Origin of the sequence: Luteimonas sp. TWI596, assembly GCF_039674105.1 — a bacterium.
Classification (GTDB): domain Bacteria; phylum Pseudomonadota; class Gammaproteobacteria; order Xanthomonadales; family Xanthomonadaceae; genus Luteimonas.
On sequence record NZ_JBDJMU010000001.1, the window covers coordinates 112,435 to 303,889 of the forward strand.

Sequence of the window (191,455 nt, forward strand, 5' to 3'; positions counted from 1 at the left end):
GGCCAACCGGCGCGGCCGGTCGATTACTTCGACCTCAAGGGCGACCTCGAGGCGCTGGCCACGGTCGCGGGTGCGCACCTGACGTTCAGGCGCTCGAACGCGGCGCATGGCCACCCCGGCCGCTCGGCGGACGTGCTGCGCGATGGCGTGCAGGTCGGTTGGATCGGCGAGCTGCATCCGCGCCTGCTGCGCGCGCTGGATATCGACGTGTCGGTCGTGGCGTTCGAGCTCGATGCCGCGGCGCTGCAGGCCCGCGCGCTGCCGCGTGTGGCGCCGCTCTCGCGCTTTCCGTCGGTGCGTCGCGACCTGGCGATCGTCGCCCCCGACGCCGTCGACTGGGCCGCGCTGGAGGCCACCGCACGCGCGGCCGCCGGTCCGCTGCTGACCGGGATCCGGCTGTTCGACCGCTATGCCGGGCAGGGCGTCGAATCGGGTTTCAGGAGTCTCGCCATGGGCTTGATTCTGCAGGAAACTTCACGCACTCTGACCGATCGCGATGTCGAAACAGTGGTCGCGAACGTGGTCGAAGCGCTGGCGCGCGACCACGGCGCGAAGATCCGAGGCTGAGGTGCACAAGGGGATGCGGGCGTGGCGTTGACGAAGGCGGACATGGCCGAGAAGCTCTACGAAGAAGTCGGGCTGAACAAGCGCGAGGCCAAGGAGTTCGTCGATGCGTTCTTCGACGTCCTGCGCGAAGCGCTGCAGCACGGCCGCCAGGTCAAGTTGTCGGGCTTCGGCAACTTCGACCTGCGGCGCAAGAACGAGCGCCCCGGCCGCAACCCCAAGACCGGCGAGGAGATTCCGATCTCCGCGCGCACGGTGGTCACCTTCCGTCCCGGGCAGAAGCTCAAGGAGCGGGTCGAGGCCTACACCGGCACCGTTGGCGCGGGAGCTGCTCATGCTTGATCCGGGCAGCAACCGCGAACTGCCGCCGATCCCGGCCAAGCGCTACTTCACGATCGGCGAGGTCAGCGAGCTGTGCGACGTCAAGCCGCACGTGCTGCGCTACTGGGAGACCGAGTTCCCGAGCCTGAGCCCGGTCAAGCGCCGCGGCAACCGCCGCTACTACCAGCGCCACGACGTGCTGATGGTGCGCCAGATCCGCGGCCTGCTCTACGAGCAGGGCTACACGATCGGCGGCGCGCGCCTGCGGCTGGAAGGCGAGGGCGCCAAGCAGGAGTCGGCGCTCAGCAGCCAGATCGTGCGCCAGGTGCGCATGGAGCTCGAGGACGTGCTGCAACTGCTCAAGCGTTGACGCAGGCATGGGCGAAACGCCCGCCAACGGGTATACTGCCTAGCTTTCCGGGGTATAGCGCAGCCTGGTAGCGCACTTGTCTGGGGGACAAGTGGTCGTCGGTTCGAATCCGGCTACCCCGACCAAATATTGAGGCCCGCCTTGCGCGGGTCTTTTTTTGGCGCGCCCACCTGACTGCGGCCTGGTGGCTGGATCGCCGTAGGCTTGCCCGGCGGGCCAGGCCGGCATCCAATCGCGGCTTCGGAGCTGGGACGCCATCGATGCGTGGGCGAATCGTCGGAATCGTGATGGGTATGGCGCTGATCGCAGGCGCGGCCCCGGCGTGGGCGCAGGCGCGCGCTGCGGGCGCGGCGCCGCCGCCGTCCGGTGAGGCGGGCATCGTCGACATGGGGCCGGTCGTGGTCTCGGGCGTCCAGCCGGGCCCGGGGATCTGGCAGGTGCGCCGCGGTGATCACACACTCTATGTGCTCGGCGAGGTGTCGCCGTTGCCGCGCGACATCGACTGGAACATCGATGAGGTCGAGGCGGTCATCGCGCGCGCGCAGACGGTGATCGCCGCGCCGCAGATCGAACTGCGCGCCGATGTCGGCCGGTTCCGGACGCTGCTGATGGTGCCGGCGCTGCTGCGGGCCCGGCGCAATCCTGACGGTAAGCAGTTGCAGGATGTCGTGCCGCCCGCGCTCTACGCGCGCTGGGCGCCGCTGAAGGCGCGATGGATCGGGCGCAGCGATCGCGTCGAGCGCTGGCGGCCGGTGTTCGCGGCCGGCGAGCTCTATGCCTCGGCGATCGCACGCATGCGCATGCGCCAGGACGGCATCGTCGAGCCGGTGGTCACGCGCCTGGCGAAGGCGCATCGGGTGCCCATCGTCCGGACCGACCTCGAGATCCGGGTTGCGGACACGAAGGCGGCGCTGCGCGAGTTCGGCGGCGCGCCACTCGACGATCTGCCCTGTTTCGAGCGCATGCTCGCGCGGATCGAGCGCGACTTGCAGCACATGGGCGAGCGCGCCAATGCCTGGGCCGTCGGCGACATCGATGCGCTGCGCGCGCTGCAGGGCGAGAACGCCTACACCGTCTGCATGCGGACCTTCACCCAGGGCGCGCTGGCGAAGCGACTCGGTGTCGAAGACGTCGACCGGCGCGTCGAGGCGCGCTGGCTCGAAGCTGCCGAGACCGCGCTCGCGCAGAACCGGACGACGTTCGCGGTGCTGCCGATGTCGCTCGTGCTCGGCGAGCATGGCTATCTCGCCAAGCTGGCGGCGAAGGGCTACGAGGTCCAAGCGCCTTAGCGGAGGTCCGCCGGCACCCACGGCGCGACGGACGCGCGCGTTCGGCGTGCGCGGGCTCAGGCCTCCACGAGCAGTGCGAAGCCGCCATAGATCATGCGCTTGCCGTCGAAGGGCATCTCCGGCATCTGCTGCATGCGCGGGTCGGCCATCATCTTCTCGTGGGCTTGGTCGCGGGCGGCGCGGTCGGGATACTCCATCCAGCTGAACACCACGGTCTCCGCGTCGGTCGCCTGCACAGCGCCCTGGAAATCGTTGCATTTGCCGCGTGGCACCTCGTCGCCCCAGGCCTCTACGCACCGGACGTGTCCATACGTCTTGAACACCTTGAACGCATCGCGGGCATGCTGTGCATACGCGTCCTTGTTGGCGGTCGGGACCGCAACCACGAAACCCTGGACATAGGTCATGCGTCATCTCCTGTCGAATGGAACGAGGCGTCCTGGAGGACGCGTTGCCGATCCTGCGCTATGAAGTTATAAAAAACAACTATGAAGTTAGAAAAAGAAACTGAAATAACCCAGGCGATGGCGGGCCGCTGGTACGACGACGCCTGCGGCGCGGCGCTCGCGCTGGAACTCGTCGGCGAGCGTTGGGCGCTGCTGGTGATCCGTGAACTGATGTTCGGCCCGCGCCGCTTTTCCGATCTCAAGGCCGACCTCACCGGGATTAGCGCGAACGTGCTGACGCAGCGGCTGGCGGGGTTGGAACGCATCGGCGTGCTGCGCAAATGCCAGCTGCCGCCGCCGGCTCGGGTGCAGGCCTACGAACTGACGGCCTGGGGCTACGAGGCCGAGCCGATCTTCCAGGTGCTGGGCCGTTGGGCGGTACGTTCGCCGCTGCACGACCCGACGCGGCCGCTGTCGGCGGTCTCGACGATGCTGTCGCTGCGGACGATGCTGCGGCCCGATCGTGCGCCGCTGACGATGTCGGTGGCCTTCCGCTTTCCCGGCAGTGCCTTCATCGGCCGGCTGACTTCAGCGGGGCTGGCGATCGAGCGCGGCGACTCCGATAGCGTGGATGTCGTATTCGAGACCGAGACGACCACGGCCTTCGCCGGTCTGGTCTATGGCGGCCTGTCGTTCGACGAGGCCGAAGCCGCGGGCGCGCTGCGCCTGAGCGGTGACCGCGCGCTGGCCGCGCAGTTCATCGGCTGCTTCGCGCTGCCCGACAAGATCGAGGCACGCGCCCGGTAGCGCGGGCGTCAGTCAACGCTTGTTGGTCCGGTGGTCCGCCCGGTGCGCGGGTCACCACCGGCGGCGGGGGCCAGGACGCGCCGCAGGCTCAGCCTGCGGCGCTGCCCACAGCCGGTGTGGCAGCCACCGCCAGATCCGACCAGCGTGCCAGCACGGCGGCACGAATGCCGGCGACATCGAGTCCGGCCTCGGCCAGCAGATCCTCGCGGCTGGCGTGGTGCTGGAACGCATCGGGCAGGCCCAGGTGCAGGACCGGCAGCGCGATGCCCTCGGCGTTGAGCAGTTCGGCCACGCCCGAACCGGCGCCCCCGGCCACGACGTTGTCCTCCAGTGTCACGAAGCCGTCGTGCGACCGCGCGAGCTCGAGTACGAGCGCACGATCGAGCGGGCGAACGAAACGCATGTTGACGATCGTCAGATCCAACTCGGTGGCGACGACCTCGGCGGCCGGCACGATGGCGCCGAAGGCGAGCAGGGCGATGCGGCGGCCTTGCCGGCGGATCTGCGCCTGCCCGATCGGCAGCGTCTCCAGGCCGGGCGCGATCTCGGCGCCGGGGCCGGTGCCGCGCGGGTAGCGCACCGCGGCCGGGCCCTCATAGCGGAATCCTGTGGTGAGCATGCGCCGGGCCTCGTCCTCGTCGGCGGGCGCCATGACGACCATGTTCGGCACACAGCGCAGGAAGCTCAGGTCGAGATTGCCCGCATGCGTGGCGCCGTCCGGTCCGACGACACCGCCGCGATCGATCGCGAACAGCACGTCGAGGTTCTGCACCGCGACGTCGTGCACCAGCTGGTCGTAGGCGCGCTGCAGGAAGGTCGAGTAGATCGCCACGACCGGCTTGGCGCCCTCGCAGGCCATGCCTGCGGCCAGCGTCACGGCGTGCTGTTCGGCGATCGCGGTGTCGAAATAGCGCTCGGGGTATTCCTTCGAGAACCGCACCAGGCCCGAGCCCTCGCGCATCGCCGGGGTGATGCCCAGCAGGCGGTCGTCGGCGGCCGCCATGTCGCACAGCCAGTCGCTGAAGACATCGGTATAGGTCGGCTTCTTCGCACCGCCCTTGGCGACCACGCCTGTGTTCGGGTCGAACGGCGACACGGCGTGGTAGCCGATCTGGTCGCCCTCGGCGAGCTCATAGCCCTTGCCCTTGGTCGTGATCACGTGCAGCAGCTGCGGCCCCTTGAGACCGCGCAGCGTCTTGAGCGCGCCCACCAACGCTTTCACGTCATGGCCGTCGATCGGGCCGGTGTAATGGAAGCCCATCTCCTCGAACAGCGTGGACGGCACGAACATGCCCTTCCAGTGTTCTTCCCAGCGGCGCACGAACTTCGCCGTCGGGTTGTTCTTGTCGCCAAGCAGCTTCTTGCCGCCTTCGCGCAGGGCATTGAGCGTGCGGCTGCCGGTCATGCGGCCGAGCATCTGGGTCAGGCCACCGACCGCCTCGCTGATCGACATGCGGTTGTCGTTGAGCACCACCAGCAGGTCGGGCTCGGGCTCCATGCCGCCGGCGTGGTTGAGCGCCTCGTAAGCCATGCCGGCGGTCATCGCGCCGTCGCCGATCACCGCGACCACGCGGCGCTCGTTGCCGGCGTGCGCGTTGGCGATGGCCATGCCCAGCGCGGCCGAGATCGACGTGCTCGAGTGGCCCACCCCGAAGGTGTCGAACTCCGATTCCTCGCGCTTGGGGAACGGCGCCACGCCATCCTTCTGCTTGACCGTATGGATGCGGTCGCGGCGGCCGGTGAGGATCTTGTGCGGGTAGGTCTGGTGGCCGACGTCCCAGACGATGCGGTCTTCGGGCGTCTCGTACAGGTAGTGCAGCGCGGTCGTGAGCTCGATCACGCCCAGCCCGGCGCCGAAGTGGCCCCCGCTGCGGCCGACGGACTCGATCAGGTAGGCGCGCAGCTCGTCGGCGATCGCCGGCAGTTCGCTCTCGTCGAACTGGCGCAGGTCGGACGGCGCGTCGATGCGCGCAAGGCGCGGGTAGCGCGAGGAATCGATCATTTGCGCATTGTAAGGCCTGGCCCCCGTCCGGGCGTCATGCCGCAGTCACGCACGCGCCGGGCGACGCCCCGCGTACTGTGGGGTCACCCGGTGGACAGGCCAATGCGACACGCGGGGCGTCAACGCGCCGCGCCGACGCCCGTGTCCCCTTCAGATGACGGCGCGCGGGCCGCGGCGGGGCAGGTGGGCGCTCAGAAAGCTCATCTGGTCGGCAAGAATGTTGCGGTTGCTCAGGATCAGATGCTCGATCCAGCTCGGCCGGAAAGGCACTGCCAGCAGCGGCATGCCGGCCTGTTGCGGCGTGCGCCCGCCCTTGCGGGAATTGCAGGCCACGCAGGCCGAGACCACGTTCTCCCAGATGTCGAGCCCGCCCTGGGACAGCGGGGCGACATGGTCGCGGGTCAGCGACTGGCGCCCGACCTGGCGGCCGCAGTACAGGCACAGGTGATGGTCGCGGGCGAACAGCGCGGGATTGGTCAAGGCCGGGGTCGGATCGATCGCACTGGCGCGGGCATGGCTGCGGCCGGCGATGATCGGGTGCAGGTCCAGCCGGCTGCGGTGGCCGGTCGCGCGGCACAGCCCGCCCAGCACCGTGATGCACGGATCGCCGAGCGTCCAGGCCACCGCGTCGCGCGCGTACAGACACGCCGCATCCTGCCAGCTGATCCAGTTCAATGCCCGGCCATGCGCGTCGAGGGCAAGCAGACGCACGCCGGCAGTGTGGGGGCGGGGGGCGGAATCGAACGCCGATGCTTCGGCGACCGGCGCCGGATCGGAACCGGTGGGGACGAGGCGAGGGCGCGCGCAGTCGGTCTCCATCGGGAATCGAGCATATACCCGAACTGTGACGGTTTGTGCAAGGCGCGCGCCGGGGGGCTCGGGGCGGCGCCGCCGGTCCCGGGGCCGGGCGCGCCAGTGTCTGTATCTCCGCAGTGGCGCGCCCGGCCTGGGTCAGCTGTCGAAGGCCTCGTCGGCCAGCGACAACAGCGGTGCCGGGCCGCTTTCGATCGCCGCGGCGTGCGCCAGCGTGCGCGGCAGCAGACGCGCGAAATAGAACCGCGCGGTCTCGCGCTTGCCGGCCTTGAACGTCTCCGACCGCGACGAGGCGTCGGCGACGGCCACGCTGCGTGCCCACCAGTACGCCAGGGCGACGTAGCCGGAGAAGAACAGGTAATCGTGCGCGGCGGCGCCGATCTCCTCGGGGTCGGCCGCTGCGCGCTCGGCGATGGCGCGGGTGAGCGCCTGCCATTGCGCGGCCTTCTCGCGCAGCGGGCCGACGAACTCGGCCAACTGCGCATCGCCTTCGTGCTCGCTGCAGAACGCCTCGATCATGCCCAGGAACACACGCAGCCCTGCGCCCTGCAACTGCAGCACCTTGCGGCCCACCAGGTCCAGCGCCTGGATGCCGGTGGTGCCCTCGTAGAGCGTGGTGATGCGCGCATCGCGCGCCAGTTGCTCCATGCCGTGCTCGGCGATATAGCCGTGGCCGCCGAAGCACTGCAGCGCGTGATAGGTGCACTCGTTGCCCCACTCGGTGAGGCAGGCCTTGACGATCGGGGTCAGGAAGCCGAGCAGGTCGTCGGCCTGGCGGCGCGCGGTCTCGTCGCCGGCGCCGTGCGCCGCATCGACCAGCGAGCCGGCGTGGTAGGCGAGCAGGCGGCCGCCCTCGGTCAGCGCCTTGCAGGTGAGCAGCATGCGGCGCACGTCGGGCTGCACCAGGATCGGGTCGGCTGGCTTGCTGGGCAACTTGGGACCCGACAGCGCCCGCGACTGCAGGCGCTCGCGTGCATAGCGCAATGCGTTTTCGTAGGCACGCGTCGCCAGGCCCAGGCCCTGCACGCCGACGCCAAGGCGCGCGGTGTTCATCATGGTGAACATCGCCAGCAGGCCCTTGTGCGGATGGCCGACCAGCCAGCCCTCGGCGCCGTCGAAGTTCATCACGCACGTCGCCGAGCCGTGGATGCCCATCTTGTGCTCGACCGCGCCGCAGCGCACCGCGTTGCGCGCGCCGAGCGTACCGTCGCGCCCGACCTTGACCTTGGGCACGACGAACAGCGAGATCCCCTTGCTGCCGGCCGGCGCATCAGGCAGGCGCGCCAACACCAAGTGGATGATGTTGTCGGTCAGGTCGTGCTCGCCGGCGGTGATGAAGATCTTCGTGCCGGTGATCGCATAGGCGCCGTCGGCCGCAGGCTCGGCGCGCGTCTTGAGCAGGCCGAGGTCGGTGCCGCAGTGCGGCTCGGTCAGGCACATCGTGCCGGTCCAGGTGCCGGCGATCAGCGGCTTGAGGAAGACTTCCTTCTGCCAGGCCTCGCCGTGGTGGTGCAAGGCGTTGACCGCGCCGTGCGAGAGCAGCGGGAAGTTGCTCCAGGCCAGGTTGGCCGCGTCGATCATCTCCTCCAGGCAGATGCCGACCGTGTGCGGCATGTTCATGCCGCCGAACTCGGCCGGTGCACTCATGCCGGTCCAGCCGCCTTGCGCGAACTGGTCGTAGGCGTCCTTGAACCCGTCGGGCGTGGTCACCGCACCGGTGGCCTTGTCGTAGCGCACGCCCTGCTCGTCGCCGATGCGGTTGAGCGGTGCGAGCACGGTATCGCACAGTCGGGCGCACTCGTCGAGCACCGCATCGACCGTCTCGCGGTTGGCGTCCTCGAAGCCCAGGGCGGCGAACAGGGACTCGACCTGCAGCACATCGTGCAGCGCGAAGCGGATATCGGTCAGCGGGGCGTGGTAGGTGCTCATGGCATCGGCTCTTGCAAGAGGAGGGCGGGCACGCGATGCGTGCGCGGCGGGACGTGCGCCGGGATCAGCGCAGCACGCCGGGCAGGCCCGGCACGGGGCTGAGCGCGCTGTCGCGGCGGACGGTGTAGTCGCGGGCGGCGCCGCGGTCGTTGGGGGCGGCGCGCAGCGTGCCGTCGATGCGATAGGGCAGGCCGCGTCCGGCAGCCAGCGCATCGGCCGTCTGCAGCCGCGCCTGCGCGCTGGGCGCGAACGCCAGCGTGAGCACATCGGCCGCCTCCGGCCCGATCGTGATCGGCGTCGAGGACGCCAGCGTGCCGGCCGCGTCGCCGCCGACCGTCAGGTCGAGCCGGATCGACTCGAAGCGCATCGGCACGCTGCTGTAGTTCTGCACCCGCAGGTCCACCGACCAACTGCCATCGGCCGCAACGCTCAGCTGCTGGATGCTCGCCGCCGGCTCGGAGACCCGGCGCGGCGTGGTGGCGCAGGCCGCGACCACGCAGGTCGCCAGCAGGATCGTCAGCAACTTCCACGGCTTCATCGCAGCGCTCCGTCGAGGGTGGGCCCACGATGTTAACGCGTCGCCGCACCCGGCCGATGCCTGCTCGGGGCGCCCTCGAACAGGGACGGTCACGAAACGGTTGCCGTTCTGCGGCGCGCCCCGTATCATGCGCGTCCCGCAGTGGCCGGGTAGCTCAGTTGGTAGAGCAGGGGATTGAAAATCCCCGTGTCGGGGGTTCGATTCCCTCCCCGGCCACCATCTTCGGATGAAAAAAAAGCGGAAATTAAAGGGGTTCCGTGCAAACGGAGCCCTTTTTGCTTTCCAACGCAGGGGCCCTGGCGCTCGTATGGCTCCGGGATGGCTCCTGAAGCTCAGCCGTCCAATGCCGCTGGATCTCGGCGTTTCACGCCCGCCCTTGGACTACCCACTCATGCCCCTGTGCTGGTCGCCTTGGGACTAGATGGGAGAGGGCGCTGGCGCTATGGTGCGCAGGCCGACCACAGGGACAGGTCACATGCGCATCAAATCAGTGCGGATCCGCAATTTCCGCTCATTCGACGATCAGACGGTCTCCTTCGATCCTTATACCTGCTTTGTAGGCTCGAACGGCGCAGGCAAGTCGACGGTCCTCAACGCCCTCAATGTTTTCTTCGGGGAGGGGGCCAGCGCGACGCCCGTCGACGCGCTCACGGTCGAAGACTTCCACCAGAAGCGAACTGACACCCCAGTTGAGATCACGGTCACCTTCCACGAGCTATCGCCGCGTGCGCAGGAGCATCTGAAGGACTATTACCGCAATAGCGAGCTAATCGTTACGGCTGTCGCGGCGTTCGATGAGGCAAAAGGGAAAGCCCCGGTCCAGCAGTTCGGCGAGCGCATGGGGATCCCGGCATTTGCCGACTTCTTCAAGGCCTACAAGGAAGGAGGCGCTGGGGAGATCACGGCTGCGTTCGACGCGCTGAAGGTGGCCTATCCCGCTATTCCCGCTCCCGCGGGTCGGTCCAAAGACCACAAGAAGGACGCTCTCCATGCTTTCGAGGCCGATCCTGCGAACGCGGCGATGCTCATGCCGTTGCGCAGCGCGGACCATTTCTATGGGATCGCGGGTCCCTCGAAGCTCCGTCCCTTCCTACAGTGGGTGTATGTGCCCGCCGTAAAGGATGCAACACAGGAGCAAGCGGAGAGCCGAGACGGTGCGCTGGGCAAACTCTTGGCTAGAACGGTCCACGCTCGCGTCAACCTGAAGGCGGATCTGAGCGAGATCGAACGCATCGCTCAAGAGCAGTATCAGGCGTTGATCGAAGCGAACCAGGGCGTTCTTGACGAGGTTGCCGAAACGCTTTCGCGTCGTTTGGGCGAGTGGGCGCATCCAGATGTGAACCTAGCAATCAACTGGAATAGCCAGCCGGTGAAAGTGGGGGCGCCCACCGCGCGGGTGCGCGTCGGTGAGCAAGGCTTCGAAGGTGATCTCGCGCGCTTTGGGCATGGCTTCCAGAGGTCCTACCTGCTGGCGCTCTTACAGGAGTTGGCCGCCGTTCCTGGTGATGATGCGCCCACTCTCATTTTGGGCGTGGAAGAACCCGAGCTGTATCAGCACCCGCCGCAAGCACGCTATCTCTCACAGGTTTTGCGTCAGCTTGCTGACCAAGACGCCCAGGTGCTGGTTACGACACACAACCCGTGCTTTGTCGGTGGTTACACATTCGAAGCGGTGCGGTTGTTCCGTAAGGATCAAGAGACTCGATCCACCCGAGTGCTCATGCTGGCACATGAGCGGTTTTCCCAACGCTATGCCGAAGCTTCGGGCAAGCCAGCACTTCGGGCGAACGCTATCGAGGCGCAACTTAATGAACTTTTGCGCGGCGCAATCAACGAAATGTTCTTCGCGAGCAAGATCGTGCTCGTTGAAGGATCAGAAGACGCCGCGCATCTCTGGTCTTGGATCACTCTGACAGGTCGCCTCACCCGTCTCCGCAGTCAAGGTGTCCACATAATTGCCGTGGACGGTAAGAGCAATTTGGTCAGGCCAGCGATCATCGCGCAAGAACTTGGGGTGCCGTGCTTCGTGATATTTGACGGTGATCGAGCTCAAAAGGCGCACGGTGATCAAGTCGCTGACAACAAGAAGCTGCTCCGCGTACTCGGCTTCTTGGAAGAGGATTATTTCCCCGACGAGGTCCGATGGGGCACCAACTTCGTTCAATTGCCTGACGATTTAGCGACTCTTGTCTATCAGGAGTTGACAGCGTCGCTCGGCGCCGAGTCCCTCGCCCGGGTCACAGAAATCGCTCGGGTCGCTTGTGGTCATATGCCCACGCCCAACAAGAACACGACATTCATCCAGCATCGTCTGACTGCAGCTCATGACAAAGGCGCTCGTTGCCAAACGCTCGACAACATCTGCGAGCGGATCCTTGCGATACCTTTGGCCAATGCCTAAGCCAACCTAAGCGGGTGCCTGGCCGCACGACCTCGCAGGGTTTGCTTCCTGAAGCCGGGCGTGGCAATGGCCCTGCGCCGAGAGTAGGATTGAATCCTATTCGATAGTTCAGGTTGTCGCCATGCGTTCGACCCAGCAGTTCAGCATCACGCTCCCCAATGAGATGGCCGACTTGGTCAAGGCCAAGGTCGCTGCCGGCGAGTACGCGACGGAAAGCGAGGTGATCCGGGATGGCTTGCGCACGCTGCTGGCCCGCGATCGGGCGATGGAGGCGTGGTTGCGCGAGCAGGTGGTGCCGGTGGCCCAAGCCTTGAAGGACGCCCCGGGACGCGCGTTGTCAGTTGGCCAGGCCCGTGAGCAACTAACAGAGAAGCGCCGGCGCCGCGCATGAGCCACCGGGTCGAGTTCGCTCCGGAGGCGGTGGCCCAACTCGCTGCGATCGAGGAGTACATCATCAATGCCGGGGCACCTGCTTCGGCCGTCCGCTACGTCGACGCCATCGTCGCCTACTGCGAGAGCTTGGAGACGTTTCCGGAGCGGGGAACAAAGCGAGACGACCTGTTTCCGGGCCTTCGGATCACGAGTTACCGTGGCGCAGCTGTGATTGCGTTCCTTGTAGATGCCGAACGGGAAGTGGTCTCGATCCTCGGCGTGTTCTACGGCGGTCAGGACTATGAGGGGATGTGGTCGCTCGACGGCTAACGGCGGCAGTGTCATAGCAGCCCTGCGACCCAATGACACGGCCTGAGCGTCACCCGATAATCCGCGCTTCGCTGCCGACAGGCGGCTGAAGGACAATGCGCATGCACGCAGTCACCACCATGGAAGTGTTCCTGATCGCGATGGCGATCATCTTCTGTGCGCCGTTCCTGATCTGGCGCCTGGGGCGCACGGACTACTTCGCGCCGCTGGTCGTGGTGCAGATCCTCACCGGCATCGTGCTCGGGCCCGGCATCCTCGGGGCAGTATTCCCCGGCTACTACACCTTCGTGTTCCGGCCGGAGGTGGTGCAGATCCTCAACGGGCTGGGCGCCTGGGCGGTCATGCTGTTCGTGCTGATCGCGGGGATCGAGCTCGATCTGAGCAAGGCGTGGCTCAACCGCCGCGAGAGCGGCATCACCGCGGGCCTGGCGCTGGGCGTGCCGCTGGTGTTCGGCGCGCTGGCGGCCTTCGGGCTGCTGCGTTTTCCGGGCTGGATTGGCGCTGAGGGCGCGGACTGGCAGTTCGTCGTCGGCGTGGGCATGGCCTGCGCGGTGACGGCGTTGCCGATCCTGATCCTGCTGATGGAGAAGCTCGCCATCCTGCGCCAGCCGGTCGGGCAACGCATCCTGCGCTACGCCAGCCTCGACGACATCGCCATCTGGGGCGTGCTGGCCCTGGTGCTGCTCGACTGGGAGCGCATCGGGCGCCAGGTCGGCTTCCTGCTGGCGTTCGCGGTCGCCTGCGTGGTGTTCCGGCGCCTGATGCGGGCGATTCCCGAACGCGACCGCTGGTACGTAATGCTGATCTGGCTGGCCGTGTGCGCTTTCGGCGCCGACTGGTCGGGCCTGCACTATATGGTCGGTGCGTTCCTGGCGGGCGTGGTGATCGACGCGGACTGGTTCGATCAGCAGGACATGGATCGGCTGCGGCACAACGTGCTGCTGGTGATGATGCCCGTGTTCTTTCTCAGCACCGGCCTGCGCACCGAATGGAGTGTCGGCGGCGCCACGGTCTTCGTTGCTGCGTTGGTCCTGCTGGTGGCCTCGGTGGCGGGCAAGCTCGCTGGCGTGCATCTGGCCGGCCGCTTGCTCAAGTGGGCGCCCGGCGAAGCCTCGTTGATCGGCTGGCTGCTGCAGACCAAGGCGCTGATCATGATCATCTTCGCCAACATCCTGCTCGACAAGGCCATCATCTCGAGCGCGACGTTCACCGCGCTGCTGCTGATGGCGGTGATGAGCACGATGCTCACGATCCCGATGGCCACGCCGCGCCTGCGCGCGCTGGGGATGGGCAGGTAGGTAGGCGAGGACCTCAGGCCGGCAGCCCGCCGGCCGCTGAACGCCGCCCCGCCGGGGTCTGGATTGCCGCGCAGGTGGGCGCATGATCGGTGACCGATACCGCGCGAGATCGAAGGAGGTTACGTATGCGCCGCCATTCCGCCCCATTCGCTGCCGCGCTGGTCGCCGCGCTGACGCTCGGTGCCTGCGCCAGCACCGGGCTCCGCGACACCGAGAAGTACGCGCTCTACGACGCGCATGCCGGCGCGCCGGTCGACCATTTCCGTTACCTGGGTCAGATCAACGGTTGGACGCCGCTGGGCGACAGCGCGCTCGCGGTCTGGACGCGTCCGGGCGAGGCCTTTCTGCTCGACCTGTCGGGGCCGTGCCAGGATATGGACTACACGCCGGCGATCGGATTGACCAGCACCATGAGCCGGGTCGATGCGCGGTTCGACAAGGTGCTCGTGTACAGCCGCAGTGCGATCAGCATGCCCTGCCACATCCGCCAGATCCGGCCGCTCGACGTCAAGGCGGTGCGTGCGGCCGAAAAGCACAACCGCGAGGGCGGGCCCTCGCTCGACCGGCCGTCCGATACGTCGACGCCGGCCGCTCAGCCTTCCGATTCGGGCACGTAGCCCATCGGGCGGGCGGTCTGCCGCTCGAACAGATACTTGCGCATCTCGCCTTCGAGGAAGGCGCGGTGCTTGGGGTCGAGCGGCGAGAGCCGGTTTTCGTTGATCAGCATGGTCTGGTGTGCCAGCCAGCGCGCCCAGGCCGGCTTGCCGATGCTGGCGAAGACCTGCTTGCCCAGTTCGCCAGGCCAGGGGATGAAATCCAGGCCCTCGGTCTCGGTCTGGTCGTGGACGCAGTGGACGCGTCGGCTCATGTCAGTCCTCCAGCGCAACGCGCGGCGACAGCAGCAGCGTGCGGATCGGTGCGGGAATGCCGAGCGTCGCGAGTTCGTCGCGGGCCACCCAGCGCAGGTCGTCATTGTCGCGCACGGCGCGGCGCGGGGCGAGGCCGGCCCAGTGCAGCGGATGCAGTTGCAACCGGTAATGGGTGAAGCCGTGCTGCACGGTCTGCAGCCTGCGCGGCGCGTCGCGGTCGCCGGCGTCGATCACGTCCGGCGCATGCGCATCCAGCCAGGCCAGTGCGGCGTCGGCATCCTCGCCCTGCGGCAACGACCACAGCGCGGCCCACACCCCGGTCGGCGGCCGGCGGTGCAGCAGCACGCGGCCATCGCGGTCCTCGAGCAGCAGCACGGTCGCTTCGCGCTCAGGCAGTGTCTTGGTCGGCTTGGGTGTGGGCAGTTCCTCGACCCGGCCCTGGGCGAACGCCACGCAGTCGTCGTTGACCGGGCACAGCAGACAGGCCGGCGAATGGCGCGTGCACAGGGTGGCGCCGAAATCCATCTGCGCCTGGGTGTAATCGGCCATTCGCGCCTGCGGCAGCAGTGTGTCGGCGATCGCCCACAGCGTCTTCTCGACCTTGGGCAGGCCGGGCCAGCCGGAAACGCTATGGTGACGCGCGAGCACGCGCTTGACGTTGCCGTCGAGAATCGCGAAGCGGTCGCCCCAGGCCTGCGACAGGATTGCCGCCGCAGTGCTGCGGCCGATGCCGGGCAGTGCGAGCAGCGCGTCGAAGTCGCGCGGCAGCTCGCCGTCGTGCCGTTCGACGCAGGTCTGGGCGGCGGCCTGCAGGTTGCGCGCGCGGGCGTAGTAGCCCAGCCCCGACCACAGCGCGAGGACATCGTCGCGCGGGGCGGCGGCCAGCGCGCGCACGTCGGGCAGTGCGGCGACGAACCGCTCGAAGTACGGAATCACCACCCGCACCTGGGTCTGCTGCAGCATGATCTCCGACAGCCACACCCGGTACGGCGTGCGCGGATGCTGCCAGGGCAGGTCGTGGCGGCCGTGGACGTCGAACCAGGCCAGCAGGCGGGCGGCGTAGGACGTCGTCATCGCGCGTCGCCGTCGTCGACGTCGATTTCGACGCCCTCAAGCGTCGCACCGGGCACCTCGAGGCGATCGATCCGCAGTTGCCCGCGCAGCGGCGGCAGCGGCGTGCCGCTGTCGAGCGCATCGAGCCAGCGCAGCACCTCGGGCACCCTTGCGCTGCCGTCGAAACGCGCGCCGGCATGGGCCACGCGCAGCGACAGCGGCGCGCCCAGCGTCGCAGGTCCGGTATAGCGGATCGAGAACGGCAGCGGGCCGTCGGCCTGCGACAACGGGGCCGGCAACGCGGGCCAGCCCGCCGGCCAATGCGCGATGCGGCCGTCGAGTGCGATCTCCAGCACGTCGTCGTGTGCGATGCGGCCACCGGCGGAGAAAGTCGGAACGACGCCGTCGGCGCGGGTCGCCAGCCCGATCGGCGCCAGGACCAGGCGTCCGTCCGCCAACGCCATCCGACCTTGCAGGCCGAACGCGAACGGCAGGTCGGTGCCTTCGGCACGCCAGCGCGCGTCCATCGCCACGCGCAGCGGCGCCAGTGTCAGGCCGGGCGCATCGGGCTCGACGCGTGTTGCGTCGAGCGCGAGCCGGGTGTCGAGCCGCCCGTCGCCGCCGTCGACCGACAGCGTGCCGCGCGCCTCGATGCGGGAGAAGTCGAGCGGGCGGTCGGTGCGCAGCCGCAGGCGGAACGGGATACGCAACGCATCGACGATCGCGGTGCCCGCAACCTGACCGGCCAATGCGCGCTCGGCGTGCAGCGACGGGACATCGAGGGTCAGCCCCTCGATACGCCAGCCCTCGGCGTCGAGCCTGCCGTCGCGCACGTGCAGGCCGTCGGTGAACGGGGGCAGGGCACCGTCGCCCGGCGGCCGCGTGTCGAGCCAGTGCAGCAGCATCGGCAGTTGCAGCTGTGGCCCGTCGAGTTCGACGCGCGCGATCTCCAGATCGGCGCCGCGGCTGCGGATGGTCTTCCACGGCAGCGCCAGCAGCACGCGTCGGGCCTGCAGCATCGGCGCCTGGGTGCCGGGGACGCGCACGGTCACGTCGTGGACCACCAGTTGCGGGGTGCCGCGCAGGCGGTAATCGACGGCGCCGTCGAAACGGATCGACAGGCCCAGCGCGGGCTCCAGCCGTGCGAGCGCCAGACGCAATGCGCGCTCGGGCGGCAGCAGCAGCCAGATCGCGGCAATGCCCGCCGCGAGCAGAACCGCGATGCCCATCAGCCATTTCAGCCCGCGCCGACGGCGGCGCGGCGGCACCGGCGCGGCCGGCGCCTGCCCCGAGGCGCTCACGTCCCGAGCGTCTCCGGCAGCATCGCGTCGACGAAGGCCTGGGCATCGAACACGCGCAGGTCCTCGGGGCGTTCGCCGATGCCGGCGAAGCGGATCGGGATGCCGAACTCGCGTGCCAGCGCGAACAGCACGCCGCCCTTGGCGGTACCGTCGAGCTTGGTCACGACCAGGCCGGTGACCTGGACCGCGGCATTGAACTGCCGCAACTGCGACAGCGCGTTCTGGCCGGTGGTGCCGTCGATGACCATCAGCACCTCATGCGGCGCGGCGGCATCGATCTTGCCGAGCACGCGGCGGATCTTGCCCAGCTCGCCCATCAGGCCTTGTTGGGTGTGCAGGCGGCCGGCGGTGTCGGCGATGAGGACATCGATGCCGCGCGACTTGGCGGCCTGCAGCGCATCGAACGCGACCGCGGCCGGGTCGGCGTCCTGGCCCTGGGCGACCACGGCGACGTTGTTGCGCTCGCCCCAGGCCTTGAGCTGGGCGACCGCGGCGGCGCGGAAGGTGTCGCCGGCGGCCAGCATCAGGCCGTGTCCCTCGTCCTTGAAGCGCTTGGCGAGCTTGCCGATGGTCGTGGTCTTGCCCACGCCGTTGACGCCGACGGTAAGGATCACGAACGGCTTGGCGGCCCGGTCGATCGTCAGCGGCGTGGCGACCGGGGTCAGCATTGCGACCAGATCGGCGCGCAGCGCCTGCAGCAGCGCATTGGCGTCGGCGAACGCGCGCGCCTTCATGCGCTTGCGCAGGGATTCGACCAGCTCGGTGCTCGCCGCCACGCCGACATCGGCGGTCAGCAGCGCGGTCTCGATCTCGTCGAGCAGGTCGTCGTCGAGCTTGGGGTTGCGCGAGAACAGGCCGCCGAAACTGCGGGCGAAGGTGCTGCCGCTCAGCCGCTCGCGCCAGCCCGACTTGCCGGCCGCGGCGGCGGGCTTGGTCGCGAACACGACCTCGGCCATCGCCGCGGCCGGGTCGTAGATCGCAGGGCGCGGCGGCGGCGGTGGCGGCGTCACCGGCTCGGAAGTCGGCGCGAGCGCATCGGCGGCAGCGGGCGAGGCGGTCGGCGCGATCGGCGTCGCGGCCGGCGTCGAGGTCGCGGCAATCGAGGTGTCAGGTGCAGGCGTCGGTGCGGCAGGCGTGGCCGGGATGGGCGCCGACGGAGCCGCAGGCACTGCCACGGGCGCTGCCGCCGGCGCGGGCGCGACATCCGTGGAGGGCGTCGGGGCTTCAACCGGTGGCGTGGCCGTCGGCGCGCCGAACGCAGCGGCGATCTCCTCGTCGGTGAGGCGGCGCCGGCCGCCCTCGGATTGGGGTTTGTCGCGCTTGAACCAGCTGACCATGCGGCCGTCGGAGCCTGGATGGGGGAGAATGGCGCGCATGGTATCACCCGCATTTTCCACGCCCCGTGCAGCGGGGCGCCGATGAAACCGTCCTCCGGCAGGGTCCGCATCGTCGGCGGTCGCTGGCGCGGCACGCGGCTGGACGTGCCCGACGCGCCCGGTCTGCGTCCGACCGGCGACCGCGTGCGCGAGACCCTGTTCAACTGGCTGCAGCCGGCATTGCCGGGCGCGCGCGTGGTCGATGCGTTCGCCGGCACCGGTGCGCTCGGGCTGGAGGCGGTCTCGCGCGGGGCGCGCTCGGCGCTGTTGATCGAGCGCGACCCGGCCTTGGCCACCGCGTTGTCGGCGATCGCCGCCCGGTTGCCCGGCGGCGACGCGGTCGAGGTCCGTCGGGGCGACGCGTTGCCGCTGCTTGCGGCGCTGCCGGTGGCCGGATTCGATATCGCCTTCGTCGATCCGCCGTTCGCCGCCGACCTGTGGGCGCCGGCGCTGGCTGCGCTCGATGCCGCGCTCGCGCCTCAGGCCTGGCTGTATGTCGAGTCGCCGGTGGCACGGCCGGCGCAGCCGCCCGCCGGCTGGCGCCTGCATCGGGAACTGGCGACCCGCGAGGCGCATTGCGCGCTCTGGCGCCGCGACGGCTGAACCGCGCTCGGCGCTGCTACACTTTGCGCCCGCGCCACGCCGCACCCCTGCCTCCCGACAGCGAACGTCAGCCATGAGTGCGAGTCGCAAACGCATCGCGGTGTATCCGGGCACCTTCGACCCGATCACCAACGGCCATGTCGACCTGGTCGACCGGGCGGCGCCGTTGTTCGAACGCCTGATCGTGGGCGTGGCCGAAAGCCCGGCCAAGCGCCCGGCGATGTCGCTCGACGAGCGCGTGTCGCTGGCGCGCGAGGCGCTGGCCCACCACGACAATATCGAAGTGCTCGGCTTCGACTCGCTGCTTGCGCATTTCGTCGCGCAGGTCGAGGCCGGCGTGCTGCTGCGCGGCTTGCGCGCGGTGTCGGACTTCGAGTACGAGTTCCAGCTGGCGAGCATGAACCGGCACCTCATTCCCGAGGTCGAGACGCTGTTCCTTACGCCGGCCGAGCAGTACGGCTTCATCTCCTCCACGCTGGTGCGCGAGATCTCGCGCCTCGGCGGCGACGTGTCGGGGTTCGTGCCCGCCGCGGTCGATCGCGCACTGCGCAACCACTCGCAACGCTGACGTTGCCCATCCAAACGCAAGAGAAACAAGAGGGAATGCCATGAAGTCCATCACCCGCGCGCTGCTGATCGCCTGCCTGGTCCTGCCAGTCATGGCCTGTGGCAAGAAGGAAGAACCCCAGCAGGCGCAGGCCGCGCCGGCCGCGGCCCCGACCACCGAGGACAAGGCGGCGTGGAATGCCTACCTCAACGAGGTCGCCAGCCGCCACATGGAAGGCATCAACAACTCGCCCTACGTCTACCTGGTGCCGCCGCCGCCGGCCAACATGACCGAGGCGCCGCCCGCCGACGCCCAGGCCCCGGCCGACGGCGAGGCCTCGGACCTGTCCACCCCGGTCGACGGCAACTACGAGCGCCTGCTCGACAAGGCCAAGCTGGACGTGGCCCGCGGCATCGTGCGCGGCAACCTGCTGATCTACGCCGGGCTGAACTCGGCGCGCACCGCCGACCTGACCGTCGCCTCGTTCGAGGAAGTCGAGCCGGGCACGATGAAGGGCGTGCGCGTGCTGTTCATCGGCGAGGAAGCCGACAACGCCCGCGTCAAGGCCGCCGTCGAGCCGGCTGGCGTTGAGTACGTGTTCGTCGACACCGCCAAGTAAGCATCGGGGCGCCGGCCCGGCCGGCGTTCCCGCGCCACACGACGCCGTCGTTGCCTTCCCGGCACGGCGGCGTCGCTGCTTCCGGGCCTGGCGAACACGCCACGCCCGTTGGGCGACCCGGTTCCAGCGATGGAACGCTGCGCGCCGCCGCACTCATTACAATGTGCGGATGTCCCTGAAGATCAATGCGCTCTGCGTCAACTGCGACGTCTGCGAGCCGGCGTGTCCGAACCAGGCGATTTCGCAGGGCGAAGAGATCTACGTGATCGATCCGGCGCGCTGCACCGAGTGCGTCGGACATTTCGACGAGCCGCAGTGCGTGGTCGTGTGCCCGGTGGAGTGCATCGATCCCGACCCCGACCTTCCCGAAACCCAGGCCGAGTTGCTGGCCAAGCTCGCGCGCCTGCAGCAGGAGTCGTCATGAGCCGTTTCCGTGTCTCCGCTGCCGGCCTGCCGGTGCTGCTGCTCTCGCTGCTGCTGTTGGCCGTCGCGCCGTCGTGCGCGCGCGACGTCCGCCCGCAGTCCGCACCGGTCGCGGCGCAGTCGCAGGCGACCCCGCCGGGCAACGCGGTCGCTTCGGCGCATGCGCTGGCCACCGAGGCCGGCCTGCAGGTGATGCGCGAAGGCGGTAACGCGTTCGACGCCGCGATCGCGACCTCGGCCGTGCTGTCGGTCGTCGAGCCGATCTCCTCGGGCCTGGGCGGCGGTGGTTTCTTCCTGCTGCACGATGCCGCCTCCGGGCGCGACGTGTTCATCGACGCGCGCGAGACCGCGCCGGCCAGCGCCCACCCCGATCGCTATCGGACCGCGGATGGCCAGTTCGACCGCGATCGTGCCGAGAACGGCCCCTGGTCGGCCGGCATTCCCGGCCTGCCGGCCGCGTTCGTGCACATCGCCGAGCGCTACGGCCGGCTGCCGTTGGCGCAGTCGCTGGCCCCGGCGAGCCGGATCGCCGAGGCCGGCTTCCCGGTCTATGCCCGGTTCGCGCGCGGCTACCAGTCGCGGCGCCAGGTCATGGAGCGGTACCCGGGCACGCGCGCGGTATTCCTGGCCGGCGGCCGAGCGCCGCAGGAGGGCGATCTGTTCCGCCAGCCGGAGCTGGCGCAGACGCTGCGGCTGCTCGCCGAGCGCGGGTTCGACGGCTTCTATCGCGGGCCGACCGGCGAGAAGCTGGTCGCCGGCGTGAACGCTGAGGGCGGGCAGTGGACTGCCGAGGACCTCGCCGGCTACCGCGTCGTCGAGCGGGCGCCGATCCGTTTCCGCTACCACGACTGGACGGTCACGACTGCACCGCCGCCATCGTCGGGCGGCATCGCGATGGCGCAGATGCTGCAGATCCTCGAGCCCTACGACCTGCCGGCGCTCGACGATGCCGCGCGTACGCATCTGGTCGTCGAGTCGATGCGCCGCGCGTTCCGCGACCGCACGTTCTACCTGGGCGATCCGGATTTTGTGAAGATCCCCGAGCGCACGCTGCGCAGCCGCGACTACGCCGCCGGGCTGCGTGCGACGATCAACCCGGCCAAGGCCACGCCCAGCGACCTGCTCTCGGGCGATCCCACGCCGCTGGAGGACGAGGAGACCACGCACTTCTCGATCGTCGATGCCGCCGGCAACCGCGCCGCGGTCACCCAGACGGTGAATCTGCTGTTCGGCAGCGGCCTGGTCGCGCCCGGCACCGGGGTGCTGCTCAACAACGAGATGGATGACTTCGCGCTGCAGCCCGGCGTACCCAACGCGTTCGGGGTCATGGGCTTCGATGCCAATGCGCCGCGGCCGGGCAAGCGTCCGCTGAGCTCGATGACGCCGACCTTCCTCGAATCGCCCGACCGCGTCGCGGTGCTGGGCACGCCCGGCGGCAGCCGGATCATCACGATGGTGCTGCTGGGTGTACTCGGCTACGACGCCGGACTCGACGCCCAGGCCGTCGCGGCGCTGCCGCGCTATCACCACCAGTGGATGCCCGACACAATCTCGGCCGAGTCCGATACATTCTCCGCCGACACCGCGGCGCGGCTGCGCGCGATGGGCCACACCGTCGACCTGCCAGGCGATCGCGCCGCCGGAGGACGGGGTTCGAGCCACGTCTGGGGTAACCTGCAGACCGTGCTGTGGAACCGCGTCAACGGCACGCTGACCGGCGGCAGCGACCCGCGCAATCCGGTGGGCGCGGCGAAGGTCGAGCCGGCGGCGAACGGCGGCAGGGCGCGTACGGACCTCACACGAGCCAAGGAAGCGAACACGATGGAGCACGCACGATGACCCCGCGCATCTCGCTATTGATCGCATCGCTGCATGTCGTGCTGTACGTCGTGCTGTCGGTGCGGGTGGCGCTGCACCGCGGCAGTGCCAAGGTCGGCATCGGCACCGGCGGCGACCCGGTCCTGGCGCGCAAGATCCGCGTGCAGGCCAACTTCGGCGAATACGTGCCGTTGGCGCTGTTGATGCTGGCGCTGCTCGAACTCGCCGCGTTCGACACCCGGCTGCTGTGGACCCTGGGCCTGGCGCTGTTGCTGGCGCGCGTGCTGCACGCCGTCGGGCTCGGTGGCTCGGCCGGCTATTCGATCGGCCGCTTCGGTGGCGCGATGCTGACCTTCGCGCTGCTGCTGACGATGGCCGGGCTCGGCATCTGGCGCTTCATCGCGGTCGCGACGCTGGCCTGACGAGCACGGCCGCGGGGCCGCGCGGCCTTGACGACGACGGATGGCGGCCGTGATCAGCCGGCCGCCGGGTCGCGTCGCGCATGGATCACCAGGCGCAGGTGACGTTCCTCGTCGATCGTCAGCATCGTGTGCTCGAAGACGGCCGGCGCGCCGTCCACGCACAGCCGGCGCTCCCCGTTGCAGGGTGCGCCGGCATCGTGGTGCGCCCACCAGGCCGCGAACGCCGGCGATGCCCGGCGCAGGGACTCGACCAGGGCCTGGGCGTCGGCATCCTGCGCGCCGCGGGCATGGTCGCGGCGAAAGCTCGAGAGCATGGCGCGGGCCTGGATGTCCCAGTCGACGATGCGCGTGCGCATGCGCTCATCGGTGAACAGCAACCAGAGCAGGTTGCGGCGTTCGGGCGGATGCGTACCGAAGCCGAACAGCGCATCGGCCGGCGCATTGAACGCCAGCACGTCCCAGCGCAGGTTGAGCACATGCGCCGCGTGCGGGGCGAGATCGTCCATCAAGCGCCGGACCAGCGGCGGAACCTGGCAGAACGTGCGCCCGGGTTCGGCCGGCGGCCGCGCGTGCGCGAGCAGGTAGAGGTGGCGACGCTCGGCGGCATCGAGCCGCAGCACCCGTGCCAGGTTGTCGAGGAACGTCGACGAAACACCGATGTCGCGTCCTTGTTCGAGCCACGTGTACCAGCTCAGGCCCACACCCGCGAGCGCGGCAACCTCTTCGCGGCGTAGGCCCGGTGTGCGCCGACGGCCGCCGTTCTGCAGGCCGACATCGGTCGGCGACAGGCGCGCGCGGCAGGTCCGCAGGAAGCTCGACAGTTCGGGGCGGGCGCGTTGCAGGCGACTCATCGATCGGGCACCGGTTGCTTCCAGTAACACCATAAACCGACAAATTGTAACCGGATTGCGGCGGCGCCAGACTCCGGTTCCCTTGTTCGGACCCTCGTCATGCCCGATTGCCGCGCCGCTGCGTCACCGCCCGTTCCCAATGCCGCCGATGTGGCCGTCACGGCCCGCCCGCCCTGGCTGGGCTTGGCCGTGCTGCTGCTCGCAGGCTTTGTGACGATCTTCGATCTGTTCGTGGTCAATGTCGCGATCCCGTCGATGCAGGCCACGCTGGACGCGAGCCTGGCGCAGGTGGGATTGGTGGTCGCCGGGTACGAGCTCGCGTTTGGCGTGTTGCTGATCGCAGGCGGCCGGCTCGGCGACCGCCATGGCCGTCGCCGACTGTTCGTGGTCGGCATGGCGGGGTTCGCGCTGGCCTCGGCGTTGTGCGGACTTGCGCCCGATGCCAGCGTCCTGATTGCCGCGCGGGTGCTGCAGGGGCTGGCGGCGGCGTTGCTGTTCCCGCAGGTCTACGCCTCGATCCGCGTGCATTTCCAGGGGGCCGCCGCCCGCCGTGCGTTCGGTCTGCTCGGTATGACCCTGGGTCTGGCCGCGATCGCCGGCCAGGTGTTGGGCGGCTGGCTGGTGCATGCCGACATCGCCGGGCTGGGCTGGCGCACGATCTTCCTGATCAATGTCCCGATCGGCGTGCTGGCGATCGCGATGGCGCGCCTGGTGCCCGAATCGCGCGCGCCCGAGCGCCCGACCCTCGATTGGGGCGGCGTGGCCCTGGTCGGTGCCGGGCTGGGGTTGTTGCTGGTGCCGTTGCTCGAAGGGCCCGCGCACGGTTGGCCGGCCTGGATGCGGATCGCGCTGGTGGCCGGTGCCGTCCTGCTTGCCGTGTTCGCGCGACAGCAGGTCCGGCGCCGTCTGCGCGGTCAGGACCCGTTGGTGGACATGCGCTTGCTGTGCGATCGGCAGTTCGCCATCGGTGGCCTGCTGGTGCTGCTGGTCTACTCGACCTCGAGTTCGTTCTTCCTGTGCTTTGCGTTGCTCGTGCAGTCGGGCTTCGGACTCGACCCGTTGGCGGCCGGGCTGTTGTTCGCGCCGTGCAGCGTCGGCTTCGTGTTGGCGTCGCTGTCGGCGCCGGGGCTGGTGGCCCGCTTCGGCCCGGGGGCGCTCGCGGTCGCGGCGGTGGTCTATGCCGTCTCGCTCGCCTGGCTCGTCGGCCAGGTGTACAGCGCCGGCGGGGCGCTGTCGCCTGCGCACCTAGTGCCGACGCTGGTCGTCGTCGGCGCTGCGCAGGGGCTGATCATGACGCCGCTGCTCAATCTCGTACTCGGCACCGTCGATGCGGCGCGCGCGGGCATGGCCTCGGGCGTGGTCTCGACGTTGCAGCAGGTCGGCGCGGCCTTCGGCGTGGCGATCGTCGGCATGGTGTTCGGCGCGGCGCTGTCGGGCGCTGTCGGCGACGACCTGCGTGCGCGTTACGCCGATGCCTTCGTCGCCGGCATGGCCTGCAACGTCGCGGCGGCGTGTGTCGCGGCGCTGCTGCTGCGCCTTCTGGCGCGCAGCAGCGGGCAGGGCGGCGGGACGCTGCCATCGAGGGCTTGATGGGCGATGTCGCGGCGCTGCCGTCGCGACGGTCGGTCGCGCGGCAGGTCGTGCGTGCGTCGCCGAGTCGACGCATGCGTCATTCGCTCGCTATTGACGCGCGGCGGTCTAGCTTCGCATTCGACCGATAGAGGCGAGGCCGGCATGTTCACTGTGATCCGTGTGGCGCCGGATCGGATCGACGTCGAGATCGACGGCCGGTTCGACCGGGAGACGATGGCGGGACTGATCGATGCGTTCGTCGAGGGCGCGGACGGCATCGAGGGCGGCGCGCTGCTCTATCGCGTGCGCAACGTCGACCTGCCGTCTTTCGGTGCGGTCGCAGTCGAGTTTTCGCGGTTGCCGGCGTTGCTGCGCGCGGTGCGGCGTTTCGACCGCATCGCGGTGATCGCCGAATCGCAGTGGATCCGCCGCCTGTCGGAACTGGAAGGGCTGCTGTTGCCGGGCGTCGAGGTCCGCGGCTTCACGCCGGAATGTGCCGGCGACGGCCAGGCGTGGTTGCGGGCGCGCTGAGTGGACGCCACGCAACGCACGTCGATGGCGCACCGCAGCAAGCATGTTCGGCGACAAATGGCTACAGTGCCTGCACCGCCGATTGACGCCGAGCGCGCCCATGCCGCTGCCTGCTCCAAGCCGTGCCGTTTTTTTTAGCCCGAAGAATGGTAGCGCTAACTTTTTCTTGTCGAGGGTGCGCGCATGAGCCTCGTCGCCGGTCTCGATCTGGGCACGCAGAGTGTCAAGCTCGTGGTCTACGACCCGGCATCGCGGCAGGTGCTGGCGCTGCAGGGCCGGGCGCTGGAACTGATCGCGGGCGATGACGGCAGCCGGGAGCAGCATCCATCGGACTGGCTCGATGCGATCCGTGGCTGCTTTGCCGCAGTCGACCCGACGCTGCGTGCGCGTATCGCCGCGCTCGGCGTTTCGGGCCAGCAGCACGGCTTCGTGCCGCTCGATGCCGAAGGGCAGGTGCTGGCACCGGCCAAGCTGTGGTGCGATACCAGCACCAGCGCACAATGCGCACCGATCATGGACGCGGTCGGCGGCGTGGCGGCCTGCATCGCGCAGGCCGGCAACCCGATCCTGGCCGGCTATACCGCCTCCAAGCTGCCGTGGACGAAAGCCCATCGACCGGAGGCCTACGCGAAGCTGGCGGCGATCGCGCTGCCGCACGACTACGTCAACGTCTGGCTCACCGGCGCGCGCTGGATGGAGCACGGCGATGCGTCGGGCACCGGCTGGGTGGATGTCCGCACGCGGGACTGGTCGCCGGCGCTGTTGGCCGCCACCGACCCCGAGCGCGACCTGTCGGCCTGCCTGCCGCCGCTGGTCGAGGCCGATGCGCTGTTCCCGGTCCGGTCCGAGATCGCCGCCGAACTCGGGCTGTCGCCGCAACTGCGGGTGTCGGCCGGTGGCGGCGACAACATGATGGCGGCGATCGGCACCGGCTGCGTGGTACCGGGCCGGCTGGCCATGAGCCTGGGCACCTCGGGGACGTTGTTCGCCTACAGCGATACGCCGGTGGTATCGGACTCGGGCGCCTGGGCCGCATTCTGCGACTCGACCGGCGGCTGGCTGCCGCTGATCTGCACGATGAACTGCACGGTGGCGACCGAGCAGGTCGCACGCATGTTCGGCTTTTCGACCCGCGAGGGCGATGCGCATATCGACGCGACCGCACCGGGCGCCGGCGGGCTGACCTTGCTGCCGTTCCTCAACGGCGAGCGCACGCCCGACCTGCCGCTGGGGCGCGGCGTGCTGACCGGCCTGTCCGCGCACAACATGGACGCCGCGCATCTGTACCGCGCGGCGATGGAAGGCGCGACCTACAGCCTGAAGTACGGCTTCGACGCGTTCGTGTCGGCCGGCATGGCGTTCGATCGCATCGTGCTGACCGGCGGCGGCGCCAACAGCGCGGCCTGGCGGCAACTGGTCGCCGATGTGTTCGCGCTGCCGGTGGATGTGCCGGTGCAGGGCGAGGGCGCGGCGTTCGGTGCGGCGCTGCAGGCGCTGTGGGCGCTTGGCCGCGCGCAGGGCGATGCCACATCGATGGAAGCGCTGGCGGCCGCGCATGTCGCGACCGATCCCGCGCGCGCATGCACGCCCGAGCCGAGCCGCGCGCCGGCCTACCGCGCCGCCTACCGACGCTTCACCGACCACCTCGACGCGGTGCGGCCGCTGTACGCCGCGCCGCCGGCCGCGTAGGCGCACAGCGCCTGCCGATCCGTCCACTCCACGCCAACACGGGACCGCATATGACCACGACCCCCTTCATCGGCAGCCGGGAATACTTCCCCGGCATCGGCCAGATCCCCTTCGAGGGCAAGGCCTCCGACAATCCGCTGGCCTTCAAGGTCTACGACGCCGGCAAGACAATCGGCGGCAAGACGATGGCCGAGCACCTGCGCTTTGCGGTGTGCTACTGGCACACGTTCTGCAATGCCGGCGCCGATCCCTTCGGTCCGGGCACGCGGCGCTTCCCGTGGGACGGCGGTGCGCCCCTGGCGGCGGCCGAGGCCAAGCTCGATGCCGCGTTCGAGTTCTTCACCAAGCTCGGCGTGCCGTACTGGTGCTTCCACGACGTCGACCTGGCGCCCGACGCCGACGACATCGGCGCGTACGAGAAGAATCTCAAGCACATGGTCGCGCTGGCCAAGGAACGTCAGGCCGCGACCGGCATGAAGTTGCTGTGGGGCACGGCGAATCTGTTCTCGCATCCGCGCTACATGAACGGCGCTTCGACCAACCCGGACTTCGCGGTGGTCGCGCGGGCGGCGGTGCAGGTCAAGGCGGCGCTGGAGGCGACCGTGGAACTGGGCGGCGAGCACTACGTGTTCTGGGGCGGCCGCGAAGGCTACGCCAGCCTGCACAACACCGATATGCAGCGCGAGCTGGCGCACTTCGCGCGGTTCCTGACGATGGCGCGCGACTACGGACGCAGCATCGGGCTCAAGGGCAACTTCCTGATCGAGCCCAAGCCGATGGAGCCGATGAAGCACCAGTACGACTTCGACAGCGCGACCTGCGCGGGCTTTTTGAAGGCGCACGGACTGGACAAGGATTTCAAGCTCAACATCGAGGCCAACCACGCAACGCTGTCCGGGCACACCTTCGAGCACGACCTGCAGGTCGCCTCCGACCACGGGCTGCTTGGCAGCATCGACGCGAATCGCGGCAATGCGCAGAACGGTTGGGATACCGACCAGTTCCCGACCGACCTGTACGACACGGTCGGCGCGATGCTGGTGGTGCTGCGCCAGGGTGGCCTGGAAGGCGGCCTGAACTTCGATGCCAAGCCGCGCCGCGAATCGACCGACATGGAAGACCTGTTCATTGCGCACATCGGCGGCATGGATGCGTTTGCGCGCGGCCTTGAAGTGGCGCATGCGCTGCTGCACGAGTCGCCGTGGGAGCAATGGCGCCGCGACCGCTATGCCAGCTTCGATGGCGGCGATGGCCAGGCGTTCGAGCAGGGCCGGCTGTCGCTGAGCGACCTGCATGCGATCGCCGCCAAGGCGGGTGAGCCGCAGCAGCGCAGCGGTCGCCAGGAGGCGTACGAGAACCTGCTCAACCAGTACCTGCTGCGCTGAGCCCGATGCACCGTCTGCCCGCCATCGCGAGCGTTGTCACCGGCGCGCCCCTCGGGCGCGCCGCAAGCGGGCAGGGTGCGCTACTTCTTCTTGGGCGGGGCGGCGACCGAATCGCGTGCGACCAGCCGGTGCGGCACCACGCGATCGGTGAGCACGCGGGTGCTGGCATCGTTGCGACGGATTCCGCGCAGCAACATGTCGATCGCCGCGTCGGCCATCGAGGCAATGGGCTGGTGGATGGTCGTGAGCTCGGGCCACACGGTGGTCGCGGCCGAGGTGTCGTCGAAGCCGACGACCGACAGATCGCGCGGTACGTCGAGCCCGCGGCGATGGGCGACCGAGATCGCCGCGGCGGCCATGTCGTCGTTGCTGGCGAAGATCGCACTCGGCGGCTTGCGATGGGCCAGCAGCTTCTCGGCCGCCTTCAGCCCCGAGCGGTAGGTGTAGTCGCCCTGCTGCACCAGCGTCGGGTCGAACGCGATCCCGGCATCCTCGAGCGCGGCCTGGAAGCCCTGGAAGCGCCGGGTGCTCGCGCTCAGATCGGCGCGGCCCTTGATGAAGCCGATCCGGGTGTGGCCGCGTTCGATCATGTGCTCGGCCAGTTCCTTGCCCGCACGGAAGTCGTCGATGCGCACGCAGGAAATATCGTCGCTGAAGCGCCCGGAGGCGATCGCGACGACCGGAATGCCCGCGCGTACGAACTCGGTCACCGCCGCGCGCGATTCGCACAGCGGCGGCGGCAGGATCACGGCATCGACGCGCTTGCCCAGGGCGCGCGCGGCCTTGCGCTCGGCCTCGGCATCGAGGTCGTCCCAGTAATCGACCACCAGTTGGATCGGGGTGCGCGAGGCGACGCGCAGCAAGCCGACCAGCAGTTCGCGCAGGTACGCGCCGCTGGGGTTGGTGTAGATCAGCGCGATGCGGGTGTGCTGCGCGGCGGCAAGCGAGCTGGCCGCCAGATTGGGGGTGTAGTTGAGCTCGCGCACCGCGCGCATCACCCGCTCTCGGGTGGTATCGCGCACCTTGCCCTGGCCGTTGATGACCCGCGAGATCGTCATCGGCGACACACCGGCCAGTGCGGCGACCTCATCGATGGTGACGCCGCGGGTCTTGCGGCGGACCGATTTCTTCGGCTTGTCCAAAAGCGTTCCTTCGTCCGGACGGCGGTGTGCAGGCCCCGTCCGCAAGGCTAAGGGAACTGGAGTGAAGCCGTCCAAGGGGAGGTGATGGGATGTTGGGGATGTTACCGCTAACTATCTGGTTCCGCGACTGGATCCGGCCGGCGTGGCCGGCGGCGGTGCTGGCGCTGGTCGCGCTGGTCGGCCCGGTGCCGGCGCAGGCCGAGGACGGGTATGCGCTGTGGCTGCGCTACGCCGAGGCAGGGGCCGGGCGCGGACCCGAGGCGCCGCGGGTCTCGCAGCTGACGACCCCCGATGCGACGCCGACCCAGCGCGCGACCCGTGATGAACTGCTGCGAGGCCTACGGGGGCTGCAGGGGCGGGCGCCTACCCTGGCCGGCCGCATCGACCGCACCGGCGCGTTGCTGGTGGGAACGCCGCAGTCGCTGCCAGCGATCGCCCGGTTGGCGCTGGACCTGGGCGACCTCGGCCAGGCGGGCTACCTGATCCGTTCGACGCGCGTGGACGGGCATCCGGCGACCGTCGTCGCCGCCAACACCGACGTCGGCGCGCTCTATGGCGCATTCGCGTTCCTGCGGCTGCTGCAGACCGGCCAGCCGATCGCCAACCTCGACCTGCGCGAGGCGCCACGGATCGAGCGCCGGGTGCTCAACCACTGGGACGACCTCGACCGCCACGTCGAGCGCGGCTACGCCGGCCAGTCGATCTGGGACTGGCACCGGCTGCCCGGTTGGCGCGACCCGCGCTACACCGACTACGCCCGCGCCAACGCCTCGATCGGCATCAATGGCACCGTGCTCAACAACGTCAACGCCAACGCCGACGTGCTGACGCCGATGTACCTGGAGAAGGTCGCCGCGCTGGCGGACATCTTCCGGCCCTGGGGCATTCGCGTGTACCTGTCCGCGCGCTTCAGCGCGCCGATCGAGATCGGGGGGCTGCAGACCGCCGATCCGCTTGACCCCGCGGTCCAGCGCTGGTGGCAGGCCAAGGCCGAGGAGATCTATGCGGCGATCCCGGACTTCGGCGGCTTTCTGGTCAAGGCCAACTCCGAGGGCCAGCCCGGCCCGCAGGACTACGGCCGCTCGCATGCCGACGGCGCCAACCTGCTGGCCGATGCGCTGGCGCCGTACGGCGGCATCGTGATGTGGCGGGCGTTCGTTTACTCCCACGACGAACCCGACGACCGCCACAAACAGGCCTACACCGAGTTCGTGCCGCATGACGGCGCGTTCCGCGACAACGTGATCGTGCAGGTCAAGAACGGCGCGATCGATTTCCAGCCGCGCGAACCGTTCCATCCGCTGTTCGGCGCGATGCCGAAGACCCCGCTGATGATGGAGTTCCAGATCACCAAGGAGTACCTCGGCTTCTCGACGCACCTGGCCTACCTCGGGCCGCTGTACGAGGAGGTGCTGCGCGCCGATACGCAGGTGCGGGGGGAGGGCGCGACCGTCGCGCGGGTGATCGACGGCTCGCTGGACCGTGATGTGCCTGGCAGAAGCGCGCTGACCGGCATCGCCGGTGTGGCCAACATCGGCACCGACCGTAACTGGAGCGGCTCGCACTTCGACCAGGCCAACTGGTACGCCTACGGGCGGCTGGCCTGGAACCCGGAGCATTCGTCGCGCGACATCGCCGAGGAATGGACCCGCATGACGTTCGGCAACGACCCGGCGGTGGTCGCGCCGATCGTCGGCATGATGATGGGCTCGCGCGAGGCCGTGGTCGACTACACCGGTGCGCTCGGCCTGCACCACCTGATGGGCCGCGGCCACCATTACGGCCCCGGCCCGTGGGTCGAGGGCGGCCCGCGCGCGGACTGGACCTCGGTCTACTACCACCGCGCCACCCGCTCGGGCATCGGCTTCGACCGCAGCCGCCGCGGCAGCGATGCAGTCTCGCAGTACGCCCCGCCGGTCGCGGACGTGTTCGACGATCCCGACCGCGTGCCCGAGTCGCTGTTGCTGTGGTTCCACCATGTCCCCTGGGACCGCCCGATGGCATCGGGGCGTCCGTTGTGGGACGAACTGGTGCACCACTACGACCGTGGCGTCGCGACGGTACGCAGCATGCGTGAGACCTGGGCAGGCCTGGACGGGCGCATCGATGCCGAGCGGCATGCGCAGGTCGCCGCGTTCCTCGCGATCCAGGCGCAGGAAGCGCAATGGTGGCGCGATGCCAGCATCGCGTACTTCCAGTCGATCTCCGGCCGTCCGCTTCCCGACGGCATCGCCCCGCCGACGCACCCGCTGGCGGACTACCAGTCGCTCGAATTTCCGCACGCACCGGGAGACACCCGATGAACGGCCGCCCCCACCCAACCCTCCCCCGCATGCGGGGGAGGGCAGTCGAGCATGTCGCGCAGCACCGGGAGAGGGCAGTCGAGCATGTCGCGCAGCATCACGGGAGGGCCGTCGCGCCTTCCGCACAGGACTGGGGGCGTGCGGTCGCGCAGTCCGCACCGGGCTGCGCACGGGCCGTCGCGCCTTCCGCACAGAACGGCGTGCGTGCGCTCGCGCAGTCCGCACAGGATCGCGGGCGTGCACTGGAGCTGCATCCAGGCGCGTCGACGCCAGCCTTCGCGCACCTCCCCCGTGTGCGGGGGAGGTCGGCGCCACCGGCGCCGCGTGGGGGCAGAGGCCTTGCCCGCCCCCATGTCCTGCTCGCGCTGCTGCTCGCGCTCGCACCGCTCGCCCACGCCGACACGGGCGAGGCTGCATTGCTGCATCCGCTGATCCAGGACCACGCGGTTCTCCAGCGCGATCGCCCCTTGCGTCTGCAAGGCGAGGCGCCGGCCGGCACCGTGGTCCACCTGGCGCTTGCCGACCGCCGCGCGCAGGCACGCGCCGACGCGAGCGGTCGTTGGCAGGCCGAACTGCCAGCCCTGCCGGCCGGCGGCCCGCACACCCTGACCGTGCGCGCCGGCGAGACCACCCGGACCGTCCGCGACCTGCTGGTCGGCGATGTGTGGCTGTGTTCGGGCCAGTCGAACATGGAACTGCAGGTCTGGCGCTCGCTCGATGCCCGCGCCGAGATCGCCAGTGCCGACGTGCCCGAAATTCGCCTGTTGACCGTACCGCAGGTGAGCAGCCCGGTGCCGTTGGCGCGCTTCCCCGAGCCCACCGCCTGGCAACCGGTCACGCCGGAGAGCGTGCGCGACTTTTCGGCCGCCTGTTACTACTTCGCCCGCGAACTGCGCAAGACCGTGGACGTGCCGATGGGGCTGATCGAAGCCGCATGGGGCGGTTCGCGCGTCCAGGCCTGGACCAGCGGCGAGGCCTTGCGCGCGGGCGGCCATCCGGACGAAGACCTCGACGTGCTCGCGCTCTACCACGACGACCCGATGCAGGCTGCCGCGCGCTGGGGCGAGCGCTGGGCCGCGTGGTGGTTGCAGGCGCCGGGCGTGTCCGCCGACGACCGGCCCTGGACCGAGACCGTGTCCGGCGACTGGCGCGAAGCCCCGCACGCGCTCGGCGCGTGGGAGCGATGGGGCGTGCCCGAACTGGCGACGTTCGACGGCATGGTCTGGTACCGGACGTCGGTGCGTCTGACCGCCGCGCAGGCGGCGCAGGACGCCACGCTGCTGCTCGGCCCCGCCGACGAGATGGACCTGACCTGGGTCAACGGCACCGCGGTGGGCAGCAGCTACGGCGCCGGTACCCCGCGCGAGTACCCGCTGCCGCATGGCCTGCTGCGCGCGGGCGAGAACACGATCGTCGTCAACGTGCTCGACACCTACCGCGAGGGCGGACTGGCCAGGCCGGCGTCCGCGCACCGGCTGCGGCTGGCCGACGGCGCGGTCGTGCCGCTCGACCCCGGCTGGCGTTACCGCATCGTGCCGCCGGAAACCGGCGCACCGCCGCGTGCGCCCTGGCAGTCCGCGGCGGGCCTGTCGACGCTGTACAACGGGATGATCGCGCCACTGGGCGGTCCTGCGGTGCGGGGCGTGGTCTGGTACCAGGGCGAAGCGAACACAGGCGAGGCCGGCGCCTACGCAGACCAGCTGCGCGGCCTGCGCGACGACTGGCGCATGCGCTTCGGCGATCCAATCTTGCCGTTCCTGGTGGTGCAGTTGCCCAACTACGGCGCGCCGACCCAGGCGCCAGGCGAGAGCGGTTGGGCGACGCTGCGCGAAGCGCAACGCCGGGTCGCCGCCGAGCCGCATGCGGCGCTCGCGGTGACCATCGACCTGGGCGAGGCCGACGACATCCACCCGGCCAACAAGCAGGCGATCGGCCGCCGGCTCGCGCGCGCTGCACGCCACGCGGTCTACGGCGAGACGCTGGCGCCGAGCGGCCCGGTGCCGCGCAGCGCCCGGCGCGAGGCCGGCACGGTCGTGGTGACGTTCGACGCGGTCGATGGTGGCCTGGTCGCCTACGGCGCGCCGGGGCCGGTCGGCTTCGAACTGTGCGGTGCGGGCGCCGGCAGCTGCCGCTGGGCGCAGGCCACGCTCGATGGCGACCGCGTGCACCTGCAGGCGCCGGGCGTTCCTGCGCCGGTCCGCGTGCGCTATGCCTGGGCCGACAACCCGCTGGTCAATCTGTTCGACCGCGCTGGCCAGCCGCCGGGGCCGTTCGAGATCGAGATCCGTTGACATCCAGAGCCTTCCCCCGCGTGCGGGGGAAGGTGCCGAAGGCGGATGGGGGCCACCCAGGCGCGGGAGATGCCCTCATCCGCCACCACCATCGCATCCAGAGTCGTCCACATGTCCGTCCACACCGAACCCAGCCACCACAGCAGCCGCCACGATCGCGAGATCGTCGAGGCGCGCGTCATCGTCACCTGTCCCGGCCGCAACTTCGTCACGCTCAAGATCGTCACCCGCTCAGGCATCTACGGCCTGGGCGATGCCACGCTCAACGGCCGCGAGCTTGCGGTCGCCGCCTACCTGCAGGACCACGTCGTGCCGAACCTGATCGGCCGCGACGCGGGCCGCATCGAGGACCTGTGGCAGTTCCTGTACCGCGGTGCGTATTGGCGGCGCGGGCCGGTAACGATGACCGCGATCGCCGCGGTCGACGTCGCGCTGTGGGACATCCTGGGCAAGATGGCCGGCATGCCGCTGTACCAGTTGCTTGGCGGCCGCTCGCGCGAAGGCGCGCTGGTCTACGCGCACGCCAACGGCCGCGACATCGCCGAGGCCAGCGACGAGGTCGGCATGTATCTCGAGCGCGGGTTCCTGGCCGTGCGCGCCCAGTGCGGCGTGCCGGGCGTCAAGAAGGCGTACGGCATCTCCACGGCCGGCAAACCCTACGAGCCGGCCGAAAGCGAGCTGCCGGCCGAGACCGTCTGGAACACACCGCGCTACCTGGAAACGGCACCGAGGCTGTTCGAACAACTGCGCGCCGACCACGGCAATACGGTCGAGCTGCTGCACGACGTGCATCACCGGCTCTCGCCCATCGAAGCGGCGCGCCTGGCCCGCGATGTCGAGCCCTATCGGCTGTTCTGGCTCGAGGACGCGACCCCGGCCGAGCACCAGGCCGCGTTCGAACTGATCCGCCAGCATTCGGTCACCCCGCTCGCGGTGGGCGAGGTGTTCAATTCGATCTGGGACTGCAAGCACCTGATCGAGCGGCAGCTGATCGACTACATCCGCACCACGATCGTCCACGGCGGCGGCATCACCCACATCCGCCGGCTCGCCGATTTCGCCGGCCTGCACCAGGTGCGCACCGGCTTCCACGGCGCGACCGACCTGTCGCCGGTCACGATGGGCGCAGCGCTGCATTTCGATACCTGGGTGCCGAACTTCGGCATTCAGGAATACATGTTCCATGGCGAGGAGATCCTGGCAGTGTTCCCACACGATTACGCATTCCGCGCCGGCCGGCTGCACGTGGGCGACACGCCCGGGCACGGCGTCGACATCGACGAGGCGCTGGCCGCGAAGTACCCATACACGCCCAAGCAACTGCCGGTCGCGCGCCTGGAAGACGGCGGGATGTGGGACTGGTGATGGGCGCGCCGACAACGGGGCCGTCCCCACGCGTCTCCCCGCACAGCTGGCTGCGCGCACTTGCGGCCGGCCTGCTGGTCGCGATCGTTGCAGCGCCGGTTGTCGCCGCGAACCGGCCCGATCCCGAGCCCGTGCTGTTCGACTGGTTCGAGTACAGCGGAAGCGACCGTGCGTTCGACGCGCCGCTGCCGGCGGGTCATTTCCGCAACCCGATCCTCGCCGGCTTCCATTCCGACCCGAGCATCGTCGCGGCCAACGGGAAGTTCTACCTGGTCGCGTCGACCTTCACCTACTTCCCGGGCATCCCGATCTTCGAGAGCGAGGACCTGGTGCACTGGACCCAGATCGGCAATGCGATCCATCGCCCCGACCAGCTCGACTTCGACGGCCTGGGCCTGTCGCGCGGCGTGTTCGCGCCGACGATCGAGTATCACGACGGCACGTTCTATGTGGTCAATACCGCGGTCGATGCCGGCGGCAACTTCATCGTCACCGCCACCGATCCGGCCGGGCCCTGGTCGGACCCGGTCTGGCTGCCCGGCATCGGCGGCATCGATCCGTCGTTGTTCTTCGACGACGACGGCCGCGCCTACCTCCTCAACAACGACGCGCCGGACGGGCCGGTGCGCTACGACGGCCACCGCGCGATCTGGCTGCAGGCGATCGACATCGCGACGCTGACGCCGTTCGGCCCGCGCAAGGTGCTGATCGACGGTGGTGTGAGACCCGAAGACAACCCGATCTGGATCGAAGGCCCGCACCTGTACAAGGTCGATGGCTGGTACTACCTCAACAACGCCGAAGGCGGCACCGGCCCGCAACATTCGCAGGTGATCCTGCGCAGCCGCGACGTCTGGGGACCCTACACGCCGTACGAAGACAACCCGATCCTGACCCAGCGCGACCTGCCGCCTGAGCGAGCGTTGCCGGTGACCAACGCCGGCCACGCCGATCTGGTCCAGGGACCGGACGGCAGTTGGTGGGCGGTGTTCCTGGCCAGTCGCAACTACGACGTGCGCCACTACAACACGGGGCGTGAGACGTTCCTGCTGCCGGTGACCTGGACCGACGGCTGGCCGACGATCCTGCCGCCGGATTCGCCGATTCCCTATGGACTGCCCGCGCCATTGTGGATGTCACGCCAGGCCGATCAGGCGCCGATGAGCGGCAACTTCACCTGGCGCGACGAATTCGACGGGCCCGCGCTCGACCCGGCATGGATGTTCGTACGCGTGCCCAAGCGCGACTGGGCCGACCTCGCCTCCCGCCCCGGGAAGCTTGCGATCCACCCCGGACGCGAGGGCCTGGACACGTTGCACAATCCTTCGTTCCTCGCACGCCGCCAGCAGCATCTCGGCTTCGAGGCCAGCACCGCACTGGCGATGCCGGCCGCGGGCGTCGTGGGCGGGCTTGCCGCATTCCAGAGCGGCAATCACTGGTACCTGCTCGGTGTGCGACGCGATGCCGACGATGGCGCCGTGGTGTTCGTCGAACGGGCGACCGGTGTCGATCAGCCGGGGCAGATCATCGCGCAGCACACCATCGCGCGGGCCGCGGATCTGCGGCTGAAGGTGGCCGGCGACGCGGGACGCATCGGGTTCGCGTGGGCCGCCGACGACGGCGACTGGCAATGGCTGCTGCGCGATGCGGACGCCACCTTGCTGAGCACCGACCATGCCGGCGGTTTCGTCGGCGTCACCCTGGGCCCGTACGCGCGCGACGAACGATGACGCACGCCCTTCGTCTGTCCGAGACCCTGCTCGCAACGCTGCCGCCCGCGGTCGCGCGTCCGGCCTTCGATCGCGCCACGACCCGGATCGGCGTCGTGCATCTGGGTGCAGGCGCCTTCCATCGTGCGCACCAAGCGGTGTACTTCGACGATGCGCTGGCGCTCGATCCCGACTGGGCGGTGTGCGCGGTGTCATTGCGCAATCCGGACGTGCGCGACGCGCTGCGCCCGCAGGACGGCCTGTACACGCTCGCGATTCTGGGACAGACGCCACGGCTGCGCGTCATCGGCGCACTGCGCGAAGTGCTGTGCGCCCGCGACGAAGCCGCGGCCGTACTCGCCCGGCTCGCCGATCCGGCCGTCCGCCTGGTCACGCTGACCGTTACCGAGAAGGGCTACTGCCTGGCCGGCGACGGCCTCGACATCGCCCATCCCGATATCGTCCACGATCTTGCCGCGCCTGATGCGCCGGTCAGTGCGATTGGCTATCTCGTCGCCGGCCTGGCGCGTCGTCGTGCCGCCGGCCTGGCGCCCTACACCGTGCTCAGTTGCGACAACCTTGCCGACAACGGCGTGCGCCTGCGCCGCGCTGTGCTCGCGTTCGCCGAACGCATCGACCCGGCGCTCGCAAGATGGATCGACGCCGAGGCCGCGTTCCCGCGCTCGATGGTCGACAGCATCACCCCCGCCACCGATGACACGCTGCGCGTCCGCGTCGCCGACACCTTGGGCCTGGACGATGCCTGGCCCGTGCAGCGCGAGCCGTACGCGCAATGGGTCGTGGAGGATCGCTTCTGCAACGGCCGCCCACCGCTGGAGCGCGTCGGCGTGACCCTCAGCGACGACATCGCCGGCTTCGACCGCGCCAAGCTGCGCTTGCTCAACGGCCCGCACAGCGCGCTCGCCTACCTCGGCCTGCTGCTGGACGTCGAGACCGTCGCCGACGCGATGCGCCATCCGGGCTTGGCCGCTTTCGTCGCAAGACTGATGCGCGAGGACATCGCGCCCACGCTGACCGTCCCGGCCGCAATGGATCTGGACGCCTACATCGACGCCATACTCGAGCGCTTCGGCAATCCGGCCATCGCCCATCGTCTGGCGCAGATCGCCTGGGACGGCAGCCAGAAACTGCCCGTGCGCCTGCTCGGCACGATCCGCGATGCGCTGGCCGCCGGCCGACCCATCGATCGCCTGTGTCTGCCGATCGCCGCCTGGATGCACTTCGTGTGCCGGCAGGCCCGAGCCGGCGTCGCGCTGATCGACCCGATGGCCGACACCCTGGCACAGATCGGGTGCGCGGCGACCGGGCAGGTTGGAGACGTCGCGCGTTTCCTCGCGTTGCGCGAGGTGTTCGCAGATGTGGCGGTGGACCCGCGTGTCGTGGCGGCCCTCTTCCAGGCCTATGCGGTGCTGGCCCGTGGGCCACAAGCGGACGCCGTTGGCGTGGAGATCGCGCTGACACGATGATGGTGCTGGCGGATTTGCGAGATGCTGCAAATCGCCACACTACCGATAGGTCGAAAGACCGATCGCCCCGCAGTTGGGCGGCCCACTCGCGTTGCTCGCCCCGGTCGTCGCATTGAGCGCTTGCAGGTCGGTGTCGTGCGGTCGCTCGGCACTTCGAACGGCGGCCTCTGGAGCCATTGCCGTCGGGGGGAGAGGCCGGGGGACGGTCATGGCGCACGTGCTCACTCGAAGGCCACGGCATCATGACGGCCGCCGAAAGCAGTCCGCATCGTGTTAACAATCCTGGCCTTCAGCGCATCCTCAAGGTGTGCTGCCCGCGTCCAGCCCGTGGGCGCGCTAGACAGGAGTGCGGATCGACCATGCGAGAAGGAACCGCCTCGGCGTCGGAGCCGGTGCCATCGCTGGTGGCCGCCGCGCGTCGTGGCGACCGCGCCGCGCTGGACCGGCTGTGCCGCCGTTTCGCGCCGGTCATTCACGGCATCTTGCTCGGCTACGTACAGAAGGCGGATGCCGACGATCTGACCCAGGACGTGTTCGAGACGGTTCTCGCGCGGCTGGGCGACTTGCGCGACGCCGCGGCGTTCCCCGGCTGGATCGTCGCCATCGCCCGGCGCACGGCCCTGTCCGCGCAGCGACGTTCCGCCCCGCTGACCGGCATGCACTGGGACGACATTCCGGGCTTGGCCGACCCAGCCCATGGGCTGGAAGCGCAGAAGGCGCTGGCGGCGATTCGCAGCCTGCCGCCCGCCTACCGGGAGTCGCTGATGCTGCGCCTGGTTCAGGGCATGAGCGGGCAGGAGATCGCCGAACTGACCGGTCTGAGCCCAGGCAGTGTGCGCGTGAATCTGCATCGCGGCATGACGCTCCTACGCGCGGCGCTAGCGGACTATCGGGAGGCCTTATGAACCACGGTGCCGACGACGAATACCTGTGGAGCAAGCGCGGTGGGGATGCCGAGATCGAACGTCTCGAACGCTTGCTGGCACCCTTTGCCCAGGCGCAGTCGTCTGAGGCGATGCCATGGAGGCAGTCGTCGCGACCGGCATGGCGGGCCGTCGCTCGCGCTCGCCACGCGGTCGCATTTGCAGTCGCCGCCTCGGTGCTGATGACGATGCTGCTCTGGTGCGGTTTGCAGTGGCGCTTGGCATGGCCGACGGATGCGGGCTGGCAGTTGCAGGCGGTGTCTGGCGACGTGCAACTGGATGGCCGTTCCCTGGCGCACGCCGAGCGGCTTGCCGTCGGCGGCGAACTGCGGACCGGGCGGGATGGTGGCGTGCATCTGAAGGTCGCGCGTATCGGCGAGGCCCGACTCGGCGCGGCCTCGCAGCTGCGGCTGGTGCAGACCCGGACCGGGACGCATCGGCTGCAACTCGTGCAGGGACGGCTATGGGCGCGCGTCTGGGCGCCGCCGCAGCAGTTCGGCGTACAGGCAGCCGGCTTCGAGGTACTCGACCTGGGATGCGAGTTCGTCATCGAAAGCGATGTCCACGGCAACGGCCACTTGCGCGTGCGCAACGGCTGGGTGCTGGTCGATGCCGCGGGCGCTGAGGTGCTGGTACCGCAAGGCGCCCGCGTCGATCTGGCGGCTGGCGGCATGCCCGGTACACCGTACGACGAAGGGGCGAGTGCGGCGTTTGTCGCTGCGCTGCGGGCCATCGATGCAACCGACCTCACGATCGCCGCCGACGGCGCTCAGATCGCGCGATTGCTCGCCGCCGCGCGCCGCGAGGATGCGATCAGCCTGCTGAGCTTGCTCGCGCGGCGACCTACCTTGGCCGAGGGGCCGCTTTACGACCACCTGCGCCAAGCGCTACCGCAAGCCCCGGCAGTCCGCCGCGACGCCATCGCCGCCGATCCCGTGCATGCCTTGGAACCGTGGTGGCAAGCCTTGCCTTATCCACGCGTCAAGCGCTGGTGGTTGCACTGGCCCGACATGCTGCCTGCAGGCGACGTTGTGTCGATGTCGCCGGTCGCCGGCGATCGGCCTGCCGGTGGTTAACGTCGCCCATGCCTGCCGCGTCCTTTGTCGTATCGCCACCATCGGAATGCACATGCACACAGTGACGCAGAGGGGCCGCAACGGCGGTTCTGGGACGAGCATGTCCGCACGGCATCATGTTGCATTGCCATGACCGCGCGCGATGGGTCCCCAGCGGCGCGTGCTCCCGCTGCCCGTTACTCGCCGCTGGCGCGCGCGCTGCATTGGGTCGTGGCGCTGCTCGTCCCCATCCAGCTAGGACTCGGATGGATCGCTGAGCACAGCCCCGCAGCCGATGGCGGCATGCGCATGCTTCGCTGGCACTATCAGCTCGGCATGCTTCTACTGCTGGCGATGCTGCTGCGCTTGGCGACGCGCCTTGCTCGTGGCGTACCCAAGGCCCAGCCCGGCCAGCCACGATGGCAGCGGCGTATCGCGCAGGCCACGCATGTCGGTTTCTACTTGTTGCTGTGCCTACTGCCCGCCAGCGGATACATCGTCTGGGTGTGGATGGGCGCACCGATGGATGTGCTGGGCACCATCGAGGTACCCCGTATGTTCCGGCCGCCTGCCGACGACGAACGTGGACGGGCCATTGCCTGGTACCTGCACGTCTTTTGCGCCTGGTCGCTCGCCGCCCTGATCGTCCTCCATGTCGCAGCAGTGCTTTGGCATGGCCTGGTTCGCCGCGACGGTCTGATACGGCAAATGTGGTGACGTGGAAAGCACGCATACGCCGGTCCCGCACGATTCCGGACAACCTTCAAGGACATTCCGAATGACACTTCGGAAGATCACGATTTCCCTGGTTCTCGCGGCCACCATCGCCTGCCCCGGCCAATCGATCGGCCAGGTCGATCCGTTCTGGTTGAAAAGCTGGCACGAGGCCGTGCGACACCGGCCGCAACGGATGGGTTCCCAGGCCCGGATTGCGCCTGCTGATGAGCCTGGAACACCGCTGACCGTGCATGGCCGGGTCGTCGCTCCCGACGGCGAAACGCCAGCGCCCGGCGTCGTCGTCCACGCCTACCATCGAGATCGCGACGGCCTCGATTTCGGTCCCGGCGACCACAGCCTATCGACTTGGCGGCTGCAGGGCTGGGCGTTGACCGATCACGAAGGCCGTTTCCGCTTCGATACCATCCGTCCTGCCGCCGACGCCATGGGGCGAGACGGTGCTCACATCCACTTCACGCTCGAATCTCCCGATGCTGGCCGCCAGTGGGCCCCGATCGTGTACCTCGCTGACGACCCGCGCGTCGGCGAACGGGAGCGGGTGAGATCTGCCAAGGCCGGCCGGTTTGGCTGGGTGCGGCAGGTCGAACGCGTAGGTGACGCCCAGCAGATGGACGTGTGGATTCGGCTCAAGCCGGCAGGGGAGTTCTGAACGACCACAGACCAGATGGTGTGGCGACGTGCGCTGATCCGTCCGGCACTAACGACCGGCAAGACAGGGTGGCCAGACACTACATTCCCTCATCGCCTCCGGTGCACAGGCGCGATGCGCAGATCGATTGCAGTCGAGACGGCAATCGCAGCCTAGTCGTCTTGCGCGGATGATGCGAATGAAAAATGCGCGGCCATCCGCTGGCTCGAAGTGGCGTTTCCTGCCGGAAACGTCCAGACTTCCGCGGCAGATCGGCGAAAGGCGAGACATGCAGTCAGTCAGCGCAACTCAGGCCCGGACGTGAGTCCATCATCGAACGCCTCATCTGATGCGTTGGCATTTCTGTCCGCGACTGCGCTGGCGCAGCTGATTGGACAAAAGCGAATCAGCTCGCTCGAGCTCACTGCGCATTACATCGAGCGCATCGAACGATTCGACAGCACTTTGAATGCTGTCGTGGTGCGGGACTTCGAGCGCGCGCTGGAGGCAGCGAAGCTGGCCGATGCATCGCTCGCACGCGGACACCGGCTGGGACCGCTGCACGGCCTTCCGATGACGGTCAAGGAAACCTTCGACGTGTCTGGGTTGCCGACGACGTGGGGTGTGCCGGAGCAACGGGACCACCTCGCACAGAGCGACGCAATGGTCGTCGAGCGCCTGAGGGCAGCCGGTGCTCATGTCATGGGAAAGACGAACGTCCCGCTGCGGCTTGGGGATTGGCAGAGCTACAACGACATCTACGGCACGACCTGCAATCCTTGGGATGCGGCGCGGTCGCCGGGCGGCTCTTCTGGCGGCGCGGCCGCCGCGCTCGCGGCCGGCCTGACTTGCCTGGAGTTCGCCTCGGATATCGGCGGGTCAATCCGGAGTCCGTCTCACTTCTGCGGTGTGTATGGGCACAAGCCGACCTATGGCATCGTGCCGATGCAGGGTCACAGTCATTCCGGGGTGATCTCCGCACCGGATCTGAACGTCGTCGGACCCATGGCGCGGAGCGCGGACGACCTGGCTCTCGCCTTGGATGTCGCGGCAGGTCCCGATCGACTCAGGTCGCCGGGCTGGCGGTTGGCCCTTCCGCCGCCGAAGACGCGCACCCTGCGCGGCTTACGCGTCGCGATCTGGGCGAACGAAGATGCCGTTCCCACGTCCTCCGAAATTTCCGATCGCGTGCTGGAGGTCGGCGCCGCGCTTGCCCGCGCGGGCGCGGTGGTCTCAGATCGGGCGCGTCCCGCAATCTCGCCCAGGGACGCGTACAACACTTACCTCAGCCTGTTGGGGTCGACGGGGCTCGTCAATCTGCCCGATGCTCATTATGTCGCGACCCAGCGGGCGGCGGCGGCGCTCGACGCGAGCGACGACTCGGCGCTGGCGGTCCTGACGCGCGCGCGCGCTCTGGATCACCGCACTTGGTCCGATCACGATGAAGCGCGGAACCGAGACCGCCTACGGTGGCGTGCTTTCTTTGACGACTGGGATGTGGTGATCTGCCCGATCTCCGCAACGACGGCCTTCGCGCACGACCACCGGCCCAAGCTCGAGCGGACCTTGGACGTTGATGGTGTGACGACATCGCACTACGCGCATTTTTTCTGGGTCGGCCTCGCGACCGCCGCCTACCTGCCGAGCACTGCGTTTCCGAGCGGCTTGTCGAGTGATGGGCTGCCGATCGGTCTGCAGATCATCGGCCCTGAGTACGGCGATCGAACCACGATCGAAGTCGCCCGGCTGATCGCACGAGAGATCGGGGGCTTCCGGGCGCCGGCCGGTTTCGGAACGTTGTAGCAGGGCGGCCGGGCTGTTCGTTCGTGGATGCAGGAAACGACAGTCCAGCGGCAGTTTGGCTCAGAACGTGACCTTGACCGAGTCCGCGCTGTAGGTGGCCGGGCCGTGATAGACCACTTCGATGTTGTTGCCATCGGGGTCGAGCACGAAAGCGCCGTAATAGCCCGGGTGGTAGGGGCGTTCGCCGGGCGGGCCGTTGTCGCTGCCGCCGGCCGCGAGGGCGGCGGCGTGGAAGGCATCGACGGTCGCGGCATCGCGCGCCTGGAACGCCAGATGGTGGCGACCGGTCAGTTGTCCGGCGGCCGCCGCGCTGTCTGCGGTGGACACGAACAGTTCGTCGGCCCAGAAGTAGTCGGGGCCTTCGCCGGCGATCGGAATGCCGATGCTGTCGAACACCGCTTGGTAAAAGCGGCGGCTGGCGGCCAGATCGCGCACCACCAGTTGCAGATGATCGATCAATCGGCCGCGGTGGAGTTCCATCGTTTCCATCGACACCTCGCGAAGGAAGGCGCGGTCCGAGTGGGCGCCTTCGGTCCGATGATGCCAGGTGGCGACCGGAGCGTGGAACGCCTTGGCCTCAGCCGGGGGGGGCCGGCTCTGCCTGCCAGTGCGATCGCCGCCATGTTGCGCGTGGCCCCCGGGTTTGCCCGGCCGACGCGTGTCCCTGCGAGGCCGTGCGCTTCTCGTCGAGAGCGCGCATGCTCGCTGTGGTGATCGATCGCATGCCTTCGTTGGGCGGGAGGCGGTGCGGGCGACCACGCGACCCATCGGCAAGAGGCCAGGCATGAGCAAACAATCGCGTCCGCCGCCGCGCCACGATCCCCGCAAGGGCTGGCGTCCGTTCCGGACCTTCAGCGCGCGGCCGAGGCTGAGCCTGGCGACGGCCGTGTTCGTGGCGGGGTGCGCCGGCTGCCTGGTGGCGGGCGCTCGGTGGCCGGTCGCGTTGCTGCTCGGCTTCGACGTCGGCGCACTGGTGTTCCTGGGCGCCGCGTGGCGACTGTTCGACACCGCCGGGCCCGACCGGATGCGCGAGGTCGCCATGCGCCAGGACGCGGGCCGCTGGGGCATCCTGTGGAGCGCGATCGGGTTGGTCGCGATCCTGATGGTGGCGCTGGGCACCGAACTCGCCGCCGGTCGCTCCGGCGGCCTTGCCGCGATCGGCATCGCTGGCAGCAGCATCGTGCTGTCGTGGCTGTTCATGAATGTCATGTTTGCGCTGCATTACGCGCACGGCTTCTATGGCGACTACGGCGAGGAGCACATGGGCCTCGATTTCCCCGGCAAGGCCGCGCCCGATTACTGGGACTTCGCCTACTTCGCGCTGGTGCTCGGCATGACCTTCCAGGTTTCCGACGTGCAGATCACCAGTCGCTACCTGCGCCGCATCGCGTTGCTGCACAGCGTGATCGCGTTCTTCTTCAACATGTTCGTGATCGCGGTCACGGTGAACATCCTCGGCGGCCAGGCCTGAGCCGGCGCCGGCAGGGCTCTGCTCCCGGCGTCACCCGTCGCGCCTGCGCCCCAGCAGCAGGTAGACCGCCACTGCCAGCGCCGCGATCACGGCACTGGCGGTGGTCAGGAGCGCGGCGTGGGCGATGGTGAAGGCGCTCCGGGCCGCAGTCTCGACGGCGACGGCATCCGCGGACGCCGCCAGCGAGTGCGCGAGTACGAAAGCGTCGCCGATCGAGCCCACCGCGTGCTGGTCCGCGGTCTCGGCGAGTGCAACGGGCAGTTCGAAGTGGCGGACGAATACGTGAGACAGGAGCAGTCCGCATGCGGTGATGCCCAGACCCGTGCCCAGTTCGTACGCGGTCGCTTCGAGCGCGCCCGCGGCCCCGCCTTGCTCCGCCTCCACCGCGTTCATGATCGCGATCGAAGACGCGGTCAGGCCGATGCTCAGCGACAGGCCGAGCGCGGCCAGCAGCATCGGCACCAGGAGACCTGCGCGGTCGAGGTCGACGTTCGCAATGCCCAGCAGGGCGAGGGCGGAGACGGCCAGTGCACAGGCGGCGACGCGGCGCAGGCCGAGTGCATTGGACAGCCAGCCGGCGACCGGCCCGCCGACGGCAGCGGCGGCCATGATCGGAACCATGAACAGACCCGCCTGCAGCGGACGCTTCGCGAGGACGTATTGGAGTTCCTGCGCGATCGTGAGCTCCACGCCGGCCAGTGCGCCGCTCGCGACCATGGCCATGAGAATGCCCGCGAGGATCGTCGGATGGGCGAACAGGGCCAGATCGAGCATGGGCGAGGACGCCCGCATCTGGATGCGTGCAAACAGCCACAGCAGCGCGCAGCCCAGGCCGATCGCCGCCGCGGCGATCCACCAGGACTGGCCGCCTGCCGCACCGGTCTTGAGGCCGTAGACGACGGCGATCACGCCCGCGACCAGGACGAGAGCCTGTCCGATCGGCCAGGGCGCTGCGCCCCGCGTGGGTCGCGCCGGTGGCAGTAGCCGCCAGACCACAGGCACCACGACGAGCATCACCGGCACGTTGATCAGGAACACCGAGCCCCACCAGAAGTGCTCCAGTAGGGCACCGCCGACGAGCGGGCCGAGGGCGGCGCCGGCAGCGCCCGCCGTGCCCCATGCGCCCAGGGCCATCGCACGTTCGCGCGCGTCCTCGAACGTGCGCCGGATCACGCCCAGGACGCAGGGCAGGATCATCGCGCCGCCGATCGCGAGCAGTACGCGCGCAGCGATCAGCATCGACGCACGGGTCGAGCAGGCCGCAGCCAGCGATGCGAACCCGAACACGGTCAGGCCGGCGAGGAGCAGGCGACGGTCACCGACGCGGTCGGCGAGCGTGCCCATGGGCACCAGGAGACCCGCCATGACCAGTGGGTAGATGTCGATGATCCACAGCACCTGGTTGCCGGACGCCTGCAGGGCCAGGGTCAGCGATGGCACCGCGATGTGCAGGATCGTCATGTCGATGACGACCGGCAGGAAGGCCAGCATCACCGCTGCGAGGATCCACCATCGGGCTGGAGAGGGCGGTGTCGACATTGGGGGAGGTGGGGTGTCGTCTCGTCCGGCGGGTGCGCCTGGGCGCGAAGTCGCCTCGACAATCGCTAGGTCCGCGGCGCCGCAGACGCGGCCCGGCGCGCACGCCAGGCCGCGATCCGGTCGCGCACGCCGAGCACGGCAACGAAGAAGACCGGCACGAAGAACACCGCCAGGACCGTGCCGCTGACCATGCCGCCGAACACACCGGTGCCGATGGCGCGCTGGGTCTCGGCGCTGGCACCGGAGGCCAGCATCAGCGGCACGACGCCGAGTGCGAACGCGAGCGAGGTCATCAGGATGGGGCGGAAACGCAGGCGCGCTGCCGTGACCGCCGCGTCCACGAGGGACCGGCCTTGGGCATGCAACTGGCGGGCGAACTCGACGATCAGGATCGCATTCTTGGCAGACAGTCCGATGATCGTGATCATCCCGACCTTGAAGAACACGTCGTTGGGCATCCCGCGCAGCATCACCGCCGCGACCGCACCCAGCAATCCCAGCGGCACGACCAGCATCACCGAGAGCGGAATCGTCCAGCTTTCATAGAGTGCGGCCAGCACCAGGAACACCACCAGCGCGGACAGCAGCATCAGCAACGGTGCCTGCGCCGCGGCCTGACGCTCCTGCAGCGATTGCCCGCTCCAGGCCGCGGCGTAGCCCTGCGGCAGTTGGCCGACGAGGCGCTCCATTTCCGCCATGGCTGTGCCGCTCGATGCGCCAGTCGCAGGCCGGCCGGCGATGCGGACGGCCGGGAAGCCCTGGAACCGCATCATCTGCTGCGGTGCGGTCGTCCATTGCGCCGCGACCACTTCGCGTAGCGGCACCATGCCGCCCGAGGCGTTGCGCACGCGCAGGCCCAGCACGTCTTCCAGGTGCAGGCGCGCTGCGGCGTCCGCCTGCAGGATCACCTGCTGCATCCTGCCGCGATTGGGAAAGTCGTTGACGTACAGCGAGCCCATGGCGGCAGACAGGGTGTTGCTGACACTGTCGAACGACAGGCCCAGCGCTTCGGCCTTCGTCCGGTCGATGGTCAACGCGATGCTGTCGCCGGGCGGAAGGCCGTCGGCGTAGACATCGGCGACCACGCGGCTGTCGGCAGCGAGCTTGAGCAATTGGGCCTGCGCGTCGAGCAGGGCGGCCTGGCCGCGCCCGCCGCGGTCCTGCAGCAGCATCGTGAAGCCTGACGAGGTGCCGAGTTCCTCGATCGACGGCGGCATCAGGCTCATGACCGTGCCCTCGCTGGTCGCGGCCATGGCCTCCTGCGCCCTGGCTGCTTCGTCGGCTGCGGTCGCATTGCCGCGGGAGGACCAGTCCTTGAGCATGGTGAACGCCATGGCGGCATTGGGTCCCGAGCCTGCGAAGCTGAACCCCTGAACGACGAGATTGCTCTTGATCGCGGGGCGGGTGGCGACATGCGCTTCGAAGGCCTTTACGACCTCCAGCGTCCGCGCCATCGTCGCACCGGTGGGTAACTGGATCGAGGTCATGAAGTAGCCCTGGTCCTCCTCGGGCAGGAAGGAGGACGGCACGTGACGCAAGCCCAGCACCAGGACGACGCAGATGGCCGCGAACACGAGCATGACGCGGCCGCTGCGCTTCACCAGCCCGGCGACCTTGCCGGCATAGCCGGCCGACATGCGCTCGAAGCCGCGATTGAAGGCCCCGAAGACGCCGCCACGGGCATGGTGGCCTGCCGGGAGCGGACGCAGCAGCGTTGCGCACAGCGCCGGCGTCAATGTCAGTGCCAGGAACGCCGAGAATGCGATCGAGACCGCCATCGAGAGCGTGAACTGCTGGTAGATCACGCCCACCGACCCGGCGCCGAACGCCATCGGGATGAAGACGGCGATCAGCACCAGGGTGATGCCCACCACGGCACCGGTGATCTCCTTCATGGCCTTCGAGGTCGCTTCCCGCGGTGACAGGCCTTCGCTCGCCATCAGCCGCTCGACGTTCTCGACCACGACGATGGCATCGTCGACGATGATGCCGATCGCCAGCACCATGCCGAACATGGTGAGCGTGTTGATCGAAAAGCCCGCCAGCAGCATCACGGTGAACGTTCCCAGCAGCGCGATCGGGGCCACGATCGCCGGGATCAGCGTGTAGCGGACGTTCTGCAGGAACAGATACATCACCACGAACACCAGCCCCATCGCCTCGAGCAACGTGTACATGACCTTCTCGATGGAGATCCTGACGAAGGGCGCTGTGTCGAATGGAATGGAGTACGCCATCCCGGCCGGCATGCCGGGTGCGAGTTCGGCCATGCGCGCGTGGATGGCCGCAGCAGTGCGGACCGCATTCGCGCCCGGCGCAAGCTGGACGGCCGCACTGGTGGCCGTCAGGCCGTTCTCGCGGTTGGCGAACGCGTAGGACTGCGCGCCCAGTTCGACGCGGGCGACGTCGCCCAGGACGACCTTGGCACCGTCGGCACTGGCGCGCAGCACGATGGCCGAGAACGCATCGGCGCTGGTCAGCTGGCCCTGCACGGTCAGCGGCACCGTGAGCCGCTGACTCGCGGGTGCGGGCTCGTCGCCGATCCGGCCCGGCGCGATCTGCGCGTTCTGCTGTTCGATCGCGCGTGCCAGGTCGGCCATGGTCAGGCCGAATGCGGTGAGCTTTGCCGGGTCCACCCAGACGCGCATGGCCTGCTCGGCACCGAACAACTGGACGCGGCCCACGCCGTCGATCCGGCGCAACTCCTGCACGATGTTGCGTGCCAGATAGTCGTTCAGGGCGATCTCGTCGAAGCGGCCATCGGGCGAGGTCAGGCCGACCATCATCAGGAAACCCGAGGCCGCCGATTCGACCTGTACGCCTGACTGGCGCACGGCCTGCGGCAGCCTGGGCTCCACGGACTTGAGCCTGTTCTGCACATCGACCTGCGCCATCTCCGCGTCGGTCCCCGGCTTGAAGGTCGCGGTGATCTGTGCGGTACCGCTGGTGTCCACCGACGATTCGAAGTAGAGCAGATGCTTGACGCCCGACAGTTCGCGCTCGATCGGGCCGACGACCGAGTCGTCCAGCGTCTGCGGGGTCGCGCCCGGGTAGCTTGCGTAGATGCTGACGGACGGTGGGGCGACGGACGGGTAGCGGGCGATCGGCAGCTTCGGAATCGCCAGCAGGCCCCCCAGCACGATGAACAGGGCAATGACCCAGGCGAAGACCGGGCGGTGGATGAAGAATTGGGACATGTGGCGTCCTCAGTCGTGGCCGGCGGCAGGGCCGGCCGCGTTGCCGGCTGCATTCGAGCCGATCCGGGCCTGGGCGGCGGCCCCCTCTTGCAGGCGCTCCATGCCTTTGACGACGAGCCGCTGTCCCGCCTTCAGCCCGGTGACGATCCGGTAACGGCCCTCGATGCGTTCACCGAGCGTCACGGGCTGAAGGTGGGCGCGGTCGGAGGCATCGAGAATCCACACCCGCGGTTCTTCGCCGGCGCGTACGACCGCCTCCTCGGGCACGCTAAGTGCGGTGGGATACCGTGCCTCGATCACCCGAGCCTGCACATACATGCCGGGCAGCAGCGTGCGCGCGGGGTTCTCGACCTCGATGCGCAACAGGACATCGCCCGTGCCGGCGTCCACGCGGGTGCCCGAGAACAGCATCCGGCCGCGCAGGCCGGTCGGCTGTCCATCCAGCAGTACCTCGACGTCGGCGGCGTCGCGTGCATCCATGCGCTGGCGAATCGCTGCGCCGCGTCCTGCAGGCTGGCGGACATCCACGTAGACCCGGTCGATCTGCTGGATCGTGGCCATCGGCGTACTGTCGCCTGCGGTCACCAAGGCGCCTTCGGAGACCAGGGCCTGGTCGACACGGCCCGGAATAGGGGCGCTGACCCGGGAAAAGCCGAGGTCCACGAGCCGGCGTGCCAGACTCGCTTGCGCCTGCGCGACGTCGGCCTGGGCCTGGTCGCGCTGCGCGACGACATCGTCGTACATCTGCCGGCTGACCACCTGGTCGCGCGCCAGGACCGCCAGGCGTTCGCTGTGGATCCGGGTGCGACGGGCTTCCGCCTGCGCGCGGCGCAGGGCGGCGCGCGCGGTCTCGACGTCCGCTTGCAGCGATGCGGGCGCGATCTGGAACAGGGGCGTGCCGGCTTCGACTTCCGCGCCCTGCTCGAACAGGCGGCGCTGCACGATGCCACCGACCTGCGGTCGGATCTCGGCGGTTCGCAGCGCGGCGACCCGGCCGGGAAAATCGGCGCTGACCACCACCGGGGCCGGGACCAGAGTCTCGACGGTGACGCTGGGGGGCGCCGAAGCGCCGTCCGTGCCGGGCTGGCCGCCGCAGGCTGCGAGCAACACGACCGACACGGCGAGCGGGACGACGCATCGAAGGCATCGGAAAGGGAACATGGACCGCGAACTCCTGCGCGTCGGGCCGGGACGGTCGGCCGCTCGAGATTGCGAAGTCTAGTCGGCGGGCGTCGGGATTGAGTGCGAACTGTGTGGAGATAAGATGGAGGCCGCGCTCCGTTCAGTCCCTGGAAACCCGATGCCCTCCCGCGATTCGTGCACCCTGGCCGAATCCCTCGTGCTGATCGCCGAGGACGAGCCGGACATCGGCGAGATCCTGGCCGCCTATCTGCGGCGGAGCGGCCTGCGCAGCGTGCGCGCCGTCGACGGCGCCGATGCGCTGGCCAAGCATCGGACCCACCGGCCCGACCTCGTGCTGCTCGATGTGCAGATGCCGGTGATCGATGGCTGGCAGGTGCTCCGGGAGATCCGCCACCGGGGCACGACGCCGGTGATCATGCTCACCGCGATGGACCAGGACGTGGACAAGCTTACCGGGCTTCGGATCGGTGCGGACGACTACGTGGTCAAGCCGTTCAATCCGGCCGAGGTGGTCGCGCGGGTGGAGGCGGTGCTGCGGCGGACTCGGGTGCCGATGGCGGACGGCGCGCCGACGTTGCGGTGGGGTCCGATCGAGATCGATGCGGATCGCCATGCGGTCACGTTGCACCTCGACGATGGCCCGCGTGCCATCGATCTCACCCTGACCGAGTTCAGGCTGCTCGCGCATCTGGTGCGGACGCCCGAACGGGTCTGCAGCCGCGCCGAACTGCTGGCTGCGTGCCTGCCGGAAGGCGATACGCTGGAACGGACCGTGGACAGTCATGTCAGCAAGCTGCGGCGCAAGCTCGAGGACGCGGGCCTGGGCGGCGTGCCGGAGAGCGTACGCGGCGTCGGCTATCGCGCCGGCCGGTCCGCATGACACGCGCTTCGGGGCTGCGGTCCCAGATCGCGGTATCGCTGGCGGTGATGTCGCTCGGGTTGATGGTGCTGTCCATTGCCGGGTCCTATGCCTTCTACGCTTGGGCGTCGGCCTATGCGCCGACGATGCTCTCGCAGAGCTGGCTCCCGTCCGGTGCCGAGCTGGCCTGGATCGTGATGACCGTGGTCGCGGCCGTGGTCATTTCGGTCTGGGTCGCGATCCGGCTCTCGCGGCGCATTCTCAACCCCTTGAACGCAGCGGCCCACGGCCTGCGCGATATTGCGCGGGGCAACCTCCACGCCCGGGTCGCGCTCGGTGCACACGCGACCGGGGAGACGGCGCAGCTGGCGCAGGACGTCAATGCGCTGGCCGAGCGGTTACAGGCCGCCGTGCAGGAGCAGACGTTCTGGAATGCCGCGGTCGCGCACGAACTGCGCACGCCGGTCACGATCCTGCGCGGACGCCTGCAAGGCCTGGTCGATGGGGTGTTCGCGCCCGAGCCGGCCGTATTCGCGGGCCTGCTCAAGCAGGCCGAGAGTCTGTCGCGGCTGGTCGAGGATCTGCGTGTGCTGAGCCTGCAGGACAGTGGGCACTTCGAGATCGAGCTGGTGGCGGTCGATCTCGCCTTGGAGTTGCAGGGCGTCGCCGAGTCGTTTTCCGACCGCCTCGCCGTGGCCGGCTTCGAGTTGCGCGTCGAGACCAGCGTGCCGCCGCGGGTGACCTGCGACGCGGCACGCATCCGTCAGGCGCTCACTGCGCTGCTGGACAACGCACTCAAGCATGCGACGCCCGGCCCGCTGCTGCTGTATGCCCGCGTCGTTGGCGGCGAGACCTGCGTCGGCGTCGTGGATACCGGCCCCGGGGTGCCGGAGGCGCTGCGGCAGCACGTGTTTGACGCATTCCGGCGTGGCGATCCATCGCGATCGCGCGCAGGCGGCGGGTCGGGACTCGGACTGGCGGTCGTGCGAACGATCGCGGTCGCGCATGGCGGGCACGCAGGATGTCGCCCAGCACCGGGGCGCGGCAGCGATGTCTTTCTCGCATGGCCGTTGATCGACGCGCGGCAGGCACCCACTCACAGCAGACTGTTGCCGTCAGTCGGTGGTCCAGGAGAGGCGCAATGATCCCGTTCCTGCTGGTGTTCCTTGGCGGCGGCCTCGGCGCGGCATTGCGTCACGGCGTCAACCTGCTGGCGCTGCGCGCCGGCACGACGTTCCCCTACGGCACGCTGTGCATCAACGTCGTCGGCTCGCTGCTGATGGGGGTGGTCGTGGGGTGGTTCGCTGCGCGCAGTGGCCTGTCGCCGTCGCTGCGGTTGTTCCTGATGACCGGCGTGCTGGGCGGTTTCACGACGTTCTCGGCGTTCTCGCTGGAGGCAGCGCTGCTTTATGAGCGCGGGCAGTTGGGTCTGGCGGTCGCCTATGTGCTGGCGTCGGTCGTGCTGTCGATCGGTGGATTGTTCGCGGGGATGGCGCTGGTGCGGGCGGTGTTGTAGCAGGGTCGAGATACCGGGTGTTCTTCGGGATGTTCGGAGGCCCTACCACCTGGCGTCACTGCTCGCCCCGCCCCGTGTCGCCTCGCGCGCCAGCCGACGCGCCTTCTCATACAGCGCGTTGGCGTGCGCGTCGTCGCCCTTGGCCGCGTACGCCTCGGCGAGGCTGTCCCAGGCATTGGCCGACATCGGGAACAGGTCGGCGCTCAGTGCGAACACGCGCAGTGCGGGGTCGGCACCGAAGTTCTCGCGGACGGCATAGCCGGTGGCATTGACGGTGCGCTCGAACGCGATGTCGTCGAGCGGGCTGGCTGCGCGGATCGCGCGCGCGTGCGCGCAGGTCGTTGTCTTGACCCGTGTCGAGAGCGAGGCTGCGTAACGTCTCGGCCAGGGCTTCGGCCGGGAAGCGTTTGGGGGCCATCGCGGCCAGGATGCTGTCCAGCAGCGTGCGCGACCAGACGTTGCGTGCGCTGCCGTTGGTCAGGTAGACGACCGTGTCGACGTCGCCGTCAAGGCTGCCCGCGAATAGCACGCGCACCCGGACCCGGGGGCCGCCATCGTGGCCGACCTGGCGGCCCGAGCCAGGTGTGGCGCAGTCGCAGTGGGCGCAGGATGCGGTCTTCGACAAGTTGCGGGTAGGGCTTGCCGCCGTCTGCGGCGAGCAGCGCCGCCAGGACGAGGTAGTTGGTCTGCGTGTAGCGCGTCCGGGTGCCCGGCGCGAACTGGAGCGGGGTCTGCGCGAGGGCGGCGAAGACGGCGCGTGCATCCGCCGGAAGCGCAGCCGGGGTGCCGTCCTGCGGTGCCTCGAAATACTCGGGCAGGCCGGAGGTGTGGTCCAGAAGGTCGCGCAGGCGGATGCGCTGCCAGTGCGCCGGCAGGCCGGGCAGGGTCGCGCCGATCGGGCCGTCCAGGTCCAGTGCGCCCCGCTCGATACGCTGCATTGCCAGCGTGCTGGCGAACAGCTTGGCCAGCGAGTAGACGGGAAACTCGGTGGCCTCGGTGACCGGGGCGTGGGGGGTGATGTCGGCCTCGCCATCCGCGCCGCGGAACAGCACCTGGCCGTTGCGCGCCACCAGCACGGCCTGGTCGGCGATGCCGTAGCGCTGCCGGTTGGTGTCCAGTTGCGCGCGGAGTGCCTGGGCGTCGGCATTGTCGGCCGATGCGGCACGGGGCAGGAGTAGCGCCAGCGCGAGCAGGGGAGCAAGCCAAGAGCAGACGCGCATTGCGTGTCCTCGCGGTGCTGATGGCACCCGGCGATGCGCAGCTTGCCATGCGTGCGGTGCGGCGGCGCGATGACGGGGAGCACGCTCGGTGCCCCCCGTCCGAGGTCAGAGCGCCTGACCGCCCGAGACCTCGATGCGCTGGCCGGTGACCCAGCGGTTGGCGTCGCCGAGCAGGCTGGCGATCATCGGGCCGATGTCGTCGGGCACGCCGACGCGGCCGAGCGCGGTGATGCCGGCGAGCTGCTCGTTGACCTGCGGGTTGTCGCGCACGAGGCCGCCGCCGAAATCGGTCTCGATGGCGCCGGGCGCCACGGTGTTGACGGCGATACCGCGTGGGCCCAGTTCCTTGGCCAGGTAGCGGCTCAGCACTTCGACCGCGCCCTTGGCCGCCGCGTAGGCGGCGTAGCCGGGAAAGGCGAAGCGGGTCAGGCCGCTGGACAGATTGACGATCCGGCCGCCGTCGGCGATCAGCGGCAGCAGCGTCTGGGTCAGAAAGAACGCGCCCTTGAAGTGCACGTCGACGAGGCGGTCGAACTGCGCCTGAGTGGTCTCGCCGAACGGCGCGGTGTCGCCATGGCCGGCATTGTTGACCAGGTGGTCGACGGTCTCGCGCTGCCAGGTCTCGCGCAGGGCCGCGCGCAGGACGTCCGCGAAGGCCGGGAAGCTGGCGGCGTCGCCGACGTCGAGCGGGAAGGCGCGGGCCTTGCGGCCGAGCGCCTCGATTTCGGCGACGACGGCCTGGGCCTCGGCTTCGCCGCTGCGATAGGTCAGCACGACGTCGCCACCGGCACGGGCGACGGCGAGGGCGGTGTTGCGGCCGAGGCCGCGGCTGGCGCCGGTGATCAGGGTGATGCGGGTCATGGGGAATCCTGTGATGCGTGGCAGGGGTGCCACTATCGCGCCGCCTCGATCACAGAGGTTGCCGGAAGCTCGGCGATGCTTGCCTGATCCTCCAGTCGGCGGTCCGTCCCGGGCCCGAGAGGCGTAGGCTTGTGCCATGACCGCATTGCTCGATCTGGTTCGCCACCACGCGCACACCCATGCGCCGGGCGGCGGCATCGCCGCGACCCCGATCCCCGGCTTGGCGGCGGTGCACGCGCTCGCGCCGAGCGGGCTGGCCCACGACATGCAGCGTCCGCTGGCCTGCCTGGTGCTGCAGGGCGCCAAGGAGGTCACGATGGGGACGCGCACGTTCGCGTTCGCCGCCGGCGACACGCTGGTGATCGCGGCCGATCTGCCGACCCAGAGCCGGATCGTGCAGGCCAGCGCCGCGGCGCCGTACTGCTCGCTGGTGATGGAGATCGATCCGGCGATCGTGGCCGATCTGGTCGCCGACATGGACGCCGCACCGGACCTGGTTGCCGCGCCGATCGGCGTGGAGCCGACCGACGCCGAGCTCGCCGAGGCGGCGCTGCAGTTGATGCGGCTGCTCGCACGGCCGTCGGCGCTGCCGGTGCTGCAGGCCCAGCATGTGCGCGAGATGCATTACTGGTTGCTGGCCGGGCGGCATGGGCCGGCGATCCGGCGGCTGGCGTGGCCCAGCGGCAGCGCACAGCGGGTGGCGCGTGCGGTCGCGGCCCTGCGCGCCGGCTACAACCGGCCGTTGCCGGTAGAGCAACTGGCGGCGATGTCCGATATGAGCGTGTCGGCGTTCCATGCGCATTTTCGCGCGGCGACCTCGCTCACGCCGTTGCAGTTCCAGAAGCGGCTGCGGCTGATCGAAGCGCGACGCCGGATGCTGGTCGATGGCATTCCCGCAGGCATTGCCGCGTACGGCGTGGGCTATGCGAGCGTGCCGCAGTTCACGCGGGAGTACGCGCGGATGTTCGGCCAACCGCCGGTGCGCGAGACCGACGCGGCGCGGCAGCGGGCGCAGGCGCCATGAGCGCGGGCCTGCGTTTGTTGCTGGTCGGTGCGACGGGCCTGGTGGGTCGCCACGTGCTGACGCAAGCCTTGGCTGATCCGCGCGTGGCGGCGGTAATCGCGCCGGTGCGGCGTAACGTGCCCGGGCACCGGAAACTGCAGTCGCCGCAGGTGGACTTCGATCGCCTGCCCGACGATGCGCCCTGGTGGCATGTCGATGCGGTGATCTGCACGCTCGGCACCACGATCCGTGCGGCCGGTTCACAGGCTGCGTTCCGCCGCGTGGATCATGACTATCCGCTCGACATCGCACGCCGCGTGCAGGCGCACGGTGCGCGTGCATTCGCACTGAATTCGGCGCTGGGTGCGGACGCGGCATCGCGGGTGTTCTACAACCGGGTCAAGGGCGAACTGGAACGCGACCTCGCCGCAGTCGGTTTCGACTCGCTGACCTTCGTGCGGCCTGGGCTGATCGGTGGGGCGCGCGACGAGTTACGTTTGGGCGAGCGGGTTGCCGGCGTCGTGCTCGGCGCACTCGGTCCGCTGCTGCCGCCACGCTGGCGCATCAACCCGGCGCCGCGGATCGCCGCTGCGCTGTTGAACGCCGCGGTCGACGCCTCACCAGGTCTGCACGTCGTGGGCTCGGAACGGCTGGGCTGAGGCGCTTGTTGGGACAGGCGCGTATCGTCCTCGATCTTGGCATCAGCGTTCGCTGCGCCTGCGTGTTCAAGTCACGGTGTCTTGCAGTGTGATCCCCGGCGCGCGTCCGCCCCCACCCCAGCCCTCCCCCCCATCCGGGGGAGGGAGCACGATGCGAAGAGCCCGCCCTCGCGTGGAGAAGCCCTCCCCCGCCTGCGGGGGAGGGTTGGGTGGGGGCGGGCTTGTGTGGAAACGCCCGCAGCGCCGCATGCCTAGCGCGTGAACCCCAGCCCGGTCGTTTGCACGCGTACGCGCGCGAGGATGTCGTCGGACGTCATGTACAGCGTGCGGCCGTCGTCGCCGAAGGCGCAGTTGGAGATCGCGCCGCCGGTCTCGATGCGGCCCAGTCGCGTGCCGTCGGGCGCGAACACCAGCACGCCGCCGGGGCCGGTCGCGAAGACGGTGCCATCGCTCGCGACGGCCATGCCATCGGGCAACCCGGGCGCGTCGTCGGTCATCAGGTCGCTGGCGTCGGCGAACACGCGGCGCCCGGACACTGTGCCGTCCTCGGCCAGCGCGTAGGCGTACCAGAGCGGCGCCTCGGGGTCGGAGCTGGCGACATAGAGCGTGCGTTCGTCGGGCGACAGCGCAATGCCGTTGGGGAAGGGGACGGTGGCGTCGAGCAGATGCAGGCCGCCGTCGGGCGCGATGCGGTAGACGCCGTTGACATCGAGTTCCTTGGCCGGCGAGTCGTTCATGCCCACCAGACCGTACGGCGGGTCGGTGAAGAACACGCTGCCGTCGCTGCGCCGGGCGATGTCGTTCGGGCTGTTCAGGCGCTTGCCGTCGAAGCGCTCGGCAAGCGGGGTCTTGTGCCGGGTCGCCAGATCGAGGCGCGCGACCAGCCGATTGCCCGAATCGGCCAGCAGCACGCTGCCGGCGGGTTCGGCGAGCAAGCCGTTGGCGCCGGCCTCGCGCAGTTCGCCGGTGTCGGGGCCGTCGTAGCCGGACGGCTCGAGGAACACCGAGACCCCGTCGGCCTCGGACCAGCGGTGCATGCGGTTCTCGGGCACATCGGTGAACAGCAAGTAGCCGCCGTCGGCGATCCACGCCGGGCCCTCGGACCAGGTGAATCCGTCGGCGAGGCGTTCGATGCGCGCATCCGGCGCGACGACCGCGTCGAAACCGGCGTGCCAGCGGGTCAGGCGGCCGAGTGTCGACGCGGCATCGGCATCGGCGTCGACATCGGTGGACGGCGTCGGCGCCGCGCAGGCGGCGAGCAGGGGCAGGGCGAGCAGCAGCGCGGGCCATCGCATGGGCGTGCGGTCTCCGGTTCGGGGGGGCGCACAGGATGCAACGTCCGGCGCGCAGTGGCGAATCGCCGATGCGCGCGCGGCGCAGATGGCCGTGCGCATGCAGGAGGAAGCCAGGCCTGCCCGCAGCTTGCTGCGCGCCGGCAGGCGATGGCGGCCCTGGAACGGACATGCGAAGCTTCCCCGCTCGTGGCCGGCCCCCGCCGTGCCGACCACCCCACAGGATCCGTGTGAAGACCCCCCAAGGCCTGCAGGCACTGATCGACGACGGCGTGATCGACGCCGTCGTGCGTCCGCTCAAGAGCGGCAAGGAAGCGGCGGTGTACGTCGTGCGCAGCGGCGACGAAGTGCGTTGCGCGAAGGTCTACAAGGACATGGCGCAGCGCAGTTTCCAGCAGCGCGTGCAGTACCAGGAAGGCCGCAAGGTGCGCGGTAGCCGCGAGGCGCGCGCGATCGGCAAGGCCAGCAAGTACGGGCGCAAGCAGCAGGAAACCGCCTGGAAGAACACCGAGGTCGACGCGCTGTACCAACTGCGCGCCGCCGGCGTGCGCGTGCCCGAGCCGTTCGGTTATGTGCACGGCGTGCTGGTGATGGAACTGGTGACCGATGCCGACGGCTTCTCGGCGCCCAGGCTGGGTGAGGTCGCGCTCGACGCCGACCAGGCCCGCGACTATCACCGCGCGCTGGTGCGCGAGGTGGTGCGGATGCTGTGCTGTGGCCTGATCCATGGCGATCTGTCGCCGTACAACGTGCTGGTCGACGCGCACGGTCCGGTGGTGATCGATTTCCCGCAGGTGGTCAGCGCGGCGGGCAACAACGCCGCGCGCACGATGCTGCTGCGCGACGTCAACAACCTCACCGCGTACCTGGGGCGCTCGGCGCCGGAACTGCTCGACACCTGGTACGGCGAGGAGATGTGGGCACTGTTCGAGGCCGGTGCGTTGGCCCCCGATACCGTGCTGACCGGCCGCTTCACCCCAGAAGCCGGTGTGGTGGATGTCGACGGCGTGCGCGATGCGATCGAGGACGCACGGCAGGAGGCGCTGATCCGCCAGCAGGGCCGTGAGGCGGCGGACGCGGAGGATTAGGCCGCAGCCTCAGAACTTCTCGCCGACCGGCAGGTAGCGCCAGGCGCCGGGCGGCATCGCGCCGTCCGGGCCTTTGCCCAGCGCGATGCGACCGATACGCAGGCGGCGAATCGACACCACGTCCAGGCCGACCTGCGCGCACATCGCGCGCAGCTGGCCGTCGCGCGCGCCCTTGATCGCAAAGCGCAGCCGGGTCTCGTTCTGCCAGCTGACCTTGCACGCAGGCAGTGTGCGACCGTCGATCTGGATGCCGTGCGCGAGCTGGCCCAGGCCGTAAGGCCCCAGCGTGCCGGCGACCTCGACGATGTACTCGTGCTCGATCTGGTCGGCATCCTCGGTCAGCCGGCGCCAGACGCGGCCATCCTGGGTCAGCACCATCAGCCCGCTGGCCTCGGTGTCGAGCGGCACCAAGGGCGTCAGACGATGGAAATGGCGCTGCAGCAGGCGTACACCGCTCGGGTCGTCGGCCCAGCGCGCGTCGGGCGTCGCCAGCGCGACGGCCGGTCGTGGTCCATCGATCGCATCGATGCCGGCCGGCTTGTGCAGCAGCAGTGTGGCAGGCTCCACCGCTTCCACGCGGGCCGCCGGGTCGAGCGCGACCTGCTCGACGGTGACGCGATGTTGCGGCGCCTCGACCACGACGCCGTCCACCGACACCCAGCCGTTGCGGATGACCTGCTCGGCCTCGTTGCGGGACAGCGTGAACAGCTCGGCGACGCGATGGGCGAGACGGACGGGATCAGGCATGGTGGGTGTCGGGATCGGGGGCCGGGCAGTGTAGGGGCCGGCGCGCCGCGGACTGGCCTGGGTCGCGCCCGACGCAGCAGGCACGTCCGAAGGCGACAGGCGCCGTCTAGCGCGCCGCCAGCCGCATGCGCAGGTCTTCGACCTGGGCCGCGTCGAGTGCCCGCTTGGGAATCAACTGAAAATTGTGGTCGGTGAGAAACAGCACGAACAGGTCCGGGCTTTCCTGCCAGGCCACATAGGTGCCCCACGCCACCCGGCTCTCCACACCGCCCTGGCGCGCCCGATAGGCGGCCTCGTCCCAGTGCGCGACGACCGGCTCGCGCACCAGCGCCTCGCGCCGGAAGCGCTGGCGCACGATCAGCGGGGTGAGCAGCAGTGGCAGGCCGAACGCGAACACCACGATCGTTGCCGCTGCGACGAGCGCGATCCACGGCAGGTCGCCGGCGAGCTCGGACCACGGAATGCCAAGGATCAGCGCAAGCCCGCTCACCACGAGCGTTCCGACTAGCCACAACAGCGTCAGGCGCAGGCGCGTGCGCCGGTCGCGCATCGCGCGCAGCAGTTGGACGCGCGCACCGCGCCGGTGGTCGCGCTCGTCGAGCGTGAAGGTGGTCGTGCGATCCATGGCCGACGTTGCAAGGGCTGGGCGCCCGATGCTAGCGCGTCGTCGTCTCCGGCACCGCCAGCACCGCGTCCAGTGCGGGTTTCGGCTGGCGATCGCGGTCGAACAACAGCGGATAGTTGGTGCGGTTGGGGACGGGGTAATCGTTCTTCCACGACATGCCGTCGTGCACGCCCCAGACGGTGACGCGGTCGATGACGTCGCGCTTGCGATAGAACAGCGCGAACAGTTCGGCGTAGCGTTGCGCGAGCTGACGCTCGACATCGGCAGGCAGGCCGTCGGGGTAGGGGTCGAGGTAGCGCTCGAACTCCTCGAGCTGGAACTGGGGGTGCGCCAGCCCAGTGCCGATCACCTGGCCCTCGCGCGTGAGCGGCAGCACGTCGATGTCGAGCTCAGTGATCATGACCTTGACCCCGAGCGCGGCGTAGGCGTCGATCGAGGCTTCGATGTCCTCCAGCGACGGGTAGTGCAGCCCCCAGTGCGCCTGCATGCCGACGCCGTCGATGCGGATGCCGGCGTCTTGCAGCATCGTCACCAGGCGCACGATGCCGGCGCGCTTGGCCGGGCGCCAGGTGTTGAAGTCGTTGTAGTAGAGCTCGGCGTCGGGGGCTGCGCGCGCGGCGGCAGCGAAGGCGTCGCGCACGACGGTGTCGCCGTCGCCAAGCGCACGTGTCCAGACAGTGTCGCGATACGCACCGTCCTCGCCGACGATCTCGTTGACGACATCCCAGGCGTGCACGCGTCCCACATAGCGGCCGGCGACGGTGGCGACGTAGTCGCGCAGGCGCGATGCCATCGCGTCGGGCGCGAGCGGGGCGCCGGCGGCGTCCTGGAAGAACCAGTCGGGCGTCTGGTTGTGCCAGACCAGGGTGTGGCCGACGATGAACTGGCCGTGGCGCTGGCCGAAGTCGACGAAGGCGTCGGCGGCGTCGAACTCCCAGGTGTCGGGCGCGGGATGCAGCACTTCGGCCTTCATGACGTTCTCGGCGGTGATCGCATCGAAGTGCCGCGGGACCAGTGCCTGCGAGCGCGCGTCGCGGCCGGCGACGATGTCATCGTTGACCGCGGTGCCGATCCGGAACGCACTGGCGTAGGCGCTTTTGAGCGTGCTCGGTGGCTGCGCCTGCCGCGGCGCGGCGGCCGCATCCAGGGCGGCGGATGGCGGCGCGGCATGGGCGGCAGCGGACAACGCGAGCAGCGCGGTCGTCAGGAGCAAGCGGCTGAGCGTGGGTGCGGGCATGCGATCTCCGGCAGGGTGGGCGGACGTGGCGCGGCGCGTCACAGCCGATACGCCTGTTTGGGCAGGCGATAGGCGAGATCGACCGCGACCTCGGCCGCTGCGTCTTCGTCCAGGCGGTGCTCGGCGACCAGTTTGGCCAGGAACGCGCAGTCCACGCGTCGGGCGACATCGTGGCGTGCCGGGATCGACAGAAATGCGCGGGTGTCGTCGTTGAAGCCGACGGTGTTGTAGAAGCCTGCGCTGCTGAGCGTCTGTTCGCGGAAGCGCCACATCCCCTCCGGGGCATCGTGGAACCACCACGCCGGCCCGAGCGACAGGCACGGCCAGTGTCCGGCCAGCGGTGCGAGCTCGCGTGCATAGGTGCTCTCGTCGAGCGTGAACAGGATCAGCCGGAAGTCGGGCGCGTTGCCGGCGACGTCGAGCAGCGGCTTGAGCGCGCGCACGTATTCGGTGCGCAAGGGAATGTCGGCGCCCTTGTCGCGGCCGTAGCGCTCGAACAAGGCGCGGTTGTGGCTACGGAAGCACCCCGGATGGATCTGCATGACCAGGCCGTCGTCCAGGCTCATGCGCGCCATCTCGGTCAGCATCTGCGCGCGGAACAGTTCGGCCTGTACCGGCGTGGCATCGCCGCGTACGACGGTCTCGAACAGTCGGCGCGCCTCGTCCAGCGGCAGGTCGGCGGTCGCGCAGGTCGGGTGGCCGTGGTCGGTCGAGGTCGCCCCCATCTGGGCGAAGAACGCCCGGCGCGTGCGGTGGGCGCGCAGGTAACCGGCCCAATCGTGCACGTCCTCGCCGGTCAGTTCCCCGAAGCGCGTGAGCGCCTCGGGGAACTGTTCGTGCTCCGGATCGATCACCGCGTCCGGGCGATAGGCGGTGATCACGCGGCCGGACCAGCCACTGGCGCGGATCGTGGCGTGATGGTCGAGCGGGTCGAGCGGCGACTCGGTGGTCGCGATGACCTCGATGCCGAAGCGCTCGAACAGCGCGCGCGGCCGAAATGCCGGCGTCGCCAGCGCGTCGGTGATGGTGTCGTAGTAGAGATCGGCGGTCGCCCTGGATAGCCGCACGCGCAGGCCGAAGACCTCGAAGAAGACATGGTCGAGCCACAGCGAGGACGGCGTGCCGCGGAACAGGTGGAAGCGCTCGGCGAGCAGGCGCCAGGCCGCGCGCGGCTCGACCGCTGCGCGCGAGCCATCGGCACGTGGAATGCCGAGTGCGTCCAGGTCCACGCCCTGGCTGTGGAGCATCCGGAACACGTAGTGGTCGGGCACCAGCAGCAGTTCGGTCGCATTGTCGAACGGCGCATCGGTCGCAAACCACGCCGGATCGGTGTGGCCGTGCGGGCTGACGATCGGCAGCCCGGCGATCTGTGCGTACAGCCGACGCGCGATCGCACGCTGGCTCGGTTCGGGCGAGAACAGGCGATCGGGATGAAGGGTGAGTGGGGCGTGGGCGGTCATGGAGGGTCTTCTTCGAGGCGGTGCAACCGCGCGTCGGCGGGCGATCGGGGGCTTGAGGACTGCGTCAGTCTTCCACGTGTGCGTTCTTGAAGGCGCTCAACGCGGCGCACTCGCCGGCGGTCCGAGCAGGGTCGCGGGTCCGCCGTCGCGGACGATCTCGATGCGCTGCACGACCACGGCCGGATCGATGCGCCACAGACGCAGCGTCTGCGCACCGGCCTCGACGCGGTGGCGCGAGGTGGCGACGTGCACGCTGTCGGCGACCGCGCGTTGCCAGGCCGGGAAGTCCGGATGGCCGGGCGTCGGGTCCAGGCGCAGGGTCAGCACCTGCGGCGCGGCGGTGTCGAACGACACCGCGAGGCGCTGGCCGCCGCGATGCGCGTAGTCGAGTGTGGGCGACAGCACGACGCGGACCTCCACCTCGCCGGCGGTCTGCAGATGCACCGGATACTCCAGCCAGGCGCCATCGGGTCCGGGCTCGCTGGATGCGGCGGTGATCGGCACCGTGGTCACGCCCGCGCGGGTGCGGCCCAGGTGCGGAATGGTCTCCCAGGCCAGGCCGTCGGGCGCCACGGCGCGCGCGTAGTCGCCAGCCTCGATCGCGATGACCCCGCCACTCTCGACGAAGCCTGTCATCGGCCCGGTCGAGGCCGGCCGGGTCACCGGCACCGCCACGCGCACTTCGGTGCGGTCGCTGCCCAACAGGTCGATGTAGGCGACCTCGGTGCCCACAGGCACCGCCTGCCAGTCGATCTCGATGCGCAGCGGCTGGGCGTCGGTGACCTCGGCAGCGGCTGGCGTCACCTGCAGCCAGGCCGCCGATGAGGTGGCGGTGTAGCGGAACGGCGCCGCGCCGCGGTTGAATACGACGACCTCCGGGGCGCGCGCGGCCTGCGGGTCGAGCACCGGCAGCCGTGCGATCTCGGCCGGCACCGGCCAGCCGCGCGGATCGCCCTCGACCGCGACGCCCATCGTGCCGCGCTCGCGCACGTCGATGCGCGCCAGCGCCGGCAGCACGTTGCGGTCGGGCATCTGCCAATGGGTGTAGCCGATGCGCGGCTGCGACATCATGTGCACCCATTTGCCGCCGGCGATGTCCTGCTCGTAGATGCGCGCCAGTTCGGCATCGCGCGCGAACAGGCGCTGGGCTTCGTCCGCCCAGGCGTTCGTCGACGCGCGGCCCTGGTCGGCATACAGCCGGTTGCGCGCGACTGCGATATGGAACCGGTTGAGGTTGGCACTCGCCAGCACCGGGTAGGCGACCAACTGGTACCAGGCGTCGCGCTGCGCGGCGGGCAGCGCGGCGCCGACGCGCTCGGTCTTCTCGACCAGGGCATCCCATTCGGCCAGCACGCGGTCGGCTTCGCCGAAATGCAACAGGCTCCAGGTGTCGGCGGACACCAACTCGGGCTTGCGGCGCGCGTTGTACTGGGTGTAGCGGGTCAGGATCTCGCCGATCTCCGCGGCATCGGCGGCACCGAACTGCTGCGCGGCCCAGGCGGCGGGGTAGGCCGCCAACGCGTCGCGGGTCATCGCGTCGGGATTCCAGGCCTGGTCGAGGAAGAAGCCGATCGGCAGCTCCATCGGCTTGATGTCGCCGACGTTGACCACCCACAGCCGATCGACGCCATGCGCATAGGCCAGGCGCATCTGCTCCCAGACGCGCTCGATCTGGGTGGTGTTGAGCCACTTGTAGTTGCGCGGACCGCCGACGTAGTCGAAGTGGTAGTAGACGCCGTAACCACCGGCGCGGCGGTCGCCGGGCGCTGGCAGCCGGCGCAGGTTGCCCCAGTTGTCGTCGGCGAACAGCAGCGTGACATCGTCGGGCACCTGCATGCCGGCATCGAAGTAGTCCTGCACCTCCTTGTACAGCGCCCAGACCTGTGGCGTGTCCTGCGGCGGCCGGCCGGTGACGTCGGCGAGGATTCGCCGCTGGTCGGCGACGATGCCCTCCAGCAATGGGATCGCCGTGCCCTCAGCCATCGGCTCGTCGCCGTCGCCGCGCATGCCCAGGGTCACGACGCTCTCGTGGTCGCCCATGCGCGCGATGCCGGTGCGCCAGAAATCGCGCAGCCGATCGGCGTTCTTGGCGTAGTCCCAGGGCCCGGCGCCATGGCGCGACCATTCGACGTGCGCGCGCATCATCGGCTCGTGGTGGCTGGTGCCCACGACCACGCCCATCTCGTCGGCGAGTGCGGCATTGCGCGGATCGTCGTCATAGAACGCGCGGCCCCACATCGCCGGCCACAGGAAGTTGCCCTTGTGGCGCAGGATCAGCGTGAATACCCGCTCGTAGAAGCGATGGTTCGGGCCGCCGTAGGTCGCCTGCATCCAGCCGCCGAGCGCGGGGTCCTCGTCGTTGATGAAGATGCCGCGGTAGCGCACCACGGGCGCATCGACGAAGCGGCCGGGCGCGACGTGCAGCGCGGCGTGGCGAGGGGCCGGCACGTCGGCCCACCAGGTCCACGGCGACACGCCGATGCGGCGCGAGAGTTCGTAGAGGCCGAAGATCGTGCCGCGCCTGTCGGCGCCCGCGATCACCAGCGCCCGGTCGATACCCGGTTCCGGGGCGTCGACGACCTGCAGCAGGTGGCCTTCCCAGCTGCCGGCGACGCCGGAGACGTCGAGGCCGCGCTCGCGCACGATGCGGTCGATGCGCGGGCTGTGGCCGAGGGTGCCGGCGATGATCGCCAGTGGCGTCGGAGCCTGGCGCGCCTCGGCGCCGGCGACCGCGGCCAGGTCGTCGCGCAGATCGCCCGCCGCGCGCAGGACGCCCGGATCGTCGGCCGTGTCGATCAGCACCGGCAGCGGCCGGCCATCGACGATCAGCGGCAAGGCGCCGGGGACGGCGGTCTCGCAGACTGCCGCGGGCCGCGCGCAGTCGGACGCGTTTCCGGTCGGGACGACAGCCAGGGCCGGGCATGCGGCGGCGATCAGCGGCAGCGCGGCTGCAGCCAATCGCCGTTTGATCCGGGCGCCGGCGGTGTGCGTGGTGAACGCCAATGACGCCATCACTGCGCCTCGCCCCGCAGGTAGCGGCGCAGCCACGTCAGCGCCGGTCGCTCGCTGCCGTCCTCGCGAATCAGGTAGGCGCCTTGCTCGTCGCGCCACAGGCCGCGTCGGACCCCCCACATGGTCACCCCCTTGATTGCAGGGTGCTCCCAGAACATCGGGAAGATGCGCTGCATGTCGCGCAACTGGGTCGCATCGTCGGGCCCGTCGATGTCGAGTTCGGTGACATAGACCGGCAGCCCGGTCGCGCCGAGCGCATCGAGGTTGCGGCGGTGCACGTCGACCGCGGTGTCGGTCGTCGTCGAGAACGCATGGCCTTGCACGCCGATCGCATCGACCAGCTCCTCGGCCTGCAGCAGCCGCACGATCTCGAGATAGCGCCGGGTGGTCTCGGGATCATTGGTCACGCTGTACTCGTTGATCATCAGCTTGGAGTCGGGGAAGTGCCGGCGCGCAAGTCGGAACGATTCGAGGATCCAGTCCCAGCCACTCTCACCGTCGCCGCCCAGCGCCTGGATGTAGTGGCCGCCGCCCTCGTCGTCCTTGGACGGCGGGTCGTGCAGCGGCTCGTTCACGACCTCGACGAAGTCGATGCCCGGGTAGCGCGCAGCCACGGCCGCGAACCACTGCTCGATCTCGGCGCGCTGCTCGTCGGGCGGCAGGGTCTTGATCCATTCGGGTTGCTGGTTGCCCCAGACCATCACATGCATCTGGAACGGCAAGCCATGGGCCTTGGCAACCTGCCAGGCCGCGTCGAGTTCGTCCCAGACCATCACGTCGCGCTCGGCCTCGACCTCGCCCCACTTGCCGCCGTTCTCCGGGGTCACTTTGTTCCAGTAGTCGGTGAAGCCCTTGGCCTGCGGCGGGCTGTAGGCGCCGCCGAGGAACTTGTCGTGACCGTGCGCCAGCGCCGTGGACGCAGGAGCAGGGGCGGCGGCATCGGTCGGCGGTGCTGTCGGCCGCTCGCCACAGGCTGCGAGGGCGAGGGCAAGCGCGCCGATCAAAGGCAGGCAAGCGGTCTTCATTGCATCAGGCTCCCGAATTCGAACAGAACATCGCAACCGTTGGTTGGGCGCTCGCGGGCCGCGGCGCCGTGGACCGGTGCAGCATCAGGCACGCCGGCCGTCCAATTGCGCCGGTTCCAGGCGCGGGGCGAGCAGGTGTACGACCAACAGCGCCAATAGATAGGCCGAACCGGCCATCAGGAACACCGGCAGGTAGCTGCCGGTGGTCTGCAGCAGCCAGCCGGTGAACGTGGCGATCATCATGCCGCCGATCGCACCGGCAAAGCCGCCGATGCCCACGACCGAGGCCACCGCATGGCGCGGAAACATGTCCGAGGTCAGCGTGAACACGTTCGCGGACCAGCCCTGGTGGCCGGCGGTGGCCAGGCCGATCAGCGCCACCGCCAACCACAGGTTGTCGGCCTGGGCGGCGAACATGATCGGCACCACGCACAGCGCGCAGACCAGCATGGCCCCCTTGCGCGCACGATTGACGCTCCAGCCCAGGCGCAGGAAGCGTCCAGCCAACCAACCGCCGAGGATGCTGCCCACGTCGGCCAGCAGGAAGATCGCCACCAGCGGCAATCCCAGCGCCAGCAGAGTCAGACCGTACTCGGCGTTGAGGAACTTCGGCAGCCAGAACAGGAAGAACCACCAGATCGGATCGGTGATGAACTTGGCAGCGACGAAGGCCCAGGCCTGGCGATGGCGCAGGATGTGCCGCCAGGGCACCTTCGTTGCCGGCTCGGGCGGATCGCTGCGAATGTGCGCCAGTTCGGCCGGCGACAGCGCAGGTTGTTGCTCGGGGGTGCGATAGGTCAGCAGCCAGACGGCCAGCCAGGCGGCACTGAGCGCGCCGGTGAACAGGAACGCCGCCTGCCAGCCCCAGGTCACCGCCACGACCGGCACCAACAGCGGGGCCACGATCGCGCCGATGTTGGAGCCGGAGTTGAAGATGCCGGTCGCGAACGCGCGTTCGCGCCGCGGAAACCACTCGGCGACCGTCTTGATCGCGGCCGGGAAGTTGCCGGCCTCGCCCAGGCCCAGCAGGAAGCGCGCGACCACGAAACCGGCCACACTCGCGGCCAGCGAATGGCTCATCGCCGCGATGCTCCATACGCAGATCGCGATCGCGTAGCCGGCCTTGGTGCCCAGCCGGTCGATGATGGCGCCGGCGCACAGCAGCCCGATCGCGTAGGCCGCCTGGAACGCGGTGACGATGGCACCGTACTGCATCTCGCTCCAGCCGATCTCCTCTTGCAGGAATGGCGCGAGTACGCCGAGCACCTGGCGGTCGATGTAGTTGATGGTCGTGGCGGCCAGCAGCATTGCGCAGACGCGCCAGCGGTACATGCCGATCTTCGCTGCCGGCGTAGCGGATGCGGCCCGGTCGGCGCCGCTCATCCACGTGCCCCGGTAATCTCATTTGCGACCGCATGTGGCCGCGCTCCCCGAATCGGTGCCATCGCCTCCCTCCAGGCGTCGTCCGTGTCGTCAAGAATTGGTAGCGCTATCATTATCACAGCATGTGGACGAATGCGTTCTGCACTGCATCAACTCGCATCCAACAGTGGCGAGAGCGAAGAATTGACCTTCAAATGCCGAGGTTTCTACCTGTGCTGCGTTCATGCTGCTGCGCAGCGTGCGTGTCAATTTTGATAGCGCTACCATCATTTCGAGCGCGGTCCTGGATGTTCGTCCGGACGGGCAGGGGCAGCACGAACATCACGCCATGGCATGGGCGACGCAGGGCGCGCCATGTGCCGGTCACCAGAAACGGGAGGGGAGTACGGTGCAGAAGCAAGTCTCGAAGAATGCGTTGTCGCGGGCGCTGGGTCTGGCGTTGTTGGGGGCGGCTGGCGCCCCGGCGCTCGCGCAGGACGTGCCGCCGGCGTCGCCTTCGGCCACCGATCTCGATGCGGTCGTCGTGCGTGGCTATCGCCAGAGTCTGCAGTTCGCGACCGAGGCCAAGCGCGATTCGACCGGGTTCACCGATTCGATCTTCGCCGAGGACATCGGCAAGTTTCCCGATACCAACATCGCCGAATCGCTCAGTCGCATTCCGGGCATCCAGCTCAATCGCGACGTCAACGGCGAAGGGCTGAACATCGCGATCCGCGGCCTGCCCAGCAGCTTCACCAAGACCACGATCAACGGCGCATCGGTGGCGACCGCGTCGATCGGCCTGGATGCGACCAACCAGAACCGCGAGGTCGATCTGAACATCTTCCCGACCGAGTTCTTCAACCAGCTCACGGTCTACAAGTCGCCCACCGCGCGCCTGTCCGAAGGCGGCGCGTCGGGCGTGGTCGACATGCGCAACATCCGGCCGTTCGACGTCAACGGCAGCCAGCTGACGTACTCGCTGCAGGCCGACTACAACGACATCAGCGAGAAGACCAGTCCGCGCGGCACGGTGATCGGCAGCTGGACCAACGATGCCGGCACGTTCGGCGTGCTCGCCGGCGTGACCTCGCAGCGCGGCAAAATGGGCGTGGAAGGGTACGAGACCATCGGCTGGACCAATCCCAACCTCACCAACGCGCAGTGCGGCAACGGCGGCGCCCCCGGCGGCTTCCCGTCGCTGGGCAGTCCCTGCAACGTGACCGGCGGCAACGGCTGGCGGATTCCCGACGTGGTGCCCGGCAACGCATCCACCATTGCGGCCGGCCTGGTGCCCGGTCAGGTCATCGATGCCGACTGGCTGCGGGCGCACAATCCCGGCCTGACGCCCGAGCAGATCGGCGAGGCATTGATCCCGCGCCTGGGCCGACCGGTGCACATGAGCGGCGATCGCGACCGCGATGCATTCCTGGGCTCGGTGCAGTTGCGGCCCAGCGACAATGTCGAGCTCTACCTCGATGTGCTCTATACCAAGGCCAAGCGCACCAACGACCGCATCGACATCAATCTGATCGGTCGCAACGGCAACATCATCCCGCTGGACATGCAGCTCGACGCGAACAACGTCGTCACCAGCGCCACGTTCGCCAATGCACAGTTCTTCATGGAAGCACGCCCGTACACCGAGGATGTGCAGTACTGGCACGTGACGCCGGGCGGGACCTTCTGGTTCGGCGACACCCAGTCGGTCAAGCTGGACGTGCAAGGCAACCTGAGCCGCAGTTGGATGTTTCGCGACTCGCCGACGATCGGCTTCAACTCGCCATTGACGACGTTGCAATATGCCAACGGCGGCGGCCTGCCGACCTGGGACAGCGCGCTCGATCTCAACGATCCGGCCTTGGGCTGGACGTGGGAGGGCGGGCGCGTGTGGGCGCAGAACGAGAAGCGCGTGACCGAGACGCGCGGACTGCGTGCGGACCTGCAACTGGGCGACGACCGCAACAATGTGACAGTCGGTCTGTCCTGGGACAACAACCAGCGCCGCATCCAGGGCTTCGGCGACACGGGGGCCGACTGGCAGCCCTATGCGTTGTCGCAGATCAGCGACGTCCAACTGGCGAACTACATCCTGCCCGGGCCGAGCGGCTTTGTGACGGTGGACTTCGACCGCTTCATGCGCGACACCCACTACGCGCAGTATCGCGACCGCGCGCCCGAAACCGCCGGTCCCAATACCGGCGGTGCCACCGGCGGCTTCGACGAGACCACGAAGGCCGCCTACGTGATGGTCAACGGCGAGTCGGAGATCTGGAACCGCAACCTGCGCTTCAACATGGGCGTGCGCTACGCGACCACCGACCAGGAGATCAGTGGGCCGGTGACGCTGGGCGAAGTGCGGCAATGGCAGACGCTGACCGGCGACTATGCCGAGTGGCTGCCGTCGTTGAGCGCGGCCTGGGACGTCGCGCCGAACGTGGTGCTGCGCACGTCCGCATCGCGCACCATGACCCGGCCCAACCCCAGCTCGATGCTGCCGGCCACGACGCTGACCGACATTTCGGCGCAGGTCGCCAACCAGGGCAACCCCAACCTCACGCCCTACACCTCGACCAACTTCGACATCGGTGGCGAGTGGTACACAGGCGGTGAGGGCTTTGTGGGCCTGACGCTGTTCAACAAGCGGATCGAGGGCTACACCTACCAGGGCGTGACCACGATGCCGTTCCGCCAGCTCGGCATTCCGTTCGAGACGTTGGTCGATGCCCAGCAGCAGGCGATCAACTCGCGCGGCGGTCCCGACGTGGCCACGGTCAACGTCAACCAGCAGGTCAACGCCGACGCCGAGCTCGAGGTGCGCGGCTGGGAGGCGATCTGGGTCCAGCCGCTGAGCGTGGTGCTCGAAGGGCTCGGCTTCATGGCCAACTACACCAAGCTCGACATCAAGGCGCTGGGCAATGATGCCCGCGCGCTGTCGGGCAATGTCTATGGCGTGGCGCCGTCGATGTGGAATGCGACCGCCTACTGGGAGAACGAGGTCGCCTCGGTGCGCCTGTCGTATACCTGGTCGGAAGCCGCCGTGGGGTCGGGGCCGAACCAGCAGGGCATCCCGTTCGCGCAGATCCACGGTGAGGACCGCGGCCAGCTCGATCTGTCGGCCAGCTACACGCTCAAGGGCGTGCGCTCGGAGCCGCAGTTGACCTTCAACGTGCTCAACATCACCGGTGAGGAGCGGCGTTCGTACTTCGCCTATCCGAATGCGGTCAACGATTTCTACGATCCGGGCACCACCTTCACCGTCGGTATCCGCGGTACGTTCTGACGCAGGGCGGGCCCTGCGCGCCGGCGTCGTCCTCCCCGACGCCGGTGCGCAGGCAACCCGATGTCGCGATGCGGGCACCGCGCCGGTGCCGTCGGGGGGGCAGTGGGGAAGACCGAACCAATGAGCGACACATCGCAGATCCTCTCGGTCAGGGAGAAGATCGGCTACAGCCTCGGCGACCTCGCCGCGAACCTGATCTTCCAGACGCTGATCACCTACCTGGCGTTTTTCTACACCGATGTCTATGCGTTGCCGGCGGCGACCGCGGCGACGATCATCTTCGTCGTCGGGTTGCTGGGCGCGTTCGTGTTCACGCCGATGATCGGCCTGCTGGCCGACCGGACACGCACGCGCTGGGGCAAGTTCCGGCCGTGGATCCTGTGGACGGCGGTGCCATTCGGCGCGCTGTCGCTGCTGGCCTTCAGTACGCCCGACCTGGGTGAGGGCGGCAAGGTGGCCTATGCGCTGGTGACCTATACGCTGCTGGTGCTGGTCTACGGTGCCAACAATCTGCCTTACGCCGCGCTCAGCGGCGTGCTGACCGGCAACATGGCCCAGCGCAACAGCCTGTCGGCGTACCGCTTCGTCGCGGTGATGATCGCCCAGTTCGTGATCCAGGTGCTGTTGCTGCCGCTGGTGCTGATCCTGGGCGATGGCGACCGGGTGCGCGGCTTCGAGAGCGTGATGACGCTGTTTGCGGTCGTGGGCACGGTGTTCTTTCTGATCACCTTCGCGACCACCCGCGAGCGCATCGTGCCGACGCCCGCGCAGTCGTCGGGCGTGCGCCAGGACCTGGTCGACCTGGCCCGCAACCGGCCGTGGCAGGTGATGCTGCTGTTGACGATCCTGGTGTTCGTCGCGCTCGCCCTCAAGGGCGGCATGACCATCTACTACTTCCAGTATTACCTCGAACCCACGGCGTTGGCGGGCTTCCTGGAGCGCACCGGCTTCGAACGCGCGATCGGCGGTCTCAACGGCTTGCTGACCGGTGCGGGCATGGCCGGCTTCCTGTGGCCGGAGGACGCGCCGACCTCGGCCTTCAGCCTGTTCAATGCCGGCGGCATCCTCTGCATGATCCTCGGGATCGGGCTGTCGCGTCCGCTGGCCAACCGCTTCGGCAAGCGCAATGTGTTCGGCGGCGCGCTGACGGTCTCCACCGTGTTCCTGCTGGCGTTCTATCTCTACCCACCCGATGCGATCGGTCTGGTGTTCGGCTCGCAGATCCTGCACGGCTTCTTCTACGGCATCACCATCCCGCTGTTGTGGGCGATGATCGCCGACGTCGCCGACTGGTCGGAATGGAAGAACGATCGCCGCGCGACCGCGATCATCTTCTCGGCGATGCTGTGCGGCCTGAAGGTCGGCCTGAGTATCGGCGGCGCGTTGGTGGCCGCGGTGCTGGCGCGCTATGGCTACGAGGCCGGCGCAAGTGCGCAACCGATGGCCGCGATCGACGGCATCCGGCTGGCGGTGAGCGTGTACTGCTCGTTGCCGTTCCTGGCAGGCGTGGCCCTGCTGTTCCTCTACGAGATCGACAAACCGATGGAAACCCGGATCGAACACGAGCTCGGTGCGCGTCGTGCGCGCGCTGCCGGAGCGGCGGCATGACCGCGCCCGCCCAGGGCGCATCCCAGTCCGGCGCGCCGAACGCCGATGCGGCGCCCGCGCCGGACCTGCAGGCGCTGGCCGACCGGGCGATTTCGTCGCCGCTGGTGACCCATATCCATACCGCCGATCCATCGGCGCACGTGTTCGAGGGCAAGCTCTACATCTATCCCTCGCACGACATCGATGCCGGCGCGCCCTTCGACGACGAGGGCGGGCATTTCGGCATGGAGGATTACCACGTGCTGCGCCAGGACCATCCCGGCGGCGAGGCCGTGGACTGCGGGCGCGCACTGCATGTGCGCGACGTGCCGTGGGCGGCGCGGCAGATGTGGGCACCCGATGCCGCTTGTCGCGATGGCCGCTACTACTTCTACTTCCCGGCCAAGCGCGCCGACGGCCTGTTCCGCATCGGCGTGGCGGTCGGCGACCGGCCGGAAGGCCCGTTCGTGCCCGATCCCGAACCGATCGCCGGCACGTACTCGATCGATCCGGCGGTGTTCGCCGACGACGATGGCGAGCAGTATCTGTACTTTGGCGGGATCTGGGGTGGGCAGTTGCAGAAGTATCGCGACGACGTCTTCGATGCGGCCCATGAGGAACCGACCGGTGCGGCGCCCGCTTTGGGGCCGCGCGTGGCGCGGCTGCGCGCCGACATGCGCGGGCTCGCCGAGCCCACGCGCGAGGTGGCGATCTTCGACGCGGACGGCCGGCCGCTGCGCGCCGACGACCACGCGCGCCGCTTCTTCGAAGGCCCCTGGCTGCATCGCCACGGCGGTCGCTACTACCTGTCGTATTCGACCGGCAACACGCACCTGCTGTGCTACGCGGTCGGCGACAGCCCGTATGGGCCGTTCGTCCATCAGGGCGTGCTGCTCGAGCCGGTCGTGGGCTGGACGACGCAGCACTCGATCGTCGAGTTCGAGGGGCGCTGGTGGCTGTACTACCACGATGCGTTGCGCTCGGGCGGCGTGACCCACCTGCGCGACGTCAAGGTCACCGAACTGCACCACGACGCACAGGGCCGCATCCGCACGATCGCGCCCTATGGCGGCTGAGAGCGAGCGTCCGCGCGCCCGGGACGATGCGACCGCGCCGCTGCCGCCGGGGGCGGTGCTGCGCATCGGCAGCGGTGCGACCCAGATCGTCGTCGCGCCGGACGCGGGCGGGCGCATCGCGCAGATCGTGCACGACGGCGTCGCGCAACTGGTCGGCCCCGAAGACGTCTTGCCGGCGACGATCGCCTGGGGCTGCTATCCGATGCTGCCGTGGGTCGGCCGGATTCGCCGCGGCAGGTTCCGGTTCGATGGCCGGCAGTACGTGCTGCCGGCGAACTTCGGTGCGCATGCGATCCACGGCTTTGGCTTCGCGCTGCCGTGGCAGGTCGAGGCACAGACGTGTGATGCGGTCGCGCTGTCGCTGGCGCTGCCGCTCGACGCGGTTTGGCCATTCGGCGGTACCGCGGCGCAGCGGATCGAGGTCGCACCGGGGCGGATCATGCTGACACTGTCGCTCGCCGCTGGCGAGCACGCGATGCCAGCCGAGATCGGCTGGCATCCCTGGTTCCGCAAACCCGAACGCGTGGCCTTCGCGCCGGCGCAGGTCTATCCGCGCGACGACGACGGCATCGCGACGCTGCCGCTCGCGCCTGCAGCGCCCAGCCCCTGGGATGATTGCTTTCCCGGAGGCGATGACATCGTGTTGCATCGCGGCGATCAACGGCTACGGCTGCGTTCGGACTGCGACCACCGGGTCGTGTACGACGCCGCCCCGCATGCCACCTGCGTCGAGCCGCAAAGCGGTCCGCCCGATGCCTTCAACCTCGCACCGCGCCGACTGGCGCCCGGCGAACGGCTGACGCGGTGGTTCGAGCTGGCATGGGAATGATCGTCGGTGGCAGGGCTGTCGGTACGTCCTGCCACGCGTGACTGGACGTGGCGACCGCGCAGACGCGAGGTCGCGGTAACGACAGGCCGTCGCATCGCAATGCCGGTGGAGGCAATGCGACGAGACGGCCGATCCGACTCAATCTTCTTCGCCGAAGCTCCGGCTCGAATGCGCAGGGCGCGTGGACGGCGCATCCGGCACTTCGCGATCGGGCCCGCCAACCGTGATCGCATCGCCATGCGGCGGTGTGATCCTGCCATCGTCGAGCGCCCCCGACGCCGACGTGCCGGCGGCGGCCTGGCGTTTCTGCCAGGCGTTGTAGGCGACCGCCCCTGCGGCGCCGAGCGCCAGCCATCTGAATATACCCATCGTCGATCTCCGTGGTTGATTGCGACCGCGCAAGCGTCGTGGCTGCGCCGTGAGCCGGCCGTGACCTGCAAGCGCGCGATCGGCCGTTGCGTCGCAATGGCTGCGCTACGGCCTGGGGGCATGCGCCACAGGTCGCGGTGCGATGTCCGCAAGACATTGATTCGATTGATTGTCCCCCGGTGGTCATTTCGCGCTCTGGTGTGCATACTTCAGGTCCCCCCGTGGGCATCCGGTTTCGTGGATCGAATTCCGGGGCTTGCCCCCTTTCGCAGGAGGTGACGGAGATGCGCGCGACAAGGCAGTGGCTGTTGGCGGTGGCGCTGAGCATGTGCGCCGTGGGCGGCGTCCAGGCCCAGGTAGGACCCAATCTGAGCCTGGGCGCGAGCGCCGACGGCTCGAGCAAGGGCGGCGGAACGAGTTACGGCAACGCCATCGATGGCGATCCTGGCACGTGGTGGTCGCCGAGCGGGGCCACCGGCCGGATCTCGGTCAAATGGAGCGAGGCGCGGACCGTGGACGCGGCGGTGATCCGGGAGGCGGATGGTCGGCAGGGACGCATCGGTGCCTGGCGCTTGGTCGACAACGGCACTGGGCAGGTGCTGGCGACCGGCAATGGGGCGGGCACGATCGCATTCGCACCGGTTTCGCTGCGCAAGCTCAACTTCGAAATCCTCAGCGCCAACGGCACACCGACGGTGGCCGAGTTCGAGACCTATGCCGATGGCGGGCCCGCCAACCCGCCGGGCGCACCGTGGACGGTGAGCCTGTCGGCGACCGCGTCGGGCACGACCGCGCAGCTGGCCTGGTCGGTCGGCGGCGGCACGCCGCCACGGCAGCAGGTGTACCGCGACGCCGACGCGAACCCAGCCGGACGCACGCTCGTGGCCGACCATGTGGTCGGCGGCAGCTATGGGGATGCGGGCCTGGCTCCGGGCACGTATCACTATTGGGTCCGCGTGCTCGACGGCAGCGGCACCGCTTACGAGTCAGCGCCGGTCGCGGTGACGGTCGCGCCGGGCAGCGGCGGCGGTGGCGGACCGGGAAGCGGGATTGCGGCGGCCTGCCGGCAACTGCTGGAGACCCCATCGATGAACTGGCGGCAGTCGCCGGTGCTGACCAGCGATCAGGCGATCGTCCAGTGCCTGGCCGATTCGCTGGGCAGCCCGGTCGGCTTCGGGTACCGCACCACCGGTGGCTACGCGCCGGCCGGCGGCAGCACCCTGGTCGTGATCACCAACAGCGGCGCGGTATCGCCCGAACAGCAGATCCTCGAGGCGATCGGGACGGACACGCCGACCTGGATCGTCTTCGACAAGGTCGATTTCGCCGCGCCCACGGAGATCGGCATGTACCGCAACGGCTGCGAGGACCCGAAGGTGCGCACCGCGTTGGGCAATGCCAGCGTCGCCGAGTGCCGCGATCACCGACTGTGGTGCAGCAACCGCGGCGTGCAGGCCGCCGCGTGCGAGGACACGTTCTTCAACGCGCGGCTCAACGATTCGAGCCTCGATGCGCTCAAGCTGCCGATGGTGCGCTCCAACACCACGATCGACGGCCGCGGCGCGAACGCGCGCTTCATCTTCAGCGGCTTCAAGATCGGCGCCGACAGCAGTGGCAGTCCCACGCACAGCACGCGCAACGTGATCGTCACCAACAACCGCTTCGTCGGTGTCGGCCATACCGAGGACCACAACCTCGACCCGGACATGGCGCGCTCGACCGGCGCCTCGCACGACATCTGGATCCACCAGAACACGTTCGAGAACACCGGCGATTCGGCCTACGACGTCAAGGTCGGTGCGTACGACATCACCGTGTCGTTCAACCGGCTGCACAACGTCAAGCGGGCCGCGCTGCACGGCGCGAGCGACAGCCATACGATCGACGCGCAGATCACCAGCACCGTGCACAACAACCTGTACGTGACCACCGACGACGTGTTCGGGGACAGCGCCTACAACGGACTGCGCCGGGTGCCGCTGCTGCGACGCGGGCGCTCGCACCTGTTCAATAACGTGTTCTACGGCTATCGCAAGGACGTGCTGAGCGTGCGCGTGGGCGGGCGCCTGGCGTTCGAGGACAACCTGCTGCTCAACAACAGTGTCAACAGCAAGGGCGACGACCTCGACGACTGGATCGCCGCGCTGCTGCGCGACGTGCGCGACACCTCGGGGCTGCGGGTGGAAGGCACCGTGGTCCGGTACGCGGACGCCCACTGCCAGGCGCACGGCGTGCCGGGCGACCTGACCCGCTCGGTCGGCGCGGTCCCGGACATGCTGGCGCTCTACGATGCGCGCTCGCTGGCCCTGTTGGAAGACAACTGGTTGCCAGCCGACATGGACCTGGCGCGCTACGTGTTCGCGACCGCCGGCAAGGGTGGGCTGACGCCGTACGTGTCGCCGGCGACACCGGGGTTCGCCGCGATCGTCGCTGCGGCGCCCGCGGGCTGTCAGTAGGCGCGCGTTCGCGCGACGGGGTGAGCCGGGGGCAAGCCGATCGAGGGCAAGTGGCCGCTCGCGGGGGGCGGCGGGTCTGTCGGGGAGGTGGTCTTCTGGGCAGGCCCGTGCCCCCACCCGGCCCGCGGGCGCGGGCCGACCTCCCCCGCGGTGCGGGGGAGGTGGTGCATCGTCCGCGGTGCGGGGGAGGTGGTGCATCGCGTGGTGGCGTTTGCCCGCGGCGCGGCGTGGATCAGCCGTCGCTGCGTTCCAGCGCCTGGCGGCCCGTGTCGGTCAGCATCGCCAGGGTCCGCGCGCCGTCATCGACGGTGCGGACCCAGCCCAGGCCCTGGGTGCCGCCGATCGTGTCCTCGCCCAGGTAGGCCAGCATGCGCAGCAGCACGCTCATGCGCAGGCCCAGGCGCTTGCACAGCCGCGGCAGCGAGACCCCGTCGGGCGCGTCGGCGAGTGCGTGCAGCAGCGCCTCGAGCAGGGCGGTGTCAGCGGACAACGGCAGCGGGGATGTCGCGCTGGCGCGGGGCCGCGGCGTCGGTGTCGGGCACGTGCGGGGTGACGATCACCGGCACCGACTTCGATGTCGGGGTGCGCGATTCGTCGGCGTAGCTCGACAGCGGCACCAGCGGATTGGTCTCGGGGTAGTAGGCGGCCAGGCAGCCACGCGGAATCGCGTACTCGACCAGCAGGAAGCGCTTGGCCTGCCGGCGCACGCCGTCCTCGCTGAGGCTTTCCAGGTCCACCCAGTCGCCGGCGCGCATGCCGAGCGCGGCGATGTCCTCGGCGGCGATGAACAGTACGCGGCGCTCGCCGAACACGCCGCGGTAGCGGTCGTCCAGCCCGTAGACGGTGGTGTTGTACTGGTCGTGCGAGCGGGTGGTCGCCAGCGTGAACACCGGCCGGTCGCCATGCATGCGGCGCGCGCGGTGGATCGGATTGTCGGTCGGCACCCGGGCCGGCACGAAGTGGGCCTTCCCGGTCTCGGTGAGCCAGCGGCGGTCGCGCGCGGTGTTCGACAGCCGGAAGCCGCCGGGCACGCGGACCCGGGCGTTGAAGTCGTGGAAATCGTCGAAGGTGCGGGCGATCAGGTCGCGGATGCGGTCGTAGTCCTCGATCAGCGCCAGCCACGGCACCCGGCTGCGTTCGCCGAGCGTGGCGTGGGCGAGGTGGGCGACGATCGCCGGCTCCGACAGCAGGGTGTCGGAGGCCGGCGGATTGATGCCCGACGACAGGTGCACCATGCTCATCGAGTCCTCGACGGTCACGCCTTGCGCGCCGCGGGCCTGGATGTCGATCTCGGTCCGGCCCAGGCACGGCAGGATCAGCGCCTCGCGGCCGTGGGTGAGGTGGGTGCGGTTGAGCTTGGTGGTGACGTTGACGGTCAGCGCGCAGTTGCGCAGTCCGCGTGCAGTGGCCTCGGTGTCGGGGGTCGCGATCGCGAAGTTGCCGCCCATGCCGAAGAACACCTTCGCGCGGCCGTCGATCATCGCCTCGATCGCGCCCACGGTGTCGTATCCATCCTCGCGCGGCGGCTCGAAGCCGAACACGTCGCGCAGCCGGTCGAGGAAGGCGGCGGGCGGCTTTTCGTAGATCATCATCGTGCGGTCGCCCTGCACGTTGCTGTGGCCGCGCACCGGGCAGGCGCCGGCACCGGGGCGCCCGAGGTTGCCGCGCAGCAGCAGCAGGTTCGTCAGCATGTTGATCGTCGCGACCGAATGCTTGTGCTGGGTGATGCCCATGCCCCAGCAGGCGATGACCCGCTCGGACTTGAGGTACAGCTCGCCGGCGCGGCGGATCTGCGCTTCGTCGAGGCCCGATTCCTCGATGATGATCTCCCAGGGTTCGGCCATCACGTCGGCGGCGAACGCGTCGAAGCCGGACGTGTGTTCGGCGATGAAGGCCTGGTCGAGCAGCGAGTCGCCGCCCTGGCCGGTGACCTCGACGTCGCGCTCGAGCACGTGCTTGATCATGCCCTTGATCGCCGCCAGATCGCCGCCGATCTTGAGCTGGAAGTAGTCCGACGAGATCTGCGTCGAGCCGTTGGTCAGCATCGCGACCTTGTCCTGCGGATCGGCGAAGCGTTCCAGGCCGCGCTCGCGCAGCGGGTTGAACGAGGCGATCGCGCAACCGCGCCGCGCCGCCTCGCGCAGTTCGCCGAGCATGCGCGGATGGTTGGTGCCCGGGTTCTGGCCGAAGATGAAGATCGCATCGGCCAGCTCGAAGTCGTGCAGCGACACCGTGCCCTTGCCCACGCCGATCTGCTTCTTGAGCGCCGTGCCCGACGACTCGTGGCACATGTTCGAGCAGTCGGGAAAGTTGTTGGTGCCGTACTCGCGCACGAACAATTGGTAGAGGAACGCGGCCTCGTTGGAGGTGCGCCCGGAGGTATAGAAGATCGCCTCGTCGGGTGAGGGCAGGGCATTGAGGTGGCGGGCGATCAGCGCGAAGGCCTCGTCCCAGCTCACTGGCACGTAATGGTCGGTGGCCGCGTCGTAGCGCATCGGCGTGGTCAGCCGGCCCTGACCCTCGAGCCAGTGGTCGCTGTAGCTGCGCAGTTCGGCGACGCTGTAACGCGCGAACAGGTCGGGCCCGGCGCGGAACTTGGTGGCTTCGGCCGCGACGGCCTTGGCGCCGTTCTCGCAGAACTCGAACGTCGAGGTGTGGTCGCGATCGGGCCAGGCGCAGCCGGGACAGTCGAAGCCATCGGGCTGGTTGGCGCGCAGCAGCGTCTTGGCGCCGTCGACCGCGATGTTCTGGTCCATCAGCGCCTTGGCGACGCTCTTCAGGGCGCCCCAGCCACCGGCGGGGGCGTCGTACTTGCGGATCGGATGCTTGCTCATGGCGTGGAACTCCTGCCGGGGCGCGGGGCTGCGGGCGGCGACGGGGCCGACTCGGGCAGCAGCCGTTGCGCGTGGGTGTAGACGGCGTGCCCGTCGTCGCGGGCGAAGCCGATCAGGGTGAGGTCGGCGTGCTGGGCGAGTGAGATCGCCAGCGCAGTGGGAGCGGAAATCGCGGCCATCAGCGCGATGCCCGCGCTGGCGGCCTTCATCGCCATTTCGTAACTGGCGCGGCTGGTGACCACCAGAAAGCCCGCGTCCAGCGCATGACCGGCGCCATGCAGTGCGCCGATCAACTTGTCGAGCGCGTTGTGCCGGCCGATGTCCTCGCGCACCAGCAGCAGGGTGCCGTCGGTCGCGGCCCATCCGGCGGCATGGGTGGCGCCGGTCAGTGCATTGATCGACTGGCTGTCGCGCAACTGCCGCAGTGCGCGTTGCAGCGCATGGACCTCGATGCGGACATCGGCCGCGACCGGTGGCGGCACGCGCAGCGCGGCTTCCAGCAGTTCGCTGCCGCAGACGCCGCAGCCACTGCGGCCGCTCATGCTGCGCCGGCGCGCGGCCAGCGCCTCGGCGCGCGCGTCTGGAATGCGCAGGCGGATCTCGATGCCCTCGAGCAGGTGCTCGATACGCTCGATCGCGACATCGTCGGGATGTTCGACGATGCCTTCGCTCAAGGCGAAGCCGCGCGCGAAATCCTCCAGATCGGCTGGCGTGGCCATCATCACCGCGAACGGCGCATCGTTGTAGACGAACGCCACCGGGACTTCCTCGGCGATGGCGTCGTCGAGCTGGCGCCCCGCGCCGCCACGCCAGCGTTCGACCGGACGCAGCACGGCGCCTTGAGGCAGATCGGGATCGGAGGGCTGGGTCATGGCGCTCGAGGTGAGGGCGGGCGCATGCGCGCCCGCCGGCGAGGGATCAGGAGAACAGCACCAGTGCCTTCTCCAGCGTCTTCCAGATGCCGAAGGCGAGCGGAATACCGACCGCGGCCCAGCAGAACGCGACCAGCAGCGGGTTGCCGCCCGCACCGATACGGTCCATGTCCTCCTGGGAGATCAGCGACTTGCCGCTGGCGTCGACCTTCTCGTGCGCCAGCTGCTTCTCGTGCGCCAGTTCCTCGGGCGTCATGAAGTGCTTCGCGTTCACCGGGCGCACCAGCAGGTTGCACACCAGGCCCAGCGCCAGCATGCCGGCCAGGATGTACATCGTGGTGTTGTAGACCTGCGAGGGCGGCATGCCCAGGCCGAGCTGGTACTCGCGCATGTAGCCGATCACCAGCGGGCCGAGGATGCCGGCCGCCGCCCATGCGGTGAGCAGACGGCCGTGGATCGCGCCGACGTGCTGGGTGCCGAACAGATCGGCCAGGTACGCCGGCACGGTGGCGAAACCGCCGCCGTACATCGACAGGATCACGCAGAACGCGATGACGAACAGTGCGATCGAGCCGGCGTTGCCGAGGGTGGGTGCGGCGGCGTACAGCGCGATGCCGAGCACGAAGAAGATCGAGTAGGTGAGCTTGCGGCCGAACTTGTCGGACATCGACGCCCAGAAGAACCGGCCGACGATATTGGCCAGGCTCAGCATGCCGACGAAGCCGGCCGCGATCGCGGCGATCGCCGACAGTTGCTCGGCGGTGAGGTCGCCGAAGCCGGCGTCGACGCCGATCAGCCGGCCGCCGAACATCTCCTGCAGCATCGGCGAGGCCAGTCCCAGCACGCCGATGCCCGCCGAGACGTTCAGGCACAGCACCGCCCACACCAGCCAGAACTGCGGAATGCTCCAGACCTTTTTCACGTGCACGTGGCCCTGGGTGATCATCGCGTTATTCGACGCCGGCGGTGGCGTCCAGCCCTTGGGTTTCCAGCCGGTCGGCGGCACGCGGTAGCCGAAGGCGCCGGCCATCATGAAGACGAAATAGACCACCGCCATCACCAGGAAGGTCTCCTTGACGCCGACCGAGGTCGGGGTCGCGAAGTGGCGCATCAGCATGTCGGCCAGCGGGCTGCCGATCAGCGCGCCGCCGCCGAAGCCCATGATCGCCATGCCGGTCGCCATGCCGCGGCGGTCGGGGAACCACTTGATCAGCGTCGACACCGGGGAGATATAGCCCAGCCCCAGCCCGACGCCGCCGATCACGCCCGAGCCCAGCCACAGCATCCAGATCTGATGCAGGTGGACGCCCAGCGCGGAGATCAGCAAGCCGCCGCACCAGCACAGCGCGGCCACGAAGCCGGCCTTGCGTGGGCCGACGCGTTCGAGCCAGCCGCCCCAGATCGCGGCCGAGCAGCCCAGCAGCACGAAGAACAGCGTGTACATCCACTGCAGTTCGCTGATCTGCCAGTCGCAGCTGGCCGAGGTGATGCGTGCGAAGAAGCCCATCTCCGGCGCGCAGGCGACCGGCGCATGGATGCCCACGGCCATCGACAGCGGCAGCCAGAACACGCTGAAGCCGTAGGCCATGCCGATGCACAGGTGGATCGCCAGCGCGGCCGGCGGGACCAGCCAGCGGTTGAAGCCGGGTCTGGCAATGATGCGTTCCTTCGACAGCAGGCCGCCCGATGGCGCCGCGGCGGCAGGAAGCGGAACTGAGGTGCTGTTGGCCATGGATCCTCCCGAATCGGTCAGCCGGATGCGGCGCCGCCGGCAAATATGCTGTGAAATGCATATTGGCTGCGACAAAGTGTCGCAACGGTAGCCGCATCGGGGCTGTCAGTGAAGCGCCATTGGTCTAATAATCGGCTTTCAAGAGCCTATTTGGCCCGCCTGCGCGGGCGGGAGTCGCGATGTACAAGGTCCGGATCCAACCGCAGTGGACACTCGAGAACACCGACGGTGTCGCGCTATCGTCGCAGTTGGTCGAGCTGCTGCTGGCCGTCCGGGCGACCGGCTCGCTCGCGGCGGCGGCCCGCCAGGCCGGCGTCTCCTATCGCTACGCCTGGGGACGGTTGCAGGACGCCCAAGCGGTATTCGGGCAACCGCTGCTGCGGATGAGCCGGGGGCGGGGGGCGTCGCTGACGGCGATCGGCGAGCGCCTGGTCTGGGCCGACAGCCGCATCGCCGCGCGCCTGTCGCCGCTACTCGACAGCCTGGCGACCGAACTGGAGGCCGAACTGGAGCGCACCGTGGGCGCACATGCGCGGCCGCTGCGCGTGCACGCCTCGCACGGCTTCGGCGTGGAGACGCTGCGCCGCGAGATGGCGGCAGCGGACGTGGCGCTGGACCTCAAATACCGTAGCCCGGACGACGCGCTGACCGCGCTACGGACCGGCGCCTGCGACATCGCCGGCCTGCACCTGCCGATCGGCATGCTCGAGGCGCCGTTGTTCGCGCACTACCGTCCGCGCCTCGACCTCGACGCCGATCGGGTGATCCACCTGGCGATGCGGCGCCAGGGCTTGGTGCTGGCGGCCGGCAACCCGCTGGGCATCGGCACGCTGCAGGACCTGGAGCGTCCCGACATCCGTGTGATCCACCGCCAGCCCGGCTCGGGTACGCGGCTGCTGTTCGAGACGATGCTGGCCAATCACGGCATCGCCTTCGACCGCATCCGCGCCTGCGACGTCGAGGAACTGACCCATGCCGCGGTCGCTGCGTACGTCGCCAGCGGCCTGGCCGATGTCGGCTTCGCGCTCGAGCCCCCGGCACGGCGCTACGGGCTGGACTTCCACCCGCTGGTCACCGAGCACTACTTCTTCCTGTGCCACAACGACGTGCTCGAGTCCGGCCGCCTGCGCGGGCTGCTCGCCCTGCTGCGCAGCGACGGCTTCGGCCGCGAACTCGGCCTGTTGCCCGGCTACGACCCGAGCCGCTGCGGCCAGGTGCAGACCCTGCCCGAGGCCTTCGCCGCCGCCCGCCCCTGAAAACCGGGGTCAGAGTGCAATAAAAAAATGGGGTCAGCGTGCAATTTCCAGGAATCGCGCTGCATGTCGATCCTGCATTCGAAATTGCACTCTGACCCCGGTTTTTCGGGTTACTGGATGTCTTCGTTGAGCATCAGCTGGCGCGCGAAGCGGACCGGCGGTGCGCCCTGGCCGAGCATGTCGTCGTGGTACTGCTTGAGGTTGAACGCCTCGCCGCGTGCGGCCTCGGCCGCCTTGCGGGCGTCGAAGTGCTCCTGCGCGCCGACGAAGTAGGTCGCCAACTGGGTCGACGACAGCTGCGCGCGCGTCCACTTGCCCTCGGCCTCGCTCTGCTGCTGGAACGTCTGGCGCACCATCAGGTCCAGCGCCTGCTCCTTGGTCCAGTTGTCGACGTGGATGCCCTGGTCGAGGATCGCGTTGGCGACCGCGCGCGCATAGAACTTGAGTTGCATCAGTCGAAACAGCGGGTCGCTGTCGGCGTAGCCGGCGTCGGCCATCATCCGCTCGGTGTACACCGCCCAGCCTTCGGCGAACGGCCCGGAGCGGAACACAGCGCGCAGCGTCGAGGGGTGATTCACCGAATGCGCGCCTTCCAGGTAGTGGCCGGGCATCGCTTCGTGGATCGTCAGCACATGCAGCATGTGCTTGTTGTACTCGCGCAGGAACGAATCGACTTGGGCGTCGTTCCAGTCTTCGGGAATCGGCGAGATCGCGTAGTAGGTGTCCAGGCCCTTGTCGAGCGGACCGGGCGAATCGCAATACGCCGCCGCGACGCCGCGCTGGAACTCCGGCATCAGGATGATCTTGACCGGGTCGTTGGGCACCGTCACCAGGTCGTGCTTGCGGACGAACTCGGTGGCCACGTCCAGCGTGTGGCGGGCGTACTCAACCACCTCGTCGCGGCCGGGGCGATCGGCATAGGCGACTTCCATCGCCGCCTCGATCGCCGCCTGGCGCTGGTCTTCGGTCGGCTGCGCGGGCGTCTCGGGCGCGCCATCGCGGCCTTCGAGCACCGTCTGCGCGACGGCATACATCTCGTCGCGGATGCGGGCCAGCTCGGCTTCGGCACGCTGGCGGATGTCCTGGCGCGAGAGCGAAGAGTTGAGCGCGAACTTGAGCTTCTGGTCGTACTTCTCCGCGCCAATGCGGAACTCGCCCTTGGCATTGGGCACCAGCGTGCCATCGAGCCAGGTCTGGTGTTCCTCGACCGCGGCGCGCAGCGTCTCGACCGCCGCATCCAGACGCGCGCGATCCTGTCCCTGCAATTGGTCGGCATTGGGCGTGATGAACGTCTCGATCAGCGCCAGGATGCCTTTGTTCTGCGCCGCGACCGTGCGCGCGTGGGTCGGCGGCACCCGCGCCGGATCCAGGTTTTCGCGCGCCTGGGCGAGGATCGCCGGGATCTTCTCCATGCGCTGCGTCGCCGACTTCAGGCGCTCGGGCATCGGCGCGAACTCGCGTGCCATCAATCCGTAGATCGCGCCACCGGCCAGTCCGCTGTAGGTCTGCGGATCCCAGGCCCAGCTCTGCATGACCTCGGTGTCCCAGATGCCGTATTCGAGCTGGTTGCGCAGGATCAGCGCGTCCACGTGGTTCTCGCGCGAGAGCTTGTCGACGTCGATCGCGCCGAGCTCGGCCAGGTAGCGGCGATTGAAGTCCAGGGCCGCTTGCCGACCCGCCGCCGACAGATCGTCGACCTCGGCATCGAAACGGTGGTCGCCGATCTGCGTGGCCGACACCGGCGACAGCGCCATCACCTCGTCGAGGTAGCGCTTCGACAGTTCGGCGAACGCCGCGTCGGCGGGCGAGGGCGCCGTGGCAACTGCGCCGTCCTGCGCGTTGGCGGGGGCGCTCGGCGCCTCCCGGTTGCAGCCGGCAAGGGCGGCGGTGAGCACGGCAACGGCGAGCAGGGAACGACGCATGCGGCAACTTCCAGGCATGGAGACAGCGCGCAAGCATAGAGGCGCCGCCACCGCGCCGCATGTGCCGATCGTGTCGGCTCGGCGCACTGCCCCCAAACCGGGGTCAGAGTGCATTTTTCGCAAGTCGCGCGGCCTTGTGTGAGTCACGTGGCAAGAAATGCACTCTGACCCCGGTTTTGGGGTTGATTTGACGCGTCAGCGCTGCGCGCAGAAGAATCGGGGGCTGTGCGGCCATCGCCGCGGGGGAGAGTGCAATGCGGCGTCGTGACTTCATGGCCCTGGGCGGGATCGGGCTGGGCGGCCTGCTGTTGCCCGGCGGCATCGGCCGGGCGATCGCGGCCGAGGAACTGACGCACGCGCTCGATCCGGCCTTCAAGAAGCGGCTTGCCGATGTCGCCTTGCAGGCCGCGCGCGACGGCGGCGCCGGCTACTGCGACGTGCGCATCGGTCGCTACCTGCGCCAGTACGTGATGACCCGCGAGGCGCGGGTGGAAAACGTGGTCAACGAGGAGTCGATCGGCGCGGGCATCCGCGTGCTTGCCGACGGCGCCTGGGGGTTCGCGGCGACCAATGCCCTTGACCCCGGCAGTATTTCCGCGGCCGCGCGCCAGGCGGTGGCGATCGCCAAGGCCAATGCCCGCATCCAGACGACGCCGGTGCAGCTGGCACCGGTTGCGGGCGTAGGCGAGGTCACCTGGCGCACGCCGATCGCCCGCAACGGCATGGCCGTGCCGGTCGAGGACAAGGTCGCGCTGCTGCTCGACGTCAATGCCGCCGCGATCGCCGCCGGTGCCGACTTCGTCGGCTCGCGGCTGTTCCTGGTCAACGAGCAAAAGTACTTCGCCAGCACCGATGGGTCCTACATCGACCAGGACGTGCACCGGATCTGGGCGCCGTTCACGGTCACCGCGATCGACAAGGCCAGCGGCAAGTTCCGCACCCGTGACGGCCTGTCGGCGCCGATGGGGCTGGGCTACGAATACCTCACGCCGGACCCGGCGCAGCGCTTCGACCTGCCGGGCGGCGTGGTCGCCTACGGCCGCGCCTACGACATGCGCGAAGACGCGGTCGCCGCCGCTCGGCAGGCCCGCGAGAAACTGCGTGCGCCCTCGGTCCAGCCCGGCCGCTACGACCTCGTGCTCGATCCGTCGAACCTGTTTCTGACCATCCACGAGAATGTCGGCCACCCGCTGGAGCTCGACCGCGTGCTCGGCTACGAGGCCAACTACGCCGGCACCAGCTTCGCCACGCTCGACAAGCGCGATGCGGGCTACCGCTGGGGCAGCGAGATCGTGAACTTCGTCGCCGACAAGACCCAGCCCGGGAGCCTGGGCGCGGTCGGCTACGACGACGAAGGCGTGCGCTGCAAGCAATGGGACCTGGTCAAGGACGGCATCCTGGTCGACTACCAAGCCACACGCGACCAGGCGCATCTGCTGGGCAAGACCGAATCCGATGGCTGCAGCTATGCCGACGCCTGGTCGAGCGTGCAGTTCCAGCGCATGCCCAACGTCTCGCTGTCGCCGGGCCGGTCGCCGCTGACGGTGCGCGAGATGATCGCCGGCGTCGAGCGTGGCCTTTACATCCATGGGCGCGGCTCATACTCGATCGACCAGCAGCGCTACAACGCCCAGTTCGGCGGCCAGCTGTACTACGAGATCCGCAATGGCGAGATCGTCGGCATGGTCGAGGACGCCGCCTACCAGATCCGCACGCCGGAGTTCTGGAACGCCTGCAGCGCGATCTGCGATGCACGCGACTATCGCCTGGGCGGGTCGTTCTTCGACGGCAAGGGCCAGCCCGGCCAGGTCTCGGCGGTGTCGCACGGTTCGGCGACTGCGCGCTTCGACGGCATCAACGTGATCAACACCGCACGTTCGCTGTAGCGACGAGCGGGCGGCTCGGGGCGACGCGAGGGTTGCATCGCCCCGACGCCAGGCGGCTACAACGACTGGCAGATCGCGAGCGCGGCCGCGCCGAACGGCGGCGGCTGCCCGGCCATCGCGTGCGCAAGCGTCTCGACATGACGGACGCGGTCGGCACCGGCGGGGTGGTCGCCGCTGGCGTGTTCGTCGAAGATCCCGTTCTGTTGCCAGGCCCGTACGCTGGTCAGGACCTCGGCCCAGCCGTGCCCGACCCGGGTCAGCAGGTAGGCGGAGGCGAGATCAGCGATGACCTCGGTGGCCGGCCCGCTGATCCCGTGCAGGCCAATGTCGGCGAGGATCCGTTCGCTCATGCCGTGTCCGGCTTCGTGGGCGAGTGCGAACTTGATCGCGACGTCGTCGTCCAGGCCGAGCAGGCCCTGGCTGGCCTCGATGCCGTAGCCGCCGGGCGCCGGCGCCAGGTTGCCATTGGGCTGGGCGCCCGGCACTTCGATCAAGATCGGCACCATCGCCTCGCCGAACACGGTCGGCCGGTCGCCGCCATAGAACAGCTCGGCGCTCGCGTCGAGCAGGGCGGCGACGGCCGCGCTCGCTTGGGTCGGGGTCAGTGGCATTGCGGTGTCTCCTGATGTCGATGCACCCGGTCGCGGATGCGGGCGTGCAGGGTCGCCGTGGCTGCCCGCCGCGGGCATCGGTCGTGTGCTGGGTTCGGCCTGCGTGACCACCGAGTCGCCGGCGCGCCGGATCCGAATCCGCTGGCGGGTCTGTGCCATTCGTCACTGGACGCGGCCGGCGTGGCATGTCATCAATCCGGACGGCGCGTAGGGGACGCGTCGCCATCTCATCGCCAACGTCCGCACCCGCCGCGGACCCTCGCTTTTCGGGAGAGCTGCTGTGCATAGACGCGATTTCCTCGCCCTCGCTGGTGTCGGCGCGGGCGGCTTGTTGCTGCCCGCCGTCTTCGGCAAGGTGATTGCCGCCGAGCAACTGCTGACCGCGCTCGATGTGGGCGTCAAGAAGCGGTTGGCCGATGCCGGCCTGAATGCAGCGACCGCCGCGGGCGCAAGCTACTGCGACGTGCGTGTGGGCCGTTACCTGCGGCAGTTCGTGATGACCCGCGAGGACAAGGTCCAGAACGTGGTCAGCACCGAGTCGACCGGCGTGGGCGTGCGCGTCGTCGCCGGCGGGGCCTGGGGCTTCGCCGCGACCAACACGCTGACCGAGCAGGGCGTGGCCGAGGCCGCGCGCCAGGCCGTCGCGATCGCGCTGGCCAACGCCAAGGTGCAGACCGCGCCGGTGCAGCTGGCGCCGGTCAAGGGCGTGGGCGAGGTCGCCTGGCGCACCCCGATCGCCCGCAACGGCATGGAGGTGCCGGTCAAGGACAAGGTGGACCTGCTGCTGGGCGTCAACGCCGCGGCGCTGTCGGCCGGCGCGAGCTTCGTGAATTCCACGCTGTTCCTGGTCAACGAGCAGAAGTACTTCGCCAGCACCGACGGCTCGTACATCGACCAGGACGTGCACCGGATCTGGGCGCCGATGACGGTGACCGCGATCGACAAGGCCAGCGGCAAGTTCCGCACCCGCGAGGGCCTGTCGGCGCCGATGGGCATGGGCTTCGAGTACCTCGACGGGGCCGCCGCAGGCAAGATCGTCTCGCCCAATGGCGTGGTCAATTACAGCACCTCCTACGACATGCGCGAGGATGCGATCGCTGCGGCGCGCCAGGCGCAGGAGAAGCTGCGTGCGCCATCGGTCAAGCCTGGTCGCTACGACCTCGTGCTCGACCCCTCGCACACCTGGCTGACCATCCACGAGTCGATCGGCCACCCGCTCGAGCTCGACCGCGTGCTCGGCTACGAGGCCAACTACGCCGGCACCAGCTTCGCCACGCTCGACAAGCGCGAGCAGCGCTTCCAGTACGGCAGCGACCAGGTGACCGTGTTCGCCGACAAGACCCAGCCCGGGAGCCTGGGCGCGGTGGCCTACGACGACGAAGGCGTGGCGACCAAGCGCTGGAACCTGATCGACGCCGGCAAGTTGGTCGATTACCAGGCCACGCGCGACCAGGCGCACATCCTGGGCAAGACCGAGTCCGACGGCTGCAGCTACGCCGACGCCTGGTCGAGCGTGCAGTTCCAGCGCATGCCCAACGTCTCGCTGGCCGCCGGCCGCACGCCGCTGAGCGTGGAGCAGATGATCGGCGACGTGGAGAACGGCATCTACATTGTCGGCGATGGGTCGTTCTCGATCGACCAGCAGCGCTACAACGCCCAGTTCGGCGGCCAGCTGTTCTACGAGATCCGCAACGGCAAGATTGCCGGCATGATCGAGGACGTCGCCTACCAGATCCGCACGCCGGAGTTCTGGAACGCCTGCGTCTTGGTCTGCGACGAGCGCGATTACCGCCTCGGCGGCTCGTTCTTCGACGGCAAGGGCCAGCCCAGCCAGGTCTCGGCGGTCTCGCACGGCTCGGCGACCGCACGCTTCAACGGCATCAACGTCATCAACACCGCGCGTTCGCTCGGCTAAGGAGTCCCGACCATGACCATCTTCACCGAAGCCCAGGCCCGCGAACTGCTCGAGAAGACCGTCGCGTTGTCGACCGCCGACGAGTGCACCGCCACACTGTCGGGCTCGATCGACGGCAACATCCGTTTCGCGCTCAACAACGTGTCCACCAGCGGCATCGTCAGCAATGCCGAACTCAGCGTGCAGGTCGCCTTCGGCAAGCGCGTGGGTACGGCCAGCATCAACGCCTTCGACGAGGCCTCGCTGCGCAATGTGGTCAAGCGCGCCGAAGACCTCGCCCGCCTGGCGCCCGAGAACCCCGAGTTCCTGCCGGCGATCGGCAAGCAGGACTATCGCGCCAGTCCGACATTCAGCGAATCCACCGCGGCGATCACCCCGGAGTTCCGCGCGCAGGTCGCAGCCGATTCGATCGCCCCGTGCCGGGCCGAGAAGCTGATCGCCGCCGGCTTCCTCGACGATGGTCGCAGCTTCGTCGCGTTCGCCAACAGCAATGGCAACTTCGGCTACCAGCAGGCGACCAACTTCAACTACACCTGCACCGTGCGCACCGAGGACGGCCGCGGGTCGGGCTGGGTGGGGCGCAACCTCAAGGACGCCAGCGCATTCGACGCCGGCCGCGATGTGCGGGTCGCGATGCGCAAGGCCAGCGAGTCGGCGCAGGCCCAGGCGCTGGAGCCGGGCAAGTACACCGTGATCCTGGAGCCGGCCGCGGCGGCCGGGCTGATCTCGTTCATGATGCGCTACTTCGATGCGCGTACCGCCGACGAGGGCCGCAGTTTCCTGTCCAAGCGTGGCGGCGGCAACAAGCTCGGCGAACAGGTCTACGACCCGCGCGTCAACATCGTCGCCGACCCGTGGCACCCGGAAGCGCCGGTGCTGCCGTGGGACGGCGACGGGCTGCCGCGCGAGAAGATGGCGATCATCGAAAACGGCAAGGTCGCCAATCTCGACTATTCGCGGTTCTGGGCGCAGCAGCAGGGCAAGCGCGCGGTCGGCCGGCCGGGCAACCTGTTGATGGCGGGCGGCGACAAATCGACCGCCGACCTGATTGCAGGCACCGATCGCGGCATCCTGGTCACGCGTACCTGGTACATCCGCATGGTCGACCCGCAGACCGTGCTGCTGACCGGGCTGACCCGCGACGGCACCTTCTACATCGAGAACGGCGAGATCAAGTACCCGCTGAAGAACTTCCGCTTCAACGAATCGCCGGTGATCATGCTCAACAACATCGACGAACTCGGTCGGCCAGTGCGCGTGGGCGGCGACGAGTCGTCGATGGTGATGATGCTGCCGCCGATGCGGCTGCGCGACTTCACGTTCACTTCGCTGTCGGATGCGGTCTGAGGCGTCCGCATCGCGGGTGATGCCGGTGCCCGGGCGGCGCCCGCCGCTCGGGCAGGACGTGCCGCAGGCGCGACCCCGCCCGAGCTGGGGCGGGGCGGTGCGATGAATCGGCGTCACGCGTTGCAGTGGGTGCTGGGTGCGGCGGCCGGGCTGGCCCTGCCGCCGGTGCTGGCGCAGTCGGCGCGCTACGATTTCTGGTTCACCCGGTTGCGCTACGAGTCGGGCGACTGGGACGTCGATGCGCGGATGCCGTCCAATGTGATCACCTCGCTGATCGACTACACCGACCTGCGCGTCGATCCGACCGAGCATGTGGTCGCGCTGTCGGACCCGAAGATGCTCGCCGCGCCGTTCTGCTATCTCGCCGGCCATCGCCTGGTCGAGTTCAGCCCGGCCGAGCGGCGCAACTTCGAGCGCTACGTGCGCGGCGGCGGTTTCGTGTTCGTCGACGACTGCAACCACGACATCGACGGCCTGTTCGCCAAGTCGTTCGAGGCGCAGATGGCCGCGATCTTCGGCGCGTCGGCGATGCGCAAACTGCCGAATTCGCATGCGCTCTACCACAGCTTCTTCCGCTTCCCCGAGGGGCCGCCGGCGACCGGCTTCGAGCTCAATGGCTGGGGTGACGACCTGGTGCACGACTACCTCAAGGGCATCGAGATCGATGGCCGGCTGGCGGTGCTCTACAGCAACAAGGATTACGGCTGCGAATGGGACTACGACTGGCGCAACAAGCGCTTCCTGGCGCAGGACAACACCAAGTTCGCGGTCAATATCGTGATGTACGCACTGACCGCATGACTTCCGCTTTCGCAGGACCTGCCGCATGACCGCGACCACCCCCACCGAAGCCGACCTGCAGGCGCGCCTGGCGCAGCTTGATGCGCTGCGCGATGCGATCGCGCGCGCCGTCGTCGGCCAGGCCGATGTCGTCGAACAACTGCTGGTCGCGCTGCTCGCCGGCGGGCACGTGCTGCTCGAAGGTGTGCCGGGGCTGGGCAAGACGCTGCTGGTACGCACGCTCGGCCGGGCGCTCGACCTCGACTTCCGGCGCGTGCAGTTCACGCCCGACCTGATGCCCAGCGACCTGCTGGGGACCGAATTGCTCGAGGAGGACCATGGCACCGGGCGGCGGCATTTCCGTTTTCAGGAAGGGCCGGTGTTCACCCAGCTGCTGCTGGCCGACGAACTCAATCGCACACCGCCCAAGACCCAGGCCGCGCTGCTCGAGGCGATGGCCGAGCGCACCGTCAGCCATGCCGGCGTGACCCGCGCGCTGCCGCAGCCGTTCTTCGTGCTGGCCACGCAGAATCCGATCGAGCAGGCCGGCACCTATCCGCTGCCCGAGGCGCAGCTCGACCGCTTCCTGCTGCATGTCGCGCTGGGCTATCCCGATGCCGATGAGGAGCAGGCGATCCTCGCGCGCACGACCGGCGCTGCCGAGGCCGAGGTGCCGCAGGTCATGGACGCCGCCGCGGTGCTGACGCTGCAGGCGCTGGTGCGCCAGGTGCACCTGGGCGAGGACCTGCTGGCCTGGATCGCCGCGCTGGTGCGCGCGACCCGACCGGGCGACGGGGCGCCGCAGATCGTGCGCGAGTACGTGCGTTGGGGCGCCGGGCCGCGTGCCGGGCAGTCGCTGGTGCTGGCTGCCAAGGCGCGCGCGCTGCTGCGCGGCCGGCTTGCGGCGACGCGCGAGGATGTGGCGGCGTTGATCGCGCCGGTGTTGCGTCACCGGCTGGTGCTGTCGTTCGCGGCCGAGGCTGGGCAGATCGACGCCGATGCGGTGGTCGCCGGGCTGCTGCGCGCGCTGCCCGCACCGGACCGCTGAGCGCAGCGTGGTGGCCGCGAGCCCGGCACCGCCGATGTCGCCGGACGGTCCGCCGTCCGGTGACGGGCTGACGCCTGCGCTGCGGGCCTGCCTGGCGACGCTGCGGCTGCGCCCGCGCTACGCGCGGGGGCGCGACGGTCCGGGCCAACACGCCAGCCGCAATCGCGGCGCGGGCCTGGAGTTCGCCCAGTACCGCGCCTATGAGCCGGGCGACGAGCCACGGCAGATCGACTGGAAGCTCTACGCACGCAGCGATCGCTTTTTCGTGCGCGAGTCCGAGCGCGAGAGCCCGATCCGGGCCTGGGTGCTGCTCGACACCACCGCGTCGATGGCCCAGGCCGACGACGCCGCGCCGCAGCGCACACGCCTGGACGTCGCGCGCTTGCTGGCGGCCTGCGTGGTGGAGATCGCGCACCGCCAAGGCGATGCCTGCGGGCTGGCGACCTGCGGCGGCACCGGCCTGACGCTGGTCGCGCCCGCGACCGGCCCGCGGCAGCGCGACCGGCTGCGCCACGCGTTGGCGCAGGCGAGGGCCGTCGGTGACTGGCCCGATGCCGCGACGCTCGTGCCGGCCTGGGGCCGCATCGCGCGCGGCGACCTGGTCGTCGCGATCGGCGACTGGTTCGACACGGCCGCGGTCGAGGACCTGCTGCAACTCGCGCGCGCCGGGCGCGAGGTCGTCGCGCTGCAGGTGCTGACCGCCGACGAGCGCGACTTTCCGTTTCGCGATGGGCGCCGGTTCCTTGATCCGGAGACCGGCGAGGCGCTGCTCGGCGACGGGCCGGCACTGCGCGCCGACTACCTCGCGCGCTTCGCTGCGGCGCAACGCGCACTGGCGGCGCGGCTGGCCGCGGACGGCGTCGCGTTCGCGAGCCACGTCGTCGACACGCCGCCCGAAGGCGTGCTGCGCGCGCTGTTCGGCGATCGCCCGCGATGAGTCTCGGCCTGCTCGCGCCGACCGCGCTCGCGATGCTGGCGACGCTGTTGCTGCCGCTGCTGTTGCACCTGGCGCGCCGTGACGCCACGCGGCCGACGCCGTTCGCGGCCTTGCGCTGGCTGCGGGAGCGACCGAAGCCGCATCGGCGCCTGCGTTTCGATGACTGGCCGCTGCTGTTGGCCCGCCTGCTGCTGCTGGCCGTGTTCGCGCTGTGGCTGGCGTGGCCGGTGTTGCACGGCGGCGCGGCCCCGGCGCGCTGGACGGTCGTGGTGCCGGGCGCGGCGGCTGATGCGCTGCCGCCAGCCGATCCCGATGCGCCGGTGCGTTGGCTGGCGCCGGGCTTCCCCGAAGCGAGCGGCACCGTCGCACCGACCGGTGCGGTGCCGATCGCCAGCTTGCTGCGCGAACTGGACGCGATGCTGCCCAGCGGCACCGCGCTGACCGTGGTCGTGCCCGAGACCGTCGACGGCGCTGATGGCGGGCGGGTGACCTTGTCGCGCGCCGTGGACTGGCAGGTCGTGCCGGTGGCGTCATCGCCGGGCATGACTTCCGATGCGTCCTGGCCGCAGCTCGATGTGTTCGGCATCGCCGATGACGATCCGGCGCTGCGCATCCTGGCCGCAGTCGCCCGCGCCTGGCGTCCCGACGACGCCGATGCGCTGCGACGCGTAACGTCCGGCGAGACGCCGCGCGCGGAAGTCGCGCTCGCCTGGTGGAGCGCCAGCGCACCGCCGCCCGCGCTGCTCGAGGCCACGGCCGGCCGCACCTGGCTGCTGGGCCCGGCGGCGCCGCTGCCCGAGGGCACGGACTGGCAGCCGAGCGCCGACGACGCGGCCTTCGAACGCGCGGCCTGCGGCGCGTCGACCTGTGTGCGCTGGCGCGGCGCGTTCGATCCGGCGCGCGACCCGGAACTGCTCGATCCGGGCTTTCCCGCACGGTTGCACGATCGTCTGCGACCGGGGCCGATGCCGGCGCGCATCGCCGCGGCGGACCTGGCGCCCGCCAGCGGGCTGACGGCGTATCCGCCGGTGCCGCGCGACCTGCGGCCGTGGTGGGCGCTGCTGGTGGCGCTGGCGTTCGCGCTCGAGCGCTGGTTGGCTGCCGCCGCGCGCCGGAGTACGGCCGCATGAGCGCCGTGTCCGCACTGCTGCGCGTGCGCGCCGCGGCGCGTCGGCGTGCGGTCATCGGTGTCGTGCTGGTGGCCGCGCCCTTGGTAGTTGGTCTGGCCGCGCTCGCCTGGCGGATGGCTGACGGACCGGCGGCGGTCGTGGCAGCGTTGTTGGTCGGCGCGCTCGCCGCGGTCATCGCCGCACGCCGGGTCCGCCGTACCGACCGCCGCTGGCTCGTGCGCCGGCTCGATGCCGACCGCCGCGACATGGAGGACAGCGCCGCACTGCTGCTCGCCGACCCCGCCACGCTCGCGCCACTGGCGCAACTGCAACGTGCGCGGCTGGAGGCCCGACTCGCCGCGCAGCCGTGGGCACCGGCGCCGGCGCCCTGGCCGTGGCGCGCGGTGCTCTTGGCGTGGTCGGTGGGTGCGCTGCTGACCGTCGCCGTGCTGGCATGGCCGACGGGCGCCCCCCCTGGGACGAGCGACAGCGTGTCCACGCGGGCCGGGGCCGCCGGCGCGCCGGTGGTGCGATCGCAGGCGCTGCGCATCGACGCGCCGGCCTACACGGGCCTGGCACCGCGGACGCAGGCCGAGCTCGACGCGCAGGCCACGACCGGCGCGAGCTTGCGCTGGACACTGCGCTTTTCGCCGCAGCCCCAGCGTGTGGCCCTGCAGTTCCACGACGGCCGCGAATTGGCGTTCGTGCGCCAGGGCGAGGATTGGACGGCCACGCTGCGGCTCGATCACTCGGCGCTGTACCGCATCGCGGTCGATGGCGACACCGACGGCGTTCTCGCGCGTGCGCAGCCCTGGCGGCTCGAGGCCGTGCCCGACCGCCCGCCTGAGGTGCGCGTGCGTGCGCCCGAGACCACGCTGTCGACGTATACCCGCGGACAACGCGCCTGGGTGCTGGCGTTCGAGGCGACCGATGATTTCGGCGTCGCGGCGGACGCGCGCCTGCGCATCACCGTGACCCGCGGCAGCGGCGAGGCGATCACGTTCGAGGATCACACGCGGACGCTGCGCGGCAGCGGCGATGCGCGCGCGCGCGCATTTGCGGCGACGCTCGACCCGATCGCGCTGGGCCTGGAGGAGGGCGGCGATCTGGTCGCCCAACTGGAGGTCCGCGACCACCGCGTGCCGGCCCCGCAGGTCGGCCGCAGCGCCAGCCTGATCCTGCGCTGGCCGCCGCCAACACCGCCCGATGCCGACGGACTCGAGGGCCTGGCGCGCGACGTGTTGCCGGCGTACTTCCGCAGTCAGCGCCAGATCATCCTCGATGCCGAAGCGCTGATCGCCGAGCAGCCGCGACTGGCGCGCGAGACGTTCGAGACGCGCTCCGACACGCTGGGTGTCGATCAGCGCTTGCTGCGGCTGCGCTACGGGCAGTTCCTGGGCGAGGAATCGGAGGGCCATGCGCGGCCGCCGCCGACTGCCGATGCCGACGACACGCCGTCCGCGCCCCCGCGCAAGCCCTTGCCGATCGACGACTTCGGCCAGGGCGATCCGCCTGCCGATGACGTGTCGGCGCAGGCGCCACAGGGGCACGACGCGGCGCACGATGATCACGACCACGACCACGACCACGACCACGACCACGACCACGACCACGACCACGACCACGCGCCGCGCGACGCGACGACGTTCGGCCGCGCCGACGACGTGCTCGAGACCTTCGGCCACACCCACGACCTGCCGGAAGCGGCGACCCTGCTGGACCCGAAGACGCGCGAATTGCTGCGCGGCGCACTGCGCGAGATGTGGCAATCCGAGCTACACCTGCGCCAGGCCGCGCCGCGCGAGGCGCTGGCACCTGCGAACCGTGCGCTGGTGCTGATCAAGGAAGTCCAGCAGGCCGACCGCATCTATCTGGCGCGGGTGGGCACGGCGCTGCCGCCGGTCGATTTCGCCCGGCGGCTGGGGGGCGACCGCGACGGCATCGCACCCCGCGCGGTGCCAGGTCCGGCGACGGTCGCGCTCGACGCCCCGACGGCGGCCTGGCAGGCGCTGGCCTGGAACGAGGCCTTCGATCCGGCGGCGCTCGTCGCCTGGGCGCAGACGCAGCCGCGCGCGCTCGACGATCCGCTTGCGTTGCTGGCCGCGATCGACACGCTGCAGCGCGATCCTGCCTGTACCGCGTGCCGGCAGGCCCTGCGCGGGCAGCTGTGGCATGTCTTGCAGCGTCCGCTGCCCGCACCGCCGCGTCGCGCTGCGATCGACGCGATGGGCACGCGCTACCTCGACGCGTTGCGGGAGGATGCCCGATGACGCCCGAGCGCTGGTTGCTCCCGCTGCTCTGTGCCGCCGCCGCGCTGTCGATCCTGCGACTGGCGATCGCGCACCTGCGCGCGTCGCGCGAGGCCCGGCCCGCCGCTTGGCGCACCTGCGCGCTCGCCACGCTGACAGCGGTCTCGGCGGGATTGTTGGCGCTCACGTTGCAGCCGCCACCGGTACCGGCCGCAGGCGGCGCGCTGGTGGTATTGACCGCGAGTTGGGACGACCTGCCGCTGCCCGCGTCGCAACCGGTCATCGCATTGCCCGAGGCCGGCGAAGGGCCCGCCGGGGCACTGCGGATGCCCGATCTGGCGACCGCGCTGCGGCGTCATCCCGAGGTGCAGGCGCTGACGATCGTCGGCGCCGGGCTGACGGCGCGCGACCGCGACGCGGTCGGCGATCGCGCATTGGCGTTCGTGCCGGCGGCACTGCCTGACGGCATCGTCGCCCTCGAGGTGCCGCGCGGCGTCGCGCCGGGCGCGCGCTTCGAGGTGCGTGGCCGTGTCGCCGGCCTCGATGGCGCACAGGTCGCATTGGTCGACCCGGCCGGCCGCATCGTCGATACCTCGGCCCTGGACGAGGCAGATGGGTTCCGCCTGGCCGGTACCGTGCGCGGTGTCGGCGCGGACCTGTTCGTCGTGCGTGTGCGCGATGCCGACGACGCCGAGCGGTCGCAGGTCGAGGTGCCGGTGGTGGTGGTCGAGGACGCGGTCCCGATACGCGTATTGCTGCTGGCCGGCGCGCCGAACCCGGACCTGCGCGCGCTGCGACGTTGGGCCGAGGACACGGGCCTGCACCTGCGCTGGCGGGTGGCGCTGGGCGGCGGCACCGGCGTCGGCGACGCGCCGGCGCTCGATGCGGCCGGCTTGGCCGAGCAGGACCTGGTGCTGCTCGAAGCGCGCGCATTCGACGGCTTGAGCGCGGGCACGCGGGCCGCGCTGCGCAGCGCGGTGGCGAATGGCCTTGGCGTGCTGGTACATGCACCGCAGCCACCGTCGAGGGCGTTGCGCGACTGGCTGCGCGGTACCGGCCTGGTGATCGACGCGGGGCCGGCCCGCACCTGGCGTCCCGACCCGGGTCCGACCGATGCGGCGCGGTTGCGCGCGTGGACCGGCCCCGGCAGCGACGATGCGCCATTCGATCCGCTGCTGGCGGGCGAGGCGCCACCGGCGCTGGCCTACCGGCCTTTGGCCGGAGGACTGCCGGGCAGCGAGGACAGCCCGCCGGACATGATGCGCTGGCAGGCCTGGGGCCGCGGCCGCATCGGTCTGGTGACGCTGGCCGACAGTTGGCGCCTGCCGCTGGCCGGCCGCGCCGACCTGCACGCGGCGCTGTGGAGCGGCTGGGCCGGCACGCTGGCACGTGTCGGCGACCAGGCCGCAGTGGCGGTCGAGCGGCCGGCCTGGGCTGGCGAACGTGTCGTTTTGTGCGGACTCGCTCCAAACGCGCAGGCGATCGCCCCGGACGGGCGTGCAATCTCGCTGTTGCGCGATCCGGCGGCGCGTGACTGCGCCGGCCTGTGGCCGCGCGCCGCCGGCTGGTATCGGATCGTCGATGCCGATCGGCACTGGCCACTGCGCGTGCGCGCCAGCGACGAGGCCCCGGGCCTGTGGGCCGCGCAGCAGCGTGCCCGCACACAGGCGCTGGTGCGCGAGCCCGCGGGCGACCCTGCAGCGCAGGCCACCGCGCCCGGTTCGAGCTGGCCCTGGGCGCTGGCCTGGCTGTTGGCGACCGCGGCGCTCTGGGCGCTCGGCCGTGCACGGCTGGGGCGCGTACAGCTGACCCCGCCAGGATCGCCTAATCTTTCGGTCTGACGACGGAGGAACGGCGATGACGTATCGCGGACGCTGCCATTGCGGCAGTCTGGCCTTCGAACTGGACAGCGAGATCGCTGAGGTCTACGACTGCAATTGCTCGATGTGTCGACGGCGCGGCGGTCTGCTGGCGTTCGCGCCCGCCGAGGCATTACGGGAGACCGGGACCGGCAGCGCGGGCACGTATCGCTTCAATACGCACCGGATCGACCATCATTTCTGCACGGTCTGCGGCATCGCGCCCTACAGTCGCGGCATCGCTCCCGATCGGGCGCCGATGGCCTGCGTCAACGTGCGCTGCATCGACGGATTGGACCTGGCGTTGCTGAAGATCGTGCAGATCGACGGTGCTCGATTCTGATCGGATACGGCTTGGCTGTGCGGCGATCGCTGCGGACGGGATAGCCAGCCGAGCGGACAGCCTTGGCTGCGCGTTGTCGTCTCCACCTGGGCGCCGGCCGGAAGGCCGGCCGGCGCGTGCGCAGCGACGATGTTGTGGCTCAGCCTTCCTCTTCTTCCTCGAACTCCACCAGGGCATCGAGATCGAACGCCAGCGCCTCGACCGCCTCGCGCACCTTGCGCGCAGTCGCGGCGTTGCCGGCCTCGACCTCGATTTCGTGCATCTGCGGGCCGTTGACGTCGCTCAGGCCGGCAGAACTGGAGTCGGCGTCGTCCATGTGCGGCATCAGGTCGTCGATCTCTTCGACGTGCTCGATGCCATCGATGCTCTGCAGAAGGTTGATGACCGTGCGGGCGGTGTCGTCGCTGCCGGTCAGGCGGATGCGGAGCATGGGCATGGCGGTTCCTCTTCGTGTTCGGTCGGGCGGGAACCGTGAGGCTGGGAGAGCCGGGGGCAAGCCTGCGTGACGAGCGCGCCACGATCGCGTTGCACGCAGCGGGCGCAAGACCTAGACGCGCAGCCAACGCATCGAAAGCGCGACACCGACCATCGCTGCGGCGACGCCGAGGAACGCGACGACCAGTCCGGTCGCCTGCGCGGCGAATCCGATCAACGCCGGACCTGCGAGCACGCCGGCATAGCCGATCGTGCTGATCGCAGGGATCGCTTGCGCTTCGGGCATGGTCGTCTGCCGTCCGGCCATCGAGAACATCACCGGCACCACATTGGCGCAGCCCGCGCCCACCAGCGCATAGCCGGCCAGCGAGATCGCCCCGCTGGGTACCAGTGTGGCAATGACCAGGCCCACGCAGGCGCACAGCGCACCGAGCACGACCGCGCGGCGATCGCCCAGGCGGCGGACGAGGCCGTCGCCGCACAGCCGCGCGACCGTCATCGCCAGTGAGAACACGACAAAGCCCAAGCCTGCGCGGTCGGCGTCCACGCCGCGGACCTCGTGCAGGAACACCGCGCTCCAGTCGAGCATCGAGCCTTCGACCAGGAACGCGACGAAGCACAGCACGCCGATGCACGCGACCACGCCGCGCGGCCAGGCGAAGGCGGCGGTGTCGCGCGCCACGCGTTCGCTGCGCCAGTGCCGTGCCGACGGCACGTACAGCGCCAGCACGATCAACGCGACCAGTCCGGTCGCCAGCCACGGTGCCAGGCCCGCGCTCAGCAATGCGGTCGTGCCGGCGGCGCCGACGAAACCGCCGACGCTGTAGAACGCATGGAAGCCGGACATCATCGGGCGTGCACTGTCGCGTTCGACCGCCACTGCCTGCAGGTTCATCGCGCAGTCTATCGCGCCGATACCGGCGCCGAACGCCGCCAGCGCAGCCGCCAGCAGCCAGGGCGTTGCGGCCATCGCGAGCATCGGCAACGTGATGCAGATCAGCAGCAGCGCGGCCACCATGACGCGCTTGCAGCCTTGGCGTGCGGCGAGCGCACCGGCGGCCGGCATCGCCAGCAGCGAGCCGGTGCCCAGGCACAGCAGCACCAGACCGAGCGATGCCTCGTCGAGCCCGGTCCGGGCCTTGGCGAACGGCACGATCGGCGCCCAGGCGGCGATCGCGAACCCGGGAATGAAGAACGCGGCGCGCGTCGCATGTTGCTGCGCGCGGGGGGAAGAGGTGGGGACGGGCATGGCGGACGACGTGGGGGGAGGACGGGGAAGGCCGGTGGCGCTCAGGGCGGGGCCGCGACGTGCACCGCGATACCGCGTGCAACGAAGCGTGCCCGTTGCGCAGGCGGCGCATCGTGTTCGACAACGAGTGTGGCGATGGCTTCGAGGGCCGCGACGCGGTGCGCGGCCTGCGTGCCGAGCTTGGCGTTGGTCGCCACGACGACGGCCTCGCCGCTGGCCTCGATCATCAGGCGCTTGAAGCGGGCCTGCTCGCCGTCGACGCTCCACAGGCCGTGGTCGGCATCGATCGCGCAGGCACCGGGAAAGCACAGGTCGGCGCGCAGGTCGCGCAGCTGTGCCATGGCCTGCGCACCGAGCGCCGCGCCGCTGCGCGGGTCGATCCGACCGCCGATCAGCAGGACCTCGAAGCCGTCGCGGGCCATCAGCGTCTGGGCGATGTCGGGGGCGTTGGTCGCGACGGTCAGCGCCTGGCGTTCGGGCAAGGCGGCGGCGATCGCGCTATTCGTGGACCCGGCGTCGAGCAGCAGCATCTGGCCGGGGCGGATCCGGGCGGCCGCTACGGCGGCGATCGCAAGCGCGCGCTTGCCTGCTACGTGCTCGTGGTGGCGTCGCGCCAGTGGCGGGAAGTCGGGCGTGGGGGGCAGCGCGCCGCCGTAGACGCGACGGCACAGACCGCGCGCGGCCAGTTCGCGCAGGTCGCGCCGAATCGAATCCTCAGACACGCCGAACTCTGCTGCCAGTTCGGTCGCCACGACCCGGCCCTCGGCCGCGAGGCGGCGCAGGATCGTCTGCTGGCGCTCCTGCGGCAACGCATCGCCGGACGCGGTCATCGAAAGTGACCGCCAGCGATGAGATGGGCTGTGTGCGCGCCCTGGGCGCTCGCGTCACCCGCCGAGGGCGCGTCGCGGCGCATCGACGCGGCCAGGCAAGCGTGGTGACCCTCCAACTCCCTGCGCTGAGACATCAGGCACTCCCGTCACATGAGAGCGCGAAGTCTGGATCAGTCGGTGTAAACGTGCAACATCGTGCATTCGTATGCACGCGCTCGGCATGGGGGGCGGGCGGCCTCCCCACGCTGTCAACGGTCTTCGTGGTCTGCCTTCCGCGGCTCAGGGCTGCGCGACGGGTGTCCGCACCGGCACCGTGATGTTGCACAGGTCGATGTGCCCGGCCGGATGCAGGTACCAGGCGTCGCGGCGGTTGCGGCGCGATTCGACCACCGCATCGAACAGCGGCGTGTCGGTACGCAACACCTCGAGCGGGGTGCGCTGCGCGGGCGGCAGTTCCGAGGCCAGGCGCACTGCACGGATCGGCGTGCGCTGCGCCGGATCGGTGTAGAAGCCCAGCGGGCCGGTGCCGCGCGGCAGCACGCTGAGCAGTTCCATGCCCTGCAGCACGCGGCCGACGACGGTGATATTGCGGTCGAGCTGGCGCGGCGACTGGCCGGTGACGACGTAGAGCTCGGTGCCGTTGCTCGAGTCGGGCGCGGTGTCGCGGCCGGCGCCGAGCGTGCCGTAGCAGTGCGCGAGCCAGGCGCGCCCCCCGCGGCCGGCCTGTGCGTCGGCATCACGGGCGGCCGGGAAGCCGGCGGCAAATCCGGTCTGCGCCGCCCAGCCGTCGCGGTCGGGCAGGGTGTGGAACGCCAGCCCCCGGGCTGGGCGGTCGAACTCTGCAGGCAACTGCGCGCGTGCGCTGCCGATCGGCTTGCCTGGGGCGCCGTCCTCGACGATGTCGCCGAACTGCACGACGAAATTGTCCTGCGCGCGGTAGAGCGTCAGCCCGTCCCAGAAGCCCTCGCGCGCGAGCGTGCGGATGTTGGCCACGTGCGCGGGCGCGAAGTCCGGCGCCAGCTCGATGATCACCCGGCCGGTCTCCAGATCGAGATACAGCGTGTTCTGCGGGTCGGGCGTGCGCCAGTCCGCGGGCGTCGAGGCGTCGAGCAGGTCCTGGGTCGAGCGCGGGTCGGCTGCGCGCGAGTTCGCGACGTCGGCCGCGGGCGTGCTGGCGCAGCCGGCGATCAGCAGCGCGAGTGCCGCAGCGCAGGCGGCGACGGGACGGCGCAGTCGGGACGGGGGCAGGCGCATGGGCGAAGTCCATTGGAGTGGAGCGCCGATTGTGGCTGACGTGGCGGCCCGCATGACTAGCGGCACATTCGCTATAGCGAAGTTCGCAATAGAGTCCCGATCGAGCACGTGGAGGGCGGGCATTGACCGGAAGCGACGAGGCGGAGGACGCGGGTCTGCGCAAGTTCCAGAAGGAGCTGAGCGCAGGCACGGTCTCGCTCGCGCTGCTGGCGGTACTGGCCGCCAGTGCGGAGCCGATGTACGGCTACCAGATCGCCAAGCGGCTCGAACGGCTCGACGGCGTACTCGCCGGCAAGCAGAGCGCGCTGTATCCGGTGCTGCGCAATCTCGGCGCTGCGGGGCTGCTCGACAGCCACGTCGCGCCCTCCGATGCCGGGCCGCCGCGTCGCTACTACCGCATCACCGAGGCAGGGCGGACGACCCTGCGCAATTGGGCCGCCGCCTGGCGCGCCACCCGCGATTCCGTCGACGCCGTCCTGGAGGGGATGATCGAATGAACACCCAAGGTCTGCCGCAAAGCATCCCCGAGTACCTGGAACACCTGCGCCGCGCGCTGGCCGGCGCCGACCCGGCGCTGGTGCAGGACGCGCTGTACGACGCCGAGGAATACCTGCGCTCGGAACTGGCCGAGCATCCGGGCCGCAGCGAGGCCGAGGTGATCGCCGCGGTCGCCTCGAGCTACGGCGCGCCCGATGAGGTCGCCGACATCTACCGCGATACCGAGGTCAAGGTGCAGACCGCGCTGCGGCCGCCGGCACCGGCGCCGCGCAGTTCACTGGCCGGCCGCTTCTTCGGGGTCGCTGCCGACCCGCGGACCTGGTCGTCGCTGTTCTACATGCTGCTGTCGCTGGCGACCGGCATCTTCTACTTCCTGTGGGTGGTGCTGGGTCTGTCGATCTCCGGCGGCCTGGTGATCGTGCTGGTTGGCATTCCGCTGCTGATCCTGTTCCTGGGCTCGGTGCGGGTGCTGTCGCTGGTGGAGGGCCGGCTGGTCGAGGTCATGCTCGGCGAGCGCATGCCGCGCCGACCGCTGTACGCGGCCCACGGCCGCAGCTGGACCAGCCGCATCGGCGAAATGTTCACCGACGCGCGGACCTGGAGCACGCTGCTGTACATGCTGCTGATGCTGCCGCTGGGCATCGTTTACTTCACGCTGGTGGTGACCCTGATCAGCGCGTCCTTGCCGCTGATCGCGGCCCCGCTGTCGCTGCTGCCCGGTTTGAACCTGAACGTCTGGATCGGGGGCATCGACGTACCGCGACAGGCCCCGTTCCTGCTGCCGCTGCTGTCGGGCATCGGCGTGCTGCTGCTGTTCGCCACCCTGCACCTGTGCCGCGGCATCGGCCGCCTGCACGGCGCGATCGCCAAGCACTTGCTGGTGCGTACCGCCCAATACTGATCCACCCCAAAACAGGGGTCAGAGTCCATTTTCGCCGGGGTCGGAGCAGACGGCCCCGGTCGATGGATCGAAATTCGACTCTGACCCCGGTTTGGCTGGAGGCGATCGTCGTTCCGACGCGGGCCGTGCGCCCACGAAAAAAACCGGGGTCAGAGTCGCTTTCCGGAGAAAAGTGACTCTGACCCCGGTTTTCGGGGGGGGCGGTGGCTCAGACGCCGGAGACGCGGCGGGCGACCTGGAAGCGGGTGGCCCAGTAGCCGGAGTCGAGGTCGGAGACCATGACGTCCTTGCCGCTGCGCGGGGCGTGCACGAAACGGCCTTCGCCCAGGTAGATGCCGACGTGGTCGATGCGATTGCCGCGGCGGCCGAAGAAGACCAGGTCGCCGGCGGTCAGCGCGGTGCGGTCGATGCGTTCGCCGTTCTGGGCCATCTCGCGCGAGACGCGCGGCAGTTCGATGCCCAGCGCGGTGCGGAACACGTAACCGACCAGACCGCTGCAGTCGAACCCGCTGTCGGGGCTGGAACCGCCCCAGCGGTAGGGGGTGCCAAGCAGGGTGAGGGCGCGCTTGAGCAGCGATTCGACCCGACCATCGGCGACTTGCACCGGCTTGTCGACATCCATCGCGATGAGCTGGTTGATATCGCTGGCCAAGAGCATCTGCGGCTGCTGCAACTGGGCGGCGGGTGTGACGATCGCCTTGGCGACCGATGTGGTTTGATCGAATTGGTCGGCCGAGTCGGCGGCCAGGCCAGGACCTGCGAAAACCGGAGCGGCGGCCAGCGCCAGGAGCAGCGTGGCGGCGGTGTTGCGGAGGAGGCTGCGGGAGGCGCCAGCGCCATTCAGAGACGCGTCTGTCGTCGTCACGTGTGCTTCACATCTTCCGGACCAGCGGGGGAAGCTACCGGGTTTGCGCGAAGGAGTTGTTAAACGAAAGTTACTGAATGCGCGCAAGTGCCTGTTTGTGTTCGCTATTCAGTGAAGAATGCGTCGTGAACCCGTGTAGTTGCGACGCCAGTAGCTGCCGTCCAGGTGGTCCAGGCGCACCGTGCCGCCTGTGCTGGGCGCATGGACGAACCGGCCCTCGCCGACGTAGATCCCCACGTGGGACACCGTGCCGCCGCTGCCGAAAAACACCAGGTCACCGGGTGCCAGGCGCTCGGCGTCGATTTTCGGCCCTTGGTAGGCGTAGAGCTCGCGCGATGAGCGCGGCAGCTGTACGTCGAGCATGTCGCGGAACACGTAGTTCACCAGGCCGCTGCAGTCGAAGCCGCCCTCGGGCGTATTGCCGCCATACCGGTAGGGCGTACCGACCAGGCTGATCGCGCGCATCAGCACGGCGTTGGCTGCCGCCGGGTCGGTCGGCGACACCGCGTGCCAGGTGCGTTGCGGGGTCGGCGCAGAGGCGGCCGGCGCGGCGGGACGGACATCGCGTCCGCCGCAGCCGGCCAGCGCGAGCAGCGCAATTGCCGTGGCCAGCACGCACCCTCCGCGGCGTCGTGCGGTTGGCGCGAACGCGTCGGAGTCGGGATAATGCGGACTTGCCTGCATATACGTCATTCCACCTGCCAATCTCGGCATCGTGCCGCATGTGCGCCACCGTCCTCAAGCGGCCTTGCGGCCGCCCCACCAGGGATCCCCAATGAAGATCGAGAAAGACCGCGTCGTCCGTTTCCACTACAGCGTTGCGGAGGCTGGCCAGGCGCCGGTGGAGACGTCGCGCGATCGCGATCCGCTGGCGATCCTGTTCGGCCACGGCAACATCATCCCGGGCCTGGAGAAGGCGATGGAAGGCCGCGAGGCCGGCGAGAGCTTCAAGGCCGACGTCACTGCCGCCGAGGCTTATGGCGAGCGCCGCGAGGGCATGACCCAGCGCGTGCCCAAGAAGCACTTCGGTGACCAGAAGCTCAGCGTCGGCCAGCAAGTGGTGCTCAACACCAGCTTCGGCCCGCGCGCGGTGACGATCGAGAAGGTCGGCATGAGCGTGGTCGACGTCGACCTGAACCATCCGATGGCCGGCAAGGACCTGGCGTTCGATATCGAGATCGTCGAAGTCCGCGAGGCCTCGCCCGAAGAAATCGAGCACGGCCACGTACACGGCGACGGCGGCCACCACCACTGATCCGCCAACGGTGCGCGACGCGGGGAGGCGTCGCGCGGCCGGGCCGGGTCCGTCGATCGGGGGACATGCGATGAGTGCGCCACGGCACGCCGTTCTGGGCCCGGTGCCCGCTATCGAGCGGATGGAGATCCTCGACGCCCTGCGCGGCGTCGCGCTGCTGGGCGTGTTCGCGATGAACATCGAAGGGTTCTCGCGGCCGATGCAGGAGATGGGTGCGGGCATCGCGCCCGAGGCCAGCGGTTTGGACTGGGCGGTCGCCTGGAGCGTCCACGTCTTCGTCGCCGGCAAGTTCTGGACGATGTTCTCGCTGCTGTTCGGCATGGGCTTTGCGCTCATGAGCGCGCGCATCGCCGCCTCGGGGCATCCGGTCGCGCCGGTGGTCCTGCGTCGCCAAGCGGTCCTGCTGGCCTTCGGCCTGCTGCATATCACGCTGATGTGGTGGGGCGACATCCTGCACAGCTATGCGATCGCCGGATTGTTGCTGCTGGCGATGCGCGAGATTGCGCCGCGCTGGCAGCTCGCCGTCGGGCTGGCGCTGTATGGCGGCGTCGGGGCGTTCTATCTGGCCAACGCCGCGCTGCTGGCGCTGGTGCCCGAATCGATGCTGGCCGATCTTGCGGGCGCGCTTGCGTCGGGGCGCGAAGCTGCCGAGCGCATCTACCCGACCGGCAGCTTCGCTGAGATCACCCAACGGCGTGTGTCCGACTATCTGCAACTGGGGCTGCAGAGTCAGTTGTTCCAGGTGCCGATGATCGCCGGCGTGTTCTTGGTCGGCAGCTGGTTGCTGCGCGGCGGCTGGCTGCGCGCACCTGCCCGGCACCGCAGCTTCTGGTGGCGGCTGCTGGCCTGGGTGACGCCGCCCGCGGTGCTGTTCACGGGCCTGGGCGTGTGGCTGGGCACGTCGTTCGACAGTCCGCTCGCGCCGCGCGCTGCGTTGTCGACGGGCTTGATGCTGCTCGGGTCGCTGCCGATGTCGCTGGCCTATGTCGCTCTGCTGGTGCTGGCCTGGACGTCGGCGTCCGGGCAGCGGGCGCTGCGCGTCTTCGCGCCCGCCGGGCGCATGGCGTTGACGCACTACCTCGCGCAATCGCTGGTGTGTTCGCTACTGTTCTACGGCTACGGCGCTGGCCTTTGGGGCGAACTTGGGCGCGCAGCGCAGACCGGCCTGGTGCTGGTGGTGTTCGCGCTGCAGCTTGCGATCAGCCCGGTCTGGCTGGCGCGGCATCGACACGGGCCGGTGGAATGGCTGTGGCGCTGGGCGACCTACGGCCACCGGCCGGCGTGGCGGCGCGCCTACCAGGTGGCATGAGCCCTCGCGACGACGTATTGATCGTCGGCGGCGGCGCGGTCGGCCTCGCTTGCGGGCTGGCGCTGGTCGAAGCCGGGCGCGGGGTGCGGGTGCTCGAGGCAGGCACGGCGGGCTGCGGCAGCTCGCACGGCAACTGCGGCACGATCACACCCAGTCATGCCGCACCGCTGGCGGCGCCGGGTGCGATCGCGCGTGCGTTGCGCTGGATGTTCGCCAGCGATGCGCCGCTGCGCATCGCACCGCGTTTCGATCCCGCGCTGTGGGCCTGGCTGGCGGGGTTCGCACTGCGCTGCAACCGCCGTGACTGGCAGCACGCCACACGCGCGCGGGCCGCGATCCTGCAGGCCTCGCGCGCGGCCTTCCCGGACTGGCTCGCCGATCACGGTATCGCGTGCGAGTTCGCAGCGACCGGGATCGACTACGTCTATCGTGATCGCGCGCAGTTCGATGCCTTCGAGGCGGAGGCGCGCGTACTGCGCGGGCTGGGCCTGACGCTGGAGCAGATCGACGGCCCGCGCGCGCTGTGCGAGGAGCCGGCGTTGCGCGAAGGCGTTGCCGGCGTCGTGCGCTTTCCGGGCGATGCACGCCTGCGGCCCGATGCGTATGTCGCCGGGTTGGCCGCGGCGTTCCGCGCGGCGGGCGGTACGCTGGAAGAACACTGCGAGGTACTGTCGGCCGAGGAAACCGCCGAGGGCGTGCATGTGGCGACCTCGCGCGGCGACTTCGTCGGCCGCGATCTGCTGCTGGCCGCCGGGGCCTGGTCGCCCGGCGTCGCGCGTGGGCTGCGGCTGCGCGTGCCGGTACAGCCGGGCAAGGGCTACTCGATGACCTACGCACGTCCGGCGTCCGCGCCCCGACGGTCGATGGTGTTACACGAACGCAGCGTGTTCGTGACGGTCTGGGACGCCGGCCTGCGGCTGGGCGGCACGATGGAGTTCGCCGGCTACGACCGCAGCCTCAATCGCGTTCGGATCGATGCGATCGAACACGCGGCCGCCGAGTATCTGCATCTGCCGGCGTCGCCGCGGCGCGAGGAGACGTGGACGGGCTTGCGCCCAGTCTGTGTCGATGACCTGCCGCTGATCGGTGCCGCGCCCGGGCATCGTCACACCTGGATGGCGACCGGGCATGGCATGCTCGGCATCAGCATGAGTGTCGCCACTGCCCACCTGATCCGCGACCTGATCTGCGGAACACCGCCCGGCTTCGACCCGGCCCCCTTCGCGCCGGCGAGGTTTGCATGAGCGCGTCCGGCGATGCGCTCGCATTCGATCTGATCGTCGTGGGCGGCGGGTCCGGCGGGCTCGCCGCGGCCTTTCGGGCTGCCGAGTACGGCCGGCGGGTCGCACTGCTCGAACCGGGAGACCTGGGCGGCACCTGCGTCAACGTCGGCTGCGTGCCCAAGAAGGCGATGTGGCTGGCCGCCAATCTGGGTTTGCGCATCGGCCATGCCGCGCGGCTGGGATACGACTTGCCGCGCGGTGGCCGTCCGGCCTTCGACTGGCCATGCTTTCTGACCGATCGCCAGCGTTACATCCACGGCATCCACGCCAGCTATCGCCGGCGGCTCGATCGCGACGGCGTGTTGCTGCTGCCCACGCGTGGCCGGCTGGCGGGGGAAGGCGCGGTGGAGACGGCCGACGGCGCGTTGCTGCGCGCCCCCCACATCGTGCTTGCGACTGGATCGCGCCCGATCGTCCCGCAGATTCCCGGCGCATCGCTGGGCGTGGTGTCGGACGATTTCTTCCACTGGACGCAGGCGCCGGCGCGCGTGGCGGTCATCGGTGGCGGCTACGTCGCGGTCGAACTGGCCGGCGTGCTGCAGGCGCTGGGCAGCCAGGTGGATCTGGTCGTGCGCGACGGCCGGCTGTTGCGCCAGGCCGAGCCCGAGCTGGTCGCCCAGTTGCAGGACAACTACACCCAGCAGGGGATCGTGCTGCGCCTGGGGGTGGCCTCACAGGCCCTGCAGCGGCAGGCCGACGGTCGGATTGCGATCGAGACCGATGGTGACGAGCGGCTCGCCGACTACGACCAGGTCCTGTTCGCGACCGGGCGGCGGCCCAACACCGACGACCTGGGCCTGGAGCGCGTGGGCATCGTGCCCGACCCGCAGGGCCACCTGCCGGTCGATGCGTTCCAGGACACGCCCGCGCCGGGCGTACATGCGGTGGGCGATATCTGCGGCTGTGGTCCGGCGCTCACGCCGGTCGCGATCGCGGCTGCGCGCCGGCTGTGCGACCGCTTGTTCGGCGGCCGGCCCGATGCGCGCCTCGATGCGGAGAACGTGCCCAGTGCGATCTTCTCGCACCCGCCGCTGGCGATGGTCGGCCTGACCGAGGCCCAGGCGCGCGAACGGCATGGCGACGACGTGCACGTGTACACCAGCCGCTTCCGCCCGATGATCGAGGCGCTGGCCGATACCTCGCAGTGCAGCCTGTTCAAGCTGATCTGCGTGGGCGAGGCGCGTCGTGTGGTCGGCCTGCACCTGCTCGGCGATGCCGCCGACGAGATCCTGCAGGGTTTCGCGGTCGCGCTGAAGATGGGCGCCACGCTGGACGACTTCCACGACACCGTTGCCATCCATCCCACCAGCGCCGAGGAAGTGGTGCTGATGCGCTGACCGGTGCGCCGCTCGATCGCTCAGGGCAGCAGATGCAGCGCCTGCGCACCACCGCGGACTGCATCGGCCACCAAGCGGCGATCGAAGCTGGCCAGGCGGCCGCCCATCTGGACGGCGAGTGCCAACAGGTAGGTATCGGTGACCTGGCCTGAGGTCAGCAGCCGGTCGTGCGCGACGTGCGGCGCATCGAGCAGGCTCAGCGCATCGGGCCAGAAGCGATGCCCCGGATGCGCGCACAGACCGGCCAGCACCTGCGCCGCCTCGGTGACCGAATCGGCCGGGTTGGCATAGCGCGGGTTGGACATGATCCGCAGGGCACCGTTCTGGGTGATCGGGCACGACGCCCAGCCTTGCGCGCCTTCCTGTGCGAACCAGTCGTGGGCGCGGTCGTGGTGTGCGTGGAGGGGGTCGAGCAACGCCAGCAGCACGTTGACGTCGAGTAGGTGCACCGGCGCACCCGGCGGCCAGCCGGGCGCGCGCTCTTCCACGCGATGCGGTGTCATGGCGCCTCGTCGCGGAGGCGATTCACCAGCTCGAGTGTTGCCCGCTCGGCGCCAGGCCGGGCCGGCAGCAGCGGAATCCCGTTGCGATAACGCGGCGGTGGTGCGGCCGGCGTCAGGCCCTTGCGGACCAAGTCGGACACCACCTCCCCAAGGCTACGCCCCTGCGCCTGGGCCAACGCGCGGGCCGCGGCGAGGATATCGTCGTCGAGTGACAGGGTCGTGCGCATAGGTGGCGCTCCATGATGGACCGCATCAAGCATCGCGCATCACGCATCATTACGCAAATGGACGGCTCGTTGCGGTGCCGAACTCGTGGTCTCAGAGGCGTCGGGCGCGCGGCAGCGACTTCGCGTCGCGCTCGCCAGCGCGCGCCTGCGCATAACGGGTCCAGGTCGCGTCGATCGTCTCGCCTGTCAGCGCGGCCCAGGTGTCGGCCGTGTAGGCCCCCGCCCGAAGCGCGGCATCGAGCTTGTGCACCAAGCCCGGGTGCGCAGTGTCGGCCCATTTGAGGAATGCGCCGCTGACCCGGTAGCCGGTGTCGTAGCGGTGCTCGTCGGCGACGGTGTCCGGGAGCGCCCAACCGCTGGCGGCGTTGTCCAGGCCGTAACGATCGCGTGCATAGTCGGCGATGCCTTCGGTCAGCCACACCGGCGCGCCATCGCCGTAGCCGGGATAGGACTGGACGATGTGCATGGCTTCGTGGGTCACCAGATCGACATCGCCAGGGCGCTCGATGAGCCAGGCCGGGTTGATCGTCATCGTCGCCTGGCCCTTGTTGTCGACGAAGGCGACGCCGTCGTAGTCCGGGTCGATGACGATGTCGACAGCATCGGCCGCTGCGGGGTTGAAGTCCGCGCGCTGGCGCGCATAGGTCGAGAAGAACGTGTCGACGATGCGGTCGCGCATGCCGGCATCGAGCGCATCGGTCGCGTCGCGGTAGACGAGCGTCACGCCGTCGCGCTCGATCGTGGTCTCCATTGCCGCAGCCGTGGCGAGCGGCAGCAGGCACAGCAGCGGGAGCAGACGGGCAGGGCGGGTCATCGGCGGGTCTCCAGCGGGACGGGGGTGAAGGGGGCGAGCAGTTCGAGTTCAGCCAATTGCAGGCGACCGGGCGCCGAGAAGCGCACGCGGTAGGTATCGAAGTCGCCAGGCGTCTGAATGCGGAACGGGCGCGTCTGGCGCGGCCATTCGAAGGTCTGGGCCTGGCGGGTGTCGATCGTGCGCCACGGGCCGTCGCCGCGACGCGCCTCGAGCGTCCAGTCCGCGTCCCGGATCGTGCGTTCGCCGGAGGTCAACGTGTAGAAGCGTGCGCGGCCAGGCTGCGGCAGCGCGACCTCGACCGCGGTGTCGTCGCCACGCAGCCACAGGCCGCTGGTGCCATCGTCATCGATCAGGATGCCTGCCTCCTCGCCGGCCACCGTGGCGCGCGCGCCCGCGACCGCCAGGTCGGCCAGCGTCGACGGTGCCTGGCCGACAGGCGTCAGCGAGGGCGGCGCGTCTTCCGGCCGGCTGCCCCAGGTCGAGGGCTCGGGTCCCATATGGAATTCCAGCGTGGCGCCGGCCGCGATGATCTCGTGTGGGATCCACGTGCGGTGCCAGGGGCGCCCGTTGACGGTCAGCGATTGCACGTAGACATGCTCCGGCGCGTAGTCGATGGCACGGACCTCCAGCGTCCTGCCTTCGCCCAGGCGCACGCGGGCGCGTTCGAACAGCGGCGAACCGATCACATACTCGGGCGCGCCCATGCGCAGCGGGTACAGGCCGAGCGATGCGAACAGATACCAGGCCGACATCTCGCCGTTGTCCTCGTCGCCGGGGTAGCCCTGGCCGATCTCGCTGCCCAGGTACAGCCGCGACAGCACTTCGCGCACGATCCGCTGGGTCTTCCAGGGCTGCCCGGCATAGAGATACATCCACGGAATGTGGTGCGCGGGCTGGTTGCTGTGCGCGTACATGCCCAGGCGCACGTCGCGGGCCTCGGTCATCTCGTGGATCACGCCGCCATAGGAACCGACCAACGTCGGGTCCGCCGTCTCGGGCGTGGCGAAGAACGCGTCGAGCTTGGCCGCCAGGGCCTGGCGGCCACCATAGAGCGCAGCCAGCCCGTTGCCGTCGTGCGGCGCGGTGAACGCGAACGTCCAGCCGTTGGACTCGGTGTAGTCGTGGCCCCAGACGCGCGGGTCGTACTGCGCCGACGGCACGCGCCACGCGCCACTGGCATCGCGGCCCTGGAAGAACCCGGCCTGCCGGTCGAACAGGTGCGCATAGGCGGCCGCGCGGTAGCGGAAATACTCGGCTTCCTCGTCGTAGCGCTGTCGGGACTGCGGTGTCTCGGCGCGGTCGGCCAGCGCCTGGGCCATGCCGGCGATGCCGAAGTCGTTGAGCGCACCCTCCATCGTCCACGACATGCCCTCGGGCACGCGGGTGTCGGCATAGCCGCGGAAGGTCGCCTCGGCCATGCCCTTGCGCCCGACGTGACGGCTGGGCGGGACCACGGTCGCGTTCTTGAGCGCGGCCTCGTAGGCCAGCGCCGGATCGAACCCCGCCACGCCCTTGCGCCAGGCATCGGCGAAGGCGACATCGGTGCTGGTGCCCACCATCAGGTCGGCGTAGCCGGGCGACGACCAGCGCGCCAGCCAGCCGCCGGCGCGGTATTGATCGAGAAAGCCATCGACCAGTGCACCGGCGTTGTCGGCCGCGAACAGCGTGTAGGCCGGCCACGCAGTGCGGAACGTGTCCCACAGCCCGTTGTTGATCACGATCCGGCCGTCGCGCACCGGCGCGAAGGTACGCCGGGCGTTGCCCTGGGCGTTGTCGTCGGCGCTGCTCATCTGGCTGGCATAACGCCAGTCGGGCTGGGTCGTGCTGCCGGCGTTCTCTGCGCCGCTGTTGGGATACAGGAACAGCCGGTACAGATTGGAATAGAGCGTCGTGCGCTGGTCGTCGCTGGCGCCTTCGACCTCGAAGCGGCCCAGCAATGCATCCCATCGCGCACGGGCGCGCTCCGATACGCTGGCAACGGTGTCGGACTCGCCCATCTCCAGTGCCAGGTTGTGCCAGGCCTGCTCGACCGAGATCAGCGAGGTCGCGACGTGCATGCGTACCGTGCGCGCGCCGTCGCCGGCGAACTTGATGTAGCCGGTGGGCCGGCCGGTGTCGATGACGCCGCTGTCGCGCCACGGCGTATCGAAGCGGGCGACCACGAACATGCGCGTCGCGCCGGTGGACAGGCCGCTGCGCACGTCGGTGTAGCCGGTCAGTGTCCCGGTCTCAGCGTCGAGTTCCAGCCCGCCGCGCGCATCGACGTTGTCCAAGAGCAGGTTCGCATCGCCGTTGGCGGGAAAAGCGAACTCGAATACGGCTGCGTGGTCGGTCGGCGCCAGTGCCGCCTCGATGCCATTGTCGAAGCGCACCCGGTACAGGTGCGGCCGCGCGGTCTCGGTCTTGCGGTCGAACGCCAGGGCACGCGTCCGGCGATCGGCTTCGGGCACGCCGCGATCGCTGGAGGGCATGAACTGGAAGGTTTGGCGGTCGCCCATCCAGGGGCTGGTCTGGTGACTGAGCGCCAGCGCCTGCAGTCGCGGCCGGTTGGCCGCGTCGTTCTGTTCGTTCCAGCGATAGAGCCAGTTCAGCACCCCCGCATCGGTCACCGGCGTCCAGAAGTTGAAGCCGTGCGGTACCGCAGTCGCAGGAACGTTGTTGCCGCGCGAGAAGCGGCCGTTGGACTGGGTACCACGCGTGGTCAGTACCCAGTCGCTGGGATGCGCCCGTGTCTGGCGCGGCACCTGCGCCAGTGCGATGTCGTCGATCCAGCCGCGCGCAACGGTGCCGCCCGGCGGTTGCACGTCGAGCTCGATCGCAACCACGCGCCGGCCGCGCAATCCGGCCACGTCGCCCAGGCGCACCGCCTTGCGCGCCCATTGCTGTGGATACAGCGATTTCGATGCGCCCTGCGCGGGCGCGCCGATCCTCACGCCGTGCTGATCGCGCGCGTCGCCGGCAGACAACCGGCTGCCGTCGTCGAGCAGCAGATCCAGCGAGACCCATGTCGATGCGTCGGTATCGCCGTCGACGATCTCCGGCAGCACCAGCCACGACAGTTCGGTGTCCGGCTCGACGGCGATGTCGACGTCGAACAGCCGCTGACGACCAGGCGCCGCGGCCTCGTAGCGCAGTGCCTTAAGACCGCTGTAGCCGACACCGGAACGCGCGGCGTAGGGGGCCTGGGGACCGTCACCCACGCGTACGGCGAGCGCGCCGGTCGCCTCCATCGTCGGTTGGGGGTCTTCGGTTTCGAACGAAGTGGCGAACCCGGCGGCGTCTTGCGCCTGCGCGGGAAGCATGGAAGCGGCGGCGGCGAGCGCGCACGCCAGCAGCGTGCGCGTCGAGAGGCGTGGGGTCATGCCGGGGTGCTCCGGTCGCGAGTGGGAGGACGCGCCGTGCGGTCGCGCTGTCCGCCAGGCGCATGCGCGTAGGTCAGCGAACTGTCGCGCTCGACCAGATGCACCGGCGCGATCGTCGTGCACCGCGGCGCATCGGGTGCGCGGCCGCGCTCGAGGACCATGTCCACCGCCTGCCGTCCGAGCGCGCGTGGGCCGGTGGCCAGCGTCGTGAGCGCCGGCACCTGGGCGCAGGCCTCGGGCGTGTCATCGAAGCCGGTGATCGCGAAATCGCGGCCTGGCGCAATGTTGCGCGCGCGCAGGCCCATCATCAGTCCGAAAGCGACGCCATCGTTGTAGGCCACCACCGCGGTCGGCGCGGGATCGCGTGCGAACAGCGCCGCTGTCGCCAGGCTTGCCGCGATCCGCGTGGGTGGGCACTCGACGATCCACTGCGGCTCGAGCGCAACCCCGGCCTGGGCGAGCGCAGCGCGGTAGCCGTCGGCGCGTTGGCGGAACGAACTCGATGTGCGGCTGCCGCCGAAGAACGCGATGCGCCGGTGGCCTTGCGCCAGCAGGTGCTCGGTGGCCAGGCGTGCGCCGGTCGCGTTGTCGGCGCCCAGGTAGTCCCAGTCGCCGTCGGCCACCTCGCGGTTGAACAACAGCACAGGCGTGTGCAGCCCGACGACCGGCCGCAGATCGTCGGCGCGCGTCCCATCGGCGGGCGTCAGGATGACCCCGGCCGGGCCGTGCTCGATCAGCGACGCCAGCACCGCGCGCTGGCGCTCGACCGACTCGCCGCTGCTGCCCAGCAGCATCACGCAGCCGGCGCCGGCCAGCGCTTCGTCCACGCCAGCGGCGAACTCCGCCACGAAAGGGTTCGATAGATCGTTGACGACCAGGGCAACGCTGGTGGAGGTCTTTCGGCGCAGGTTGGCAGCGCTGCGGTTGTAGACGTAGCCCTGGCGGCGGATCTCCGCTTCGACGCGTTGCCGGGTCCGGGCTGCGACCACCGGACTGCCGCTGAGCACCAAGGAGACGGTGGCCGGCGACACACCGCAGGCGCGCGCGATGTCGGCCAGGGTCACCCGTCGACGCGTTTCGGATCGGGTCATGTCTGGATCGATTTAAGGGTGGCATCGATCCTGCAGAAAATCCCCGGGCTTGGCAAACCGCGCTGCAACATTCGCGTCAGCCCCATTGGATTCGATGCGTTTGGTGGTTGCGGTCGCGCGACGCCGGGACGGCGGCAGTGGCCAGCATGCTTGCCGCAGTGCAGCGTGACACGCTTAATTGAAACGATTAAATCGATCAGCGGAGCGAAGCCGAGGGGGCGGCGTCGTTCGGTCAAGCGCTCGCCGCCGGTGCTTCTGGGGCCGAGGCGGGCGATATGCGAACCATTCGGCACTGCGGTGCCACGACACGCCGGCCGCACGCCGGGCGTGCCTCACGTCCTGATGGGAGAGATCAGATGCGCAGCAGTCCCTTGTCGATGTTGATCGCCGCGGCATTGGTGTCGGGCGCCGTGTCCGCCCAGACCACCGCACCGCCGGCCGCGCCGTCGGATGTGGCCCGGCCTTCCGGCCAGCCCACCGATATCGATGCGATCCGGGTCACCGGATCGCTGATTCCACGTGCGCAGATCGAAGGGCCGTCCCCGGTCACCACGATCACCGCCGAGCAGATGGAGCAGCAGGGCTTCACCAATCTGTTCGACGCATTGCGCGCGTTGCCGCAGTCCAGCGGGCCCGTCCAGGACGCACAGAGCACCGGGACCTACACGCCCGGCGCCAAGACCGTGAGCCTGTTCGGTCTGTCGCCCAGCTACACGCTCACGCTGATCAACGGCCGGCCCGTCAACAGCTACCCACTGGGCTACAACGGCAACACCAGCATCGTCGACATCGCCAACATCCCGATGGGCATGGTCGAGCGGGTCGATGTGCTGACTGGCGGGCAATCGTCGGTCTACGGCTCGGCGGCGATCGCTGGCGTGGTCAACATCGTGCTCAAGGACCGCATCGAGGGCGCGCATGCGCGCTATCGCATCGGCGGCTACAGCGACGGCGGCGGCGAGAATCACCGGCTGCAGTTCAGCATGGGCCATGCGCTCGGCGACTGGGATGTCAGCTACGGCCTGCAGTACGAGCGGCAAGAACCGATCTACGCCTTCGAGCGCGACGCCACCGACAGCGCCGCCGACAACCCGACCGGCCCGGTCGATCCGGCGCGCACGTTCCTGCGCCAGGATCTGACCGCCGGGGCGACGGGCTACATCGACCCCGGCGCGGCGGCCTGCGCGCCACTGTCGTACCTCTACGGGGGCAGCACCGAGTACGCGTTGCGCGACATCGACGGTGGCGGCCGCTACTGCGGCAGCCTGCGCAACGTCGGCACGGCCTCGCTGCTCAGCGAGAGCGAAAGCGCCAGCGGCAGCCTGTTCCTGCGCCGCGCGCTCGGCGAGCACGCCGTGTTCTATACCGATGTGCTGCTCAGCTACAGCCGACCGACCTACACCGGCGGCAGCCCGTCGTGGAACCAGAGTTTCTACAACCAGACCACCGGCCGCTATGAACAGTGGCAGCGCATCTTCGCCCCCGAGGAAGTGGGGCTGCACGCCAAGGACCAGCGTGTCTACACCCGCAGCTACAACATCGCGGCTGGCGTGCGCGGCACGCTGGGCGACAGCGGCTTCGACTACGACGTGTATCTCAACCGTTCGGGCACCGGCGCCATCCGCAAGGCCACCGATTTCCTCGCCCGCAACGGCGTCGACGACCACTACCTCGGCCCGAAGCTGGGCGTGGACGCCGCCGGGTATCCGATCCATGCACCCGACGAGGCAGCGCTGTATCGGCCGATCACGCCGGAACACTACGACGCCTGGAGCGCGATCAACCGCGCCAAATCCACCGCCTGGAACCAGGGGGGCACGGCGCTGCTCACCCATGCCGAGCTGTTCACGCTGCCTGCCGGGCCCGTGGGCTTTGCGGCGATCGTGCAGGGCCAGCGCGAGCGCTTCTCCAACCGTTCGCAGTCGGCCGATGCGCGCGACCTGTTCCGCAATGCCGGCGGCGGCACGATCGCCCGCGGCGAGCGTGACCTGTACGCGGCCGGTGTCGAGTTCCAGGTGCCGGTGACCAGCAACTTCGACATCAACCTTTCGGGGCGCTACGACAAGTACGCGCTCGACGGAGGGGGCGGCAACGGCAAGCCGACCTGGAAGGCCGGTCTGGAGTTCCGTCCGCTGGACACCCTGCTGCTGCGCGGCAGCTACGCCACCGCGTTCCGCTCGCCGGACATGTTCTATCTCTATGCGTCGGAGACCAGCGGGTTCACCAGCACCACCGACTACTACCGCTGCCGGCAGGCGGGTTATGGCGTCGACGACTACGACGCATGCCCGCAGTCCGACCAGTCCACCCGGCATCTGGGGCAGGGCAATCGCGACCTGCGCGACATCACCGCCCGGACGTTCACCTATGGCGTGGTGTGGTCGACGCCGGGCAATGCGTTCACGATGTCGCTCGACTACAACGCCATCGAGATCGAGGACGAGGTCGAACTGCTGGGTATCGCCGATATCCTGGAACTGGAAGCCAACTGCCGGCTGGGCGTGTCGGAGAACGGGCAGACCCGCTACGACATCGATTCGCCGACCTGTCGCGACGTGATCGCCCAGGTCCAGCGGCGCCCGGGCAGTGATCCGGTCGATCCCAACGGCGTTGCCGAGGTCCGGACGTATCCGATCAATCTCGCGCGCCAGCGTCAGACCGGTGTGCAAGCGGCGGCACGCTATCGCTGGACTGCCGGCAGCGTCGGCGACTTCGATGTCGACCTGGGCTACTACCGCACGCTCAGTCATGACCGCCAGCCGCAGGCCGACGATCCAGTCGAGGATCTGCTGTGCTGCGCCAACTCCAACGAGCTGCAGCACCGCACCACCGCCAGCGTCGCCTGGAACCGCGGCCCGCTCGCCGCGACGTTGTGGGGCGTGCGCAATGCGCGCAGTTGGAACGCGGCCGGCCGCGCCCGCGACATCGGCCCGTGGACGACCTTCAACGGCAGTGTCTCTTACCGCTTCGGCGAGCGTTACGGCGTGCTGTTCTCGGTCAACAACATCGCCAACCGCAAGCCGCCGGTGGACCGCACCAACGGCAACTGGCCGTTCTACGACCGCGGGCTCTACAACGCCCTGGGGCGTTCGCTGCAGATGGAATGGTCGATGGATCTCTAGTGCGCGATGGCGACGGCGCGGGGGCCCTACAATGGGCCATGGCCGATATCCTCGAACTCCATCGCGGCACCGCGCCGCTGCTGGTCAGCCTGCCGCATGACGGCACCCGGCTGCCCGACGACCTCGCACAGCGCCTCACCCCCGAGGCCCGGGCCGTGCCGGATACCGACTGGCACGTGTCCCGGCTGTACGCCTTCGCGCGCGCACTCGGCGCCTCGATCCTGGTCCCGCGCTACTCGCGCTATGTGATCGACCTCAACCGACCCGAGGACGACACGTCGCTGTACCCGGGACAGAACACCACCGGACTGTGCCCGCAGGTGCGTTTCGACGGCGGGCCGGTCTACTTGGACGGGGCCGCGCCAGACGAGGGCGAGATCGCCGAGCGGGTCGACCGCTACTGGCGGCCCTACCATGCTGCCTTGCGCGACGAACTCGCTCGTCTGCGCGCCCGCCATCGCCGGGTGGTGCTGTGGGAAGGGCACTCGATTCGCGGCACCCTGCCGTTCCTGTTCGACGGGCGCCTGCCCGATCTCAACCTCGGCACCGCCGGTGGCAGCAGTTGCAGCCTGGCGCTCGAAGCGCGGATTTCGGGATTGCTCGAGGGACAGGCGGACTACGAATGGGTCGCCAACGGCCGTTTCCGCGGCGGCTACATCACCCGGCATTACGCGGCGCCCGACGAGGGCATCGAAGCGGTCCAGTTGGAAATCAGCCAGCGCTGCTACATGGACGAGGCCAGCTTCGCCTGGGACGCGGCCCGGGCCGCAGCGCTGCAGCCACTGCTGCAGCGCCTGCTTCAGACCGCGATCGCCCACGCGCAGGGCAGTCTAACCGGCTGACGCTTGGCAGATTCGTGACACCCAAGGCCGCATGCTGCCCGCCATGAGCCGACCCGATGTCCTGCGCCCCCACCGGCCGATGCTGTGGCTGGTCGCGGCGGCGGTGTTCATGCAGATGCTGGACACCACGATCGTCAACACCGCGCTGCCGGCCATGGCCGCCAGTCTCCAACAGTCGCCACTGCGGATGCAGGCGGTGGTCGTGGCGTATGCGCTGACGGTGGCGGTGCTGATCCCCGCCTCGGGCTGGCTGGCCGACCGCTTCGGCACCCGCCGGGTATTCCTGGCCGCGATCGTCGTCTTCACCCTGGGGTCGCTGGCCTGCGCGTTGTCGCAGACGCTGCAGGCACTGGTCGCCTCGCGCGTGCTGCAGGGCGTGGGCGGCGCCATGCTGCTGCCGATCGGACGACTCGCGGTGCTGCGCGCGGTGCCGCGGACCGAGTTCCTCGCCGCGATGACCTTCGTCACCGTGCCCGGCCTGATCGGGCCCCTGATCGGCCCCTCGCTCGGTGGCTGGTTGGTCGAGGTCGCAAGCTGGCACTGGATCTTCCTGATCAACCTGCCGCTGGGCGTGGCCGGCGCGCTGGCCACGCTCCGCTTGATGCCGGACCTGCGCGCGCCGGTGTCGCGCTTCGACCTGCTCGGCTACGGCCTGCTGGCCTTCGGCATGGCGGCGGTATCGCTGTCGGTCGATGCCCTGTCGGGGCACGCCGCGCGGGGCGCGGCGCTGGTGGTGGTGCTGGTCGCCGGCTTCGGCGCGCTGGTCGCCTACTGGCTGCATGCCGCGCGCACCCCGGCGCCGCTGTTCCCGTTGTCGCTGTTCCGGGTGCGGACCTTCAGCGTCGGCGTGCTCGGCAACCTGTTCGCGCGGTTGGGCAGTGGTGGCATGCCCTATCTGATCCCGCTGCTGCTGCAGGTCGGCCTCGGGGTGCCGCCGGCGCGCGCGGGCATGATGATGATTCCAGTGGTGGTCGCGGGCATGTTCTCCAAGCGCATCGTGGTGCCGCTGGTGCAGCGCTTCGGCTACCGCCGCGTGTTGGTGGTCAACACCCTGTTGACCGGGCTGGCGATGGCGAGCTTCGCGCTGGTGCAGCCGGGCCAGCCGCTGTGGCTGCAGATCGTCCAGTTCGCGTGCTTCGGCGCGGTCAACTCGCTGCAGTTCACCGCGATGAACACCTTGACGCTGCGCGACCTCGACGGCGAGCACGCCAGCGCCGGCAACAGCCTGCTGTCGATGGTGATGATGCTCGCGATGAGCCTGGGGGTCGCGACCGCCGGCGGCCTGCTGGCCGCCTTCGGCGAGTCGGGCGGCGGCGAGCCGGTCATCGCCGCATTCCGCTGGACGTTCGTCTGCGTCGGCGCGCTCACCCTGGTCTCGGCCGGGATCTTCGCCCAGCTCGGCCGCACGCGGCGCATTCCCGAGCAAGCCGTCGGCCAGGCCGATCAGGGCTGAGGCCGCCCCCGTGGGTCAGCCCGCGAGCCAGGCCGGCAGGTGCATCGCCAGCGGCACCGTGACCATCGCCAGCAGGGTCTGCAGTGTGATCAGCGCGGCCATCAGCGGCGCATCGCCGCCCATCTGACGCGCCATGATGTAGGCGTTGGACGCCGTCGGCAGCGCGGCATAGAAGCAACTGGCGGCCGTCACCCCCTCGCTGGCCCCGAGCAGCCGGCAGGCGAGCACTGCGACCAGCGGCAGCGCCAGCAGTTTGAGTGCCGAGGTCGCGGCCAGTGCCGCCGGGCGGGAGGCCGACCATGCAAACACCAGGCCGCCGCCGACGCAGACCAGGCCCAGCGCGAGCGCCGCGCCGCCCAGAATCTCCAGGCCATGAGCGAGCGCGATCGGCAGCGGCAGCCCGGAGAGATTGACCGCTGCGCCGGCGGCGGTCGCCATGATGATCGGATTGCTGACCAAGCCGCGCGCGACCCGCCCTGGACTTGTCGGCCGTTCGCTCCAATGGGTCAGCGCCACCACCGCGATCACGTTGACCGCCGGCAGGCAGATCGCCAGCGCCAGCATCACCAGCGCGGCCGTGTCGCGCTCGAACACGACCGCGGCGACCGACAGGCCGAAGTAGGTGCTCGGCCGGGTCGCGCCCTGGATCACCGAGGATCGGCTGGCATCGGGCAGGCCGCGGGCCAGCCGCAGCGACAGCGCGACGGCAGCGGCGAACAGCAACGTCGGTAGCAGCGTGGCCGCGGCCAGGTCGCGCAACTGCACCGCCGAGACGGCCAACTGCGCAGTGTTGACGAACAACAGCGCTGGAAATGCGACGTAGAACGTGAACCATTCGATCGCCGGGAAGAAGCCCTCGGGCGTGCGCGGCGAACGCCGCAGCCAGACGCCGAGCAGCACCACCAGCACGACCGGGAGGGTGTGGGCGATCACTGGAATGTCCGCGGCACAGGGGCTTGCCTACACATGCAACATCGTGAGCGATTCGCCATCAAACCTCCAACGTGGCCAGATCGCCCGCGCCACGCGCGACGCGCCGTCGCGGCAATGTCCACGCCGTCACCACGGCGGGACGGAACACGAATCGCCGTCAGACTTCCAGTGTTGCCAGATCGCCCTTCGTCTCCAGCCACGCCTTCCGATCTCCGGCCCGCTTCTTCGCCAACAACATGTCGATCAGCGAGCGCGTCTCCAGGTCGTCGTCCACGGTCAGCTGTACCAGGCGTCGGGTGTCGGGATGGATCGCCGATTCGCGCAACTGCGAGGGATTCATCTCGCCCAGGCCCTTGAAGCGGGTGACATTGACCTGCCCCTTGAGCTTTTCGCGCGCGATTTTCTCCAGCAGCAGGCGCTTCTCCTCTTCGTCGAGCGCGTAGAACACCTGCTTGCCGACGTCGACGCGGAACAGCGGCGGCATCGCGACGAACACGTGGCCAGCCGCGACCAGGGCGGGGAAATGTCGCAGGAACAGCGCGCTGAGCAGCGTCGCGATGTGCAGGCCGTCGGAATCGGCGTCGGCCAGAATCACGACCTTGCCGTAGCGCAGCCCGGCAATGTCGTCCTTGCCCGGATCGCAGCCGATTGCGACCGCGAGGTTGTGCACTTCTTCGGAGCCGAGCACCGTGGTGCTGGCCACTTCCCAGGTGTTGAGGATCTTGCCGCGCAGCGGCAGGATCGCCTGGAAATCCTTGTCGCGCGCCTGTTTGGCGCTGCCGCCGGCCGAGTCGCCCTCGACGAGGAACAGCTCGGTGCGTGAGAGGTCCTGGCTGATGCAGTCGGCCAGCTTGCCGGGCAGGGCGGGGCCCTGGGTGACCTTCTTGCGGACGATCTGCTTCTCGGTCTTCAGCCGCGCGCTCGCGCGCTCGATCGCCAATTGCGCGATCCGCTCGCCCAATTCGACGTGCTGGTTGAGCCACAGCGAGAACGCGTCGTGGGCGGCGCCCTCGACGAAGCCGGCCGCCTGCCGCGACGACAGGCGCTCCTTGGTCTGGCCGCTGAACTGCGGATCGGTCATCTTCAGCGACAGCACGAACGCGACGCGGTCCCAGACGTCCTCGGGCGCGAGCTTGACCCCGCGCGGCAGCAGGCTGCGGAAATCGCAGAACTCGCGCAGCGCATCGGTGAAGCCGGTACGCAGGCCGTTGACGTGGGTGCCGTGCTGCGCGGTCGGGATCAGGTTGACGTAGCTCTCCTGGACCAGTTCGCCCTCCGGCAGCCAGGCGACCGCCCAGTCGACGGTCTCGGTCTCCCGGCCCAGGCCGCCGACGAACAGCTCGGGCGGCAGCAGTTCGCGCCCTTCGAGTGCGCCGCGCAGGTAATCGCGCAGGCCGTCCTCGTAGTACCACGCGTCGCGTTCGCCGCTGACCTCGTCGTGCAAGGTGACGCGCAGGCCCGGGCACAGCACTGCCTTGGCGCGTAGCAGGTGGCGCAACGCGCGCAGGCTGAACTTCGGCGAGTCGAAGTACTTCGGGTCCGGCCAGAAGCGCACGCGCGTGCCGGTGTTCTTGCGGCCGACGCTGCCGACCACTTCCAGCGGCGTGGCGCGATCGCCATCGCGGAAGGTGATGCGGTGCTCGCTGCCTTCGCGCTTGATATGCACCTCGACCAGCGTCGAGAGCGCATTGACCACGCTGACGCCGACGCCGTGCAGGCCGCCGCTGAAGGTGTAGTTGCGGTTGTTGAACTTGCCGCCCGCATGCAGCCGCGTGAGGATCAGTTCCACGCCCGGAATCTTCTCCTCGGGATGGATGTCCACCGGCATGCCACGGCCATCGTCGGCGACCTCGCAGCTGCCGTCGGCGTAGAGCCGCACTTCGATGCCGCGCGCATGCCCGGCCAGCGCTTCGTCGACCGCGTTGTCGATGACCTCCTGCGCCAGATGGTTCGGGCGCGCGGTGTCGGTGTACATGCCCGGGCGGCGCTTGACAGGGTCCAGGCCCGAAAGGACTTCGATGTCGGCAGCGTTGTAACGGTTGTTCATTCGGCGATGCAGCGGGGAGGTCGGCGCATGGTAAAGGAATTGCCCGGACGTCGATTCGGACCTGTGTCCGAGCACAACCGCGCCACGACGCGATGTAATCGATTTCGGGTCCGTTAAGCCCATGTGCAGCCGATGTAAGCGGCCAGTTGTTCAGTTGGAGGCCGGTCGCGCGTGGCTAGGTTGGACCCGTCGCCGCTCCCAAGCGGCACGCCGCGCCCCAGGGCGCACCCATCATCGAGGTATCGCAACCGGGACCTGTCCCGCATTGGAGAACCACCTATGAAGACCCGCACTCTGCTGTTCGCTGTCGCCGCTGCCACCGCCTTCGCCGCCCCTGCGTTCGCGCAGGATGCCCAGGACGTCCAACAGCAGGTCCGCCAGGCAGAGGTCGCGGCGCAGCAGGCCGAACAGGACGCGCAGACCGCCGAGGCCGCCGCCCAGGCCGCTGAGCAGGCTGCGGCCGAGACCTATGCATCCGATGCCATGAACGAGGCGCAGGATATCGAGGACGAAGCGGGGGATGCAGCCAAGCTCGACACCGAGGCGTCCGAGCGCGCGGCCGACCAGGCCGACGTCCCGGCCTGACCGTCCGGCTCCCGTAGCCAGCCCGCGAACGCCCCGGCCTGCCGGGGCGTTCGTCCATCCGGGCGCCGGTGCCCAGCGCGGCGGCGCCGCAGCCTGTAGAATGGGGCTTTCCAGCGACCGCTGTTCTCATGACGCTCCCCACCAGCTCCATCACTCCGCTCGTATTCGTGACCGGCGGCGTGGTCTCTTCCCTCGGGAAGGGCATCGCCGCAGCGTCCCTGGCCGCCATCCTCGAAGCCCGCGGTCTGCGGGTGACGATGATGAAGCTCGATCCCTACATCAACGTCGATCCGGGCACGATGAGCCCGTTCCAGCACGGCGAGGTCTACGTGACCGACGACGGTGCCGAGACCGACTTGGATCTGGGCCACTACGAGCGTTTCATCAACGTCCGCCTCTCGGGCAAGAACTCGATCACCACCGGCAAGATCTACGAGAGCGTGATCCGCAAGGAGCGCCGCGGCGACTACCTGGGCGCGACGGTGCAGGTGATCCCGCACATCACCGATGCGATCAAGCGTGCGATCGACCAGGCGACCCAGGGCTTCGACGTGGCGCTGGTGGAGATCGGCGGCACCGTCGGCGACATCGAGTCGCTGCCGTTCCTGGAGGCGATCCGCCAGATCCGCACCGACCGCGGCAGCGAGAAAGCGGTGTTCATGCACCTGACGCTGGTGCCGTTCATCGCCGCGGCCGGCGAGCTCAAGACCAAGCCCACCCAGCACTCGGTCAAGGAACTGCGCTCGATCGGCATCCAGCCCGATGTGCTGCTGTGCCGCAGCGAGCAGCCGCTGCCCGACGGCGAGCGGCGCAAGATCGCCTCGTTCACCAACGTCTCCGAGAAAGCGGTGATCTCGGCGGTCGACCTGGACAATATCCACAAGATTCCGATGTGGCTGCATGCCCAGGGCCTGGACCAGTTGATCGTCCAGCGTCTGGGCCTGGATGCCAAGGCCGCGCCGACGGCCGACCTGTCGGAGTGGCTGGCCGTCGTCGACGCGGTCGAGCGCCCGCTCGACGAGGTCACGATCGCGGTCGTCGGCAAGTACGTCGACCACAAGGACGCCTACAAGTCGGTCGGCGAGGCGCTCAAGCACGGCGGCATCCGTCAGCGCACGCGCGTGAGCCTGAAGTGGATCGAATCGCAGGACATCGAGCGCGACGGCGCGGCCGCGTGGCTGGCCGATGTCGATGGCGTGCTCGTGCCCGGCGGCTTCGGCGATCGTGGTTTCGAGGGCAAGGTGCTGGCGTCCGAGTACGCGCGCACCACCGGCCTGCCGTACTTCGGCATCTGCTACGGCATGCAGGCGGCGGTGGTCGACGTCGCCCGCAATCTCGCCGGGCTCGAGGGCGCCAACAGCACCGAGAACGACCGCCAGTCGCCGCACCCGGTGATCGGCCTGATCACCGAGTGGCGCACACAGTCGGGCGAGGTCGAGCGGCGCAGCGAGACCAGCGATCTGGGTGGGACGATGCGGCTTGGCCTGCAGGAGCAGCGGCTCAAGCCCGGCACCCGCGCCCGCGCGCTCTACGGCAAGGACGTGGTCGGCGAACGCCATCGGCACCGCTACGAGTTCAACAACCGCTATCGCACCCAGCTCGAGGACGCGGGCCTGGTGATCAGCGGCAAATCGATGGACGACCTCTTGGTCGAGATGATCGAGCTGCCTGACCATCCGTGGTTCATTGCCTGCCAGGCGCATCCCGAGTTCCTGTCTACGCCGCGCACCGGCCATCCGCTGTTCGTCGGCTTTGTCCGCGCCGCGCGCGAGAAGAAGGCCGGCGGCCAACTGCTCAAGGAAGCGCAGGCGTGACCAGCGCGCCCCTGGTGGAGACGGCGCCTGCCGTGTCGACGGGGGCGCCGCGCCTGGACACCGCGCGGCTCGGCGTGTGGTTGCTGATTGCCGCGACCGCCACCTGTGGGGCGGGCTTGGCTGCGTACGTGCTCTACTTGAAAGCGAATGGGTACAGCGATGCCTATGGCATGGCGTTCGCGCCCTTCGCTCTGATCATCCTGCTCGCTGCCGCGCCGTTGGCGCTGTGCGGCGCGGCCTGTCTGCTGGGCTCGGGCATCGCCCGGGTCTGGCGCCTGCTTGGAGAACTCGAGTGAATCTTTGCGGCTTCGATGTCGGTCTCGACCGGCCGTTTTTCCTGATCGCCGGTCCCTGCGTGATCGAGAGCGAGCAATTGCAACTCGACGTCGCCGGCCAGCTCAAGGAGATCACCGGCGCGCTGGGCATCCCCTTCATCTTCAAGTCCAGCTTCGACAAGGCCAACCGCACCTCCGGCACCAGCTTCCGCGGCCCGGGCATGGAGGAGGGGCTGCGGGTGCTGGCCGAGGTCAAGCGGCAGATCGGCGTGCCGGTGCTCACCGATGTCCACGAGTACACGCCGATGGACGAGGTCGCCAGCGTCGTCGACGTGCTCCAGACCCCCGCCTTCCTGGTGCGCCAGACCGACTTCATCAAGAAGGTCTGCAGCGCCGGCAAGCCGGTCAACATCAAGAAGGGGCAGTTCCTCTCGCCGTGGGACATGAAGCCGGTCGTCGACAAGGCCAAGTCCACCGGCAACGACGCGATCATGGTCTGCGAGCGCGGCGCGAGCTTCGGCTACAACAACCTGGTCTCGGACATGCGCTCGCTTGCGGTGATGCGCGACACCGGCTGCCCGGTCGTGTTCGACGCCACCCATTCGGTGCAGTTGCCGGGCGGGCAGGGCACCTCCAGCGGCGGCCAGCGCGAGTTCGTGCCGGTGCTGGCGCGCGCGGCGGTCGCGGTCGGCGTCGCCGGCGTGTTCATGGAAACCCACCCGCGGCCGGCCGAAGCGCTCAGCGACGGTCCCAATGCCTGGCCGCTGGACCGGATGCGCGCGCTGCTGGAGACCATGCTCGAGCTCGACGCGGTCACCAAGCGCCACGGCCTGCTCGAATCCGAGGTCTAAACGGCCCGGTGCAGGCGGGAGCGCGGACCGACGGATCCACCGGTCCTGCGCCGCGCCCCGCACCGATCCGTCCCATCGGCGGACGTCTGCAGCCACAATGCGTCTTCCTCACTTCTCCGTCCAACACGACACAGCGAGCCCATGACCACAATCGCCAAGATCCACGCCCGTGAAATCCTCGACTCGCGCGGCAACCCGACCCTGGAAGCGGAAGTCACCCTGGCCGATGGCAGCTTCGGCCGCGCGATGGTGCCCTCGGGCGCTTCGACCGGTGCACGCGAGGCGGTGGAGCTGCGCGATGGCGACCGCACCCGCTACCTGGGCAAGGGCGTGACCAAGGCGGTGGCCAACGTCAACGGCGCGATCGCCGAGGCGCTGACCGGCTTCGATGCGGCCGATCAGGCCGGGCTGGACAAGCGGCTGATCGACCTCGACGGCACCGAGAACAAGGGTCGGCTGGGCGCGAACGCACTGCTGGGCGTATCGCTGGCGAACGCGCACGCGCTCGCCGCCTCGAAGAAGGTGCCGCTGTGGAAGCACCTGGCCGATATCGATGTGACGCAAGTGGCTGCCGTCCATGGCGCAACGGGATCGGCTTCGGATGGCCCCGCCCGGCCATCCGTGGCCGGGCGCTCGCAGGCGCAGCCGTCGCCGGAGGGGCGACGGCTCAACGCGCCCACTCTCCCAGTGCCGATGATGAACATCATCAACGGCGGCGCGCACGCCGACAACAATGTCGACTTCCAGGAGTTCATGGTCCTGCCGGTCGGCTTTTCGAGCTTCTCCGAGTCGCTGCGCGCCGGCACCGAGATCTTCCACGCGCTCAAGTCAGTGCTCAAGGGGCACGGCCTGAGCACGGCAGTGGGCGACGAGGGGGGCTTCGCGCCGGACTTCCGCAGCAACGTCGAGGCGCTCGACACCATTCTCGAGGCGATCGGCAAGGCCGGCTACGCCGCGGGCGAGGACGTGCTGCTGGGCCTGGACGTGGCCTCGAGCGAGTTCCACGACAACGGCAAGTACCACTTGGTGGGCGAGGGCAAGCGCCTGAGCGGCGAGCAGTTCGTCGACTTCCTCGCCGACTGGGCCGCGCAGTACCCGATCGTCACGATCGAGGATGGCATGGCCGAGGACGATTGGGCGGGCTGGAAGCTGCTGACCGAGCGCATCGGTCAGAAGGTGCAGCTGGTCGGCGACGATCTGTTCGTGACCAACCCGCGCATCTTCAAGGAAGGCATCGACTCGCAGACCGCGAACGCCATCCTGATCAAGGTCAACCAGATCGGTACGTTGAGCGAGACCCTCGAGGCGATCGCGATGGCCGACGCGGCCGGTTATGCGGCGATCGTCTCCCACCGTTCCGGCGAGACCGAGGACACGACGATTGCCGACATCGCGGTCGCCACCACCGCCACGCAGATCAAGACCGGCTCGCTGTGCCGCAGCGACCGCGTCGCCAAGTACAACCAGTTGCTGCGGATCGAGGAGGCGTTGGGCGGCCAGGCTCGCTACGCCGGCCGCGACGCGTTCGTCTCGCTCAAGCGCTGATCCCGGACCACCGCCATGCGCGCGATCCTCGTCGTCCTGCTGATGCTAACCGTACTGCTGGGATGGTTGCAGTACCGGCTGTGGTACGGCGTCGGCGGGACGACGCAGGTCGAGGAGTTGCGTGCGCGGGTCGAGGCGCAGGCCCGGCAGAACGAGGGCCTGCAGCAGCGCAACGACGCGCTGGCTGCCGAGGTCGCCGACCTGAAGTCCGGCGAGGCCGCGATCGAGGAGCGCGCGCGGGGCGAACTGGGCATGATCAAGCCCGGCGAAACCTTCTACCGCGTGGTCGACGATGTGCGGGTGGCGCCGTTGCCGGCCGAGCACACGGCCGCTCCGGACGCCGACGACGGAGATCCCCGATGATCGCCGAACCCGCGCGCGGCGGCCTGTGGGCGATCGTGCCCGCCGCCGGGCGCGGGACGCGTTTCGGTGGCGACGTGCCCAAGCAATACCTGGAGGTCGGGGGCCGCAGCGTGCTGGCGCATACGTTGGCATGTCTTGCCGGCCACCCGGGCGTGGCGGGCATCGTGCTGGTGCTGGCCGCCGCCGATGCCGTGGACCTCGATGGCCTGCGGGCTGGGCTGGGCGACACGCCGCTGCTGCGGGCCGATGGGGGCGACAGTCGCGCCGATTCGGTGCTCGCCGGGCTGCATGCGCTGCCCGACACCGTGCGCGCGGACGATTTCGTGCTCGTCCACGACGCCGCGCGGCCCAATCTCGCCGCCGCCGATCTCGACGCGTTGCTCGAGCGCGGGCGCACCGATCCGGTCGGGGCCATTCTGGCCGCGCCGGTGCGCGACACCCTCAAGCGGGCCGGCGACGATGGCGGCATCGACCGCACCGAGCCGCGCGAGCGGCTGTGGCGCGCGTTGACCCCGCAGTTGTTCCGGCGCCTGCAACTGGGACGTGCGCTCGAAGCAGCGCATGCTGCCGGCATCGTCGTCACCGACGAGGCGATGGCGATGGAGCGCCAGGGAGCCCGCCCGTTGTTGGTCGAGGGCCGCGACGACAACTTCAAGATCACCACCCCGGCCGATCTGGCGCGCTTCGCGTTCGAGCTCTCCCAGCGCGGCTGAGGCTGCGTCTGGCACGGCGCAGCGCGCTGCGCTTGCCTTGCCGTCGAACCGTGGCAAGCTGCGGCCCCCTTCCCCGCAGGTGCGCACCATGTCCGACACGCCCCGTTTTCGCATCGGCCAGGGCTTCGACGTCCACGCTTTCGGCGATGGCGACCACGTGATGATTGGCGGCGTGCGCGTCCCGCACACGCGCGGCGTACTCGCGCACAGCGACGGCGACGTCGCGCTGCACGCCCTGTGCGATGCGATGCTCGGCGCGCTCGGGCTGGGCGACATCGGCGTGCATTTCCCGCCCAGCGACGACCGCTGGAAGGGCGCCGACAGCCGCGCCCTGCTGCGGCACTGCAATACGCTGATCGGCGAGCGCGGCTGGCGGGTCGGCAATGCCGACGTCACCGTGATCTGCGAACGGCCGAAGATCGGCCCGCACGCGCAGGCCATGCGCGAGGCGATCGCCGCCGACCTTGCGATCACGCTCGACTGTGTCAGCGTCAAGGCCACGACCAGCGAAACGCTTGGCTTCACCGGTCGTGGCGAGGGCATCGCCGCGCAGGCCGCCTGCCTGCTCGTGTCCGCGTGAGCACGCCTGCGCTGCCGCGCGCCCACGGGCAGGCGGCGCTGTCGGCGACGATCCGCCAGGACGCCGAGGATTTCCGGGTCGACGAGCTCGATGCGTTCGCGCCTTCGGGCAGCGGCGAGCACCTGCTGCTGACGATCGAAAAGCGCGGCATGAACACCGCTTTCGTCGCGCGGCTGCTCGCGCAGTGGGCCAGGGTCGACGAGCGCGCGGTCGGCTATGCCGGGCTCAAGGACCGGCACGCGCTGACCACCCAGCGCTTCACCGTGCAGTTGCCCGGGCGCGAGGACCCGGACATCGCGGCGCTCGAGGCGATGGGCGAGGGCGCCGGTCAGGCGCTGCGGGTGCTGGCGAGCTCGCGGCACGCGCGCAAGCTGCCGCGCGGCGCGTTGGCCGGCAACCGCTTCGCGCTGACCTTGCGCGACGTGGCTGGCGAGCGCTCGGCGATCGAGGCGCGGTTGCACACGATCGCCGCCGAGGGCGTGCCCAACTACTTCGGCGAGCAGCGCTTCGGCCATGGCGGCGGCAATGTCGACAAGGCGCTGGCCTTCTTCGCCGCGCCGCGCCGGCGGCTGGGCCGCGAGCAGCGTGCGCTGCTGCTGTCGTCGGCGCGCTCGGCGCTGTTCAACCAGGTCCTGGCGGCGCGGGTGACGGCCGGCACCTGGGCGACCGGCTGCGAGGGCGAGGTGTGGATGCTCGACGGCAGCCGCAGTGTCTTCGGTCCCGAGCCATGGGGCGAGGCGCTGGCCGCGCGGGCCGCCGCGCACGACATCCATCCCACCGGGCCGCTGTGGGGCCGGGGCGAGACGCGGGCGGTTGGCGCTGCGCGTGAGATCGAGATGGCGGCGCTGGCCGACGCGCGCGCGCGCGCGCTGCGCGAGGGGCTCGAGCGCGCCGGTCTGAGCCAGGAGCGCCGCGCGACCCGCCTGCTGCCCGGCACGTTGGCGTGGGCCTGGCAGGGCGAGGCCGTGCTGCAGTTGGCATTCGCACTGCCGCCCGGCTGCTATGCGACCGCGGTGCTCGCCGAACTGGGCACCATTGCCAACGCCGCCGCGCCGCGGTCCCTGCCGGCGGCACCGGCCGACTGAAGCGCGCGTGGGGACTTGCTCGGGCGCGGGTTAGTAGTAATACTACTCACCATGGACCTGTCGCCGACCCAGCACGCGATCCTCGACATGATCGCCGACCGCATCGAGAACGAGGGCATGCCGCCCTCGCAGACCGAGATCGCCCGCGCCTTCGGATTCAGCGGCGTCCGCGCCGCGCAGTACCACCTCGATGCACTCGAGGCCGCTGGTGCCATCGAGCGGCTGCCCGGCCGTGCACGCGGCATCCGCCTGCGTGTCGCGCCGCAGGCGGCGGTACTGGCGGAAGTGGTGTCGGGCGACGCGCTGCGGTTGCCGGTGCTCGGGCAGGTCGCTGCCGGCACGCCGATCGGCGCCCACGCGCCCGACGACATGCCCACCCCGGACGACTACATCGTCCTGGACCGCGTGCTGTTCTCGCCGTCGCCCGACTACCTGCTCAAGGTCAAGGGCGATTCGATGCGCGAGGAAGGCATCTTCGAGGGCGACCTGATCGGCGTGCACCGCACGCGCGACGCGCAGTCGGGCCAGATCGTCGTCGCCCGGCTCGACGACGCGATCACCGTCAAGCTGCTGAAGATCGGCAAGGATCGGATCCGTCTGCTGCCGCGCAATCCCGACTACGCCCCGATCGAGGTGCTGCCCGACCAGGATTTCGCGATCGAGGGCCTGTACTGCGGCCTCGTCAGGCCCAACCGGTGACGGCCGCCCGATGCCTCGGATGACGTCCGATCGCCGACGGGGCGTTCCCCGAAGCTCGCGTGCGGATTCCCCCGCTGTCCTGCGCGCCGATGGCGGCGCAGGATCGAGATCACCGCATCGCGTCGCAGCCCGTGCGATCCACGCCTGCGACGATGCCTTCAACTTCCTGGAACACGAATGACAAGGACCACCACGATGGACGAGAACAAGAAGCGCGCGCTCGCAGCTGCCCTGGGCCAGATCGAGAAGCAGTTCGGCAAGGGCTCGGTAATGCGCATGGGCGACGGCAGCGCCGAGGCGGCCGAGGTCATTGGCACCGGCTCGCTGCAGCTCGATCTCGCGCTCGGCATCGGCGGCCTGCCCAAGGGCCGTGTGGTCGAGATCTACGGCCCCGAGTCCTCGGGCAAGACCACACTGACGCTGCAGACGATCGCCCAGTGCCAGAAGGCCGGTGGCACCGCGGCGTTCATCGACGCCGAGCACGCGCTCGACCCCACCTACGCCACCAAGCTCGGCGTCAATCTCGACGACCTGCTGGTGTCGCAGCCCGATACCGGCGAGCAGGCGCTGGAGATCGCCGACATGCTGGTGCGCTCCAACGCCGTCGATATGGTCGTCGTCGACTCGGTCGCCGCGCTCACGCCCAAGGCCGAGATCGAAGGCGAGATGGGCGATCAGCTGCCCGGCCTGCAGGCGCGCCTGATGAGCCAGGCGCTGCGCAAGCTCACCGGCAACATCAAGCGCAGCAACTGCATGGTGATCTTCATCAACCAGCTGCGCATGAAGATCGGCATCATGATGCCGGGCCAGAGTCCGGAAACCACCACCGGTGGCAACGCGCTCAAGTTCTACGCCTCGGTCCGCCTAGACATCCGCCGCATCGGCGCGATCAAGAAGGGCGACGAGATCATCGGCAACCAGACGCGTATCAAGGTCGTCAAGAACAAGATGGCGCCGCCGTTCAAGCAGATCGTCACCGAGATCCTCTACGGCGAGGGCATCAGCCGCGAGGGCGAGCTGATCGACATGGGCGTGGAAGCCAAGCTGGTCGACAAGGCTGGCGCCTGGTACAGCTGCGGCGACGAGCGCATCGGACAGGGCAAGGAGAACGCGCGCCAGTACCTCAAGGACAACCCGGAAGTCGCCGCCCGGATCGAGGCCGCGCTGCGCGAGCGGCTGATGCCGGCGGTTGTGGTGGCAGGCGATGGCGAAGACGCCGCCGACGACTGAGGCGAGCGCCGGAGGCGCCCGGTTGGCGTCCGGCATCGGGGACCACGATGGTTCCGTGCCGGACGTCGGGCGGGGCAGCGCGTTGGCGGCCGACGAGGGGGATGCGATCGAGGCTGCGCCCCCGCGTCGGCGTGGTCGGCAGATAACGCCTGCGCAGCGGGCGCTGTCGTTGTTGGTGCGGCGTGAGCACTCGCAGTTGGAACTGCGGCGCAAGCTGGTGGCCAAAGGCGTCGAGACCGAAGACGCCGACGCCGCGGTCGAGCGGATGACCCGCGAGGGCTGGCAGGACGACACCCGGTTTGCGGCCAGCCTGGCGCGCTCGCGCGCCGGTAATGGCTACGGGCCGCTGCGCATCGAGGCCGAACTGGCGATGCACCAACTCGATTCGGCTCAGGTCGTCGCCGCCTTCGAAGCACTGGACGAGGACGGCGAGGGCGACTGGCAGGCCCGGGCTTGCGACCTGCTGGCCCGACGCTACGACGGGGCCGCGCTCCAGGCCGATCCGGCGCTCCGGCGCAAGGCGGTGGATTTCCTGCTCCGGCGCGGGTTCGGCGGCGAGGTCGCCTACGCGGCGGTCCGGCGTCTGCGCGAGGCGTGAATCTCCGGCGGCGCCGATGGCGCCTGGGCGGACGGTTGGGCCATCGAAGGCGGCCGGCCTGCTAATCTTGCCGTTCTTGGGCGCGAGTTCCGGACCGGCCCCGCCAACGGCGGTGATTCCCGGCCTGGGGCATGCCCGTCCCGTCACGCCAGGCACATGACCACGCACAGCTCCACGACCGCGCAGATCCGCAGCGATTTCATCGAGTTCTTCCGCAGCAAGGGCCACACCATCGTGCCATCGGCACCCTTGGTGCCGGGCAACGATCCCACGCTGCTGTTCACCAACTCCGGCATGGTGCAGTTCAAGGATGTGTTCCTGGGCGCGGAAAAGCGCAGCTATGTGCGTGCGGCGGACGTACAGCGCTGTCTGCGCGCGGGCGGCAAGCACAACGATCTCGATGCGGTGGGCTACACCGCGCGTCACCACACGTTCTTCGAGATGCTGGGCAACTGGTCGTTCGGCGACTACTTCAAGAAGGACGCGATCGCCTGGGCCTGGGAGCTGCTGACCCAGGTCTGGAAGCTGCCGGCCGAGCGTCTGCTGGTCACCGTCTATCAGACCGATGACGAGGCGTACGCGCTGTGGCGCGACATGGTCGGCGTGCCGGAGGACCGCATCGTCCGCATCGGCGACAACAAAGGGGCGCCGTTCGCTTCCGACAATTTCTGGCAGATGGCCGACACCGGCCCCTGCGGGCCGTGCACCGAGATCTTCTACGACCACGGCGCGCACATTCCCGGTGGGCCGCCCGGTTCGCCCGACGAGGACGGCGACCGTTTCATCGAGATCTGGAACCTGGTGTTCATGCAGTTCGACCGCCAGGCTGACGGTACGCTGGCGCCGCTGCCTGCGCCGTGCGTGGACACCGGTATGGGCCTGGAGCGCCTGGCGGCGATCCTGCAGGGCGTGCACAGCAACTACGAGATCGATCTGTTCCAGGCGCTGATCCGCAAGGCCGCCGAGCTCACCGGCACCGCGGACCTGGAGAACAAGTCGCTGCGCGTGATCGCCGATCACATCCGCGCCTGCAGCTTCCTGATCGTCGACGGTGTGCTGCCGTCCAACGAAGGGCGCGGCTACGTGCTGCGCCGGATCATCCGCCGCGCATTGCGTCACGGCTGGATGCTGGGCGTCCGTCAGCCGTTCTTCCACGCGATGGTGGACACGCTCGATGCGGCGATGGGCGAGGCCTATCCCGAACTGCGCGACAAGCGCACGCTGGTCGAACGCGCACTGCGCGCCGAAGAGGAGCGCTTTGCCGAGACGCTCGATGCCGGCATGCGCATCTTCGATGAGGTCGCCGCCCGCAGCCAGGGCGCGATTCCCGGCGAGGATGCGTTCCGGCTCTACGACACCTACGGCTTCCCGCTGGATCTGACGGCCGACATCGCGCGCGAGCGCGGGCTCGAGGTCGACATGACCGGCTTCGACGCCGCGATGCAGCGTCAGCGCGAAACCGCGCGCGCGGCCGGACGCTTCGCATCGGGTACGGCGCTGCCGGCCGAACTGGTTGCGCAGCTTTCGCCGACCGCGTTTGTCGGCTACGACGCCACGCAGGCCGACGGCCTGGAGGTCGTCGCGCTGCTCAAGAGCGGCCGGCCGGTCGATGCGATCGAGGCGGGTGACGAGGCGGTGGTGATCCTGGACCGCACGCCGTTCTATGGCGAGTCGGGCGGGCAGGTCGGTGACACCGGCGTGCTCGAGGCTGAGGGGCTGCGCTTCGAGGTCGGCGACACACAGAAGCTCGCCGGTCAGTTCCATGGCCACCTGGGGCGACTCGCCAACGGTGCGCTGCGGCGTGGCGACCGTGTGCGCGGCGCGGTGGATGTCGAGCGCCGCGGCACGATCGTACTCAACCACAGTGCGACCCACCTGCTGCATGGCGCGCTGCGCGAGCTGCTCGGCACGCACGTCGCGCAGAAGGGCTCGCTGGTGGCGCCGGAGCGGCTTCGCTTCGACTTCTCGCATTTCCAGCCGGTCGCAGCCGAGGAACTGGCCGAGATCGAGCGCCGGGTCAACGTCGAGGTCCGGGCGAACCATCCGGTCTCGATCGAGCAGATGGACATGCAGGCCGCGCTCGACGCCGGCGCGATGGCGTTGTTCGGCGAGAAGTACGGCGAGCGCGTCCGCGTGGTCACGATGGGCGAGTCGGTCGAGCTGTGCGGCGGCACCCACGTCGACCGGACCGGCCGCATCGGGCTGTTCAAACTGGTGTCCGAGGGCGGTGTGTCGGCCGGCGTGCGACGGATCGAGGCGCTGACCGGCCAGGCGGCGCTCGACCATGTGCGTGCCGAGGAGGATCGCCTGCGTCAGGCGGCGGGCCTGCTGGGCGGCACCGGTGCGGAGGTCGGCGAGCGGCTGCGGGCGCTGCTCGACCGGCAGAAGCAGCTCGAGCGCGAGCTCGATACGCTCAAGGCCAAGGCGGCCAGCGGTGCGACGGCGGACCTCGCCACGGGCGCGGTCGACGTGGGCGGTATCCACGTGGTGGCTGCACGCGTCGAAGGACTGGATGCGAAGGCACTGCGCGATGCGGTCGATCGGCTCAAACAGCAGCTGGGCGATGCGGTCATCGTGCTTGCCGGCGCCAGCAATGGACGTGCGGCGCTGGTTGCAGGTGTGTCCGGCAAGGCGAGCGGACGCGTCAAGGCCGGCGAATTGTTGTCGGAGATCGCAGGACGGATCGGCGGCAAGGGCGGTGGACGTCCTGATCTGGCGCAGGGTGGCGGCGAGGATGGCCCCGCACTGCGCTCGGCCCTGGCCGAGGTCGGGGCCTGGGTCGGGGCGCGGATCGGATAAGCGCACGCTAAACACGTTTCGGGCCCGGTTGACCAGCCGCGTTCGAGACGACATCCTTCACGGTTCAATTGGTCTGTAATCGGTTCCCAAGGTCGAGAACGGTCCGAATTGCAGGCCACGCCGGTGGGGCGTTCCACGCCGGCCTCAGGAGATTTCTATGTTGATTCTGACCCGTCGCGTCGGTGAGACGTTGATGATTGGGGACTCGGTTTCGGTAACGGTACTGGGCGTGAAGGGCAACCAGGTGCGCATTGGCATCACTGCGCCCAAGGATGTCGCCGTCCACCGCGAGGAGATCTACCAGCGGATCCACCGCGGCGAAGGCGTCGACGCACAGGCCGATGTGGACGAGGATTTGCCGCAGGCGAGGTGAGTCGGTATCCTTCGCACCGCGTCGAGCAATTCATCGCCTGACGTGATGTTTCGGAGAGTTGCCCGAGAGGCCGAAGGGGCTCCCCTGCTAAGGGAGTATGGGGTCAAAAGCTCCATCGAGGGTTCGAATCCCTCACTCTCCGCCATTGCCTGGATTCCGACGTCGGCGACACCGACGAAAGAAAAAAATCTTCGCAAAGGCATTGACGGAATTTCGCTTTACCTGCAAAATTCCGCTCCTGTTCAAGGCGCCCGTAGCTCAGTTGGATAGAGCACCAGGCTACGAACTTGGGGGTCGGAGGTTCGAATCCTTCCGGGCGCGCCAGAACAAACAGAGAAGCCGGCGAGAGATCGTCGGCTTTTTTGTTGCCTGTCGTTTCGCTCGTGCCGAAGTTCGCGCTATGGCCCGGATCTGCGGACCCGCATCGTCGACAGGCCGGTTCGACGACGCCCGGCGCGCGAGACGTCCAACGCGCGAGACGTCCGGCGCGCGACGTTGCCGCAATCGCGCTTCTGTACATCGCATCTCTCCAGGTTCGCGCACTTCGCCGCCGACGCCATGGCGACCGGCGCGCGCGGCCGCGGGCTGCGTGATCGCGCGCTGCCGCGCGTGTGCATATCCGCGCTTTTCCGACGCACCGGGCATGCCGGCGCGCCGGTTGCAGCGCTTAGCCGCGGTCGAGATCGAACGCGATGGGAACGACGCCGATCGCTTCGATCGGGCGCCCGTCGCGCATGGCCGGCTGGAACGTCCAGTGCCGCTGCACCTGACGCAGCGCGGCCTGGTCGAGGTCGCGATGCCCGCTGCTGCGGTGCACGCGCACCGACAACGGCCGCCCATCGATGCCGACGTGCACCTCGAGCTGCACCACGCCGGTATGGCCGGCGCGCAGCGAAGCGCGCGGATAGGACGGCGGTGGCGCGGCGGCGTACTGCAGTTGCACGCCGCTCGCAGGTGCGCTCAGTGCCGGGGGCGCCACCGCGCCATCGGTGCCGGGCGCGGGCGCCGCAAACGGGCTGGGCATGGGCTCGACGACGGCGGCGGCATCGACCGCGGGTGCCACCGCGACCGGTGCCGCCGTGGCGATGGCCGGTGGCAGCGGTCGTGGTGCGACGATCTCGCGGGTCTCGGGCGGGCGCGGCGGCGTCGGCGGCGGAGGCGTCAGCCAACGGAAGTCGAGCTGCGGCGCGGCATCGGGAAGGGAGAGCCGGTCGCCGCCGCCGGTGGGCACCAGCAGCACCGACAACACGACTGCATTGAAGGCGAGGGTGCCGGCGATGCCGACGATCCGGACCGGGTCCGGACGGCGGTCCGGATTCGCGAAGCCCCGCATGCGGGGAGCGGTCTGCTGCAGCACCATGCGCCACCTCCTGTCGTGCCGGCCGGGCGGCCAGCGGAAGCGTGGCGACCCGGGGGCAGGCAGCGCCGCACACGGTCGCCGTGTCTGTTTGCAGCCTGGGCACCGATCTTGTGTCCAGACAAGCGGCCGGCGACGAGTGGTCGTTGCCGGCGGACGGGCGGTCCGGTCACGCGCGGCGCGCGACCGGATCCGCCGGTACGTCAGTCGCCGGGCATGCGTTCGGGTTCGCGGTCGAGGCCGCCTTCGTCCGGATTGCGCTTGCGCTCGGGGGCGGGTTGCCGTGCGTCCTCGCGGTCGCGCGGATGGTTTTCCGAGTAGCCCGGCGTTTGGCCGGGCTTGGGCGGTGCGGCGGGCGGCGTGTCCTTGCGGCTCATGTCAGCGCCCGAGTTCGAACACGACGTTGAGATTCGCGCTGAGCGTGCTCTCGCCAGGCGCGATCGGGGTGGAGGCGTCCTGCGCCATCGCGCGCATCGCCATCATCGGGCGCGGCTGGGCGAAACCGCCGCCTTCGCTGATGCTCACGATGCGCCGCACCCGCATGCCGAGCGAATTGGCGTAGAGCTCGGCGCGCTGCTGCGCCTGCTTCAGCGCTGCGGCGCGGGCTTCGTCCTCCACGGCTTGCGCATTGTCGATCTCGAACGTCGGCCCGTTGATCTGGTTGGCGCCGTTGGCGACCAGGGCATCGAGCACCGAGCCGAGCCGACGCAGGTCGCGGACCTTCAGATTGACCGTGTTGCTGGCCTGGTAGCCGGTGATCTTCGGCGGCTGGTTGTCGGCGTAGTGATACTGCGGGCTCAGGTTGATGCCCGAGGTCTGCACGTCGCGCTCGGCGATGCCGGCGGCCTTGATCGCGGCGGTGAGCCGGGTCATCTGCTCGGCGTTGGCGCGCATGGCGCCGTTGGCGTCGCCGGCTTGCGTGACCACGCCAGTCGACAGTGTGGCGATGTCGGGCACGCGGCTGGCCTCGGCCCTGGCCGAGATCGACAGCAGGGTGCCGTCTGAGGGGGCGGCGGCGACCTGATGGTCCTGGGCGGTGGCAGTCATCGAAACGGTCCCAAGGGCAAGGCTGCAGGCCAGCAGCAAGGGGCGAAGCGGATTGGGGCGCATGGTGGTCTCCAAGGACGACGGAACAAGGGTCGTCACAGGGCAGTGAACGGGTCGTGAGCCGGAACGGGGTTGATCGACTTGGCGTCGACGGCTGCGCGGCCGCTGCGCGGTATCCTTGCCCGATGTTGTATCTCGCCTCGCAATCCCCGCGCCGCCGCGCCCTGCTGGCCCGTTTCGGACTCCCTTTTGGCGTCGTCGACGTCGATGTCGTGGAGTGCCGCGATCCGGGCGAGCGCGCGGGCGACTACGTGCGCCGTGTCGCACGCGACAAGGCCGATGCCGGGCTGCGTACGCTGGCGGCCGAGCCCGGCGCGGTCGTGCTCGGCGCCGACACCGAGGTCGTCCTCGACGGTGAGGTCTTCGGCAAGCCGTGCGACGATGCCCAAGCCGCATCGATGCTGCGCAGGCTCTCGGGGCGGACCCACGAGGTGATCTCGTCGGTGGCGCTGGTCGGGGCCGATCGTCAGGCCCAGGCGACGGTGATCACGGAGGTGACCTTCGCTCCGCTCGACGAGGCGACCATCGCAGCCTATGTCGCCAGCGGCGAGCCGCGCGGCAAGGCCGGCGGCTATGCGATCCAAGGTGGCGCGGAGCTGTTCGTCGCGCGCCTGGCCGGTAGCTACTCGGGCGTGGTCGGCCTGCCGTTGCAGCAGACCGGCGCGCTGCTGGGCGATTTCGGGCTGGCCCCGCGGCCGTTCGTCGCGCAGGCGCAGGAGGCCTGATCGGGCATGTCGGAAGAGATCCTCATCAATGTCACTCCGCGCGAGACGCGCGTGGCCGTGGTCGAGAACGGCATGCTGCAGGAGCTGCACATCGAGCGCGGCTGGCGGCGCGGCGTGGTCGGCAATATCTACAAGGGCCGGGTGCAGCGGGTGATGCCGGGCATGCAGGCGGCGTTCGTCGACATCGGCCTGGAACGGGCGGCCTTCCTGCACGCCAACGACGTGATGCGTGCGCCGCAGGCCAACGGCGATGGCGACGGCGAGAGCCTGTTCCCGCCATCGGGGCCGACGCTGCCGGTCAACGAACTGCTGCGCGACGGTCAGGAGATCGTCGTCCAGGTGGTCAAGGACCCCATCGGCAGCAAGGGCGCGCGGCTGACGACCCAGATCAGCATTCCCTCGCGCTATCTCGTGCTGCTGCCGCAGTCGCGTGCGGTCGGTGTGTCGGCGCGGATCGAGGACGAGGCCGAACGGTTACGGCTCAAAACGCTGGTGTCCGAGCTCGCTGCCGCCACCGGCGGCCACGGCTACATCGTGCGCACCAATGCCGAGGGCCAGAGCGCGGAGGCGCTGGCCGAGGACATTGCCTACCTGCAGCGGGCCTGGGCGCTGATCGAGCGCACCGTCGGCGAGGCGAAGGTCGGCAGCCGGGTCTACGAGGACCTGACCCTGCCGATGCGCGCGGTGCGCGACCTGATGCGCCGCGATGTCGACAAGGTCAAGGTCGACTCGCGCGACACCTACGAGAAGCTGTGCGTGTTCGCCGCGCAGTACCTGCCGGCGCCGGGGCCGGCCGAACAGGCGCGGCTGGTGGACCGGATCGAATGCTATGCCGGGTCGCGGCCGATCTTCGACCTGTACGGCGTCGAAGACGAGATCCAGCGAGCGCTCAACAAGGAGGTCGCGCTCAAGTCCGGCGGCACCCTGGTCATCGACCAGACCGAGGCGATGACCACCGTCGACGTCAACACCGGTTCGTTCCTGGGCCAGCGCAATCTAGAGGAGACGGTGTTCCGCACCAACCTGGAGGCCGCGCAGGCGGTCGCCCGGCAACTGCGGCTGCGCAACCTGGGCGGCATCATCATCATCGACTTCATCGACATGGCCGACCCCGAGCATCGCCGCCAGGTGCTGCGCACGCTCGAAAAATCGCTCGCGCGCGACCATGCCAAGACCACCGTCTACGACTTCTCGCCGCTGGGCCTGGTCGAGATGACCCGCAAGCGCACTGTCGAGAGCCTGCAGCGCCAGCTCGGCGAATCGTGCGGCGCCTGCGGCGGCCGGGGCATCGTCAAGACCGTCGAGACGGTGACTTACGAGATCTTCCGCGAGATCGTGCGCGCAGTGCGCCAGTTCGATGCCGATCGGCTGCTGGTCATCGCCTCGCCGAAGGTCGTGGCGACGATTACCGATGAGGAGTCGGCCGCGGTCGTCGAGCTCGAGGAGTTCCTCGGCAAATCGATCCGGTTCCAGTCCGACGACCAGTACCTGCAGGAGCAGTTCGACGTTGTGCTGCTCTAGGGCACGACGATGACGGCGGCGTGGGCGAACCGCCTGCGCCGCGCGCATCTGGGCGCGTGGTACGTGGCGGCGTTGTCGGTGGTGCTGGTCGCGATCGGCGCGGTGGCGCTGGCGCAGCTGGCGTTACCGTGGGTCGAGCGCAATCCGCGCAGCGTCGAGCGCTGGCTCAGCGAACGTGCCGGCCGGCCGGTCGCATTCGAGACCCTGCGCACCCAGTGGAGCCGACGCGGACCGCTGCTGCGGGTGACCGGGCTGCGCATCGGCGAGCCGGCGACCGCGGTGCCGATCGACAGCGCCGAGATCCAGGTCACGCCGTACTCGGGCCTGCTGCCGGGCCGTTCGCTGACCGAACTGCGGATCCAGGGGCTGGCACTGACCCTCGAGCGCGACGATGACGGTGGCTGGCATGTCCGTGGCCTGCCCGGCAGCGCGACGCCCAGCGACGATCCGCTGGCCACGCTCGAAGGCCTCGGCGAGCTGCAGGTCATCGGTGCCCGGCTCACGATCGATGCGCCCTCGCTGTCGCTGCGGCACACGTTGCCGCGGGTCGATCTGCGGATGCAGGTCGACCGGCGCCGGGTGCGCGCCGCGGCCCGGGCCTGGGTCGAGGTCGACGGGGCGCCGCTGGATCTGCGGGTCGATCTGCTGCGCGACGACCTCACCGGACGGGCTTACGTCGCGATGCCGCGCAACGACCTCCAGGTCTGGTCGCCGTTGCTGGCGCCCAGTGGTGCGGCGATCGGCGAAGGCCACGGCCGGGTCGCGGCGTGGCTGGAATTGCGCGAGCGCCGGGTCGTTGCGGCCACGGCCGATATTGCGCTCGACACGCTGTCGCTACGGCGCGCAGAGCCGAGCGGGCAGGGCAGCGACGCCCAGGGTGCGGTGGCGTTCGACGGCGTGCGCGCTCAACTGCGCTGGGAGCACGAGGGCGCGGACTGGAGACTCGACGCGCCGACGCTGCGCATGGTCCAGCACGGTCGCGAGCAGACGCTCGACGGGCTCGTACTGGCTGGTGGTTCGCGCTATGCGATGCGTGCCGCACGCGTCGAAGTCGCGCCGCTGCTGGCGCTGGCCGCGCTCGGCGATGGCCTGTCGCCGTCGCTGCGCGCCTGGTTGCAGGCTGCCGCGCCGCAGGCGGTGCTCGCCGATGTCGAGGTCGCCGCGTTGCCCGGTGGCCCGGCCCGGGTCGCCGCGCGGATCGAGAACCTGGGCTTCGCGCCGGTCGGAACGACGCCCGGCCTGCACGGGCTGACCGGCACCCTGACCGGCGATGCCGATGGCCTGGTCTTCCGTCCCGATCCTCAGGCCCGGCCGGTGTTCGACTGGCCCAAGGGCTTCGGCGTGCCGCATCCGCTGCGGCTCGAGGGCGAGATCGCGGCGTGGCGCGAGGACGGCGACTGGCGCGTCGAGACACCGGCGCTGCGGATCGAAGGCGACGGCTACGCCGCGGACGTGCGCGGCGGCCTGGCGTTCCACGGCAACGGCGCACGCCCGCGCATCGATCTGGCAGCGGTGGTCGACGCGGCGCAGGTGCCGGTCGCCAAGAAGTTCTGGGTGCGCCACGAAATGCCGGCTGCCGCGATGGACTGGCTGAACATGGCACTGGTCGCCGGCACGGTCCGCGACGGCCGCGCGATCGTCTCCGGCGAGCTGGGCGACTGGCCCTTCAGCAGCGCCGACGGACACGATCGCCGGGGCGTGTTCGACGCGCGGGCGCGGATCGAAGACGCGACGATCCGCTTCCAGGACGACTGGCCGGCGCTGGAGCGGATGAGCGGGCGGGTGCATTTCGTCAACGATGGTTTCTCGGTCGAGGACGCGCATGGCGAACTGGCCGGGGTGCCGGTGCGTGCGATCGAGGCCGGGATGCAGCACTACGCGCACAGCCCGGTCGAGGTCCGCGCCACCACCCAGGCCGATGCTGGCGCGTTGCTGACGCTGATGCGGCAAAGCCCGTTCCACGCCGAGCATGCCGAGACCCTCGACAATCTCAAGGTGTCCGGTCCGGCGCGCGTCGCACTGACGCTGGCGGTGCCGCACGACGCGCCGGTGCGGCTCGACGGCAGCGTCGCGCTGGACGGCGTGTCGGCACGCGAAGGCCGCTTTGCGCTCGACTTCAGCGATGTGCGCGGCAGCGCACGCTTCGATCAGAACGGGTTTTCCGGCGAGCGGCTGGCCGCTCGCACCGAGGGGCATGTCGGCACGCTGGCGCTGCGTGCGGGCGAGGGCCATGTCCGTGACCGCGACCAGGCGTTCGAAGCCGAGCTCGCCGCCACGCTCGCGGCCAACGACCTGCTCGCACGCGCGCCCGACTTGGGCTGGTTGCGTCCCCATGTCGACGGGGCGGCGCCCTGGCAGGTGCAGGTCTCGGTCGCGCGTGCGCCCGCGCCAGGCCAGGCGCCGGCGCGCCTGCTGCTGCGTTCCGATCTTGTCGGCACGGCATTGCGGCTGCCGGCACCGCTGGCCAAACCGGCCGGCGAAGCGCTGCGCACGACGATCGATGCGTCGCTGCCGTTCGACGCCGGCGACATCGCGGTCGGATTCGGCGATCGACTCGCGGTGCGCGCGCGTGCGCGCGATGCCGGCACCGGCGTGCGCCTGACTTTCGGCAGCGGGCGTGTCGCCGAGGCGCCGCCGGCCTCGGGGATCGCGATCGGCGGGCGCACCCCGGTCATCGAACTCGCCGAGTGGATCGGATTGGCGGCCGGCGGCGACGAGGGCGCGGATGCGCCCCGCCTTGTGGGCGTGGACCTGACCGCGCTCGACCTGCGTCTGCCCGGCGCCGGTTTCGGCCAGACCCGGATCACCGCGGTCCGTCAGGGCGCCGGCACCAGCCTGCGTTTCGATGGTGCGGCGCTGGCGGGCGGCGTGCGTGTGCCCGACGCGGACGCTGCGCCGGTGGTCGCGACGCTGCAGCGCCTGCATTGGCCGATGCAGGCGCAGCCGCCGGCCGATGAACCGCGGGCAGCGCAGCCGCCGGCGTCTCCGGGCGATGCCGACACGATCGATCCGGCGACGCTGCGGCCGATCCGGCTGGCGATCGAGGACCTGCGCGTCGGCCCCCTGCAACTGGGCGCCGCCGATGGCAGCCTGGTGCGTGTGCCCGGCGGCGTTGCGCTCGATCACCTGCGGGTGCAGTCGCCGCAACACCGGATCGAGCTGCGCGGCCGCTGGACCGGACGCGGCACCGCTGCGAGCACAACGCTCGAAGCCGACCTGGAGAGCGACGACTTCGGCCGTCTGGCCTCCGGCCTGGGCTTTGCCGGCAGTATCGTCGGCGGTCAGGGGCGGGTGGACTTCGATGCCGCCTGGCCCGGCGCGCCCAACGCGTTCGCGGTCGCATCGCTGGAAGGGGCGCTGCAGGTCACGGTCAAGGACGGCCAACTGGTCGAGGTCGAGCCCGGCGCCGGACGTGTGCTGGGGCTGCTGAGCGTGGCCGAGCTGCCGCGCCGGCTGATGCTCGATTTCCGCGATTTCTTCAATCGCGGCTTCGGCTTCAGCCGGATTGCCGGCGAGATCCGCTTCGGCCAGGGCCTGGCTCGCAGCGACGGGGTCACGATCGACGGCCCGGCGGCGGAGATCCGCATCCGCGGCACCGCCGATCTGCAGGCGCGCACCCACGACCAGGACATCGAAGTGCTGCCCAAGACCGGCAACCTGCTGCCCGCGGTCGGGGCGCTGACCGCAGGCCCGGTGGGCGCGGCGGTGGGCGCGGTCGCCAACGCAGTGCTGCGGCGGCCGCTGGCCGAAATGGGCGCACGCAACTACCACGTCAGCGGCCCGTGGCAGGATCCGAAGGTCGAGGTCGTCGAGCGCCGCGATGCGCGGCCACCCGAGGCGGCGCCTGCGCCGCCGACCGGCCCTTGATCGATCGTGTGCGTCACCGGAAGGCGCGCGCGGTGGGTTGCCATTCCTCCACCAGGCCCCACACTTGAGGGATGACCGATCTCTCCCCCGCGACTGGCGACGCGCTGGCCCTCGCGCAGTCCCGTCTGCTATTGCCCGCCGGCCTCGACAGCGCACATCTCGACCGCACCTTCTCTGCGCTGCTCGGCCCGGGCATCGACTTCGGCGACCTGTACTTCCAGCACGCGCGCCGCGAGAGCTGGTCGGTCGAGGACGGCATCGTCAAGAGCGGCTCGCACGCGATCGAGCAGGGCGTGGGCGTGCGCGCGATCAGCGGCGAGAAGACCGGCCTGGCCTACTCCGACGACATCGATGCGGTGGCCCTGCTGGGCGCGGCGCGTTCGGCGCGTGCGATCGCCCGCGACGGCCGCGCGCATGCCCCGCAGGCGCTGGTGCGCGCGCGCGCGCATGATCTCTACCCGTCCGGCGACCCGATCGACGCACTGGGCAGCGCGGAGAAGGTCGAAGCGCTGCGCCGGATCGACCGCTTCCTGCGCGCCGCCGACCCGCGCGTGCAGCAGGTGAGCGTCAGCCTGACGGGCGGCGTGGACACCATCCTGGTCGCGCGCAGCGATGGCGTGCTCGCCGGCGACGTGCGCCCGCTGGTCCGGCTCAACATCCAGGTGTTGGTCGAGCAGGACGGCCGCCGCGAGTCCGGCTATGCCGGCTACGGCGGGCGCTACAGCTATGCCGAACTGCTCGGCGACGGACGTCCGGAGCACTTCGCGCGCGAAGCGCTGCGCCAGGCCCTGGTGAATCTCGAGGCCGTCGACGCGCCGGCCGGCGTGATGCCGGTCGTGCTCGGCGCCGGCTGGCCCGGCGTGCTGCTGCACGAGGCCGTCGGCCACGGCCTGGAGGGCGACTTCAACCGCAAGGGCACCAGCACCTATGCCGGGCGCGTCGGGCAGCGCGTGGCCGCGCCCGGGGTGACGATCGTCGACGACGGCACGCTGGCCGGCCGTCGCGGTTCGCTGAACGTCGATGACGAAGGCACGCCGACCCAGTGCACCACGCTGATCGAGGACGGCGTGCTGACCGGCTACATGCACGACACCCTCAACGCGCGCCTGAGCGGTGTCGCCTCGACCGGCAACGGCCGCCGTGAATCGTTCGCGCACCGGGTGATGCCGCGCATGACCAACACCTACATGCTGGCTGGCCGCGACGACCCGCAGGACATGATCCGCTCGGTGAAAAAGGGGCTGTACGCGGTCAACTTCGGCGGCGGCCAGGTCGACATCACCAGCGGCAAGTACGTGTTCTCGGCGACCGAGGCCTACCTGATCGAGGATGGCTGCATCACCGCCCCGGTCAAGGGCGCCACGCTGATCGGTAATGGCCCCGAGACGATGCAGCGCGTGCGCATGGTCGGCCACGACATGGCGCTCGACGACGGCGTGGGCATCTGCGGCAAGGACGGCCAGAGCGTCCCGGTCGGCGTGGGCCAGCCGTCGTTGCTGATCGACGGGCTCACCGTGGGTGGTACCCAGGCTTGAGCGCCGTAATCGGTGGTTCGGGACTCGTGATGCCAGGCTGCACGTTGGCGCGCGCGCAGCCGGGCTGCGCTGTCGTATCGCCGGTCAACAATGGCGATTCAAGGCGCTTCGGGCTTGTGCGCCACCGTATCGCGCAGCAGCCGGAACAGGTCCCGGAACGCCGCCGGCGGCTTGTTCTTCGCCCGCTCGGCCAGCGCGTTGCGCACCAGTTGGCGCAGGCGCTGGCGGTCGGCCTGCGGGTAGGCCTCCAGCAGTTCGGCCAGCGCGCCGTCGCCCTCGTCGAGCAGGCGCGTGCGCCAGCTCTCGGCGCGGTGCAGCATCGCGGTCTCGATGCGCGAAGCCTCGCCGCCGGCGTCGAGCGCGTCGCGGATCGCCTCCAGCGTCTCGTCTTCCTCGCGGCGCATCTGCTTGGCCAGAAACGCCATCTGCCGCTTGCGCGCGATGTGCGAGGTGATCCGGCGCGTCTCGGCGATGTGCGGCAGCAGCGCGTCGGGCACCGGCAGCTTCGCCAGCCGCCCCTCGGGCAGCGCCACCAGCGCCTCGGCCAGCGCCAGCACCTCGAGCGCCTCGCGGCGCTGCTGCTTGCGGCTCGGGCTCAGATACTCGCCGCTGTCTTCGTCTATGCCTCTCATCGCAACAGGATAAGCCATTGACCATGTCCCCATCGCAGATTGCCGACCGCGTGCCGGGTGACGACGCCATCGCTCGCCTCGATGCGCTGGCCGGGCTGTCGCAGCGCCTGCTCGAGCGTTGCCGTGCCCAGGGTGCCAGTCAGGCCGAGGTCGCCTGCTCGGAAGATGCCGGTCTCAACATCGACGTGCGCATGGGCGAGGTCGAGACGGTCGAGTCCACCCAGGATCGCGGCATCGCGGTGACGGTCTACTTCGGCCGCCGCAAGGGCAGCGCGAGCACCGCGGACCTGCGCGAGGAGAGCCTGGCGGCGACCGTCGATCAGGCCTGCGCGATCGCCCGCTTCACCGAGGACGACCCCGCCGCGGGCCTGGCCGACGCCGAACTGATGGCGCGGCCGGGCGCCGACGGCCGCTTCCCCGAATTCGACGCCTGGCACCCCTGGGCGCTCGACGCCGATCGCGCGGTAGACCTGGCGCTGGCCTGCGAAGCCGCGGGTCGCGACACCGATGCGCGCATTGGCAACTCCGATGGCGCATCGGTCTCGACCGCGCGTGCGCTGCACGTCTACGCCAACAGCCACGGCTTCATCGGTGCCGAGCGCAGCAGCCATCACAGCATCGGCTGCGCGCTGATCGCAGGCAGTGGCGAGCAGATGCAGCGCGACGGCTGGTACAGCGTGGCTCTGGCGGCCGACGACCTGGAGCCGGCAGCGGCGATCGGCCGCCGCGCCGCGCAGCGCACACTCGCGCGCCTCGATCCCCGGCCGGTGCCGACCGGCAGCTACCCGGTGCTGTTCCAGGCCGACGTCGCCCGGTCGCTGGTCGGGCACTTGCTCGGCGCGGTCTCGGGCGGCGCGCTGTATCGGCGCGCCAGCTTCCTGCTCGACAGCGCCGGCACGCAGCTGTTCCCCACCTGGTTTTCGATCCACGAGCGGCCGTTCCTGACGCGCGGATTCCAGTCCGCCGCCTTCGACGCCGAAGGCGTGGCGACCCGCGAGTCGCCGCTGGTCGAGGCCGGCGTGCTGCAGCGCTACATCCTCGGCAGCTATTCCGCGCGCCGGCTCGGCCTGCAGACCACCGCCAACGCCGGCGGCGTACACAACCTGGAGATCGCCGCCAATGCAGGCGATCTCGACGCGATGGTGCGCGACATGGGCCGCGGACTGCTGGTGACCGAGCTCATGGGGCAGGGCGTCAATGCGGTGACCGGCGACTATTCGCGCGGCGCGGCCGGGTTCTGGATCGAGGGCGGCGAGATCCGCCACGCGGTCGACGGGATCACTATCGCCGGCAATCTGAAACAGATGTTCGCCAGCATCGAGGCGGTGGGCACCGATGTCGACCCGCGTTCGCATGTCCGCACCGGCTCGATGCTGATCGGTCGGATGACGGTGGCCGGCACGGATTGACGTATGCTCGCACCGCCGGCCGCGGTGGCGATCGTCGCCTGGCCCAGCGCATCTTCTTTCACCTTGCCTATGGGGACTTCGCAATGAACGATTTCGATCCGGCACCGGCACCGGCCGCGGCCACCACGCAGGACGACCGCACGTTCGCGATGCTCACGCATCTGTCGTGCATCATCCTGGGCTTCATCGTGCCGCTGATCATGTGGCTGGTGCACAAGGACCGGCCCGAGAAGGCTTTCGTCACCGACCAGGCCAAGGAAGCGCTGAACTTCCAGATCACGCTGACCATCGGCTACGTCATCGGCATGGTGCTGACGATCATCCTGATCGGCGGCCTGATCAACCTGGTGCTGTGGATCCTGTGCGTGGTGTTCAGCATCGTCGCCGCACTCAAGGCCAAAGAGGGCGTGGCCTACCGCTATCCCTTCGCGCTGCGCCTGATCAGCTGACCGGCACGCACCGCAGCCTCTCGAACCCCGGCCTGTGTGCCGGGGTTCTTCCTTCTTCTCCAGCGTGCGGGAATGCGCACCCTTCAGCAGACGGCCAAGCGGTGATCGAAGGCAGATTGCAGAGGTCTGCAGCAGACTGGTGGCAGGGCGTCGCGCCCAGCGCCATCAAAACCGGGGTCAGAGTGCAATTTCGCGGGGCGAAAATGCACTCGGACCCCGGTTTTTGGTTTGGGGCGATCGCGATTTTCCAATCTCAGGGCGATCCCCAGCGGTCGTATCGCACCCCTGCCATCGGTTGGGTGCCATCGGTTGGCTTGCGCCGCCGACGCGCGGCGCCATCATGGATCTGCCCTCGACGTTTCCTGGAGACCCCCCATGTATGCATCGACGCTTCCCCAGGCCCCGCCCGCCATCGTCAGTCGCCAGTGGGCCGCCGGTACGCACATCGGCGCACTGGTGCTTGCCTTGCTGACGAGTTGGATGTCGGGCGTGGCCGGTATCGTCGTCGCCGGCACCGTCTACCTGGTCAAGCGCGACGATGATGCCTTCGTTGCCGGACATGCGCTGGAAGCGCTGAACTTCAACTTGAGCATGTTCCTCTACGCCTGCGCGCTCGGCGTGACCGGGCTCATGCTGCTCGGCATGACGGTGCTGACGCTGGGCATCGGGGCGATCGTCACGCTGCCGCTCGGCCTGTTGCTGGTGCTGGGCGCGGTCGCGCTGGCAGTGCTCTGGCTGGTCTGCGGCATCGTGGCCGCAGTCAAGGCCTGGAACGGCGAGACCTACCGCTACCCGCTTACGCTGCGCCTGATCGGCTGACGCCGTAGCGCGCAGTCCGCTCGGCCTCCGTGCGGCATCGCGCGGGCTCGTGTGCATCAGCGTGGGGTGCGTCCGCTCGCGTCGGTCGGGTCCAGCACCGCAAGGGCGGCCGGTGTGGTCATGCGCAGCCGCAGAGCGTCGACGGGAAGATGCCGGCCCAGGCCGGCAGCGGATGTGGACTGCGTTTCCGGCCCGCCCGGCTCAGTGGTCGCGTTCGATGGCCTGCCGTCCGAGCTCGGCCAGCGGCGCGGTGGTGTCGCCGAACGGTGCCAGTGCGTCGCGCATGCGCGAGGCGAGCTCGGACAGTCGCGCGCGTGAGGCGTCTGCACCGATCAGGGCCGGGAACGTGGCCTTGTCCTGTGCGATGTCCTTGCCGGCGGTCTTGCCCAGCGTCGCGCTGTCGCCTTCGATGTCGAGCAGGTCGTCGCGGATCTGGAACGCGAGGCCGAGTGCGGTCGCGAAATCGTCGAGCCGGGCCCGCGTCGTGGCGTCGACGTCGGCCGCCAGTGCCCCGAGCGCGACCGCCGCGCGCAGCAGCGCGCCGGTCTTGAGCGCATGCAGACGCTCCAGGCCCGCGATGTCGCGCGTACCGCCACCGCCGGTCGCGGCGAGGTCGATCGCCTGGCCGCCGCACATGCCCAGCGCGCCCGATGCCGAGGCCAGCCGCGCGACCATCGCCAGCCGCGTTTCGGCCGCAAGCGGCGCTTCGGCGAGCACCGAGAACGCCAAGGTCTGCAAGGCGTCGCCGGCGAGGATGGCGGTGGCTTCGTCGAAGGCGACGTGCACGGTCGGCTGGCCGCGACGCAGCGCGTCGTCGTCCATCGCCGGCAGGTCGTCGTGGACCAGCGAATAGGCGTGTACGAGTTCGACCGCGACCGCCGGCGCATCGGCCTGCGGGGGCGCGGCGCCGAAGGCCGCCGCGGTGGCGTGGACCAGCAGCGGCCGCATGCGCTTGCCGCCGAGCAGCACCGCATGGCGCATCGCGGCGTCCAGACGCGGCTCGCCGCCTGCGGCGGTGTCGAGCGCGCGTTGCAATGCGGCGTCGGTGCGGGCGCGCCAGTCACCGATGCGCGCGGCGATCGCGCCGGCGGCCTCAGGCATCGGGATCGTCGACCTGCTCGCCGCCGAACGGCTGGCTGCGCTCCGGGGCGGCCGGGTCGCTGAGCAGGCGCACGCGCTGCTCAGCGTCCTCGAGCGCCTGGCGACAGCGGCGGTACAGGCCGACGCCGCGCTCGTAGGCGCCGAGCGATTCCTCCAGGCTCAGTTCGCCGCCTTCCATGCGTTCGACCAGCGCTTCGAGCTGGCCCAGGGCGTTTTCGAAGTCGGCGACCGGGGACGGATCCTGGGCGGACGGGGTGGGCGTGGAAGCGGATTTGGCCATGCCTGGATTCTAAGCGATGACGCCTGGGCGAGGGCTGAGTGCGGCCCTCAAGGCGACGGCGTCTCAGCCGGTGTGTCGTGCACTGCCGCGTCGTGCGCCCAGCGCAAGCGGCGGCCGCCGTCGCGCAGCCAGGCCTCGAATGCGCCGTCCAGGACGAGGTCGCCGGCCGCGAGCACTCGACCGCTGGCATCGATGAGCAGCGGCAATCGTTCGCGAAGCCAGGGCGGCACCGCGCGATCCTGCAGCACGTGCTTGAGCGCGTGCGAATGGGTCCGGCCGGGCAGGGCGATCCGCTCGCCGCCGCGCCGGGCCCGGACCTGCCAGTCCAAGGGGGCGTCCGGCGGTGGCCCGTGCAGGTGCAACCGGTCGCCGCCGGGCAGCACGAGCGGCGCAGTGCCGGCCCAGTCGACGGCAAACTCGCGCGGCAGCGGCGTGCGTTGCGGCCCTGCGTGCAGCAGGTCGCGCCAGCGCTGCAGCCGGCAGTGCGCCCAGTCGAACTGGGGGCTGCGATCCCCCGCAGGCATCTGCAGCGTGGCCTCGCACCAGGCGCTGCCCTGGCGCGGCAGCGGCGGCAGGCCCAGCGCGGCGATCCAGCGCCGCAGCACCCGCGCACGGCGCGCGGTCGGCAGCGTGCGCAGCCGTGCCACGTCCAGCATCGCCGGGTCGGATGTGCGCACCTTGGCCAGGGCCGCGGTGTCTTCGTCGTCGAGCAGGGCGATCGTCGTGCGCTGCAGCGTCGCGACATCGGTCAGCACGGCGTCGGCCTGCGGCCAGCGTGTGCGCAGCAGCGGCAGCACACGATTGCGCAGGAAGTTGCGGTCGGCGTCGTCTGCGGCGTTGCTCGGATCCTCGATCCAATGCAGGCCGTGGCGCATGGCATAGGCCAGCAGTTGCGCGCGCGCTACTGCCAACAACGGCCGCCACAGCCAGCCGGCGCCGAAGGGCCGCAGCGGCCGCATCGCGGCCAGCCCGTCGGGACCGGCGCCGCGCAACGCGCGCAGCAGCACGGTCTCGGCCTGGTCGTCGCGGTGGTGGGCCAGGACCGCGACCGCTCCGGGTGGCAACCGCGCCTGCAGCGCGGCATGGCGGGCCTCGCGCGCCGCGGCCTCCAGGCCGCGGTCGCCGTCGCGCGCGACGGTCACGCGCAGCACCTCGCAGCGCACGCCCAGCGCGGCGCAGACGGCCTCGCAATGCGCGGCCCAGGCGTCGGCCTGCGGCTGCAGGCCGTGGTGGACGTGCAGCGCGACCAGGCCGCGTACGCGCGCGCGCGCATCGTGTGCGAGCAGGTGCAGCAGGGCGGTCGAGTCGAGGCCGCCGCTGAACGCCACGTGCAGCGGTCCGTCGCCGGGCGGCGCGGGCAGCGTCGGGTCTGGGAACGGCGCGGACATCCGCGCATGGTGCCATGCGATCGGAATGCAGCGATCCGGCCGCGTGGTCGCGGACGCGGGGGCACAGGGCCTACAGTCGGCGACCCGCCTGCAGGAACCTGCAATGTCCGACCTGTTCTCTGCGCTGGCGCAACGCGCGCTGACGCTGCGCAACCGCATCGCCGTCTCGCCGATGTGCCAGTACAGCGCCGTCGACGGGATGCCCGACCACTGGCATCTGGTGCACCTGGGCAGCCGCGCGGTCGGCGGCGCCGGCCTGGTGATCGCCGAGGCCACGGCGGTGTTGCCCGAAGGCCGCATCTCGCCCGACGACGTCGGCCTGTGGAACGATGCCCAGACGCAGGCCTGGGCGCCGATCGCGGCGTTCGTGCGCGCGCAGGGCGCGGTGCCTGGAATCCAGCTGGCGCACGCCGGGCGCAAGGCGAGCACCTACGCCCCGTGGCGGGGCCATGGCGCGGTCGCGCAGGCCGAGGGCGGCTGGCAGGTCGTCGCGCCGTCGGCGTCGGCCTACAGCGAGCGTTACCCCGCGCCGGTCGCGCTCGATGCCGACGGCATCGCCGGCGTCGTCGCGGCATTCCGCGCGGCCGCGCAGCGCGCGCTCACCGCCGGCTTCGAGCTGGTCGAACTCCACGCCGCCCACGGCTATCTGTTGCACCAGTTCCTCTCGCCGTTGTCGAACACGCGCGACGATGCCTGGGGCGGCGGCTTCGAAGGCCGGACGCGTCTGGTGCTGGCGGTCGTCGATGCGGTGCGTGAGGTCTGGCCCGAGCGGCTGCCGCTGTGGCTCCGGCTCTCGGCGACCGACTGGGTCGAGGGCGGCTGGGACGTCGAGCAGAGCGTCGCATTGGCGCGGCTGCTGGCGCCGCGCGGGGTCGACCTGCTCGACGTGTCGTCGGGCGGGCTGTCGCCGGCGCAGCAGATCGATGCGGTGCCCGGCTACCAGGTGCCGTTCGCCCGGCGCATCCGCGCCGAGGCCGGCATCGCGACCGGCGCGGTCGGGCTGATCACCACGCCCGAGCAGGCCGAGCGCATCGTCGCCGACGGCGACGCGGACGTGGTGCTGCTGGCGCGCGAGCTGCTGCGCGATCCCTACTTCCCCAGGCGCGCGGCGCAGGCGCTGGGCGCGTCGCTCGAGCCGCCGGTGCAGTACCAGCGCGCCTGGTAACAGCGCGCGTCGCCCGAAAGCGCGGTACGGGACGGGCAGACGCCCGTCCCGATGCGATCACGCTGCCTCGTAGGCGCCGTAGCTGCGCAGACGCTCGTAGCGGCGCTGCAGCAGGGTCTCGACCGGCAGTTGCTCGAGCTGGTCGAGTTCGTTCATCAGCACCGCCTTGAGCCGCGTCGCGGTCTGCCGCGGATTGCGGTGGGCGCCACCGATCGGCTCGCGCACGACCTTGTCGATCAGCCCCAGCTGCTTGAGCCGCTTGGCGGTCAGGCCGAGCTGCTCGGCGGCATCGCGCGCCTTGGCCGCGTCCTTCCACAGGATGGACGCGCAGCCTTCGGGCGAGATCACCGAATAGGTGCTGTACTCGAGCATCACCGTACGGTCGCCCACGCCGATCGCCAGCGCGCCGCCCGAGCCGCCTTCGCCGATGACGGTGCAGATGATCGGGACGCGCAACTCGGCCATCTCCATCAGATTGCGCGCGATCGCTTCCGACTGGCCGCGTTCTTCGGCGCCGATGCCCGGATAGGCACCGGGCGTGTCGATGAAGGTCAGCAGCGGCAGCTTGAAGCGCTCGGCCATCTTCATCAGCCGCAGCGCCTTGCGGTAGCCCTCCGGCCGCGGCATGCCGAAGTTGCGCCGCACCTTGGTCTTGGTGTCGCGGCCCTTCTGGTGGCCGATGATCATGACGCTGCGCCCATCGATGCGGCCCAGGCCGCCGACGATCGCGGCATCGTCGCCGTAGGCGCGGTCGCCGGCCAGTTCCTCGAACTCGTCGCAGAACGTGCGGATGTAGTCGTTGGTGTAGGGCCGCTGCGGGTGGCGCGCCAACTGCGAGACCTGCCACGGGGTCAGGTCGCGGAAGATGTGCGCGGTGCGCTTGCGCAGCTTGTCGCGCAACGTGGCCAGTTCGGCGTCGATGTTGACGGCCGGGCCATCGCTGGCCTGGCGCAGTTCCTGGATCTTGGCTTCCAGGTCGGCGATGGGCTGCTCGAAATCGAGGTAGTTCGGGTTCATGACGCGCCGTCGGGTGACTTGGGGGAAAGTGTAGCCGACCGGCCCTGGGCGCCCCGTACGGCGGGGTGCGTTGGAACGGCCGGAAGGGCGACCGGGCGGCCGGGCCTCACCGGGGCAGGACCAGCGCGCCGGCGCCCATCAGCCGCCCGTAGAGGTCGATGAAATCGTTGTAGGCCTGGTTGTCCTGGGGGCTCTGGTCGACGTGCAGCATCGCGGTTGCGCCGGTGACGGCCATCAGGGCCTCGTGCGAGCGCTTGCGCACCGCCTCGCAATCGGCCGCATCGTTGACCTGCAGGCGCTGCGCGTAGGCCTCGCGTAGCGGCGCCGAATGGGGCTCGAACGCCTGCGGCAGCGGCGGCAGCTCGGCCGGTGCGGTCTCCAGCGCCCGCGCCGGCTGCGTGTAGCCGCCTGGGTGCAGCCGCGCAAACTCGCCCTGGCGGTCGCTGGCGTCCTCGATGTAGTCGATGAATGCCTGGGGCGTGAACAGCTTGGTGCTGATCTTGCCGCCATTCTCCGGGATCCGCGCCACGGTCTGCTGCTTGGGGAACGCCTCGCGCACGCCGAAGTCCCAGGACCGGTCGATGAACAGGCCGTTGTACTGCTCGAAGGGCCCTTCGTAGACCGCGTCGCCGAGCTCGACGGTGGCGATCGCCGCGCCGAAATTGCGCAGCTTGGACGCGTCGGCGACGTAGATCTCGCGGGCCAGCACGTAGTCCGACAGCGTCGGGTTGATCAACGTGCCGCGTTCGGCGCCGCAGACCGAGATCCGGACCTCGCCGGTACGCTCGGCGCGCAGTGTGTGCGGGCCGGCGTCGAGTTCCAGCGCCGCGCTCGCGCCGGGCGCCACCTCGTGGGTCTTGCCGTCGATGGTGACCTGGACTGGCGCGTCGGTGGGGTTGTCGATCTCGAACGAGGGCGTAGACGGGCTGCAGGCGGCGAGCAGCAACACAGCGCTCGCCGTGGCGAAGGATCGGATCATCGTGTCTCTCTTGGACGGGGGGGAGTGGGGCCTTCAGCCGGCCCGGTTCAGTGCGCCCATGGCTTGCTCATGTCGAGCCGAGCGACCCGCACGCCCGGCTGCGCGCGCAGCGTGCCGGGCAGTTCGGCATCGGCGCGGACGCCGTGGCTGCCGTTGACCTCGAGCGTGCCGGCTGCGCCGGCGGGCAGCAGCAGGTCGAGGCGCAGCGCGGTCTTGCCGGGCCGGTGCTGCGCCAGGAGCTGTTCGATCCGCGCCATCGTGCCGGGCACGCGCAGGTCCAGGCGCAGCGACAGCCGACGCGCGTGTTCGGGGCAGACCGCGTGGAAATCCCAGCAGCGCTTGACCCGCAACGCGAAGCCGCCGCTGAACTCGTCCTCGCGCAGGCCGCCCTCGACGATCAGGATGCGGTCGCGGGTCAGCAGATGCGCGTACTCGGCACTGGTCTCGGAGAAGAAGCCGCACTCGAGCCGGCCGCGGCCGTCCTCGAGCAGCACGAAGGCCTGCGCGTCGCCGCGCTTGCGCATCGACGACACTTGGCCGGCGACGATGACCTGGGTCTCGGGTCGCCAGCTGTTGCCGCCGGCCTTGGCATCGCGCGCGGCCCACAGGCTGTCGAGCTGGCCGAGGTCGGTGCCCACCAGCGCCTGCAACTCCTCGCGGTAGGGGTCGAGCGGATGTCCGCTGAGGTAATGGCCGAGTGTCTCGCGTTCGCCGTCGAGCTTCTGCCGCAGCGGCCATTCGTCGCATTCGGGCAGATCGATGTGCAGCACGTCGTCGCCGCCCATGGCGCTGCCGAACATGTCGACGATGCCGGCGCTGCGGTTGCGCGCGAGCTGGTCGGTGGCCTTGATCGCCTCGGGCAATTGCAGCATCAGCGAGGCGCGGTTGCGGCCCAGCGCGTCGAGCGCACCGGCGTTGATCAGGGCTTCGAGCGTGCGCTTGTTCAGGCGCTGCGAATCGACCCGGCGGCAGAAGTCGAGCAGGTCGGTGTAGACCCCGCCGCGCGCGCGCGCTTCGACCACGTTCTCGCAGGCGCCGCGGCCCACGCCCTTCACCGCGCCCAGGCCGTAGCGGATCGTCGTGGGGTCGATCGCCTCGAACATGTACGCCGAGGCGTTGACGTCGGGCGGCAGCACCTCCAGGCCCATCGCCCGCGCCTCGGTCAGAAAGCCGGTAACCTTGTCGGTGTTGTCCATGTCCGAGGACAGCACGGCGGCCATGAACTCGGCCGGGTAATGCACCTTGAGCCACGCGGTCTGGTAGGCGACCAGCGCGTAGGCGGCCGAGTGCGACTTGTTGAAGCCGTACTCGGCGAACTTCTCCATCAGGTCGAAGATCGAAGTGGCGACCTTGGGATCGACACCGTTCGCGGCCGCGCCGGCCTCGAACTTGGCGCGTTCCTTGGCCATCTCCTCGGCCTTCTTCTTGCCCATCGCGCGGCGCAGCAGGTCCGCGCCGCCGAGCGAATAGCCGGCCAGGACCTGGGCGATCTGCATCACCTGTTCCTGATAGACGATGACGCCGTAGGTGGGCGAGAGCACCGGCTCGAGCGAGGGGTGCGGATAGGTCACGTCCGTGCGGCCGTGCTTGCGGTCGACCCATTCTTTGTCCATCCCCGAACCCAGCGGGCCGGGACGGAACAACGCGGCGAGCGCGATGATGTCCTCGAAGGTGTCGGGCTGCGCGCGCTTGAGCAGTTCGCGCATGCCGCGCGATTCGAACTGGAACACCGCGACCGTATCGCCGCGGGCAAACAGGTCGTAGGACGCCACATCGTCGAGCGGCAGCGCGGCGATGTCGAGCGGCGCCTCGCCGGCCGCCGCGCGCCGCCGGTTGATGGCCTTGACCGCCCAGTCGATGATGGTGAGCGTACGCAGGCCCAGGAAGTCGAACTTCACCAGGCCCACCGATTCCACGTCGTCCTTGTCGAACTGGGTGACCGGGTTGCGGCCGCGGCCGCCTTCGTCGTGTTCGGCGAACAGCGGGCAGAAATCCGACAGCGGCGAGGGCGCGATGACCACGCCGCCGGCGTGCTTGCCGGCGTTGCGGGTGAGGTCCTCGAGCTGTAGCGCCAGGTCCAGCAGGTCGCGGACGTCGTCCTCGTCGTTGTAGCGCGCGATCAACTCGTCCGAGCGCCAGGCATCGTCGCTGCGCGATTTGTCGGTGCGCCCCAGCGCATCCTCCAGGCCGATGCCCAGCGTCATCGGCACCAGCTTGGAGATGCCGTCGACCATGCCGTAGGGAAAGCCCAACACGCGGCCGGTGTCGCGTACCACCGCCTTGGCCGCCATCGTGCCGTAGGTGATGATCTGGCTGACGCGGTCGCGGCCGTACTTGGCGGCGACGTAATCGATGACCTCGTCGCGCCGGTCCATGCAGAAGTCGATGTCGAAGTCGGGCATCGACACGCGTTCGGGATTGAGGAACCGCTCGAACAGCAGGTCGTAGGGCAGCGGGTCGAGATCGGTGATCTTCAGCGCCCAGGCCACCAGCGAGCCGGCGCCCGAACCGCGGCCCGGACCGACCGGGATGTCGTGCTCCTTGGCCCACTTGATGAAGTCCGAGACGATCAGGAAGTAGCCCGGGAAGCCCATCTTGCAGATGACGTCGAGCTCGATGTCCAGCCGCTCGAAATAGCTTTCCCGGGTGTGTCCGGGCGCCAGCGGGTACTTCGCCAGCCGCTCCTCCAGGCCCTCGCGCGATTGCACCCGGATCCAGCTGTCGAGGGTTTCCTCGGCGGGCACCGGGTAGGCGGGCAGGTAGTAGGTGCCCAGGCGCAACTCGAGATTGCAGCGCTGCGCCAGCGCCAGCGTGTTGTCGATCGCGTCGGGCGCGTCGGCGAACAGCGCGGCCATCTCGTCGGCCGACTTGAAGTACTGCTCGCGGGTGTAGAGGTGAGGCCGGCGTGGATCGTCGAGCACCCGGCCGGTGGCGATGCACACGCGCGCTTCGTGCGCGTCGAAGCCCTCGGCATCGAGGAAGCGCACGTCGTTGCCGGCCACCACCGGCAGCGACAGGTCGGACGAGACCTGCATCGCGAGCGCGTTGTGGACCGTTTCCTCATCGACGCCGCAGCGGGTGAGCTGCAGGAACAAGCGCTCGTCGAACACCTCGCGCCACTGCGTGTACCACTGCCGTGCCAGGTCCTGGCGGCCACCGGCGAGCAACCGCGCGGCCGGCCCGTGGCGCCCAGCGATCGCGAACAGGCCGGCATTGCATTCGCGCAGCCAATCGGGCCGCACCACCACGCCGTCGGTCCGGTGGCCCTCCATCCAGGCGCGCGTCAGCAGACGCGACAGCGACAGGTAGCCGTCGTGGTCGCGGCACAGCAGCGTCAGCGTCGAGGCCGGCTCGTCGCCTTCGGCCAGCGAGATATCTGCGCCCATGACCGGCTTGATGCCCGCGCCTTCGGCCGCGCGGTAGAACTTCACCAGCGCGAACAGGTTGTTGCGGTCGGTCAGCGCGACCGAAGGCTGGCCGAGTTCGGCGCAGCGTTTGACCAGCGCCTTGATCCGGATCGTCGAATCGGCGAGCGAGTATTCGCTGTGGACGTGAAGGTGGACGAAGCGCGCGGGCATTGCGGGGGCGAGGCGGCCGGAGCGTCAGGGTAGGGCCGTGGCGGGGGGCGGACAAGGCTTGACAGCCGGGCGACCGCCGCGCGGCGCGGCCGGGCAGCCGCCGCAGGGCAGTCGGCGTTCAGGCCAGGGCGGGCGCGTCGAACAGATCCGCCAGCGCGGGCGGCGGCGCGGGTGCGAGCAGCCGGGAGACGGGGGCGAAGCTGCGCCGATGGTGAATGCACGGGCCGTGACGCTCGAGCGCGGCGAAGTGCGACGGGGCGCTGTAGCCCTTGTGGCGGTCGAAGCCGTAGACGGGAAACTGCGCGTGCAACGCGACCATCGCGCGGTCGCGGGCGACCTTGGCGAGGATCGAGGCGGCCATGATCGCTTCTTCGATGGCGTCGCCGCCGACGATCGCGCGCGCCGGACACGGCAGGCCGGGCGGCAGCCGGTTGCCGTCGACGAGCACCCGCTCGGCGGCCGGGGCCAGCGCCTGCACCGCGCGGGTCATGCCGACGTGCGTGGCGTGGTAGATGTTGATGCGGTCGATTTCCTCGACGCCGACGAACTCGATCCGCCAGGCCAGCGCGCGCTCGACGATCTGCGGATACAGCACCTCGCGGCGCTTTTCGGTCAGCTTCTTGGAGTCGTCGAGGCCGGCGATCGGCCGCTTGGGGTGCAGCACGACGGCCGCGACCACGACCGGGCCGGCCAAGGGGCCGCGCCCGGCTTCATCGACGCCGGCCACACGCAGGCGCCGGGTCATGCCGGCGTCCCGTGATGGGAACCGGCCGGCAGCGCTGGCGGCGCCAGCTGCGCAACGGCGTCGGCGGCGCTCGCCGAAGCGCCCTGTCGCAACTGCAGATGCAGGTCGCGGTAGATGGGCTGCAGCGCGGCGCTGGCGGCGGGGTCTTCGAACCAGTGCAGCACCGCCTCGGCCAGCCGTTCGGGCGTGCAGTCCTCCTGGATCAGCTCGGGCACGATCGCGCGGCCGGCGAGCATGTTGGGCAGAGAATAGCGATCGACTTTCATCAGCTTCAGCAGCCGGACGAGGAACGCCGTGCTCGGGGCGATGCGGTAGCCCACGACCATCGGCCGCTTGGCCAGCAGTGCTTCGAGGGTCGCGGTGCCCGAGGCCAGCAGCACCACGTCGGAGGCGACCATCGCGGCGCGCGCCTGGCCATCGAGGACGCGTACGTCGAGCGCGGCGAACCGCGGATGCGCCAGCAGGGCGTCGATCGCCGTACGGCAACCGGCATTGGCCGCCGGCACGACGATGCGCAGGCCCGGCAGACGGGTGGCGACGCGGGCGGCAGCATCGAGGAAGGTGTCGCCCAGGCGCCCGATCTCACCCAGCCGGGAGCCGGGCAGCACCGCCAGCACCGGCGCGTCGCCGTCGAGCGCAAGCGCCCGGCGCGCGGCATCGCGATCGGGCTCGAGCGCGAGCATCTCGGCCAGCGGATGGCCGACGAAGCGCGCATCGACGCCGTGTGCGGCGTAGATCGGCGGCTCGGTCGGGAACAGGCACAGCACCCGGTCTGCGCTGCGTCCGATCTTCGCCGCGCGGCCCTGGCGCCAAGCCCAGATCGACGGACTGACGTAGTGCACCGTGCGGATGCCGTGCTGCTTGAGCGTGCGCTCCAGCCCGAGATTGAAGTCCGGTGCGTCGATGCCGACGAACACGTCCGGCCGCCAGGCCAGCAGGCGGGCGCGCAACGCGCTGCGCAACCGCAGCAAGCGCGGCAGGTGCCGCAGCACCTCGCTCAAGCCCATGACCGCCAGTTCCGAGGCGTCGTACCAGGTCGTCATCCCGGCCGCGCGCATCGCATCGCCGCCGACGCCGACGCACTCGATATCGGGGTGGCTCGCCCGCAAGCGTTCGATCAGCCCCGCACCGAGCAGGTCGCCGGAGGCTTCGCCGGCGACCAGCGCGACGCGAAGCGGGGGCTTGGCGGCGCGTTGGACGTTCTGGATGCTGGGTTCGGGATTCGACACGACAGATCGACGGCGCAGGGATCGGGGCATTGTGCCCGCTCGACGCCCGAATCCCGAATTCCCGATCCGGGCGTCAGCGCAGCAGCGGCCGCTCGCTGGCGTCGATGAACGCGAGCATCGCGCGGACATCGGCGCTGTCCTGGGCCAGTTCCGCCAGTCGAGCGCGGGCAGCCTCGAGCGGTTCGCCCGAGACGTACAGCGCGCGATAGGCGCGCTTGATCGCGGCGGTGCGGTCGGCGTCGAAGCCGCGGCGCTTGAGACCCTCGGCGTTGATGCCGCGCGGGCGGCCGTAGCCGTCTTGGGCGACCATCACGAACGGCGGCACGTCGCCGTTGACGAACGCGCCCATGCCGATGAACGCGTGCGCGCCGATCCGACAGAACTGGTGGATGCCGACGAAGCCGCTGAGGATCACGTGATCGCCGACCTCGACGTGGCCGGCCAGTGTGGCGTTGTTGGAGAACACGCAATGGTTGCCGACGATGCAGTCGTGGGCGACGTGGGTATAGGCCAGCAGCCAGTTGTCGTCGCCGATGCGGGTCGCGCCGCCGCCGTCGCCGGTACCGCGGTTGATCGTGACGAACTCGCGGATCGTGTTGCGATCGCCGATGGTCAGTTCGACCCGCTCGCCGCGGAACTTCTTGTCCTGCGGTTCGCCGCCGATCGCGGCGTGGCCGTGGACGCGGTTGTCGCGTCCGATCGTGGTCGGGCCGTGGATGCTGCAATGGGGCCCGATCACGGTGCCATCGCCGATCTCGACCTCGGGGCCGATGATCGTGAAGGCGCCGATGCGCACGCCGGCGCCGAGCCTGGCGCCGGGATCGACGACGGCCGTGGCGTGGATCGCGGCCTCGGTCATCGTCAGTCCTTCACTTCCGCGCACAGGATGTCCGCGCATGCGGCCTGGTGGCCGTCCACGCGAGCGATGCCGCTGTAGAGCGTCATGTTGCGGATCTCGCGCTTGATGCTCACCTCCAGCTCCAGCCGGTCGCCAGGTACGACCATGCGCGAGAACTTCGCCGCATCGACCTTGACCAGGTACGACAGCGCGCCCTCGCAGGTGCGGCCGCGACTGAGGTGGCTCAGGATGCCGCCGGCCTGCGCCAGCGCCTCGATCACCAGCACCCCCGGCATCACCGGATGGTCGGGGAAATGGCCCTGGAAGAAGTGCTCGTTGGCCGAGACGTTCTTGTAGCAGAGCACGCGCTTGCCCGACTCGAACTCGACGACGCGGTCGACGAGCAGGAACGGGTAGCGGTGCGGCAGCAGCTTGCGGATGCCGCCGATGTCGATCGGCAGCGTCAGGTCCAACGTCATTCATCCCCCTTTGCGCGCGCGCCGATGCGGCGGGCGAGCGAATCGAGCTGGCGGATCCGCACGGCATTCTTGCGCCATTCCCGGGTGGGCTGGGCAGGAATGCCGGACGAGTACTCGCCCGGCTCGGTGATCGAAGCCGACACCATCGTCATCGCGTGGACGACGACCTTGTCGCAGATTTCAAGATGGCCGGCCACGCCGACCTTGCCGGCCAGCATGCAGTAGCGGCCGATACGGGTGCTGCCGGCGATGCCGACACAGCCGGCGATCGCGGTATGTGCACCAATGTGGACGTTGTGCGCGACCTGGATCAGGTTGTCCAAGCGCACATCCTCCTCGATCACCGTGTCCTCGAGGGCGCCGCAGTCGATCGTGGTGTTGGCGCCGATGTCGCTGTCGTCGCCGACCACCACGCCGCCGAGCTGAGGCACATTGAGCCAGCGGCCGCCCTCCATCGCCAGGCCGAAGCCGTCGGCGCCGAGCACGGCGCCGGGATGGACGGTCACACGCTGGCCCAGTCGGACGCGCTTGACCAGCGACACCCGTGCGACGAGCCGCGCACCTTCACCCACCACGCAGTCCTCGCCGATCGTGCAGCCCGGGCCGATGGTCGCGCCGGCAGCGATCACGCTGCGCGCGCCGATCGTGGTCATCGGGCCGATCGACGCCGTGGGATCGACCGACGCGGTCGCATGGACCACGGCGGAAGGATGGACGCCTGCAGGCGCATCGGCGCGCGGCGCGAACAGCGCGGCGATCTTCGCGTAAGCGACGTAGGGATCGCGCGCGATCAGCGCCGTGCCCGCAAATTCCGCCGCATCGGCCTCGCGCAACACGACGATGCCGGCCGCGGTGTGCGCGAGCTGCGGCCGGTAGCGGGGGTTGGACAGGAACGCGAGCTGGTCGGGACCGGCCGCCGACAGTGTGGCGACGCCGACGACGGCGACGCCGGGATCGCCGTGGACGGTCAGCGCGAAGCGGTCGGCGAGCGCGCGGGCGGTGAGGGGCGCATGGGCAGTCATCGGTCCAGGCGGCTCAGAACGCGCCGCCGAACGTGAACTGCAGGCGCTCGAGCTCGTCGCCGCCACGGATCAGCTCGCCCGAGCCGCCGCGGACTTCCTTCTGGCTGCGCAATGGGTAGGCGTAGCTGATCGAAATCGGGCCGACCGGCGCACGCCACATCAGCGCCACGCCCGCCGAGGCGCGCAGTTCCTTGGCATCCCAGGAATCGATGTTGCGGAACACATTGCCGAAGTCGACGAACGCCGAGATGCGCGCGGCCGGGGACTTGATCAGCTGCGGAAAGAACATCTCGAATGAACCGACGGTCTTGACCGCGCCGCCGATCGGCTGCCGGTAGCTGCTGGCGAACGCGGTCTCGCGCGGGCCCAGGGTGTTGTCGCGGAAGCCGCGCACCGAGCGTGCACCACCGGCGTAGAAGTTCTCGAAGAACGGCAGGCCGGAGGCGGTCACCGTGCGCACGTAATCGGGCGAGGTCGGCTCGCACGGCGAGCTCGGCGTCGGATTGGGATTGGCCTCGGTCGATGCGACGTAGCAGGTGTTGCGCACGATGTCGTCGCCGTAGCTGTCGCCGTAGCCGATCTCGGCACGAGTGTTGAGCACCAGATAGCGGCTGAGCGGCCAGTACTTGGAGATCTCGTAGTTGAGCTTGAAGTACTCGGCGGTCGAGCCGGGCAGGGTGGCCTCCAGCGAGACGCGCTGCATCATGCCGCGGGTGGGCTGCAGATAGTCGTTGCGGGTATCGCGGGCCCAGGCCAGTTCGCTGCGCCAGGCGTGGAAGGTGCGCGAGCCGAACGCCTCGATGTAGTCGACGATCGAGTCGGGCGAGGAGCCGCGCCAGGCGAAGATCTGGTTGCGGTCGACGCCGAACAGCAGCGAGATCGAGTCGTTCTCGGTCAGCGGGATGCCCAGGATGGCCTGGCCGGCGGCGCTGGTCGACGAGTACTGCGCGGTGTTGAACTTGGAGTTGTCGAACTCGCGCCACCACAGGTTGTAGCCCAGCGACATGCCGCCGTCGGTGAAGTACGGATTCATGAACGAGAACGAGTAGCGCTGCAAGTAGGTGTTGCGCTGCGCCTCGACCGACACCCTGTTGCCGCTGCCCAGGAAGTTGTTCTGCGACAGCTGGACCGATGTGGTCACGCCGGCCAGCTGGGAGTAGCCCAGGCCGAACACGAAGCTGCCCGACGTGGTCTCGGTCATGCTGAACACCACATCGACCTGGTCGTTGCTGCCCGGCACCGGCTGGGTCTCGACATTGACGCTGCCCGATTCGAAGTAGCCCAGGCGCTGGAGTCGGACCTTGGAGCGGTCGATCGCGGCCTGCGAGTACCAGCTACCCTCGAACTGGCGCATCTCGCGGCGGATGACCTCGTCGGAGGTGCGGCTGTTGCCCTTGAACTGGATGCGCCGCACCTGCACGCGCGGGCCGGGCACGACCTGCAGGTTGATCGCCACGGTGCGGTTCTCGCGATCGACTTCGGGGATCGGATTGACCTGCGCGAACGCGTAGCCGATGTTGCCGAGCGTGGCGGTGATCGCATCGGAGCTCAGCTCGAGCAACGCGCGCGAGAACACCTGGTCCTTCTTGACGAAGACGCGGCTCTCGATCTCCTCCTTGGGCAGCACCGTGTTGCCGGTGATCTGCACGTCCGACACCTTGTAGATCTCGCCTTCGGTGATGCCGGCGGTGATGAACATGTCGGCCTTGTCGGGGCTGATCGCGACCTGGATGCTGTCTTCGCTGAAGTCGATGTAGCCACGGTCGAGGTAGAAGTTGTGCAGCTTCTCGCGGTCGCCCTCGAGCTTTTCGCGCGAGTACTGGTCGTCGCGGCGGTACCAGCTGAGCCAGTTGGATTCGCCCGACTCCCAGTTGTCGGTCAGCGTATCGAGGTCGTAGACCTCGTTGCCGATGATGTTGATGTGGCGGATCTTGGCCGCCTTGCCTTCCTCGATGTTGATCGCGATGTCGACCCGGTTGCGGTCCAGTCGCGAAACGGTCGGGGTGATCTTGACGTTGTACTTGCCGCGGTTGTTGTACTGGCGGACCAGTTCCTGGGTCACGCGGTCGAGATCGAGGCGGTCGAAGGTCTCGCCTTCCGACAGACCGATGTCGTTGAGGCCCTTGGTCAGGTCCTCGGTCTTGATGTCCTTGTTGCCGGTCAGTGTCAGCCGATTGATCGCCGGCCGTTCGGTGACCGTGAACACCAGGATGTCGCCCTGGCGCGCGACCTGGATGTCCTCGAAGAACCCGGTGCGATAGAGCGCGCGGACCGCCTCGGAGATGCGGGTCTGGTTGACCGCGTCGCCGCGCTCGATCGGCAGGTAGGTGAACACCGTGCCGGCACCGATGCGCTGCAGGCCGTCGACGCGGATGTCGCTGACGGTGAAGCTGCTGGCAGCCGGCGGCGCGAGCGGTGGCAGCGCCGCGGCGGGCGCGGCAGGTGCGTTGGCCGTCGTCTGGGCCCAGGCCGGAGCGGCGATCACCGCGGCGAGGGCGAGGGCGAGCAGGCGGCGGTCGGGGATACGCGTCATTCTTCGGGTCCGGGTAGGGGAGGGAGTCCGGCGCAGGGCGACGGAAACCGGGTCGGGGCGGTTGTCTAGCGCACCAGTTGCAGGATGTCGTTGTAGAACGCCAGGCCCATCAGGCTGGCCAGCAGGGCCAGGCCGACGTACTGCCCGGCCACCATCGTGCGCTCGCTCACGGGGCTGCCTTTGACCAACTCGATAAGGTAATACAACAGGTGGCCCCCATCCAGCAGGGGGATCGGGAGCAGGTTCAGGATCGCAAGACTGAGCGACAGCAGGGCGAGGATCGTCAGATACCAGGCCGCGCCTTGCTGGGCGTAGGTATTGGCCGCCCGGGCAATGGTGATCGGCCCGGCGACGGTGTTCTCCAGGGCCACCCGGCCGGAGAACGCCCGCCCGATCATGCCGACCAACTGGCCGGTCAGATGGCCGACTTCGCGCACCGCGACCGGCGCGGCGGCGAGCACACCGTAGCGCTGCATCGCATCCTTCGGGGGCATGGGCAGGTTGCGCGGGGGCGCGATGCCCAGCGCCCAGTACTGGCCGCGGCCGTCGGGCAGGTCCATGCGTCCGGGGGTGATCTCCAGCGCCAGGCGCTCGCCGTCGCGGGCGACCTCGACCATCGCCGCACCGCCGCGCTCCCCCAACCGCTGGACCAGCGGGCCGATGTCCTCGAATGCGCGCACCGGGCTGCCGTCGACCGCAGTCACACGGTCGCCTTCGGCGAGGATGCCCCAGGCCGCGCTGTCGGGCTCGACCCGTCCCACCAGCGGCGGCACCAGCAGGTGCCGCGGCAGCAGGCCGATGGCCTGGATGAAGCGCCGCTGGTCGAAGCCGTCGGGCAATTGCGACAGGCGCAGGTCGCGCACGACCTGGCGGTCGCCGGCATCGGTGACGCGCAGTGCGATGTCGCGATGGTCGAGTGCGGCCGGCAGCAGTGCCTGGTGGACCTCAGACCAAGTCGGGGTGGCCCGGTTGCCGACCTGGTCGACCCGATCGCCGGGCTGCAGGCCCGACGCCTGGGCGATGCCCGTGCTCTGGCCCACCACCGGCGCGTAGTCGGGCCGTCCGATCACGAACATCGCCCACAGCAGCGCCACGCACAGCAGCAAGTTGGCCAGCGGGCCGGCGGCGACGATCGCGATGCGCTTCCACACCGAGGCCCGGTTGAAGGCCTGGGCGGCCTGGTCGGCGGGCACCGCGCCTTCGCGCTCGTCGAGCATCTTGACGTAGCCGCCCAGCGGCAGCATCGCGATCTGGTACACGGTGCCGTCGCGTCCGCGGCGCGACCACAACGGACGCCCGAAGCCGATCGAAAAGCGCAGCACCTTGACCCCGCAGCGACGCGCAACCCAGTAGTGCCCGAACTCGTGAAAGGTCACGAGCACGCCCAGGCTGACGATCAGCCACCACACCGAGCCGAGGAATTCAGACATCGCGCACGCTCAATGGACCACGCCGGAATCGATCGCCTGCCCAGCGGCGCGCCGGGCTTGCGCATCGGCATCGCGCAAAACATCCAGCGAATCGGCGGGCAGGGTGGGCAGCGCGGCGAGCGCATGCTCGACCAGCGCCGGAATGGCTAGAAAACGAATCCGTCCCTGAAGAAACGCTGAAACCGCCACTTCGTTGGCCGCGTTCAGCAACGCTGGCGCGGTGCCGCCGGCGATCAACGCCGCGCGCGCCAGGGCCAGGCAGGGGAAGGTGTCGGTGTCGGGCGCCTCGAAGTCGAGCCGGCCATGCTGCAGCAGGTCCAGGCCTGAGACGCCCGAGGCGATGCGCTCCGGGCTGCCCAGGCCGACCGCGAGCGCGGTGCGCATGTCCGGCAATCCGAGCTGGGCGAGGGTGGAACCGTCGATGAACTCCACCAGCGAGTGCACCAGGCTCTGTGGGTGCACCAGCACGTCCAGGCGCTCGGAGGGCGTGGCGAACAGATGGTGGGCCTCGATCAGCTCCAGCCCCTTGTTCATCAGCGTGGCCGAGTCGACCGAGATCTTCGGCCCCATCGACCACTTGGGGTGGGCGACCGCCTGGGCCGGGGTCACTTCGGCAAGCGCCGCCCGGTTGCGGCCGCGGAATGGACCGCCGGACGCGGTGAGCACGATCCGCGCCACGCCGCTGCGGTCGCCGTCGGCGGGCAGGCACTGGTGGATCGCGTTGTGTTCGCTGTCGATCGGCACGATGGTCGCGCCGGCCTCGCGTGCGGCGCGCATCATCAGGTCCCCGGCCAGCACCAGCGACTCCTTGTTGGCCAGCAGGACCCGCTTGCCGGCACGCAAGGCGGCGAGCGTGGAGTCGAGTCCGGCGGCGCCGACGATCGCCGCGACCACCGTGTCGCAGGCTTGGCGGTCGACCGCGAGCGCTTCGAGCGCCGCCATGCCGGCGTGGGCCTGCGTGCCCAGGCCGGCCGCGTGCAGCCCAGTGCGCAGCGCCTCCAGGCCCGACGGGTCGGCGATCACCGCGTGGTCGGGCCGATGCGCGACGCACAGCGCGATCAGTGCAGACACGTTGCTGCCGGCCGCGAGCACGCTGGCGCGCAGGCGCTGCGGATGTCGGGCGATGACGTCCAGCGCCGACGTGCCGATCGAGCCGGTCGCGCCGAACACGGCGACGTGGCGGATCATCGGGCGTCGGCCCGGCGGCGCAGTGGGGCGGCCATCGTGTTCAAAAGCCCAGCCAGATCTGCCCGAACGCGAACACCGGCAGCGCGGCGAGCACGCTGTCGATGCGGTCGAGCACACCGCCGTGGCCGGGAATCAGGGTGCCCGAGTCCTTGGCGCCGGCCTGACGCTTGAGCAGGCTTTCGAACAGGTCGCCGACCACCGAGGCCAGCACCGTCAACACCGCGACCACGGCGACCAGCGGCAGCTGTGCGACCTGCGCGCCGGCCAGCGGCGCGAAAGCCAGCGCGACGACGAGGCCGGCAACGATGCCGCCGGCCAGGCCTTCGACGGTCTTGTTGGGGCTGATCCGCGGCGCCAGCTTGCGGCGCCCGAAGCGGCGGCCGGCGAAATAGGCGCCGGTATCGGTGGCCCAGACGATCGCCAGCGCCAGCAGCAGCCAGCGGTTGCCGTGCTCGCCGCCCTCGTTGGCATGGATCACGCACAGCGCCGCCCAGGCCGGGATCACCGCCAGCGTGCCGGCGGCGAGCTTGAGGATCCGCCCGCGGGCATCGGGGGCGGCGGCAAAATCGTAGTGGCGCAGCCACAGCGCCGCCGCCAGCCACCAGAGCACGCCGACCATGGCCAGCATCTTGAGCAGCACCAGCGAGCCGCCGCCGGTGGCCGATCCCCAGACGATGGCGACCATCAGCAGCAGGTTCAGCAGCAGCAGCGCAGTGCGCGCGAGCGTGTCCTCGACGCCGGCCAGCCGCAGCCATTCCCACAGCGCGGCGAGGAAGACCATGGCCGAGACCGCCGCCATCCACGGGGTGTTGAGCAGCAGCACGGCGGCGATGGCAGTCGGGGCCATCAGCAGCGCGGCGAGGATGCGCGTGCTTGTCATTCGATGCTCTCCTTGTGCGGCGCAGTCGCGGCGATCTGCTCGCCGGTCAGGCCGAATCGACGCTCGCGCGAGCCGTAGGCGGCCAGGGCCTGCTCGAGTTCCGCCACCCCCAGTTCGGGCCATAGGGTCGGCGTGAACCACAGCTCGGTGTAGGCCAGCTGCCACAGCAGGAAGTTGCTGATGCGCAGATCGCCCCCGGTGCGGATGAACAGGTCCGGTGCCGGCAGGTCGGCCAGGGCGACCCGCGCACCGACCGCCGCCTCGTCGATGTCTTCCGGGCGCAGGCGACCCGCGGCCACGTCCTGGGCCAGGGCGCGCGCCGCCATCGCGATGTCCTGCCGGCCGCCGTAGCTCGCCGCCACGTTCAGCGCCAGCCGCGTGTTGCCGGCGGTCTGCGCCTCAGCCGCGGCCATGCGGGCCCCCAGCGCCTCGCCAAAACGCGCGCGTTCGCCGATGAAGCGCAGGCGCACGCCACGGCGGTGCAGCTCGCCGACCTCGCGATCGAGCGCGCCGAGAAACAGCTTCATCAGTGCCCCGACTTCGTCCTCGGGCCGTCCCCAGTTCTCGCTGGAAAACGCGAACAGCGTCAACGCCTCGATGCCGCGTTCCAGGCAGAAGTCGATGCACAGGTTGACCGTCCGCGCACCGGCGCGGTGCCCGATCGCGCGCGGGCGCCGTCGGCGCGCCGCCCAGCGGCCGTTGCCGTCCATGATGATGGCCACGTGCCGAGGCACATCGCCGGGATTGGTGCTGGGTGATGGGTGATCGGGAACGGCGGAGTCCTGCGGGGGCGAGGGTTCGGACAAGGGAATGGCCTCTGGCTCTGGTTCTGGCTGTTGACCAATCACGAAGGGCGAATCACCCATCACGGGCCCTCAGACCGCCATCAGTTCCTGTTCCTTGGCCTTGACCACGTCGTCGACGTCCTTGATCGCCTTGTCGGTGATCTTCTGGATCTCGTCCTCGCTACGGCGCACGTCGTCCTCGGAGACGAGCTTTTCCTTCAGCAATTCCTTGACCTGCTGGTTGGCGTCCCGGCGGATGTTGCGGATCGCGACCTTGGCGTCCTCGCCCTCGCCGTGGACGAGCTTGGTCAGGTCGCGGCGACGCTCCTCGGTCAAGGCCGGGATGTTGAGGCGGATCGTGGTGCCGGCGGTATTGGGGGTCAGGCCGAGGTCGGAACCCAGGATCGCCTTCTCGACAGCGCCCACCATCTGCTTTTCCCAGGGGGTGATGGTCAGCGAGCGGGCGTCGGTCACGGTGACGCTGGCGACCTGCGTCAGCGGCATGTCCGAACCGTAGTAATTGACCTTCAGGTGGTCGACCAGTGCGGTCGAGGCGCGGCCGGTGCGGACCTTGACCAGGGCGTGGCGCAGGGCCTCGACGCTCTTGGCCATGCGGGTCTGGGTGTCTTTCTTGATGTCGTTGAGCATGCGCGCCCCCGGTCCGTGTGCTGAATCGGGGGATTATAAGCGGCCGGGACTGGCGCGGGGCGGCGGTCGCCCCGTGCCTGTTGGCGGGTTCAGCCGCGTCCCTGGACGAGGGTGCCGATCGGCTCGCCGCGCAGGATCCGCAGCAGCACGCCGGGCTGGCCCATGTCGAAGATGCGCAGCGGCAGGTCGGAATCGCGGGCGAGCGCGAAGGCTGCGGTGTCCATGACCTCCAGGCCCTGGCCCAGCACCTCGTCGTAGGTCAGGCGGTCGTAGCGCTTGGCGCCGGGCACCTTCTTGGGGTCGGCGTCGTAGACGCCGTCGACCTTGGTCGCCTTGAGCAACAGGTCGGCGCCGATCTCGATCGCGCGCAGCGCCGCGCCCGAGTCGGTGGTGAAGAACGGGGTGCCGACGCCTGCGGCGAAGATCCCGATCCGGCCCTTTTCCAGATGACGGATCGCGCGGCGGCGGATGTAGTCCTCGCAGACGTCGTTGATCTTGATCGCACTCATCACCCGCACGCGCGCACCGCGCTTTTCCAGCGCGTCCTGCATCGCCAGCGCATTGATGACCGTGGCCAACATGCCCATCTGGTCGCCGGTCACCCGGTCCATGCCGCCGGCGGCCAGTCCGGCGCCGCGGAAGATATTGCCGCCGCCGATCACCAGGCCGAGTTCGGCGCCGGCCTTCTGCGCCTCGATGACCTCTTCGGCCAACCGGCCGATCACCTTTGGGTCGATGCCGTAGTCCTCGTCCCCCATCAGCGCCTCGCCGGACAGCTTGAGCAGGACGCGGCGATAGGCGAGAGGTGAGGTCATGGCGGACTCCGGAGGTTGGGGGCGCGTGAATTCTAGAAGATCGACGCCATTCGCGCTCACGTCGTGTGCCGCATTTTTCGCGCAAGGCAGGGCGAAACCGCAGGGATCGTTCGCGTACGCTTGATCGATGACTTGCTAATTGCAGCCCTCGTCCATCGCGGGAGCGAGCCATGCCGGAGAAGACAACCACCGCCCGGGCCGCAAGGGCCAAGCGGGCGGGCAAGTCCGCCAGCACCCAGGCCGGTGAGTTCGTGCGCGAGGAGATCGCGCACGTCCGCCAGGGCAAGCACGGTGCCAAATCGACCAGGCAAGCGATCGCGATCGGCCTGTCGAAGGCGCGACGCGCGGGGATCGATGCCAAGCCGGGCAAGACGGCGTCCAAGGCGACGAAGACCAAAGCCGCACAGGACGCCGCCAAGGCCGGCACTGATGCGCAGCCCTCGGCGGCCCGGTCGCGCGGCGCCAAGCAGGCGCTCAAGACCGCGAGCAAGAAGACGCCGGCCAAGAAGGTCGCCAGCAAGCAGGCGCTATCGAGCCAGGCCAAGAAGGCGGCGTCCAAGCGCACGGCGGCCGACCGCTCGGCCGCGGCGAAGAAGGCCGCCAAGACCTAAGGGGGCGGCCGGTCGCAAGGCGGCTGCGCGGAAGGCCGCGCGAACGCGCGCGCAGGATGAGGGGGGACCTCCCATGTCGGGCGACCGGTTGTCGCGGTACCGCATCAGCGAATCCGGACCGGCGTCCCGAAGGCGCGGCCCGTGCCGACCGCCTCACACAGCGCCATGCCGGACACAGCGCGAGACCGTGTGGCCGGCTCAGCCGGGCGCCGTGTCGCCCGTGTCGTCGTCGGACCTCTGGCGGTCGGCATCCGGCGATGCAGCTTCGACCGTGCCGTCGGCCTTGACCCGACGGGCGAACTTCGGACCGGCGATCAGCGCTGGATCGTTGCCCTCGGCCGACGGGTTGTTGTCGTGCGCATAGTCGGCGCCGCGGGCGGCGATCCGGTCGTTGACGGCGACATTGTCGGCCTGCTGCGGCTGGTCGGAATGGGCATCCGAGCCGGTGTCGGGTTTGCGCGACATGGCAGCGCTCCTGGAGGGCGGGGGAGCGCCATGGTGGCCAGCCGGCGCGCGAGCGGGGCGTGAATCGCTTGTCCGTGGGTGTCGCGGGGCGTAGCTTTGTGTATCGAAGAGCGTGACGCGGCGCACACGGTGACTGTGGCCATCCTCGTATGGTGAGTGGCTGCCGCATGGTGACGTCTGCTGCCGTCGGAGGGGGTCAAGCGCGTGGCCAGGCCAGGGGAGCCGGGATGCCGAGGAAGCAGGCCATGAGAGGGGACAGCAGGCGCCGGCCGTCGGTGGCGACTGTGCGCGCGATCGGCATCGCCCTGGGCGCGGCGATGACCGTCGGCCTGATCGTGTTGTTGCTGCTCGACCGGCAGACGCGCATGCAGGCCGCCGATCGCCAAAGCCTGACGATGGCGACCGGCGTGGACCGGTTGCTGCATCTGGAACTGCGCAACATCGAGCGCGCCCTGGGCGGCATCGCAGCGGAAATCGGCGGTGAGCCGGCGTCGGCGCAGGACGCGATAGCCGGCGTCGTCGCGCGTCATGCCGAGCTTGCTTCGATCGTGCTCTACGACGCGCAGGGGCGCGCGCTGTCGGCAGGTCCCGACGCATCCGAGCTGCATGTCTGGAAGACGGCGGCGTCCGGGGCGACGGCGCTTCGCGTAGGCGCGCTGCGGCACGGCGATGCCGGCTGGGAGCTGCCGCTGGCCTTTCCCGACGGCCATGGCCGTTGGTTGGTGGCCAGGCTGCTGACCCGGGAGTTCGACGCGATGACCGAAGGCTTCGATGTCGGTCGCTTCGGCAGCATCGTGATCTACACCCACGATGGCTGGGTGGTGTCGCGGTTCGGGCGTGGGCCCTCGCAGGTCGGCCAGCAGGTCGAATTGCCGGCCTCGGCGGCGTTGCATGGCGCGCGCTTCAACATTCTTCGGGTCAGTCAGCTCGACCGCATCGAGCGGGCGATGGGCTTCAGCCGGACCAGCGACTATCCGCTTGTGGTCAGTGGCGGGCTGAGCGTGCGCGAGGTGCTCGCGCCCTGGCGCGTCTATGTCGGGACGGCGCTGGCGCTGGTCGTGGCGTACTGGATCGCCCTGGCCGCGGTGCTGGTCCGGCTGCGCGCCAACGAACGTGCGCAGGCCGATCTGCTGGCCGAGATCGAGACCCAGACCCGCTGGCTGCGCCAGGCGCAGTTGGCCTCGCAGATCGGTGTGTGGCGGGTCGAGGCCGGCGACGACCGGGTACGCGTCACCGATGAGATGGCGGCGCTGTTCGGCCTTGTGCCCGAAGGCGGCACCATTGCGCTGGAGGCGTTCTTCGAACACATGCATCCCGACGACCGTGCGCGGGCGTTCGAGCAGTTCAGCGATCTGCGCCGCAGGCGCCAGCCTTATGAGCAGGAGTACCGGGTGATGCTGCCCGACGGGCGCACCCGCTGGCTCAAGGGCAGTGGGGCGACCGTGTCCGACGGCGGTCGCGAGGTGATGACCGGGACGGTGATCGACATCACCGAGCGCCGCGATGCGCAGATGCGGATCGAGCGTGCGGAGATGCAGTTCCGCCAGTTGTTCGAGCGCAATCCGCTGCCGGCCTGGCTCTACGACGTGGGCACGCTGGACGTGCTCGCGGTCAACGAGGCGGCAATGGAGGTGTACGGCTACAGCCGCGAGACCTTCGTCGGCATGCGCGTGACCGATCTGCTCGCGCCTGAGGATCGCGACGCCGGCACCGACGTGATCCTGCGTCGCGGCGAGGGCAGCAGCGAGCGGACCTGGACGCTGGTCACGCGGGATGGACGACGGATCCAGGCCCGCGTCCACGCCCGCGACATCGAGATGGAGGTCGGACGCGCGCGGCTGGTGCTGGCCGAGGATATCGGCGCGCGCCTGGCCTACGAACGCGAACTTGCCTGGCGCGCCAGCCACGACCCGGCGACCGGCATGTTGACGCTCGCCGCGCTGGCCCAGCAGATCGACGCGCAGTGTGCGTTGCGGCCCTGCGATGGGTTCGCGGTCGCCTACGTGCAACTGCGCGACCTGGAGCTGATCGCCCCCACCCTGGGGCGCCGGACCGGGGAGGCGGTGCTGCGCGAAGCGGCCGGCCGTTTTGCGCGGATCGCCGAGCGTTACGGACTCGGCGGCCATGCGCCGCCCGAGACTTTCGCGATTGCAGCGTTCGATCCTGCGGACCTGCCGGCGCTGGTCGAGGACCTGGTCGCGGCCAGCCAGTCGCCGGTGGAAGCCGACGCGGGCATGTTCCCGCTCGAGGCCTGGATCGGGCTGGCCGACGGACCGTGCGAGGACGGCGGCGCCGAGCACGTGATCGCGCATGCCGCACTGGCCGCGTTCCAGGCACGGCGCGGGCGGACTGCGGTGGTCCGCTACGACACGGAGATGGCCGCGCAGGCGGCCGAGCGGTTGGCGCTGCTCAGGCGGCTGCGCAAGGCATTCGACCAGCGGCAGTTCGAGCTGTTCTATCAGCCGATCCAACGCCTGGACGATGGCCGCATCGTGGCCTTCGAGGCGCTGCTGCGCTGGCGCCAGGCCGACGGCAGTTTCGTACCGCCCGCGCAGTTCGTGCCGCTGTGCGAGGAGTCGGGTCTGATCGTGCCGATCGGCACTTGGGTCATCGATCAAGCCGCGCGTGCGAGTCAGCGTCTGGCCGAGGCCGGGGCGGAGGTCGCGATCGCGGTGAACGTCTCGGCGGTACAGTTCGAGGCCGGACTGCCCGTCGAGGCGATCCGCGCGCTGCGCCAGACGCAGGCGCTCCGCCCAGGCGCCCTGCATCTCGAACTGACCGAGAGTGTGCTGTTGCGCGATCCCGATGCGGTGCGCGCACAGATGGGCCGGCTGCGCGACGAAGGTGTGTGTCTGTCGATCGACGATTTCGGCACCGGCTTTTCCAGCATGGCGTACCTGCGCGATCTGCCGCTCGATGCGCTGAAGATCGATCGCGTCTTTGTCCGGGACGTCGCCCATGATGTGCACAGCGCAGCGATCTGTCGTGCACTGATCGACCTGGGCCACGGCCTGGGGCTGTCGATCATCGCCGAAGGCGTCGAGGACGCGGCGCAATGCGACTGGCTGATCGCCCATGGCTGTGATCAGGCGCAGGGCTACCACTTCGGGCGGCCCATGCCGTTCGAGGATGCGCTCGCGCTGTTGCAGGCAAGGTGACGAATGGCGGTATGCCGGACGTGCGCGCGGAACCTGTGCGCATGGCCGGCACAACTGACGTGGTCGGTCGCGGGCCGGCGATCGCTGTGCACGGCTTGCGCACATCGCCCGCTCTAGCGTGCGGAGCTTGGATCCCCGGCGACCCAGGAGCAGCACCGAGATGGCCAAGTCCCCAAAGTCCCCCAAGCGGTCCGCGTCGTCGAATGCCGCCGCGCAGCAGACATCCGCCGCGCGTGCTTCCGACAGCGCCGCGTCGAAGGCGCCCGCGCCCGGTACCGGTGATCTGCAGGCCGGCCAGGCGGCCGACACCGAGCATCTTGCCGCCGCGTTCACCCACAACCAGAACAAGGCGTCCGAGTACGGCCGCGATCGCGCCACCACGCCACCGGCCGGGCAGCAGGCGACGCCGCCCTCGGACCTGCCGACGGCCAGCACGCTGGGCGAGTCCAATACGTCGGCGAAGGTCGGCACGCGGCCCGCGCCCGGTGCCAATCCCACCGTCGAGTCGCTCGACCGCGTCCGCGTCGACCCCGCCGGGCAGCGGCTGACCACCAATCAGGGCGTGCCTGTCGCCAACAACCAGGACTCGCTCAAGGCGGGCCTGCGCGGCCCGGCGCTGCTCAAGGACTTCATCCTCCGCGAGAAGATCACCCACTTCGATCACGAGCGCATTCCCGAGCGCATCGTGCACGCGCGCGGGTCCGGCGCGCATGGCTACTTCGAATGCTACGACGCGGTGCCGTCGCTGACCTGTGCGGCGCCGTTCCAGGAGGCGGGCAAGATCACGCCGGTGTTCGTGCGCTTTTCAACCGTGGCCGGCGAGCGGGGCTCGAAGGACACCGCGCGCGACGTGCGTGGGTTCGCGGTGAAGTTCTACACCGACGAAGGCAACTGGGACCTGGTCGGCAACAACATCCCGGTGTTCTTCATCCAGGATGCGATGAAGTTTCCGGACCTGGTGCATGCGGTCAAGCCCGAGCCGCACCATGCGATGCCGCAGGCGGCCTCCGCACACGACACGTACTGGGACTTCGTCTCGCTGATGCCCGAGTCCACGCACATGCTGTTGTGGCAGATGTCGGACCGGGCGATCCCGCGCAGCTATCGCATGATGCAGGGCTTCGGTGTGCACACCTTCCGCTTCGTGACCGCCGAGGGCGTGTCGTCGTTTGTGAAGTTTCACTGGACGCCCGTGCTCGGCACGCACGCGCAGCTGTGGGACGAGGCGGTCAAGACCTCCGGCTGTGATCCCGATTTCCATCGCCGCGACCTGTGGGATGCGATCGAGGCGGGCGCGTATCCGGAGTGGGAACTGGCGGTGCAGGTGTTCTCCGAAGACGATGCCGAGCGTTTCTCGTTCGACGTGCTCGACGCGACCAAGCTCGTGCCCGAGGAACTGGTGCCGCTGACCCCGCTGGGCCGTCTGGTGCTCAACCGCAATCCGGACAATTTCTTCGCCGAGACCGAGCAGGTCGCGTTCTGTACCGCGCACGTGGTCCCGGGCATCGACTTCACCAACGATCCGCTGCTCGCCGGTCGCATCCATTCCTACGTCGACACCCAGATCTCGCGGCTCGGCGGCCCGAACTTCCACGAGTTGCCGATCAACGCGCCCATCGCACCGGTGCACAACAACCAGCGCGACGGCATGCACCGGCAAGCGATCCATCGCGGCAGGGTCGCCTACGAACCCAACTCGCTCGGCGGCGGTTGCCCGTTCCAGGCGGGCAAGGCCGGTTTCGTGCCGTTTCCAGAGCCCGTCGAGCAGGATGAGGTGCGCGGCAAGCCCGAGCGGTTCGCCGAGCATTTCAACCAGGCGACGTTGTTCTACAACAGCCAGACCAAGATCGAACAGGCGCATATCGTCGCCGCGTTCCGCTTCGAGTTGTCGAAGGTGACGGTGCCGGCAATCCGCGAGCGGGTGGTGTCGATGCTGCGCAATGTCTCCGACGATCTCGCCGGCCGGGTCGCAGAGGGCCTAGGCATGCCGCTGCCCGAGCCGATGCCGCGCGTGTTGCCCGACCCGCCGTCGCCCGAAGTCGAGATGTCACCGGCGCTGTCGATGCTGGCGCGGCCGGGCGAGGCGGGCATCCGTACCCGCAAGATCGCGATCCTGATCGGTGAGGGCAGCGATGCCGACCAGGTCGCCGCATTGCAGAAGGCGTTGCTGGCCGAAGGCGCGGTCGGCCGGTTGGTCGGTCCGCGCGTGGGCGCGTTCACCGCCGCCGACGGCGCCAGCCTGGATGCCGACGCCTCGCTGGAGAACGAACCGTCGGTGCTGTTCGACGGGGTCGCGATCCCGGGCGGCAAGGCGGTCGCACGCCTGGCCGGCGACGGGCGCGCGGTGGAGTTCGTCGGCGACCAGTTCCGCCACTGCAAGGCGATTCTCGCCTTTGGCAACGGAACCGATCTGCTCGAGGCGGCGGGCATTGCGCTCGATGGCGAGGACGCCGCACTGATCGTGGCGCGCGATGCCGGCAAGACATCGATTGCACGCTTCGTCAAGGCACTGGCGCAGCATCGCAACTTCGATCGCGAACGCGACCCGCCGTTGATCTGAGCGGACGCCCCGCACGGCGTGCGCGGCGTCCGGCCGCGCGCACCACGCCGCTCGTGTCGCCGCGGGCCGCGCCCGTCGCCTCTTTCCCGGGAACCGACGCCATGCCCCTGTCCGCGATACCGAAATCGTCGCTGCCTCCGGTGTCCGAACGCGGCCGCATGGCCGCCGCCACGACGCCGCTCCATGCCGACGTCCGCGCCTGCCTGGCGCAGCGGCCTGCGTTACCGCATCCGGGCGCGGGTGCGACGCTTGCGCGGTGGCGCGCACTGGCCCACATCGCCGCCGGCGACCTGTGCGTGGTCAAGGTGATGGAAGCGCACTACGATGCCTTGGCGATCCTAGACGAACTCGACGCCGCGTCGTCGCCCGCAGACAGGCTGCTCGCGGTCTGGGCCGCCGAGCCGCCGGATGCGCGTGTGCAGTTCGTCGCGCAGGACGGGGCCGAGGGGCGGCTGGACGGGGTCAAGGCCTGGTGCTCGGGCGCCGACCTGGTCGATGCCGCACTGGTGACCGCGTACCAGGACAACGAGCGCGTCCTGGTCCTGGTCGAGTTGCGCCAGCCCGGCGTGGCGCGCCTGCGCGGTGGCTGGCACGCCGTGGGCATGGGCCGCGTCCACAGTGGGCGCGTGGCCTTCGAAGACGCCCGCGCGAGCCGGGTGGGCGCGCCTGGCGCCTATCTGGCGCGGCCGGGCTTCTGGCACGGGGGAGCGGGCATCGCTGCATGCTGGTTCGGCGCGAGCGCCGCGATCGCGGAACGACTGCGGACGCATCCGCGCATCGCCACCGATGCCCATGCGTCCGCGCATCTGGGCGCGGTGGACATCGCGTTGTCGGCCGCGGCCGCGGTGCTGCGCGAGACCGCAGCGCTGATCGACACGGCGCCCGCCGCGCCGCACACCGCGGCGGTGATCCGGGCGCGCTCCTTGCTCGAGCGTGTGGCGACCGAGGTCGTCGACCGTGTCGGCCGCGCACTGGGCCCGGGCCCCTTGTGCGAGGACTTCGACCATGCGCGGCGTTGCGCGGACCTCACGACGTTCATCCGCCAGAGTCATGCCGAACGCGATTGGACGGCATTGGGCGAAGCAGTGGCACGCCAGGAGGCAGCGTGGACGCTGTAGCCGAACGTCGGGCCCCGGCGGCGCCGACGATCGTCGGCGACGGCCAGCATGAAGGCGACTGGCGTGCGTCCGCCTGGCTGCAGGCGCTGCCGCGCGTCACCGCCGATGCTTGCTTGGCCGGTGTCGCCCGCCTGGTGGTGGTGTCGCCGCATCCCGATGACGAAGTGCTCGGATGCGGCGGCCTGATGGTCGAGGCGGGCATGCGCGGACTGCCAGTGCACGTGGTCTCGGTGACCGATGGCGAAGCCTGTTACGCGGACGACCCGCAGTGGCCGCCGGCGCATACACGGGCCGTGCGGCGTGCCGAACTTCGGGCTGCGCTGGACATGCTGGGCGGCAGCGGTGCCCCGGCAACTATCGCGACACTGGCGCTGGGCGACGGCCGGGTCGGTGCAGGCGAATCGGCGCTGGCCGAGCGGATTGCCACGCAATTGCGCGCCGGCGATCGGGTGCTGACCACCTGGCGGCACGACGGGCATCCCGACCACGAGGCGACGGCACGTGCGACCGCCGTCGCCGTGCGCCGGGCCGGGGCGTCGCTGCAGGAATTTCCCGTCTGGGGGTGGCATTGGCTGGATCCGGCCGCCGCGTCGCCGCCGTTTGCTGATGCGTACGCTGTCGGGTTGTCGATGCAGGCGGTCGCCAGGAAAGCCCGGGCTCTGGACTGCTTCGTCTCGCAGCGTGCTGGCGGACATGCCACGCCGATTCTGCCGCCGCACGTGATCGCGCGCTTTTCGCGCGACTTCGAGGTCCTGCTGCCATGAATGCCGTCGCCTCCACCTCACCCGACTACTTCCGTGCGCTGTACGCGGAGGACGATCCATTCGGCTACCGGCACCGCTGGTACGAGGCGCGCAAACGCGCGCTGCTGCTGGCCAGCCTGCCGGCAGCTGCCTATGACGCCGGTTGGGAGATCGGCTGCTCCAACGGAGAACTGACCGCCGTGCTCGCGGATCGATGCCGCAGCTTGCTCGCGACCGATCTCGATCCACGCGCAGTCGAACTGGCGCGCGCGCGCACCGCGACCTGCATCGACGTGCACGTGGAGGCCATGCGCCATCCGCAGCAGTGGCCACAGGGCACGTTCGATCTGATCGTGCTCAGCGAGGTCGGCTATTACCTGGCGCCCGACACGCTAGACGGGTTGTTGGCGCGACTGCCGACGAGCCTGCGCGATGCGGGGACGTTCGTTGCCTGTCATTGGCTGCACCCGTTCGACGAAGCGCCCCAAACCGGCCGCCAGGTCCATGACGTCATCGCGCAGGCGCTGGGTGCGCCGACGATCCGCTACGAGGATGCCGACCTTCTGCTCGAAGGCTGGTCGGCCTCGCCGCACTCGGTCGCGCAACGCGAGGCATTGCGATGATCGGTGTGGTGGTGCCGGCCCACAACGAGGAGGTCTTGCTCGGCCGATGCCTGGCATCGGTACGCATGGCCGCCGCCGATCCGCGGCTTGGAGGCGAGACGGTCCACGTGGTCGTGGCCCTCGATCGCTGCAGCGACCGCAGTGCCGAGATCGCCGCGGCGCACGGTGCGACCGGGCTCGTGGTCTGCGGCGGCAATGTCGGCAGCGCCCGCGATGCCGGGATGCGCGCCGCGATCGCCACCGGTGCGCGCTGGCTCGCGAGTACCGACGCAGACTCCGTGGTCCCGCCCGACTGGCTGTCGAGCCAACTGGCCTGTGGGGGCGATGCGTTCTGCGGCATGGTGGCCGTCGACGACTGGCTCGACTACGCATGCGACGTCCGCGCTGCGCACGAGCATCGACATCCACGGCGCGACGGCCATCTGCATGTCCATGGCGCCAATCTGGGACTGGCCGCCGAGATCTATCTGCGCTGCGGCGGATTCCCGGCGATCGCCGCCCACGAGGATGTTGCGCTGGTCGATGCCTTGGTCGCCTGCGGTGCGCAGATCGCGCGCTGCGCGGCGCCGATCGTGCTCACCAGTGCGCGCCGCAGCCCGCGTGCGCGGCAGGGGTTCGGCGACTACCTGCGCGCGCTCGAGGCGCGCGTCCAGTCGGCTGCAGTCCTGGGCGGCAGCGGCGAACGGCACCCGGTCGATCCGCTCCCGGTGGCGCATGGGCCCTGAACTGATCGGCTGGGCGGCCTCGGTGATCCTGCTGGCCACACTGGCGCGGCAGATCGCCACGCAGTTGCGCGACGACAGCGCGCGTGGGGTATCGAAATGGCTGTTCCTCGGCCAGATCGCGGCCTCGACGGGCTTCGTCACCTACAGCGCTTTGGTCGGCGACTGGGTGTTCATCGTCACCAACGTCTGCATCCTGATCACTGCGATCGTCGGTCAGGTCGTGACCTGGCGCAAACGGCGGCGCGCGGCCGCGTAGGCCGCGTCATGTCGAACGGCCCAGTATGTGCGGGGCGGGGGTGTGCGGTCCGGCCATCCGGCGATCCCGGGCAAAGAGCCCGGGATCGCGTCGGTACAACGGGGCCGCGCTCAGGCGACGTCGGGCTCGCTGAACGCTTCGGGGGCGTCTTCGGCGGCGCCGATCGGAATGCAGCTGCAGAACACGTTCTTGTCGCCGTGCACATTGTCCACGCGCGCGACCGGCGGCCAGTACTTGGTCTGGCGCAGGCTCGCGAGCGGGAACGCGGCCAGCTCGCGAGGATAGGCATGCGTCCATTCGCTGGCGGCGACCTGCATCGCAGTGTGCGGTGCGTGCTTGAGCGGATTGTCCTCGCGGTCCAGGCGGCCGTCCTCGATCGCACGCATCTCGTCGCGGATCTGGATCATCGCGTCGATGAACCGATCGAGTTCATGCAGCGATTCGCTCTCGGTCGGCTCGACCATCAGCGTGCCCGAGACCGGGAAGCTGAGCGTGGGGGCATGGAAGCCGAAGTCGATCAGGCGCTTGGCCACGTCCTCGGCGCTGATGCCGGTCGCGTCCTTGAGCGGGCGCAGGTCAAGAATGCACTCGTGCGCGACCAGGCCGTTGCGGCCGGTGTAGAGCGTGGGGAAATGCGGCGCCAGACGCTTGGCGACGTAGTTGGCGTTGAGCAGGGCGACCTGGGTGGCGCGGCGCAGGCCGTCGGCGCCCATCATCGCGATGTACATCCAGCTGATCGGCAGGATCGAGGCCGAGCCGTGGGTGGCGGCCGAGACCATGCCGACCGTGCCAGTGGCGCCATCGCCCCCGTCCACCCTGCGGGCACCTGGACTCGCGCCATCCGTGGCGCTCGCCCTCCGGGCGGCTTTGCCGTCCGAACCGGCAATCCCTGCCGGTTCGTCCCCCGCGAGCGGGGGAAGCGGGGTTGCGGCGGGCAGATAGGGCGCAAGATGCGACTTCACCGCGCACGGGCCCACGCCCGGCCCGCCGCCGCCGTGCGGGATGCAGAAGGTCTTGTGCAGGTTGAGGTGGCTCACGTCCGAGCCCCACTTGCCGGGCTTGGCCAGGCCGACGAGCGCGTTCATGTTGGCGCCGTCGGTGTACACCTGGCCGCCGTGCTGATGGACGATGTCGCAGATCGCGACCACGTCTTCCTCGAACACGCCGTGCGTGGACGGGTAGGTGATCATGATCGCGGCCAGGCGATCGGAATACTTCTCGGCCTTGGCGCGGATGTCGTCGATGTCGACGTTGCCGTCCTTGTCGCAGCGGGTCACCACCACGGTCATGCCGACCATCTGCGCCGACGCCGGGTTGGTGCCATGCGCCGATTCGGGGATCAGGCAGATATCGCGATGGCCCTGGCCCTGCGCGCGCTGGTAGGCGCGGATCGCCAGCAGGCCGGCGAACTCGCCCTGCGCGCCGGAGTTGGGCTGGAAGCTGACGGCGTCGTAGCCGGTGATCTCCACCAGCATCGCTTCCAGGCCGTCGATCAGCTCGGTGTAGCCGGCGGTCTGATCGGCCGGGGCCAGCGGATGGATGTTGGCGAACTCGGGCCAGGTGACCGGAATCATCTCGGCGGTGGCGTTGAGCTTCATCGTGCACGAGCCCAGCGGGATCATCGTGCGGTCCATCGCCAGGTCGCGGTCGGCCAGCGTGCGCATGTAGCGCAGCAGCTCGTGTTCGCTGTGATGGGTGTTGAATACCGGATGCTGCAGGAAGCCCGAGTTGCGGCGCAGCGCCTGCGGCAGCGCGTCGGCGGTCGCCGTGTCGAGCACGTCGATGTCGGCGTCGGTGCCGAACACCTTGGCCAGGGCGACGACCTCGTCACGCGTGGTGGTCTCGTCGAGGCTGATGCCGACCGACGCGGCATCGATCGCCCGCAGGTTGAAGCCGGCCGCGCGCGCCTTGGCGTGCAGCGCGTCGGCGTCGACGCCGGTCACGTGCAGCGTGTCGAAGAACGCGTCGCCGACCGAGACGCCGGCCTGGCGCAGCGCGGCGGCCAGGATCGCGGTCAACCGATGGGTACGGCGGGCGATGCGGGTCAGGCCTTCCGGGCCGTGGTAGACGGCGTACATCGAGGCCATGACCGCCAGCAGCACCTGGGCGGTACAGATATTGGAGGTCGCTTTCTCGCGGCGGATGTGCTGCTCGCGGGTCTGCAGCGTCAGCCGGTAGGCGGGGTTGCCGGCGGCGTCGACCGACACGCCGATCAGGCGGCCGGGCATCGAACGCTTGTATGCGTCGCGGCAGGCCATGTAGCCGGCATGCGGGCCGCCGAAGCCGAACGGCACGCCGAAGCGCTGCGCGCTCCCGACGACGATGTCCGCGCCCCAGGCGCCGGGCGCCTCGATCAGCGTCAGCGCCAGCAGGTCGGCCGCGACGGCAACGATGCCGCCGCGCGCATGCACCGCGGCGGCGACCGCGCGGTGGTCGTCGATGCGGCCGAAGGTGTTGGGGTACTGCAGCAGCACGCCGTAGCTGTCGGACTGGGCTGCAGCGTCGGCAGGGCCGACCTCGAGTTCGATGTCCAGGCCCGCTGCGCGCGTGCGCAGCACGTCGAGCGTCTGCGGATGCACGTCGTCGGCCACGTAGAACACATTCGACTTCGATTTGGCCGAGCGCTTGGCCAGGGTCATCGCCTCGGCCGCGGCGGTCGCCTCGTCGAGCAGCGAGGCGTTGGCGATATCCATGCCGGTCAGGTCGGCGACCATGGTCTGGAAGTTGATCAGGGCTTCCATGCGGCCCTGCGAGATCTCCGCCTGGTACGGGGTGTAGGCGGTGTACCAGGCCGGGTTCTCGAGGATGTTGCGCAGGATCACGTTCGGCGTGTGGGTGCCGTAGTAGCCCTGGCCGATGACGCTGCGCAGCACCGTGTTCTTCTTCGCCACGGCGCGGATCTTCGCCAGCGCCTCGACCTCGGTCGTCGCGGTCGGCAGCGCCAGTTCGGCGGCCGACTTGATGCTGCCCGGGACGATGGCATCGGTCATCGCGTCGAGCGAGGCGTGGCCGACGACCTCGAGCATATGGGCGATCTCGGCGTCGTTCGGGCCGATGTGGCGCTCGACGAAAGCCGAGGGGTGTTCGAGGTCGCGCAGGGGCGATGCGGTCATGGCGGGCATCCGGTAGGGCGGCAGGGGCGGCGGGCCGACGGATGCCGCGCCGCGCCCGGGACGGCATGCGGCGACGGAAGGCGCCGGCCTTCCTCGTGCCCCTCTGTCCTTTTGCCTGAGAGTTCGGGGGTGACGCGTCCCCATGCACCTTCGGCGCCGGATCGAACCGGTCTCTCCAGAGTTTTCCCGCCGGCGGTACGTGGGCCTGAGCGATTACGGGCGTTGCGCCTTCGGCAGCGGGGCGGACCCGCTTCTCCCACCGGTTGGTTGCAGCGCGTCGATTATACCGTGACCGCGCGCCGTCGCCTTGGCCAGCAGCGCGCGGGGACCGGCGTGCGTGCGCATGGGGGGGCACGACGCCCGCGCGGGGGATCGATGCTCGGGCTTCGGCCAGGTCCGGCTGGCCTGGCCGCACGCCCGTGTCGCCGCCAAGCGGCCGAGGGTCTTGCCGGGAACGCTGCGTCCGGCCCGACGACCGGGGGCGCGTTGCTATGCTGCGCGGCCGTTCTCGAACCTCCCACCTATGTGCGTTTGCCCATCCGGGGGCCGCCGACGATGGCCATGACCTCGTCAATGTCCCCGCAAGTCCCGATTCGCCTGTTGACCCTGCTGCTGGCCGGGCTGGCGATGTTCGGCCCGTTCTCGATCGACACCATCTTCCCGGCGTTCCCGGCGATCGGTGCGGACCTGGGCGCGGATGCGACCGCGATGCAGCAGACCATCTCGGTGTACCTGGTGGCCTACGCGCTGATGAGCGTCGTGCACGGACCGCTGTCGGACGCACTCGGGCGGCGGCGGGTGATCCTGGGCGGATTGGCGGTGTTCGTGGTCGCCTCGATCGGTTGCGCACTGTCGACCAGTCTCGGCGCGCTGCTGGCGTTCCGTGCGTTGCAGGGGCTGTCGGCGGGCGTGGGTCTGATCGTCGGGCGCGCAGTGATCCGCGACGTGCTGCATGGCGACGATGCGCAGCGGCTGATGAGCCAGGTGTCGATGATCTTCGCCATCGCCCCGGCGATCGCCCCGGTGATCGGCGGCTGGCTGCTCGGCTGGGGGCGCTGGCCGCTGATCTTCTGGTTCCTGGTCGCGTTCTCGCTGTTTCTGCTGGTGGTGTGCTGGCTGAGGCTGCCGGAGACCCATCCGGCGTCGGCGCGGATCTCACCGGCGCCGCTCCGCCTGTTGCGCGGCTATGCAGCGATTGTCGCCAACCGCAGGTTTCAGCGCATCGCTGGGGCGGGCGCGTTCAATTTCTCGGCGCTATTCCTGTACATCGCTTCGACGCCGGTGTTCGTGGTCGACGTGCTGCGCCTCAACGAGCGCCAGTTCGGCTGGTTCTTCATCCCGATGATCACCGGCATGATGCTCGGTGCCTGGCTGTCGGGCCGGGCCGCAGGACGGATCAGCGGCCCGCGGCTGGCGAACATCGGCTTTGCGTGCAGTGGCGTGGCGATGGTCGCCAATCTCGGCTACAACCTGCTGGTCGACCAGCCCGCGGTGCCGTGGGCGATGCTGCCGATCATGCTCAATTCCTTCGGCATCGCGCTGGTGTCTCCGATCCTGGCGCTCGCGGTGCTGGACATGTATCCCCGCCAGCGCGGGTCGGCGTCGTCGATCCAGGCGTTCGTCGTCCTGGTCCTCAATGCGATCGCTGCGGGTGTGCTCTCACCGCTGGTCAGCCATCACCCGCGCGGGCTCGCGTTGACCTCGGCGGGCTTCATGTGCGTCGGCTGGTTGTTCTGGCGCGCCGAACTGGCGCGTGGCGCACCGCCTTCAACCCCCGCGCGCGAGGTTGCCCCGATGCCGCCGACCGAACCGCTGTAGCAGGGATAAAAGCCGGGGTGAGAGTTGCAATTATGCAAGGGGAAAAGAAATAAGTAACCCGAGTTTATTAGGGGCGTGGGTGGGC

161 protein-coding genes, 4 tRNA genes, 2 pseudogenes and 1 riboswitch (1 of these 168 cut by a window edge) are annotated in these 191,455 nt (G+C 69.7%); of the genes and pseudogenes, 97 read left to right on the forward strand and 70 right to left on the reverse strand.

Translation table 11 applies throughout. The features are described 5' to 3' along the window. From pheT to ABE487_RS00520, 5 genes are all read left to right on the forward strand, one after another. On the forward strand, window positions 1-567 hold the 3' end of the coding sequence (pheT, locus tag ABE487_RS00500) for a phenylalanine--tRNA ligase subunit beta (protein ID WP_346450857.1). 1,821 nt of this gene lie to the left of the window's left edge; only the last 567 of its 2,388 coding nucleotides appear in the window; its start codon lies off the left edge, out of view; it ends in the stop codon at window positions 565-567. Between the two features lie 21 nt (window positions 568-588). Next, entirely contained in the window at window positions 589-906 is a 318-nt protein-coding gene (locus ABE487_RS00505; protein ID WP_047136501.1) for an integration host factor subunit alpha, read from the forward strand. Then, entirely contained in the window at window positions 899-1,255 is a 357-nt protein-coding gene (locus ABE487_RS00510; RefSeq protein WP_047136502.1) for a MerR family transcriptional regulator, read from the forward strand. The genes ABE487_RS00505 and ABE487_RS00510 overlap by 8 nt, the downstream gene beginning before the upstream one ends. A gap of 48 nt (window positions 1,256-1,303) precedes the next feature. Continuing rightward, window positions 1,304-1,380, forward strand: a tRNA-Pro gene (locus ABE487_RS00515). Between the two features lie 162 nt (window positions 1,381-1,542). Beyond that, window positions 1,543-2,544 carry a TraB/GumN family protein gene (locus ABE487_RS00520; RefSeq protein ID WP_346452853.1) on the forward strand — a complete coding sequence of 334 codons (1,002 nt, stop codon included), beginning with the start codon at window positions 1,543-1,545 and terminating at the stop codon, window positions 2,542-2,544. A 56-nt stretch (window positions 2,545-2,600) separates the two neighbouring features. Here ABE487_RS00520 and ABE487_RS00525 read toward each other — a convergent pair whose 3' ends face one another. Continuing rightward, window positions 2,601-2,951: a DUF1428 domain-containing protein gene (locus ABE487_RS00525; protein WP_346450860.1), complete on the reverse strand. Its 351-nt coding sequence runs from the start codon at window positions 2,949-2,951 to the stop codon at window positions 2,601-2,603. Window positions 2,952-3,068: 117 nt separating this feature from the next. Here ABE487_RS00525 and ABE487_RS00530 point away from each other — a divergent pair, with 117 nt between their 5' ends. Further along, window positions 3,069-3,737 carry a winged helix-turn-helix transcriptional regulator gene (locus ABE487_RS00530; RefSeq protein WP_346443519.1) on the forward strand — a complete coding sequence of 223 codons (669 nt, stop codon included), beginning with the start codon at window positions 3,069-3,071 and terminating at the stop codon, window positions 3,735-3,737. An 88-nt stretch (window positions 3,738-3,825) separates the two neighbouring features. On the opposite strand, the gene dxs is transcribed toward ABE487_RS00530, so the two are convergent. From dxs to ABE487_RS00550, 4 genes are all read right to left on the reverse strand, one after another. Then, the gene (gene dxs, locus ABE487_RS00535) at window positions 3,826-5,739 is read right to left on the reverse strand and encodes a 1-deoxy-D-xylulose-5-phosphate synthase (RefSeq protein WP_346450861.1); all 1,914 of its coding nucleotides are present in this window, start codon (window positions 5,737-5,739) and stop codon (window positions 3,826-3,828) included. A 150-nt stretch (window positions 5,740-5,889) separates the two neighbouring features. Beyond that, window positions 5,890-6,558 carry an HNH endonuclease gene (locus ABE487_RS00540; RefSeq protein WP_346443537.1) on the reverse strand — a complete coding sequence of 223 codons (669 nt, stop codon included), beginning with the start codon at window positions 6,556-6,558 and terminating at the stop codon, window positions 5,890-5,892. A gap of 132 nt (window positions 6,559-6,690) precedes the next feature. Continuing rightward, window positions 6,691-8,481 (reverse strand): acyl-CoA dehydrogenase C-terminal domain-containing protein, encoded by a 1,791-nt coding sequence (locus tag ABE487_RS00545; protein WP_346450863.1) that lies wholly within the window; start codon window positions 8,479-8,481, stop codon window positions 6,691-6,693. A 64-nt stretch (window positions 8,482-8,545) separates the two neighbouring features. Next, window positions 8,546-9,019, reverse strand: coding sequence for an LEA type 2 family protein (locus ABE487_RS00550; RefSeq protein WP_346447786.1), 474 nt, complete (start codon window positions 9,017-9,019; stop codon window positions 8,546-8,548). A 143-nt stretch (window positions 9,020-9,162) separates the two neighbouring features. On the opposite strand from ABE487_RS00550, the gene ABE487_RS00555 reads away from it, so the two are divergent. From ABE487_RS00555 to ABE487_RS00580, 6 genes are all read left to right on the forward strand, one after another. Next, window positions 9,163-9,238, forward strand: a tRNA-Phe gene (locus ABE487_RS00555). 256 nt (window positions 9,239-9,494) lie between these two features. Further along, window positions 9,495-11,420: an ATP-dependent endonuclease gene (locus tag ABE487_RS00560; RefSeq protein ID WP_346450865.1), complete on the forward strand. Its 1,926-nt coding sequence runs from the start codon at window positions 9,495-9,497 to the stop codon at window positions 11,418-11,420. Between the two features lie 121 nt (window positions 11,421-11,541). Then, window positions 11,542-11,811 carry a type II toxin-antitoxin system ParD family antitoxin gene (locus tag ABE487_RS00565; protein ID WP_346450867.1) on the forward strand — a complete coding sequence of 90 codons (270 nt, stop codon included), beginning with the start codon at window positions 11,542-11,544 and terminating at the stop codon, window positions 11,809-11,811. Beyond that, window positions 11,808-12,122 carry a type II toxin-antitoxin system RelE/ParE family toxin gene (locus ABE487_RS00570; protein ID WP_346450869.1) on the forward strand — a complete coding sequence of 105 codons (315 nt, stop codon included), beginning with the start codon at window positions 11,808-11,810 and terminating at the stop codon, window positions 12,120-12,122. The genes ABE487_RS00565 and ABE487_RS00570 overlap by 4 nt, the downstream gene beginning before the upstream one ends. Before the next feature lie 101 nt (window positions 12,123-12,223). Then, a complete protein-coding gene (locus tag ABE487_RS00575) occupies window positions 12,224-13,420 on the forward strand; it encodes a cation:proton antiporter (protein ID WP_346450871.1) in 1,197 nt (398 codons plus the stop codon). 125 nt (window positions 13,421-13,545) lie between these two features. Beyond that, window positions 13,546-14,037: a DUF6491 family protein gene (locus ABE487_RS00580; protein WP_346450873.1), complete on the forward strand. Its 492-nt coding sequence runs from the start codon at window positions 13,546-13,548 to the stop codon at window positions 14,035-14,037. Here ABE487_RS00580 and ABE487_RS00585 read toward each other — a convergent pair. From ABE487_RS00585 to ftsY, 4 genes are read right to left on the reverse strand one after another with little or no spacing between them, the layout of a single operon-like run. Continuing rightward, window positions 14,013-14,288 (reverse strand): oxidative damage protection protein, encoded by a 276-nt coding sequence (locus ABE487_RS00585; RefSeq protein WP_346450875.1) that lies wholly within the window; start codon window positions 14,286-14,288, stop codon window positions 14,013-14,015. The two genes, ABE487_RS00580 and ABE487_RS00585, sit on opposite strands and share 25 nt — an antisense overlap. A 1-nt stretch (window position 14,289) precedes the next feature. Beyond that, window positions 14,290-15,363 (reverse strand): A/G-specific adenine glycosylase, encoded by a 1,074-nt coding sequence (gene mutY, locus ABE487_RS00590; RefSeq protein WP_346450877.1) that lies wholly within the window; start codon window positions 15,361-15,363, stop codon window positions 14,290-14,292. Continuing rightward, on the reverse strand, window positions 15,360-16,643 hold the full coding sequence (locus tag ABE487_RS00595) for a hypothetical protein (protein ID WP_346450879.1): 1,284 nt from the start codon (window positions 16,641-16,643) through the stop codon (window positions 15,360-15,362). Before ABE487_RS00595 ends, mutY begins: the two co-directional genes overlap by 4 nt. Then, window positions 16,640-17,980, reverse strand: a complete 1,341-nt coding sequence (gene ftsY, locus ABE487_RS00600; RefSeq protein ID WP_346443838.1) for a signal recognition particle-docking protein FtsY — start codon at window positions 17,978-17,980, stop codon at window positions 16,640-16,642. Before ftsY ends, ABE487_RS00595 begins: the two co-directional genes overlap by 4 nt. Window positions 17,981-18,061: 81 nt before the next feature. Here ftsY and rsmD point away from each other — a divergent pair, with 81 nt between their 5' ends. The 6 genes from rsmD (at window position 18,062) to ABE487_RS00630 (ending at window position 22,451) form a co-directional block, all read left to right on the forward strand. Further along, a complete protein-coding gene (rsmD, locus tag ABE487_RS00605; RefSeq protein ID WP_346443815.1) occupies window positions 18,062-18,622 on the forward strand; it encodes a 16S rRNA (guanine(966)-N(2))-methyltransferase RsmD in 561 nt (186 codons plus the stop codon). A 73-nt stretch (window positions 18,623-18,695) separates the two neighbouring features. Further along, a complete protein-coding gene (gene coaD / locus ABE487_RS00610) occupies window positions 18,696-19,190 on the forward strand; it encodes a pantetheine-phosphate adenylyltransferase (RefSeq protein WP_346443814.1) in 495 nt (164 codons plus the stop codon). A gap of 40 nt (window positions 19,191-19,230) precedes the next feature. Then, a complete protein-coding gene (locus ABE487_RS00615) occupies window positions 19,231-19,788 on the forward strand; it encodes a hypothetical protein (RefSeq protein ID WP_346447775.1) in 558 nt (185 codons plus the stop codon). A 169-nt stretch (window positions 19,789-19,957) separates the two neighbouring features. Further along, complete coding sequence (locus ABE487_RS00620; protein ID WP_183425916.1) at window positions 19,958-20,212, forward strand: YfhL family 4Fe-4S dicluster ferredoxin; 255 nt, start codon at window positions 19,958-19,960, stop codon at window positions 20,210-20,212. Next, window positions 20,209-22,050, forward strand: a complete 1,842-nt coding sequence (gene ggt, locus ABE487_RS00625) for a gamma-glutamyltransferase (protein ID WP_346452854.1) — start codon at window positions 20,209-20,211, stop codon at window positions 22,048-22,050. Before ABE487_RS00620 ends, ggt begins: the two co-directional genes overlap by 4 nt. Then, window positions 22,047-22,451: an MAPEG family protein gene (locus ABE487_RS00630; RefSeq protein WP_346443810.1), complete on the forward strand. Its 405-nt coding sequence runs from the start codon at window positions 22,047-22,049 to the stop codon at window positions 22,449-22,451. Before ggt ends, ABE487_RS00630 begins: the two co-directional genes overlap by 4 nt. Window positions 22,452-22,504: 53 nt before the next feature. Here ABE487_RS00630 and ABE487_RS00635 read toward each other — a convergent pair whose 3' ends face one another. Then, window positions 22,505-23,302, reverse strand: a complete 798-nt coding sequence (locus tag ABE487_RS00635; protein WP_346443808.1) for a helix-turn-helix transcriptional regulator — start codon at window positions 23,300-23,302, stop codon at window positions 22,505-22,507. 99 nt (window positions 23,303-23,401) lie between these two features. On the opposite strand from ABE487_RS00635, the gene ABE487_RS00640 reads away from it, so the two are divergent. From ABE487_RS00640 to xylA, 4 genes are all read left to right on the forward strand, one after another. Beyond that, complete coding sequence (locus ABE487_RS00640; protein WP_346450883.1) at window positions 23,402-24,892, forward strand: MFS transporter; 1,491 nt, start codon at window positions 23,402-23,404, stop codon at window positions 24,890-24,892. Between the two features lie 144 nt (window positions 24,893-25,036). Next, window positions 25,037-25,405: an STAS/SEC14 domain-containing protein gene (locus ABE487_RS00645; RefSeq protein WP_346450885.1), complete on the forward strand. Its 369-nt coding sequence runs from the start codon at window positions 25,037-25,039 to the stop codon at window positions 25,403-25,405. Window positions 25,406-25,588: 183 nt separating this feature from the next. Further along, entirely contained in the window at window positions 25,589-27,094 is a 1,506-nt protein-coding gene (xylB, locus tag ABE487_RS00650; protein WP_346450887.1) for a xylulokinase, read from the forward strand. A 50-nt stretch (window positions 27,095-27,144) separates the two neighbouring features. After that, window positions 27,145-28,479 (forward strand): xylose isomerase, encoded by a 1,335-nt coding sequence (gene xylA / locus ABE487_RS00655; protein WP_346450889.1) that lies wholly within the window; start codon window positions 27,145-27,147, stop codon window positions 28,477-28,479. 80 nt (window positions 28,480-28,559) lie between these two features. On the opposite strand, the gene ABE487_RS00660 is transcribed toward xylA, so the two are convergent. Next, window positions 28,560-29,621 carry a LacI family DNA-binding transcriptional regulator gene (locus ABE487_RS00660; protein WP_346443800.1) on the reverse strand — a complete coding sequence of 354 codons (1,062 nt, stop codon included), beginning with the start codon at window positions 29,619-29,621 and terminating at the stop codon, window positions 28,560-28,562. 98 nt (window positions 29,622-29,719) lie between these two features. On the opposite strand from ABE487_RS00660, the gene ABE487_RS00665 reads away from it, so the two are divergent. The 10 genes from ABE487_RS00665 (at window position 29,720) to ABE487_RS00710 (ending at window position 43,923) form a co-directional block, all read left to right on the forward strand. Next, window positions 29,720-31,924: an alpha-glucuronidase family glycosyl hydrolase gene (locus tag ABE487_RS00665; RefSeq protein ID WP_346450891.1), complete on the forward strand. Its 2,205-nt coding sequence runs from the start codon at window positions 29,720-29,722 to the stop codon at window positions 31,922-31,924. 356 nt (window positions 31,925-32,280) lie between these two features. Next, on the forward strand, window positions 32,281-34,215 hold the full coding sequence (locus ABE487_RS00670; protein ID WP_346451000.1) for a sialate O-acetylesterase: 1,935 nt from the start codon (window positions 32,281-32,283) through the stop codon (window positions 34,213-34,215). Window positions 34,216-34,326: 111 nt separating this feature from the next. Beyond that, window positions 34,327-35,580, forward strand: a complete 1,254-nt coding sequence (manD, locus tag ABE487_RS00675) for a D-mannonate dehydratase ManD (protein WP_346443799.1) — start codon at window positions 34,327-34,329, stop codon at window positions 35,578-35,580. 50 nt (window positions 35,581-35,630) lie between these two features. Continuing rightward, entirely contained in the window at window positions 35,631-37,310 is a 1,680-nt protein-coding gene (locus ABE487_RS00680; protein WP_346451002.1) for a glycoside hydrolase family 43 protein, read from the forward strand. Continuing rightward, a complete protein-coding gene (locus tag ABE487_RS00685) occupies window positions 37,307-38,776 on the forward strand; it encodes a mannitol dehydrogenase family protein (RefSeq protein ID WP_346450893.1) in 1,470 nt (489 codons plus the stop codon). Before ABE487_RS00680 ends, ABE487_RS00685 begins: the two co-directional genes overlap by 4 nt. A 359-nt stretch (window positions 38,777-39,135) precedes the next feature. After that, window positions 39,136-39,681, forward strand: a complete 546-nt coding sequence (locus ABE487_RS00690; protein ID WP_346450895.1) for a sigma-70 family RNA polymerase sigma factor — start codon at window positions 39,136-39,138, stop codon at window positions 39,679-39,681. Continuing rightward, the gene (locus ABE487_RS00695) at window positions 39,678-40,775 is read left to right on the forward strand and encodes a hypothetical protein (RefSeq protein ID WP_346450897.1); all 1,098 of its coding nucleotides are present in this window, start codon (window positions 39,678-39,680) and stop codon (window positions 40,773-40,775) included. The genes ABE487_RS00690 and ABE487_RS00695 overlap by 4 nt, the downstream gene beginning before the upstream one ends. Window positions 40,776-40,904: 129 nt before the next feature. Beyond that, window positions 40,905-41,471: a cytochrome b/b6 domain-containing protein gene (locus ABE487_RS00700; protein ID WP_346450899.1), complete on the forward strand. Its 567-nt coding sequence runs from the start codon at window positions 40,905-40,907 to the stop codon at window positions 41,469-41,471. Window positions 41,472-41,532: 61 nt separating this feature from the next. Continuing rightward, the gene (locus ABE487_RS00705; protein WP_346450900.1) at window positions 41,533-42,141 is read left to right on the forward strand and encodes a hypothetical protein; all 609 of its coding nucleotides are present in this window, start codon (window positions 41,533-41,535) and stop codon (window positions 42,139-42,141) included. Window positions 42,142-42,441: 300 nt separating this feature from the next. Further along, window positions 42,442-43,923, forward strand: coding sequence for an amidase (locus ABE487_RS00710; RefSeq protein WP_346450902.1), 1,482 nt, complete (start codon window positions 42,442-42,444; stop codon window positions 43,921-43,923). Between the two features lie 60 nt (window positions 43,924-43,983). Here the strand turns inward: ABE487_RS00710 and ABE487_RS00715 are convergent, their stop codons facing one another. Continuing rightward, a complete protein-coding gene (locus ABE487_RS00715; RefSeq protein WP_346443833.1) occupies window positions 43,984-44,412 on the reverse strand; it encodes a VOC family protein in 429 nt (142 codons plus the stop codon). Window positions 44,413-44,707: 295 nt separating this feature from the next. Here ABE487_RS00715 and ABE487_RS00720 point away from each other — a divergent pair, with 295 nt between their 5' ends. Next, entirely contained in the window at window positions 44,708-45,394 is a 687-nt protein-coding gene (locus ABE487_RS00720; RefSeq protein ID WP_346443795.1) for a DUF1345 domain-containing protein, read from the forward strand. Between the two features lie 30 nt (window positions 45,395-45,424). Here ABE487_RS00720 and ABE487_RS00725 read toward each other — a convergent pair whose 3' ends face one another. From ABE487_RS00725 to ABE487_RS00735, 3 genes are all read right to left on the reverse strand, one after another. Next, window positions 45,425-46,933: an MFS transporter gene (locus ABE487_RS00725; RefSeq protein ID WP_346450904.1), complete on the reverse strand. Its 1,509-nt coding sequence runs from the start codon at window positions 46,931-46,933 to the stop codon at window positions 45,425-45,427. A gap of 65 nt (window positions 46,934-46,998) precedes the next feature. Further along, complete coding sequence (locus tag ABE487_RS00730; protein WP_346450906.1) at window positions 46,999-50,130, reverse strand: multidrug efflux RND transporter permease subunit; 3,132 nt, start codon at window positions 50,128-50,130, stop codon at window positions 46,999-47,001. Between the two features lie 9 nt (window positions 50,131-50,139). Then, window positions 50,140-51,291 carry an efflux RND transporter periplasmic adaptor subunit gene (locus ABE487_RS00735; RefSeq protein WP_346450908.1) on the reverse strand — a complete coding sequence of 384 codons (1,152 nt, stop codon included), beginning with the start codon at window positions 51,289-51,291 and terminating at the stop codon, window positions 50,140-50,142. A gap of 139 nt (window positions 51,292-51,430) precedes the next feature. Here ABE487_RS00735 and ABE487_RS00740 point away from each other — a divergent pair, with 139 nt between their 5' ends. Genes ABE487_RS00740 through crcB form a run of 3 tightly spaced genes read left to right on the forward strand, consistent with a single transcriptional unit; the run spans window position 51,431 to window position 53,648 of the window. After that, complete coding sequence (locus ABE487_RS00740; RefSeq protein WP_346443830.1) at window positions 51,431-52,153, forward strand: response regulator; 723 nt, start codon at window positions 51,431-51,433, stop codon at window positions 52,151-52,153. Then, window positions 52,150-53,277 (forward strand): ATP-binding protein, encoded by a 1,128-nt coding sequence (locus tag ABE487_RS00745; RefSeq protein ID WP_346450910.1) that lies wholly within the window; start codon window positions 52,150-52,152, stop codon window positions 53,275-53,277. Before ABE487_RS00740 ends, ABE487_RS00745 begins: the two co-directional genes overlap by 4 nt. Beyond that, a complete protein-coding gene (gene crcB, locus ABE487_RS00750) occupies window positions 53,274-53,648 on the forward strand; it encodes a fluoride efflux transporter CrcB (protein ID WP_346450911.1) in 375 nt (124 codons plus the stop codon). Before ABE487_RS00745 ends, crcB begins: the two co-directional genes overlap by 4 nt. 42 nt (window positions 53,649-53,690) lie before the next feature. Here crcB and ABE487_RS00755 read toward each other — a convergent pair whose 3' ends face one another. From ABE487_RS00755 to ABE487_RS00765, 3 genes are all read right to left on the reverse strand, one after another. After that, complete coding sequence (locus ABE487_RS00755) at window positions 53,691-53,864, reverse strand: hypothetical protein (RefSeq protein ID WP_346450913.1); 174 nt, start codon at window positions 53,862-53,864, stop codon at window positions 53,691-53,693. A 290-nt stretch (window positions 53,865-54,154) separates the two neighbouring features. Then, a complete protein-coding gene (locus ABE487_RS00760) occupies window positions 54,155-54,868 on the reverse strand; it encodes a serine hydrolase domain-containing protein (RefSeq protein ID WP_346450914.1) in 714 nt (237 codons plus the stop codon). A gap of 105 nt (window positions 54,869-54,973) precedes the next feature. Beyond that, the gene (locus tag ABE487_RS00765; protein ID WP_346450916.1) at window positions 54,974-55,729 is read right to left on the reverse strand and encodes an SDR family oxidoreductase; all 756 of its coding nucleotides are present in this window, start codon (window positions 55,727-55,729) and stop codon (window positions 54,974-54,976) included. 136 nt (window positions 55,730-55,865) lie between these two features. Here ABE487_RS00765 and ABE487_RS00770 point away from each other — a divergent pair, with 136 nt between their 5' ends. Next, a complete protein-coding gene (locus tag ABE487_RS00770; RefSeq protein ID WP_346450918.1) occupies window positions 55,866-56,753 on the forward strand; it encodes an AraC family transcriptional regulator in 888 nt (295 codons plus the stop codon). Beyond that, a complete protein-coding gene (locus tag ABE487_RS00775; protein ID WP_346450920.1) occupies window positions 56,750-57,391 on the forward strand; it encodes an NAD-dependent dehydratase in 642 nt (213 codons plus the stop codon). Before ABE487_RS00770 ends, ABE487_RS00775 begins: the two co-directional genes overlap by 4 nt. Before the next feature lie 251 nt (window positions 57,392-57,642). On the opposite strand, the gene ABE487_RS00780 is transcribed toward ABE487_RS00775, so the two are convergent. Beyond that, entirely contained in the window at window positions 57,643-58,686 is a 1,044-nt protein-coding gene (locus ABE487_RS00780; RefSeq protein WP_346450921.1) for an SMP-30/gluconolactonase/LRE family protein, read from the reverse strand. 227 nt (window positions 58,687-58,913) lie between these two features. On the opposite strand from ABE487_RS00780, the gene ABE487_RS00785 reads away from it, so the two are divergent. Continuing rightward, window positions 58,914-59,771, forward strand: coding sequence for a PA4780 family RIO1-like protein kinase (locus ABE487_RS00785; protein WP_346443783.1), 858 nt, complete (start codon window positions 58,914-58,916; stop codon window positions 59,769-59,771). 9 nt (window positions 59,772-59,780) lie between these two features. On the opposite strand, the gene ABE487_RS00790 is transcribed toward ABE487_RS00785, so the two are convergent. From ABE487_RS00790 to ABE487_RS00820, 7 genes are all read right to left on the reverse strand, one after another. Then, the gene (locus ABE487_RS00790; protein ID WP_346450923.1) at window positions 59,781-60,518 is read right to left on the reverse strand and encodes an rRNA pseudouridine synthase; all 738 of its coding nucleotides are present in this window, start codon (window positions 60,516-60,518) and stop codon (window positions 59,781-59,783) included. Between the two features lie 106 nt (window positions 60,519-60,624). Further along, window positions 60,625-61,143: a YcxB family protein gene (locus ABE487_RS00795; RefSeq protein ID WP_346450925.1), complete on the reverse strand. Its 519-nt coding sequence runs from the start codon at window positions 61,141-61,143 to the stop codon at window positions 60,625-60,627. A 31-nt stretch (window positions 61,144-61,174) separates the two neighbouring features. Next, on the reverse strand, window positions 61,175-62,380 hold the full coding sequence (locus ABE487_RS00800; RefSeq protein WP_346450927.1) for an endo-1,4-beta-xylanase: 1,206 nt from the start codon (window positions 62,378-62,380) through the stop codon (window positions 61,175-61,177). A gap of 38 nt (window positions 62,381-62,418) precedes the next feature. Further along, the gene (gene uxaC, locus ABE487_RS00805) at window positions 62,419-63,840 is read right to left on the reverse strand and encodes a glucuronate isomerase (protein ID WP_346450929.1); all 1,422 of its coding nucleotides are present in this window, start codon (window positions 63,838-63,840) and stop codon (window positions 62,419-62,421) included. A gap of 96 nt (window positions 63,841-63,936) precedes the next feature. After that, a complete protein-coding gene (locus tag ABE487_RS00810; protein WP_346450931.1) occupies window positions 63,937-66,852 on the reverse strand; it encodes a glycosyl hydrolase 115 family protein in 2,916 nt (971 codons plus the stop codon). Continuing rightward, a complete protein-coding gene (locus ABE487_RS00815) occupies window positions 66,852-67,877 on the reverse strand; it encodes an endo-1,4-beta-xylanase (RefSeq protein ID WP_346450933.1) in 1,026 nt (341 codons plus the stop codon). The genes ABE487_RS00810 and ABE487_RS00815 overlap by 1 nt, the downstream gene beginning before the upstream one ends. A gap of 84 nt (window positions 67,878-67,961) precedes the next feature. Continuing rightward, complete coding sequence (locus ABE487_RS00820; protein ID WP_346443774.1) at window positions 67,962-69,260, reverse strand: MFS transporter; 1,299 nt, start codon at window positions 69,258-69,260, stop codon at window positions 67,962-67,964. Between the two features lie 388 nt (window positions 69,261-69,648). Between ABE487_RS00820 and ABE487_RS00825 the strand changes: the two genes are divergently transcribed. The 4 genes from ABE487_RS00825 (at window position 69,649) to ABE487_RS00840 (ending at window position 76,014) form a co-directional block, all read left to right on the forward strand. After that, window positions 69,649-72,522: a TonB-dependent receptor gene (locus tag ABE487_RS00825; protein WP_346450934.1), complete on the forward strand. Its 2,874-nt coding sequence runs from the start codon at window positions 69,649-69,651 to the stop codon at window positions 72,520-72,522. Between the two features lie 120 nt (window positions 72,523-72,642). Then, complete coding sequence (locus tag ABE487_RS00830) at window positions 72,643-74,130, forward strand: MFS transporter (protein ID WP_346443771.1); 1,488 nt, start codon at window positions 72,643-72,645, stop codon at window positions 74,128-74,130. Further along, window positions 74,127-75,185 (forward strand): glycoside hydrolase family 43 protein, encoded by a 1,059-nt coding sequence (locus ABE487_RS00835; protein ID WP_346450936.1) that lies wholly within the window; start codon window positions 74,127-74,129, stop codon window positions 75,183-75,185. The genes ABE487_RS00830 and ABE487_RS00835 overlap by 4 nt, the downstream gene beginning before the upstream one ends. Continuing rightward, entirely contained in the window at window positions 75,175-76,014 is an 840-nt protein-coding gene (locus ABE487_RS00840) for an aldose epimerase (protein WP_346450938.1), read from the forward strand. The genes ABE487_RS00835 and ABE487_RS00840 overlap by 11 nt, the downstream gene beginning before the upstream one ends. Before the next feature lie 138 nt (window positions 76,015-76,152). On the opposite strand, the gene ABE487_RS00845 is transcribed toward ABE487_RS00840, so the two are convergent. After that, a complete protein-coding gene (locus ABE487_RS00845; RefSeq protein ID WP_346443767.1) occupies window positions 76,153-76,383 on the reverse strand; it encodes a hypothetical protein in 231 nt (76 codons plus the stop codon). A gap of 284 nt (window positions 76,384-76,667) precedes the next feature. Here ABE487_RS00845 and ABE487_RS00850 point away from each other — a divergent pair, with 284 nt between their 5' ends. After that, window positions 76,668-78,839, forward strand: coding sequence for a hypothetical protein (locus tag ABE487_RS00850; RefSeq protein WP_346450940.1), 2,172 nt, complete (start codon window positions 76,668-76,670; stop codon window positions 78,837-78,839). A 232-nt stretch (window positions 78,840-79,071) separates the two neighbouring features. On the opposite strand, the gene ABE487_RS00855 is transcribed toward ABE487_RS00850, so the two are convergent. Genes ABE487_RS00855 through ABE487_RS00870 form a run of 4 tightly spaced genes read right to left on the reverse strand, consistent with a single transcriptional unit; the run spans window position 79,072 to window position 84,277 of the window. Further along, window positions 79,072-79,329: a hypothetical protein gene (locus ABE487_RS00855; protein ID WP_346443764.1), complete on the reverse strand. Its 258-nt coding sequence runs from the start codon at window positions 79,327-79,329 to the stop codon at window positions 79,072-79,074. Further along, window positions 79,319-81,673: an FdhF/YdeP family oxidoreductase gene (locus tag ABE487_RS00860; RefSeq protein ID WP_346443763.1), complete on the reverse strand. Its 2,355-nt coding sequence runs from the start codon at window positions 81,671-81,673 to the stop codon at window positions 79,319-79,321. Before ABE487_RS00860 ends, ABE487_RS00855 begins: the two co-directional genes overlap by 11 nt. Continuing rightward, window positions 81,670-82,545: a formate dehydrogenase accessory sulfurtransferase FdhD gene (fdhD, locus tag ABE487_RS00865; RefSeq protein ID WP_346449093.1), complete on the reverse strand. Its 876-nt coding sequence runs from the start codon at window positions 82,543-82,545 to the stop codon at window positions 81,670-81,672. The genes ABE487_RS00860 and fdhD overlap by 4 nt, the downstream gene beginning before the upstream one ends. Window positions 82,546-82,591: 46 nt before the next feature. Then, the gene (locus ABE487_RS00870) at window positions 82,592-84,277 is read right to left on the reverse strand and encodes an OFA family MFS transporter (RefSeq protein ID WP_346450942.1); all 1,686 of its coding nucleotides are present in this window, start codon (window positions 84,275-84,277) and stop codon (window positions 82,592-82,594) included. A gap of 179 nt (window positions 84,278-84,456) precedes the next feature. Between ABE487_RS00870 and ABE487_RS00875 the strand changes: the two genes are divergently transcribed. Then, a complete protein-coding gene (locus ABE487_RS00875) occupies window positions 84,457-85,533 on the forward strand; it encodes a substrate-binding domain-containing protein (RefSeq protein ID WP_346450943.1) in 1,077 nt (358 codons plus the stop codon). A gap of 110 nt (window positions 85,534-85,643) precedes the next feature. On the opposite strand, the gene ABE487_RS00880 is transcribed toward ABE487_RS00875, so the two are convergent. Beyond that, the gene (locus ABE487_RS00880; RefSeq protein ID WP_346450945.1) at window positions 85,644-87,455 is read right to left on the reverse strand and encodes a DUF885 domain-containing protein; all 1,812 of its coding nucleotides are present in this window, start codon (window positions 87,453-87,455) and stop codon (window positions 85,644-85,646) included. Window positions 87,456-87,709: 254 nt separating this feature from the next. Between ABE487_RS00880 and ABE487_RS00885 the strand changes: the two genes are divergently transcribed. After that, complete coding sequence (locus ABE487_RS00885) at window positions 87,710-89,341, forward strand: TldD/PmbA family protein (protein WP_346450946.1); 1,632 nt, start codon at window positions 87,710-87,712, stop codon at window positions 89,339-89,341. A 56-nt stretch (window positions 89,342-89,397) separates the two neighbouring features. Here ABE487_RS00885 and ABE487_RS00890 read toward each other — a convergent pair whose 3' ends face one another. Further along, window positions 89,398-89,952 (reverse strand): hypothetical protein, encoded by a 555-nt coding sequence (locus tag ABE487_RS00890; RefSeq protein ID WP_346450948.1) that lies wholly within the window; start codon window positions 89,950-89,952, stop codon window positions 89,398-89,400. A gap of 280 nt (window positions 89,953-90,232) precedes the next feature. Here ABE487_RS00890 and ABE487_RS00895 point away from each other — a divergent pair, with 280 nt between their 5' ends. The 9 genes from ABE487_RS00895 (at window position 90,233) to ABE487_RS00935 (ending at window position 101,539) form a co-directional block, all read left to right on the forward strand. Next, window positions 90,233-91,867 carry a TldD/PmbA family protein gene (locus ABE487_RS00895; RefSeq protein ID WP_346450950.1) on the forward strand — a complete coding sequence of 545 codons (1,635 nt, stop codon included), beginning with the start codon at window positions 90,233-90,235 and terminating at the stop codon, window positions 91,865-91,867. A gap of 12 nt (window positions 91,868-91,879) precedes the next feature. Beyond that, window positions 91,880-93,214, forward strand: a complete 1,335-nt coding sequence (locus ABE487_RS00900; RefSeq protein WP_346448860.1) for a TldD/PmbA family protein — start codon at window positions 91,880-91,882, stop codon at window positions 93,212-93,214. A gap of 102 nt (window positions 93,215-93,316) precedes the next feature. After that, a complete protein-coding gene (locus ABE487_RS00905; RefSeq protein WP_346443751.1) occupies window positions 93,317-94,015 on the forward strand; it encodes a DUF4159 domain-containing protein in 699 nt (232 codons plus the stop codon). A gap of 25 nt (window positions 94,016-94,040) precedes the next feature. Then, window positions 94,041-95,042 (forward strand): MoxR family ATPase, encoded by a 1,002-nt coding sequence (locus ABE487_RS00910; protein ID WP_346450951.1) that lies wholly within the window; start codon window positions 94,041-94,043, stop codon window positions 95,040-95,042. Between the two features lie 34 nt (window positions 95,043-95,076). After that, a complete protein-coding gene (locus ABE487_RS00915; protein ID WP_346450953.1) occupies window positions 95,077-95,979 on the forward strand; it encodes a DUF58 domain-containing protein in 903 nt (300 codons plus the stop codon). After that, entirely contained in the window at window positions 95,976-97,109 is a 1,134-nt protein-coding gene (locus tag ABE487_RS00920; RefSeq protein WP_346450955.1) for a BatA domain-containing protein, read from the forward strand. Before ABE487_RS00915 ends, ABE487_RS00920 begins: the two co-directional genes overlap by 4 nt. Further along, complete coding sequence (locus ABE487_RS00925) at window positions 97,106-99,358, forward strand: hypothetical protein (protein WP_346452855.1); 2,253 nt, start codon at window positions 97,106-97,108, stop codon at window positions 99,356-99,358. Before ABE487_RS00920 ends, ABE487_RS00925 begins: the two co-directional genes overlap by 4 nt. Beyond that, the gene (locus tag ABE487_RS00930) at window positions 99,355-101,178 is read left to right on the forward strand and encodes a carboxypeptidase regulatory-like domain-containing protein (protein WP_346450959.1); all 1,824 of its coding nucleotides are present in this window, start codon (window positions 99,355-99,357) and stop codon (window positions 101,176-101,178) included. The genes ABE487_RS00925 and ABE487_RS00930 overlap by 4 nt, the downstream gene beginning before the upstream one ends. Before the next feature lie 16 nt (window positions 101,179-101,194). Beyond that, window positions 101,195-101,539: a GFA family protein gene (locus ABE487_RS00935; RefSeq protein ID WP_346450961.1), complete on the forward strand. Its 345-nt coding sequence runs from the start codon at window positions 101,195-101,197 to the stop codon at window positions 101,537-101,539. A gap of 139 nt (window positions 101,540-101,678) precedes the next feature. Here ABE487_RS00935 and ABE487_RS00940 read toward each other — a convergent pair whose 3' ends face one another. From ABE487_RS00940 to ABE487_RS00955, 4 genes are all read right to left on the reverse strand, one after another. Beyond that, window positions 101,679-101,975: a hypothetical protein gene (locus tag ABE487_RS00940; protein ID WP_346450963.1), complete on the reverse strand. Its 297-nt coding sequence runs from the start codon at window positions 101,973-101,975 to the stop codon at window positions 101,679-101,681. Between the two features lie 111 nt (window positions 101,976-102,086). Next, a complete protein-coding gene (locus tag ABE487_RS00945) occupies window positions 102,087-103,223 on the reverse strand; it encodes an MFS transporter (RefSeq protein ID WP_346450965.1) in 1,137 nt (378 codons plus the stop codon). A 41-nt stretch (window positions 103,224-103,264) separates the two neighbouring features. Beyond that, complete coding sequence (locus tag ABE487_RS00950) at window positions 103,265-104,053, reverse strand: DeoR/GlpR family DNA-binding transcription regulator (protein ID WP_346443738.1); 789 nt, start codon at window positions 104,051-104,053, stop codon at window positions 103,265-103,267. Window positions 104,054-104,332: 279 nt separating this feature from the next. Next, the gene (locus tag ABE487_RS00955) at window positions 104,333-105,307 is read right to left on the reverse strand and encodes a peptidylprolyl isomerase (RefSeq protein ID WP_346450966.1); all 975 of its coding nucleotides are present in this window, start codon (window positions 105,305-105,307) and stop codon (window positions 104,333-104,335) included. A gap of 122 nt (window positions 105,308-105,429) precedes the next feature. On the opposite strand from ABE487_RS00955, the gene ABE487_RS00960 reads away from it, so the two are divergent. Continuing rightward, window positions 105,430-105,804, forward strand: coding sequence for a PadR family transcriptional regulator (locus ABE487_RS00960; protein WP_346448876.1), 375 nt, complete (start codon window positions 105,430-105,432; stop codon window positions 105,802-105,804). Beyond that, window positions 105,801-106,706 (forward strand): sensor domain-containing protein, encoded by a 906-nt coding sequence (locus ABE487_RS00965; RefSeq protein WP_346450967.1) that lies wholly within the window; start codon window positions 105,801-105,803, stop codon window positions 106,704-106,706. The genes ABE487_RS00960 and ABE487_RS00965 overlap by 4 nt, the downstream gene beginning before the upstream one ends. Window positions 106,707-106,914: 208 nt before the next feature. Here ABE487_RS00965 and ABE487_RS00970 read toward each other — a convergent pair whose 3' ends face one another. Together ABE487_RS00970 and ABE487_RS00975 are read right to left on the reverse strand one after the other, a co-directional pair. Next, complete coding sequence (locus ABE487_RS00970) at window positions 106,915-107,571, reverse strand: C40 family peptidase (RefSeq protein ID WP_346446207.1); 657 nt, start codon at window positions 107,569-107,571, stop codon at window positions 106,915-106,917. Window positions 107,572-107,679: 108 nt separating this feature from the next. Continuing rightward, the gene (locus ABE487_RS00975; protein WP_346451003.1) at window positions 107,680-108,165 is read right to left on the reverse strand and encodes a C40 family peptidase; all 486 of its coding nucleotides are present in this window, start codon (window positions 108,163-108,165) and stop codon (window positions 107,680-107,682) included. Window positions 108,166-108,346: 181 nt separating this feature from the next. On the opposite strand from ABE487_RS00975, the gene ABE487_RS00980 reads away from it, so the two are divergent. The 4 genes from ABE487_RS00980 to gorA all read left to right on the forward strand — a co-directional run bounded on the left by ABE487_RS00980 (window position 108,347) and on the right by gorA (window position 112,755). Next, a complete protein-coding gene (locus ABE487_RS00980; RefSeq protein WP_346443730.1) occupies window positions 108,347-108,826 on the forward strand; it encodes a peptidylprolyl isomerase in 480 nt (159 codons plus the stop codon). A gap of 103 nt (window positions 108,827-108,929) precedes the next feature. Continuing rightward, window positions 108,930-110,135: a DUF418 domain-containing protein gene (locus ABE487_RS00985; protein WP_346452856.1), complete on the forward strand. Its 1,206-nt coding sequence runs from the start codon at window positions 108,930-108,932 to the stop codon at window positions 110,133-110,135. Beyond that, a complete protein-coding gene (locus ABE487_RS00990) occupies window positions 110,132-111,379 on the forward strand; it encodes an FAD-dependent oxidoreductase (RefSeq protein WP_346450971.1) in 1,248 nt (415 codons plus the stop codon). Before ABE487_RS00985 ends, ABE487_RS00990 begins: the two co-directional genes overlap by 4 nt. Next, a complete protein-coding gene (gene gorA, locus ABE487_RS00995) occupies window positions 111,376-112,755 on the forward strand; it encodes a glutathione-disulfide reductase (protein ID WP_346450973.1) in 1,380 nt (459 codons plus the stop codon). Before ABE487_RS00990 ends, gorA begins: the two co-directional genes overlap by 4 nt. 20 nt (window positions 112,756-112,775) lie before the next feature. Here gorA and ABE487_RS01000 read toward each other — a convergent pair whose 3' ends face one another. From ABE487_RS01000 to ABE487_RS01020, 5 genes are all read right to left on the reverse strand, one after another. Continuing rightward, on the reverse strand, window positions 112,776-113,258 hold the full coding sequence (locus tag ABE487_RS01000; protein ID WP_346448885.1) for a TA system VapC family ribonuclease toxin: 483 nt from the start codon (window positions 113,256-113,258) through the stop codon (window positions 112,776-112,778). Further along, the gene (locus tag ABE487_RS01005) at window positions 113,255-113,485 is read right to left on the reverse strand and encodes a hypothetical protein (RefSeq protein WP_346443723.1); all 231 of its coding nucleotides are present in this window, start codon (window positions 113,483-113,485) and stop codon (window positions 113,255-113,257) included. The genes ABE487_RS01000 and ABE487_RS01005 overlap by 4 nt, the downstream gene beginning before the upstream one ends. Window positions 113,486-113,576: 91 nt before the next feature. Then, a complete protein-coding gene (locus ABE487_RS01010; RefSeq protein WP_346448886.1) occupies window positions 113,577-114,299 on the reverse strand; it encodes a basic secretory protein-like protein in 723 nt (240 codons plus the stop codon). Continuing rightward, window positions 114,296-117,661, reverse strand: coding sequence for a GH92 family glycosyl hydrolase (locus ABE487_RS01015; RefSeq protein WP_346450975.1), 3,366 nt, complete (start codon window positions 117,659-117,661; stop codon window positions 114,296-114,298). Before ABE487_RS01015 ends, ABE487_RS01010 begins: the two co-directional genes overlap by 4 nt. Then, on the reverse strand, window positions 117,658-118,752 hold the full coding sequence (locus tag ABE487_RS01020) for a LacI family DNA-binding transcriptional regulator (RefSeq protein ID WP_346450977.1): 1,095 nt from the start codon (window positions 118,750-118,752) through the stop codon (window positions 117,658-117,660). The genes ABE487_RS01015 and ABE487_RS01020 overlap by 4 nt, the downstream gene beginning before the upstream one ends. A gap of 356 nt (window positions 118,753-119,108) precedes the next feature. On the opposite strand from ABE487_RS01020, the gene ABE487_RS01025 reads away from it, so the two are divergent. Genes ABE487_RS01025 through mdtD form a run of 3 tightly spaced genes read left to right on the forward strand, consistent with a single transcriptional unit; the run spans window position 119,109 to window position 124,169 of the window. Beyond that, on the forward strand, window positions 119,109-121,874 hold the full coding sequence (locus ABE487_RS01025) for a TonB-dependent receptor (protein WP_346450979.1): 2,766 nt from the start codon (window positions 119,109-119,111) through the stop codon (window positions 121,872-121,874). A gap of 38 nt (window positions 121,875-121,912) precedes the next feature. Then, window positions 121,913-122,716 carry an N-formylglutamate deformylase gene (gene hutG, locus ABE487_RS01030; RefSeq protein ID WP_346450981.1) on the forward strand — a complete coding sequence of 268 codons (804 nt, stop codon included), beginning with the start codon at window positions 121,913-121,915 and terminating at the stop codon, window positions 122,714-122,716. 43 nt (window positions 122,717-122,759) lie between these two features. Next, window positions 122,760-124,169: a multidrug transporter subunit MdtD gene (gene mdtD / locus ABE487_RS01035; protein ID WP_346448895.1), complete on the forward strand. Its 1,410-nt coding sequence runs from the start codon at window positions 122,760-122,762 to the stop codon at window positions 124,167-124,169. A 15-nt stretch (window positions 124,170-124,184) separates the two neighbouring features. Here mdtD and ABE487_RS01040 read toward each other — a convergent pair whose 3' ends face one another. Beyond that, entirely contained in the window at window positions 124,185-125,102 is a 918-nt protein-coding gene (locus tag ABE487_RS01040) for an AEC family transporter (RefSeq protein WP_346450982.1), read from the reverse strand. A gap of 157 nt (window positions 125,103-125,259) precedes the next feature. Beyond that, window positions 125,260-127,149, reverse strand: a complete 1,890-nt coding sequence (gene parE, locus ABE487_RS01045) for a DNA topoisomerase IV subunit B (RefSeq protein WP_346443712.1) — start codon at window positions 127,147-127,149, stop codon at window positions 125,260-125,262. Window positions 127,150-127,428: 279 nt separating this feature from the next. Between parE and ABE487_RS01050 the strand changes: the two genes are divergently transcribed. From ABE487_RS01050 to ABE487_RS01125, 16 genes are all read left to right on the forward strand, one after another. Next, complete coding sequence (locus tag ABE487_RS01050) at window positions 127,429-127,734, forward strand: hypothetical protein (protein WP_346450984.1); 306 nt, start codon at window positions 127,429-127,431, stop codon at window positions 127,732-127,734. Between the two features lie 149 nt (window positions 127,735-127,883). Further along, window positions 127,884-129,548, forward strand: coding sequence for a CTP synthase (locus ABE487_RS01055; protein WP_346448928.1), 1,665 nt, complete (start codon window positions 127,884-127,886; stop codon window positions 129,546-129,548). Next, window positions 129,545-129,844: a hypothetical protein gene (locus ABE487_RS01060; protein WP_346450986.1), complete on the forward strand. Its 300-nt coding sequence runs from the start codon at window positions 129,545-129,547 to the stop codon at window positions 129,842-129,844. Before ABE487_RS01055 ends, ABE487_RS01060 begins: the two co-directional genes overlap by 4 nt. Continuing rightward, the gene (kdsA, locus tag ABE487_RS01065; protein ID WP_346448904.1) at window positions 129,841-130,674 is read left to right on the forward strand and encodes a 3-deoxy-8-phosphooctulonate synthase; all 834 of its coding nucleotides are present in this window, start codon (window positions 129,841-129,843) and stop codon (window positions 130,672-130,674) included. The genes ABE487_RS01060 and kdsA overlap by 4 nt, the downstream gene beginning before the upstream one ends. 141 nt (window positions 130,675-130,815) lie before the next feature. Next, window positions 130,816-132,219 (forward strand): phosphopyruvate hydratase, encoded by a 1,404-nt coding sequence (gene eno / locus ABE487_RS01070; protein WP_346450987.1) that lies wholly within the window; start codon window positions 130,816-130,818, stop codon window positions 132,217-132,219. A 15-nt stretch (window positions 132,220-132,234) separates the two neighbouring features. Continuing rightward, window positions 132,235-132,582: a cell division protein FtsB gene (gene ftsB, locus ABE487_RS01075; protein WP_346448907.1), complete on the forward strand. Its 348-nt coding sequence runs from the start codon at window positions 132,235-132,237 to the stop codon at window positions 132,580-132,582. After that, window positions 132,579-133,295 carry a 2-C-methyl-D-erythritol 4-phosphate cytidylyltransferase gene (gene ispD, locus ABE487_RS01080; protein WP_346443703.1) on the forward strand — a complete coding sequence of 239 codons (717 nt, stop codon included), beginning with the start codon at window positions 132,579-132,581 and terminating at the stop codon, window positions 133,293-133,295. The genes ftsB and ispD overlap by 4 nt, the downstream gene beginning before the upstream one ends. An 88-nt stretch (window positions 133,296-133,383) precedes the next feature. Continuing rightward, window positions 133,384-133,875, forward strand: a complete 492-nt coding sequence (ispF, locus tag ABE487_RS01085; protein WP_346450989.1) for a 2-C-methyl-D-erythritol 2,4-cyclodiphosphate synthase — start codon at window positions 133,384-133,386, stop codon at window positions 133,873-133,875. Next, window positions 133,872-134,960 carry a tRNA pseudouridine(13) synthase TruD gene (gene truD / locus ABE487_RS01090; protein ID WP_346450991.1) on the forward strand — a complete coding sequence of 363 codons (1,089 nt, stop codon included), beginning with the start codon at window positions 133,872-133,874 and terminating at the stop codon, window positions 134,958-134,960. Before ispF ends, truD begins: the two co-directional genes overlap by 4 nt. A 51-nt stretch (window positions 134,961-135,011) precedes the next feature. Next, window positions 135,012-135,659 (forward strand): transcriptional repressor LexA, encoded by a 648-nt coding sequence (gene lexA / locus ABE487_RS01095; protein ID WP_346443699.1) that lies wholly within the window; start codon window positions 135,012-135,014, stop codon window positions 135,657-135,659. A 195-nt stretch (window positions 135,660-135,854) separates the two neighbouring features. Then, on the forward strand, window positions 135,855-136,889 hold the full coding sequence (gene recA, locus ABE487_RS01100; RefSeq protein WP_346443826.1) for a recombinase RecA: 1,035 nt from the start codon (window positions 135,855-135,857) through the stop codon (window positions 136,887-136,889). 106 nt (window positions 136,890-136,995) lie between these two features. Then, window positions 136,996-137,487 (forward strand): regulatory protein RecX, encoded by a 492-nt coding sequence (locus ABE487_RS01105; RefSeq protein WP_346451005.1) that lies wholly within the window; start codon window positions 136,996-136,998, stop codon window positions 137,485-137,487. Between the two features lie 156 nt (window positions 137,488-137,643). Beyond that, window positions 137,644-140,286 carry an alanine--tRNA ligase gene (gene alaS / locus ABE487_RS01110; RefSeq protein ID WP_346450993.1) on the forward strand — a complete coding sequence of 881 codons (2,643 nt, stop codon included), beginning with the start codon at window positions 137,644-137,646 and terminating at the stop codon, window positions 140,284-140,286. 157 nt (window positions 140,287-140,443) lie between these two features. Continuing rightward, window positions 140,444-140,659 carry a carbon storage regulator CsrA gene (gene csrA / locus ABE487_RS01115; RefSeq protein ID WP_346443696.1) on the forward strand — a complete coding sequence of 72 codons (216 nt, stop codon included), beginning with the start codon at window positions 140,444-140,446 and terminating at the stop codon, window positions 140,657-140,659. 52 nt (window positions 140,660-140,711) lie between these two features. Then, window positions 140,712-140,804: transfer RNA gene (locus ABE487_RS01120), tRNA-Ser, on the forward strand. A gap of 102 nt (window positions 140,805-140,906) precedes the next feature. Beyond that, window positions 140,907-140,983: transfer RNA gene (locus ABE487_RS01125), tRNA-Arg, on the forward strand. A gap of 343 nt (window positions 140,984-141,326) precedes the next feature. On the opposite strand, the gene ABE487_RS01130 is transcribed toward ABE487_RS01125, so the two are convergent. The 3 genes from ABE487_RS01130 to ABE487_RS01140 form a co-directional block, all read right to left on the reverse strand. Continuing rightward, the gene (locus ABE487_RS01130; RefSeq protein WP_346450995.1) at window positions 141,327-142,019 is read right to left on the reverse strand and encodes an energy transducer TonB; all 693 of its coding nucleotides are present in this window, start codon (window positions 142,017-142,019) and stop codon (window positions 141,327-141,329) included. Between the two features lie 200 nt (window positions 142,020-142,219). Next, window positions 142,220-142,393, reverse strand: a complete 174-nt coding sequence (locus ABE487_RS01135; protein WP_346443694.1) for a hypothetical protein — start codon at window positions 142,391-142,393, stop codon at window positions 142,220-142,222. Between the two features lies 1 nt (window position 142,394). After that, window positions 142,395-143,126: an SIMPL domain-containing protein gene (locus ABE487_RS01140; RefSeq protein WP_346443693.1), complete on the reverse strand. Its 732-nt coding sequence runs from the start codon at window positions 143,124-143,126 to the stop codon at window positions 142,395-142,397. A 122-nt stretch (window positions 143,127-143,248) separates the two neighbouring features. Here ABE487_RS01140 and ABE487_RS01145 point away from each other — a divergent pair, with 122 nt between their 5' ends. The 4 genes from ABE487_RS01145 to tldD all read left to right on the forward strand — a co-directional run bounded on the left by ABE487_RS01145 (window position 143,249) and on the right by tldD (window position 150,771). Beyond that, complete coding sequence (locus ABE487_RS01145; RefSeq protein ID WP_346443691.1) at window positions 143,249-143,848, forward strand: Maf family protein; 600 nt, start codon at window positions 143,249-143,251, stop codon at window positions 143,846-143,848. Window positions 143,849-143,854: 6 nt separating this feature from the next. Further along, window positions 143,855-145,369, forward strand: coding sequence for a ribonuclease G (gene rng / locus ABE487_RS01150; protein ID WP_346443689.1), 1,515 nt, complete (start codon window positions 143,855-143,857; stop codon window positions 145,367-145,369). Between the two features lie 9 nt (window positions 145,370-145,378). Then, on the forward strand, window positions 145,379-149,236 hold the full coding sequence (locus tag ABE487_RS01155) for a YhdP family protein (RefSeq protein WP_346450996.1): 3,858 nt from the start codon (window positions 145,379-145,381) through the stop codon (window positions 149,234-149,236). A 71-nt stretch (window positions 149,237-149,307) separates the two neighbouring features. Continuing rightward, the gene (tldD, locus tag ABE487_RS01160; protein WP_346450997.1) at window positions 149,308-150,771 is read left to right on the forward strand and encodes a metalloprotease TldD; all 1,464 of its coding nucleotides are present in this window, start codon (window positions 149,308-149,310) and stop codon (window positions 150,769-150,771) included. Between the two features lie 128 nt (window positions 150,772-150,899). On the opposite strand, the pseudogene yjgA reads toward tldD, so the two are convergent. Beyond that, window positions 150,900-151,403 (reverse strand): annotated as a pseudogene (gene yjgA / locus ABE487_RS01165) (ribosome biogenesis factor YjgA); the annotation flags it as partial. Between the two features lie 23 nt (window positions 151,404-151,426). Between yjgA and pmbA the strand changes: the two are divergent. From pmbA to ABE487_RS01180, 3 genes are all read left to right on the forward strand, one after another. Next, window positions 151,427-152,812, forward strand: coding sequence for a metalloprotease PmbA (pmbA, locus tag ABE487_RS01170; protein WP_346450998.1), 1,386 nt, complete (start codon window positions 151,427-151,429; stop codon window positions 152,810-152,812). An 83-nt stretch (window positions 152,813-152,895) separates the two neighbouring features. Further along, a complete protein-coding gene (locus ABE487_RS01175) occupies window positions 152,896-153,261 on the forward strand; it encodes a DUF4870 domain-containing protein (RefSeq protein WP_346448925.1) in 366 nt (121 codons plus the stop codon). Window positions 153,262-153,636: 375 nt separating this feature from the next. Next, window positions 153,637-154,080 carry a DUF4870 domain-containing protein gene (locus ABE487_RS01180; RefSeq protein WP_346445045.1) on the forward strand — a complete coding sequence of 148 codons (444 nt, stop codon included), beginning with the start codon at window positions 153,637-153,639 and terminating at the stop codon, window positions 154,078-154,080. A gap of 201 nt (window positions 154,081-154,281) precedes the next feature. Here ABE487_RS01180 and ABE487_RS01185 read toward each other — a convergent pair whose 3' ends face one another. Genes ABE487_RS01185 through tilS form a run of 3 tightly spaced genes read right to left on the reverse strand, consistent with a single transcriptional unit; the run spans window position 154,282 to window position 156,849 of the window. Further along, complete coding sequence (locus ABE487_RS01185; RefSeq protein ID WP_346448999.1) at window positions 154,282-155,181, reverse strand: farnesyl diphosphate synthase; 900 nt, start codon at window positions 155,179-155,181, stop codon at window positions 154,282-154,284. After that, on the reverse strand, window positions 155,174-155,461 hold the full coding sequence (locus tag ABE487_RS01190) for an exodeoxyribonuclease VII small subunit (protein WP_346449001.1): 288 nt from the start codon (window positions 155,459-155,461) through the stop codon (window positions 155,174-155,176). Before ABE487_RS01190 ends, ABE487_RS01185 begins: the two co-directional genes overlap by 8 nt. A gap of 47 nt (window positions 155,462-155,508) precedes the next feature. Beyond that, window positions 155,509-156,849, reverse strand: a complete 1,341-nt coding sequence (gene tilS, locus ABE487_RS01195) for a tRNA lysidine(34) synthetase TilS (protein WP_346452606.1) — start codon at window positions 156,847-156,849, stop codon at window positions 155,509-155,511. A 103-nt stretch (window positions 156,850-156,952) separates the two neighbouring features. Here tilS and ABE487_RS01200 point away from each other — a divergent pair, with 103 nt between their 5' ends. Next, a complete protein-coding gene (locus tag ABE487_RS01200) occupies window positions 156,953-158,014 on the forward strand; it encodes an NADH:flavin oxidoreductase/NADH oxidase (RefSeq protein WP_346452607.1) in 1,062 nt (353 codons plus the stop codon). A gap of 57 nt (window positions 158,015-158,071) precedes the next feature. Here ABE487_RS01200 and ABE487_RS01205 read toward each other — a convergent pair whose 3' ends face one another. The 15 genes from ABE487_RS01205 to pyrH form a co-directional block, all read right to left on the reverse strand. Further along, window positions 158,072-159,031: an acetyl-CoA carboxylase carboxyltransferase subunit alpha gene (locus ABE487_RS01205; RefSeq protein ID WP_346445036.1), complete on the reverse strand. Its 960-nt coding sequence runs from the start codon at window positions 159,029-159,031 to the stop codon at window positions 158,072-158,074. Between the two features lie 106 nt (window positions 159,032-159,137). Further along, window positions 159,138-160,010, reverse strand: a complete 873-nt coding sequence (locus ABE487_RS01210) for a hypothetical protein (RefSeq protein ID WP_346452608.1) — start codon at window positions 160,008-160,010, stop codon at window positions 159,138-159,140. 47 nt (window positions 160,011-160,057) lie between these two features. Further along, on the reverse strand, window positions 160,058-163,588 hold the full coding sequence (gene dnaE / locus ABE487_RS01215) for a DNA polymerase III subunit alpha (protein WP_346452609.1): 3,531 nt from the start codon (window positions 163,586-163,588) through the stop codon (window positions 160,058-160,060). 118 nt (window positions 163,589-163,706) lie between these two features. After that, entirely contained in the window at window positions 163,707-164,333 is a 627-nt protein-coding gene (rnhB, locus tag ABE487_RS01220; RefSeq protein ID WP_346449009.1) for a ribonuclease HII, read from the reverse strand. Continuing rightward, the gene (lpxB, locus tag ABE487_RS01225; protein ID WP_346449010.1) at window positions 164,330-165,562 is read right to left on the reverse strand and encodes a lipid-A-disaccharide synthase; all 1,233 of its coding nucleotides are present in this window, start codon (window positions 165,560-165,562) and stop codon (window positions 164,330-164,332) included. The genes rnhB and lpxB overlap by 4 nt, the downstream gene beginning before the upstream one ends. A gap of 73 nt (window positions 165,563-165,635) precedes the next feature. Continuing rightward, entirely contained in the window at window positions 165,636-166,421 is a 786-nt protein-coding gene (gene lpxA, locus ABE487_RS01230; protein ID WP_346445026.1) for an acyl-ACP--UDP-N-acetylglucosamine O-acyltransferase, read from the reverse strand. A 2-nt stretch (window positions 166,422-166,423) separates the two neighbouring features. Next, window positions 166,424-166,879, reverse strand: a complete 456-nt coding sequence (gene fabZ, locus ABE487_RS01235; protein ID WP_346445024.1) for a 3-hydroxyacyl-ACP dehydratase FabZ — start codon at window positions 166,877-166,879, stop codon at window positions 166,424-166,426. Then, window positions 166,876-167,901, reverse strand: coding sequence for a UDP-3-O-(3-hydroxymyristoyl)glucosamine N-acyltransferase (gene lpxD, locus ABE487_RS01240; RefSeq protein WP_346445023.1), 1,026 nt, complete (start codon window positions 167,899-167,901; stop codon window positions 166,876-166,878). The genes fabZ and lpxD overlap by 4 nt, the downstream gene beginning before the upstream one ends. Before the next feature lie 13 nt (window positions 167,902-167,914). Further along, window positions 167,915-170,434 carry an outer membrane protein assembly factor BamA gene (bamA, locus tag ABE487_RS01245; RefSeq protein WP_346445021.1) on the reverse strand — a complete coding sequence of 840 codons (2,520 nt, stop codon included), beginning with the start codon at window positions 170,432-170,434 and terminating at the stop codon, window positions 167,915-167,917. Between the two features lie 65 nt (window positions 170,435-170,499). Then, a complete protein-coding gene (gene rseP, locus ABE487_RS01250; protein ID WP_346445019.1) occupies window positions 170,500-171,864 on the reverse strand; it encodes an RIP metalloprotease RseP in 1,365 nt (454 codons plus the stop codon). A 9-nt stretch (window positions 171,865-171,873) separates the two neighbouring features. Beyond that, window positions 171,874-173,052 (reverse strand): 1-deoxy-D-xylulose-5-phosphate reductoisomerase, encoded by a 1,179-nt coding sequence (gene dxr / locus ABE487_RS01255; RefSeq protein ID WP_346445017.1) that lies wholly within the window; start codon window positions 173,050-173,052, stop codon window positions 171,874-171,876. Between the two features lie 40 nt (window positions 173,053-173,092). Next, entirely contained in the window at window positions 173,093-173,932 is an 840-nt protein-coding gene (locus ABE487_RS01260; protein ID WP_346452610.1) for a phosphatidate cytidylyltransferase, read from the reverse strand. Beyond that, complete coding sequence (uppS, locus tag ABE487_RS01265) at window positions 173,929-174,666, reverse strand: polyprenyl diphosphate synthase (RefSeq protein WP_346445047.1); 738 nt, start codon at window positions 174,664-174,666, stop codon at window positions 173,929-173,931. The genes ABE487_RS01260 and uppS overlap by 4 nt, the downstream gene beginning before the upstream one ends. Before the next feature lie 141 nt (window positions 174,667-174,807). After that, entirely contained in the window at window positions 174,808-175,365 is a 558-nt protein-coding gene (frr, locus tag ABE487_RS01270) for a ribosome recycling factor (RefSeq protein WP_346445013.1), read from the reverse strand. 89 nt (window positions 175,366-175,454) lie between these two features. Further along, window positions 175,455-176,180: a UMP kinase gene (gene pyrH / locus ABE487_RS01275; RefSeq protein WP_183425800.1), complete on the reverse strand. Its 726-nt coding sequence runs from the start codon at window positions 176,178-176,180 to the stop codon at window positions 175,455-175,457. 170 nt (window positions 176,181-176,350) lie between these two features. Here pyrH and ABE487_RS01280 point away from each other — a divergent pair. Continuing rightward, window positions 176,351-176,852, forward strand: a pseudogene (locus tag ABE487_RS01280) (DNA-binding protein); the annotation flags it as partial. 137 nt (window positions 176,853-176,989) lie between these two features. Here the strand turns inward: ABE487_RS01280 and ABE487_RS01285 are convergent. Beyond that, window positions 176,990-177,256 (reverse strand): hypothetical protein, encoded by a 267-nt coding sequence (locus ABE487_RS01285; RefSeq protein ID WP_346445011.1) that lies wholly within the window; start codon window positions 177,254-177,256, stop codon window positions 176,990-176,992. 245 nt (window positions 177,257-177,501) lie between these two features. Between ABE487_RS01285 and ABE487_RS01290 the strand changes: the two genes are divergently transcribed. From ABE487_RS01290 to ABE487_RS01320, 7 genes are all read left to right on the forward strand, one after another. Next, a complete protein-coding gene (locus tag ABE487_RS01290; protein WP_346452611.1) occupies window positions 177,502-180,414 on the forward strand; it encodes an EAL domain-containing protein in 2,913 nt (970 codons plus the stop codon). Window positions 180,415-180,574: 160 nt separating this feature from the next. Continuing rightward, the gene (locus ABE487_RS01295; protein ID WP_346445007.1) at window positions 180,575-182,974 is read left to right on the forward strand and encodes a catalase; all 2,400 of its coding nucleotides are present in this window, start codon (window positions 180,575-180,577) and stop codon (window positions 182,972-182,974) included. Window positions 182,975-183,075: 101 nt separating this feature from the next. Continuing rightward, window positions 183,076-184,092, forward strand: coding sequence for an acyl-CoA dehydrogenase (locus ABE487_RS01300; protein WP_346452612.1), 1,017 nt, complete (start codon window positions 183,076-183,078; stop codon window positions 184,090-184,092). Further along, window positions 184,080-184,856, forward strand: a complete 777-nt coding sequence (locus tag ABE487_RS01305; RefSeq protein WP_346449026.1) for a PIG-L family deacetylase — start codon at window positions 184,080-184,082, stop codon at window positions 184,854-184,856. The genes ABE487_RS01300 and ABE487_RS01305 overlap by 13 nt, the downstream gene beginning before the upstream one ends. Next, window positions 184,853-185,458 carry a class I SAM-dependent methyltransferase gene (locus ABE487_RS01310; protein ID WP_346449027.1) on the forward strand — a complete coding sequence of 202 codons (606 nt, stop codon included), beginning with the start codon at window positions 184,853-184,855 and terminating at the stop codon, window positions 185,456-185,458. The genes ABE487_RS01305 and ABE487_RS01310 overlap by 4 nt, the downstream gene beginning before the upstream one ends. Next, a complete protein-coding gene (locus tag ABE487_RS01315; RefSeq protein ID WP_346449029.1) occupies window positions 185,455-186,183 on the forward strand; it encodes a glycosyltransferase family 2 protein in 729 nt (242 codons plus the stop codon). Before ABE487_RS01310 ends, ABE487_RS01315 begins: the two co-directional genes overlap by 4 nt. Then, complete coding sequence (locus tag ABE487_RS01320) at window positions 186,173-186,439, forward strand: hypothetical protein (protein ID WP_346444998.1); 267 nt, start codon at window positions 186,173-186,175, stop codon at window positions 186,437-186,439. The genes ABE487_RS01315 and ABE487_RS01320 overlap by 11 nt, the downstream gene beginning before the upstream one ends. A 110-nt stretch (window positions 186,440-186,549) precedes the next feature. On the opposite strand, the gene gcvP is transcribed toward ABE487_RS01320, so the two are convergent. Continuing rightward, window positions 186,550-189,561 carry an aminomethyl-transferring glycine dehydrogenase gene (gene gcvP, locus ABE487_RS01325; RefSeq protein WP_346452613.1) on the reverse strand — a complete coding sequence of 1,004 codons (3,012 nt, stop codon included), beginning with the start codon at window positions 189,559-189,561 and terminating at the stop codon, window positions 186,550-186,552. A gap of 84 nt (window positions 189,562-189,645) precedes the next feature. Beyond that, window positions 189,646-189,741, reverse strand: a riboswitch (glycine riboswitch). A gap of 384 nt (window positions 189,742-190,125) precedes the next feature. On the opposite strand from gcvP, the gene ABE487_RS01330 reads away from it, so the two are divergent. Then, window positions 190,126-191,370: a multidrug effflux MFS transporter gene (locus tag ABE487_RS01330; RefSeq protein ID WP_346452614.1), complete on the forward strand. Its 1,245-nt coding sequence runs from the start codon at window positions 190,126-190,128 to the stop codon at window positions 191,368-191,370. Window positions 191,371-191,455 lie beyond the last annotated feature (85 nt).

Excerpts from the sequence above, each read along its gene's own strand:
- ABE487_RS00510 (WP_047136502.1), top strand. The coding sequence starts at position 899 with ATGCTTGATCCGGGCAGCAACCGCGAACTGCCGCCGATCCCGGCCAAG.
- ABE487_RS00520 (WP_346452853.1), top strand. The coding sequence starts at position 1,543 with ATGGGTATGGCGCTGATCGCAGGCGCGGCCCCGGCGTGGGCGCAGGCG.
- ABE487_RS00525 (WP_346450860.1), bottom strand. The coding sequence starts at position 2,951 with ATGACCTATGTCCAGGGTTTCGTGGTTGCGGTCCCGACCGCCAACAAG.
- ABE487_RS00530 (WP_346443519.1), top strand. The coding sequence starts at position 3,069 with ATGGCGGGCCGCTGGTACGACGACGCCTGCGGCGCGGCGCTCGCGCTG.
- dxs (WP_346450861.1), bottom strand. The coding sequence starts at position 5,739 with ATGATCGATTCCTCGCGCTACCCGCGCCTTGCGCGCATCGACGCGCCG.
- ABE487_RS00540 (WP_346443537.1), bottom strand. The coding sequence starts at position 6,558 with ATGGAGACCGACTGCGCGCGCCCTCGCCTCGTCCCCACCGGTTCCGAT.
- ABE487_RS00545 (WP_346450863.1), bottom strand. The coding sequence starts at position 8,481 with ATGAGCACCTACCACGCCCCGCTGACCGATATCCGCTTCGCGCTGCAC.
- ABE487_RS00550 (WP_346447786.1), bottom strand. The coding sequence starts at position 9,019 with ATGAAGCCGTGGAAGTTGCTGACGATCCTGCTGGCGACCTGCGTGGTC.
- ABE487_RS00560 (WP_346450865.1), top strand. The coding sequence starts at position 9,495 with ATGCGCATCAAATCAGTGCGGATCCGCAATTTCCGCTCATTCGACGAT.
- ABE487_RS00565 (WP_346450867.1), top strand. The coding sequence starts at position 11,542 with ATGCGTTCGACCCAGCAGTTCAGCATCACGCTCCCCAATGAGATGGCC.
- ABE487_RS00570 (WP_346450869.1), top strand. The coding sequence starts at position 11,808 with ATGAGCCACCGGGTCGAGTTCGCTCCGGAGGCGGTGGCCCAACTCGCT.
- ABE487_RS00575 (WP_346450871.1), top strand. The coding sequence starts at position 12,224 with ATGCACGCAGTCACCACCATGGAAGTGTTCCTGATCGCGATGGCGATC.
- ABE487_RS00580 (WP_346450873.1), top strand. The coding sequence starts at position 13,546 with ATGCGCCGCCATTCCGCCCCATTCGCTGCCGCGCTGGTCGCCGCGCTG.
- ABE487_RS00585 (WP_346450875.1), bottom strand. The coding sequence starts at position 14,288 with ATGAGCCGACGCGTCCACTGCGTCCACGACCAGACCGAGACCGAGGGC.
- mutY (WP_346450877.1), bottom strand. The coding sequence starts at position 15,363 with ATGACGACGTCCTACGCCGCCCGCCTGCTGGCCTGGTTCGACGTCCAC.
- ftsY (WP_346443838.1), bottom strand. The coding sequence starts at position 17,980 with ATGGTCAGCTGGTTCAAGCGCGACAAACCCCAATCCGAGGGCGGCCGG.
- rsmD (WP_346443815.1), top strand. The coding sequence starts at position 18,062 with ATGAAACCGTCCTCCGGCAGGGTCCGCATCGTCGGCGGTCGCTGGCGC.
- coaD (WP_346443814.1), top strand. The coding sequence starts at position 18,696 with ATGAGTGCGAGTCGCAAACGCATCGCGGTGTATCCGGGCACCTTCGAC.
- ABE487_RS00615 (WP_346447775.1), top strand. The coding sequence starts at position 19,231 with ATGAAGTCCATCACCCGCGCGCTGCTGATCGCCTGCCTGGTCCTGCCA.
- ABE487_RS00620 (WP_183425916.1), top strand. The coding sequence starts at position 19,958 with ATGTCCCTGAAGATCAATGCGCTCTGCGTCAACTGCGACGTCTGCGAG.
- ggt (WP_346452854.1), top strand. The coding sequence starts at position 20,209 with ATGAGCCGTTTCCGTGTCTCCGCTGCCGGCCTGCCGGTGCTGCTGCTC.
- ABE487_RS00630 (WP_346443810.1), top strand. The coding sequence starts at position 22,047 with ATGACCCCGCGCATCTCGCTATTGATCGCATCGCTGCATGTCGTGCTG.
- ABE487_RS00635 (WP_346443808.1), bottom strand. The coding sequence starts at position 23,302 with ATGAGTCGCCTGCAACGCGCCCGCCCCGAACTGTCGAGCTTCCTGCGG.
- ABE487_RS00640 (WP_346450883.1), top strand. The coding sequence starts at position 23,402 with ATGCCCGATTGCCGCGCCGCTGCGTCACCGCCCGTTCCCAATGCCGCC.
- ABE487_RS00645 (WP_346450885.1), top strand. The coding sequence starts at position 25,037 with ATGTTCACTGTGATCCGTGTGGCGCCGGATCGGATCGACGTCGAGATC.
- xylB (WP_346450887.1), top strand. The coding sequence starts at position 25,589 with ATGAGCCTCGTCGCCGGTCTCGATCTGGGCACGCAGAGTGTCAAGCTC.
- xylA (WP_346450889.1), top strand. The coding sequence starts at position 27,145 with ATGACCACGACCCCCTTCATCGGCAGCCGGGAATACTTCCCCGGCATC.
- ABE487_RS00665 (WP_346450891.1), top strand. The coding sequence starts at position 29,720 with ATGTTACCGCTAACTATCTGGTTCCGCGACTGGATCCGGCCGGCGTGG.
- manD (WP_346443799.1), top strand. The coding sequence starts at position 34,327 with ATGTCCGTCCACACCGAACCCAGCCACCACAGCAGCCGCCACGATCGC.
- ABE487_RS00685 (WP_346450893.1), top strand. The coding sequence starts at position 37,307 with ATGACGCACGCCCTTCGTCTGTCCGAGACCCTGCTCGCAACGCTGCCG.
- ABE487_RS00690 (WP_346450895.1), top strand. The coding sequence starts at position 39,136 with ATGCGAGAAGGAACCGCCTCGGCGTCGGAGCCGGTGCCATCGCTGGTG.
- ABE487_RS00695 (WP_346450897.1), top strand. The coding sequence starts at position 39,678 with ATGAACCACGGTGCCGACGACGAATACCTGTGGAGCAAGCGCGGTGGG.
- ABE487_RS00700 (WP_346450899.1), top strand. The coding sequence starts at position 40,905 with ATGACCGCGCGCGATGGGTCCCCAGCGGCGCGTGCTCCCGCTGCCCGT.
- ABE487_RS00705 (WP_346450900.1), top strand. The coding sequence starts at position 41,533 with ATGACACTTCGGAAGATCACGATTTCCCTGGTTCTCGCGGCCACCATC.
- ABE487_RS00715 (WP_346443833.1), bottom strand. The coding sequence starts at position 44,412 with ATGGAAACGATGGAACTCCACCGCGGCCGATTGATCGATCATCTGCAA.
- ABE487_RS00720 (WP_346443795.1), top strand. The coding sequence starts at position 44,708 with ATGAGCAAACAATCGCGTCCGCCGCCGCGCCACGATCCCCGCAAGGGC.
- ABE487_RS00725 (WP_346450904.1), bottom strand. The coding sequence starts at position 46,933 with ATGTCGACACCGCCCTCTCCAGCCCGATGGTGGATCCTCGCAGCGGTG.
- ABE487_RS00730 (WP_346450906.1), bottom strand. The coding sequence starts at position 50,130 with ATGTCCCAATTCTTCATCCACCGCCCGGTCTTCGCCTGGGTCATTGCC.
- ABE487_RS00735 (WP_346450908.1), bottom strand. The coding sequence starts at position 51,291 with ATGTTCCCTTTCCGATGCCTTCGATGCGTCGTCCCGCTCGCCGTGTCG.
- ABE487_RS00740 (WP_346443830.1), top strand. The coding sequence starts at position 51,431 with ATGCCCTCCCGCGATTCGTGCACCCTGGCCGAATCCCTCGTGCTGATC.
- ABE487_RS00745 (WP_346450910.1), top strand. The coding sequence starts at position 52,150 with ATGACACGCGCTTCGGGGCTGCGGTCCCAGATCGCGGTATCGCTGGCG.
- crcB (WP_346450911.1), top strand. The coding sequence starts at position 53,274 with ATGATCCCGTTCCTGCTGGTGTTCCTTGGCGGCGGCCTCGGCGCGGCA.
- ABE487_RS00760 (WP_346450914.1), bottom strand. The coding sequence starts at position 54,868 with ATGCGCGTCTGCTCTTGGCTTGCTCCCCTGCTCGCGCTGGCGCTACTC.
- ABE487_RS00765 (WP_346450916.1), bottom strand. The coding sequence starts at position 55,729 with ATGACCCGCATCACCCTGATCACCGGCGCCAGCCGCGGCCTCGGCCGC.
- ABE487_RS00770 (WP_346450918.1), top strand. The coding sequence starts at position 55,866 with ATGACCGCATTGCTCGATCTGGTTCGCCACCACGCGCACACCCATGCG.
- ABE487_RS00775 (WP_346450920.1), top strand. The coding sequence starts at position 56,750 with ATGAGCGCGGGCCTGCGTTTGTTGCTGGTCGGTGCGACGGGCCTGGTG.
- ABE487_RS00780 (WP_346450921.1), bottom strand. The coding sequence starts at position 58,686 with ATGCGATGGCCCGCGCTGCTGCTCGCCCTGCCCCTGCTCGCCGCCTGC.
- ABE487_RS00790 (WP_346450923.1), bottom strand. The coding sequence starts at position 60,518 with ATGCCTGATCCCGTCCGTCTCGCCCATCGCGTCGCCGAGCTGTTCACG.
- ABE487_RS00795 (WP_346450925.1), bottom strand. The coding sequence starts at position 61,143 with ATGGATCGCACGACCACCTTCACGCTCGACGAGCGCGACCACCGGCGC.
- ABE487_RS00800 (WP_346450927.1), bottom strand. The coding sequence starts at position 62,380 with ATGCCCGCACCCACGCTCAGCCGCTTGCTCCTGACGACCGCGCTGCTC.
- uxaC (WP_346450929.1), bottom strand. The coding sequence starts at position 63,840 with ATGACCGCCCACGCCCCACTCACCCTTCATCCCGATCGCCTGTTCTCG.
- ABE487_RS00810 (WP_346450931.1), bottom strand. The coding sequence starts at position 66,852 with ATGGCGTCATTGGCGTTCACCACGCACACCGCCGGCGCCCGGATCAAA.
- ABE487_RS00815 (WP_346450933.1), bottom strand. The coding sequence starts at position 67,877 with ATGAAGACCGCTTGCCTGCCTTTGATCGGCGCGCTTGCCCTCGCCCTC.
- ABE487_RS00820 (WP_346443774.1), bottom strand. The coding sequence starts at position 69,260 with ATGAGCGGCGCCGACCGGGCCGCATCCGCTACGCCGGCAGCGAAGATC.
- ABE487_RS00830 (WP_346443771.1), top strand. The coding sequence starts at position 72,643 with ATGAGCGACACATCGCAGATCCTCTCGGTCAGGGAGAAGATCGGCTAC.
- ABE487_RS00835 (WP_346450936.1), top strand. The coding sequence starts at position 74,127 with ATGACCGCGCCCGCCCAGGGCGCATCCCAGTCCGGCGCGCCGAACGCC.
- ABE487_RS00840 (WP_346450938.1), top strand. The coding sequence starts at position 75,175 with ATGGCGGCTGAGAGCGAGCGTCCGCGCGCCCGGGACGATGCGACCGCG.
- ABE487_RS00845 (WP_346443767.1), bottom strand. The coding sequence starts at position 76,383 with ATGGGTATATTCAGATGGCTGGCGCTCGGCGCCGCAGGGGCGGTCGCC.
- ABE487_RS00850 (WP_346450940.1), top strand. The coding sequence starts at position 76,668 with ATGCGCGCGACAAGGCAGTGGCTGTTGGCGGTGGCGCTGAGCATGTGC.
- ABE487_RS00860 (WP_346443763.1), bottom strand. The coding sequence starts at position 81,673 with ATGAGCAAGCATCCGATCCGCAAGTACGACGCCCCCGCCGGTGGCTGG.
- fdhD (WP_346449093.1), bottom strand. The coding sequence starts at position 82,545 with ATGACCCAGCCCTCCGATCCCGATCTGCCTCAAGGCGCCGTGCTGCGT.
- ABE487_RS00870 (WP_346450942.1), bottom strand. The coding sequence starts at position 84,277 with ATGGCCAACAGCACCTCAGTTCCGCTTCCTGCCGCCGCGGCGCCATCG.
- ABE487_RS00875 (WP_346450943.1), top strand. The coding sequence starts at position 84,457 with ATGTACAAGGTCCGGATCCAACCGCAGTGGACACTCGAGAACACCGAC.
- ABE487_RS00880 (WP_346450945.1), bottom strand. The coding sequence starts at position 87,455 with ATGCGTCGTTCCCTGCTCGCCGTTGCCGTGCTCACCGCCGCCCTTGCC.
- ABE487_RS00885 (WP_346450946.1), top strand. The coding sequence starts at position 87,710 with ATGCGGCGTCGTGACTTCATGGCCCTGGGCGGGATCGGGCTGGGCGGC.
- ABE487_RS00890 (WP_346450948.1), bottom strand. The coding sequence starts at position 89,952 with ATGCCACTGACCCCGACCCAAGCGAGCGCGGCCGTCGCCGCCCTGCTC.
- ABE487_RS00900 (WP_346448860.1), top strand. The coding sequence starts at position 91,880 with ATGACCATCTTCACCGAAGCCCAGGCCCGCGAACTGCTCGAGAAGACC.
- ABE487_RS00905 (WP_346443751.1), top strand. The coding sequence starts at position 93,317 with ATGAATCGGCGTCACGCGTTGCAGTGGGTGCTGGGTGCGGCGGCCGGG.
- ABE487_RS00910 (WP_346450951.1), top strand. The coding sequence starts at position 94,041 with ATGACCGCGACCACCCCCACCGAAGCCGACCTGCAGGCGCGCCTGGCG.
- ABE487_RS00915 (WP_346450953.1), top strand. The coding sequence starts at position 95,077 with ATGTCGCCGGACGGTCCGCCGTCCGGTGACGGGCTGACGCCTGCGCTG.
- ABE487_RS00920 (WP_346450955.1), top strand. The coding sequence starts at position 95,976 with ATGAGTCTCGGCCTGCTCGCGCCGACCGCGCTCGCGATGCTGGCGACG.
- ABE487_RS00925 (WP_346452855.1), top strand. The coding sequence starts at position 97,106 with ATGAGCGCCGTGTCCGCACTGCTGCGCGTGCGCGCCGCGGCGCGTCGG.
- ABE487_RS00930 (WP_346450959.1), top strand. The coding sequence starts at position 99,355 with ATGACGCCCGAGCGCTGGTTGCTCCCGCTGCTCTGTGCCGCCGCCGCG.
- ABE487_RS00935 (WP_346450961.1), top strand. The coding sequence starts at position 101,195 with ATGACGTATCGCGGACGCTGCCATTGCGGCAGTCTGGCCTTCGAACTG.
- ABE487_RS00940 (WP_346450963.1), bottom strand. The coding sequence starts at position 101,975 with ATGCCCATGCTCCGCATCCGCCTGACCGGCAGCGACGACACCGCCCGC.
- ABE487_RS00945 (WP_346450965.1), bottom strand. The coding sequence starts at position 103,223 with ATGCCCGTCCCCACCTCTTCCCCCCGCGCGCAGCAACATGCGACGCGC.
- ABE487_RS00950 (WP_346443738.1), bottom strand. The coding sequence starts at position 104,053 with ATGACCGCGTCCGGCGATGCGTTGCCGCAGGAGCGCCAGCAGACGATC.
- ABE487_RS00955 (WP_346450966.1), bottom strand. The coding sequence starts at position 105,307 with ATGCGCCTGCCCCCGTCCCGACTGCGCCGTCCCGTCGCCGCCTGCGCT.
- ABE487_RS00965 (WP_346450967.1), top strand. The coding sequence starts at position 105,801 with ATGAACACCCAAGGTCTGCCGCAAAGCATCCCCGAGTACCTGGAACAC.
- ABE487_RS00980 (WP_346443730.1), top strand. The coding sequence starts at position 108,347 with ATGAAGATCGAGAAAGACCGCGTCGTCCGTTTCCACTACAGCGTTGCG.
- ABE487_RS00990 (WP_346450971.1), top strand. The coding sequence starts at position 110,132 with ATGAGCCCTCGCGACGACGTATTGATCGTCGGCGGCGGCGCGGTCGGC.
- gorA (WP_346450973.1), top strand. The coding sequence starts at position 111,376 with ATGAGCGCGTCCGGCGATGCGCTCGCATTCGATCTGATCGTCGTGGGC.
- ABE487_RS01000 (WP_346448885.1), bottom strand. The coding sequence starts at position 113,258 with ATGACACCGCATCGCGTGGAAGAGCGCGCGCCCGGCTGGCCGCCGGGT.
- ABE487_RS01005 (WP_346443723.1), bottom strand. The coding sequence starts at position 113,485 with ATGCGCACGACCCTGTCACTCGACGACGATATCCTCGCCGCGGCCCGC.
- ABE487_RS01010 (WP_346448886.1), bottom strand. The coding sequence starts at position 114,299 with ATGACCCGCCCTGCCCGTCTGCTCCCGCTGCTGTGCCTGCTGCCGCTC.
- ABE487_RS01015 (WP_346450975.1), bottom strand. The coding sequence starts at position 117,661 with ATGACCCCACGCCTCTCGACGCGCACGCTGCTGGCGTGCGCGCTCGCC.
- ABE487_RS01020 (WP_346450977.1), bottom strand. The coding sequence starts at position 118,752 with ATGACCCGATCCGAAACGCGTCGACGGGTGACCCTGGCCGACATCGCG.
- ABE487_RS01025 (WP_346450979.1), top strand. The coding sequence starts at position 119,109 with ATGCGCAGCAGTCCCTTGTCGATGTTGATCGCCGCGGCATTGGTGTCG.
- hutG (WP_346450981.1), top strand. The coding sequence starts at position 121,913 with ATGGCCGATATCCTCGAACTCCATCGCGGCACCGCGCCGCTGCTGGTC.
- mdtD (WP_346448895.1), top strand. The coding sequence starts at position 122,760 with ATGAGCCGACCCGATGTCCTGCGCCCCCACCGGCCGATGCTGTGGCTG.
- parE (WP_346443712.1), bottom strand. The coding sequence starts at position 127,149 with ATGAACAACCGTTACAACGCTGCCGACATCGAAGTCCTTTCGGGCCTG.
- ABE487_RS01050 (WP_346450984.1), top strand. The coding sequence starts at position 127,429 with ATGAAGACCCGCACTCTGCTGTTCGCTGTCGCCGCTGCCACCGCCTTC.
- eno (WP_346450987.1), top strand. The coding sequence starts at position 130,816 with ATGACCACAATCGCCAAGATCCACGCCCGTGAAATCCTCGACTCGCGC.
- ftsB (WP_346448907.1), top strand. The coding sequence starts at position 132,235 with ATGCGCGCGATCCTCGTCGTCCTGCTGATGCTAACCGTACTGCTGGGA.
- ispD (WP_346443703.1), top strand. The coding sequence starts at position 132,579 with ATGATCGCCGAACCCGCGCGCGGCGGCCTGTGGGCGATCGTGCCCGCC.
- ispF (WP_346450989.1), top strand. The coding sequence starts at position 133,384 with ATGTCCGACACGCCCCGTTTTCGCATCGGCCAGGGCTTCGACGTCCAC.
- lexA (WP_346443699.1), top strand. The coding sequence starts at position 135,012 with ATGGACCTGTCGCCGACCCAGCACGCGATCCTCGACATGATCGCCGAC.
- recA (WP_346443826.1), top strand. The coding sequence starts at position 135,855 with ATGGACGAGAACAAGAAGCGCGCGCTCGCAGCTGCCCTGGGCCAGATC.
- alaS (WP_346450993.1), top strand. The coding sequence starts at position 137,644 with ATGACCACGCACAGCTCCACGACCGCGCAGATCCGCAGCGATTTCATC.
- csrA (WP_346443696.1), top strand. The coding sequence starts at position 140,444 with ATGTTGATTCTGACCCGTCGCGTCGGTGAGACGTTGATGATTGGGGAC.
- ABE487_RS01130 (WP_346450995.1), bottom strand. The coding sequence starts at position 142,019 with ATGGTGCTGCAGCAGACCGCTCCCCGCATGCGGGGCTTCGCGAATCCG.
- ABE487_RS01135 (WP_346443694.1), bottom strand. The coding sequence starts at position 142,393 with ATGAGCCGCAAGGACACGCCGCCCGCCGCACCGCCCAAGCCCGGCCAA.
- ABE487_RS01140 (WP_346443693.1), bottom strand. The coding sequence starts at position 143,126 with ATGCGCCCCAATCCGCTTCGCCCCTTGCTGCTGGCCTGCAGCCTTGCC.
- ABE487_RS01145 (WP_346443691.1), top strand. The coding sequence starts at position 143,249 with ATGTTGTATCTCGCCTCGCAATCCCCGCGCCGCCGCGCCCTGCTGGCC.
- rng (WP_346443689.1), top strand. The coding sequence starts at position 143,855 with ATGTCGGAAGAGATCCTCATCAATGTCACTCCGCGCGAGACGCGCGTG.
- ABE487_RS01155 (WP_346450996.1), top strand. The coding sequence starts at position 145,379 with ATGACGGCGGCGTGGGCGAACCGCCTGCGCCGCGCGCATCTGGGCGCG.
- tldD (WP_346450997.1), top strand. The coding sequence starts at position 149,308 with ATGACCGATCTCTCCCCCGCGACTGGCGACGCGCTGGCCCTCGCGCAG.
- pmbA (WP_346450998.1), top strand. The coding sequence starts at position 151,427 with ATGTCCCCATCGCAGATTGCCGACCGCGTGCCGGGTGACGACGCCATC.
- ABE487_RS01175 (WP_346448925.1), top strand. The coding sequence starts at position 152,896 with ATGAACGATTTCGATCCGGCACCGGCACCGGCCGCGGCCACCACGCAG.
- ABE487_RS01180 (WP_346445045.1), top strand. The coding sequence starts at position 153,637 with ATGTATGCATCGACGCTTCCCCAGGCCCCGCCCGCCATCGTCAGTCGC.
- ABE487_RS01185 (WP_346448999.1), bottom strand. The coding sequence starts at position 155,181 with ATGCCTGAGGCCGCCGGCGCGATCGCCGCGCGCATCGGTGACTGGCGC.
- ABE487_RS01190 (WP_346449001.1), bottom strand. The coding sequence starts at position 155,461 with ATGGCCAAATCCGCTTCCACGCCCACCCCGTCCGCCCAGGATCCGTCC.
- tilS (WP_346452606.1), bottom strand. The coding sequence starts at position 156,849 with ATGTCCGCGCCGTTCCCAGACCCGACGCTGCCCGCGCCGCCCGGCGAC.
- ABE487_RS01200 (WP_346452607.1), top strand. The coding sequence starts at position 156,953 with ATGTCCGACCTGTTCTCTGCGCTGGCGCAACGCGCGCTGACGCTGCGC.
- ABE487_RS01205 (WP_346445036.1), bottom strand. The coding sequence starts at position 159,031 with ATGAACCCGAACTACCTCGATTTCGAGCAGCCCATCGCCGACCTGGAA.
- ABE487_RS01210 (WP_346452608.1), bottom strand. The coding sequence starts at position 160,010 with ATGATCCGATCCTTCGCCACGGCGAGCGCTGTGTTGCTGCTCGCCGCC.
- dnaE (WP_346452609.1), bottom strand. The coding sequence starts at position 163,588 with ATGCCCGCGCGCTTCGTCCACCTTCACGTCCACAGCGAATACTCGCTC.
- rnhB (WP_346449009.1), bottom strand. The coding sequence starts at position 164,333 with ATGACCCGGCGCCTGCGTGTGGCCGGCGTCGATGAAGCCGGGCGCGGC.
- lpxA (WP_346445026.1), bottom strand. The coding sequence starts at position 166,421 with ATGACCGAGGCCGCGATCCACGCCACGGCCGTCGTCGATCCCGGCGCC.
- fabZ (WP_346445024.1), bottom strand. The coding sequence starts at position 166,879 with ATGACGTTGGACCTGACGCTGCCGATCGACATCGGCGGCATCCGCAAG.
- lpxD (WP_346445023.1), bottom strand. The coding sequence starts at position 167,901 with ATGACTGCCCATGCGCCCCTCACCGCCCGCGCGCTCGCCGACCGCTTC.
- bamA (WP_346445021.1), bottom strand. The coding sequence starts at position 170,434 with ATGACGCGTATCCCCGACCGCCGCCTGCTCGCCCTCGCCCTCGCCGCG.
- rseP (WP_346445019.1), bottom strand. The coding sequence starts at position 171,864 with ATGTCTGAATTCCTCGGCTCGGTGTGGTGGCTGATCGTCAGCCTGGGC.
- dxr (WP_346445017.1), bottom strand. The coding sequence starts at position 173,052 with ATGATCCGCCACGTCGCCGTGTTCGGCGCGACCGGCTCGATCGGCACG.
- ABE487_RS01260 (WP_346452610.1), bottom strand. The coding sequence starts at position 173,932 with ATGACAAGCACGCGCATCCTCGCCGCGCTGCTGATGGCCCCGACTGCC.
- frr (WP_346445013.1), bottom strand. The coding sequence starts at position 175,365 with ATGCTCAACGACATCAAGAAAGACACCCAGACCCGCATGGCCAAGAGC.
- pyrH (WP_183425800.1), bottom strand. The coding sequence starts at position 176,180 with ATGACCTCACCTCTCGCCTATCGCCGCGTCCTGCTCAAGCTGTCCGGC.
- ABE487_RS01285 (WP_346445011.1), bottom strand. The coding sequence starts at position 177,256 with ATGTCGCGCAAACCCGACACCGGCTCGGATGCCCATTCCGACCAGCCG.
- ABE487_RS01290 (WP_346452611.1), top strand. The coding sequence starts at position 177,502 with ATGAGAGGGGACAGCAGGCGCCGGCCGTCGGTGGCGACTGTGCGCGCG.
- ABE487_RS01295 (WP_346445007.1), top strand. The coding sequence starts at position 180,575 with ATGGCCAAGTCCCCAAAGTCCCCCAAGCGGTCCGCGTCGTCGAATGCC.
- ABE487_RS01300 (WP_346452612.1), top strand. The coding sequence starts at position 183,076 with ATGCCCCTGTCCGCGATACCGAAATCGTCGCTGCCTCCGGTGTCCGAA.
- ABE487_RS01310 (WP_346449027.1), top strand. The coding sequence starts at position 184,853 with ATGAATGCCGTCGCCTCCACCTCACCCGACTACTTCCGTGCGCTGTAC.
- ABE487_RS01315 (WP_346449029.1), top strand. The coding sequence starts at position 185,455 with ATGATCGGTGTGGTGGTGCCGGCCCACAACGAGGAGGTCTTGCTCGGC.
- ABE487_RS01320 (WP_346444998.1), top strand. The coding sequence starts at position 186,173 with ATGGGCCCTGAACTGATCGGCTGGGCGGCCTCGGTGATCCTGCTGGCC.
- gcvP (WP_346452613.1), bottom strand. The coding sequence starts at position 189,561 with ATGCCCGCCATGACCGCATCGCCCCTGCGCGACCTCGAACACCCCTCG.
- ABE487_RS01330 (WP_346452614.1), top strand. The coding sequence starts at position 190,126 with ATGTCCCCGCAAGTCCCGATTCGCCTGTTGACCCTGCTGCTGGCCGGG.